Origin of the sequence: Streptomyces sp. NPDC002730, from assembly GCF_042888805.1 — a bacterium.
In the GTDB taxonomy this organism is placed as follows: Bacteria; Actinomycetota; Actinomycetes; order Streptomycetales; family Streptomycetaceae; genus Streptomyces.
Genome location: NZ_JBIAQG010000002.1, coordinates 456,165 through 686,850, shown reverse-complemented (window position 1 = coordinate 686,850; position 230,686 = coordinate 456,165). Strand labels below are relative to the sequence as shown.

Below are 230,686 nucleotides of genomic sequence, written 5' to 3'. Positions count from 1 at the left end.
CGCCCTTGGAGTCGAGATAGGTGTGGTTGTTGTCGGGCGTGACATTGGCCCAGGCCGTCGGACGGTCCCGCCACGGCCGCAGCGCCTCGGGCAGGTCGGTGACGCACTTGTGGTCGGACTTGTTGAACTGGAACGGCAGGGTCGTCGGTACGGAGTTCTCGGCGACCTGCGGGTTCACCGGCTCATCGGCGTACGGAATGTCCACCAGGGCGCCGGGCCTGGAGAGAGTGCCCTCGGCGAGCTGATCCGGCAGCGGCGGCAGGGGTGGCGGCGCCGGCGGCAGCTGATCGCCGCCCGGTGCGCCCGGTGCGCCCGGGAGGCTCAGCGCGAGCGACCTCGGCATCCCGCCGAAGAGGTCCGGCTCTGGGGTGTCGAACACCCCGGCGGCCATGGCGGTGAAGGTCCCCCCGCCCGCCATGGCGGCACCGGCGACGGTGCCTCCGGCCACACGGATGAAGCGTCTGCGGCCGATGTCGGCACGTCTCTGTCCTGGCATGACTGAAGAACGGGAGTCATGAGGGAGTCGTGATGCCGGCGCGCCCAGGAGTACACAAACGTGTAGTAGTCCGATCTGACGTGACGCCAGGCGTGGGCGTGATCAGTCGACTGTGCCCGGCAGGGTGAGCGGACGCGCAGGTCGGCCACGGTCGTCGGGGACAGATTGAAAGCGGAGCCTCACAGAGCGGGTCACCGCAGGCTCGAGCGAGTCGCGTTCGTATCCGGAGAATGACTACGAGGACAAGGCTCGGGACTACCTTGCCTGGGGACCCCCGGCTACGTGATCATCGACCCCCGGAAGGGCACCGCTGCGGTTCTCACGGACCCAGGCCCCGGGGCGGGCGGGATCCGGTCCCGGTCCCGGCACGACTACATCTTCGGCGACACGACGACGGTCGGCGCCTGGAGCGTCGACACGGGGCAGTTCCCGACGTACGAGAACCCGTAGGAGCGCGTCGGCCGTATAGGGAACGGGCGCCCCGGCCGTAGCGGCCCGGGCGCCCGTTCCTGTGCTTAGTCCTACTTGGCCACGCTCGTCGGAGGCGCCAGCGGCGTCGCCGCCATTGACTGTGGCGAGGTCGCCGACCCGTACGCCGAGGGCGCAGCCATCCCCGCCGTCGGGTCTGCCGACGCGGCCTCCTCCGGCACCGGAGGCAGGCCGCCCACGATGCGGATGCCCGCCCTGTCGAAGGCCTGCTTGATCCGCCAGCGCAGCTCCCGCTCCACGCCCAGTGCCTTGCCCGGCATCGTCTTCGCCGCGACCCGCACTGTCATCGAGTCCAGCAGCACCTCGTTCAGACCCAGCGCCTCCACCGGGCCCCACAGCCGCTCGTTCCACGGCTCGGCCTTCGCCAGGTCGTCCGCGACCTCGCTGATCACCGAGTTGACCTGGTCCAGGTTCTCCGAGGAGCGGACCATGACGTCGACCGTCGCGGTCGCCCAGCCCTGGCTGAGGTTGCCGATGCGCTTGATCTCGCCGTTGCGGACGTACCAGATCTCGCCGTTGTCGCCGCGCAGCTTGGTGACGCGCAGGCCGACCTCGATCACCTCGCCGGAGGCGACACCTGCGTCGATGCTGTCCCCGACTCCGTACTGGTCCTCCATGATCATGAAGACGCCGGAGAGGAAGTCGGTGACGAGGTTCCGGGCGCCGAAGCCGATCGCGACGCCCGCGACACCGGCGGAGGCGAGCAGCGGGGCCAGGTCGATCTTGAAGGCGCCGAGGATCATCAGGCCCGCGGTGCCGAGAATCACAAAGGACGAGACCGAGCGGAGTACGGATCCGATGGCCTCCGAGCGCTGACGGCGGCGCTCGGCGTTGACCAGCAGGCCCCCGAGAGCCGTGCCCTCCACCGCCTGGGCGGAGCGGTTCATCCGCTCTATCAGCTTGGTGAGGGCGCGGCGCAGCAACATGCGCAGCACCAGCGCGACCACCAGGATCAGCGCGATGCGCAGACTGGTGTTCAGCCAGGTGGACCAGTTCTGCTCCACCCAGCCTGCGGCGTCTCCTGCCTGCTTGGCGGCCTCGTCGAGCGAGCCGGGCTCGGATGACGGATCGGCGGCCAATAGGACGGACCAGGACACGAGCGGAACCTCCAGGCATAGCGGGTGGCAGACCAACCACCCTAACGGGGCATCCGGTGTGCTCGGGCGCGGTGTTCGAGGGAGAGACGAGGCTCACCTGGGGATGAAGCGGGTGTGCTGCAAAACACTTCGAGCCCGTTACCCGCACGTGGTGGCGCTCGGACCTGGCATGAGGAGACACTGAAGAGCAGATCGTCCCGGCGCGAGCCACGCGCCGCCGGCGTACAAGGAGGCATCCACCGTGCCGCACGTTCTGGTCCTCAATGCGTCGTACGAGCCCCTCGGCGTCGTACCGCTTCGCCGCGCGCTCATCCTCGTACTGGAGAACAAGGCCCTCTGCCTCGAGGAATCCGGCGCCTTCATGCACAGCGCGACCCGTGTCATCGCCGCACCCAGCGTCGTACGGCTGAAGCGGTTCGTGCGGGTCCCCTACAGGGGGCCCGTTCCGCTTACCCGCAAAGCACTCTTCGCCCGCGACGGCGGGCGTTGTATGTACTGCGGTGGCGTCGCAACCAGCGTCGACCATGTCATTCCGCGCAGCCGTGGCGGACAGCACGCCTGGGACAACGTGGTGGCGGCCTGCCGCCGCTGCAACCATGTGAAGGCGGACCGGCATCTGCGGGAGCTGGGGTGGCGGCTGCACCAGCATCCCGCTCCGCCGAGCGGGCTCGCGTGGCGCATCATCGGGACCGGGCATAGGGACCCGCGCTGGCTGCCATACCTGCAGCCGTTCGGCGCGGACGACGCGATGGCCCGGATCGACGGCATCTCTGCCTGAGGTCCCTTCTTTTTTGGGGCTCGGCTCGCCTCCGGGGCGCCTTGAGCGTCTGTCGACGGTCGACCGTGCTCGACCGCTCGTGCCTCGCGGCCTCCGCGCGCTCTCCGCTTTCGACAGCCGCGCGCCCCTTCGGCTCGCTCGCCGGGGTGGAGGGGGCCGGGGGCTGGGCGGGACTCGGGGGCGCTTTGAGCGTCTGTCGATGGTCGGCCGTGCTCGGCCGCTCGTGCCTCGCGGCCTCCGCGCGCTCTCCGCTTTCGACAGCCGCGCGCCCCTTCGGCTCGCTCGCCGGGCGGAGGGGCGGCGGGGCCTCGGGGCCGGGCAGGGCTCGGGGGCGCCGTTCACTCTGTGACGGCGTATGCCTCCACCGACCAGAGTGAGTATCCGTACTGGGTGGCGCGCGCGTCGCCCTGGACGCGGATGAAGCGGGTGTCCCTGGCGTCCATACGCACGCTCTCGCGCCCGCCCCCGCCGTCCTTGACCGTCGCGGCCGTGCGCCACGTGCGGCCGTCGACGGAGACCTGGATGCGGTACTTCGTCGCGTACGCGTCCTGCCAGTGCAGCACCACCTGCCCGACCCGGGCCGGCTGCTTCAGCTCCAGCTGCCACCAGGCGCCGTCCTCGGCGGGCGAGGACCAGCGGGTCTTCGGGTCGCCGTCGAGCGCCGCCGACGCCGGGAAGTCGGCCGTCTCGTCGCCGGACGAGGCGGCGGCGGCGCCTGCCGTGCGTGCGAGGTCGGGGCCCCCGGTGCGCGGATAGGCACGCACCGTCAGCGTGCGCTCCTGGCCCGCGAAGGACAGCGGCACCCGGTACTCACCGGCCGGTGTGCCCGCCGGGACGGTGACCTCGACCGGCACGGTCGTACGTTGCCCGCGCGGCACCGTCGTCTGCTTCGGGACCCTCACCTTGATGCCGGCCGGAGCCTTCGCGGTGAGTTCGCCGCGTACCTCGGCGGGGCGCCGCCCGGTCAGCCGGACGCCCGCGCGCTGCGGGCCGCCGCCGATCTCGGCGTCCGCCTCGCCGCGTACGAGATCGAGGCCGGCCGGCGGCTCGTCGGCGAACCACGGCGCCACGGACCGCACGGCGACGGGATCGTCCCCGTCCGCCACGACCCTCACCGCGTCCACCCGCAGGCCCTTCGCGTCGGTCTCGGTCCAGCCGCCGGCGGAGAGAGGGCCGAGCGTGCGCCAGCCCTGGCCCGGGACATGCGCCTCCACCCGGCCGCCGGAGCCCGTGGCACCGGCGGACGGTTCGGTCATCGTGTTCACGGAGGCGACGGGCCTGGGCCGGTCCAGCCGGACCGTGTCCTCGCCGGCCGTGTCCGCGAAGCGGTCCGCACCCGTCCAGATCGCCGACTCCTTCGCGGCCCGGTCCAGGAACGGATTCAGTACGCCCTTGCCGACCGTCGCCCGGCTCGCCCTGATGGCCGTACGCAGCGGCTCCAGGGCCAGCGAGTCCCGCCAGGCCGCCGCGCCGTCACCGCGGACCTGCGCCTGCAGCATGTCCACCGAGAGCTCGCCGGCCCGGCCGTACCGCGCCAACTGCTCCAGCCACGGCCGTACTTCATCGTCGAGACGGCCGTCGGCGGGCCGCGTCAGCCGCTGCGGGGCCTCGCGCATCACGGTGAACGCGGCGCGCAGCGAGGCCGCCGCCCGGTCCCTGGCCGCCGCGTCCGTCGTCGTGCGCGACCGCCAGAACTCCTTGAGCAGCGGCTGCAGATAACCGGACTCGGTGGGGCTGAGTATCGAAGAGGCGTGATTGCCGGCCAGCGCGCGCATGGCCTCGCGGGTCTTCGTATCGCCGCCCGCGAGATCGTCGATCGCGGCCTGCCAGGACTCGTCGGGGCGATAGCCCTTCGGGTTCCAGGCGTAGTCGGCCGCGGTGAACAGCGGTATGCGGGACGCGTAGGCCTGCTCCATGGCGTTGGCGAGCAGCGCGACGGAGCCGGTCGCCACGGCGGGCTCGCGGCCCGTGTAAGGGCCGAGGAATATCCGGTCCTGCGCGTAGTCGTTGACCGGGTAGTTGTCCATGGTGACCAGCGGATGCTTGAACGTCTCCCGGGCACCTGCCAGTTCGCGGCCTGTGATGGTGCGCGGCACCACCCCGACACCCGTCCAGGCCACCTGGACCCGGCCGTCCAGCTCGCTCGCGAGCGCCCGCCGGAAGTCGGTGGCACCGTCCTGGTAGAACTCCGTCGGCATCAGCGAGAGCGGCGCGGCTTCCGGATGCCGGTCGGCCAGATGCTGCGCCACCGCGCCCGCCACGCGCGCCTGCGCCCTGGCCGCCGCCTCGGGGCCCGAGCCGAAGGCGTCCGCGTCCTCGTCGCAGTGCCACTCGCTGTAGCTGACGTCCTGGAACTGCAGCTGGAAGGCGCGTACACCCAGCGCCCACATCGCGTCGATCTTGCGCGTCAGCGCCTTGACGTCGCCGTCCTTGGCCAGACACATGGCCTGCGCGGGCGCGACGGCCCAGGCGAGCGTGACGTGGTTGCGGCGCGCGCGCTCGGCGAGCTCGCGGAACTCCGCTCGCTGGGCCGCGGGATACGGCTCGCGCCAGCGGGCCTGCCGGAAGGGGTCGTCACCGGGCGCGTACAGATAGCGGTTCTGCTTGGTACGACCCATGAAGTCCAGCTGTGCCAGCCGCTGTTGATGGCTCCACGGCTGTCCGTAGAAGCCTTCCGTCATGCCGCGTACGGCCGTGCCCGGCCAGTCGCGTACGAGTACTCCGGCAACGGTCGGCCGGTCGGCTCCCGCGACGGTCTGCCGGACGATCAGCTGCCGCAGCGTCTGGACGCCGTGGTAGAGGCCGTCCTCGCCGACGCCGTCGAGCGCGACGGTGTCCCGGCCCTGGACCTGGCCGACCGCGAGCCGGTAGCCGCCGGAGGGGAGATCGGTGCGTTCGGGTGCGCGCAGGGCGCGCAGTGCGTCCCACGCGCCGGTGCCGCCGATGCGCAGGACGGGGCCGCGGCCGGGCAGTGCGGTGTGCACGGTGCGTACGCCGGACGCGTGCAGCAGCTCCGTCAGCCGCTCGACGGCGTACGGATCGGCGCCGCGGTCCGCGACGACAGTCACTTCCGCACCCAGCGCTACGGCCGATCCCGCCGCCCGCATCGTCTGCGGTCGCGGCCAGACGGAGGGCAGCGCGGCCTCACCCTCGGGGTCCTGCGAGGTGGTGGCGGGGGAGCCGGGGTCGTCCGGGGCGGCGACCGCGCCGTGCGCGCCGCCGAGCAGGCTGCCGATGACAGCGACCGCGACGGCTGTCGCAGTACGCCTCCCGCGCGCGAGCCGCACGCCCGTCTCCCCTCAGTCTCCCCTGTCGCTCCGGTCGGCTTCGAGCCCACCACCACCACAGTGAGGGTGTCAATGCGAGTGGCCGTTGTGCACCTTTTGACTTATGTGATGGGCGGTTTGATTGATTTGATTCAACTCCCACACAGGGAACGGAATGTGACACGGAACACGTTGACTGATCGTGTACGTCTGCGGCCGTGCCCGCTGGGTAGGGCTGCTGATGTCCCACTACCGTCCGCTTGGAGTGACCACCGTGGCCGCATCCGCACACCTTCTGCTGTCCGCCCTGTCCAAACAGGTCCCGGGTCCCGGCCCGCTGACCAGCGAACCCCCGCTCGCCGACGCCGCCCCACTGACCAGTGAACCGCCGCTCACCGACAGTGCACCTCTCACCAGCGAGCCGACGGCCCACGGCACGGCCGGCGGCGTGGAGTCCCCAGGAGTCTGAATGGGCCTTGCCCGGCTCGCCGCACTGCACGGAGTCGCCACTTCCTACGCGCCCTCCGAGGGCGTCACCGTCCCGGTCCCCGACGCGACGGTCGTCGCGGTCCTCGCCGCACTCGGCGTCGACGCGTCCACCGCGTCGGGGGTTCGTGATGCCCTGAATCGCGCCGAGTCCGCCGCCGCGGGCCGGCTGCTGCCGCCGACGGTCGTGCTCTGGAGCGCGAGCGGCGAGGTTCCGGCGGCACTGACGGAGCAGCCCGTGGGCACGACCCTGCGGGTCGAGACGGAACAGGGCACGGAGGTGGAGTGGCTGATCCGCGGGCCTGCGGCTGCCGCGACGAACGGCGATGCGGATCAGGCCTCGTTGCGCGGCGAGGTGGAAGAGGCCGCCTTACGCGGCGACGAGCAAGAGGCCGCCTTACGCGGCGAGGCGGAACAGATCCCCGCGCCCGACGCGGCGCGCAGCGAACCCGCAGCCGCAGCGCCGGTCGTCTCCCGCGGGGCCGGGGCTGCCCCCGAGGACCCCCAGCCCTGGCAGCAACTTCCGTATGGCGTTCATCAGTTGTCGGCCGAGGCTCCGGACGGGCGGGTCGCCCGGTCCAGCCTTGTCGTCGCGCCCGCCCGGGCGCCGCAGCCCGACGTCCGCTCGCACGGCCTTCTCGTACAGCTCTACTCCCTGCTCTCCACCCGCTCCTGGGGCATGGGCGACCTCGGCGACCTGGCCGAGCTGGCGACCTGGTCCGCACGGTCGCTCGGGGCTTCCTTCGTACAGGTGAACCCGCTGCACGCGGCCGTACCCGGCACCCCCACCGACCCCTCCCCGTACCGGCCGTCCTCGCGTCGCTTCCCCGACCCCGTCCATCTGCGCATCGAGGACATCCCCGAATACGCGTACGCGGGCGCCCGGGACGGGCAGCGGCTGGAGGAGCTCCGTGACAAGGGCGCCGGGCTGCGCGAATCCGTTCTGCGGAAGGGTGCGCTGATCGACCGGGACGCGGTCTGGGAGCTGAAGCGCGAGGCCCTGGAAATCGTGCACCGCATCCCGCTCGGGCCCGGACGCCGCGCCGCATACTGCGACTTCCTCGCCGAGCAGGGCCAGGCCCTGGAGGACCACGCCACCTGGTGCGCCCTCGCCGAGGTGCACGGCCCCGAATGGCACACCTGGCCGGTGGAACTGCAGGACCCGCGCTCGCCCGAGACCGCCCGCGCCGGGCATGAGTTGATGGACCGGGTCGACTTCCACAGCCGGCTCGCCTGGCTGACCGACCGGCAGCTGGCCGCCGCCGGGCAGGCGGCGCGCGAGGCGGGCATGGGCGTCGGCATCGTCCACGACCTGGCCGTCGGCGTGCACCCGGGCGGCGCGGACGCCTGGGCGCAGCGGGAGGCCTTCGCCGCCGGGATGTCGGTCGGCGCCCCGCCGGACGCCTTCAACGCCCGTGGCCAGGACTGGGGCCTGCCCCCGTGGCGCCCGGACGTGCTGGCCGCGTCCGGTTACGCCCCGTACCGAGGGCTGCTGCGCGGACTCCTCCGCAATGCGGGCGCGCTGCGTATCGACCATGTGATGGGCCTGTTCCGCCTCTGGTGGGTCCCGGAGGGCAGCCCGCCCACCGACGGCACATACGTCCGCTATGACGCCGAGGCGATGCTCGCCGTGCTCGTCCTGGAGGCCCACCGGGCGGGCACCGTCGTGATAGGGGAGGACCTCGGCACGGTCGAGCCGGGTGTGCGCGAGGAGCTGACACGCCGCGGCGTGCTGGGCACCTCCGTGCTCTGGTTCGAGCGCGACTGGGCCGGCACCGGCCGTCCGCTGCCGCCCGAGGAGTGGCGCGTCGGATGTGTGGCCACCGCGACCACTCACGATCTGCCGTCCACGGCGGCCCGGCTGACCGGCGAGCATGTGGCGCTGCGCCACCGCCTCGGCCTGCTGACCCGTTCCCTGGAGCAGGAGCGCACGGAGGATGCCGGGGATGTCGCCGAATGGCTCGGCCTGCTCGGCGGCCTCGGCCTGCTGCCCGAGGGCAGCGGCGACGAGGAGGGCCGGATCCGCGCGGTCTACCGCTTTCTGCTGCGTACGCCCGCCCGGATGGTCGGCGTCTGGCTGCCGGACGCGGTGGGTGACCGGCGCCCGCAGAATCTGCCGGGCACCTGGGACCAGTATCCGAACTGGCGGCTGCCCGTCGCGGACGCCGAAGGCCATCCCCTCACGCTGGAGGAGCTGGCCGCCTCGCCCCGGCTGCACGCGCTGATGGGCGTCTTCGCGGACGTCTTCCGTCCCGGGGGTGGCCCTGGGGGTGGCTCCGGGGCCGGTGCGGGGCCCGGGTGCGGGCCCGGTGCCCGTACGGCACCCCCGGACGCGCGCCCGGGATAGCCGTTCGCTACGTTGGCACCGTGGACAAGAAGAACGCTTTGCGCGCCGGCGCCGTCGCGGCCGGTACGACGCTGATGATGCTGCTCCTGTCGTCGCCGGCGCTCGCGCTGACCCCGGACGACGGCGACGACCCGGGCCCGGGCCTGAGCGTGATCCAGACGGTCGGCCTCTATGTCGTGGCGCCGCTCGCTCTCTTCGCGCTGATCGCGGGCCTGGTAATGGTCCTCGACAAGTCCAAGAAGCAGAGCTGACCGGCTCCCAGTAGCCCGAACGGTTCTTCCAGGGCGCCCTGGGGTGTGTACGCACCCGAGGGCGCCCTTGGCATGTCGCGATCCCCCACGGCGCTCGCGATCCCTCATGGCGCACGATCCCGGCCGGTACCGGTCCACGGGCAGGCACGCACAAACCTTTCAGTTTTCCTTCAAATAATCGTCGAAAGTATTCGATGGACCTAAGCGTTCCGCCGGTGCGACGGTAGCTCGCGCAACCGAGAGATCCCCCGGCGGGGGAGAGAGGCAAGGGGTATACCGATGGCAGTCCTGGACCGCGTCCGCAGCAGTGAGGCGACAACCCCGGCGGAGAAGGTGCGCCAGGCCTCCGGCCTCGGGCTCCTGCTCGCCGCCGTCGCGACGGTCGTCTGGTCGGGGAGCTTCGTAGCCTCTCGTGCCCTTCATGACTCCGTACCGCCCGTGCAGGCCGCCTTCTGGCGCTGGATCGTCGCGATCGTCGCCGTCGCGCCGTTCGCCGCACGCGAGACCTGGCGGCAACGAGCGCTGATACGACGCCACTCGGGTTACCTCACCCTCGCCTCGCTGCTCGGCGTCACCGTCTACAACACCCTCGTCAACCAGGCCGGTCTCTCCACTCCGGCCGGCAACATGGGCATGATCATGGCCGCCTCGCCCGTCCTGATGGCGGTGTACGAACGCCTCGGCGGCAAGCGGCTGGGAGTGCGCCGTACGGTCGGAATGGCGGTCGCCTGCACGGGAGTGCTGCTGCTGGTCGGCAAGGGATCCCTGTCGTTGGACTTTGCCGCCGGTGACCTGTGGATGTTCGCCGCGGCGCTCAGCTTCGCCTCGTACAGCGCACTGCTGCGCCGCCGTCCCGCCGAGATCGGCGGACTCGCCTTCCTCTTCACCACGTTCGTGCTCGGCGCGCTGATGCTGGCTCCCGCGTTCGGTGCCGGCCTGGCCCTCCAAGGCGGCTTCGAGCCAACGGCCGGGACGGTCGGGCCGCTGGTGTACGTCGGCGTCTTCTCCTCCGCCGTCGCCTTCTTCTCCTGGAACAAGGCGATCGCGCTGCTCGGCGCGGCACGGGCCGGAGTCGTCTACTACCTGCAGCCCGTCTGTGTGGCCGTGCTCTCCTTCGTCCTCCTCGGTGAGGCGACCGGTCCGACGCAGATCCTGTGCATGCTGCTGATCCTCGGCGGAGTGATGCTGGGGGCGTCGGGCGGCGCGGCGGGCACGGCCAGGAAGCGGTAACCGCACAGGGCAAGCCGAACAGGGGCCTGTTGGCGGGGCGTTGGCGGTGCCTGGAACGATCACGCGCATGGCACAACAGGATCCGACGCAGGACATCCGGCACCACGGTGAGGGGCTCGTCGCCGCCGCGCTCGCGGGAGACGCGCAGACAGCCCGCAGGCACACCGACTTCTTCGTCCTCCGCAGACACGTCGACGAAGGCATTCCGTACTGGGAGCGGGCGGTGGCCGCGGGGGACGCGTTCTCCGCCTACACCCTCGCCCGGTACCGGAAGATCCGCGGCAACCGCGCGGAGGCCGACCGGCTCTACCGCTCCGCCGCCGAGCGGCACGCCGGATGCGCGTACGGGCTCGGCGTCCTGCTCCAGGAGGACGGGAACCCGGAGGCCGCCGAGTGGTTCCGGCGTGGTTGGGAACTGGGCCACCTCGACTGCAAGATCGAGCTCGGCAAGCACCTCGCGGTCGAGGGCAGGCTGGACGAGGCTCCCAAGTTCCTGATGGACAACGTGGACATCGGCGATATCGCCGTCTTCCGCTGGGTGCAGCTCTTCGAGTCCATACGAGGGGACTTCGACCAGGTCGCCGCGGGTCTCGCGGCGGCGGAAGCGGCGGCGGAAGCGGCGGAAGCAGCGGAGGCGGTGGGCGGAGCGGAAGGCGACGGTGAGGCCGCGCGTGAGGCACTCCGCCCGCTCTTCGAGATGGGCGACCGCTTCCGGGACTATCCCGGGCTGGCCGTCGAGGCCGAGACGTACTACCGCAGGGCCGCGGCCCTCAGTGCCTCCGCCCGCGTCGACCACGCCATCTTCCTGGAGGAGACGGAGACGGCGACGGCGACGGAGACGGAGGCGGCCGGCACGGACGACCGCTGGACCGAGGCCCGTCAACTCCTCGTACAGGCACATGAGTCGGGGTACGAGGGTGCCGCGTACGTCCTCGGCGTACTGCATGAACAGCGCGGTGAACTCGCCGAGGCCGAACGCTGGTACGCCGTATCGGCCGCCGACGGGCACCAGTCCGCGCAGTGGAACCTGGGCATCCTCTGCAAGCGGCAGCGGCGCTTCGAGGAGGCGGAGCGCTGCTTCCGCGAGATCGGTGACGGCGACGAGGACGTCGCCGACCAGTTGGCGCGGATCGCCCGGCTGCGCGCGGACGGCGTGGCGCCCGGCAAGGACCTGCGCCGGCTGCCGGGGCTGCGCGAGCGCGCTGAGGCGGGTGACGTCCAGGCCTCGTACGCGTACGGGAAGATCCTCGGCGAGTGGGGCGGCGCGGCCGCGCGTCATATGGTCCGGTGGATCGAACCCGCGGCGCGGGCCGGTGACCCGGAGGCTGCGTACGACCTGGCGGAGCTCTGCAGCGAACTGCGCAGGCCCGTGCTCCGCGACCACTGGTACCGGCAGGCCGCCGAGACCGGTCACCACGACGCCTGCAACCAGATGGGCTGGCTCTCCGAGCACCACAAGGACTACCAGGAGTCCGAGCGCTGGTACGTCCGCGCGGCCGAGGGCGGCTCCCCGCTGAACGCGATGCTGGCGGGCAAACTCAAGGCGCAGCGTGGCGCGTACGCGGAGGCCGAACCGTATCTGCGCAAGGCGTGGGAGGAAGGGCAGGAGTACGCGTACGGCACCGAGGCGGCCGGCTACTACGGGCTCGTCCTGCACCGGCTCGGCCGCCACGCGGACGCGATCGAGCCGCTGCGCTGCGCGGCGGAGAGCTGGCGGGAGGATGTGCGCAGCCGCTACAGCCGGGACGATCTGGATGTCCTCGCCCGGATGGCGGACCCGGAGAAGGAGCTGGCCGCGGCGGAGGCGGCGCTGGCGGCCGGATAGCGCACCCGATCGGCAACCCGCGCAAGGACGTCGCCGACGCCCGCCGCCGCGAAGCCGAACAGGCCCGTGTAGCCGCTTACAAAGCCGAACAGCAGCGCCAGGCCGAAGAGAAGGCCCGTGAACGGGAGGCCCGCCGCCCGGTCTGCGCCGGCTGTGGAGGGAAGTTCACCGACGACCGCTGGAAAGCCGCCGCGGCCTACCCGGGCGACGGGCCCCGGTGGTACCCGAAGCTGTGCGAAGGGCGCGGGGGCCGGGCCACCGAGGCAGAGGAGCAGCGCGCGGAGGCCGAACGGCAGCGCGAGGAAGAGGCGAAGGGCAGCGCGAGGAAGAGGCGAAGGGCAAAGCCGGTCAGAAGGCCGGCGGCCTCTTCCCCGCCGGCCCAAGCGGGCCAGGTGACGGATGACGCGTCCCCGGCGGCCGCGGCCCCGCCGTCAGGAGCCGGGGAGCCCGCCGCGCCGAGCGCCGGGGCGGAGGGTGACGGCGACGCTCAGTGAGGCGTTCACTAGAGGCGTGAGTTACAGCGACAGCCGTGTTTTTGCGATCGCCAGCCGCAGATCGCCTCAAATGGAGTGCACGGCGCGCTCACAGGGTGAAGACCGGACTGCTGTGTCATACCGTCTTCTCATGGCATGCACTGACAGTAGTGGGTGGATACCGGCCCGAGGCCTCATAGTTACGGCCGGGGTCTTCGCTGCGCTGGCCAACGCCGTCGTCAGTGCTGGGGCGGCCCATGTTGACGACAGCACAGATACCCGGGTGGTGTTCGAGGTGGTCGCCCCAGGGAGTTTGAACATCACAGCGCCCACTGCGGCCGTGTTGTCCAGTGCAGCTCCGGGCGGCACTGCCTCGGGTCACCTCGGCGAGGTTCGGGTAATCGACGAGCGGGCCGCGCCCGATGCCGAGTGGATAGCCACCGTCACCTTGAGCCAGGACTTCACCACCGGCGGAGGCCGGTCCGACGAAACCATCTCCCGAGGGGGCGTCGACTACGACCCTGGAGCGGCAATTGATCCGGTCAACGGCCCCTTCATTCCCGGCCCCCTGGGAACCCTCGCGAACTCTCGCGTCGCGTTCAGACACCCGAGTGGTTCCGGCAGCAACTCTGTCGCCTGGGACCCCACCCTGGACGTTCATGTGCCCGCACCCGCCATAGCCGGCACCTACCAAGGCACTGTGACACATTCGGTGGCCTGACCCGGCTCCTTCGGGTGCCACCGGCCCGGACCAGCTCCACCATCTGGCGACGGAATCCCGGCGGGTAGGCCGGGCGTGCTCTCGGCACGATGGAGGGCTCCTTCTTGCGGGAACCACCACTACGCGACGGAGTGCGTCACAGTTGCGGTGTAGCTGCCTGCCACGGCAAAGGCGGGCACCGAGACGATCAGAGTCGGAGTCCAGGCCACAGAGGTGACAGCGGTACCCGACTGCAGGCTGAACGCCGTGCGGGGGGTGCTCAGGCTCTGTGCTTGCGCCGCTATGGCCTGCCCCGGGGTGGCGGTACCGGTGCCGGTCTTCGCGGTGGCCGGTCCCGACCAGTAGGCGAGACGGCTCTTCGGGATGGTCTCGGCAGGTGAGGCGCCACCCGTGGTGCAGTTCGTCACGGAGACGGTGGCCGTCCAGGAGTCCACACCGCTGGCGTCGACCGTCACCGGTCCCAGTTGCCCGGTGATCGTTCCGTCGGGTGCCCCGCTGCCGAGGTGCCCCGCCGCCGGTGTCGTGATCGACAGTTGCGGGCCGGTGCAGTTCGCCGTCGTGATGGTGTTGGTGTCCAGCGTGACCGCGGCATTCTGCGCCAGGACCCGGCCCTCGATCACCGCGTTGGTGTTCACCGTGATGGCCGTCAGGGCCAGGACGTTGCCTTTGAAGACGGAAGTGGTGTCGATGGTGGCGGAGCTCCCCACCTGCCAGAAGACGTTACAAGCCTGTGCTCCGCCTGCGAGGCCGACATGGCTCCCCGGCGCCGTGATCAGGGTCGAGCCGATCTGGAAGACGAAGACGGCGTTGGGGTCGCCCTGGGCGTCGAGCGTGACGGTCCCGGTGATGTTCAGTGACGACGCGGCCCTGTGGACGCCCGGCGTCAGTGTCGTTCCGCCGATATCGCCCGGTGAGGTGAGGTTGGTGGTGGGTGTCCGGCCGGCCGCGTCGTTGTAGGCGGTGGTCAGGTCGGACTTCGCTTGGACGGCGGCGGCGTCGGCGACATGCTGCGCCCCGTTGACGTGTCCGGGCGGAAAGCCGGTCACCGAAGTGCCGGGGCTCAGCCCCAGGTCGCCGTTGATGACGCCGGCGCCCGTACTGGTGACCGTTGAACCGGCCAGCACCGCGTAACTGGTAGCGGTCCCCAGCGTCACGGGTGCTTCTGCGGCGTACGAGGGGCTCGGGCCCAGAACGGCCGCCGCCAGCCAGGCCAATCCGGGGAGCAGGACGAGGATTCTCTTGAGTCGAGTGCGTCTATGCCCGCTGTCCGGGGTCGTGGACAGGATGGCATCCACTGCCACAGGAGCGGCCCCTTCTTGTCGTCATTGAACTTAAGGGCTGGAGGGATATTCACGGGGCTCACCAGCCGTCTTGACACCGGACCTTGGACAACCGAGACACCTGGATCCGGGCCGCCGACGGGCGACGCCGGGGTTCTCATTCGGCGCCCTGGGCTGCCTCGCCGGGCGGGCCCCAGCACGTACTCCACGGCCACCCGTCTGACCGCCGGCCTGCCTCCGCGCACAGCATCGGTGCGCGGAGGCCGACGGTGGTTCAGCTCTATTGGATGAGCTGGTAGATCGTAGGTGAGGTGCTGCCGGCGAACCCGTCCGCACCCAGGTAGGCGGCCTGGATCAGGTGAAGGCCGACGGCCAGGTTGGTTGTGAAGACTGCGTGCCCGGTGCTGTCGAGGGGGACTACGGCGATGAGCTGTGACCTGTCCATGAACACCACGAGGCCATTGGGGATGGCCGTACCGGAACCGGCCGCCACTGCGGCGGTGAAAGTGACCGTCTGACTCACCGGCGCGGGGTTGGCCGAAGAGGCCAGGCTGGTGGTGGTTGTGGTGGTGACAGGCGCTTGGTCGCAGTTCGGGCGGGTGATCGTGTCACTGTCCAGCGTGACCGCGGCGTTGCGGGCCAGTGTCCGGCCGTCCACTGTCACCCCGGTCGTGACGGTGATCGAGGCGAGGGCCAGGACGTTTCCCCGGAGGGTGGAGTTGGTTCCGAGCGTCGCGGAGCTTCCGACCTGCCAGAAGACGTTGCATGCCCGCGCGCCGTTGACGAGGTTCACGCTGCTTCCGGACGCTGTGGTGAGGGTGGATGCAGCCTTGAAGATGAAGACGGCGTTCGGGTCGCCCTGAGCGTCGAGGGTCAGCTCTCCGGTGATTCCGAGCGTGCCGGCGGAAGTTTGGTACACGCCGGGGGTCTTGGTGGTTCCGCCGAGTTCCACCGGGACGGTGGCCGTGGCCGGGCGCCCCTCCGCGTCGTTGTACGCGGCGGTCAGGTCGTTCTTGGCCTGCAGTGCGACAGCGTCGGCCACGTGCTGGGTCCCGTTCACCTGCCCGGGAGGAAAGCCGGTGACCGATGTGCCCGGGCTCAGTCCGAGGTCGCCGTTGACCGTGGTGGGACCGGTGTTCGTGACCGTCGACGCGGCGAGAACCGCGAAGTTTCCGGCGGTGGCCAGCGATACCGGCGACGTGGCCGCTCTCGCGCTCGCGCTCGGTGGCGTGACTGCGCTCGCGCTCGGCGGCGCGGCTACACCGATCAGGGCAGTGGTCGCACACAGGGTCAGGGCCGGGGCCAGCCGGAATCGGGCGGCAATCCTGCGGAAGGGGCCCGTGAGGCCAGTGGTCACCATGGATGCTTCTTCCGTCTTGGTCTATGTCAAGCGAGACTTTCGACAGTCACAGTCCCACACAAAGACGGGCATACACTCTCAAAACATTCGCAAACATCAATCGCGGGAGAGATAGACCTGATTGGCCGGGCGGATCGGGGAAGGGGTTCATGACCCGCCATCAACAGCCGGGCACCTGGGGGGATTCCACTTTGAACCCTCGTGTACGTGGGTGAGTCGCGCCCCGCCGTCCCCGCGCGGCAGTCACGGTGCTCGTACTCGCACCCCTTGAGTGATCAGACGGGGGGAACGCGCTGGTCGACACGGCGATGAAACAGCCTCACCCAGTTGGCCCGTTCCCGTTCCGGTGTCAGCGTCGCGGCACGGGATCGCTGGTTGCCGGCCCAGGCACACCCAGTCGTACGGCACGCTGCTCCTGCTCCTGCTCCTGCTCCTGCTCCTGCTCCTGCTCCTGCTCCTCGCCGTCGCCGCCGACGGTGATCGTTTCGACGTGCTTCCTCGGTACCTTCAGTGCGCCGGATGGTGCCGGACAGCACCGGATGGCTTCGGATGCTGCCGGATAGGTTGCGGGCATGACCGAGTGGGACATCAAGAAGCTGCAGATCCTCCGCACGCTGAGCGAGCGGGGGACCGTGACCGCCACGGCCGAAGCGCTGCTGATGACCCCGTCGGCCGTGTCCCAGCAGCTCTCCAACCTGGCCAAGCAACTCGGCGTACCGCTGCTCGAGGCGCATGGGCGGCGGGTCAGGCTCACCGACGCGGCGCATCTGGTGCTGCGTCACGCGGCGGCTGTCTTCGCTCAACTGGAGCGGGCGGACGCGGAGTTGACCGGGTATCTGCGGGGCGAGGCGGGGGAGGTGCGGGTGGGAGCGTTCTCGACGGCCGTGCCCGCGCTGGTGGTTCCGGCGGTGCGGCAGCTGCGTGCGGCGCACCCGGCGCTGGAGGTACGGGTCAGGGAGGCGGAGGCGGCGGAGGCGTACGAGCTGCTGTCCAACGGAGAAGTGGACCTGGCGCTGTCGCTGGCGGCGCACGCGCCGACGGCCCGCGACCCGAGGTTCAGCCGTGTGCCGCTGCTGGCCGACCCGCTGGACGTGGCCCTGCCGGCCGGGCATCCGCTGGCGGCGGAGGCGGGGCTGCGGCTGGCCGATCTGTCGGGCGAGCGGTGGATCTTCGGGGGCAGCGGGCCGTGGTCGGAGATCACCCTTGCGGCGTGCGAGGCGGCGGGTTTCGTACCGGAACAGGCGCACTCGGCGGCGGGCTGGACCGCGATCCTCGCGATGGTGGAGGCGGAGATGGGCGTCGCGCTGGTTCCGCGGATGGCGGCGGTGGAACGGGGCGGGCGCACGGGCGTGGTGATGCGGGTCCTGAGCGCGGACCAGCCGCGCAGGCATGTGGTGGCGGCGGTACGGCGGGGGGCGGAGGAGGCGCCGGGGGTGGGGCGGGTGCTGGGTGCGCTGCGGGAGGTCGCGGCGGCGCGGGTGGGGTGAGCGGGACGGCTTTGGCGGTGGCCCCGCCCTCCCGGAAGCTAGGAGGTTCGCTGGACCGGTCGGTACCGGCCGGGCGAAGTGGCGCCGCACGGCAGGAGGTCCCACCACCATGCGATCGCCGGGATGTCCAGCGGCTCGGGGCTGTCGTCGGTGGGGGTGTCGCGGAACACCGTGGGGATGCCGGCCGGGTCGTCCGGCGTGGTGTACCGCACGGAGCTGATGCCCCAGTCCTGCGCGCCGCGTATGAAGGACGCGAGGGTCTGCAGATACTGGCGCAGCTGCGGGCTGCCCTGCTCCGACACATAGTCGCTCAGGCGCATGAAGAGGCACATCACCCGGTCCCGCTGGGCGATCGCCGTGGTCAGGGCCTGGTGGATGCTGAGCCCGTTCTCCTGCTCCAGCACCCGCAGGACGTTGAGGAAGTAGCCCGGCCCGCTCCGCTCCTTGTGGTACGAGAAGATGTCGTTGTCCCAGGTGATGATGAACGACGCCATTTCGGCCGCGGCGCGCACCGTTGTACGGTCCCGCTCGTGCGGCTGGAGCTCGTAGCCGTGCCCCATCTCCAGCAGGGGCAGCACCACCGACGTCGCGCCGTCGTACAGCCGCATCAGGGTGTAGTCGTTCAGATCGGGCACTGTGCCGGCGCGGCGGTGGGACGCCTCCCACACCACCGAGAAGAAGTACTCCCGCAGTGCGTCCACCCAGCGGGCCGTCTGTCCCGCTGTGCCGTACCGGCTGACCCTGAGCCGCAGGTCCCGCAGCCCGGCGGCCAGCGGGTCGTCCAGCAGCATGGGGGCTTCCGGGTTCTGCGCGATACGCAGCAGCCGGTGCAGCAGTCCTGCCAGATCGCCCGGCCGTCGGCCGAGTTCGCCCTCCTCGCAGTGCCCGTCGTCCACGCCGAAGAGCCAGAGAACGAAGTCCGCGAGGAGGGAGACGACTTCCTCTCGGCCCTCCGGCAGGATCCGGGCGGAGAAGGTGCCGATGTCCTGCACGACGAGTTTGCCGCGCAGCTCGTCGGACCCTATGCGAAACGTTTCCGCCCAGGCCGCTGTCTGTACGTCTATATCCGCATGGCGCGGATGGATCGCCGGTGGGATGGGAGAGAAGATCGGCGGAACTGCCAGCTCAGGCGTCACGTCTGCCTACCCTCCATGCCGGGTGCGACGCGTTGTCACTGTCGTAACACGCGCCACGGGCACCCCTTAGTGATCAACTATCACGCATCGTACTGAGCAGTGATGGCTGATCCAACAGGACAATCCCCCAGCTATCAGGCAGCGTCGTCGACATTGTTGGCTGGAACGGAACAGCGACCTCCACCAGGAGCTGCGGACAGGGCACCCCGGGGCCCTGCCGTGGCAGCTCAGCCCGGAGGCGGTGTGAGTCCGGCCTCCGGCGTGGTTACGACGCCTCCGGCTGCGCGGCGAGGGACTGCAGATAGCGCATCAGCGTCACCAGCACGTCGCGGCTGGAGGCGCGCTCGCGCGCGTCACAGCCGATGACCGGTACCTCCGCCGGCAGATCGAGGGCGCCACGCACATCGTCGAGGGAGTAACCCGGCGCATCGGGGAAGGAGTTGACGGCGACCACGAAGGGCACACCGCGCTCCTCCAGCCGCCCGATGACGTCGAAGCTCACCTCGAGCCGCCGGGTGTCGACCAGCACGACCGCGCCCAGCGCGCCCTCGAACAGGCCGCGCCACAGGAACCAGAAGCGCTCCTGACCCGGGGTGCCGAAGAGATACAGCACCAGTTCCTCGTTGATGCTGATGCGGCCGAAGTCCATGGCGACGGTCGTCGAGGTCTTGCGCTCCACGCCCTGGATGTCGTCGACCCCGACCCCGGCCTGGGTCATGGTCTCCTCGGTCGTCAGCGGTCTGATCTCGCTCACCGAGCCGACCAGGGTCGTCTTGCCGACGCCGAAGCCGCCCACGATGACCACCTTGACGGCGGCGGTGGCCGTCTCGGGCAGCACGTCCTCGCTCCGCGGCCCCACGGCCTGCTCAGAGCTTCTGAAGTCCATCGATCACTGCCTCAATCAAAGCGCGGTCGGGGAGTTGGGCGGCCTGGACCGGTGCGCGGGCAATCACCTGGTTGTCGGCCAGCAGATCGCTGAGCAGCACGGTGACAACACTCACCGGAAGGCTCAGATACGCGGAGAGCTCGGCCACCGAAAGCGGCGCCTGGCAGAGCCGGATGATCGCTGCGTGCTCGGGCTGGACACCGGGCCGGGGGCCCGACCTGGCGACGATCAGCGTGACCAGGTCGAGAGTGGTGGGCGCGGAGGAGCCGCTGCGGCCGCCGGTGATGACGTAGAGCCGCTCGGGACTGCTCTCTTCCCAGTCCCCGCCCGGGTTGCTCACGCGGTCTGTCCCTCGTGCCGCGGCGGCGTGCTGAGATGCTCTCCGATCCGTAGCACCAGATCGCGCATCCGGTGGCCCATCAGCCCGGCGTCGACACCCTCGTCGGCCAGCACGGCGAGATAGGCACCCGAGCCGGCCGCCATCAGGTAGAAGAAACCGCCGTTCATCTCGATGACGACGAGATGCATCTGCCCGTTGCTGTGCGGGAGTTCGCTCGCGACGGCACCCGCAAGGCTCTGCAGTCCGGCGCACGCGGCCGCCAGCCGGTCGGCGGTGTCGGTGTCCGCCCCGTACTGGGCCATGCGCAGTCCGTCCGCGGACAGCACGACCACGTTCCTGGTCTGGGGTACACCCTCGGCCAGGTCCTTGAGCATCCAGTCCATGTTGGTCTGGTTGGACTGCTGCTGAATCATGGCTGCGTGTTCCCCTTGCTCGTCTGGGTGGGCTCACCGGACAGCCCGCTCTGGAAGGCGGACAGCCACATGCCCGGCTGTACCGGGGGTGAGTGCTCCGGCTCGGGTGCGGCGGCGGTGTCGGCGGCGGCCGGTGCGGTGACGCGGGCCTTGCGGCGCCGCTGCGGCAGACCTGTCATGGTCCGTTCGGTCACGATCGGGACCTCGTCGTCTGCTGTCATGGGTCCGGTGACCGGCCTGGGCAGCCGCTCCTCGAGGGGCCGGTCGGCCGGGCGGGGGCCGGAGGCGGTGCCGATGCCGTGCGCGAGGCCGGTCGCCGAAGCGGCCGTGGTGATCAGTTCCTGCGGGACGACGAGGACGGCGCGCACACCGCCGTACGCCGAGGAGCGCAGCGAGACCTGGAAGCCGTACACCTGCGCCAGTCGGCCGACCACGGCGAGGCCGAGGCGGGGGGTCTCGCCCAGGTCGTTGACGTCGATGCCCTGCTGGGCCTGGCGGAGCATGCGCTCGGCCCGCTTGCGGGCCTCCTCGCTCATGCTCACGCCGCCGTCCTCGATCTCGATGGCGATGCCCGACTGCACATCGACGGCGGTGAGATGGACCCTGGTCTGCGGCGGCGAGTAGCGGGTGGCGTTGTCGAGCAGCTCGGCGAGCGCGTGGATCAGCGGCTCGACGGCGGTGCCGACGACGGCGACCTCGGAGACCGAGTGCAGCTCCACCCGCTGGTAGTCGATGATCCGCGACATCGCGCCGCGCATCACGCTGTAGAGCGGTACGGCCTTGCTCCATTGGCGGCCGGGCCGCGCGCCGCCGAGTACGGCGATCGAGTCGGCGAGCCGGCCGATCAGCGCGGTGCCGTGGTCGATGCGGAGCAGATCGCCGAAGACGTCCGGAGCCTTGCCGTGCCGGTCCTCCATCTCACGGAGTTCCTGGGCCTGTTGGTGCACGATGGCCTGAACTCGACGGGCGATGTTCACGAAGGCGCGCTGCGCGGACTCACGCAGGTCCTCCTCGGCGACGACGGCGTCGAGCACCGAGCGCAGCACCGCCCGGTGCTCGACCGGTGCGTCGAGCGCGTCCAGTACGTCCTCGGGGAACTCGCCCTTGCGCAGCTGCTCCACCACCTGGGGCAGCAGCTCGCCGGCGAGGCGTGAGGTCTCGGCCTGCTGCCGCGAGAGCGCAGCCTCCCGCTCCGCGAGTCTGCCGTGGAGCTCCTCGATCACCCTGCCGCGGCGTGCGGCCTCGGCGCAGGCGACGGCGACCGCGACGACCGCCGCGACACCGATCCAGAGCACGGTGGTGCGGGCCGACGCGGAAACCAGGGAGACGGCTGCGGCCGCGGCCGCAACGGTCACGGCGACGGGTAGCAGCCACCCGAAGCTGGCCAGGGGCCGCGGATTTCCGGTCGACGTTCCCTGTCGAACCATCAGCATCCTCAGAATCGAACGAGAAAGATCATATGACGACGGGCACGGAGCATATCGGCGTCGGAGAACGGAGGTTGACGGGGGGTCACTAAATTGGCGGGAAGTTCGCGCCCTGGAAACACGAGGGCGCCCCGGTCCGTACGGACCGGGGCGCCCCTTCTGTGCTGTTACGGCAACGGCAGCGGCTACTACTGCGCAGCCGCGGCGTCCACCGCCTGCGCCTTCAGTGCCCGTTCGACACCCGCGCGCGATTCCGAAATCAGCCGCCGCAGCGCCGCATTCGGCTCCGCCGAGTCCAGCCAGGCGTCCGTCGCGTCCAGCGTGTCCTGCGAGACCTGGAGCGAGGGGTACAGCCCGACCGCGATCTGCTGGGCGATCTCATGGCTGCGGGACTCCCACACGCCCTTGACCGCCGCGAAGAACTTCTCCGTGTACGGGGCGAGCAGCTCGCGCTGATCGGTCTGGACGAAGCCCGCGATGACCGCCTCCTGAATGGCGTTCGGCAGCTTGTCGGACTCGACGACCGAGGCCCAGGCCTCCGCCTTCGCCTCCGCCGTCGGCCGGGCTGCGCGCGCCGTGGTCGCGTGGCGCTCGCCCGCCGCCGTCTTGTCCCGCTCGTACTCCGCCGCGATCTCCTCCTCGTCGAGCACTCCGACCGCCGCAAGCCGCTCCACGAACGCCCACCGCAGCTCGGTGTCCACGGCCAGGCCCTCGATGGACTCCGTGCCGTCGAGCAGCGCCTGCAGCAGGTCGAGCTGCTGCGGCGTCCGCGCGGTCGCGGCGAAGGCGCGGGCCCAGGCCAGCTGGTGGTCGCTGCCCGGTTCGGCCGCGCGCAGATGCGCCAGCGTCGCCTCGGTCCACTGCGTCAGACCCGTCTCGCGCCACTGCGGTGCCGCGTACAGATCGATCGCCAGCTTCACCTGGCGGTGCAGCGACTGCACGACGCCGATGTCCGACTCCTTGCCGATGCCGGAGAGGACCAGGGACAGATAGTCCCGCGCGGCCAGCTCGCCGTCGCGCGTCATGTCCCAGGCGGAGGCCCAGCACAGCGCCCGCGGCAGCGACTCGGTGAAGTCACCGAGGTGCTCGGTCACGACCCGCAGCGACTCCTCGTCGAGCCGGACCTTTGCATACGTAAGGTCGTCGTCGTTGAGCAGGATCACCGCGGGACGGCGGGTGTTCTGCGGGAACGGCACATCCGTGCGCTCGCCGTCCACGTCCAGCTCGATCCGGTTCGTACGGACCAGCTTGCCGTTCTCGTCGAGGTCGTAGCAGCCGATCGCGATCCGGTGCGGGCGCAGGGTCGGCTCGCCCTTCGCGCCTGCGGGCAGGGCCGGTGCCTCCTGGCGTACGGAGAAGGACGTGACGTACCCCTCCTCGGAGATCTCGATCTCCGGGCGCAGGATGTTGATGCCCGCCGTCTGCAGCCACTGCTGCGACCAGGTCTTCAGATCACGGCCGGAGGTCTCCTCCAGCGCGCCCAGCAGATCGGACAGCTGGGTGTTGCCGTACGCGTGCGCCTTGAAGTACGCCTGGACACCCTGGAAGAACTCGTCCATGCCGACGTACGCGACGAGCTGCTTCAGCACCGACGCGCCCTTGGCGTACGTGATGCCGTCGAAGTTCACGAGAACGTCGTCGAGGTCGCGGATTTCGGCCATGATCGGGTGGGTCGACGGCAGCTGGTCCTGCCGGTACGCCCAGGTCTTCATGGAGTTCGCGAACGTCGTCCAGGCGTGCGGCCACTTCGAGCCCGGCGCGTACGCCTGGCAGGCGATCGAGGTGTACGTCGCGAACGACTCGTTCAGCCACAGGTCGTTCCACCACTCCATGGTGACCAGGTCACCGAACCACATGTGGGCCAGCTCGTGCAGGATCGTCTCCGCACGCACCTCGTACGCCGCGTCCGTCACCTTCGAGCGGAAGATGTACTGGTCGCGGATGGTCACCGCGCCCGCGTTCTCCATCGCGCCCGCGTTGAACTCCGGCACGAAGAGCTGGTCGTACTTTGCGAAGGGGTAGGCGTAGTCGAACTTCTCCTGGAACCAGTCGAAGCCCTGCCGCGTGACTTCGAAGATCGCGTCGGAGTCCAGGAACTCGGCGAGCGAGGGGCGGCAGTACACACCGAGCGGAACGGACTGGCCGTCCTTCTCGTAGCTGCTGTGGACCGAGTGGTACGGACCGACGATCAGCGCCGTGATGTACGTGGAGATCCGCGGCGTCGGCTCGAAGCGCCAGACATTGTCCTTGGGCTCCGCCCCCTCCGCCTGCTGCAGCGGGGAGTTCGAGACGACCGTCCAGCCCTCGGGGGCCTTCACGGTGAACTGGAACGTCGCCTTCAGGTCCGGCTGCTCGAACGAGGCGAAGACGCGGCGCGCGTCCGGCACCTCGAACTGCGTGTAGAGGTATGTCTGCTGGTCCACCGGGTCGACGAAGCGGTGCAGCCCTTCACCGGTGTTGGTGTACCCGCAGTCCGCGACCACCGTCAGCTCGTTCGGGCCCGCGTACAGATGCGGCAGCGCGATCCGCGAGTCCCGGAAAACGGCGGCGACATCCAGCGCCTTGCCGTTCAGTACGACCTGGTGGACGGCCGGGGCGACCAGGTCGATGAAGGTCTCCGCACCGTCCTCGGCGGACTCGAAGCGCACGGTGGTCACGGACCGGAAGGTGCCGTCCTCCTGCGCCGAGCTCAGGTCGAGGTCGATCTCGTACGAGTCGACGGTCAGCAGGCGGGCCCGCTGTTGCGCCTCTTCGCGGGTCAGATTCGTGCCAGGCACGCTGTCATCTCCTCGGTTCGTGACGTTTGTGGCCATCCTTCCACGGGGCGAGGTGCGGCTGCCCGCCTTAATGCGGGTGCCGTGGGGCGCGGTTCGGCGCAGTGCGGCGGAGCCGGGGCCCCGCCCCGGACTCCGCGCCTCAATCGCCGGCGGGGCTGAAAGATTCAGCCCCGCCGGCGATTGAGGACACGACCGCTACGCGCGCAGCTCCGCCGCGACCAGCTCCGCGATCTGCACCGCGTTCAGCGCCGCGCCCTTGCGGAGGTTGTCGTTGGAGAGGAACAGCGCGAGGCCGTTCTCCACGGTCTCGTCGTTGCGGATGCGGCCCACGTACGAGGCGTCCTTGCCGGCCGCCTGGAGCGGGGTCGGGATCTCGGAGAGCTCGACGCCGGGGGCGTCCTTCAGCAGCTCGTACGCGCGCTCCACGCTGATCGGGCGCTCGAAGCGGGCGTTGACCTGCAGCGAGTGGCCGGAGAAGACCGGGACGCGCACACAGGTGCCGGAGACCTTGAGCTCGGGGATCTCCAGGATCTTGCGGGACTCGTTGCGGAGCTTCTGCTCCTCGTCGGTCTCGAAGGAGCCGTCGTCGACGAGGTTGCCCGCCAGCGGCAGGACGTTGAAGGCGATGGGGCGCTTGTAGACGCCGGGCTCGGGGAAGTCGACCGCGCCGCCGTCGAAGGTCAGCTGGTCGGCGGCCTCGGAGACCTGGCAGGCCTGCGCGTGCAGCTCGGCGACACCGGCCAGACCCGAGCCGGACACGGCCTGGTAGGTGGTGGCGACCATCGCGCTGAGACCGGCCTCCTCGTGCAGCGGGCGCAGCACCGGCATCGCTGCCATCGTCGTGCAGTTCGGGTTGGCGATGATGCCCTTGGGCCGGTTCTTGATCGCGTGCGCGTTGACCTCGGAGACGACCAGCGGCACCTGGGGGTCACGGCGCCAGGCCGAGGAGTTGTCGATCACGACGGCGCCCTGCGAGGCGACCTTCTCGGCGAGCGCCTTGGAGGTCGCGCCACCGGCCGAGAAGAGCACGATGTCCAGACCGGAGTAGTCGGCGGCGGTCGCGTCCTCGACGGTGATCTCCTGGCCCTCCCACTCGAGGGTGGATCCGGCCGACCGGGCGGAGGCGAACAGACGAAGCTCGTCGATCGGGAACTTTCGCTCGGCGAGGATCTTGCGCATGACTCCGCCGACCTGACCGGTGGCTCCGACGATTCCGACCCTCACGGTGACTCCTTCTGTCTGTGCGTACGACGCGGGCAGCCTGCCCATGATGCGTATGACCTGGGTCCTCTTGTCCAATCCATTGTCCGGGCTTCGGGATGTGTGAGACAGGACATGCCGACGGGGCGGGTGCTCCGAAGAGCGCCCGCCCCGCCGTCGTACGGCTCGCGCCGTCACATCACACCGTTACGGAGTGACCTTCTCGATCACCACGCTGCCGGCGCCCGCGGACGTGCCGTGGGCATTCAGCAGCTGCACCTCGCCGAAGAACTGACGTCCCTCGGGAGCCGGGCCGCCCACCAGAACCTCGGCGCTGACCTGCGCCGACGCTCCATTGGCGAGCTTGACCGGCTTCGCCGAGTCGACCTTGACCGAGCCGAGCGAGGGCGAGAAGAACACATCGCGGTAGTTGTACTCGGTGGTCCCGGCCGGGACGGAGTAGCCGTCGACCACGATGGTGTAGGTGCCGGCGGCCGGCTTGAGCAGGCTCACCGCCTCCTCCGAGTCGCCGTCCGCCGACTGTCCGACCTGGACACCGTTCAGCAGGACGGTCAGGTCCAGGTCGGCGCCGGTGTCGGAGACCCCGCCGATGGCGACATCGAGACGCTCGACGCCCTCACCGATGGTGACGGTCGACTCCTGCGACTCACCGTTCTTGATGGACGGACGGGCGACCTTGGCCGAGCCCAGCGAACCGCCCGCGAGCTTGCCGTCGATCGCGGCGAAGCCGTTGGTGACCTTCCACTCGACAGGGGCCGGCGTACCGGCCTTCGCCTCGGGGAGCGTCTTGACGGCCGGGTCGAAGGACGCGCCAAGCAGGCTGACGTCCAGCTTGTACGGGTTGTCGAGCAGCGGAGACGTACGCCGCGACTCGACCTCGATCTCCCAGACGCCCGGGGTCGGCTCGGGGTACGAGCGCAAGTCCGGACGGCAGGTGTTCGCCGGATTGTTGTAATTGGGGTAGCAGAAGATCGTCGAGCTGTCCTCGACTCCCACGCCGTACGGGTGGATGCCGATGAACCGGGTCTGGCTGTTCGCGGCCAGACCGCCGAGCGCGACCTCGAGGTTCTTCGCGCCCTCGGGCACCGTGATGAAGTACGACTTGTGGCTGTTGCGCTGCACCGAGCCGGACGCCGAGAAGGTGTACGCAGGCTTCGCGAGCTCCTTGGAGACGACCACGGTCGCCATGATCTGCTTGTCCACGCCCTCGGTACGCGGGTCGTCCGCCTCCAGGATCGCGCTGTGCAGACCGGCCGCCTTGGGCCTGGCCTCGACCTTGACGGTGACCGGGGTGTTCAGCGGCAGCGTGACCGCGCCGCTTCCGGGCAGGTCGAAGGTGCCGTCGTTGTACTTCCAGTCCAGTTCGTGCCGCACGGGGCGGTCCGGGCCGGTCGTCCGCGTGATGACGACGTCGTAGGACTTCTTCTGGCCGGCCTTCAGGCCGCCCTCGCGGTCGTAGAGACCGGTGCCGAAGCCGGGGGTCTTCAGCGCGAAGTCGATCGCGGTGTCGACCGGGGCCTTGACGCTGTACTCATGGGCGGTGGCGCCGTCCTCGATGGCGTCCCATGCGTCCACGATGTTGATCAGGCCGGAGCCCTGCTCATGCGCCTGCACTCCGGGGATACGGTGCGCGGTGCTGGTCAGCGCCGTGCGCAGCTTCGCCGGGGTCAGCTCGATGTGCCGCTGCTTTGCGGCCGAGAGCAGCAGTGCGCTCGCGCCCGCGGCCTGCGGCGAGGACATCGAGGTGCCCTGCAGCATGGAGTAGCCGGCCGGGAGCTGGTAGCCCGCCTCCGTGACCGGGCTGCCGGGCAGCCAGGTCTGGGTGGTGTTGATGGAGGCACCGGGCGCGGTGATGATCGGCGCGAAGCCGCCGTCCTCACGCGGTCCGCGCGAGGAGAAGGGGAGCATGGCGTACTTCTTCGTCACCGCGGAGCCGTAGTTGGCGGCCCAGGTCTCCTTGGAGATGGCGGCGCCGACGGAGATGACCTTGTCGGCGAGGCCCGGGTCGCCGATGGTGTTGGTGCCCGGACCCTCGTTGCCGGCCGAGATGACCAGCTGGACGCCGTAGGTGTCGATGAGGCGGGTGTAGAGCTCCGCGCGGGCGTTGTTGCCGTCGTTCAGCGCGGGCAGACCGCCGATGGACATGTTGATGATGTCCACGCCGCGGTTGATGACCAGGTCGGCCATGCCCTCGGTGAGCGCGACGTTGGTGCAGCCGCCGCTCCAGGTGCAGGCGCGCGAGGAGACCAGCTTGGCGCCGGGGGCGGCGCCGTTCATCTTGCCGCCGAAGAGGCTGTTGGCGGCGGTGATGCCGGCGACGTGCGTGCCGTGCTCGGACTCGATGACGCCGATGTTGACGTAGTCGGCCTTGGCGCCCGCGGCGTTGTAGACGACGTCCTTGCGGACCTCGATGACGAACGGGATCCGCTCGACGACGTCGGTCGCCGGGTTGTCCTTGCCGAAGTAGCCGATCTGGAAGCCGTTCTTGTACGGCTTCATCACGGTGTCGTTCGAGAAGTTCCCGTCGTTGTCGAGGTCGACCGTGGCGGTGCGGGTGCCCGGGTCGTACAGCACGCCCCAGACGTCGGTCGTGTCGCCGTCCCGGTTGAGGTCACCGGCCATGTCGCCACCCTTGGTGGCGGCCTCGGAGAAGAGGCTGAACTTGTACGCGCCCGCCGGGGCGGAGTACGTACGGCCGTTGACGGCGAACGTCGGGCCACTCACATCGAGGGACATCCGGCGCCACGTGGCGTCGCCGTCGGCCACCGGGTCGGTCGCGGTCACCCAGTCGACGATCTTGCGCTCGCCGGTGGTGGTCTTCTGCAGCGCCGGGTGGCCGAGGTCGACACCGGAGTCGAGGATGCCGATGGTCACGCCGCGGCCGTCGGCCTTGGGGTGCTCCTTGACGAAGTCCACCGCGCCCGTCTCGAAGGACGGGTTGTACGGGTTCTTCGCCGGGGTGCCCTTGCCGGGCGCCGGGTACGTACCGGCCTGCGTAGCCGCGGTGCCCGCGGCCTTGGTGGCGTCTGCCGCCGGGGTCGGGTCGTCCAGCTTGACCTCGTGCTTGAGGTCGATGCCGTGGACGCTGGAGAGCTTGGCGGCCGCCTTCAGCGCGGCCTCCGCCTTGGCGGTGGGAAGGGTGGCCCGTACGTAACCGAGCTGGTCGAACGTCCTGCCCACGACGGCGCCCTGGACGGCGTCCAGCTGCCCGACGACCTGCTCGGTCGCGCCGGGTGCGGTGGCGACCATCACGGTGACGCTCTTCTCGCCCTTGGCCTCGGCCTCGGCGAGAAGTTCGGCGTCGGCCGAACCGAGCTTGTCGGAGGAGGACTTGGCCTTGACACCGGAGGTGCCGGCCGGATCGTCGGCAGGCGCGGCCGAGAAGGCAGGTGCGGCGCCCGCGGCGATCAGTGCGGTCACGAGCGACGCGGCGGCCGCTATACGGGCCACGCGTCTGTGACCTGGTACGGAGCGCCCTGGAATGGAGCTCTGGGATTCGGGGGTCATCAGCATCCCTGTATGTGAAAGGTAGGGTCCGGAATTCGGTGCCGGATGACCGCTCAGCCTTTCGTAAGTGACAGGGGTTTGTGGAGGGTTGGCAGAGACGGGACTCGGTCATGGCGCAGATCCGCCACTGCGGCGGATACGCCATGCAGGACAATTGGGTGCTTCTCCGGCCGGGACCCGTGGTGGGGACGCGGGGTTGGAACCTGCGGGCGGGACCTGCGGCCGGTACCCGTGGTCAGGGCACTCGGCCGGGACCTGCCGCCGGGACCTGCCGCCGGGACCCGCGGGCGGCGGCCTCAGTCCTCGTGGGTGCGGGCGTAGTGCCGCGATGCCTTCGCGCGGTTGCCGCACACCGCCATGGAGCACCAGCGGCGCGTGCCGTTCCGTGACGTGTCGAAGAAGTGCAGGATGCACGCCTCATGTGCGCAGCCGCGGATCCGGTCGGGCGCGGTGCGCAGCAGATCGAGATGGCCGCGAGCGGCGGTCCAGCCGGGACCCCAGGCCGGGTCCGCGAATTCCGCCTCCTCGCCGGGACCGTCCGCGGTGAGTTTGGCGCGGATGCGCCCATGGCCGAGCACCTCGTCGACGCGGGCGGCCGCGGCCGGGTCGCCGGGGCTGTCGACGAGGGCGGCGAGCGCGTCGCGGGCAGTCACCGTCCGCTCCAGGGTGGCGGCGTCCGCGGTGAACCGTTCCGCGAGGCCGTTGGCCGTAAGCCAGATGCGCAGCCCGTCGACCCCGGTCAGCAGGTCCTGGCGTACGCCGTCCCGCATCCACCGGGTGTTGAGCAGGTCGAGGGAGACCGGCTCGCCGGTGAGCGGCCGCGGATCGGACATGGCGGGCATCCCTGGGCTCCTCCCGTAGCTAACCCTTCAAGAGTACGTGACCGGTTGACCCGCTCGATTCTAACCTCTAAAGTCGAATTAAGTGGTTAGCTCATATCGACTTCCGGAAGGTGTGCCATGACGGCGACCAGCGCTCTGCGTACCGGCCATATCGGCCTCAATGTCACCGATCTCGACCGTTCGCTCCCCTTCTACGGGGATGCCCTCGGCTTCGACGTACTCGGGCAGGGCAGGGACGAAGGCCGCCGCTTCGCCTTCCTCGGCCGGGACGGGCAGCTCGTCCTCACGCTCTGGCAGCAGGCGGACGGGGCGTACGCGCCCGCGCTCGCCGGGCTGCACCACCTCGCCTTCGAGGCCGAATCCATCGAGCAGGTCCGCGCGGCGGAGGCGCGGCTGAAGACGCTCGGCGTCGACTTCGCCCACGAGGGCGTGGTCGCCCACGGTGAGGGCGCGGCCTCCGGCGGGATCTTCTTCCACGACCCGGACGGCACCCGTCTCGAGATCTACGCGCCCTCGGGCGCCGAGGGCGCTCCCGTACCGACCGCGGCGGCGCCCACCTGCGGTTTCTTCTAAGGGAGTTGGCCACCGTGGACTCGTACCAGGAGCCGTACCACCATGGTTCGCTCGCCGTGCAGCGGCGCGTCGGCGTATCCGACCAGGCCGCGCACGTAGGCCGCTCCATCGGCGACGGCATCAAGCCGGTCGCCGCCGCCTTCCTGGGCCTCCAGCCCATGCTGGTGCTCGGCGCGGCGGACGCGGCGGGCCGGATGTGGGCCTCGCTGCTCACCGGCCCGCCCGGTTTCGTACGGGCCACGGGGGCGCACTCCATCTCGGTCGCCGGCGGCGTCCACCAGGGCGACCCACTCGCCGGCGCCCTCGCCGCGGGCCCCCTGTCCGTCGGCACGATCGCACTCGACCCGCGCACCCGTCGCCGGATGCGGCTGGACGGTACGGCCCGCCCGTCTGCGCGCGGCCTTGCGATCGAGGCCGAGCGGGTCTTCGCCAACTGCCCGAAGTATCTGCAGAAGCGGGAGCTGTACGCAGCCGGTCCGGACGGGGGGGACCTGGCCGGCGACGTCCGGCGCGGCGGACACCTCACCTCTGACCAGGAGGAGTTCGTTCGCGCCGCCGACACCTTCTTCATCGCCACCGGCACGCCGGAAGGCGTCGACGCCAGCCATCGCGGTGGCAACCCCGGCTTTGTGCAGGTCACCTCGCCCACGACGCTGAGCTGGCAGGACTATCCGGGCAATGCGATGTTCCTGACGCTGGGCAACCTCGAGAGGGACCCCCGCGCCGGGCTGCTCTTCCTCGACTGGAGCACCGGCACCACGCTCCAGCTCGCCGGTACCGCGCACACCGACTACTCCGATGCGGGCCGCACCACCCGGTTCACCGTCGAACAGGTCGTCGAGACCGAGGCGGCCAGCCCGCTGCGCTGGTCCGCCCCCGAGTACTCGCCCGCCAATCCGCCCGTCTGACCCGCCCGTCTGAAACCCGCCCGCCTGCGACCCGCCCGTCCGAAACCTGCCCGTCCGAAGTCCGTCGGCGTCCGTACCTCTACCCTCACCGCATGAACAGGCAGTTGCGGAACAGGGAGTTGCGAGTTGCGGCCTACGCCGTGTGCGTACGGGAGGAACAGATCCTGCTCGCCCGCTGGGTGGCCCGCGACGGCGTCAAGAAGTGGACGCTGCCCGGCGGCGGCATGGACCACGGGGAGGACCCGCTCGAGACGGTCGTCCGCGAGGTCGAGGAGGAGACGGGGTACGCGTCCGAAATGACCGCGCTGCTCGGCATCGACACCATCCGCCGCCAGTACCCGCGCAAGCTCGGTGCGTTCGCCGACTTCCAGGGGTTGCGCATCGTCTACGAGGGCCGGATCGCCGGCGGGGAGCTGCGCCATGAGACGGACGGGTCCACGGACCTCGCCGCGTGGCATCCGCTGGACGCGGTGACAGGTCTGGAGCGGGTCGAACTTGTCGACATCGGACTTGCGTTGTGGCGTTCGCGGCCCCCGGTGGGCCGGATCGCCGGAAAAGGCTGATAGCCGCTCAACTCTTCCACCCCGGGCAACGCCGCACGCTCCGGCCGAGTCCCCTCAGCCGACCGCAGCCGTAAAGCGGTCGAAGAGCAGTGGAAGCGCAGCGGAAGACAGGGGACTGGCATGTCATTGCGTACGGTACGTACGGTCCGAGCGGCGTTGACGGGAGCGGTGGCGGTGGCGGCCCTGGCCGCTGCCGCCCTGGTGAACCCCGCCGCCGCGGACAGCGGGACGGACGAGACAGGCGGGACCCACCGCAGCACCCAGCGGGCGATCGAGGCCGCCGTCCGCGACGGAGTGCCCGGAGTCGTCGCCCAGGCGCGCGACAGCGACGGCACCTGGAGCGGCACGGCCGGCGTGGCGAACCTGCGGACCGGGCGCGAGCGTCTGCCGCAGGACCGCTTCCGCGTCGGGTCCATCACCAAGACCTTCGTCGCCACGGTCGTGCTTCAGCTGGAGGCCGAAGGCAGACTGAGCCTGGACGACACCGTGGAGCAGTGGCTCCCCGGTGTGGTGCGCGGCAACGGCCACGACGGGCGCAGGATCACTCTGAGACAACTTCTCAACCACACCAGCGGGATCTACAACTACACAGACGACCCGGGCTTCCTGGAGAAGGTCTTCGGCGACGGCTTCTTCCAGCACCGCTACGACACATGGACGCCGCGGCAGCTGGTGGGGCTCGCGATGGGCCACCGACCCGAGTTCACCCCCGGCACGGCCTGGAAGTACTCCAACACCAACTTCATCCTCGCCGGAATGGTCGTCGAACGGGCGACGGGACGTCCGTACGGATCCGAGATCGAGCGCCGGATCCTGCGTCCGCTCCAGCTGCGCGCCACCTCCGTGCCAGGGACCGAGGCCCGGATGCCGCGCCCCAGCGGTCGGGCCTATTCGAAGCTGTCCGAGGACCCGAAGGCGAAGATCCATGACGTGACCGAACTGAATCCGTCGGCCGCCGGGTCGGCGGGCGAGATGGTCTCCGACTCCGCCGATCTGCAACGTTTCTACCGGGCGTTGCTGAAGGGCGAGTTGCTGCCGAAGCGGCAACTGCGGGAGATGACCACGACCGTCCCGACGGACCCGAAGGAGCCGTACAACCGCTACGGTCTCGGCCTGATGCGGCACACGACGAGCTGTGGCACCGAGGTCTGGGGCCACGGAGGCGGAATTCACGGTTCCGCGTCCGAGGCGCTCATCACCCGGGACGGGAGCCACTCGCTGGCGCTGAACTTCAACGGCGACTGGGCGGGGGACAGCGAGGCGGTCGTCGAGGCGGAGTTCTGTGGCTGACGAGGTTTGCGGCTCACCGCGGCAGCACGACCACATACGCGGCCGGGTCGCGGTCGGTCGCCGCCATCAGCGCCGTACGGACCACGGTCGCCTGCTGCTCCAGTGACTCCCGCAGCTTCTTCGGCGTGATGTGTACGACGGTGATGCCGAGCCGCTCCAGATGCTCACGCTTGCGGGCGTACTCCGTCCACAGCGCGTCCTCGTCGTGGCGGGGCGCGCGGGTGTCGAGTTCGACGGCGACGGCCTGCTCGGGCCAGTAGGCATCGATGCCGCCGAGGTGGGGGCCGCCGGGGAGGCGCAGGTCGACGTTCCAGACGGGGTCGGGGAGTCCGCCGGTGCGCACCAGCTCGTACAGCCGGTCCTCGGCGAGCGCCCGCCCCTCGGCGAGCAGTGAGTCGACGGCGTCCACCACATGGGGCCGGTTCAGCAGCCGCGCACGGTTCAACTCCTTGACGACGGCGGCGGGTTCGCAATGCCCACCGCGCACCGCCTCGGTGAGCAGCCGGCGTACGGCCTTGGCGTCCGGAAGCTCCGCGACGGCGTCCGCGAGGGCGCGCGGCACAGGTGCGACGGGCAGACCGGTGATCACTTCCGGTCGCGGCAGGGCGTGCGCCCGGACCAGCCGGGCGCATCCGGTCGACCGCAGCCGCCGGGTGCGGGGCACGAGGACGTCGATCCGCTCGAGCGAGAGCAGCGGCGGAGCGGCCGCGAATCCGCGCAGGGCGAGTGCGGCGAGCCCGGTGATCATGGCCTCGCCGTACCGGAGCGCGTCGTCGGTCTTGTCCGGCCCGGCCTGTGCGGGCAAGACCGGCCGCCCGGCGTACAGCAGTGCGCCGTGCAGCCGCTCCTCGCTGGTCGGCGGACCGGGGTGCAGGAGGTACACACCGGGCAGCAGCAACTGCCAGGGCCCGCCGGGCCGGCACTGGGCGGTGGTCCGGGCGGCCGAGACGCCGTGGGCGCGCAGCTGCGCGACGGACAGCACGCGCCGCTGCACGTCGGCGAGGTGGCTCAGGGGGAGGGGGGAAAGCGGGGTGTTGTGTTTCATGTCCGGGAGACTCCCGCGCTGGGACGGCCCGCTAACCGCTGTTACAAGCTCGTCGACAAATCCGGACAAGCCCGTCCTAAAGTACGGGCGTTCGACTGCCGAAAAGAGCCACTTCATACCGAGCGCGCCCCGCCGCCCGCCTGCCGCCTGGCCCGCACGGCCGGACAGGATGACCCCGGGACATGGCCAGGGAGGAACGTCCGGCAGTGCAGCCAGTGCGCTGCCCGGCTGCCCGAGGGCAGCAGGCGGTCGCGCCGGTACTGCTCGGCGGCCTGCCGAGTCGGACGATGCTGCGAAGGCGGCGGTCGCCCGCGTTCTGGCAGACCGAAGCTACTCAGCGCAGTACGGCCGCCAGCAGGTCGGCGCCCAGCGCCGTCAGAGCGGGCAGATTGAGGGTGTGACGGACGTAACGACCGTCCCGCCGGGCCGTGAGCAGGCCCGCTCGGCGCAGGACGGCGAGGTGGCGGGAGACCTCCGGGGGTGAAAGTTCCCAGGCGTGGGCCAGCTCGCTGGTGGTGTGCGGGCCGCGGGCCAGGGTGCGCAGCAGCCGCAGCCGTACCGGATGTGCGAGTGCCTCCAGCCGTAGTGTGACCGTTTCCAGCGATACCGGCTCTGAGGGACTCGGCTCGGCCACGGGGTACTGCACCACCGGCTGCCACCCGGGCGCGTGGACCGCCACCAGGTGCGGGCGGCCGAAGACGCTGGGGATGAAGGTGACCCCGGTGCCGTGGGCGGCGGTCGCCTTGTCCTGCACCTTGTCCACGATGATGCAGTCTCCGTCCGGTGCCAGGGTGACTGCGGCGGAGACCGATGCGAGTGCCGACCCGATGCCCTGGCGCTTCAACAGGTCGTTCTTCAGGCGCAGGTCGGTGGCGAGCTGCACGGCGACGCCCGCCCAGGCGGCGTCGAAGAAGGCCTCGGCGCACTGTTCGAGGGTGTGGCGCACCCGCGCCCGCACAACGCCCGGGTCCGCGAGCAGCCGTTCCGCGAAGGCCTCTTGCAGCGCGCCGCGGGCCTGGGCGAGGTCCAGGGCCCGCTCGCGCGCAGCCGCGTCGGTCAGCGGCGACGGCGCAGCGAAGTGGACCCGGCTGCTGCCGCACGTGGTGACGAGCGCGGCGGTCACATACGTTTCGTCGTCGATCCGGTCCACGTCGTCCAACTCCTCGGCGAGGGTCGGCCGAGGTCGGGCGGGGAGCAGGAAGTCGGCTTGTGAGGAACGCCAGAGGAACTCGGCCTCCCGCAACCGCTCGGCCAGCTCCGGTCGCAGCCCGGCCCAGACATCGCCGGCCCAGCCGGCGAGCTGCGGATGATGCCCGGGTTCGGCCAGCACGTGCAGCATCGCGGTCAGCTCGGCCAGCGGGGAGGCGGCGAACCGCAGTCGCTCGGACGGCAGGCCGCTGATGTCGATCCTCAACGTCATCCCCTCAGCATCCCTGACCGGATGGCCGGCGACGGCGTCGGTTGACGGTGTCCGTCAACCGACGTAGCAAGCCAAGCGGCCGTACGCACCGTTGACGCCATGGCAACCACCACCAAGATCCAGCCCCGCGCTCTCGTCCGTGCCTCCGGAGGCCCCCGCTATGCCGTCGCCCTGGCCGTGGACGCGCTCGGCACCGGCCTGCTGCGGCCCTTTCTGCTGCTCTACGGGGTGACGGTGCTGAGGCTGACCGCGCCGGCCACCGGCATCGCCATGACGGTCGGCGTCGTCGTGGGTCTGGTGTGCATGCCCGCGGTGGGCCGATGGCTGGACCGGGGCGCACGCAGCACGGTCGTGGCAGCGTCGATGCTGGTGCGGGTGCTGGGCGTGGCACTGCTGCTGGCCACCCCCGCGGGGCACGTCTGGATGTTCGCGACGGCGGCGCTCTTCCTCGGCATCGGCAACCAGGCATGGCCGGCCGCCCACGCAGCTCTCGTGGCCACGGTCGCCCACGGCCGGGAACGCGACACCGCTCTCGCGGGAGGCCGCGCCCTGCGCAACGCCGGCCTGGGCGTGGGCGCGCTCCTCGCCACCGCATGCCTGGCGGGCGGCACCACCGCGTTGCAGGCGCTGGCAGCCGTCACCGGGCTCGCCTATCTCACTGCGGCGGCCTTGGCGTGGTCGGTCCACCTGCACGCGCATCCGGCCGCTGCCCCGGCCAAGGACACGGCCGACGGGCCCGCACCTCGGATGCGCGGGCTGCTGGCCGCCAACGTGGTCTACGTCTTCTGCCTCAACGTCCCCGAAATCGCGCTCCCTCTGGTCCTGGTGACACAGTTGCACGCATCCCCGGTGTGGTCGGCAGCCATCTTCGTGGCCAACACGGTGCTGGTGGTCACCCTGCAGGTTCCGGTCACCGTCCTGATGTCCCGCTTCTCCCGGCGGACCGTGCTGGCTCTCGCCGGCGTGGTACTCACCGCGTCCTACCTCGGCTTCCTCGCAGCCACCTCACTGGGACACGGCTGGGGTGCCCCGGCCGTCGCCGCGGTGTCCGTGGTCTGCACCATCGGCGAGATCATCTATGCCGGCAGCGCCACCGCGCTCGTCACCGCCCTCGCCCCGGCCCATGTCCTGGGACGCACCCTCGCCCGCTTCGAGCTCTCCACGGGCTTCGGCCTCGCCGTCTCCCCGGCGGTCATCACCGCTCTCGCACCCCACGGCCCGGCCGCCCTCTGGGGCAGCCTCGCCGCTGCGACGCTCCTCTCCGCCTCCGCCGTTGCCACCGAGAAGGATCAAGGAACGCGGCTCAGCGGTTGCTGCGGCCGGGCGGGAGCAGGCTCGTGAGCTCGGCAATCGCCTCTGGCGACGGTTTGAAGCAGCGGCGGACGTTCTCCGGCTTCTTGTGTCGGGACTTCGCCATCAGCATCGACAGGGACGCGCCCTGCTCGCCGAGGTGGGTCAGCGAGGAGAGGCGGTACTCGCGCGCGGGACGCACGCCAAGCCGGGGGCGACCGGCCCCGCAATCACGTGGCGGCGCGAAGCTGCCGCATCCCGCCAGGGGCCGTGGGGGCCTCGTCCCTCACGGCCCACCCGGGGATCCGGGGGGGCTTGCCCCGGGTTACGGGAAGGGGCGGGATGGGGGAGAAGACCCCTCAGGCACCCGCCCCCGCGCCCCCGTCGCACGCCTGTCCCCGCAGCGCCCTCGCCAGATCGTCCCGTGCCTCCAGCACCAGACGCCGCAGCGCCGGCGGCGCGCCCGCGTGGCCGTTCAGCCATGCGTCCGTCGCCGCCAGCGTCCCCTCGTCGTCCTGCAGGCCGGGGAACAGGCCCTTCACCACGTCCATGCCGATCTGGATGGACCGGTCCGCCCACACCCGCTCGATCGCCTCGAAGTACTTCGACGCGTACGGCGCCAGCAGCTCCCGCTGCCCCGCCTGCACAAAGCCCGAAATCGTCGCCTCCACCAGCGCGTTGGAGAGCGTGTCCGACTCGACGACCTGCGCCCACGCCTGGTCCTTCACCGCCGCCGACGGCCGTGCCGCCAGGCACCGCATCTGGTGGCGCTTGCCCGAGGCCGTGTCGTCGCGGGCCAGCTCGTCCGCGATGACCGACTCGTCCGCCACCCCGTGCGAGGCCAGCGGCTCCAGGAACGCCCAGCGCAGCTCCTGGTCCACCTCCAGGCCGTCGATCTTCGCCGTACCTTCCAGCAGGCCCCGCAGCAGCTGCAGATCGGCCGCCGACGTCGCCGCCGTCGCGAAGAACCGCGCCCACGTCAGCTGGTGCTGGCTGCCCGGCTCGGCCAGCCGCAGCTCGCGCAGCGCACCTTCCGCCAGCAGCCGCCCGCCCTGCTCGCGCCACTCGGGCGCCGCGTAGTGCTGGAGCGCCGAGCGCGCCCACGCGTGCAGCATCTGCAGCACACCGATGTCCGACTCGCGCCCCGCGAACCGCAGCACCAGATCGATGAAGTCCCGCGCCGGCATCAGCGCGTCCCGGGTCAGACTCCACAGCGCCGACCAGCACAGCGCACGCGCCAGCGGGTCCGTGATGTCGCCCAGATGTGCCCGCAGCGTCGCCAGCGAGCCCTCGTCGAAGCGGATCTTGCAGTACGTCAGATCCTCGTCGTTGACCAGCACGAGGTCCGGCCGCTCCGCCCCGGTCAGCCCGTCCACGACGGTCCGCGGCCCGGCGACGTCCACCTCGGCCTGCGCGTACCGCACCAGTTCCCCGCCCGACCGCCGGTACAGCCCCACCGCCACCCGGTGCGGCCGGAGCTCGGGATGCGACTCGGCCGCCTCCTGGACCACCGCGAGCTGCGTGATCCTGTCACCGGCGTCGTATGTGACCACCGGGGTGAGGGAGTTGACGCCGGCCGTCTGCAGCCAGGACTGCGACCACGCCACCATGTCCCGCCCGGACGTCTCCGCAAGCACCGACAGCAGGTCGCCGAGGCGCGTGTTCCCGTATTCGTGCCGCTTGAAGTAGCGCCTCGCGCCCTCCAGGAACGCCTCGCGCCCCACGTACGCGACCAGCTGCTTCAGCACGGACGCGCCCTTCGCGTACGTGATCCCGTCGAAGTTGAGCTTCGCGGCCTCCAGGTCATGGATGTCGGCCGTGATCGGATGCGTGGACGGCAGTTGATCGGCGCGGTACGCCCACGACTTGCGGTTGTTGGCGAAGGTCACCCAGCCGTTGCTGAACCGGGTCGCCTCCACCAGCGAGAACGAGCCCATGAAGTCCGCGAACGACTCCTTCAGCCACAGGTCGTCCCACCACTGCATGGTGACCAGATCGCCGAACCACATATGCGCCATCTCGTGCAGGATGACGTTGGCCCTGCGCTCGTACGACGCCTGTGTCACCTTCCCGCGGAAGACGAACTCCTCGCGGAAGGTGACACACCCGGGGTTCTCCATCGCGCCGATGTTGTACTCGGGCACGAACGCCTGGTCGTACTTCCCGAAGGGGTACGGGTAGTCGAAGTGGTCGTGGAAGAAGTCCAGGCCCTGCTTCGTCACCAGGAAGATGTCGTCCGCGTCGAAGTGCCTGGCGAGCCCCTTGCGGCACATCGCACCGAGCGGGATCTCCAGCGTCGTACCGTCGTCGAACGTCCGGGTGTAGAGGTCGGTCTCGTAGTGGTACGGACCGGCGACGACCGCGGTGATGTATGTCGAGATCGGCTTGGTCTCGGCGAACCGCCACACCCCGTCCCCGTCGGGCGCGCCCGTGCCGTTGCTCCAGACCGTCCAGCCTTCGGGCGCGGTCACCTCCAGTCGGAACGGCGCCTTCAGGTCCGGCTGTTCGAATGTGGCGAAGACACGGCGCGCGTCGGCCGGCTCGTACTGGGTGTAGAGGTAGACCTCGCCGTCCTCCGGGTCGATGAAGCGATGCAGCCCCTCGCCCGTACGGCTGTAGGCACACTGCGCGTCCACGACCAGCACGTTCTCCGCGGCGAGGCCGTCCAGCGCGATCCGCGAGCCGTCGAAGACGGCGGCCGGGTCCAGCTTTTCGCCGTTCAGCGTCACGGCAGTCACGGCGGGCGCCAGCAGATCGGCGAAGGTCGAGGCGCCCGGCTGTGCGGAACGGAAGCGGATCGTCGTCACCGAACGGAATGTGCGCGGCCTGGAGTCCTCCGCGGCCTCCCCGACCGCCGAACGCAGGTCGAGGGCGACCTCGTACCCGTCGACGGACAGCAGCTCGGCCCGCTGACGGGCCTCGTCGCGGGACAGATTCTCACCGGGCACGGGCACTCCTTCGTGTCTCGTTCGAACAGCACCGATCCTCCCATGTGCACCTGGCACGCGGTATCAGGGAATCCTCGGGTGAGCGGTGGTGTTGCCCGTTCGAGGCGCACGCGACGTGCTAACGAGGAGAGACATGTCCGAGAACGGCAAGCCCGGCAAGATCACGGCCGACTTCTGGTTCGACCCCCTGTGCCCCTGGGCCTGGATGACGTCCCGCTGGATGCTCGAGGTGGAGAAGGTCCGCGACGTCGAGGTCCGCTGGCATGTGATGAGCCTCGCCGTCCTGAATGAGCCCAAGCTCGACGAGCTCCCGGAGAAGTACCGCGAGGGCATGAAGCAGGCGTGGGGCCCGGTCCGCGTTGTCATCGCCGCGCAGCAGAAGTACGGCGACGAGGTCCTCGGCAAGCTCTACACCGCGCTCGGCACCCGCTTCCACAACCGCGGCGAGGGCGCCACCCGTGAGGCGATAGTGGCCTCGCTGGAGGAGGTCGGCCTGCCGGCGGAGCTGATCGAGTACGCCGACTCCGACGCGTACGACACCGAGTTGCGCGCCTCGCACAAGGAAGGCATCGACAAGGTGGGCCAGGAGGTCGGCACGCCGGTCATCGCGGTTCCCGGCAGCAACGGCGAGCAGATCGCCTTCTTCGGCCCGGTCGTCACTCCCGCCCCGAAGGGCGAGGAGGCGGCGAAGCTGTGGGACGGAACGCTGATGGTCGCGTCCATCCCGGGCTTCTACGAGATCAAGCGCACGCGTACGCAGGGCCCGATCTTCGACTGAATTCACTCCGGCACGGGCAGCCGTACGGGGGCGGGAAAGGGACGTTTGTTCCCGCCGGTGCGGAGATTACGGCAGGCCGGCTTGGTGCACAGCCAGAAGTCGCCGACGTACTTCCTGGCGGTGCGGTCCCTGGCCCACTTTTTCTCGGCGTCGTTCAACGGGCGGTGAGTCTCGTCGGACTTGCAGGTGTCGCACCACATGGTCCTCGGCATGGCGCCCCCTCGTCAGTCGGTGGCGGGGAGTTTAGACCGAGGCGAAGTGGGAGCGACAGCACAAAACCGGGCGGCCCCCGCGAGTCACGTCCTCGCGGGGGCCGCCCCTTTTCATCCGCCTGCAGGTGAAGGTTGAGAAGACGATCACGAGCAGGACGACCATGTGGCGTTACGGCGACGGCGTTACGGCGGCGGTGCTACGGAGCGAGCAGGAGGTTGTTCGCGCGCTGCTTGGCGGACGTGTAACGCTTCGCCACGTCCTGCCAGTTGACGACCTTCCACATCGCCTCGATGAAGTCCACCTTCTGGTTCTTGTACTGAAGGTAGAAGGCGTGCTCCCAGGCGTCGAAGACCAGGATCGGGACCGAGCCCTGGCCGACATTGCCCTGGTGATCGTAGATCTGCTCGACGATCAGACGGCCGCTGACCGGCTCGTATGCGAGGACGCCCCAGCCCGAGCCCTGCGTGGTCGCGGAGGCCTTGGTCAGCTGGGACTTGAAGCCGGCGAAGGAGCCGAAGGACTCGGCGATCGCGTCGGCGAGCTCGCCGACGCCGTCCTTCTCCAACGGCTCGCCGCCGCCGTCGCCGGTCATGTTGTGCCAGTAGATCGAGTGCAGGATGTGGCCGGAGAGATGGAACGCGAGGTTCTTCTCCAGGCCGTTGACCGAGCCCCAGGCTTCCTTCTCGCGCGCCTCCGCGAGCTGCTCGAGCGTGTCGTTGGCGCCCTTGACGTAGGCGGCGTGGTGCTTGTCGTGGTGGAGCTCGATGATCTCCGGGTTGATGACCGGTTCGAGCGCCGCGTAGTCATAAGGAAGTTCAGGAAGCGTGTACATGGCCATATCCGGTCCCTCCGGCTGCTTATTGCACATCTTATGCAGGTGCAGGCTAACAGCAGGAAGGCCGGGGGGTGATCAGGCGATGGTCCTAGGACTCCAGGTGGTCGTCAGGCTGTCGCCGATCCGCTCGCGCGCCTGGTTCGCGGGGAGGCGGAGGCGCGGCGAGCGGAGCGGGGAGGCGAGATTGTCATATGCCGTGCGGTGTGGATAGGGGGCGCGCGACGTCGAAAAGCACGGGCGATGCTTCCCGGACACGGAGGACCCCCGGGCCGTGTCGGCCCGGGGGTCCAATGCGCTGCGCCGTATCGCCGGCCCGGCGGAAACTCAGGCCGGTGCGGCGGAAGAAGCCGGTCCGGCAATCTGAGCCCGTCCGGCGTTTGAGGACGAACCGGCCACCGGACGGCCCCGGTCATCCCTCACGCGTCGCTCGGCTCCGCGTCCACCGGCTCCGCGTCCACCGGCTTCACTCCGCCCCGCGCCGCCCTCACCTGACGCACGTAGCCCACGGCCGCAAGCGCCAGCGTCAGCCCACCCGTGTAGTACAGCTGCGTACGCGTGTCCGCCTCGCGCGCCATCAGGACGAAGACCGTCGCCATGCCCGCCAGCGCGACCCAGGTCAGCGTCGGGTACAGCCACATCCTCACCACCAGCTTCTCCGGTGCCTCGCGCTCAGTCCGGCGACGGAGCAGGAGTTGGGAGACGGCGATGAAGATCCACACGACCAGGATGATCGCGCCGATCATGTTGAGCAGCCACATGAAGACATCGTCGGGCCGCCAGTAGCTGAGCAGCACACACGCGAAACCGACGACGGAGGAGACCAGTACGGCAGTGCGCGGCACACCGCTGAAGACCTTGCCGAGCGCCTTCGGGCCCTGGCCGCGGGCCACCAGCGAGCAGGCCATGCGGGAGGCGCCGTAGACGTTGGCGTTCATCGCGGAGAGCAGCGCGACCAGCACGACCACGTTCATGATCTGGCCGGCACCAGAGATGCCCAGGTGGTCGAGGGTCGCGACGTACGGGCCCTTCTCGACGACCTTCGGGTCGCCCCACGGGACCAGCGTGACGATCACGGCCATCGAGCCGATGTAGAAGATCGCGATGCGCCACATCGCCGTACGCACGGCCTTGGCGACGCCCTGGACCGGGTGCTCGGACTCGGCCGCGGCGATCGTGACCGTCTCCAGGCCGCCGTACGCGAAGACCGAGGCGAGCAGACCCACGACGAGGCCTTCGGAGCCGTTTGGCATGAAGCCGCCGTCGCCCGTGAGGTTGGCGGTGCCGGGCGCGTCGGTGCCCGGCAGGATGCCGAGGATCGCCAGCACGCCGATGCCGAGGAAGAGCGCGATCGCGCCGACCTTGAGCGCCGCGAACCAGAACTCGAACTCGCCGAAGTTCTTCACCGCCGCCAGGTTCGTACCGCAGAAGACCAGCATGAAGAGGGCGACCCAGGCCCACTCCGGTGTGCCCGGCAGCCAGCCGGTCATGATCTTCGCGGCGCCGATGCCCTCGAGGCCGACGGCCACACAGAGCAGGAACCAGAACGCCCAGCCCGCGGTGAAGCCCGCCCAGGGGCCGATCGCCCGCTCGGCGTGCACCGAGAAGGAGCCGGAGGCCGGGTTCGCCGCCGACATCTCGCCGAGCATGCGCATCACGAGCATGACGAGCAGGCCGGATATCGCATAGGCGATGACGATGGACGGGCCGGCCGCGGCGATGCCGGCGCCGGAGCCGACGAAGAGCCCGGCGCCGATCACACCGCCAAGGGCGATCATCGACAGATGGCGTTGCTTGAGTCCGTGCGAGAGCGAAGCGTCGACCTGCTGGTCGACGGGCGCAGGCGCGGAGGTCCGAGACATGGGCGTGCCCTGTTCAGTCGCTGAGACGGGGGAGCGGACCAGTCTGGGCATGGGACCCGCTTACGAGGAACGTATGTCCGCTATACGGGCACGATGCTCACACAAGGTGAACACTTGCGCACGTCGTCACGGCGTCGCAAACGTCGCGCACGCGTCGCACGCATCCCTCGCATCCCGCCGCGACCAGGAGCGCTGCGGCAGCCGGGTTGGCGGGATTCCACAGTCTCTCCGGAGTCCGTCCCTCCGCGCAAAACGGGCCCACTCCGCTCCGACCTCAGTGACGAGCATCACGCCAACTCGCGCATGACCGACGGCTTTTGTTTGATCCCCACCAAGGCGCTCGGTCGGCCTTTGTCGGCGGCTGATGGTGATCGAGCGATCACCGCGGGATAGCGTCGCCGTGTCCTTACCTGCCCTCACCTTCGCGGAGTCCCGATGAGTACTGCTTCCGTCACCTCCCGTCCCGGAGCGGTCCTCGCCGACCTGCTGCCCGCCTCCCGTACCCGGGACATCGCGCTCGTCGTCGGCGGTGCGGCACTCACCGGCATAGCGGCCCAGCTCACCGTCCCGGTCCCGGGCTCGCCGGTCCCGGTCTCCGGCCAGACCTTCGCCGCGCTCCTCGTCGGCACCGCGCTCGGCGCCCGCCGTGGCTTCCTCTCCCTCGCGCTCTACGCGGTGGTCGGCATGGCGGGCATGCCGTGGTTCGCGGAGGGCGATTCCGGCTATGCGATGCCGTCCTTCGGCTACATCCTCGGCATGCTGCTCGCCGCCACGGTGGTCGGCGCCCTCGCGCGCCGCGGCGCCGACCGCTCCGTGCTGCGCACCGCGGGCGCGATGGTGGCCGGCTCCGTGATCATCTACGCGGTCGGCGTCCCGTACCTGGCCCTGGCCACGGGGATGACGATGGGTCAGGCAGTGTCCGCGGGCCTGGTGCCGTTCCTCATCGGCGACGCTCTGAAGGCCGCCCTGGCGATGGGCGCGCTGCCCACCGCCTGGAAGCTCATCGGCCGCCGGGGCTGATGTTGTAGTTCTGCCGGAAGAGGTTCGCCGGGTCGTACTGCGACTTGACCCCGGCGAGCCTCTCCAGCCGTTCGGCGTCGTACAGCCCCTGCGTACGGTCGCCGCCGCCGAAGGCGAAGTTGAGCGAGCGGCCCACGGTCAGCGGCTCCAGCACCCCGAACGCCCGCCCGTGCAGGGCGCGGACCGTGTCCAGGTCCGGGCCGTCCAGCGGGTTCAGCACCCGCACCAGATAGCGCGCGTCGCGGAACGGCACCGCGTTCGGAGTCTTCGGCTCCCGCCGCCGTCGGCGGCTCCCGGCAGCCCATGACCGGTGGCCTGCACGCCGACCGGCAGCCCGTGCCCGGCCGCGTACGCCACTGCCGAGCGCACCTCCTCGGCGTCGGTCGCACCGACGATCAGCGCCGGCCGCCGGCTGAACCCCGTCTGGAATCCGGCCAGCTCGTCCTCGTAGCCGGCGTCACCAGGGCGGAAGGTGGTCTCGGCGGTGGGAAGCATGAAGAGGGCTCTCCGTTCGTTCCTTGGCGGCTTTCACGGCGAGCGTGTCTCAATAACCTGACATCTGCCGTCAGGTTTGGGTCAGGATTCGGGACGACACGCAAGGGGGCCCGCAGCCACCGACGGCTGCGGGCCCCCTTGCGTGTGACCACCTACGACCGGGTGACCGCGTCCTGCACACCGCTCTGGGCGCTGTCGGCATCGACATCATCAGCCGAAACCGCAGACTCGGCCGTGACCGCCGACACGCTCGGCCTGAACATCTGGCGCCCGACCGCGAACGCGATCACCAGCGCTGCCACCAGCAGCGACAGCAGCACCTGCTTACGCGCGTCGCCGCCGTCGTAGACCATGTAGCCCAGTACGAACGTGATCATCGCGATGGTCAGCCACGTCAGATACGGGAAGAGCCACATCCGCACGACGAGCTTCTCCGGCATCTCGCGCTGAATGATCCCGCGCATCCTCAGCTGGGTGACACAGATGACCAGCCACACGAACAGCGCCACCGCACCGGAGGCGTTCAGCAGGAACGCGAAGACGGTGTCCGGCCACTTGTAGTTGAAGAACACGGCGAGGAAGCCGAAGACCACGGAGCCGAGGATGGCCGCCTGCGGCACACCCCGGGAGTTCGTGCGCGCGAAGGCCTTGGGCGCGTCGCCGCGCCGGCCGAGCGAGAACGCCATCCGCGAGGCGGTGTACAGCCCCGAGTTGAGGCACGAAAGCACCGCCGTCAGCACGATCACGTTCATGATCTCGCCGGCGTGCGCGATGCCGATCGAGTCGAGCGCGGCGACGTACGAGCCCTTGTCGACGATCGACTTGTCGTTCCACGGCAGCAGCGTCAGCACCACGAAGATCGAGCCCAGGTAGAAGACGCCGATCCGCCAGATCACGCTGTTCGTGGCCTTGGTGACGGCCCGCTGCGGGTCTTCCGACTCACCGGCCGCCAGCGTCACGATCTCGCTGCCCATGAAGGAGAAGACGACCATCAGCACACCGGTCAGGATCGCGCCCGCACCGTGCGGCATGAATCCGCCGGCATCGGTGAGGTGTGCGAAGCCCGCACCGGCGTTGTCCGAGCCCGGCAGCACTCCGAAGACGGCGAGCATGCCGATGACCACGAACGCGCCGATCGCGACGACCTTGATGCCCGCGAACCAGAACTCGAACTCGCCGTACGAGGACACCGACGCCAGATTCGTCGCCGTCAGCACGACCATCACGATCAGTGCCCACCCCCACTGCGGAACCGCAGGCACCCAGCCCTCGAGGATCTTCGCGCCGGCTGTCGCCTCGACCGCGAGCACCACGACCCAGAAGAACCAGTACAGCCAGCCGATCGAGAACCCGGCCCAGCGGCCGAGCGCCCGGTCCGCGTAGGCGGAGAAGGAGCCGGAGGTCGGGTTGGCGGCGGCCATCTCACCGAGCATCCGCATCACGAAGACGACCAGTGCGCCCACGAGTGCGTACGACAGAAGGATGGCCGGGCCGGCCGCGGCGATACCGGAACCGGAGCCGACGAACAGGCCGGCGCCGATCACACCGCCGATGGCGATCATGGACAGGTGCCGGTTCTTGAGTCCGGCCTGGAGACCGTCGGAGGACTGCGGCTTACCGGTCGTACCGGCCTGCTCGCCTTCCTTCGTAAGGGTCTGCTGCGAGGTCATGGACGAATCCTTAGGTTCGAGAGCACTCGGGTTACGAGCCCCCGCATTCAAACCCGCGACTCCTGATGTGTGAAGTCCCGTCTCCGGATCGTTAGGTCCAGGAGATAAGCGGAGGCGAACGACCCGTATGGGTCCTGACCCCGCTGACGGCTACCCGGGCGCTCGCGTGCCACACTCGGAACATGCGCGTGTACCTCGGCTCCGACCATGCCGGCTTCGAACTCAAGAACCACCTCGTCGAGTGGCTCACGGCCCATGGCCACGACCCCGTCGACTGCGGTCCCCACATCTATGACGCCCAGGACGACTACCCGCCGTTCTGCCTGCGTGCCGCGGAGAAGACGGTCGCGGACCCGGAGAGCCTCGGCATCGTGATCGGCGGCTCCGGCAACGGCGAGCAGATCGCCGCGAACAAGGTCAAGGGGGTGCGCGCGGCACTCGCCTGGAGCGAGCAGACCGCCGCTCTCGGTCGCGAGCACAACAACGCGAACGTCATCGCCATCGGCGGCCGGATGCACACGGTGGAGGAGTCGACCAAGTTCGTCGAGATTTTCCTCACTACGCCGTACTCGGGTGAGGAGCGTCACACCCGCCGCATCGAGATGCTCTCGGAGTACGAGAAGACCGGCGAGCTCCCCGCGATCCCGGCGCACCACCCGCAGCAGGGCTGATGCCCGAGGGGCACACGATCCACCGACTGGCCGCCGACCACTTCGAGAGGTTCGGCGGCCGGTCTGTGCGGGCGTCCAGCCCGCAGGGGAAGTTCTCCGACAGTGCGGCGCTGGTCGACGGCCAGGCCCTGGAGACCACCGAGGCGCACGGCAAGCACCTCTTCCTCGGCTTCGGCCCGCTCGGCTGGGTCCATATCCACCTCGGCCTCTTCGGCAAGGTGAACTTCGGCGACGCCCCCGCGCCACCGCCCACCGACACGGTCAGGCTGCGGCTGGCCGGCCCCACCGGGTACGTCGATCTGCGCGGCCCCACCACCTGCGCACTCATCACCGACGGCGAGAAGCAGGCGATACACGACCGCCTCGGCCCCGACCCGCTGCGCGCCGACCAGGATCCGGACCGGGCCTGGGCCCGTATCTCCCGCTCCCGTACTACCGTCGCCGCGCTGCTCATGGACCAGAAGGTCATCGCGGGCGTCGGCAATGTGTACCGCGCCGAAGTCCTCTTCCGGCACGGCATCGACCCCTACCGCGCCGGCCGGGACCTCCGCCGCGCCGAGTGGACCGCGATCTGGACGGACCTCGTGGAGCTGATGCGCGAGGGCGTACGGAACAACCGCATCGACACCGTCCGCCCCGAGCACACCCCAGAGGCGATGGGCCGCCCGCCGCGCGTCGACGACCACGGTGGCGAGGTCTACGTCTACCGCCGGGCACAGCTGCCCTGCCATGTCTGCGGCGGCGAGATCCGCACCGCCGGTCTCGCCGCACGCAATCTTTTCTGGTGCGAGGTGTGCCAGCGGGGATAGCTCCCTTGTCCTCAATCGCCGGAGGGGCTGCAATGCAGCCCCTCCGGACGGGAAATCCAGCCTCGTCGGCGGAAGATTTCAGCCCCTCCGGCCTTTGAGGAGCGGGGCTTGGGGCGGAGCCCCAACAAGAGCCTCGCCGGCGTTTGAGGCGCGGGTCCGGGGCGGAGCGCAGGTCCCGGGAACTAGAAGCCGTGCGGCAGCCAGGGCGCCAGGTCGCTGCCGAACGCGGTCGACGCCTCGGCAAGCGCCCCCGCCCGCAGCTCCCGCACCCGCCCCGCCCCCGCGAGCGCCGTCAGCGACACCCCGCCCAGATACGCCGCCCCCAACTCACGTACGGACAACGCCAGATCCGCCTCGTCGTCCGTCCGCTTGCACGACGCGCCCTTGCTGTCGCCGGTCAGCCGCCAGCGCCCGGTGTTCCACGGACAGAAGGCGTCCTCGACGTCGAAGACCACATCCAGCGGCGTCTGGTACGTCCGCGCCTCCAGCGCCGCCCCCAGGTCCACCAGCCGTACGAACAGCCCGTCCCGCACCCGGACCTCGCACCGCCGCACATCGTTGACCAGGTGCAGCAGCGGATCGTCCACGGGCCGGTTGCGTGCCACGACCTGCACGGTCAGGTCGATGTCGAAGAGGAAGCGCCACAGAACGGCGTACGTCACGGGGTCGAGCGCCTCGATGTGCCGCAGCACAATGATGCCCTTCGGGCCGCGCGGCTCCCAGTCCGCCTTGTTGTGGAAGCGGACGAAGCCGACGATCTCGCCCTCCCGCTCGGCGACCACGCACAGCATCGCCGAGCCGCCGTCACGATCGCCCGGCGGGTCGAGCAGCGGCAGCCGCTCCCAGCCCGGCTTGCGGGCGAGCATGCCCGGCCGTGAACCGATGCTGCGGACGTACACCGCCTCGCACTCCTGCGCGACATCCTCTACCTTCGCGAACCGCAGCCGAACCGCGTCGGCGCCCTCCGGAACGTTGATCCGCGCCTGGACCGTGTCGATCTGCACGGACATCTGCTGCGTCGCGATCCCGTAGCCGAACCGTCCGTAGATCTCCGGCTCGGAAGCCGTCAGCACGGCGAGCGGCTCGCCCCAGCCGCGTACGTCGTCGAGCTGGCGGCGCATCATCGAGGTGAGTACACCGCGCCGCCGGTGCGTCGCCGCCACACTCACCATCGTGACGCCCGCGGCCGGCACCGTCGCGCCGCCCGGGACCGAGACCCCGAACGAGAACGCTCCGGCCGTCCCCACGCAGTCGTCGCCGTCCCAGACCCCGATCGAGCGTTCGTGCTCGGTGAGTGAATCCCACAGATCGCGCTCCTCCGGGGCCTCCCCGGCTCCGCCGAAGGCGAGCATCAACTTCCCGTACCAGTCGTCCCATTCGGACGGACGCAGCACCCTCACCTCTGTCGTCATATGCCATGCCTACCAGGGCTACGTCATCGGGGCGACCCGATTTCGAACGCATTGTCACAGGGGTCCCCCTGCGCGGGAGGCGACCGGGTGGATAGGGTCCACGGCAATGGCCCGTGCCTCTGCAGCAGACTCGTTCACGGCCCGGTTGCGGAAAGCGGTGCACCGGGCACGTATCGCCCTGCGCAAATCCGGAGTCGACTACTTCCGCGGCGACGGCTCCGACTGGATTGCTCTGGCCGGGCTGCTGCTGACCATTCCGGCCTTCACATGGGGCTCGATAGTGGTCCCCGTCTGGGTCTCCCCGGCGGCGCTGGTCCTGCCGATCGTGGCCGGCGGCCTTCTCCTCCGCCCGGCGAGCCTGCTGGGTCTGTACGCGGCGGCGGCGACGGCCCTGATCATCGAATCGGTCGTGCTCGGTCCGTACACCGAGGGCCCGGCGAGAGTCACCCCGGGCACCGTACTGACCGTCGCGGCCTGCGGTTTCTTCGGTCTGCTCATAGCGCAGTTCCGGGCGAGAGTCGGCGTGCCCTGGCGGCGCGGCGGAACAATGCTCTTCGACCTGCGCGAACGCATCCGGGTACAGAGCGCTCTGCCCAAGCTGCCGAAGGGCTGGCACCACGAGATGGCGCTGCGCCCGGCGGGCGGCCAGTCCTTCTCCGGCGACTTCGTGGTAGCGGCCCGTACGAACGGCGGCCGCACCCTGGAGGTCGTCCTCACCGACGTCTCCGGCAAGGGCATGGACGCGGGCTCGCGTGCGCTGCTGCTGTCCGGCGCGTTCGGCGGCCTGCTCGGCTCGCTCCCGCCGCACGGCTTCCTGCCCGCGGCCAACGGCTATCTGCTCCGCCAGGACTGGGACGAGGGCTTCGCGACCTCGATCCACCTCGTCCTCGACCTGGACTCCGGCGACTACGAGCTGCTGTCGGCGGGCCATCTGCCCGCGCTCCAGCTGCACGCGGGAAGCGGCCGCTGGGAGGAGAAGGACACCGACGGCCCGCTGCTCGGTGTCTACGACGGGGCGCAGTTCGACCCGGTCAAGGGCTCCCTGCGCCCCGGCGACGTACTGATGCTTTTCACGGACGGCCTGGTGGAGGCGTCGGGACGCGACATCAGCGAGGGCATCGACCGCCTCACCGGGGAGGCCGACCGGTATGTGGCCTCGGGTTTCGAGGGCGCGGCCTGGCATTTGATCGAGGCGGTGGCGAAGGACGTCAACGACGACCGGGCGCTGCTGCTTCTGTGCCGCGAGGCGTAAGCGTTTTGTCCTCAATCGCCGGACGGGCTTGAAATCCGGCCCGTCCGGCGATTGAGGACACGGCCGAAGGCTGTGCGCCGTCCACGACGGACGGGTTCAAGAGATGCTGGACGCCACGACCGCATCCCGAGGAGCCCTGATGGCCACGACAGACACCACAGTCTGGCGCGAGCGCGGCAACCCCCTGGTCGCCGGATCCGGCACCGGCCCGCTCCACGGCGTACGGCTGGCTGTCAAGGACGTCCACGCCGTCGCGGGCCACAAGCAGGGCGCCGGTAACCCCACCCGCCTCGCCGAGGCCGAACCACAGCCCTCGCACTCCTGGGCCGTCGCCGCCCTGCTCGACGCCGGCGCCGACATCACCGGCATCGCGCAGACCGACGAATTCGCCTACAGCCTCAACGGTACGAACGCGCACTACGGCACCCCGCCCAATCCGGCCGCACCCGGCCGCGTCCCCGGCGGGTCCTCCAGCGGCCCGGCCGCCGCGGTCGCCCTCGGCGAGGCCGACGCCGGACTTGGCAGCGACACCGCCGGATCGATCCGGGTCCCCTCGTCGCACTGCGGGCTCTACGGCCTGCGGCCCACCCACGGCCTGGTCCCCACCACGGGCATGCTGCCGCTGGCTCCCTCCTTCGACACCGTCGCCTGGCTCGCCCGGGACGCGCACACGCTGGCGCGGCTGGGCGACGTACTCCTGCCTGCGGGGGTTGGTGAAGGTCAACACCCGTTCCGTACGGCCCTGGTGGCGGCCGACCTCGTCGCACTCGCCGACGAGGGGGTACGCGAGGCCTTCGGCCCGGCCACCGCGGACCTGGCCGAACGACTCGGCCTGCGGATCGAGGAAGTCCCGGCCCTGGGCGGCGACCCGGGGGAGAGGGCAGCGGCCTTTGCTACGGCTCAAGGGGCGGAGGTATGGGAGTGCGACGGGGCCTGGGTCACCGCTCACCCCGGGACGCTGGGACCAGGCATCGAGGCCCGGTTCGCCCGTGCGGCCGCGGTGACCCCGGAGGAGAGGGCCGCCGCGGAGGCGGTGGTCCACCGGACCGCCCGGGACCTGCGCGCAGCCCTTCCCGAGGACGCGGTGCTGCTGCTGCCCGCGGCGGGCGGCCCCGCGCCCCTGATCGATGAGGACCCCGAGCGGAAGGCCGCCACCCGACAGGCGACGTTCCGCCTCACCTGCCTGGCGAGCGGCGCGGGCCTGCCGTGTGTGGTGCTGCCCCGGATGCCGGTGGACGGACTGCCGGTGGGGCTGGCCGTGATCGGGGGTCGCGGAAGCGACCGTGCGCTGCTTGAACTGGCGGGCGTTGCCTAGCTGTTGAACTCTCCGTCGGCGGCGGCCGCGACGAAGGCCGCGAAGGCGGCGGCCGGGACGGCGAAGGCGGGGCCCTCGGGGTTCTTGGAGTCGCGGACGGCGACGGCGGCGGCGCAGGCGGCGACCTCGACGCACTCGCCTCCGCTGCTGCCGCTGTACGAGGACTTGGTCCACGCGGTGTCGCCGAGGGTGGCGCACTCCACGCAGTCGCCTCCGCTGGTCCCGCTGTAGCTGGACTTACGCCACGCAGTCTTCGTCAGGTCCTGGTCGGTCCCCATAGCGTTCCTCCATCACACGAGCGATCAGTGCGGCCGAGTCCTCGGGGGAGAGAGCCGCAGCTTGCAAGCGAGCGTAACCGAGCGAACGCTCCCTGATCGCTGTGGAATTGGCCGTGACGTGACCGGAGTCGTAGCTTTCGACGTAGACGAGGTCCGGATCGTCCTCGAAGCGCAGAAGGTTGAACGACCCCATCATTCCGGTATGTTGCCCCACCGAGAAGGGGAGCACCTGGATCTGCACCCAAGGGCGTTTCACGAAGTCCAACAGGTGCCCGAGTTGATCTCGCATGACCTTGCGGTCACCCACGCCACGCAGCAGCACCGACTCGTCCAGCACTACCCACAGGAGTGGTGGGGTCTCCCGCGCCAGGATGCGCTGGCGATCCAGGCGGGCCGCCACCATCTCGACGACCTTCTCGGGATGGTCGACCTCCAGCAGCGCCCGCGCGTACGACTCTCTCTGCAACAGCCCGTACACCACCTGCGCCTGGTACGTAGAGATGTACGTCGCCCGCGCCTCCAGCTCCGCGTACAGCTGAAACCACGACGGCAGTTGGCTCCGCAGCACCAACCCGACCAGCCGCGACATCGCCCCCTCCGTCCCCAGCGCCGCGTCCACGCGCTCCGAGAACTCCCTGGTCGGGACCTTCCGCGCGGTCTCGATCTGGCCGACCAGCGAGCCGGTGCAGTAGATGATCGAGCCCAACTGCTTCTGGTTGAGGTCCGCTGCCTCCCGTAACCGCCGCAGTTCCGCGCCGTAGTAGTCGAGCGGGGACGCGCTCGGGTCGAGGTCTCGGATGTGCGTCACGACTTCCCCCAACGGTACGCAGGGTTGCTCACAGGTCGTAGCCGAGCGTAACCGGGCGACCGCAGGCTTGGTGGCGGAACAATCCAACTTGTCCTGCCCCAGCGGGAGTTATCGTGCACCAGATCGATGCCGCGCCACCCGCGACGTACCGTATGGCCTTCACCGTGGGTGAGCATTCAGCGCGTCATCTCCGCCGGATCGTCCGCTCGTACCTCCACCTCTGGCGACTCGAGGAGCTGAGCGACGCGGTCGAGCCGGCGGTCACCGAGCTGCTCGCGAATGTGGTGCGGCATGTGCCGGACAGGCGGTGTGCGCTGCTGGTCCTGCGTCAGGCGTCCGGCGTACGGATCGAGGTCACCGACGGCGCGCCGGGGCTTCCGCGGACATCCGCCCCCGGCGGCGACCCGGACGGTCTCGCCGAGGGCGGGCGGGGGTTGCTGCTGGTCGAGGCGATGGCCGACCGGTGGGGCGTCGTACCGCTCGCGCGGGGCGGCAAGACGGTGTGGTTCGAGTGCGAGGCGAAGGACCCCGATGGTGACCCGGCCTGCCCCTCCGGCGATTGAGGACGCCCTCGGTGGTGGGGACAGCCCCACCACCGATCCGCCAGCCGACGCCATGGCCCCGCCCCACCCCCGATCCGTAGCGTCGGAGCACCGACCAGCACATTCACAGAAGACAGAAGACAGAGACAGAAGGCGGAGAACACCATGGGCCTGCGACGCAGCAAGCGCCGACACGACAAGGACGTCGCCGCGCCCGCACCGGACAGCCGCGCGGCCGTCGAACTCCACGACGTACGCCGCCAGTACGGCCGCGGGACCTCCGCCGTCCACGCCCTGCGCGGTATCGACCTCACGCTCGCGCACGGCAGTTTCACCGCTGTGATGGGGCCGTCGGGCTCCGGCAAGTCCACGTTCCTGCAGTGTGCGGCGGGTCTCGACCGTCCCACCGCAGGGTTCGTACGCCTCGGCGGCACCGAGATCACCGGCATGAGCGAGAACAAGCTCACCGTGCTGCGCCGCACCCGCCTCGGCTTCGTCTTCCAGGCCTTCAATCTGCTGCCGTCACTGACGGTCGAGCAGAACGTCCTCCTGCCGCTGCGACTCGCCGGTCACCGCGCCGACCGCCGCCGGGCCGCCGACGTACTCGGGCAGGTCGGCCTCGCCGACAAGGCCAGGCGCCGTCCCGCGGAACTCTCCGGCGGCCAGCAGCAGCGGGTCGCGATCGCCCGCGCGCTGGTCACCCGGCCCGATGTCGTCTTCGCCGACGAGCCGACCGGCGCGCTGGACACCACCACCGCGGCCGAAGTCCTCGCGCTGCTGCGCTCCGCCGTGGACCGCCTCGGCGCGACCGTCGTCATGGTCACCCACGACCCGGCGGCCGCCGCGTACGCCGACCGTGTGCTCTTCCTCGCGGACGGCGCGATCGCGGACAGCCTGCCGCGCGCGAGCGCCGCGCAGATCGCCGCCCGTATGACGTCCCTGACAGCCCCCGCCTTTGCCGGAGCAGCTGCGTAGTGCTCGTGTCCCCATGTTCGTCACCGAACGGCCGGGGCGGCCCCGCGGCAGGCACCCGTACAGTCGTGCCCATGCCATATCTCACGCTCTCCGAGGTCGAGGCGATCGCCCGCGAGGCCCACGCAGCCCAGACGGACAAGGCGGACCGCCCGTACACCGAGCATCTCGCCGCCGTCGCGGAAGGCGTACGTGCCCGGGGCGGGAGCGACGAGCAGATCGCGGCCGGCTGGCTGCACGACTCCGTCGAGGACGACGCGCTGTCCCGGGAGTGGCTGGAGGCCGCCGCACTGCCGCAGTCGGTCAAGGGCATGGTCCTCGCACTCACCAAGCGCAAGGGCGAGGACCTGGAGGACTACACGAGGCGGATTCTGGCCACTCCCGGCGCCCGCCTGGTCAAGGAGGCCGATCTGGCGCACAACGCCGACCCGGCGCGGCTCGCCGTGCTCGACGAGGCGACGCGCACCCGGCTGACCGCGAAGTACGCGAAGGTGCGCGGGCTGCTGGGCCTGTCCTGATTCAGGCGGCATTCAGGTGGCATTCAGGCGGACCCGGGTGGATCGGACGGCCTGAATCAGGACAGGCCGGCTCACCGTCGCGGACCGAGCTCCGTCGTGTCCCGCCGGAACGCCCACGCCATCTCCGGCTCGGTCGCCCACCGCATCGCCCGACGCACCGGCGGCGTACACAGCAGCGTCACCACGGCAGCCGCGATGAACGTCAGCAAGATCTCGCCGCCCGGGTCGCTCAGCCAGGTGTACGCCTCGAACACATGTCCGTAGTCCGCGGCCTTGATCAGCAGCCCGTGCAGCAGATAGCCGCAGATGGTGCCGGCGCCCAGCACCGTGAACCAGGTGCTGCGGCGCGGCACCCAGGCCAGGAACCCGGCCGTCAGCAGCACCGCGCATCCGAAGAACGCGAGGGTCATCGCGATCCCCGTCCACCACGGCACACCCAGTTCCTGGGCGCTGCTGGAGCGGTAGAGCCAGCTGAAGTTCATCCGGGGAGCGGCCCAGTACGCGAAGAGGCCCGCCCCGGCGAACAGCGGCAGCGCGAGCAGCCGCACCTCCCGCCGCCGCACCAGCTGGAAGTGCTCGGGCTTCAGGAGCAGCCCGAGCACGAAGAACGGCAGGAACTGCAGCACGCGCTGGAGGTTGAGGTCGGCTCCGATGTTCGGCGTCATCGCGGCGAGCGAGGCGATCGCGAGCGCCACCGGCAGCGGCCAGCGGATCAGCCGCCACAGCGGAGTGGTCAGCCGCCAGATGAACAGAGCGGCCAGGAACCAGGTCAGATAGAAGGGGTCGAGCAGACTGATCGGCTGCTCGGGGGCGTGCTGGGCCCACCGTCTGAAGAGGGAGTACACCACTTCGAAGACGATGTACGGCACGGCGATCCCGGTCAGCAGACGTCTGAGCTGGTCGGGCCGGCCGGTGTAACTTCTGGAGAAGTAGCCGGAGATGAGGATGAAGGCCGGCATATGGAAGGTGTAGACCAGCAGGTACAGCGCCCGGGAGGCGCGGCTGCCGTCCATCACCGGCTCCCATGCGTGCGCCACCGCCACCAGCACGATGGCCAGATACTTCGCGTTGTCGAAGTATGCGTCTCGCCTGGTGGACTTTGGGGTGGACTTCTCGCCAGGCGTGTCACGAACAGGCGTGCGTGCCTGCTGCGTCGTAGGGACGGGCTCCGACTCCCGGCCCGTGGGGAGCGGGGCCCTCTGATATTCGTGCGGAGCGTGGAACATCTGAGGCACCCTAGCCTCGTCCATTCGATTTAGTAAAACCCTTCCGCCCGTCTCCCATTCGAATCTGACACGGGCACCAACCGCACCATATGCCCCAATTAATCCCCGTTAAATGGTGCATTTCGTCACGGGCTTACGACGGGGTGAATTTCCTCACCGCGCGCTGTCGAATTTCGTGTGACCGAGTTGTGGGGGCATGGAAACGATCAGGCCGAATTCCGTCCCGTATTTCGCCCCTACGGCCGAGTCGCCCCCTCGTCACGAGGCGTGCACGGGTGCGCGGTTGGCGTGATCCCGTCGTCGATGATTCGTCAGCGGGGAGCATGTATGGGGCTGTTGGTGGCAACATGGTCGTGGCGGGGGTGTGCTGGGCTGCATGCTCCCGGGCCGGCAAGGTGGACCGACCGAGGGTGTGATCAGTTGTGGCCATTTCACTGTCTGTGGTGCTGCTGTTGGCGATCATCCTCGTGGTGCTGATGCGCGGCGGCTCCCTCAAGGCCGGACCCGCCATCGTCGCGGTGCTGTTCGGCTTCTTCCTCGCCTCTACGGGCATGGCGCCGTCGATCAATAAATTCCTCGACTCGCTGGCCCAGACGATCAACAACATCAACTTCTGACCTGAGTCGGCCCGAGTCGGCCGACTGTTCCCGCGTCGGCGACGCCTCAGGGAAATCGGCGAAAACGCCTCAGGCCCGGCTCGGTGGTCAACCACCGAGCCGGGCCTGAGGCCTTCGAGAGCGGGCGACGGGAATCGAACCCGCGTAGCTAGTTTGGAAGACTAGTGCTCTACCATTGAGCTACGCCCGCAAGCACCGCACCGCAGGTCACGAGGGCCGCGGTTACGAAGAGCATCGTAGCGGGTCCGGGGCCGGTGTCGCACACCCCATTCCGCCTCGCAATCCCCGCCGGAGAATGCGGCAGCCGCACAGCCTGCGGGCATGTACCCTACGTGTCGCACCGACGGGGTGTGGCGCAGCTTGGTAGCGCGTCCGCTTTGGGAGCGGAAGGTCGTCGGTTCGAATCCGGCCACCCCGACCATCACCACGATCGTCTTCAAGATCGCATTGTGGGGCTCATCCTGCTTGCGGCTACTATGCAAGCTGCGTGCCCGTGTGTCTGACGAGTCCGACGAAAGCCGGCGAGTCCGACGAGAAGCAGGGCCGATCCGCTGAGCCGCCTCCAGTGCGGCGGACGCAGCAGAACCCCAGAATCCACCAAGGAGACCGAACCGTGAAGAGCGCCGTGGAGACCCTGAACCCGACTCGGGTTCGGCTCACTGTCGAGGTGCCCTTCGAGGAGCTCAAGGACAGCCTCGACGCGGCGTACAAGAAGATCAACCAGCAGGTCACGGTCAAGGGCTTCCGTAAGGGCAAGATCCCGGCCCGAGTGATCGACCAGCGGTTCGGCCGTGGTGCGGTGCTGGAGGAGGCTGTCAACGACGCCCTCCCGAAGTTCTACACCGAGGCGGTCAACGAGGCCTCGCTGAACCCGCTCGGCCAGCCCGAGGTCGACATCACGGAGCTGAAGGACGGCGAGACGCTGGCCTTCACCGCCGAGGTCGACATCCGCCCGGTCATCGAGATCCCGGACTACTCCGGCATCGAGGTCACCGTCGACGCGGTCGAGGTCAGCGACGAGGACGTCGACAAGGCCGTCGAGGAGCTGCGCGGCCGCTTCGCCTCCACCAACCCGGTCGAGCGCGCCGCCGCCGACGGCGACGTCGTGACGATCGACCTCGAGGCCAAGGTCGACGGCGAGGTCCTCGAGGACGGCGTCGCCAGCGGCGTCCAGTACACGATCGGCTCCGGCGAGCTGCTCGACGGCATCGACGAGGCCGTCACCGGCCTGGAGGCCGACGGCGAGGCCACCTTCACCTCCGAGCTCAAGGGCGGCAGCGCCGAGGGCAAGGAGGCCGAGGTCACCGTCAAGGTCACCGCCGTCACCGCCCGCGAGCTCCCCGAGCTCGACGACGACTTCGCGCAGATGGCCAGCGAGTTCGACACCCTCGAGGAGCTGCGTGCGGACAGCCGCAAGCGCCTCGAGAACATGAAGCAGTACGACCAGGCCACCCAGGCCCAGGAGCGCGTCCTGGACGAGCTGCTGAAGCTGGCCGAGGTCCCGATCCCCGAGAAGCTCCTCGAGGACGAGGTCAAGACCCGCAAGCACAACCTCGAGCACCACCAGCTCGGTCAGATGGGCATCGACCTCGCCAAGTACCTGGAGATCCAGGGCAAGACCGAGGAAGAGTTCGACGCCGAGACGTCCGAGCAGGCGATCAAGGGCATCAAGACCCAGTTCATCCTCGACGAGCTGGTCAACAAGGAGAAGCTGAACGTCAACCAGGAGGAGCTCACCGAGCACCTCATGCGGCGTGCTGCCTCCTCCGGCATGAGCCCCGACCAGTTCGCCCAGGCCGTCGTCGAAGGCGGCCAGGTGCCGATGCTCGTCGGCGAGGTCGCCCGCGGCAAGGCGCTCGCCGTGGTCGTCGAGGCCGCCAAGGTCGTCGACACCAACGGTGAGCTCGTCGACCTCGAGGACGACGAGGACGAGACCGAGACCGCCGCCGAGACCGTCGAGGCCGTCGTCGACGGTGACACCGACGGTGACGACGAAGGCGACGCGGCCGCGGAGAAGACCGAGGCCTGAGCCTCGCGCTGAGCCCCATGACGGGCCCCGGACGCACCATGCGCCCGGGGCCCGTCGTCGTACATACGGACCCCTGTCACCTTGCGCTCCGAGCGAACAGTTCGGGAAGCGGGATGGCGCCCGCCTACCAGCGCGTTAGGGTCCATGAATACGAGGGCAGGGGAGTCCCCGCCCCCAGTACGAAGACGCTGAGACGGCCGGAGCCGTCAGAGACGAGCAGGTGGATACGTGACGAATCTGATGCCTAACGCCGCGGGTGAGCCGTCCATCGGTGGTGGCCTCGGCGACCATGTCTACAACCGGCTGCTCGGCGAGCGGATCATCTTCCTCGGCCAGCAGGTCGACGACGACATCGCCAACAAGATCACGGCGCAGATGCTGCTCCTTGCCGCCGAGCCGGACAAGGACATCTACCTCTACATCAACAGCCCCGGTGGCTCGGTGACGGCCGGCATGGCGATCTACGACACCATGCAGTACATCCCGAACGACGTGGTCACGATCGGTATGGGCATGGCCGCCTCGATGGGCCAGTTCCTGCTGACCGGCGGCACCGCGGGCAAGCGCTTCGCGCTCCCCAACACAGACATCCTCATGCACCAGGGATCGGCCGGCCTCGGCGGTACCGCCTCGGACATCAAGATCCAGGCCGAGTATCTGCTCCGTACGAAGAAGCGCATGGCGGAGATCACCGCTCAGCACTCCGGTCAGACCGTCGAGACGATCATCCGCGACGGTGACCGCGACCGCTGGTACACCGCTGACGAGGCCAAGGCATACGGCCTCATCGACGACATCATGGCCTCCGCATCGGGCGTTCCGGGCGGCGGCGGCACCGGCGCCTGAGCCTTTGCGCCAGGCAGTCAGCGCCCCAGTCTCCCCAGCCCGCAGAACGCCACCAGGATGGTGAACACCGACATGAGCAACTTCTCCGGCGCCTCCGCCAGCGGCCTCTACACCGGCCCGCAGGTGGACAACCGCTACGTCGTCCCGCGCTTCGTGGAGCGCACCTCGCAGGGCGTGCGCGAGTACGACCCGTATGCCAAGCTCTTCGAGGAGCGCGTGATCTTCCTCGGCGTGCAGATCGACGACGCCTCCGCCAACGACGTCATGGCGCAGCTGCTGTGCCTGGAGTCGATGGACCCCGACCGCGACATCTCGATCTACATCAACAGCCCCGGTGGCTCCTTCACCGCGCTGACCGCCATCTACGACACGATGCAGTTCGTGAAGCCGGACATCCAGACGGTCTGCATGGGCCAGGCGGCCTCCGCCGCGGCCGTGCTGCTCGCCGCCGGTACCCCCGGCAAGCGGATGGCCCTGCCGAACGCGCGCGTACTGATCCACCAGCCGTCCTCGCAGACCGGCCGCGAGCAGCTCTCCGACCTGGAGATCGCGGCCAACGAGATCCTGCGGATGCGGACGCAGCTCGAGGAGATGCTGGCCAAGCACTCCACCACGCCGATCGAGAAGATCCGCGACGACATCGAGCGCGACAAGATCCTGACCGCCGAGGACGCGCTCGCGTACGGCCTCGTCGACCAGATCGTCTCGACCCGCAAGAGCACGGCCGCAGCGGCCGCCTGACCGCTCCGGCGCCCTTGGCGCGGTGCACGACAATGTGAACCGCGCCAAGGGGGGCCCGAACGGGGGGCCAGGCAAGGTACCGTCGGATATGAGGCACCAGGAGCCGGCTGAACCAAGCTGCTCCCAGGCGAAGGGGAAGCACCTCGTGGCACGCATCGGTGATGGCGGCGACCTGCTCAAGTGCTCGTTCTGCGGAAAGAGCCAGAAGCAGGTGAAGAAGCTCATCGCAGGCCCCGGTGTGTACATCTGCGACGAGTGCATCGACCTCTGCAACGAGATCATCGAGGAGGAGCTCGCCGAGACCTCCGAGGTGCGGTGGGAGGAACTTCCCAAGCCGCGCGAGATCTACGAGTTCCTCGAGGGGTACGTCGTCGGGCAGGAGCCCGCGAAGAAGGCCCTCTCGGTAGCGGTCTACAACCACTACAAGCGCGTCCAGGCCGGTGAGAACGGCGGCGCGCAGGGCCGGGACGACGCGATCGAACTGGCCAAGTCCAACATCCTCCTGCTGGGCCCCACGGGCTCCGGCAAGACGCTGCTGGCCCAGACGCTCGCGCGCATGCTGAACGTCCCGTTCGCCATCGCCGACGCGACGGCGCTGACGGAGGCCGGCTATGTCGGCGAGGACGTCGAGAACATCCTGCTGAAGCTGATCCAGGCGGCCGACTACGACGTCAAGAAGGCCGAGACCGGGATCATCTACATCGACGAGATCGACAAGGTCGCCCGCAAGAGCGAGAACCCGTCGATCACCCGCGATGTCTCGGGCGAGGGCGTCCAGCAGGCGCTGCTGAAGATCCTGGAAGGCACGACGGCCTCCGTCCCGCCGCAGGGCGGCCGGAAGCATCCGCACCAGGAGTTCATCCAGATCGACACGACGAACGTGCTCTTCATCGTGGGCGGCGCCTTCGCCGGCCTGGAGAAGATCATCGAGTCGCGTGCGGGCGCGAAGGGCATCGGCTTCGGCGCGACGATCCGCTCGAAGCGCGAGATCGAGGCGAGCGACCAGTTCCAGGAGGTCATGCCGGAGGACCTGGTGAAGTTCGGGATGATCCCGGAGTTCATCGGCCGCCTGCCCGTCCTGACCTCGGTCCACAACCTGGACCGCGAGGCGCTGCTGCAGATCCTGGTGGAGCCGCGGAACGCGCTGGTGAAGCAGTACCAGCGGCTGTTCGAACTGGACGGCGTGGAGCTGGACTTCGAGCGCGGCGCGCTCGAGGCCATCGCGGACCAGGCGATCCTGCGCCAGACGGGTGCGCGTGGTCTGCGGGCCATCATGGAGGAAGTCCTGATGTCGGTGATGTACGAGGTCCCGTCCCGCAAGGACGTGGCCCGGGTCGTCATCACGGAGGACGTGGTCCACAACAACGTGAACCCGACGTTGGTGCCGCGGATCGTGAAGGACGACGGCCGCCACGAGAAGTCCGCGTAGCGGTCACGTACTTGCGCCGAAGGGGCGCCCGGCCAGTGCAACTGGCCGGGCGCCCCTTTTTGGCTGTTGATCGTTTCAGCCAGGATGTGATCGAGGTCGAGACAACGTCGCACTAGTCTGTTGCGCCGATCGTGGATCACCGGGAAGGGCCAGTGGGCGACCAGTTCGACAGTTGAACCAACGAATGAACGGGGAAGGTGCAAAGTGCGCACCAAAATCAGACGAGTACTCGTGGTGACCGCCGTGGCGGCGTCGGTATTCGCCCTACCCGTGGTGGCCGCTGCGCCCGCCAGCGCGTCACCTACTTCCTGCGCAAGTTATCTGGCAGCGAAGGGATACAACGTGGGGCCCAAGGTACGGACATCCTGCAAGTACGCGGGTGACCCCGCTACAAGGGCGGTCTGTTATGCAGGGCTCACCAAGATAGGCGTTCGTGATGGGGACGCGTTCGACGCTTGTTTCTAACAGCGGCCGCGCGATAGCCCGGTCGTCTGCTTCCATCGGCGCTGGGACTTGCGGCAGCAGCTGACGAGTGTGGTGTCCAAGCAGCTCCCACCGGACACCACACTCGTGCAGAACGCAACGCATGTACGCGGCTCAAGGCCTATGTTCGCCCTTACAGCCACGGCGTGCTCAAACCTGCGTCATATCTTGGTGCGCGACGCCTTGTAGTGCTTGGCGGTCAGCTCGGCGACCTCGTCGAGGGTCTGGGGCTTGCCCACCAGCGCGCTGGCAGTGTCCACGGCATTGACCACGCCGAAGGTGCTGTAGTCGGCCCAGATACACGTCGGGATCTGGAATTCCTTGGGCCCGTTCTTAGGGGTGCCGTCCCCGGACGGGTTGGTGAACTTGAGGTACTGGCACTTCATCAGCGCGCCCTCAAAGCCGGACGGCGTCTTCTCCTCGGGGCTGCCGACAGGCTCGAGCTTGAGACCCTCGTTGCCGAGTTCGGCGTTCTCCTTCTTCCCATAGTTGGAGAAGCCCATGTCGATGGCCTTCTCAGGGTCGGCGATCTCGCCCCAAGTGCCGTTCAGGCTCATCTCCTTGATCTTCATGGGGTCGGTAGAGTCGTCCACCTTGTACTTGGCCATGAGCATCGTGGGGTTTTTGATCCCCATGGCGGTCGCATTAGCCTTCTGCTTCGCGTTCATCGGGACGGGGGTGTCGGCCCCGTTCTTCTTGTACTCGCCGATGGTGTCCGCCGGGGTGATCTTGTAGCCCTTGGTGTCGTCCCCGACCGCGCTGTTGCCGCCGCCACCCCCCAGCAGCAGATACGCGCCGCCGCCAATCACCGCGAGCGCCACCACCGAGGCCACCACTATCAGGCCCGTCTTCTTCTTCGGCGCGGCCGGCGGGGGCGGCACCTGGCCGCCGGCGTACTGGGGCTGCTGGCCGTACGGGCCCGGCTGCTGGGGCTGGCCCCACTGGCCCTGCTGCGGCGGAACGCCCTGCGGGGCCTGCGGCGGGTATCCGTAGCCGGGCTGCTGAGGCTGCTGCTGCGGGTACCCGTAGCCGGGCTGCGGGGCCTGCGGCGGCTGCTGGCCGTAAGGACCCGGCTGACCGTACGGTCCGGGCTGCTGAGGCTGGCCGCCGTACGGGCCCGGCTGGTTGTAGCTCATTACTGCGTTCCCCTCCAGATACTTATGTCCTCCGAACATCCTGGCCCAACCGCCATCGCCATGGCGCGGCAGGGGTCACACCGTTACTGAACATTCCCGTTTCAGTACGGCCCCGTGACACCTCTAAACTGAGCCCGTGACCGAGAACGCTCAGCAGCAGCCAGCCAGCAACCCCGAACTGCCGACCCAGTACGCGCCGGCCGAGGTAGAGGGGAAGCTTTACGAGCGCTGGGTAGAGCGCGGTTACTTCGCGGCCGACCCCAAGAGTGAGAAGCCGCCGTACACCATCGTCATCCCCCCGCCGAACGTCACGGGCTCCCTGCACCTGGGCCATGCCTTCGAGCACACGCTGATCGACGCCCTCACCCGCCGCAAGCGGATGCAGGGGTACGAGACGCTGTGGCAGCCCGGCATGGACCACGCCGGTATCGCCACCCAGAACGTCGTCGAGCGGGAGTTGGCGAAGGAAGGCAAGTCCCGCCACGACCTCGGCCGCGAGGCGTTCGTCGAGCGCGTCTGGCAGTGGAAGGCGGAGTCCGGAGGACAGATCTCCGGCCAGATGCGCCGCCTCGGCGACGGCGTCGACTGGAGCCGCGAGCGCTTCACCATGGACGAGGGCCTCTCCCAGGCTGTCCAGACGATTTTCAAGAGGCTCTACGACGACGAGCTGATCTACCGCGCCGAGCGCATCATCAACTGGTGCCCGCGCTGCCTGACGGCCATTTCGGACATCGAGGTGGAGTACCAGGACGACGAGGGCGAACTGGTCTCGATCCGCTACGGAGAGGGCGACGCGTCGATCGTTGTCGCGACGACCCGCGCCGAGACGATGCTCGGTGACACCGCGGTCGCGGTCCACCCCGATGACGAGCGCTACGCCCACCTCGTCGGCACGGAGATCGAGCTGCCGCTCACCGGCCGCCGGATCCCCGTCGTGGCCGACACGCACGTCGACCCCGAGTTCGGCACGGGCGCCGTCAAGGTGACGCCCGCCCACGACCCGAACGACTTCGAGATCGGGCAGCGGCACGGCCTGCCCAACCTCGCGATCATGGACGAGCACGCGGTCATCACCGCGCACGGCCCGTTCCAGGGTCTTGACCGGCTGGAGGCCCGTTCCACGATCGTCGGCGCGCTGCGCGCCGAGGGCCGGATCGTCGCCGAGAAGCGCCCATACACGCACTCCGTCGGCCACTGCTCGCGCTGCAAGACGACGATCGAGCCGCGGCTGTCCATGCAGTGGTGGGTCAAGGTCGGCCCGCTCGCCCAGGCCGCGGGTGACGCGGTCCGCGACGGCCGGGTGAACATCCACCCGAAGGAGATGGAGTCCCGGTACTTCGGCTGGGTCGACAACCTGCACGACTGGTGCATCTCGCGCCAGCTGTGGTGGGGCCACCGCATCCCCGTCTGGTACGGGCCGAACGGTGAGGTCGTCTGCGTCGGACCGGACGAGCAGCCGCCGACGGGCGAGGGCTGGACCCAGGACACCGATGTCCTGGACACCTGGTTCTCCTCCGGTCTGTGGCCCTTCTCCACCCTCGGCTGGCCCGAACAGACCGAGAGCCTCGAGAAGTTCTATCCGAACGCCGTCCTGGTCACCGGGTACGACATCCTCTTCTTCTGGGTCGCCCGGATGATGATGTTCGGCCTGTACGCGATGGACGGCACCCCGCCGTTCCACACCATCGCCCTGCACGGCATGGTCCGGGACCAGTTCGGCAAGAAGATGTCGAAGTCCTTCGGGAACGCGGTCAACCCGCTGGACTGGATGGACACTTACGGCTCCGACGCCGTGCGGTTCACGCTGGCCCGTGGCGCCAACCCGGGGGTGGACGTCCCGATCGGCGAGGACTGGGTCCAGGCCTCCCGCAACTTCGCCAACAAGATCTGGAACGCGACCCGTTTCGCGCTGATGAACGGCGCGACGGTGGAAGGCGAACTGCCGCCCACCGAGCAGCTGTCGGCGGCCGACCGGTGGATCCTCTCCCGGCTCAACGCGACGGTGGCCGAGGTCGACGCGTACTACGAGGACTACCAGTTCTCGAAGTTGTCCGACGCCCTCTACCACTTCGCGTGGGACGAGGTCTTCGACTGGTATGTCGAGCTGTCCAAGACCACGTACTTCGCGGGCGGCGAGCAGGCGCGCGTCTCCGGCCGCGTTCTCGGCGAGGTCCTCGACGTCACGCTGCGGCTGCTGCACCCGATCGTCCCGTTCGTCACCGAGACGCTGTGGACCACGCTCACCGGCAAGGAGTCCGTCGTCATCGCCGACTGGCCCGGCGACAGCGGCTTCCGGGACGCGGCGGCCGAGCGGGAGATCGAGCTGGTCCAGCGGGTTGTCACCGAGGTCCGCCGGTTCCGTTCCGACCAGGGGCTGCAGCCCGGCCAGAAGGTCCCGGCCAGGCTCACCCTCGACGGCACCGCGCTGGCGCCGCACGAGGCCGCGATCCGGCAGCTGCTGCGGCTGCAGCCGGAGGGCGAGGGCTTCAGCGCCACGGCGACCCTCCCGGTCGCGGGGGCCACGGTCGCGCTGGACCTGTCCGGCACGATCGACGTGGGCGCGGAGCGCAAGCGGCTGGCGAAGGACCTGGCCGCGGCCGAGAAGGAGAAGGCGCAGGCACAGGCGAAGCTCGGCAACGAGGCGTTCCTCGCCAAGGCGCCGGACAACGTGGTCGACAAGATCCGTACGCGCCTGGCCAAGGCCGAGGAGGACATCGCTCGGATCACCGCGCAGCTGAACAGCCTGCCGGAGGCGTAGCGGCACGCGGGACACGCAACGCGGGACACGTACGAGAGGCCCCGGGGTTTCCCCGGGGCCTCTCGCGTGGGGCGGGGGTTCCCCCGGGCTCTCGCGTGAGCGGCGCGCTGCCGAGGACAGGGCGCGGACGTCCTGTCACTCCGCCTCCGTAGACTGGTCCTGTGAGTGAGCAGCCGGACCCTTTCGAAGAGATCGTCGACGCCGAGACCAATCGTGACCCCGACCTGGCGGTGATCGAGGCCGGCAGCCGTACCCTGCGCGCGCAAGCCGGTTCTCCCCAGGGTGACCTTGTGCCCGCCCGGCCCGCAGACCCGGAGGTGGACAAGGCGCTGCGCGCGGTGGAGCAGGAGCTCGCCGGGCGCTGGGGCGAGACCAAGCTGGAGCCCTCGGTCGCCAGGATCGCGGCGCTGATGGATGTGCTGGGCGAGCCCCAGCGCGCGTACCCCTCGATCCACATCACCGGTACGAACGGCAAGACCTCCACGGCCCGCATGATCGAGGCCCTGCTTGGCGCCTTCGATCTGCGCACCGGCCGCTACACCTCGCCGCACATCCAGTCGATCACCGAGCGGATCAGCCTGGACGGCGCCCCGATCGAGGCCGAGCGCTTCATCGAGACGTACAACGACATCAAGCCGTACATCGAGATGGTCGACTCCGCGCAGGAGTTCCGGCTCTCCTTCTTCGAGGTGCTGACCGGCATGGCGTACGCCGCCTTCGCCGACGCGCCCGTGGATGTCGCGGTCGTCGAGGTCGGCATGGGCGGCAGCTGGGACGCGACGAACGTCATCGACGGGTCCGTCGCCGTCGTCACCCCCATAGACCTGGACCACACCGACCGGCTCGGCACCACGCCCGCCGAGATCGCCGCCGAGAAGGCCGGTGTCATCAAGGAGGGCGCGACGGTGATCCTGGCGCAGCAGCCGGTGGACGCCGCGCAGGTGATGCTGAAGAAGGCCGTCGAGGTCGACGCCACGGTCGCCCGGGAGGGCATGGAGTTCGGCGTCGTCTCGCGCGAAGTCGCGGTCGGCGGCCAGCAGGTGACGCTGCGCGGGCTCGGCGGTGAGTACGAGGAGATCTTCCTCCCGCTGTACGGGGCGCACCAGGCGCACAACGCCGCGGTGGCGCTCGCCGCGGTCGAGGCGTTCTTCGGCGTCGGCGCCGAGCAGGCCCGCACGCTGGACATGGACACCATCCGCAGGGCGTTCGCCTCAGTGGCTTCCCCCGGCCGCCTCGAGGTCGTGCGCCGCAGCCCGACGGTCGTCCTGGACGCCGCGCACAACCCGGCCGGCGCCCGCGCGAGCGCCGACGGCATCACCGAGTCCTTCGGCTTCTCGCGGCTGATCGGTGTGGTCGGCGCGAGCGGGGACAAGGACGTCCGAGGGCTCCTCGAGGCCTTCGAGCCGATCTTCGCCGAGGTCGTCGTCACACAGAACTCGAGCCATCGGTCGATGGACGTAGACGAGTTGGCGGCGGTCGCCGTGGAGGTCTTCGGCGACGAGCGGGTGGTCGTCGAGCCGCGTCTCGACGACGCGCTGGAGGCGGCGATCACGCTCGCCGAGGAGGAGTCCGAGTTCGCGGGCGCCGGCGTCCTGGTGACGGGCTCCGTGATCACGGTCGGCGAGGCCCGGCTGCTCCTGGGAAGGGCCTGACAACTGATGCGTACGCTCTGTGCATCCACTCTGATCGGCGAGTTCTTCGTGATCGGCTTTGCCGGTCTGGTCGCCATGAAGTTCGACGACCTCTCGATGGCGACGGTCTGGACGGTCTGCGGCGTCGGGATGCTGCTCTCGTTGCTGCTCTGCGGGATGATCGGCCGACCGGGCGGGGTGCAGCTCGGCTGGTCGCTGCAGATCGCGCTGATTGCGAGCGGTTTCGTGGTGCCGACGATGTTCTTCCTGGGTGCGGTCTTCGCGGCGCTGTGGTGGGCCTCGGTCCACTACGGCCGCAAGATCGACGAGGCCAAGGCGTCCTGGGCCGCGCAGGCCTCCTCGGAACCTGACGCTGCGTAATCGACCACTCGTTCGGCCCTGTAGCCTCTGAACTCTTGAATCCGCATATGAAGGAGCTCGTACCGTGAGCCAGCGCACGCTCGTCCTGCTCAAGCCCGACGCCGTACGCCGCGGCCTGATCGGCGAGATCATCGGCCGTATCGAGGCCAAGGACGGCTGGACCATCAGCGCGCTGGAGCTGCGCACTCTCGACCGGGAAACCCTCGAGCAGCACTACGGTGAGCACGAGGGCAAGCCCTTCTACGAGCCGCTGGTCGAGTTCATGTCCTCCGGCCCGGTCGTCGCGCTGGTCGTCGACGGCGAGCGGGTCATCGAGGGCCTACGCCAGCTGGCGGGCCCGACCGACCCCATCGCCGCCGCGCCCGGTTCCATTCGTGGTGACTTCGGCACGATCGTCCGGGAGAACCTCATTCACGCCTCGGACTCCGAGGAGTCCGCCATTCGGGAACTCAAGATTTTCTTCCCCGGACTTTCCTGATTGGGCGTCAGCCATACAGCGCTCATGACCTGGGGCGACCGAAGTAATTTCGGTCGCCCCCAGGCATATGGACGAGCATTGCGGGAACGCATCGCTCCGACACCTCGTCACCTAATAGAGAGGTGGTCCACCGCGCGGTGTCCGTGCAGGCGGCACTACGATGGAAGCCTCCACGCCACAGCGCACCCACCTCGCCATCCTGAAAAGCCATCAACGCTCGATTTGGGAAGGCCAGACGCATCCTCATGGGGAACAACATGTCGTTCATCGGCCGTGACATGGCTGTCGACCTCGGGACCGCCAACACGCTGGTGTACGTCAGAGGCCGGGGGATCGTCCTCAACGAGCCGTCCGTCGTCGCCATCAACACCAACACGGGCGGCATCCTGGCGGTCGGCGCCGAGGCGAAGAAGATGATCGGGCGGACACCGGGCAACATCGTTGCCGTCCGGCCGCTGAAGGACGGCGTCATCGCCGACTTCGAAATCACCGAGCGGATGCTCCGCTACTTCATCCTGAAGATCCACAAGCGTCGGTACCTCGCCCGGCCGCGCGTCGTCGTCTGTGTGCCCTCCGGCATCACGGGTGTTGAGCGCCGCGCGGTCATCGAGGCGTCGACGCAGGCGGGCGCCCGGCAGGTGCACATCATCGAGGAGCCCATGGCCGCGGCCATCGGCTCGGGACTCCCGGTTCATGAAGCCACCGGCAACATGGTCGTCGACATCGGTGGCGGGACCACCGAAGTCGCCGTCATCTCACTCGGCGGAATCGTCACGGCACAGTCGATCCGCGTCGCCGGCGACGAGCTGGACAACGCGATCATCCAGCACATCAAGAAGGAGTACTCGCTCCTGCTCGGCGAGCGGACCGCCGAGAACATCAAGATCACCATCGGCTCGGCGTACGACATGGGCAAGGACGAGCACACCGAGATCCGCGGTCGTGACCTCGTCTCCGGTCTGCCGAAGACCGTGGTGATCTCCGATGCCGAGGTCCGCAAGGCGATCGAGGAACCGGTCAACGCGATCGTCGACGCCGTGAAGACCACCCTCGACAAGTGCCCGCCGGAGCTCTCCGGCGATGTCATGGACCGCGGCATCGTCCTCACCGGCGGCGGCGCGCTGCTGCGCGGCCTCGACGAGCGGCTGCGCCGCGAAACCGGAATGCCGATCCATATCGCCGAGGATCCGCTGGACTCCGTGGCCCTCGGATCCGGCAAGTGTGTCGAGGAGTTCGAGGCGCTCCAGCAGGTACTGGACGCCCAGCCCCGGCGCTAGTCATGTCTCCTTGCGGAGACCTACGAATCCGCCGTACGGGGGCCTGCCAACCCGTACGGCGGATCGTTGATATACAGACATCAACATTCCTACGAGGAAGGCACGGCCGCCGCACGTGAGGGACACACGAGAGAGCCGGCTGCTCCTGGTGCTGCTGATCGCCATCGCGTTCGCTTTGATCACGGTGGATATCCGCGGAGGCGAGGAGTCACCGGTCGACGGCGCCCGGCAGGCCGCCGCCACGGTCTTCGGACCCGTCGAGAAGAGCGTCGCGACAGCGGTCGACCCGATCGGCAACGCCATCGGGGCCGTACGGGACTCCGGCGAGCGCCATGACCGCATCAGCGAGCTGGAGCGGGAGAACGCCGCGCTGAAGCAGAGACTCGGCAGCGACGACCGCAACCGCAGCCGGGTGCGCGAACTCGACACCATGCTCAAGAAGGCGGGTGCCGGCCAGTACGGCATCAAGGGCGCCGAGGTCATCGCCATAGGAGCGGCCCAGGGCTTCTCCTGGACGGTGACCATCGATATCGGCTCCAACGACGGCATCAAGCGCGATATGACCGTCCTCAACGGCGACGGACTCGTCGGCCGGGTCACCACCGTCGGGCCGAACACCTCGACCGTACTGCTCGCCAACGACCCGGACTTCACCGTCGGCACCCGGATGGAGAAGACGGACGAACTGGGCTTCGCCACCGGCCAGGGCGACCGGCCGCTCTCCGTCCAACTGCTCAACGGCAAGGCCAAGGTGAAGAACGGCGACCGGCTCGTCACCTTCGGCTCGCAGGGCGGCAAGCCCTTCGTGCCCGGTGTCCCGGTCGGCGAGGTCGTCCGTGTCGACCCCTCCGGAGGTTCCCTCACCAGGAACATCTATGTCCGCCCCTTCGTCGGCTTCACCCAGCTCGACATCGTCGGCGTCGTCGTCCAGGCGCCCAGGTCCGATCCGCGTGACACGGTCCTGCCGTCCAAGCCCGCCGCGCCCAAGCCCACCCCGACCGTCACGGTGACGGTCACCCCGTCGCCGAACGGCGACGGTGGCGAGGAGGCCCAGGGCAACGTCGGCGCCACAGCTGACGGCAATGGCCAGGACCCGGACAACGCCGGCGGCCAGAACGATGTCGAGTAGTAGGAGCTGATCCGTTCATGCGTTTCAACCGGATGCTGCTCTCCACGACACTCGTCGTGGTCGCACTCGTCATCCAGGTCTCTGTCCTCGCCCGCCTCCAGCTCCCCGGCGCCGTCCCCGATCTGCTGCTGCTCGTCGTCCTCGGACTCGCCTTTGTGTACGGGCACATGGCCGGCGCGTTCATCGGCTTCGGCGCCGGACTGCTCGCCGACCTCGTCCCGCCCGCCGACCACGCCGCCGGACGCTACGCGCTCGTGCTCTGCGTGATCGGCTACCTCGCCGGCCTGGTGCGCCCCGACAACGGCCAGCTCAGGTCCGCCACCGCACCGATGATCGCGGTCGTCGCCGCCGCCATCGGATCGACACTGCTGTACGCGGGCGTGGGCGCCCTCGTCGGCGACACCGCGGCCCGCCATGTGGGCCTCGGCAGCCTGCTGTTCACGGCCGCCGTCTACGACCTGCTGCTCGCGCCGTTCACCGTGCCGCTGATCATGGCGCTGGCCAGACGCTCCGAGAACGATCCGCTCGGCGAGAGCCAGAGCAGCGGCGGTGGCGGCGATGTCGCCGCGCGCTGGAACAGCTCCGGCACGGGCCTGCGCATCGGCAAACAGCGCGGACTGCGGGTGAAGGTGACCCGGGCCAGGGTGGCAAGGGCCGGGCGTATCAAGGGAGTCAAGCGACTGTGATCGAGGGGGCAGCGTGAGCAACATTCCGGAGACCGGGCGGACCCCCCGGGTCCAGATCCGGCTCGTCATCATTCAGGTGCTTGTCTTCTCCCTCCTCCTCACCCTCGGCGGACGCCTCTGGTACCTGCAGATCCGCAACGGCCAGGAGTACACCGACGAGGCGAAGAACAACCACGTCCAGCAGGTCGTCCAGCCCGCCGTCCGCGGCTCGATCCTCGACTCCCGCGGTGTCCCGCTCGCCGACAACGAGACCCGCCTGGTCGTCTCCGCCTCGCGCACCGAGCTGATGAAGATGAAGGACGACGGCAAAGGCGTCCTCACCCGGCTCGCCGGTGTCCTCGGCATGAAGCCGAAGGACGTCCTGGACAAGGTCCGGCTCTGCGACGCCAAGACCCCGCAGCCCTGCTGGAACGGCTCGCCCTACCAGCCGATCCCGGTCACCGACGAGGCCAACACCCAGCAGGCCCTGCAGATCCGCGAGCGCGCCGAGGACTTCCCCGGCATCACCGCCGAGCCCACCGCCGTACGCCGCTACACCGGACCGGGAAAGACCAACACCGCGCAGGTCCTCGGCTATCTCTCGCCCGTCACCGACGAGGAGATCACCAAGGCCAAGGACACCGACTCGCCGTTCCTCCGCTCCGACCAGGTCGGCCGCTCCGGCCTCGAGCGCACCTACGACAAGGAGCTGCGCGGCAAGGCCGGCGTCACCCGCTACGAGGTCGACAACCTCGGCCGGGTCATCGGCGAGGCGGCCAGGGACAAGGCCCAGCCCGGCGCCAACCTCGTCACCTCCATCGACGCGCGCGTACAGGCGGTCGCCGAGTACGAGCTCCACAACGCGATGAAGGCCGCCCGCCTGGAGTTCGACAAGAACACCGACAAGAACTACAAGGCCGACGCCGGCGCCGTCGTGGTGATGGAGAACAAGACCGGCCGGATCGTCTCGATGGCCTCCCAGCCGACATACGACCCGAACTCCTGGGTCGGTGGCATCTCCGGCAAGGACTACGCCAAGCTCACCGGCAAGGCCTCCAACTACCCGCTGCTCAACCGCGCGATCCAGGGCCAGGCCGCCCCCGGCTCGATCTTCAAGGTGATCTCGTCGACGGCCGCGGTCAACGCCGGCTATCCCTTCGACGGCGGCTACCCCTGCCCCAGCTCGTACTCCGTCGGTGGCCAGGTCTTCAAGAACTTCGAGTCCAAGGGCTACGGCAGCATCTCCCTCGGCAGGGCCCTGGAGGTCTCCTGCGACACCGTCTTCTACGGCCTCGCCCACCGGGAATGGCAGAAGGACGGCGGCACCAAGCCCAAGAAGCGCACCAACGACTGGTTCTACAAGACGGCTCACCAGTTCGGCCTCGGCAAGGAGACCGGCATCGACCTCCCCAACGAGGTCAAGGGCCGCGTCCCGGACCGCCGGTGGAAGCAGAACTTCTGGGAGGCCAACAAGGACGGCTGGTGCAAGCAGGGCAAGAAGAACGGCGACTACGTCGAGAAGATCGCGTACGAGAACTGCCTCGAAGGCAACCGGATGCGAGCGGGTGACTCCGTCAACTACTCGATCGGCCAGGGCGACACGCTCGTCACCCCGATCCAGATGGCCACCATCTACTCCGCCATCGCCAACGGCGGCACGCTGCACAACCCCACCATCGGCAAGGCCGTCATCAGCGCGGACGGCAAGACCGTGCAGGAGATCAAGCCCACCTCGCACGGCAAGCTGCCGATGAACGCCCGGACCCGGGACCAGATAGACGAAGCCCTCGCGGGAGTCACGACCCGCGGTTCCGCCGCCTGGCGATTCGGCGGCTGGCCGCAGGACAAGATCCCGATGCACGCCAAGACGGGTACTGCCGAGGTCTACGGCAAGCAGACGACCTCCTGGTTCGTCTCGTACACCAAGGACTACACGATCATCATGACGATCGCCCAGGGCGGTACGGGATCCGGCGCCTCGGGTCCCGCCGTACGCAAGATCTACGAGGCGATGTACGGACTCGACGAGAAGGGCGGCCAGGACCTGAAGAAGGCACTGCTGCCCGAGCCGCAGAAGGCGCTTCCGAAGATCGGGGCGGACGGTTCGATCGACGCCCCGAAGATCGAGCCGTACGAGCCGGAGAAGCAGGAGCCCCCGGCCGAGGACCAGCAGCTCGCGGGCCCGCCCGCGCGGAGGGACTGAGACATGGCCGGCTCGAGTGGCTTCTCCGTCTCCGGCTACGGGCCCGAGCGCGGAGGTCTGTGGTCCCAGCTCTCCGCCCGCGGCTCCGTGGTGCGCAGGCTCGACTGGCCGATGCTCTTCTCGGCGCTCGCGCTCTCCTTCGTGGGCGCGCTGCTGGTGTGGTCCGCGACGCGCGGCCGCACCGAGCTCAACCAGGGAGATCCGTACTACTTCCTCTTCCGGCACGCCCTCAACACCGGTATCGGCTTCGCGCTGATGGCCGGCACGATCTGGCTCGGGCACCGCACCCTGCGCGGCGCGGTCCCGGTCCTGTACGGGCTGTCCGTACTGCTCGTCCTGCTGGTCCTCACCCCGCTCGGCGCGACGATCAACGGCGCGCACGCGTGGATCGTGATCGGCGGCGGCTTCTCCCTGCAGCCCTCGGAGTTCGTGAAGATCACGATCATTCTGGGGATGGCGATGATGCTGGCCGCGCGCGTCGACGCCGGCGACCTGCTGCACCCGGACCACCGCACGGTCGCCAAGTCGCTGGGCCTGGCGGCCCTGCCGATGGCGATCGTCATGCTGATGCCGGACCTCGGTTCGGTGATGGTGATGGCGGTGATCGTGCTCGGAGTGCTGCTCGCCTCCGGCGCATCCAACCGCTGGATCCTCGGCCTGATCGCCGCCGGAGCCATCGGCGCCGTACTGGTCACCGCGCTCGGACTGCTGGACGAGTACCAGATCAACCGCTTCGCGGCGTTCGCCAACCCGGAGCTCGACCCTGCCGGTGTCGGCTACAACACCAATCAGGCGCGGATCGCGATCGGATCCGGCGGACTGACCGGCACAGGTCTGTTCAAGGGCTCCCAGACCACCGGCCAGTTCGTCCCCGAACAGCAGACGGACTTCGTCTTCACGGTCGCGGGCGAGGAGCTCGGCTTCCTCGGTGCGGGCCTGATCCTGCTGCTGCTCGGCGTCGTCCTGTGGCGCGCCTGCCGTATCGCACGCGAGACGACCGAGCTGTACGGCACGATCGTCGCCGCCGGGATCATCGCCTGGTTCGCCTTCCAGGCCTTCGAGAACATCGGGATGACGCTCGGCATCATGCCGGTGGCGGGTCTGCCGCTGCCGTTCGTGTCGTACGGAGGCACCTCGATGTTCGCGGTCTGGATCGCGATCGGACTGCTGCAGTCGATCCGGGTGCAGCGGCCGATAACTGCGTAGCCCGACAACTGCGTTAGCTCGGTAACCGCGTAGTCCGGCAGCCGCGTAGTCCGGACGGCTCACGCCTGCCCGGCGCTTGAGGGCACAGCACAGCAAGCGCGTCCGCCGGTCGAGGACAGTGCGGTCGCGGAGTGGGTCTGCCGCAAACGAGCTTCGACGACTAAGTTCGGTTCATGGCGGACACTAAGCGCGAGATCGAGCGGAAGTACGAAGCCACCCCCGACACGGGGCTACCGGACCTGACCCGGGTGGCCGGCGTCTCGGCCGTCCACGACAAGGGCGTCGCCGAGCTCGACGCCGTCTACTACGACACGGCAGACCTGCGCCTGATCGCCGCCTCCATCACCCTGCGCCGCAGAACGGGCGGGACGGATGCGGGCTGGCACCTCAAGCTCCCCGTCGCACCGGATGTGAGGGACGAGATCACCGCGCCGCTGTCCGATGCGGTCCCGCACGTCCTGCAGAGTCTGGTCCGGGCCCGCACCCGGGATGCCGAACTCGTCCCCGTGGTGCGCCTGCGGTCCTCGCGGCACATCCACCATCTGGTCGACGCGGACGGGGCCCCGCTGGCCGAGCTCAGCAGGGACGGCGTGCGCGCGGAACGCCTCACGGACGGCGGCCGCACGGCGCAGTGGGACGAGATCGAGGTCGAGCTCGCCGACGATGCGGACCCGGCGCTCCTCGACGCGGTCGACAAGAAGCTCCGCAAGGCGGGCGTGCGCCCGGCCCAGTGGCCGTCCAAGCTGGCCAGGGCCCTGACGGAGACGGCCCCCGAGGAGGGCAAGCACGCGGAAGCGGCCGCGGAGCCGACGGCCCCCGTCCCCGCCGAAGAACCCGCGAACGCAGGCGACTACGTTCTCGCCTACCTGCGGGAACAGGCCGACGCCATCCTCGCGTACGACCCCGCCGTGCGCCGCGATCTGCCCGACTCCGTCCATCAGATGCGAGTCGCCACCAGGCGGCTGCGCAGCGTGTTCAAGACGTACCGCAAGATCATCGATCGCACCGTCACCGACCCGGTCGGCGAGGAGCTCAAATGGCTGGCCGGTGAGCTGGGCGTCGCCCGTGACCACGAGGTGCTCACCGAGCGGCTGCGCTCCCGGATCGACGACCTGCCCAGGACGCTGCTGCTCGGCCCGGTGCGCGGGCGGCTGCGTATCTGGACCGTCGCCCGTGGCTCGGGCGCGCGCCGCAAGGCCACTGCCGTACTCGACAGCAAGCGGTACCTCGCGCTGCTCGATTCGCTGGACACGCTGCTCGCCGACCCTCCGCTGCTGAAGGCCGCGTTCGGCACGACCGCCAGGGTCATCCCCAAGGCCGTCCTCAAGGACTACGACCGGCTGGCCGCCCGGATCGACCACGCCCTCGAGCTCCCCCCGGGGCACGAACGCGACCTGGCGATGCACGACGCCCGCAAGGCCGCCAAGCGCGCCCGGTACGCGGGCGAGGCGGCGACCCCCGCGCTCGGCAAGCCCGCCAAGCGGTTCGCCAAGCGGATGAAGGACGTGCAATCGGTGCTCGGCGACCACCAGGACAGCGTCGTCGCCCGCGAGGCGCTGCGGGATCTCGGGATCCAGGCGCACGCGGCCGGGGAGTCGGCCTTCACCTGGGGACTGCTGTACGGCCACGAGGAGGCGCAGGCCGCCGAGCGGGAGCGGGAACTGCCCGAGGTGTGGCGGGAGGCTTCGGACCAAGATCTTCGCGCGGCGTTGAGCCACTGAGCATCGGGGTACGCTTGATGGTCACCCCTGCCCGCTCACGAGAGACACCACGATGCCTGTCGAGTCGGTCTTCCCACGCCTGGAAGCGCTTCTCCCGCACGTTCAGAAGCCGATCCAGTACGTCGGTGGAGAGCTCAACTCCACCGTCAAGGACTGGGACGCCTGCGATGTCCGCTGGGCGCTCATGTACCCGGACGCGTACGAGGTTGGACTGCCCAATCAGGGCGTCATGATCCTCTACGAGGTACTCAATGAGCGTGCGGGCGTGCTCGCCGAGCGCACCTACAGCGTCTGGCCGGACCTCGAAGAGCTCATGCGCGAGCACAAGGTCCCGCAGTTCACCGTGGACGCGCACCGTCCCGTGAAGGCCTTCGACGTCTTCGGGCTGAGCTTCTCCACCGAGCTCGGCTACACCAACATGCTCACCGCCCTGGACCTCGCGGGCATCCCGCTCGAGTCGAGGGACCGTACGGTCGACGACCCGATCGTGCTCGCGGGCGGCCACGCCGCATTCAACCCCGAGCCGATCGCGGACTTCATCGACTGCGCGGTCATCGGCGACGGTGAGCAGGCCGTCCTCGACATGACCGAGATCATCCGCGCCTGGAAGGCCGAGGGCCGGCCGGGCGGGCGCGAGGAAGTCCTCTTCCGCCTCGCGAAGACCGGCAATGTCTACGTCCCGCGCTTCTACGACGTCGAGTACCTGCCCGACGGCCGGATCGGCCGCGTCGTCCCGAACAAGTCGGGTGTCCCGTGGCGTGTGTCCAAGCACACGGTGATGGACCTCGACGAGTGGCCGTACCCCAAGCAGCCCCTCGTGCCGCTCGCCGAGACCGTCCATGAGCGGATGTCGGTCGAGATCTTCCGCGGCTGCACCCGCGGCTGCCGCTTCTGCCAGGCCGGCATGATCACGCGCCCTGTGCGGGAACGAAGCATCACCGGCATCGGCGACATGGTCGAGAAGGGTCTGAAGGCGACCGGCTTCGAGGAGGTCGGCCTGCTCTCGCTCTCCTCCGCGGACCACAGTGAGATCGGCGACATCGCCAAGGGCCTGGCCGACCGGTACGAGGAGGACAAGATCGGTCTGTCCCTCCCGTCCACCCGTGTCGACGCGTTCAACGTGGACCTCGCCAACGAGCTGACCAGGAACGGCCGTCGGTCCGGTCTGACCTTCGCCCCCGAGGGCGGCTCCGAGCGCATGCGCAAGGTCATCAACAAGATGGTCTCGGAAGAGGACCTGATCCGCACGGTCTCGACGGCGTACGGCAACGGCTGGCGTCAGGTGAAGCTGTACTTCATGTGCGGCCTGCCCACCGAGACCGACGAAGACGTGCTGCAGATCGGCGACATGGCGGTCAAGGTCATCGCCGAGGGCCGCAAGATCTCCGGCCAGAACGACATCCGCTGCACTGTCTCGATCGGCGGCTTCGTGCCCAAGCCGCACACGCCCTTCCAGTGGGCCCCGCAGCTGTCGGCGGAGGAGACGGACGCGCGTCTGGAGAAGCTGCGCGACAAGATCCGCGGCGACAAGAAGTACGGCCGCTCGATCGGCTTCCGCTATCACGACGGCAAGCCCGGCATCGTCGAGGGCCTGCTCTCGCGCGGTGACCGCCGTATCGGCTCCGTCATCCGCGCCGTCTACGAGGACGGCGGCCGCTTCGACGGCTGGCGCGAGCACTTCTCGTACGACCGGTGGATGGCGTGCGCCGCCAAGACGCTGCCCGAATTCGGGGTGGACGTCGACTGGTACACCACCCGTGAGCGCACGTACGAGGAGGTCCTGCCCTGGGACCACCTGGACTCCGGTCTCGACAAGGACTGGCTCTGGGAGGACTGGCAGGACTCGCTGGACGAGACCGAGGTCGAGGACTGCCGCTGGACGCCGTGCTTCGACTGCGGTGTCTGCCCGCAGATGGACACGTCCATCCAGATCGGCCCGACCGGCAAGAAACTGCTGCCGCTGACGGTCGTCAAGTAACACCTGAAGCAGCACCTGCGCGAAGGCCCGGCCCTGGGCATACCCCGTGGCCGGGCCTTCGTGTGTCCCCGGCACAATCCGGCGATGCCTCAAAAGGCGCAGGTACTGGATCCGGACGGGGCTGTAGCGCGTCATGTCTGACATGGAAGTCGAGAAGTCGCCTCAGACCTACGGGAGTCATCAGGCACCCGCGCAGTACCAGCCAGGCCCCGGCTGTCTGACCACGATCATCCGGATTCCGGTGCGGATCGTGGTGCTGCTCGTCGTGCTTCCCGTGCGGATGGTCTGGGACGTTCTCGTCGTCTGCGCGCTCGCCGCCGACCGCATACTGCTGCGACCGCTCCGCCGGGCGCTTGCCTGGGTGTACGAGAACGTCCTCACGCCGATCGGACACGGTCTGGCATGGCTCGCGGCCTTCATCGGCAGGGCGCTGTTCGTCTGGCCGTGGGTCGCGCTGTGGCGGTACGTCCTGGTGCCGGTGGTGATGTACGGGCTGGTGGTGCCGCTGGTGTGGATCCACCGGCAGCTGCTCACCCCGCTCGGCCACGGCATCGCCTGGCTCGTGGAGCATCTGCTTCTCGCGCCCGCGCGCTGGATCTACCGCCGGCTGCTCACGCCTGCCGGGCACGGCATCGCCACGGTGCTCGGGTGGCTGGGCAGGGCGCTGTTCGTCTGGCCGTGGGTCGCGCTGTGGCGGTACGTCCTGGTGCCGGTGGTGATGTACGGGCTGGTGGTGCCGCTGGTGTGGATCCACCGGCAGCTGCTCACCCCGCTCGGCCACGGCATCGCCTGGCTCGTGAGCACCGTGTGCCGCGGTGTGTGGACGGCGGTCGTCTGGCTCGTCGTCACGCTGCTCGTCACGCCCGTCGCCTGGTTGTACCGCCATGTCCTCGCTCCGGTCGGCCGGGAGATCGCCGACGCGATCGCCGTCGCCTGGAGCATCGCCGGACACCTTTCGCGCGCCGTCGGCCGGGCCGTCAAGTGGCTCGCCCGGAACCTCGTCGCGCGGCCGGTGCGCTGGTTCTACCAGTACGTCTGCACCCCCGTGGGGCACGCGGTGCGCGACGGCGTCTGGCGTCCGGTGAAGAAGGCCGCGGTCGAGGCGGGCCGGGCGGCGCGGGCCGCGCTCCGGTCGGCCGGTGAAACGGTGCGGCAGGCGCGGCGCGACGCCTGGAGGGCGCTCGTCGGCGCGTCACCGGCCTCGAAGCCCGTGGAACCGGTAGTGCGGCAGGCGCGTACGCTGGGTAGCACAACGACTGTTCCCGGCGTGGCGGCCGACCCCGAGATCTCCCTGCACCAGCAGGGGTGAGCCGGGCGGCCCCCCAAGGAACACCCCCGCACGTCCGAGGGCGGGCGCGCCACCCGCGCCCGCCCCGCACCGAGGAGAAGAACCACTGGGCAAGCGACAGCCCGAAGGCCCGCCGCCCGCACCGGCAGTGCAGCGCATCCGACTGCGCTACACCAAGCGCGGCCGCCTCCGGTTCACCAGCCACCGCGACTTCCAGCGTGCTTTCGAGCGCGCTCTGCGCCGTGCCGAGGTGCCCATGGCGTACTCGGCGGGCTTCACCCCGCACCCCAAGGTCTCGTACGCCAATGCCGCACCCACCGGCACGGGCAGCGAGGCTGAATACCTGGAGATCGCTCTCACCGAGCACCGGGACCCGGACAAGCTGCGTGAGTTGCTCGACGAGTCACTGCCCGGCGGGCTCGACATCACCGACGCCGTCGAGGCCCGCACCTCGGGTCTCGCCGACCGGCTCACCGCATCCGTGTGGGAGCTGCGGCTCGACGGCGTGCCCGTCGAGGACGCCGAGAAGGCCGTTTCCGGCTTCCTCTCCGCCGAGACCGTCGAGGTCGAGCGGAAGACGAAGAACGGCATGCGGACCTTCGACGCACGAGGTGCCGTGGCGGAGCTGCAGGCGCTCCATCCCCAGGCTGATAGGTCGGGGGACGGGCCCTGTGCGATACTGCGGCTGGTTGTTCGGCACGTGACACCTGCTGTGCGACCCGACGACGTCCTGTCCGGTCTCCGAGCTGTGGCCGACCTGGCGCCGCCGGTCCCCGCAGCGGTGACCAGGCTGGCGCAGGGGCTCTTCGACGAGGAGTCCGGCACGGTGACCGACCCGCTCGCGCCCGACCGCGAGGTAGTTCTGGCCGCTCCACCCACGGCCGCCGGAACAGCCGCCGCGACGGCGCCGGAAGGTCCCGCCGCGTAAGGGCAGTCGTTGTAGCGCAGCCCTGGTACTCGGGAGCCACCTGGGTCGGGCCGCGCACTGACAGGAGACTTTCGCCAGGCCGTACGTACATCGCGTACGGAACCGGCGAGCCATACATCAGCTCCCGTGCGGCGCCCGAGCCCCGGACGGCGGCTCCGCGCACATCACGCGGGCCGTGGCCGGACCGGAATCAGGCGTGGCGCCCGGGAGCGTGACGGGAGAACCGCCCGCATGCTCGAGCCGAACGAATCCGGCACCGCCGGAGACACAGAGAACAATTCCCCCAGCGACACGTTGCCGCCGCGCCGCAGGCGCCGCGCCGCGTCGCGTCCCGCAGGGCCGCCGACCGCGGCCGCGGGTGCCAAGGACGCCGTGGAAGCCACGGACGTCGCTGACGTTGCTGACGTCACTGAGAGCGTCGCTCCGGCCGCAGCGGCCGTGGCGAACACCGAGAGCGCCGAGCCGGAGGCCGAGGCCGCCGCGCCGCGTACCCGCCGTCGTGCGACGCGTAAGGCGACTGCGCCTGCCGGTGCGCCGCAGTCGGTCGAGGCCGCTGAGCCCGAGGCGCCCGCCGCCGAGGTGTCCGAGCCGGAGGCCGAGGCCGCCGCGCCGCGTACGCGCCGTCGTGCGACGCGTAAGGCGACTGCGCCTGCCGGTGCGCCGCAGTCGGTCGAGGCCACTGAGCCCGAGGCGCCCGCCGCCGAGGTGTCCGAGCCCGAGGCCGAGGCCGCCGCGCCGCGTACCCGCCGTCGTGCGACCCGTAAGGCCACCGCGCCCGAGCCGGTCGCCGAAGCCGTGCCCGCCGCCGAGGACGAGGACGAGACCCCGGCCGAGACCCCGGCCGAGGCGCCCGCGCCGCGTGGCCGTGCCCGCCGCCGGGCCTCCGCGCCCGCCGGTGCGCCGCAGGCCGCCGAGGCTACGGAGACCGCCGAGGCCACCGAGCCCGCGGAGGAGGCCCCCACGGGCCGTACCCGCCGCCGCGCCACCCGTAAGGCCACTGCGCCCGCCGACGCCCCGCAGGCCGACGAGAACGGCGTCGCCGACGCGGGCGAGAGCCTGCCGCAGGACGTGGTGGCACAGATCGCCGCGGACGAGGACGTCGCGGCCGCCGAGAAGGCGGCGACACGGGGCCGTACGCGCCGCCGTGCCGTCTCGCCCGAGTTCACCGCCCAGCCGAAGGCCGCCAAGGCCGACCAGGCCGAGAAGGCCGAGAAGGCCGAGAAGAGCGAGGCGCCCGCGCGTGGCCGTCGCGCCACCCGGCCCGCCGTCGCCGTCTTCCAGGCCCCGGTCTTCACCGAGCCGATGTTCCAGACCCCGGAGACGGCCGCCGCGGCCGCCGCCGCTGCCGTGGAGACGGAGCCGGAGGAGGACGAGGCGTACGTCGAGCCGGTCGCCGAGCCCGTCGCCGCCGAGCCCGCCGGACGTCGCCGTCGCCGCCGCCGTGGCGAGCCCGCCGAGCCCGTCGAGGCCCCGGCGCCCGTGGCGCAGGAGGCCGAGCCCGAGGCGGAGACCGAGTCCGAGCAGGCTGCCGAGGCCGGTGAGGGCGAGGAGTCGGACGAGTTCGAGGACCGCCCGTCGCGTCGCCGCCGCCGTGGTGGCCGTCGCCGTCGCCGTGGCGAGCCCGCCGACGCCGACGAGACCTCGGAGGAGGCCGAGGAGGCCGCGGCCGAGGACATCCAGGACGACGAGGAAGCCGCGGACGACGAGGAGCAGGGCGACACCGAGACCCCCTCGGCCGCCGGCACCAGCAGCAGCCGTCGCCGGCGCCGCCGTCGTCGTCGCAGTGGTGACTCCGGGCCCGAGGACGAGACGGGTTCGGGCGACCCCGAGCGTACGGTCGTCAAGGTCCGCGAGCCGCGCGCCCCGCGTACCAAGAGCGACGAGCCGTCCGACGAGGTGCAGTCCATCAAGGGCTCGACCCGTCTGGAGGCGAAGAAGCAGCGCCGCCGCGAGGGCCGCGAGCAGGGCCGCCGCCGGGTGCCGATCATCACGGAGGCCGAGTTCCTGGCCCGCCGTGAGGCCGTCGAGCGTGTGATGGTCGTCCGGCAGAACGGCGAGCGCACCCAGATCGGCGTCCTCGAGGACAACGTGCTCGTCGAGCACTACGTCAACAAGGAGCAGGCCACCTCGTACGTCGGCAATGTCTACCTGGGCAAGGTGCAGAACGTACTGCCGTCCATGGAGGCCGCGTTCGTCGACATCGGCAAGGGGCGCAACGCCGTCCTGTACGCAGGCGAGGTCAACTTCGAGGCGCTGGGCATGGCCAACGGCCCGCGCCGTATCGAGGCCGCGCTCAAGTCCGGCCAGTCGGTCCTCGTCCAGGTGACCAAGGACCCGATCGGCCACAAGGGCGCCCGCCTGACCAGCCAGGTCTCGCTGCCCGGCCGCTACCTGGTCTATGTGCCCGAGGGCTCGATGACCGGTATCAGCCGCAAGCTGCCCGACACCGAGCGTGCGCGTCTGAAGACCATCCTCAAGAAGATCGTCCCCGAGGACGCGGGCGTCATCGTGCGTACCGCCGCCGAGGGCGCGAGCGAGGACGAGCTGCGCCGCGATGTCGAGCGGCTGCAGGCGCAGTGGGAGGACATCCAGAAGAAGTCCAAGGGCGGCAATGCCCCGACGCTGCTCTACGGCGAGCCGGACATGACCGTCCGCGTCGTCCGCGACATCTTCAACGAGGACTTCTCCAAGGTCATCGTCAGTGGTGACGAGGCGTGGGACACCATCCACGGCTATGTCTCGCACGTGGCGCCGGACCTGGTCGACCGCCTGCAGCGGTGGACCAGCGAGGTTGACGTCTTCGCGTCGAACCGCATCGACGAGCAGCTGATGAAGGCGCTGGACCGCAAGGTCTGGCTGCCGAGCGGTGGCTCGCTGGTGATCGACAAGACCGAGGCCATGATCGTGGTCGACGTCAACACCGGGAAGTTCACCGGCCAGGGCGGCAACCTCGAGGAGACCGTCACCAGGAACAACCTGGAGGCGGCCGAGGAGATCGTGCGCCAGCTGCGGCTGCGCGACCTGGGCGGCATCGTCGTCGTCGACTTCATCGACATGGTGCTGGAGTCCAACCGGGACCTGGTCATGCGGCGGCTGCTCGAGTGCCTGGGCCGCGACCGTACGAAGCACCAGGTGGCCGAGGTCACCTCGCTGGGCCTGGTCCAGATGACCCGTAAGCGGGTGGGCCAGGGTCTCCTGGAGTCCTTCTCCGAGACCTGTGTCCACTGCAACGGCCGCGGTGTGATCGTGCACATGGAGCAGCCGACCACCGCCGGTGGCGGTGGCGGCGGCAAGCGCTCCAAGAAGCGCGGTCGCGGTGGTGCGGAGCACGTGCACGAGCTCGAGCACGAGGCCGTCGTCGAGACCGAGGCCGAGACCGAGGCGGAGATCGCCGCCGAGGTGGCTGCCCCGGTGGCGCTGGCGGAGCCCGAGTTTGTGCCGGACGAGGAGCTGTACAGCAGCGCCGCGGAGGCGGAGGCGGCCGCGACGCGCGGTCGTGGCCGTCGCCGGGCGACCCGTAAGGCGACGGCTCCGGCCGGTGCGCCGAAGGCCGCGGAGGTCACGGTCGCCGAGCCCAGGGCCGAGGAGCCGAAGGCCCTGGAGGTCACGTCCGTGGCCCCGGTCGCCGAGCCGGCGGCGCCCGCGGAGGAGGCGGCCCCGACGGGCCGTACCCGCCGCCGCGCGACCCGCAAGGCGACGGCTCCGGCCGGCTCCCCGGCGACGTCGGAGCCGACGGTCGTGGAGACCACGGTCAAGGAGACCGCCGCCGAGCCCGAGGCCAAGGCCGAGGCGCCCGTCGAGGCTCCCGCAGCCGAGGAGGCTCCCGTCGCGGCCCCGCCGCGTGCGCGCCGCAGGGTGACCCGCAAGGTCACCGCTCCCGCCGGTTCGCCCTCGGGCGCGGAGGAGGCCGCGATCGTCGTGGTCCCCGCCACGCACGAGTCGCAGGCGGAGCCGGAGGCCGGCACAGCGGAGACCGCGGAGACCGCGGACGAGGCTCCGGCCAAGAAGACGGCCCGCAAGGCCGCCAAGAAGGCCACCGCGAAGAAGGCCGCCACCAAGAAGACGGCGGCCAAGAAGACCGCGGCGAAGAAGACGACCGCCAAGAAGGCCACGGCGAAGAAGACCGCGGCCGCCGAGCAGCAGACGCTGTCGTCGGTGTCGGCATCGACCGACAGCTGAACAGCTGAACAGTTGATGAGGCTTCAGTGAACGGACCGTGTCCCACCCCGCAGCCCGCGGGGTGGGACGTGGTTTTTGTCGCCGAATCGATGCGGTGCTCCGTTAACAGCCCCGAAATTCGCTAGGAAATCCCTGATAATGTGACGGCGGTCGCTGCCGGGTGCGGTCCCGCTCCGGACACTACGGTGGGTGACCGGCCCGGTTCGGGACAAGACCGGTCCCAGAATCCTCGGTAGGGCGTCGGCTTCGCGCCGGAGGGGTTTGCGCGGCCTCGTGAGACGTCCGCACGACCCCTGATCCTCTGCCATAAAGAGTTCAGCGGTGTTCAAGGAGGACGTCCATGACGAGCAGCAACCAGCAGCCCATTCCCGCTGCCCGCCCGGTCATCGGTGAGGAAGAGATCGAGGCGGCGGTACGTGTACTGCGTTCCGGCAGGGTCGTACAGGGCCCGGAGGTGGCGGCATTCGAGGAGGGCTTCTCGGAGCTGGTCGAGGGGCGCCATTGCGTGGCCGTCAACTCGGGTACCTCCGCACTGCACCTCCTTCTGCTGGCACTTGGTATCGGCCCGGGTGACGAAGTAATCGTTCCTTCGTTCTCTTTCGCCGCCTCGGCGAACGCGGTCCGCCTGGTCGGCGCCGACGTCGTCTTCGCCGACATCGAGCCCGGCAGCTATGGCCTGGACCCGGCGGCGGTCGAGGCCGCCATCACGCCGCGCACCGCCGCGATCATGCCGGTGCACCTCTACGGCCACCCGGCCGCGATGGACAAGATCATGCCCATCGCCGCCAAGCACAAGCTGGCCGTGGTCGAGGACGCCTGCCAGGCGCACGCCGCGGCGCTGAACGGCACCCCGGTCGGCGCCTTCGGCTCCGGCGGCACGTTCAGCTTCTACCCGACCAAGAACATGCACTCCCTCGAGGGCGGCATGATCTCCACCGGTGACGCCGAGGTCGCCCGCACCCTGCGCCTGCTGCGCAACCAGGGCATGGAGCAGCGGTACGCCAACGAGATCGTCGGCGCCAACATGCGAATGACCGATGTCGCCGCCGCCGTCGGCCGCGTACAGCTGTCGAAGCTGGGTGGCTGGACCGAGCAGCGCATCGCCAACGCCGCGTACCTCACCGAGCACATCACGGCGCCGAACGTGCAGACCCCGACGGTCGCCGAGGGCGCGCGCCACATCTACCACCAGTACACGATCCGGATCACAGGGGACCGCGACGCCGCGATGGCGAAGCTCACCGAGGCGGGCGTCGGCAACGCCGTCTACTACCCCACCCCGATCCACCGGCTGAAGCCGTACTGGGAGCCGGACCAGAAGGCCGGCCGTAACTGGGACCTGCCCGAGACCGAGCGCGCGGCCTCCGAGGTCGTCTCGCTGCCGGTGCATCCTTCGCTGACCGCGGAGGACCTCGAGCGCATCGTCGCCGCCGTGAACGATCTTGGAGAGAATCTGTGACCACCCGGGGACTGCGAGCCGGCCTGATCGGCCTCGGCTCGATGGGCCGCCACCACGCCCGCGTACTCGCCGGTCTCGAGGGCGTCGAGCTTGTCGCCGTCGTCGACCCGATGGGTGACAAGAACGGCTGGGGGCAGGGCGCCCCTGTGCTGTCGACCGTCGAGGAGCTCATCGCGCTCGGCATCGACTACGCCGTCGTGGCCTGCCCGACCGCCCTGCACGAGGAAGTCGGTCTCAAGCTCGCCGAGGCCGGTGTCGGCGCGCTGGTCGAGAAGCCGGTCGCGGACACCGTGGAAGGCGCCCGCCGCCTCGTCGAGGCCTTCGAGTCGCGCGGCCTGGTCGCCGGCGTCGGCCACATCGAGCGCTGCAACCCCGCGCTGCGCTCGCTGCGCCAGCGCCTGGAGGCCGGCGAGCTCGGCGACGTCTACCAGGTCGTCACCCGCCGCCAGGGCCCCTTCCCGCACCGCATCGCCGATGTCGGCGTGGTCAAGGACCTCGCCACCCACGACATCGACCTCACCGGGTGGGTGACGGGCCAGACGTACACCTCGATCTCCGCCCGTACCGTCTCCAAGTCGGGCCGTCCGCACGAGGACATGGTCTCCGCGGTCGGTCAGCTCTCCGACGGCACCATGGTCAACCACCTGGTCAACTGGCTGAGCCCGCTCAAGGAGCGGTTCACCTCGGTCACCGGTGAGAAGGGCTGCTTCATCGCGGACACCCTCACCGCCGACCTGACCTTCTACTCCAACGCCGCCCAGGCCACCGAGTGGGAGGCCCTGCAGGCCTTCCGCGGTGTCGCCGAGGGCGACATGATCCGCTACGCCATCCCGAAGCGTGAGCCGCTGCTGGTCGAGCACGAGCTCTTCCGTGACGCGGTCCTCGGCAAGTCCCAGGACATCTGCACGCTCCGCCAGGGCCTTCGTACGGTCGAGGTGGCAGCCGCGGTGCTGGAATCCGCTTCCCTCGGCATCACCGTCGATCTCTCCGCGCACGCCGCGGCCCAGTAGGGCGAGGAGCCTTGACCAGTCCTGATGTCACCGTCGTCGTCGCCGTGTACAACACGATGCCGTATCTGACGGAATGCCTTAACTCCCTTGTCGGGCAGAGCATTGGCCTGGACAGGCTCGAGATCGTGGCCGTCGACGACGGTTCCACGGACGACAGCGGAGCGGAGCTCGACCGCTTCGCCAAGAAGTACCCGGACACCGTCAAGGTGATACACCAGGCGAACTCCGGTGGCCCGGCCGCGCCCAGCAACAGGGCGCTGGACGTGGCCACCGGACGTTACGTCTACTTCATCGGCTCCGACGACTACCTCGGCAAAGAGGCGTTGGAGCGGATGGTGGCCTGTGCCGAGAAGCACGAATCCGACGTCGTGGTCGGCAAGATGGTCGGCACCAACGGCCGCTATGTCCATCAGGCGCTCTTCAAGAAGAGCGACCCGGACGTCAGCCTCTACGACTCGGCACTGCCGTTCACGCTGGCCAACACCAAGCTCTTCCGCCGTGAGCTGGTGGAGAAGTACCACCTGCGCTTCCCCGAGGACCTGCCGGTCGGCAGCGACCAGCCGTTCACCGTCGAGGCGTGTGTCCGGGCCCGGAAGATCTCGGTGCTCGCGGACTACACGTACTACTACGCGGTCAAGCGCGGGGACGCGAGCAACATCACCTACCGGGCGAATCATCTCGCCCGGCTCGGCTGCACCGCGAAGATCCTCAAGCACGCGGCCGGACTGATCGAGGCGGGACCGCAGCGGGACTTCGTCTTCAAGCGCCACTTCACCTGGGAGCTGTCCAAGCTCATCCAGGGCGACTTCCCGGCGCTCGACCCGCAGACCAGGCGCGAGGTGTGCGCCGGTATCGCCGATCTGGCCGACGAGTACCTCACGGACGGTCTGAGCGACTCGCTGCCGGTCATGCGACGGGTCAGGCTCGCCCTGGCCCGGCGCGGCGCGGTGGACGAGCTCGTCGCGGCGATCGTGGCGGAGGAGGAGAACGGCGCACCGCCGTTCCACCTGGAGGACGACAGGGCCTTCGCGCTCTACCCGGGCTTCAGGGACCCCGCGATGGATCTCCCCGACCGGGTCTTCGAGGTGGTCGGGGAATCGGTGCCCGGCCGGCTCTCGGCCCGGACCGAGCTGGTCTCGGCCGAGTGGGAGCAGAACGGCGACGATCTGTCCCTGGCCCTGGCGGTACGGACCGGGCTCACCGGTGACACCGACTCGGCCGTCGTCCGGCTCGTCCAGGGCGCGATGCCCAAGAGCGCGGACAAGGCCGGCGCCCGCAGGCTGCCCGCCGGCCATGAACTCCCCGCACCCGTGGGGGAGTTCACTCAGGAAGTCACTGCTGACGGCGCCGGCACGGTCGTCCGTGCGCGGATTCCGATCCAGCCCCGCCAGGCTTCGCTCGGCGTGCGCCTCTATGTGGATGTCGCAGGCTGGACGTACGAGATCCCGGTGCGCGGCAAGGATCTGCCGATGCCGCTCGCCCGGCGCTGGCGCAGTGGCACCCCGTATCGAGTGGCGGCGCGCGTGAATCCCAAGGGCCGGATGGTCATCCAGACCGGTCTGCTGTTCCCGCCCGCGCAAAGATGGTGGTCGCGTGTGCGACCCCTGCTGGTCCGGTTGAAGAGGAAAGTAACCCGATGAATATCTGTGTAGTCGCGCTCGGCAAGATCGGGCTTCCGCTCGCCGTGCAGTTCGCCGCCAAGGGCCACCGGGTGATCGGCGCCGACGTCAACGAGAAGGTCGTCGAGCTGGTCAACGCCGGCACCGAGCCCTTCCCCGGCGAGCACGACCTCGACCGCCTGCTCAAGGAGACCGTCGGCGCCGGGCTGCTGTCCGCGACCACCGACACCGCGGCCGCCGTCGCCGAGTCCGACGCCGTCGTGGTCGTGGTCCCGCTGTTCGTGGACGCCGAGGGCGTGCCGGACTTCGGCTGGATGGACTCCGCGACCAAGGCGATCGCCGCCGGCCTCAAGCCCGGCACCCTCGTCTCGTACGAGACCACCCTGCCGGTCGGCACCACCCGCACCCGCTGGGCCCCGATGCTGGAGCAGGGCTCCGGCCTCACCGCGGGCAAGGACTTCCACCTGGTGTTCTCGCCGGAGCGCGTCCTCACCGGCCGTGTCTTCGCCGACCTGCGCCGCTACCCCAAGCTCGTCGGCGGCATCGACGAGGCCTCGACGCAGCGCGGTGTGGCGTTCTACGAGCAGGTGCTCGACTTCGACGAGCGCGCGGACCTGGCGCAGCCGAACGGCGTCTGGGACCTGGGCACCGCCGAGGCTTCGGAGCTGGCGAAGCTCGCCGAGACCACCTACCGCGACGTCAACATCGGCCTGGCGAACCAGTTCGCCCGCTTCGCCGACAAGAACGACATCGACGTCAAGAAGGTCATCGAGGCCTGCAACTCGCAGCCGTACAGCCACATCCACCAGCCCGGTATCGCGGTCGGCGGCCACTGCATCCCGATCTACCCGCGGATGTACCTGTGGAACGACCCGGAGGCCACCGTCGTGCGCTCGGCGCGCGAGGCGAACGCCGCCATGCCGGAGTACGCCGTCGACCTGCTGGCCGCCGCCTACGGCGACCTGGACGGCGTGGGCGTGCTGGTGCTCGGCGCCGCCTACCGCGGCGGCGTGAAGGAGACGGCCTTCTCCGGCGTCTTCCCGACCGTCGAGGCGCTCAAGGCGCGCGGGGCCGTCCCCTTCGTGTCGGACCCGATGTACACCTCCGAGGAGCTGGCCGCGCACGACCTCACTCCGCACGAGGGCCAGGTCGTCACCGCCGCGATCCTGCAGGCCGACCACGCCGAGTACCGCGAGCTGGCCGCCACCGACCTGCCGGACGTCCGCGTCCTGGTCGACGGCCGGCGCACCACCGACCCGGCGCGCTGGGAAGGCGTCCGCCGCGTCGTCATCGGCGGCTGACGCTGCCACCGCGCCTGAACCGGCGCCGCTCCCGCGGAGGCTCTCGCGGGGGTTGCTCAATTGATGGCTGATCTACGAGACGAAGGCCCTGCCCCGCGTAGTTGGTGGGGCAGGGCTGAGTTGCAGAGGGTTTCCCCATGACCTGGTTGATTACTGGCGGCGCCGGATACATCGGCTCGCACGTGGTGAAGGCGATGACCGACGGCGGCGAGCGTGTCGTCGTCCTCGACGACCTCAGCACGGGCAGCACCGAGCGGCTGTCCGCCGGAGTCCCGCTGGAGGTGGGCTCGGTACTCGACCGTGAGCTGGTCGACCGCGTCCTGCGCGAGCACTCCGTCACCGGCATCGTGCACCTCGCGGGCAAGAAGCAGGTCGGCGAGTCCGTCGCGCTGCCGCTGCACTACTACTACGAGAACGTCGAGGGGCTGCGGACCGTTCTGGCCGCGGCCGCCGACGCCGGTGTGCGCCGGTTCCTGTTCTCCTCCTCCGCCTCGGTCTACGGCATGCCCGATGTCGACCTGGTCACCGAGCAGACGCCGTGTCTGCCGATGAGCCCGTACGGCGAGACCAAGCTGGCCGGGGAGTGGCTGGTCACAGCCGTCGGCAAGGCACACGGTATGGCGACGGCCTCGCTGCGCTACTTCAACGTCGCGGGCGCCGCCTCGCCCGAACTCGGTGACGACGGCATCTTCAATCTGGTGCCGATGGTCTTCGAGCGCCTCACGGCGGGCGAGTCGCCGCGTATCTTCGGCGACGACTACCAGACGCCCGACGGCACCTGCATCCGCGACTACATCCATGTCGAGGACATCGCCTCCGCCCATGTAGCGGCGGCGCGGCGGCTCGCCGAGGACGCCTCGGCCTCGCTGATCCTCAACATCGGCCGCGGCGAAGGCGTTTCGGTCGCCGAGATGGTCACCACCATCCAGGACGTCACCGGACGGGACGACCTCAAACCGGTGGTCACCGAGCGCCGTCCCGGCGACCCGGCACGGGTCGTGGCGGCGGCCGACCGGATCCGTGAGGAGCTGGGCTGGCAGGCGCGCCACGACGTGCGCGCGATGGTCACATCGGCTTGGGCGGGCTGGTGCCTGCGCCACCCGGAGGCGCGCGGCTGAGCAGGATCCACCGCGCAGATCGGCCGCGCAGGTCCACCGCGTAGATCGCCGCGCAGATTCACCGCGTAGATCCCCGCGCAGATTCACTGCCTGTACGAAGGAAGGGCCCCCGGGAATCCCGGGGGCCCTTCCTTCGTACGCGCGCTGTCCTACTCGCCGAGCAGCAGCTTGTCGAAGCGCCGGCTCACCACGGGCCAGTCCCACGCGGAGAGCGCATGCTCGGAGGCGAGCTTGCCCGCGTTCCGCCAGCTCTCCTCGGTCGCGGTGGTCTCGAGAATGCGCTTCGCGGCCTCCTCGGGAGAGCCGACGACCCAGCCCTCCGGGTAGAGCGTACGGGCGCTGTGCTCGCGCCCGGCGTAGAACGGCCAGTCGCGGACGACGGGGACGGCGGCGCTCGCCGCGCCCTCCATCAGTCCGACGTGGCAGCCCTCACGCACCGAGGAGCTGAGGATCGTGCCGATCTCGGTGAGCGCGGACGGCACATCGTCGGTCGGCCCGAGACGTACCACCGCACCGGACTCCTCCAGCGGCGCCAGCTGCTTCTCGAACTCCGCGAGGTAGTCCTTGGTGGCGCGGCTGGTCTTGCGGTCCATGTCGCTGCCGACCAGCAGCAGCCGGTAACGCTCGTCCGCCTTGCGCACCCGCTGCAGTACGTCGATGGCCCACAGCGGGTCCTTCGCGACCTGCGAGATACCGATGAGCCCGAGGTTGAAGCGGGCGTCGGCCGGCTTCGCGCGGTTGAAGGCGCTCAGGTCCATGGCGTTGTCGAGCATGTGCGTACGCGGCGCCTGCGGACCGCGCAGCTGCGGAACCAGCGAGGTCGTCAGGTCCTGCACATGGTCCGCGACGTACACGAGGTCGTCCACACGCGAGAAGTCGACCAGGTGCGGCCAGCGGGTGAAGGCCTCGTAGCTGTGCAGCCGGACGACGATCCGGGTGTCGCCCGGGTCGATCGTCGTGAGCATCACGGCCGGTGCCACACACCAGTCGAGGAACACCGTGTCGGCCCAGTCCAGATGGGGCCGCATGAGCGTCTCGACCTGCTCCGCGTAGAGGGCGTCGCCCCCGAGACGGTTCTCTATCATCCGCCGGCCGGCCCACGAGAGGCGCTTCATGGCCGGGCTGGCCGCCAGGTCCAGGTAACGGACCTCGACGCCCTGGTGGGCCTCGTAGTGGGACAGGATCAGCTTCAGGAAGTTGTCGTTGGCGCTCGTGGTGACCAGCAGTCGCAGCGGCCGGTCGGCCGGTGGCGTGGCGGCGGGAGTCTTCCTGCCGCGCGGCTCCACGATCTTCTTCATGACCGCCGAGCGGTGCACCGGCGCGGAGAAGGCCTCGGGGTCGGCGGCCAGCGGAGAGCTCAACTGGTCGATGTGGACGACCCGGTGGAAACCGAGAACGAGCGCACGGTCCAGCGTGGACGCCGCCGCAGCCGGGTCACCGGCCTTGTAGTACTCGTCGGCGGAGGCCAGCAGCTCGTTGACCGTACGGTCCAGAGCACGCGGTGCGATGCCCTTGTTGAGCTCGGTCTTGACCGCCTCGTCGAGCAGCCCGGTCCTGATCTTCCGGTCCGAGATGCGCCCCGCGGCGGTGGTCAGCGCGAGTGTCGCGCCACCGGGCCGGCCGGCCCAGCGCATGCCCTCCGCCACCTGGCGGGACAGCGCGGCCCGCACCTTGGCGGGCACACCGGGCGCGCCGAGAGCGGTGCGCCACAGCCGGGCGCCGACGGAGCTGCGCATCACGGGGCGTGCGGTGGCCGTACGCAGCATGGTCTGGGGCAGCGCCCTGGCCTGGCGGCGTACATCGCTGGCGAGCAGCGCCGGCGGCGGCACGAGTGCCCTCCGCCTGGTCGCAACCGCGGCCGGACGGCCCGGTACACGCGGATTCTCCAGGGCCCGGAGAGCCGGCGCGATACCGAAGGAGGCACCGGCGCCGGTGTTGTACTGGGCCAGCCGCCAGACCGTGTACACGGCGTTCGCGTCGAGCGCGACGAGCTGCTGCGCGCCCAGACCGTGCCGGCGCAGCCAGACGTTGCGACGGCTCTGGACCCACAGCCGTCGGCTGTGCGGCACCTTCTTCAGCTTGCGCCGCGTGGCGGTGCTCAGATGCCCTATTCCGTAGGGCAGTTGGTGATACCCGTCCAGCTCGAGCCGGTCGAGTTCCTCCTGGCAGCCCTTTGCGTCGAAGGCACAGGCCAGGTAGACGCTGGCGCCGAGAGCGCGGAACTTCTGCACCGCACCGGCCAGCACGCCGAGCTGCGGCTGGGAGGCGGCGACAAGCAGCACATCGGTCACGGGGTGGGACCTCCGGCGACGATCGACTTCGGGGAGCGGTTGTCCACATCCGCGGTTCCGGCGGACTGGGAGATGGTGGCTCCGGGAAGCGCGGCAGGCCCGCCGTGGTCCGCCGCGAGCCGGTTGACCAGGTTCTTCACGGCGACGGACATCAGCGCCTCGCGGGTGAACTGGTCGGCGTGCGCCATCGCTTCCGCGTGCACCTCGTCGCTCGTCTCGACGGCCATGTGCGCCGCCCTGACGAAGGACTCCGCCAGGCCCTCCTCGTCGAGACCCACGGCGCCGGTCCACAGGGGGTGACCCTGCAGGACGTTCGAGGCGTCGTGCTCGACGACGTGCGCCGAGACGATCGGCAGGCCGGTGGCCATGTACTCGTAGACCTTGCCGGAGGTCACATAGCGACCGCCGATCAGGATGAGCACCATCGCGTCCCAGCGGGCGTAGATGGAGGAGACCTCGGCCTTGGCGGCGGGCCCCCCGAAGGAGACGCCGTCGGCCTCGGCCTGCTTGAGCATCTCGGAGTGCTTGTTGGCCTCGCGGCCCGCTCCGTTGCCGATGTGGCCGCGTACCTCGAAGCGTGCGTTGGCGAGCAGCGGCTCCCGCTCACGGGCGGCACGCCAGGCGTTGAGCACCGTTTCCAGGTGCGCGGGCGTGAAGTTGACCGTGCCCAGGTAACCGAAGACAAGACCGGACTCGGGGTCCGGGTTGTGCGCCCGGCCGGGCGAGCTGTCGGCGTCGTAACCGTTGCGTACGACCTCGACGCGGGAGGCGATCTCCGGGTAGCGGGCGCGGTAGTGGTCGGCGATCGGGTCGTTCACGACCCACAGCGAGACCGCGTTGTCGAGGACCTTCTGCTCCCAGTGGCCCAGCTCCGAGTCCTTGGTGAAGGCCTCGATGCCGGTGATCACGTCGATGGACCAGCCGTCGCGGAAGTCCACCGCGTACGGAACGCGGGCCTCTTCCCAGAGCTTCCAGGCCGCAGCGAGGTTCACATACGGAACGCAGCTGGCCACGAGCAGGTCCGCCGGGTGCTCCTGGTGAATGTCGAGCACGGCCTGCTCGAGCGCGCCGCGCCACTCGCCGAAGTTCGGCTCGGGGAACGGCTTCTGCTGCCGCTTGCGCAGCTGCGTGACCCACTTGTTGGGGTTGAGCGCGCGCTCCTCCCCGTAGAGGCGGATGTCCGTTTCCAGGTCCTCGCGGGAAAGCGGCAGCTCGACGATCTTCACCCGGGGGTCGACCTGCTCGAGGAGCGTGAGGTCAACGCCCGAGTCCCGCTCCCAGGACTCCTGGGCGATGTTGACGACGGTGACATCCCAGCCCGCGTTGCAGAACTGGTTCGCCGTCTCGCGCATACGGTATGCGCTGCTCTTCGCAGCCGGCGGGAAGCCGATGGCGAGATAGATGACATGAGGCCGAGTGCTTTCTGAGGGCAGCCCGGACCTGGGAGACGCTGACATAAACGGTGACGCTAGCACGGTGACATGTACGGATTCGGGCCCCCTGTGAAGCCCTGTGTCCGTCACGCGCGCCGGCTGCCCCCCTTCCACTGTTCCATGATCCGGACAACATTCTGCGCGGCTCGTCCGTCGCCGTACGGCGTACCCGGGTCGGCCGTCGGAACCGCGCGGGTGACGGTGGCGGCCCACTCGTCGGCGGAGAGCTCGTGCGGGTCGGGAACCAAGACGTTCCAACCGGTGTCGACGGTTTCCACCCACTCGGTCTCGGGGCGGATCGTGGTGGTGATCCGCTCCAGGAGGAAGGCTTCCTTCTGGAGACCGCCGGAGTCGGTGACGACACCGGTCGAGGCCAGGACCGCGGCGACCAGACCGGCGTACGGCAGCGGGCGGCCGACGTGCACCGAGCCCTGCGCGAGGTCGATGCCGTGCTGCTCGGCGCGCGCGACCAGGCGCGGGTGCGCGAGCAGCGCCACCGGCACCGGCAGCTTGGCCAGCGAGCCGATGATCGCGGCGAGGCGCTCGGGGTCGTCGGTGTTGTCGGGCCGGTGCAGGGTCGCCAGCAGGAACGGCTTCGAGGGGTCGATGCCCTCGGGCAGCGCGGGCGCCGCGTGCTCGCCGGCGAGGACCGCGTCGCGGATGCGCAGGCAGATGTCGACCATGACGTCACCGGCGAGTACGGCGCGGTCCTTGAGGCCCTCGTCGGCGAGGTGGCGCATGGCCTCCTCGGTCGGGGCCAGCAGGACGTCGGCGCAGTGGTCGGTCAGCACGCGGTTGTGCTCCTCCGGCATACGCCGGTTGAAGGAGCGCAGGCCGGCCTCGAGGTGTGCGACCGGGAGGTGCATCTTCACGGCCGACAGCGCACCGGCGATCGTGGAGTTGGTGTCGCCGTAGACGAGGACCCAGTCCGGCTGCTCGCGTTCGAGGACCGGGTCGAGCGCGGTGAGCACCGAACCGGTCTGGACGCCGTGGCTGCCGGAGCCGACACCGAGGTGGACATCCGGGTCCGGGATGCCGAGTCCGTCGAAGAAGACGTCGGAGAGGTCGGCGTCGTAGTGCTGCCCGGTGTGCACGATGAAGTGCTCGTGCTCCGTCTCGGAGAACGCGGCCGCGATGGGTGCGAGCTTCACCAATTGAGGACGGGCACCGACGATGCTGATGACTTTCACTGAACACTCTTCTTCTGGGTCAGGTCACTGGCGGGGCGTGTCACGGTCTCATACTGCTGGCCGACACCCCGCGCGATCACGCCACAGCCGGTGCGGCGGGACAGCCCGGTGCGGCACACGCGCCCAGGGGTGCTCTACGCAATGGTAGGCAATCGCCGAGGTGAGCAGGCTCGCGGCCCGGCCGTCGCGCGGCAGTCGGTGCTTTCCGGCCCATCGTGAGGACGTCCCACCTGTGCGACGAGTACTCGGATAACGATTCTGTGAACGAGCCGTGGGGTGGTCGAGGGCTCCTGTGGGCTGTCCGCGCAGGGCGGCTGTCGTACTGCGGCTGTCGTACTATCGACGCGCAAGTTTCGCGGGGCGGTCACGGGAAAGTCGACGGTGTGCCATGGCGGTCTGGTCCGGACGGAAATCTGCGCGGCGTACGGATGCGCCGCCGAGTAGCAAGGCCGGCAGAACACCTCCCGTGGACACCTCCCTCGCCCCCACCGCCGGCTGGCTGCTGCGCGGCAAGGACGGCAGGCTCACCGCGTACGCCCCGGCCGCCGAAGGTGTGCTGCGCTGGACCGAGACCCGCCCCGGCGGCCCGGAGTGGTCCGCACCCGATCTGCTCCCCGCCCCCGGCGTACTGCCGTATCTCTGCCTCGCGCAGGGCGCCGACGGCTATGTCCACCTGGTGGGCCTGCGGCGCAAGCGTCTCGCGGACGGCCGGACCGGCACCGATGTGGTGTACGCCCTGCAGTACCAGTCGGGTCTGGCGATACGGGACTGGTATCCGCTCGGCAGCCCGTACCCGAACGACCCCGACCTCGCCGAGCAGATCGGCCTGCCGTCGGCAGTGGTGGACGCGGAAGGTTCACTGCACGTGTTCGTACGCAACGCGGGCGGCGGTGTCTGCGGACGCAGCCAGGTGCCTTCGGGCAAGTGGAACAAATGGGCCGACTTCAAGGGCAGCGGAGCATCCGGTACGGTCTCCGCCTCGATCACGGCCGACGGCCTGATGGAACTCCTCGCTCCCACGGCGGACCACATCATGCGCTGGAAGCAGCTGGAGGCGGGCGTCAAGTTCGAGCGCGCCGAGGACATCCCGGCCTCGGCCGCTGCCGACTCGCTCACCGCCGAGCGCACCGGCGGCAACCGGCTCACCCACTTCTGGCACGACGCCGGCGACCGCACGGTCCGCGCCTGGCGCGAGTCCGACAAGACGCCGGCCGCTCTCGGTGACGGTGCGGGCACCGGCCCGGTCGCCCTGCTGCGTACCCCGGTCGACGGCCACGACTGCACGATCCTCGCCCACCGTGACGCCGAGACCGGCCGCCCGGCCCTCGCCGCCTATCCGACGGAGGACGAGTCCAGCGGCGTCAGCTGGACCCTGACGGGCGAGCCGTGCGTGGGCGTGCCCGCGCTGGCGATCGACGCCAGGGGGCGGGTGGTGATGGCAGCGTTCGGTACGGACGGGACGCTGCGGGTGACCCGCCAGAAGGACGAGTCGGGGCTGGCCCTGGAGGCCTGGACCCGCGCCTAGGGGGACCGGGGTCCGGGGGGCCGTTCCGGCCCCGCTCAGGCGGAACCCGGAGTCCGGTTCGGCCGCCGGCAGGACCGGCGGCCGGAACGTTGTCAGACCGCCTGCTCGCCGAGGACGCCGTCCTTCTCGACGTACACCGCGCCGGTCTGCGGGCACTCCCAGACACCGGACTCGCCGGCCCGCTCCACCAGGCGGACACCGGACCGGCCGACCCAGCCGATCTGCCGGGCGGGCACACCGACGACCAGCGCGAAGTCCGGTACGTCCTTGGTGACGACGGCGCCCGCGGCGACCATGGACCAGCGTCCGATCCGTACCGGCGCCACGCACACGGAGCGCGCGCCGAGCGAGGCGCCCTCCGCGACCTTGACGCCCACGGCCTCCCAGTCGCCGCCGCGCTTCTGCTTGCCGTCCGGGTCGACGGAGCGCGGGTTGTGGTCGTTGGTGAGCACCACGGCGGGGCCGACGAAGACGCCGTCGCCGAGCTCCGCGGGCTCGTACACGAGGGCGTAGTTCTGCAGCTTGACGTTGTCGCCGATCTGCACGCCGGTGCCGACGTAGGCGCCGCGGCCGACGACGCAGCCCTCACCGAGCTTTGCGCCCTCGCGGATCTGGGCGAGCTCCCAGACGCTGCTCCCGGCGCCGATCTCGGCGGTCTCGTCGACCTGGGCGGTGGGCTGGACCCTGTAGTTCACTTCTCTGCCTTCCGGTGCGCGGCTTCGCCCGGCGAGCATACGGCCCGGAGCAGGCTCACCGGCTGTGAGCCCGTGCCTTCCGCAGCTGGGCCGCGAGGTAGAGCGCGGCGACCGTCGGGGCGATGGTGCGGTACCAGCCCACGTCCGGGGACCACCAGGCGTACACGGCCGCCGGGACGAAGAGCAGCAGGCCCAGAATTCGCAGGACCCACCAGCGGGCCGGGTGGCGGACCGGCAGGGCGGGGGAGCCCAGGTCGGTCGACATGGTGTCCCTGATCCCCTTGAACACCCCGCGGCGGGCGAGGAGTTGGGCTCCCGGCAGGCTCTCGAGGATCTCGTCGCGCTCGCCGAAGCCGTCCGGGACCGGCGGCAGCCCGAGCGCTGCCACCAGCTCGGACTGGCGCCGGGCCGGGCTGTCCGTGCCGCGCAGCAGCGTGACCAGCGGGCGCGGGTCGGGCACCGGGAAAACGGCGGCGATGGCCTGCGCGGTGGCGGTGGCCTCGGCGTGGTCGGTGACCGGGGCGGCCGGGTCCCACAGATGGGACGCGAGTGCCTTGCCCTTGTGGAACAGAGTGAAGCCGTAGCGGTCGGCGGTGCGGCGCAGGACCAGGGCGGGCCATTTCTCGCCGGTGGTGAAGTTGTCGGCGGCCGCCGTCAGCATCTCCTCGCCGGTCGCGAGGGTCGCGCGTCTGCCGGGGGAGGGGTCGGGGACGAGTTCGACGTAACTCATACGGGACGGGGACGGGGACGGGGCCGGGGCGATCCGGAGCGAGACACCGCACATCAGCGCCGCCTCGGCGACTTCGTGGGGCGGGGCCGCGGCTATCGCGAGCGAGCGCGGCGTGGGGACGGCGGGGCCTGCGGAGAGTGCCGCCGCCGCCGGCGTGGCGGGCTGCGGCGGGTGCCCGAAGAACGGGGTCTGCGACGCAACCTGCATCCGTACACCCAGACGGAACTCCAGGAACTCCTTGCGGCTCTCACCGACGTAGGCCCACGGGTACTCGCGCGCATGCACGCCGATCGCCCGAAAGACGTCGAGTGCCTCGGCCCAGCGCTCGGCGAAGATCAGCATGAGGGCGAGGTGATTGCGGAACCCGGCGGCCTCCGGGTCGCCGGGCGCGTACCAGCCGGAGAGCTCCAGGGCGCGGTCGATCGCCGCTTCGATCCGGGCGCGGACGATCGGGCCGTTCTCGGTGGAGTCGTCGGACACGACCTCGTACTCCACGGCGGCGAGCAGCGGCAGCGCGTGCAGCTTCGAGCCGGGCAGCGCACCTTCGGCGGCCTGCTCCGCGAAGGCGAACATCTCCTCGTGCGAGCCGTACCACTTGTCGCACAGATACTGCAGGGCGGTGGCGTGGCAGCCGTAGTGGTGCGGGGCGCGGGCGACGGCTTCCGCCCAGTACGCGTCGAACACATCGCGTGGCGCCTGGATGCCGCGTGCGTGCGTGAGAGCGACCTCCCACGGCACCGGGTCGGTGGGGTTCAGCTCGGCCGCGGCGGCGATCACCGGAATGGCATCGTCGAGGAGCGTGAAGAAGGCCCGGAACCGGTCCTCGGAGACATGCCTGGCGCGGTAGCCCGTACGTATCTCCCAGGCCTGCTGGATGCAGAGATCCGCCTTCACGAGCATCGCGTCGGGATCCTCGGGGGACTCGGCCAGCCACGCCTCCAGCCAGCCGGGGCTCCGCAGCGCGTGCTCGGCCAGTTCCGAGACGCAGACACTGCGCCGCTCCCACTGCGCGTCGAGGCGGGTCTCGGCGAGCAGCTCGCGGGCGGGACCGGCGTCGCCCGCCGCGGCCGCTGCCAGCGCGGCCCGCAGCGCGGGCTCGGCGACGGAATCGACGCTCACGGCCTCGTCCGGCGGCAGATCCGCGCCCACGGACGAGCCGTGACGGAGCATACGAGGCAGGGTGATCAGTGAACGAAAGGACACGAGCGCTCATTGAACAGGCAGGAACCGCCGCTTACCAAGGGGTTGCGGCAGGGGTAATGGCCGGGGCAATGGGAGCGCCGACCCCGGTTTGACCCCTTGCCCGGGCGCCCGTAACCTTGACCCTCGGCGTGTTTCCATACACAGCCACCCCTGAGCAACTCCCTCCCGCTGGTTCTGCCGGCCGGGAGAGGCCGCTCATCCTTCCGGATCGCCGCAGGCTTCGGCCTGTGCGAGCGGCTGGCATCAGGGGATCCGTTCCGAGCGAAAGAGAGTCCGCGTGTACGCCATCGTGCGCAGCGGTGGTCGCCAGCACAAGGTTGCTGTCGACGACATCGTTGAGGTTGACAAGATTCCCACCGCCAAGGTTGGCGACACGGTCGAGCTCTCGACCCTGCTCGTTGTCGACGGCGACGCTGTGACCAGCGACCCGTGGGTGCTGGCCGGTATCAAGGTCACGGCCGAGGTCGTGGACCACCACAAGGGCGCGAAGATCGACATCCTTCGCTACAAGAACAAGACCGGCTACCGCCGTCGCCAGGGTCACCGCCAGCAGTACACGGCGATCAAGGTCACCGGCATCCCCGCGGCTGCGAAGTAAGGGACTGAGGAGACATGGCACACAAGAAGGGCGCATCGTCCACTCGGAACGGGCGCGATTCCAATGCTCAGCGGCTCGGCGTGAAGCGCTTCGGCGGTCAGGTCGTTCTCGCCGGTGAGATCCTGGTCCGCCAGCGTGGCACCCACTTCCACCCGGGTTCGGGCGTCGGTCGCGGTGGCGACGACACCCTGTTCGCGCTGAACGCCGGTGCGGTGCAGTTCGGCACCCACCGCGGCCGCAAGGTCGTGAACATCGTTCCGGTCGCCGAGTAATTCGGTCGCTGTAGAGCGGTTTTCTTCGTGAGGCGGACCTCGCTTCCCGGCATCGGGAAGCGGGTCCGCCTTTCGCTTGTTACTAGATAGACATTCCGTACGTAACTGGAGGCACAACCATGACCACCTTCGTGGACCGCGTCGAGCTGCATGTCGCCGCGGGTAACGGAGGCCACGGCTGCGCCTCCGTTCACCGGGAGAAGTTCAAGCCGCTCGGCGGCCCCGACGGCGGCAACGGCGGCCGTGGCGGTGACGTCATCCTGGTCGTCGACCAGTCGGTGACCACGCTGCTCGACTACCACCACAGCCCGCACCGCAAGGCCACCAACGGCCAGCCCGGCGCCGGCGACAACCGCTCCGGCAAGGACGGCCAGGACCTGGTCCTGCCCGTGCCCGACGGCACCGTCGTCCTCGACAAGCAGGGCAATGTCCTCGCCGACCTGGTCGGCCAGGGCACCACCTTCGTCGCGGGCCAGGGCGGCCGCGGCGGCCTCGGCAACGCCGCGCTGGCCTCGGCACGCCGCAAGGCCCCCGGTTTCGCGCTGCTCGGCGAGCCGGGTGAGGCCCGTGACGTCGTCATGGAGCTCAAGACCGTCGCCGATGTGGCGCTGGTCGGTTACCCGAGCGCCGGTAAGTCGTCGCTGATCTCGGTGCTCAGCGCCGCCAAGCCGAAGATCGCGGACTACCCGTTCACGACGCTCGTACCGAACCTGGGCGTCGTCACCGCGGGCTCGACCGTCTACACCATCGCCGACGTCCCCGGCCTGATCCCGGGCGCCAGCCAGGGCAAGGGCCTCGGTCTGGAGTTCCTGCGCCATGTCGAGCGCTGCTCGGTGCTGGTGCACGTCCTGGACACCGCGACGCTCGAGTCCGACCGGGACCCGGTCTCCGACCTCGATGTGATCGAGGCCGAGCTCAGCCAGTACGGCGGTCTCGACGACCGGCCGCGGCTCGTCGTCCTCAACAAGATCGACATTCCGGACGGCCAGGACCTCGCGGACATGATCCGCCCGGAGCTCGAGGAGCGCGGCTACCAGGTCTTCGAGATCTCGGCGATCGCCCGCACGGGACTCAAGGAATTCTCCTTCGCGCTCGCCGGCATCATCGCCGAGGCGCGCGCGGCCAAGCCGGCGGAGGAGGCGACCCGGATCGTCATCCGCCCGAAGGCCGTCGACGACACGGGCTTCACCGTCACTCAGGAGGAGGACGGCATCTTCCGGGTGCGCGGCGAGAAGCCGGAGCGCTGGGTGCGCCAGACCGACTTCAGCAACGACGAGGCCGTCGGTTACCTCGCGGACCGCCTCAACCGCCTCGGTGTCGAGGACGCGTTGATGAAGGCCGGTGCCCGAGGCGGCGACGGCGTGGCCATCGGCCCCGAGGAGAACGCCGTCGTCTTCGACTGGGAGCCGACGATGATGGCGGGCGCGGAGATGCTCGGCCGCCGCGGTGAGGACCACCGTCTGGAGGCCCCGCGGCCTGCGGCGCAGCGTCGCCGGGACCGCGATGCGGAGCGGGACGAGTCGCAGCGTGAGTACGACGAGTTCGACCCGTTCTAGACGAGTTCGACCCGCTCCGGAAGAACAAGCACGGGGCGGCGCGGCGTGAGGCCGAGTCGCCCCGATGAGTCCGGTCCGTATCCATGCGTACGGCGGCGCAACCTCCCACCCCCAATGACCGTCTTGTACGCGGGGGCGGGACGAGGTGTCCCGGCAGACGGAACGGAGCGTTGATGAAGATTTCCTTCCTCATCCACACGATTTATGGCATCGGCGGGACCATCCGCACCACGCTGAACCTTGCGGAGGAGCTCGCCGACCGGCATGAGGTGGAGATCGTTTCGGTCTTCCGGCACCGGGACATCCCGCTGTTCGCCATAGACCCCCGCATCAGCGTCGTACCGCTCGTGGACACGCGTCCGTCCTCCCCGACGAACGAGAAGAAGCACCCGCTCCAGCTGCAGCCCGCCGAGCTCTTCCCGAAGAACGAGGCCCGCTACAAGGAGTACAGCAAGCTCAGCGACGAGCGGGTGCAGGCCCACTACGCCGGGTCGGACGCGGATGTGATCATCGGGACCCGGCCCGGACTGGTCGCGTACGTCGCGCAGTTCGCGCGGGAGCGTGCCGTGCTCATCGGCCAGGAGCACATGACGCACAACCATCACAAGCCCGAGCTGCGCGCCGAGATGTACGACCATCTCGCCCGGCTCGACGCCTTCGTGACGGTCTCCGAGGGGGACGCGGCCTCCTACCGGGAGCAGATGCCGCTGCCCGACACCCGCGTGCTCGCCATTCCGAACAGCGTGCCCGAGCCGATGGTCGCGCCTTCCGACACCTCGGGCACGACCGTGGTGGCGGCGGGGCGGCTGGCTTCGGAGAAGCAGTACCAGGTACTCATCGAGGCCTTCGCCAAGGTGGCCGCCGTCCGGCCGGAGTGGACGCTGCGGATCTGCGGTTGGGGCAACCAGAAGGACCGGCTCCGCAGACGCATCGATGAACTGGGCCTTTACAACAGAGCACATCTCATGGGTCCCCGCTCACCCATCGAACCGGAGTGGGTCAAGGGCGCGATCGCCGTCTCCACCTCTCGCCACGAGTCGTTCGGCATGACGCTCGTGGAGGCCATGCGCTGTGGTCTGCCGGTGGTCAGCACCGACTGCGACTACGGTCCGCGGGAGATCATCGAGGACGGCGTGGACGGGCTGCTGGTCCCCGTCGGTGACGTCGACGCCATCGCCGGCGCTCTGCTGAAGCTCATCGACGACGAGGATCTGCGCCGGCGGATGGGTGCGGCCGCGCTGCGCAACGCACGGCGCTTCGACCCGGGCCCGGTCGCCAAGCAGTACGAGGAGCTGTTCGCCGAACTCGGCGCGGCCACCGCGTCGCGCGGGGCTGCTTCGCGCGGGGCAGCCCCGCGCATCGCCGCCGCGACCGGGGACAGCGAGGAGTTCGCTCCCGTCGCCGACTGTGCGGTGGGCCAGGACGGCGAGCTGGGCGTCACCCTGCTCCCCCTTCCCCCGAGCCCTGAGCGCCAGGACGGCCTGAGGCCGAGCCGGGGCGCCGGACTGCGGCTGGTCTGCACGCACCAGGATGCGAAGGCCGAGGAGCGGGCCTTCGCCTTCGACGCCGAGGGCCGGGCGACTGTCCCGGCCGGTGCGGACTTCGCCGAGGGGGTCTGGACCTGCCATGTGGAGCTGCCGGAGGGCGAGCGGGTGGCGCTCGCGACCCGTGCCGTCGACCAGCGCGGCGCCATGCGGGCCGCGGACCGCATGGTGGCCGGCGCGGCCGTCCGCCAGCTCGTCCCGTATGTGAAACAGGGAGTGCTCTCGCTGCGCTCCTGGGGCAGACCGGTCCATGCCGAGGTCGGCGACATCCTGCTCGCCGACCGGAAGATCATGCTCACCGGCCGGCTGCTCGGCCGGGGCGCCCTGGCCGACGACCCGGTGCTGCTGCTGCGCCGCCGCGGCAAGGACCCGGCCGAGCTGACGTTCCCGGTCGGCCGGGAGGGAAGCGACGGCTTCCGGGTCACCGTTCCGTGTGCGGCGCCGGCGGCCCGCCAGACCGCCGCGCACGACGTCTGGGACCTGTGGCTGCGGTACGCACCCGACGCCGAGCCGGTCAGGCCGGGCCGGGTGCTGGACGATGTCGTGGAGAAGGGGTCCCTCATCCCGTATCCCGGCACCGAGCTGATGAAGAAGAGACCGCTCGCCGCGGTGCGGGCAGTGGCCCGCAAGCTGCGGGGCAGGCCCCAGGAGCGGGTCACGGTCAAGATCTTCTACAGTGCTTCCAACGATCTTGTACTGAACGTTGTCGACAAGCCGATCAAGTAGCTGAGCGCACCATTGACAACTGTGGTGTCAGTCACCCCGGGGGTGGGGCGGGTCGCCGTCATCTCCCTGGCCACAGGGTGAACTTCCCGTATCGCGGAGGTGTGGAGCACCCCAAGCCCGCCTTGCGGGACGGTCACGGAGAGTGCGACCATCGCCCCGTCCCCCACTCATCGCAAGGTAGGTCGTCTGTGTCTGTGCCGCACGAAGCCAAGCCCCGCACCACAGCAGTCGTGCTCGCCGGTGGTACCGGCCAGCGCGTGGGACTGGCGATCCCGAAGCAGCTGCTGAAGATCGCCGGCAAGGCTGTCATCGAGCACACGCTGTCGATCTTCGAGCAGGCAGAGTCGGTCGACGACGTGATTGTGCTGATGGCGCCGGGGTTTGTGCCCGATGTGGAGAAGATCATCGCCAAGGCCGGGCTGACCAAGGTCAGCAAGGTCATTGAGGGCGGCGCGACCCGTAACGAGACCACCGAGCGCGCCATCGAGGCTCTCGGCGAGGGGCTCGCGGAGGGCGAGGACCGCAACGTCCTCTTCCATGACGCAGTGCGTCCGCTTTTGTCGCAGCGTGTGATCAAGGACTGTGTCGACGCCCTCGGCCGCTACCAGGCCGTCGATGTCGCCATCCCCTCCGCCGACACGATCATCGTGACCCGCACCCACGGTGGGGACGGCGAGTTCATCACCGACGTCCCGGACCGCTCCCGGCTGCGCCGCGGCCAGACGCCGCAGGCCTTCAAGCTCTCCACGATCCGCCGGGCGTACGAGATCGCCGCCGGCGACCCCAACTTCCAGGCCACCGACGACTGCTCGGTGGTGCTGAGGTATCTGCCGGACGTGCCGATCTATGTCGTCGCGGGCGACGAGTACAACATGAAGGTGACCCAGCCGGTCGACGTCTTCATCGCGGACAAGCTCTTCCAGCTGGCCTCCACCGCCGCCCCGCGCCAGGCCGACGAGGCCGCCTACCGCGAGCTGCTGTCCGGCAGGACGATGGTGGTCTTCGGCGGTTCTTACGGCATCGGTGCCGACATCGCCGCGCTGGCCGGACAGTACGGCGCCAAGGTGTACGCGCTGGGTCGCTCCACCACCGGCACCCACGTCGAGAACCCGGAGCATGTGGACGACGCGCTCTCCAAGGCGTACTCCGAGACGGGCCGTATCGACTACGTCATCAACACAGCGGGCGTGCTGCGCATCGGCAAGCTGGCCGAGACGGACAACATCACCATCCAGGAGGCGTTGAACGTCAATTACCTGGCGCCGGTGCAGATTGCGCGTGCCTCATACAAATACCTCGCGGAGACCAAGGGCCAGCTGCTGCTCTACACCTCCTCCAGTTACACCCGCGGCCGCGCCGAATACAGCCTTTACTCATCCACCAAGGCGGCCATGGTGAATCTCACCCAGGCACTCTCGGACGAATGGGCGAGCGAGGGAATCCGGGTGAATTGCGTCAATCCGGAGCGCACGGCCACCCCGATGCGGACCAAGGCGTTCGGTACGGAGCCGGAGGGCTCGCTGCTCTCCTCCGAAGCTGTGGCGCGGTCCTCTCTGGACGTGCTGCTCTCCGAGCTGACCGGTCATGTCATCGATGTGCGGCAGCAGGATCCGACCCGCGAGGCGAGCGAGGCCTCGGGCTTCGAGCAGGCGCTCGCGGCGGTCCTGGACCGCGAGGAAGATGTGTAATAATCCCCCATTAAATTACTTTTCGGGCCTCTGTTTTCGCCGTGAGGCGAAAGTGGAGGCCCGATTTCGTGAAGCCCCACCTTCACAATTCCCGCCAAAAGTGAAACAACCGGCACCCTTGGAGCAGGTTCTTCGTGATTTCGACCGCCATTCGTCTGGCACGCGTAGGCAGCCTGTCAGAGCTGGCTGCGGCAGCTCTGATGGGACTCGGCTATCCGTGCGTCATGATCGCCGCGCTGATCCCGAACATCTGGTTCTTCGCGGCTGCCGGTGCCGTGACCTATGCGGCGGACTGGTATCTGCACCAGAAAGGCAGCTACCTGGTCAACCGCCTCAACAAGGTCCGGATCGGCCTGCCGATCCGCTTCCTGCTGCGTGAGCTGCTGCTGGTCCTGCTGCTCGCCCGGGAGAACCTGGCGGACACCCCGCTCTTCTATGCCGCTGTCGCCGGTTTCCTGGTCTTCTACGGTCTCCAGGCGCCGCAGGGTGCCCTGGCGACCCTGATCCGGCTGCGCCGCACCATGCCGGTCGTCACCCGCAACGTCGACCTGCACGCCGTACGCATCCCGGACGCCCCGCCGAAGGCGCTGCTGCGCCGCTCCGGCGAGAAGATGCTCCACCTCGACATCCCTGCCATGGCCGGTGTGGTGATCGCCGCCGGGACCGGCACGGACGTCATCGGATACGCGGGCGTCGCCGCCACCCTCGCTCTCGGACTGATCTACACGGCCGTCCTCGTGCCGTATCTGCGCCGCAAGCGCAGGGTGCCGGGCGCGCCCGCCGTGCTCAAGGCCGTGAGCACCTGGCTGCGCGAGTACCGGCCGACCGTCGTGCTCTACTTCTCCGGCTCCGACGAGTCCGCCTACCAGGTCAACATGTGGCTGGAGACGTTGGAGCACGTGGAGGGCCGGCCGCTGATCCTCATGCGTGAGCGCAGCCTGGTGTCGAAGCTCGCCCCGACCTCCGTGCCGGTGATCTGTGTGCCCGGCGGCACGCATCTGATGAACCTCGACCTCTCCATGGTCCGGGTGACGCTGTACCCGGCCAACGTCGGCAAGAACATCCACATGCTGCGCGTCCCGACCATGAAGCACGTCTTCATCGGCCACGGCGACAGCGACAAGCTCGCCAGCGTCAACCCCTTCTCCAAGGTGTACGACGAGGTGTGGACCGCGGGCCGGGCCGGCCGCGACCGCTACGCGCTGGCCGATGTCGGCGTGCGCGACGACGACATCGTCGAGGTCGGACGCCCGCAGCTGGCCCCGATAGAGACCTGGACCGGCACCCCGAAGAACGACATCCCGACCATCCTGTACGCCCCCACCTGGGAGGGCTGGGACGACAACCCCGGCAACACCTCCCTGCTCCTGGCCGGCGAGAACATCGTCCGGCGGCTGCTGGAGGCCGAGAAGCCGGTCCGCGTCATCTACAAGCCGCATCCCTTCACCGGTATCCGCAACAAGAAGGCCAAGGCCGTCCACGAGCGGATCACCGCGCTGGTGCAGGCCGCGGGCGCCGAGCGCGCCGCCGACCCGCGCTGGGCGAAGGAGGCCGCCGCCGCACAGTCCGGTCAGGCCGCCGCGCGGGCCGAGCTGACCCGTATCGAGGCCCGACTGGCCGCGCTGGCCGCGCCGGGCCGCGCGGGCGGGGACGAGTCGGAGAAGTCGCGGGTCTCGCTCGCCGACCCGGTGCGCCTCTCCGAGATCAAGAAGCTGCGGGCCGAGTGGAACGACGCGTACTGGCGCTCCTTCGGCTGGTGGGAGCACAAGGTCGTCACGGGCTCCGAGCCGAAGCTGTACGACTGCTTCAACCAGGCCGACGGCATGGTCTCCGACATCTCCAGTGTGGTCTCGGACTTCATCGCGAGCGGCAAGCCGTACGCCGTCACCGACTCCGCCGAGCTGGGCATCGAGGAGTTCCAGCGGCAGAACACCGCCGTACGGGCCGCGGTCATCCTCTCCAACAGCGCGGAGGAGATCGGCGAGCTGCTGGACGCGGTGGCCGACCCGGCCGCCGACCGGCAGGCGGACGCCCGGCGTGAGCTCATGGAGTATCTGCTCGGCTCCGACGAGTCGACCTCGATCGAGCGGTTCAACGCGGCGGTACGGGCGCTGACGGACAAGGCCGAGGCGCGCAACGTCGCTGTGGAGCAGCGCATCGGCGGTCAGTTCCTGGGCGAGCTCGACCGTGAGGCCGACGCCGGTGGTGTAGAGCCCAATGGCGTCGCGCCGGGCGGCATCGAGCCCGGCGGCATCGAGCCCGACGGATCCGAGCCCACCGGAGCCGAGGCCCCGGTGGCGCGCTGACAGGTCGGCGCCTCTCTTCACGGCCCGGAAAACCGCCCTCGCAGGCGAGTTTCCGGGCCGTGTCGCATCCGACACGCAGGTGACACATGCGCCGGGCACCATGGCGCGACTTTCCACCGCGTAAGACTGTCGGAGTGTCCATGTGTGAAGTCAGCGTGATCATCGGGGCCTATGAGGCCATGCCCTATCTGGTCCGCTGTCTGGAGTCGGTCGAGGCGCAGACCATCGGTGCCGACCGGATGGAGATCGTGGCCGTCGACGACGGCTCCACCGACGGTACGGGGGAGTACCTGGAGGAGTTCGCGGCCGCGAGCAAGATCCCGACGCGGGTGTTGCGGCAGGCCAACTCCGGAGGCCCCGGCGGCCCGCGCAATGTCGGTCTTTCGCTGGCCCGCGGCCGCTATGTGTTCTTCCTCGACGCGGACGACTACCTCGGTGAAGAGGCGCTGGAGCGGCTGGTGGCGATGGCCGACCGCGCCGGTACGGATGTGGTGCTCGGCAAGGTCGAAGGCGTCAACCGCAACGCCGCCAAGTCGATGTGGGCCCAGAACCTCGAGCACGCCGACATCCACACCTCCAACGTCAAGTTCACGCTGAGCGCGCAGAAGCTGTTCCGGCGCGAGCTGCTCGTACGACTGGGCATGCGCTTCGACGAGACCATGCGGACCGGCGAGGACGCGCTGTTCACGATGGAGGCGTATATGCGGGGCAACGGCGTCTCCGTCGTCGCCGACTACACCTGCTACTACCTGGTGGGCCGGGACGACGGCAAACATGTGACCAAGAGCGGGAGTTACACGCTGCGTTTCCACTCGGCGCAGCGGCTGATGGAGCTGATCGCCGCCCACGAACCGCCGGGCGCGCGGCGCGACCAGCTGATGATCAGGCCGTTCGTGGTGACGCTGCTGCCGCAGTTCGGTCCCGCTGTGCTGAAACAGAGCGAGGAGATCCTGCGCCACAAGATGGAGCTGGCCGCGCCCTTGATGGAGGAGTACTGGACGCCGGGGGTGGCGCGGCGGCTGGGCGGCAGGGACCGGCAGCGGCTCGCTTGTGTCGCCGAGGGGCGGGCGGATCTGCTGAAGGAGGCGCTGCTCGCGCCCGCCGCGCCGCCGCGGAAGGTGTCCTTCGCCCGACGGGTGGTGCGGCGGCTGCGCCGGGAGGTACGGCGGCGGCTGCGCGGGACCCGTACGGCGGTGTAGCGCCGTACAGGTCCCGCGGCCCGGTCTTCCGCCGTCCGGTTTCCCGGCGGCCGGTCACCGGTGTGTACATTCGGCGAGGAAACTGTGGTACATACACCGACCTGGTTCATATGTCCGTCAACTCCCCGTTTTCAGAGACACGTTGAGCCCATCTCTGTTCGCCTCGCCGCCAAGGCCATTGCGCTGGCCGACTGTTCACTCCGGTTCGGGTGTAACGACCCTCGCGAGAGAGGGCATTGACGACCGGTCGGTTGTGCGGTCCGGGGCCGGGGCTGCCGCCCGGACCCTCGGCCGCACTGTCCAGCGAGTGAAATGGCCGAGCACCCACCACGGGCCCTGACATAGATTCGGCCCTGTGACAGTGGCAAGACAGCAGGTAACACAGGCCCGCAGGATCGTCGTCAAGGTCGGCTCGTCCTCCCTGACCACCGCCGCAGGCGGACTCGACGCCGACCGCGTCGACGCCCTCGTCGACGTGCTCGCCAAGGTCCGCAGCGGCGGCGAGAAGGAGATAGTGCTGGTCTCCTCCGGTGCCATCGCCGCGGGCCTCGCGCCGCTGGGCCTGGCCCGCCGCCCCAAGGACCTGGCCCGCCAGCAGGCGGCCGCCAGCGTCGGCCAGGGCCTGCTCGTCGCCCGCTACACCGCCTCCTTCGCGCGCTACGGCGTACGCGTCGGCCAGGTGCTCCTCACCGGCGACGACACCAGCCGCCGCGCCCACTACCGCAACGCCTACCGCACCCTGGACCAGCTGCTCGCCATGGGCGCCGTCCCCGTCGTCAACGAGAACGACACCGTGGCGACGGACGAGATCCGCTTCGGCGACAACGACCGTCTCGCCGCGCTCGTCGCCCATCTCGTACGGGCCGATCTGCTGGTCCTTCTCTCGGACGTCGACGGGCTGTACGACGGGGACCCGGCCAAGCCCGGTACCTCGCGGATCGAGGAAGTACGCGGCCCGGCCGACATCGCACACGTGCAGATCGGCAGCGCGGGCAAGGCCGGCGTCGGCACCGGCGGCATGGTCACCAAGGTCGAGGCCGCCAGGATCGCGGCGGCCGCCGGTGTCCCCGTCGTCCTCACCTCCGCCATTCGGGCCGCCGACGCCCTCGCGGGCCGCGCCACCGGTACGTACTTCCACGGCACCGGACGCCGCTCCGCCGACCGGCTCCTCTGGCTCGCGCACGCCTCCACCCCGCAGGGCGCCCTGATCCTGGACGACGGTGCGGTACGGGCCGTGGTGCACGGCAAGAAGTCGCTGCTGGCGGCCGGCATCGCCGCGGTCGAGGGGGAATTCAGCGCCGGCGACCCGGTCGAGCTGCGCGACACCGCGGGCCACGCAGTGGCCCGCGGGCTCGTCAACTTCGACGCCAAGGAGATCCCGCAGCTGCTCGGCCGCTCCACCCCGGAGCTGGCGCAGGAACTGGGCCCGGCGTACGAGCGGGAAGTCGTACACAGGGACGATCTGGTCGTCCTGCACTCCTGAATCGGCTGAAAGTCCAGTCTTCTGGCAGAGACCTTCACCAAAACCGCCCCACGTTCCGTCCCGGACTGGTCAACTTTGTTGCGGGGGTATGGCGGGGGTACAGCAGGACAACACATGCAACAGGAGGCCGCCGGTGAGACGAGCGCGCCCAGGGGATGTGCCCCGCGGGACGGGGGGCATCCCTCACGCCCGTAGGGCCGTGGGCGAGGAAAGAGCCCTGACCAGCGTCGGAGCGGGCGCCGACTTCGGCGACGCCGAAGAGGATCAGGAGACGGGAGCGGGCACGGACACGTACGGCGAAGAGCACGTGCTGTCCAAGCTGTGGCACATCACGCTCAGCGTCTCCGGCGCCGAAGCCCCGCTGAAGGAGGTCAGGCGCGGTCTTGAGCAGCTCGCGCACGACCATCCCTTCCTGCTGACCAGCCGGTACGCCAACGACCACGCGGAGATCCGCTACTGGGAAGAGGCGCGTGACCTGCACGATGCCGCGGCGGTGGCGCTGCGGCTGTGGGGCGAGCACCGATCGAGCGCCAGGCTGCCGCCGTGGGAGATCGTGGGCCTGGAGGTCATCGACCGCCAGACGTACCACCAGCGCATCGCGGAGGGCTACGGCCCGCCGCCCGCCGCCCCGGTGGGCGTGCACCCCTTCTGAGGCTTCTGTCTCGCAGTGCGGGATACGTGAGGGACGCCCGCGGGGCGCGCACTACCCTGCGGGTATGACGACGTTCTCGCCGCTTTCGCCGTACGACAACCTCTCCCCGGTCGCCCAGGCCGCCTACCGGGCCCGTGGCGCTGCCGCCGACATCGCGCCGCTGCCGCGGTCGGCCAAGGACGACGCTCTGCTGGCGATCGCGGACGCGCTCGAGGTCCGTACCAGCGAGATCGTCGCGGCCAACGCCGAGGACATCGCACGCGCCCGTGAGGCCGGCACCAGCGAGTCGATCATCGACCGCCTCACCCTGACCCCGGAGCGGGTACGGGCCATCGCCGCCGACGTACGGGACGTGGCCGCGCTGCCCGACCCGGTCGGCGAGGTGGTGCGCGGCTCGACCCTGCCCAACGGCATCGATCTGCGCCAGGTGCGCGTGCCTCTCGGCGTCGTCGGGATCATCTACGAGGCCCGCCCGAACGTCACCGTGGACGCCGCCGCGCTCTGTCTTAAGTCCGGCAACGCCGTCCTGCTGCGCGGCTCCTCCTCCGCCTACTCCTCCAACACCGCCCTGGTGAAGGTCCTGCGGGACGCGGTCGGCGGCTCCGGTCTGCCGGCCGACGCCGTACAGCTCGTGCCCGGTGAGAGCCGGGAATCCGTACGGGAGTTGATGCGCGCCCGCGGCCTGGTCGACGTGCTCATCCCGCGCGGCGGCGCCGCACTGATCCGTACGGTCGTCGAGGAGTCGATCGTCCCGGTCATCGAGACCGGCACCGGCAACTGCCATGTGTACGTGGACGCCGAAACCGATCTCGACATGGCCGTCGACATCCTGATCAACTCCAAGGCTCAGCGGCCGAGCGTCTGCAACGCGGCCGAGACGCTCCTGGTCCACCAGGACATCGCCGCCGACTTCCTGCCGCGCGCTCTGGACGCGCTCGCCGAGGCCGGAGTGACCGTGCACGGCGACGAGCGCGTGCTGGAGTACGCCGACGCCTCCAAGGCCACGGTCGTGGCGGCCACGGCCGAGGACTGGGAGACGGAGTACCTCTCGTACGACATCGCCGCCGCCGTCGTGGACTCGCTCGACGCCGCTGTCGCCCACATCCGGCTCTGGTCCTCCGGGCACACCGAGGCGATCGTGACCACCTCGCAGCCGGCTGCCCGCCGCTTCACCCAGTTGGTGGACTCCGCGGCGGTCGCGGTGAACGCGTCCACGCGTTTCACGGACGGTGGCCAGTTCGGATTCGGCGCCGAGATCGGAATCTCCACGCAGAAGCTGCACGCGCGTGGGCCCATGGGCCTGCCTGAGCTGACCTCGACGAAGTACATCGTGACAGGCGACGGTCACACTCGGTAGTCACCGTCCCTGTGGTGACCGCGGGCCGGGGGCGTGTGGGTTGCGCTGGGTGGTGGGTTTCCTCCGGCGAACCGGTGGTCACCGTCCCTGTGGTGGATGTGGGTCGGGGGCGTGGTGGGTTGCGGTGGGTGGTGGGTTTCCTCCGGCGAACCGGTGGTCACCATCCCTGTGGTGGATGTGGGCCGGGAGACTTCGGACTCTGTCTGCCGAAACCGACCGGCCAGGTCTACTCTGAAAGCGTGCCGGACGACGTGGGGGGCAGGCCGTTCCCGGACGGCTGGGAGCCCGACGACGACCGCGGGGGCGCGGACGAGGACTTCGCCTCCGTGGTGTTCGATGAGGACTTCGTACGGGCCGCCGAGTTCCATGAACCGACCGCCGTCGAGCGGCTCCTGGCCGCCGCGCAGGCGCGCGCCGAGGCTGAGGCCGCACGCGCCGGATACGGCGGTGGAGCGGCCGACGACGAGTTCTACGACGACGGCTACGGTCCCGGCGGCGAATTCGGCCGCGAGCGCGCGTACGACGACGATGACGAGGCCGCGGACGGCGAGTACGGCGGACCCTACGGACGCCACGGCGGCGCCCTGCGCCCCTACCGGGGCAGCGCCCGCTGGCACCGCCCGGTGGCCTGGATCCTGGCCCTGGTGATGGGCATCGGCATGGTCGCCCTGGCCTTCACCGCGGTGTACCGAGGGGCCGCCGGCAACCGTCAGGACCGGGTGCCGCCGCCCGCCACGACCGGCGTCGACTCCACACCGTCGAGCGGCTCCGCCACCGGCCGGGTCGGTGGACCCTCCGCCTCTGCGGAGTACACGGCGCCGGCTGTCTCCGCCAATCCGCGCACCCCCTGATCAGCCGCTGAACGACCGCGTAAGAACTCGTCGGAGTTTGTCACGTACCAGCGCGTTTACCAGGGCCCTGCCGGACCTACCCTGAAAGTATGGCTGGGCGCGGAGACCCGCCTGAGGGGACACCCGAGGGACTCCCCGGCGGTGGTGAGGACGAGTACCGATCCGTCGTCTTCGACGAATCGTTCGTACGGGCTGCCCGGCTGCAGGAATTCTCCGCGCAGGAGCGGATGGGCGAGCACGCACAGGCCGTACGCAGCCTCCCCGCCTGGGGCCGCAGACGCGGCTCGAGGCAGGTCCTGCTGCTCGTCCTACTGGTCGCCATGGCCTTCGGAACCGCGATCTACCTCGGCGTCCGTCACCCCTACCAGGTTCCGCAGTTCAAACAGGCGGAGCCGCTGCGCATCACGATGATCCCGCTCGCGCCGCAGGGCCCGGTCCCGGGCGGCACCCCCGCCGACCTCTATGCGCACAGTCCCGCCGCGCAGTTCCGGGTCGGCGCGGCGGGCATCACGCTTCCCGGCGTCCGGCGCACCAAGAGCTTCTCGGAGGATCAGGTACTGACCGCGCTGACCACCGCCAAGGACTACCTTGTCGAGTCCTCGCTGGACCCCGATGTGCTTACCGGCGGTGCCGTGCGGCCCGTGCGGCTGATGCTCGACCCGGCCCAGCTGGAGCAGTTCGACCGGAGCATCTCCTCTCCGGCCGGCGACGGCCGCCACGCCGCCACTGGCTGGCTGGTGCGCTACGACCCCGCGAAGGTCGCGCTGGCCGACCCCCGCGTGCGGGTGCAGGGCACGCTCACCGTCGCCGAGGCGGGGCCCGACGCCCTGGAGGTGACGTCGGACCACACCTTCGCCTATGCGCTGCGGCCGGTCGCGGCGAGCGGCTCACAGGCGAACGAGGCCTCGCTGTTCACCGTCCGCCGTGAACTGCACTTCCGCTTCGACCGTGAGGACCTGCGCCAGCACCGGGTCGAGCTACTGGTCAGCTATGTCCAGGCCGGACCGCAGGCCTGCTCGGCGGACGCGTCAGGCACCCTGCGCCCGCTGCTGGCCGGCCAGCGGGCGAGCGCGGACGGTCCGGCGGGCACCGATCCTTATGCGACGGGCCAGGCCACCGCGGCGCTCTGCGGGGCGCTGTCGCCCGGTGCTCAGCCCTTGCCCTGACCGCCCTTGCCGCCCTCACCGCTGTCGTTGTCGTTCGCAGGACCGCTGCCATTGCCGTCGCTGCCACCGCCGCCGGTGCTCCCGCCGGAGCTCCCACCACTGGCGCTGCCGCCGTTGTCGCCTCCGCCCGTGAACTTGCCCCGCAGCTTGCCGCCCAGATCGCCCGCGCCGCCGGCTATGTCACCGACCAGCTTCATCAGGGGATCCTTGCTGGTGCGGACGGTGTCGGCGTAGTGCGAGGCGGACTGGCGGAAGGAGTCGGACACCGAGGTGTCCTTGTCCTCCGTGCGCCGCGGGTAGTGACCGTCCATGATCCGCTGGTAGTCGCGGCTCGCGGCCCACTTCTTCAGCTCGGCGGCGCGCACCGTGGTGAACGGGTGCGAGCGGGGGAGCAGATTCAGAATCTTCAGCACGGAGTCCCGCAGATCGCCGGCCGCCTCGTACTCCTCGGCCTGCTGCAGGAACGCGTCGACATTCATCTCGTGCAGGTGATTGCCGCCGGCGATCTTCATCAGGCCGCGCATCGACGCCTGCAGGTCCTGGCCGACCAGTAGCCCGGCGCGGTCCGCCGAGAGCTCCGACTTGCGGAACCACTCGCGCAGCGCGGTGACGATCGCCATGATCGCGACGTTGCCGAGGGGGATCCAGGCGATCTTCAGCGCCAGACCGGTGAGGAAGAGCAGAATCGTGCGGTAGACGGAGTGGCCGGAGAGGGCGTGGCCCACCTCGTGTCCGACGACTGCCCGCATCTCCTCCTCGTCGAGCAGCTCCACCAGCCCGGTGGTGACCACGATGATCGGTTCGTCCAGGCCGATGCACATGGCATTGGGCCGCGGGTCCTGCGTGACATACATCGCCGGGACCTTCTCCAGATCCAGGATGTAACAGGCGTCCCGCAGCATGGTGTTGAGATGCGCGAACTGCGCGTCGCTCACCCGCACCGAGTCGGAGAGGTAGAGCAGCCGCAGGCTGCGCTCGGGCAGCAGTCCGCTGAGTGCCTTGAAGACGGTGTCGAAGCCGCTGAGCTTGCGCAGGGCGACCAACGCCGAGCGGTCCGCGGGATGTTCGTACGCCCGTGAAGAGATGCCCGGGAAGCGCTTGCGCTGCCTGCTCGGAACGTTCTCGTGATTGCTTTCGGTCATCAATGCCCCCTGTTGGCGCGAGTCCCTGCTCGTCCCCCTGACGGACCCCAGCGTAGGTGCTGGGGCTACGGTGTGGCGGGGGCTGTGGATAACCGAGGAGGACACCCGACATGCCGGACACCGCCGCACTGCTCGCCGCCGAAGCCGCGCAGCAGGGACTGGGCAACACGCTGCGCGTCCTGCTGATCGCCTCGATCGCCGGAGCAGCTCTGCTCGCCTGGTTCCTGCTGCGTGGCTACCGAGGAAACGGCAGCGACGAAAACCACAACGACTGAGTCGGCGTGAGCGTGCCCGGGCGGCCCGCATACGATGTGCGCGAAGTCTCTCCGCTCCGATTCCCGAGCTCCGGCTCCCGGACTCCCGATCGATAGGTTCCGCTGAAGATGAGCCTCACCAGCACCGCCGCCAACCTGGTCACTCTTGCCGAGGGCGCCGAGCACGGTGGCAACCACCCAAGCCTCAGCCCCTACCTCACCGGTGGCGGCGCGCTCTTCGCGCTGCTCCTGCTGCTGTGGATCACCACACGCTTCAACCGCGACCGCTGAGTCGGAGCCGAACGTCGTGCCAGTAGGCTCTGCACGCATGGGAGAGCAGGAAGTGCCTACCGGTTCCGGTTCCGGCAAGCGTCGAATCGGCGTGATGGGCGGGACGTTCGACCCGATCCACCATGGACACCTGGTGGCCGCCAGCGAGGTGGCCGCCCTGTTCCACCTCGACCAAGTGGTGTTCGTACCGACCGGGCAGCCGTGGCAGAAGAGCCACAGGGTGGTGTCTCCGGCCGAGGACCGCTATCTCATGACGGTCATCGCCACCGCGTCCAACCCGCAGTTCTCGGTGAGCCGCATCGACATCGACCGCGCCGGGCCGACTTACACGATAGATACGTTGCGGGACCTGCGCTCCCTCAACAGCAACGCGGATCTCTTCTTCATCACGGGAGCCGACGCGCTCTCGCAGATCCTCGGCTGGCGGAACGCGGAAGAGCTGTTCGCACTCGCCCATTTCATCGGTGTGACCCGGCCGGGTCACGACCTGACGGACGACGGGCTGCCCGAGGGCGGGGTCTCTCTGGTGGAGGTTCCGGCGCTGGCCATCTCGTCGACCGACTGCCGGGCTAGGGTCGCCAACGGCGATCCGGTCTGGTATCTGGTGCCGGACGGTGTGGTGCGCTACATCGACAAGCGCCAGTTGTACCGCGGCGAGTGAGCCACGGAGAGGGGCACCGGTGAACGACCAGCAGAACCCGTACGACCCGTACTACCAGCAGCCGCAGATCATCGGCTACGACGAGTACGGGCAACCGGTGTATCAGCAGCCCCAGCAGTACGACCCCTACGCGCAGCAGCAGCCCCAGCACCCTCAGCAACCACAGGCTCCCGAACAGGGGCAGGGACAGGGGTACGGCTACGACCCGTACGCGCAGCAGCAGCAGCAGCAGGCAGGCCAGTCCCAGCGGCCTCAGCAGTACGACCCGTACTACCAGCAGCCGCAGTCCCCAGGGCAGAGCCAGGACCAGGGATACGGCTACGACGGGTACGGCTACGACACGGGTACGCAGCCCGCGGCCGTCGACACCACCCAGCAGTGGAACATCCCGCAGCAGCAGGCCCCGGCCGAGCCGCAGGCGCAGTCGCGCCCGCAGGCGCCCGAACCGGCTGCCGTGCCGGAGCAGCGCCGCCCTGCCGCCGACCGTGACTACCGCACCGAGCAGTTCTCTTTCATCGAGGAGCCCGACGAGGACTCCGAAGACGTCATCGACTGGCTGAAGTTCACCGAGAGCCGCTCCGAGCGGCGCGAGGAGGCCAAGCGCCGCGGCCGCAACCGCGTCGTCGCGCTCGTCGTCGCACTGGCGCTGGTCGTCGTGGGCGGCGTCGGCTACCTCTGGTACGCGGGCAAGCTGCCCGGCTTGTCGGACGCGGACAAGAAGAGCAGCACGGCGACCGGACCGCAGAAGCGGGACGTGATCGTGGTGCATCTGCACAACACCAAGAAAAAGGGCACCTCCACGGCGCTCCTCGTCAACAACGCCACCACCAAGCAGGGCACCACCGTTCTGCTCCCCAACTCGCTCTCCGTCGCCAACGACGACGGCACCGCCACCACGCTCGGCAAGTCCGTCGAGGACGACGGCTCGACGGGCACCCGTGAGGCGGTCGGCACCCTCCTCGGTGCCAAGATCACCGGCACTTGGCGGCTCGACACCCCGTTTCTGGAGAACCTGGTCGAGCTGGTCGGCACCATCGACCTGACCACGGACACCGAGGTGCCCGGCGCGAAGAAGGGCGAGGCGCCGCTGGTGAAGAAGGGCGAGAACCAGACCCTTAACGGGCGGATGGCCGTCGCGTACGCCACCTACCTCGGGCCCGGCGAGGCCGAGGCGAAGCAGCTGCAGCGCTTCGGCCAGGTCATGCAGGGCGTCCTGCGGAAGTTCCCCGACGACCCGAAGGCGGCGACCGTCACCGTCGAGACGCTGGCGCAGATTCTCGATCCGTCGCTGCGGGAGAGCGATCTGGGCGCCTCGCTGGCGAAGCTCGCCGAGCACGCCAAGGGCGGCGACTACAAGACAGCCGTGCTTCCGGTCCAGCAGGACGGCACGCTCACCGAGCAGACCGCCAACAGCGTCGTCAAGGACGTCCTGGGCGGCACGGTCACCGCACCGGAGAAGGGCGCGGCCATCCGCGTGGGCGTCAAGAACGCCACCGGGAACACGAGAGCCACTGAGTCCGCCCGGATCGCCCTGGTCAACGGCGGCTACTCCGTCCTCGACGGCGGCAAGGCCGGCGACACCGTCACGTCATCGAAGGTCACCTACGGAGACGTGGCGCAGAAGGCGAAGGCGGTCGAGGTCGCCAAGACCCTGGGGCTGCCGGCGAGCGCGGTCGAGAAGGGCAAAGCCGTCACCAACGCCGACGTCTCGGTCGTCCTCGGCAAGGACTACGAGGTCCAGTGACAGGGCGACCCATCAGGTCCGAAACAGGTGACCCATCGGGTCCGAAATAAACGCGGCATGGGCTGTCGGCGGTCCGTGAGACCCTTGAAGGGTTCCCGACCGCCGACGAAAGCCTGCTTGTGACCGCCACGGATCGCTCCATCGAGCTCGTCAACGCCGCCGCCCAGGCGGCCGCCGACCGGCTCGCGCACGACATCATTGCGTACGACGTCAGCGATGTGCTGTCGATCACCGACGCCTTCCTGCTCGCTTCCGCGCCCAACGACCGCCAGGTCAAGTCGATCGTCGACGAGATCGAGGAGCGGCTGAACAAGGAGCTCGGCGCCAAGCCGGTGCGCCGTGAGGGCGACCGCGACGCCCGCTGGATCCTGCTCGACTACATCGACATCGTCGTGCACGTCCAGCACAGCGAGGAGCGGGTCTTCTACGCCCTGGAGCGGCTGTGGAAGGACTGCCCCGAGCTTCCTCTCCCCGAGGACGCCCTGAAGACCCGCGGCAAGGCCGAGGAGCACGCGCGGCTCGCCGGCGACCCGGACGGTGAGCTGAGCTGAACGGCAGAGACAGCCGCGAGCGCGCCACGGGACGCCGCGTCGTCCTGTGGCGGCACGGCCAGACCGCCTGGAACCTGGAGCGCCGCTTCCAGGGCACCACGGACATCGCGCTGACCGAGACCGGTGTCGCTCAGGCGCGCCGATCCGCCCGGCTGCTCGCCTCGCTCAGGCCCGATGTGATTCTCGCCTCCGACCTCAAGCGGGCGGCGGCCACGGCCGGCGAGCTGGCCGAACTCACCGGGCTCGACATCACCTACGAGGCCGCCCTGCGCGAGACCTACGCGGGCGCCTGGCAGGGTCTGACGCACGAGGAGATCGTCGCGCAGTACGGCGAGCAGTACGCCGCCTGGAAGCGCGGCGAGCCCGTGCGCCGCGGCGGCGGTGAGCTCGAGACCGAGGTCGCGGACCGGGCCGCTCCCGTGGTGCTGCACCACGCCGAGAAGCTCCCCGAGGACGGCACGCTCGTCGTGGTCAGCCACGGCGGCACGATCCGTACCACGATCGGCCGGCTGCTGGGCCTGGAGGCCCACCACTGGGAGGGCCTCGGAGGGCTCTCCAACTGCTGCTGGTCGGTGCTCGGCGAGGGCGCGCGTGGCTGGCGGCTCCTTGAGCACAACGCCGGCACGCTGCCGGAACCGGTCCTCGGCGACGACGACTGAACCCGGCCGGGCCCGCCGCTCGGCCCCGCACCCCCGGATTTCACTTTCCGGCAGGTCGCAGGCTAAAGTTCTTCTTGTTCGCAGCGCGGAGCGCGAAGAACACGCGGGGCTATAGCTCAGTTGGTAGAGCGCCTGCATGGCATGCAGGAGGTCAGGAGTTCAATTCTCCTTAGCTCCACAATCCGGATCCCGTCCTCGTCAGAGGGCGGGATTTCGCGTTTCCCGGCCGGCCTTCCGGCCGGCGGGCGCTCGGCGCCTACTCCGCGGTCCTTGCCACCGGGGCCGCTGCCGGGCAGGCACGCTCCCTTCGGTCAGGTGATCGGCGTCGTCGCATTCGGCACACTCTTCCTGAATCGGCAGACAGTACACGGGGCGCATGGGTCCGCCGATGCGCCGTGGGCGTGCGCCCTGGCGCCCGCAGCCGCGTCGATCTTGGGCGCGGTGGCTGGTCTCGTACGCAAACGCCGCTGACCCTCTTGCGTGGCCATGGCAGAATCGGACGGCCGGAGGGGACACCGGCGAGGACGGGAGGGAGAGCACAATGTCCGCCAGCAGGAGCGAGAAGGCCGATGACCTGCTTGCCGCGGCGGAGGTACGTGCTTCTCTCAGCTGCCCGTCCTGCGGATCGGCCCATGTCGCCCAAGTCCTCGGCGACAATGGCGGGGTTTCCTACGTGTGCACGGCCTGCGGCCACAGCTGGAGCTGAGTGATGGGTGCACACAGGCGGAAATGCGACTGGTGCGGCAGTGGTACGCCGATCGTCCGGGACATGGATCCGGTCAATCCCGAGTACCAGTACTGGTGCGAGGAGTGCGCGCGGGCGCTGATCATAAAAGGCGACCCCATCGAGACCTACCGCGAGCTCGAGGGGGAGCCGATCTACGGCCGTCTCCTCGATGAGCACTGCACGTTGAAGCGGTTCTATTCGTTCGCCACAGCATGACCGACACGGCCGCGGCCACAGTCATGGTCACGGTCATGGTCCCGAAGTGGGACGTTACCGGCCTTGTTCGTGCAGACCCGAAACGATTTGGCGATGGACCGGGGTGACCGTTAATGTTGTCGACGTCGCCGAGGGGGAAACTTCCGATCAAGGCGGCACACCGCAAGGGGCTATAGCTCAGTTGGTAGAGCGCCTGCATGGCATGCAGGAGGTCAGGAGTTCAATTCTCCTTAGCTCCACAGAAGCAGTAGACACAAGGAAGCGGGCCATCCGGATCGGATGGCCCGCTTCCTTGTGTGTCCGTCAGCCGCGGCCGCTGCCAAGGGCCTTGCGGTTGCTGCTCGGCAGCGCCGGCCGGCCGGAGGGTGCGGGCGCACGGTCGGCCGGAGACTGCTCGATACGCATCGCCAGCGCGGGGCACCGGCGTACGGCCCGCTGCGCACTCCCCCGCAGATGCGTGGGGACGACCGCGTCGGCCACCGACGGGAAGCCGTCGGGCTTGAGCCGGATCAGCTCGGGGATGATGTCCGCGCAGAGCCCGTGGCCCTGGCAGAGCGTCCAGTCGATGAAGATCTTCTCGCCGCTCGGAATCGACTCCACCGCCTCCTCGTAGCCCGGCTCGGGCAGCGGCAGCACGCCGGTCGTCTCGCGTCCGCAGCCGCCGTGGAGCACATGGGCGGCGAGATCGTCCGTGAAGGCGGACAGGGTCGAGGCGAAGAAGCGCGCCGAGCCGTCGGGGTGCTTGCACGCGCCCCGGCCCTTCACGGCCTGGGTCACCTCGCGCAGCGCCTCCAGGGCGGCCGGGCCGCCGCCGTTCATGACGTCGGACAGGCCGCCGGCCGCCGCGGGCAGGCCGAGCTTGCAGGGACCGCACTGGCCGGCCGTTTCGGCGGCGAGCCAGTTGGCCACCCGCAGCGCCTCGCCCAGCGGGCAGGTCTCGGGGCCGATCGGCAGGATCGCGCCGGCGCCCAGCGCGCCGCCCAGGGAGGCCAGCGATTCGCGTGAGACGAGCGCCGTGTTGACGGCCATCGCGTCGATCCAGTTGCCGTGGTAGCCGCCGGTGAGCACGCCCTGGGGGAGCGGCGGGGCGCCCGCCAGCTGCAGCACGTACCGCAGCGGCACGCCGGTGGGGACCTCGACGACCATCGGGCGCGCGACCGCCCCGGAGATCGTCAGCATGACGGTGCCGGGCTCGGTCTCCAGGCCGGTGTGGCTGTAGCGGCGGGCGCCGATACGGGCGCCGATGGCGAGCTGCGCGAACGTCTCCGCATTGGACAGCAGGGTCGGGGCCCCGCCGACGCCGGTGTCGGAGGCGCGTTCACGGCGGCCGGGCGGCAGCGCGGGGCCGCCGTTCACGGCGCGGATGACGGAGGAGGCCTCGCCGGAGACCATGCGCTCGGGGGTGCGCACGACCCGCGCGCGCAGCTGCTGCCCGCGCCGGTCGGAGAGTCCGCGCTCGGCCAGGGCGGCGCGGATGGAGATCTCCGTCGAGTTGCGGGTGACCGCGACGACCAGGGTGCGCGCACCGAGCGCTTCGGCGGCGATCAGGGCGCCGTCGAGGATCAGATGGGGCGCGCGGTTGAGCAGCACGGTGTCCTTGCGGCAGGCGGGCTCGCCCTCACTGCCGTTGACCACGACGACGGGCCGCACCCCGCGTCGGATGGCGGACTTGGCTACGGCGCGCAACTTCTGCCCGAAGGGGAAGCCCGCGCCGCCGCGGCCGCGCAGGGATATGTCGTCGGCGAGCTGGGCGAGCCGCTCGCCGGTCATCGGTTCAAGAGGGCCGTGCACCTTGAGATGCATGGGGAGGTCGAGTCGCTCGACAAGGTCGAACCCCTGCGTCAGCTGGGGAAGGCCGACGACGCGGACCTCGGGGACATCAGGAAGGGGGGTGTTCACGGTCGGTCTCCTGCGGGCGCGTGCCAGGGTTCCCCGGCCGGGGGCGGGAAGAGAGGCCCGGGCATCTGCGCCGTCTCGTCGTACGCATCGGCGGTGCCGGGTTGGTACGGGGACGAAGGTGCTTCGTACGGTGTTGAGGGGTCGTAGGCGGATGAGGGGTCGTACGCGAAGGGGGCCGCGTACGGAGCGGTGGGTGTGTCGTACGACGCGGGGGGCGCGTCGTACGACGTGGGGGGCGCGTCGTACGAGGGCGGCGGCTCGTAGGCCGGCTGAGCGGGGGGCTCGTATGCGGGCGGCACCGACGGCGCGGACGGGACGGCCTGCGCGGGCGGCGGCGGTGACGGTGTGGGCCAGGCGACGGGCGGGGGACCCGACTCCGAGACGACAGGGATCTCGTCCGTCATCAGGATGCGTTCGGCCAGCGGGGCCGTCTGGTCGCCGGCGAGGGACACCGCCCGGTACGCGGCGGAGATGCCGGGGCCGGGGCCGACGCCACTGCTGCCGAGAGGATCCGTCTCCGGGGGCGGAGGGGCCTCGTAGAGCTGCGGTGAGGGGGCGGAGAGCCGTGGGGGCTGCGCACGCGACTGGCCGAGCGGGGTCTCGCGCTGGAACTCCGCCTCGTAGGCGCGCTGCGAGGGAATGCCGTTCATACGGTTGAGGCCCGCCGGTGCGGTCACTCCGCTTGCGCCGGGGAGCGGGGAGACGCCGAGATCGCGCTGTGCCCTCTCGTCCGCCCGCGACTTGTCGTCGTCCGAGCCGGTCAGAGAAAGAATCTTGTTGGCGATGCGTCGCTGTACAGGCCGTGGCAGCATCCGTACCGAGACGGCTGCTGCGACGCCGGCGAGTGCCAGGCAGTACATCGTGACCACCCAGGTCGCGGCGGGACGGCCGGTGTACAGCCCGTGCACGAGGGCGAAGCACCATGCCGGGTAGGCCAGCATGTGCAGCGGCCGCCAGCGGCCCGCCACCCGGACGTTGGCCGCGAGCGCGCTGCGCAGCGCCCCTGTCGTCGCTGCGACGATCATGAGGAAGCCGGCCAGCGAGCCGAAGCCGATCAGGGCGGACGTACCTGTGACGCCGAGTCCGAACGGGATCAGCGCGCCGATCAATTCCACGTGTCCCAGCGAGACCTTGACGGTCACGTGGAGCAGGAGGAAGCCGAGCGAGGCCACCGCGGTGCTCCGGTGGACGGCCTGGGCGACAAGGCGGTGCCGGGTGGAAAGCAGCAGCCTGTCGGTGGCGATCAGACCCCACGCCACGGAAGAGGTCAGGCACAACAGGGACAAAACCCCGGTGGTGAAGTCGAGCGCGGCACGAAAGCTGTCACTCCCGCCGACGGCGAGCAAGGGTATGAGTACCAATGCCGCTGCGGTCAGGCCACCTTGGGCCTGGCGGCTGAGCCCGGCGCTCGGTGCGGGTGACGAACGGCTCTTGCGATTGCGAGGGTTCATGGGGCGACTCCGAATGGTGCGGGAAATACGGTCCCGTTGACGCATGCTAAGTCGACCCATACCGAGTGGTTCGTGGTTTGAGCGTTTAGAGAGCGGAACCACAGACAACTGACTCTGGGGTTGCCCCGGATAGGGGGGATACGCCGAGTAACTTGTGTGCCTCGTGACGCGAACCGATGCGCCTCGCGGTGTGCGCCGGGGTTCGGCGCGGGGCGTGCGCCGGGGGTGCGAAGAGGCGCAATGGGTGACGGAGTGGTCGCCGAGGGTCGCCCGGGAAGTCGGAGCGGCAGCTCGGGCGGGCGGGGTCGCGGGTGGCCGCCGGGTGGCGCCAGTCCTTGCCGCTCGCCCTCCACCGACCGCCGAAGCGGAGTCGTGCGGGCGGTTCGGTCGCTGCGGTACTCTGCTGCTATGCGTGCCGTACGCCTTCTGCTTAGCGAGCCGCGCTGATCAGTCCCGACGGATGAAAGATCCGGTTGGAATCGGCGCGGCGTCCCCTCCTGTGCGAGGGGCTTTTTCGTTTTCGAATCCGCTGGCAGAGACGATCGATGGAGCTTTAAGGATCATGAGCGAGACGAATTCCGCTGCCGCCGCAGAGGTGGCCGCAGCGCACCGCTACACGGCTGCCATGGCCGCCGACATCGAGGCACGCTGGCAGGACGTCTGGGACGCCGAGGGTACGTACGAGGCGCCGAACCCGAGCGGTGAGCTGGCCGGGGACGCCGTGCTGGCGGCCAAGCCCAAGAAGTTCGTCATGGACATGTTCCCGTACCCCTCGGGCGCCGGCCTGCACGTCGGGCACCCGCTGGGCTACATCGCCACCGATGTCTTCGCCCGCCATCAGCGCATGACCGGCCACAACGTCCTGCACACGCTGGGCTTCGACGCCTTCGGCCTGCCGGCCGAGCAGTACGCCGTACAGACCGGCACGCATCCGCGGGTGTCCACCGAAGCCAACATCGAGAACATGAAGGTCCAGCTGCGCCGGCTGGGCCTGGGCCACGACAAGCGCCGGTCGTTCGCGACGATCGACCCGGACTACTACAAGTGGACCCAGTGGATCTTCGTCCAGATCTTCAACTCCTGGTACGACGAGGACGCGCAGAAGGCCCGCCCGATCGACGAGCTGGTCGCCCAGTTCGAGAGCGGTGAGCGTCCGACGCCCGGCACGCGCGCGTGGAGCGAGCTGAGCGCCGCCGAGCGCGCCGATGTGCTGAGCGGCCACCGGCTGGCGTATGCCTCCGACGCGCCCGTCAACTGGTGCCCGGGCCTGGGCACCGTACTGGCGAATGAGGAGGTCACTTCGGAGGGTCGCTCCGAGCGTGGCAACTTCCCCGTCTTCAAGGCGAAGCTGCGCCAGTGGAACATGCGCATCACCGCCTACGCGGACCGGCTGCTGGACGATCTGGACGCACTGGACTGGCCCGAGGCCATCAAGCTGCAGCAGCGCAACTGGATCGGGCGCAGCGAGGGCGCGCGCGTCGACTTCCAGGTCGGCGGCCAGGACGGCGCGAAGGTCACGGTCTTCACCACCCGCCCCGACACCCTGTTCGGCGCCACCTACATGGTGCTGGCCCCCGAACACGGGCTGATCGACTCCATCGTCCCGGCCGAGTGGCCGCAGGGCACCAAGGAGGCCTGGACCGGCGGTGCCGCCACTCCGGCCGAGGCTGTTGCCGCGTACCGCAAGCAGGCCCAGACGAAGAGCGACGTCGAGCGGCAGACCGAACACAAGGACAAGACCGGCGTCTTCACCGGTGCCTACGCCCTGAACCCGGTCACCGGCGCACAGATCCCGGTCTTCGTCGCCGACTACGTTCTGATGGGCTACGGCACCGGCGCCATCATGGCCGTCCCCGGACAGGACGAGCGTGACTGGGAGTTCGCCGAGGCCTTCGAGCTGCCCATCATCCGTACCGTCCAGCCGCCCGACGGCTGGGAGGGCGAGGCATTCACCGGACAGGGCCCGGCGATCAACTCCGCCAACGACGAGATCTCGCTGGACGGCCTGGGCGTCGCCGAGGCCAAGGCCAAGATCACCGAATGGCTGACCGAGCGCGGCATCGGCGAGGGCACAGTCAACTTCCGGCTGCGGGACTGGCTGTTCAGCCGGCAGCGCTACTGGGGCGAGCCCTTCCCGATCGTCTACGACGAGGACGGCATCGCGCACGCGCTGCCCGAATCGATGCTGCCGCTGGAGCTGCCGGAGGTCGACGACTACTCCCCTCGTACGTTCGACCCGGACGACGCGGACACCCAGCCCGAGACTCCGCTGTCGCGCAACGAGGACTGGGTCAATGTGGAGCTGGACCTGGGCGACGGCGTCAAGCGCTACCGCCGGGAGACCAACACCATGCCCAACTGGGCGGGTTCGTGCTGGTACGAGCTGCGCTATCTGGACCCGCACAACAGCGAGAAGCTGGTCGACCCGGCGATCGAGCAGTACTGGATGGGGCCGCGCGAGGGCCAGCCGCACGGCGGCGTCGATCTGTACGTCGGCGGCGCCGAGCACGCCGTACTGCACCTGCTGTACGCGCGGTTCTGGTCCAAGGTGCTGTTCGACCTGGGGCACGTCTCCTCGGTCGAGCCGTTCCACAAGCTGTACAACCAGGGCATGATCCAGGCGTACGTCTACCGGGACAGCCGCGGCTTCCCGGTGCCGGCCGCCGAGGTCGAGGAGCGGGACGGAAAGTTCTACTTCGAGGGCGAGAGCGTCAAGCGCGAGCTGGGCAAGATGGGCAAGTCCCTGAAGAACGCCGTCACTCCGGACGAGATCTGCGCCGAGTACGGCGCGGACACGCTGCGTCTGTACGAGATGGCCATGGGCCCCCTGGATGTTTCGCGGCCGTGGGACACCCGGGCCGTCGTCGGCCAGTACCGCCTGCTGCAGCGGCTGTGGCGCAATGTCGTCGACGAGGCGACCGGTGAGGTCACGGTCGTCGACACCGAGCCCGACGAGGCGACGCTGCGTGCGCTGCACAAGGCGATCGACGGCGCCGGACAGGACCTGGCGGCCCTGCGCTTCAACACCGCCATCGCCAAGATCACCGAGCTGAACAACTATCTGACGAAGGCGGGCGGCCCGCTGGCGCGGAGCGTGGCGGAGCGACTGGTGCTGCTGATCGCCCCGCTGGCCCCGCACATCGCCGAGGAACTGTGGGACAAGCTGGGGCACACCGACTCGGTCGTGCACCAGGCCTTCCCGGTCGCCGACGCGGCGTATGTCGTGGACGAGTCAGTGACATGCGTTGTGCAGATCAAGGGCAAGGTGAAGGCGCGGCTGGAGGTGTCCCCGTCCATTTCGGACGAGGAGCTGGAGGCGCTGGCGCTGAATGATGCCGCAGTGGTCGCGGCGCTGGGCAGCGCGGGCATCCGCAAGGTGATCGTCCGGGCGCCGAAGCTGGTCAACATCGTGCCCGCCTAGGGTCCGGCCGGTCTCACAGGGGTTTCCCCTACGGGCAGGTTGGGGGTTCCGATGGAACCCTCGGCCTGCCCGTTCCGTTTACCGTGGAAGGACAACATCCGACGCCGGAGGGGCGCTCATGGAAGCCGCGATACTGATTCTGGCGCTGCTTTTCGTCGCCTTTGTGGCGTTGGGGGTGTATGTGAGCGTGAAGGTGATCGGCGCGGCCAAGCGGGGCGTAGAGCGCACGGTCACGCAGGCGCGCCGCACCGTCGAGGAGACCACGCTGCGGGCGAAGAGCTACGGGCAGGGCGGCGTTGCCGGCGAGCTGGCGCAGCTGCGGCTGTCGCTGCGTACGTCGATGAGGGCGACGCAGGACGCGCTGCACGCGGGTGTGGCGGAGGACGCCTCGCTCTCCGAGTCGCTGGACCTGTTCCGGCGGCTGAGTGCGCACGGTCATGAGCTCGACGACGAACTCAAGCGGCTGGAGCGCGAGCCGGACCGGGCGACGGTGGTCTCACTGCTGCCCGGGTTGCGCGAGCGTACGGAGCGGATCACGCGCTCTGCCGAGTCGCTGCGCTGGGCGGCGCGGGACCGGGCGCGGAAGTTCGCGGACGACGATCTGGATGCGCTGAGCGTGCAGATCGATGTGGAGGCGGGGGCGCTGCGGCACTGGTCGGGTGAGGGTGTGCCGGGCGCCGATATGCAGGATGTGCCGGTTGTACCTGACGCCGCGGAGCCGGGGTCCTGGCCGGAGGCGGGACGGACCGCCGGGGCCGGAGAGGGCGCAGCGGGCCATGGTGTCGCGTCCGAGCAGACCTGGCCGGAGTCGGTGGCCAGCACCGGGGCCGAGTCGGGGGCCAGGTCCGAGGCCGGGCCCGGGCACACTGTGGCCGAGCAACCGCAGGCGATCACGGCGCGCGACCCCCGGCAGCAGACCGCCTATCCCTGGCAGAAGAAGGCCCGTCCGGAGACCACGAACTGATCCATCGGCCGGGGCGACGCGGTCATTGGCAAGGGGCCGGGCTGCCGTACGGCGGCCCCGACGGGTAACCTCCCGCTCATGTCCCGCCATGTCGCTATCGTCACCGATTCAACGGCCTACCTGCCGCCGCAGACGATGGAGCGGCACGGCATCATCGCAGTGCCGCTGACCGTCGTACTCGGTGATCGGGCGCTCGAGGAGGGCACCGAGATCTCGGCACGCTCGCTGGCGCTGGCATTGCAGAAGCGACGGCCCGTGACCACATCCAGGCCGAGCCCCGAGGTGTTCGCCGAGGCGTACCGGCGGTGCGCGGAGGCCGGTGCGACCGGGATCGTGTCGCTGCATCTGTCGGCGGAGTTCTCGGGGACATACGACGCCGCGGTGCTGGCCGCCAAGGACGCTCCGGTGCCGGTGCGGGTGGTGGACACCGGGATGGTCGCGATGGCCCTGGGATTCTGCGCGCTCGCGGCCGCTGAGGCGGCGGAGGCGAGCGGCACGCTGGACGAGGCGGTGGCCGCCGCGGAGAAGCGGGCCGCGGGCACGTCCGCGTACTTCTACGTCGACACACTGGACTACTTGCGCCGCGGCGGCCGTATCGGGGCCGCGCAGGCGCTGCTGGGCTCGGCGCTCGCGGTGAAGCCGTTGCTGCAGCTGGACGGCGGCCGGATCGAGCTGCTGGAGAAAGTGCGCACGGCTTCGAAGGCGATCGCCCGGCTGGAGGAGATCGTCGCCGACCGGGCGGGTACGAGTCAGGTGGACATCGCGGTGCACCATCTGGCCGCGCCGGAGCGGGCCGCCGCGCTCGCGGAGCGGCTGCGTGACCGGCTGCCCGGCCTGGTCGATCTGCATGTCAGCGAGGTGGGCGCGGTGATCGGGGCGCACACGGGGCCGGGGCTGTTGGGGGCCGTGGTCTCGCCCCGCTGAGGCGGTTCGACGGGCGCTGCTGCGCGCTGATGGGCGCCGCTGTCACCTCTGCGGGTGAGCGAGTTGTCCACAACGGGTGGGCTGTCCACGGAAATTGGGCCTGCTCAGCGGGCTCGGACGGATATGCCTACCGTCCTGTGGCATGGCTCTCCGATCACGCTTCGCAACCAGTGGCCCGGGCCGCGCCCCGGCCTCGGACAGCCGCGCCCGTCACGGCCGCGGCTCAGCACCAAGCCGCGGCTCAGGACCCGGCCGCGGCTCAGGACCCGGCCGCGGTCCGGATCGCGGCCCGAGCCGCGGCTTACGCCACCCGGGCCGACGGCGTGGCAGAAGCTTGTCCGCCGCTTCGACCACAGCCCTGCGCCGCCGCGCGGATGCCCTGTTCGAGGGTGCGCCGGGCGGTGCGGGCACTGGGCTCGACGCGGCTGTCGCGCGCTCGCGTGTGGATGTCGACACCGGGGCAAGGGCAGGCGCTGGGGCAGTCACCGGTACGGGGGCGGACACCCGGCGGTGGGCGGGGCTTGCGCTGCGGGAGCGGTTGCCGTTGTGGGTGCAGCTCAGGTGCGGGCTCGAACCCAGGACTCTCGCCGCACTGGCTGTCGTCCTCGTGGTCGCCGCGGTCTTCGCGGCCCAGCACTTCTGGGCGGCCCGACCGCAGACCGTACGCGCTCCGGAGCTGGTCCAGCAGAGTGCGGCCTCACCGGAGCCGCGGCCTTCGCCGGGGCCATCGCCGTCCGACACCGGGCCCGGCGGGCGGATCGTCGTCGATGTGAGCGGCAAGGTGCGTCGGCCGGGGGTGCACCAACTGCCCGCCGGATCCCGGGTCACCGACGCGCTGCGAGCGGCCGGAGGCGTCAGGGCCGGCACGGACCTGTCCGGACTCAACCGGGCGCGGGTGCTCATGGATGGTGAGCAGGTGGTGGTGGGCGGGCCCGCGCCGCCAGGACCGCCCGCGACCGGATCGGGCACGGGCCCGGGCACGGGTGGCGCGCAGGCCGCTGGGCCGGTGAGCCTCAACACGGCTAGCGTGGAGCAGCTCGACACCCTGCCGGGGGTCGGTCCCGTACTGGCGCAGCACATCGTCGACTACCGCACCCAGCACGGGGGGTTCCGGTCCGTCGACGAACTCCGCGAGGTCAACGGGATCGGCGACCGCCGGTTCGCGGATCTCCAGACCCTGCTACGGCTATGACGGACATGACGCGCCCGGTGGTTCATGCCGCGTCGGGTCATCGGCTTGGGGCGTCCGATCCGCGGCAGGAGGGTCCGGCCGATCTGCGCCTGGTGCCGCCGGCCCTGGCGGCCTGGGCCGCGGCGGCCCTCGCGGTGGGGGCGCGGGGTTGGTGGACGGCGGTGGCTGTGACGGCCTGCCTCGTCGTGGCGGCCGTGTTGCTGGCTCCGGCGGTGGTGCGTGCCGTAGGTGCGGTCACGAGGGTCCGTGGGCGTGGGCTCAACGCCACTGCCGTGGCAGCGTTGTTGCTGTGCGCCGCCGCAGGAGCGGCCTCGGCCGGGCTGCACGGCGCGGATCTGCACAGGGGGCCGCTTCCCGCCCTGGCGGATCAGTACGCGTACGTCACCGTCGAGTTGACGGTCACCTCCGATCCGCGAACGACTCGGCCCCGGATCCGCGGTGACCGTATGGCGGCCACATCGATCGTGCTGGACGGTGAGGCGACCCGGGTCACGGCTCCGGGCGGCGCGGTCACGGCGATCCGGACGCCTGTCCTGGTGATCGTGCCGTCGCGGGAGCCGGGTGATTCGGGTGATTCCGTCGATTCCGTCGATTCCGGCGGGGCCGGTTCGTCCGCGGGGCCCGGCGCGCAGTGGCAGCGGCTGCTGCCTTCCACCCGACTGCGGCTGGCAGGCCGGCTCGCGCCCCCACTGAACGCGGACGACCGTTTCGCCGCCGTACTGAGGGCGCAGGGCGGCGGGCCGCCGCGGATCACCGGCCCGCCGACCGCGCTCCAGCGCACGGCCGGAGGCCTACGGGCGGGACTGCGTGAGGCGACAGACGGGCTCGACCCCGACGCCCGCGCCCTGCTGCCCGGGCTCGTGGTTGGCGACACCTCCCGGATCCCGCCCGACCTGCACGACGCCTTCGAGGCGACCGACCTCACGCACTTGCTCGCCGTATCGGGAAGCAACCTGACCATCGTGCTCGTCCTGCTGATCGGGCCGCCGGGCACCGCTCTGCTGGCCGAACGGCGCGGCCTCGCGCCCAGGTTGGGCATCACACTGCGCGGGACCGCGATGATCGGCGGGGCGCTCACACTCGCCTTCGTGGTCGTGTGCCGTCCGGAACCAAGCGTGCTGCGGGCGGCCGGGTGCGGGCTCATCACATTGCTCGCCATTGCCACCGGGCGCCGCCGATCGCTCATTCCTGCGCTGGCCGCCGCCGTACTGCTGCTCGTTCTGTACGACCCATGGCTGGCGCGCAGTTACGGCTTTCTGCTCTCCGTGCTGGCCACCGGTGCCCTGCTCACCATCGGCCCCGGCCTGAGCGCGGCGCTGCAACGGCGACGGGTGCCGCCGCGGCTCGCCGAAACGCTGGCCGCCGCTGCCGCGGCCCAGGCCGTGTGCGCTCCCGTGGTGGCGATCTTCGCGGCCAGGGTCAGTCTGGTGGCGATCCCCTGCAATCTCGTCGCCGAGCTGGCGGTCGCCCCGGCCACGGTCCTCGGCTTTGCGGCGCTCGCCGCGACGCCGCTGGCCATACCGGTCGCCGAGGTGCTCGCCCGCTGCGCGGGATGGCCCGCCGGTTGGATCGCCTCCGTCGCCCGTACCGGCGCGGCGCTGCCCGGGGCGCAGGCGGGCTGGCCGGGCGGCTGGCGCGGCGGTCTGCTGCTCGCCGCGGTCACGGCCCTGGTCGTGCCGGTCGCGCGCCGACTGCCGCGCCATCCCTGGGCAGCCGTCGGCTGCGTGCTGCTGTTCCTTCTCGCCGTGCTGCGCCCGGCCCCGCTCACCAGGGTCGTCACCGGCTGGCCGCCGCCCGGCTGGACGTTCGTGATGTGCGATGTCGGGCAAGGGGATGCCACCGTGCTCGCGGCGGGCGAGGGCGCGGCTGTGGTCGTCGACGCGGGACCCGACCCGGAGCTCGCCGACCGCTGTCTGAGGGACCTGGGCATCACCAGGATTCCGCTGATCCTGCTGACGCATTTCCATGCCGACCATGTCCGAGGGCTGCCCGGGCTGCTGAGAGGGAGGGCCGTCGGCGCGGTCCAGACGACGACGTTCGACGAGCCGCGGGAGCAGAGCGCGTTCGTACGGAGAACGGCGGCCGCCGCCGGGGTACCCGTCATCCGCGCGGGACCCGAGGAGCGGCGCCGGGTCGGGCGGCTCGTCTGGCAGGTGCTGTGGCCCCGGGCGGCCCCCGGCCCCGGTCCGACCCGCGCCTCCGCGCTCGTGCCCGACGGCCCCAACGACGCCAGCGTCACACTGCTGGTGCGAATCGCCGGCGGCCCGACCCTTCTGCTCCTCGGCGACCTCGAACCTCCTGCCCAGCGAGGGCTGTTGTCGACCCACCCGGCACTCCCGCCGGTCGACGTCCTCAAAGTCGCCCATCACGGCTCCGCCCACCAACACCCCGGCCTGCTACGGAATGTGCGCCCGCGACTGGCGCTGATCTCCTGCGGCCGGAACAACTTCTACGGTCACCCGTCGCCCCGTACCGTCGACGCGCTCCGGACCGGGGGAGCGGTGGTGCTGCGCACGGACACCGACGGGGCGATCGCGGTCACCGGAGGCGGCGCGGACCTGCGGGCCGTGCCGAGGGGCCAGGGCAGCGGGCCGGACCCGCCGCCCTTCTGAGCGGGTGACTGTGCAAAATTCGTACCTCGTCCCGCCTGCGCTGCTCCCGGCCGCCGCTCCGCGCCTGCGCTGCTCCCGGCCGCGCGCCGGCTCCAGGCCGCCGCGTCGGGCAGCCGGCGCCGCTCCCGCTCCTCATCGGCCGTGGACCGCACGCCAGCGGCGTATCCGCCCCAGGCGCCTCGGCCTACAGGCCTAGGACCTGCGGTCCATGGCGCGCGGTCCGACGTCGCGTCAGACTCACTCCATGGACGCCAATCTCCTGGATGCCTATCTCCGCCGTATCGGGGCCACCCGCCCGGAGCGCGCCGACGCCGCCGCTCTGCGCGATCTGCAACTGCGGCACCTGCGGACAGTCCCGTTCGAGAATCTCTCCATCCATCTCGGCGAGGACATCGTGCTCGAGGAGAAGGCGCTCCTCGCCAAGATCGTGGATGCCCGACGGGGCGGCTTCTGCTACGAACTCAACGGCGCATTCGCCGTGTTGCTGCGGGAGCTCGGTTTCACGGTCACCCTCCTCCAGGCACGTGCTTTCGGTGACGAAGGGCGGCTCGGCATCCCGTACGACCATCTCGCCCTGCGCGTCGAGACGGCGGACTCCTCCGGCCCCTGGCTGGCCGATGTCGGGTTCGGCGACCACACCCAGCACCCTCTCGCGCTCGACGAGCGGGGCGATCAGCGGGACCCGGCCGGTACGTTCCGGATCGCCGAGGCCACGGAGTACGGCGATCTCGACCTCTACCGCGACGGCAAACCGCAGTTCCGCCTCGATATGCGGCCCCGCGTCCTGGCCGACTTCGAGGCGGGGGCCTGGTGGCACCGCACCTCGCCCGCCTCGCACTTCCCCCGGTCCATTGTCTGCTCCCGGCTCACCACCAAGGGCCGGATCACGCTCAGCGGCCGCAAACTGGTCACCACCGAGCACGGTGAGCGCCATGAGCAGCCACTGGCCGACGATGCTGCGGTCCTGGCGGCCTACCGCGACCACTTCGGGCTGGTACTCGACCGGTTGCCGTCCACCCCGAGCCGGCCGAGCTGACGGGCTGACCGGCTGACGCGCTGTCGCGCCGAGCCGGCGGGGGCTAGTTCTCCAGCCAGCCCTCGTACTCCGCGGCGAAATCGTCCAGCGCCGCGGGGTCGAGGCGGGCCTTCGGGTCCTCCACGACGACCAGCCACTGCGCGTCCTCGGCGTCGTCCTCGCCGGCCAGCGCATCGCGCAGGAGCTGGGGCTCCTCGGCCACCCCGAAGCGGCCCGCCAGCTCCTGTGCCACCTCCTCGGCGGCGTCGCGGTCGGGCAGCACCAGTACATGTCTCGCGTCACTCACCGGTCCATTCTCCGGTACGTCCCCAGTACGGGAATCCCGGTACGCGCGGGAGTGTCAGTGCCCCGTGGGATGCTGGACCGCGATGATCCGCAAACCTGGCCAGCAGAATTCGCCCGACGACCTCCTCGCCCCCGTCACGCTCGCCGTGGGCCAGGAGGACCTGCTCCTCGACCGTGCCGTGCAGCACGTGGTGGCGGCGGCCCGCGCTGCCGACGCCGACACGGACGTACGCGACCTCGCCTCCGACCAGCTCCAGCCCGGCACCCTTGCCGAGCTGACCAGCCCCTCGCTCTTCGCCGAGCGCAAGGTCGTCGTCGTGCGCAATGCGCAGGACCTCTCCGCCGACACGATCAAGGACGTCAAGGCCTATCTCGACGCTCCGGCAGAGGAGATCACCCTCGTCCTGCTGCACGCCGGCGGTGCGAAGGGCAAGGGCCTGCTGGACGCGGCCCGGAAGGCGGGCGCCCGTGAGGTCGCCTGCCCCAAGACCACCAAGCCGGCGGAGCGGCTCACCTTCGTACGGTCCGAATTCCGCGCGCTGGGCAGGTCCGCGACGCCCGAGGCATGCCAGGCGCTCGTCGACTCCATCGGCAGCGATCTGCGGGAGCTGGCCAGCGCGGTCTCCCAGCTGACCGCGGACGTCGAGGGCACCATCGACGAGGCGGTTGTCGGGCGGTACTACACGGGCCGCGCCGAAGCCTCCAGCTTCAATGTCGCCGACCGTGCGGTGGAGGGCCGGGCGGCGGAGGCGCTGGAAGCCCTGCGCTGGTCGCTGTCGACGGGGGTCGCGCCGGTCCTGATCACCAGCGCGCTGGCGCAGGGTGTGCGGGCGATCGGCAAGCTCTCCTCGGCCCGCGGCGGGCGGCCCGCCGACCTCGCCCGTGAGCTGGGCATGCCGCCGTGGAAGATCGACCGGGTCCGCCAGCAGATGCGTGGCTGGACGCCGGACGGGGTGGCGGCGGCGCTGCGCGCGGTCGCAGAGGCGGACGCGGGCGTGAAGGGCGGCGGCGACGACCCGGAGTACGCGCTGGAGAAGGCGGTCGTGGCGGTTGCGCGGGCGGCGCGGTCGGGGCGGTCGGGGCGGTAGACCCTGCGGGCGGCCCTGCCCTCTCCCCGCCCTCGGGCGCCGGGCCGCCACCGCACGCCGGGCACGCCAGAGGCCCCGGCGTCCGTCCTGGGGAAGGACGGTCACCGGGGCCTCACGGTTCAAGCCTTGTGCGCCGCACCCGCGTGGCGAACGCGTTCGGTGTGCGGCGCGGGGTGCCGGGAAGGAGCGGGAGAGAGGGCCCGCTGGGTCCCTACCGGCGATCAGTCAAGAGCTCAGCCCTGGAGGGAGCCAACCTTGATGGCCAGCGCCGACTTCTTGTTGGCGGCGGCGTTCTTGTGGATGACACCCTTGGAGACGGCCTTGTCGAGCTTCTGCGACGCCTCACGGACGGCCACAGTGGCCTTCTCGACGTCGCCGGTGGCGACAGCCTCGCGGGCCTTGCGGATCGCGGTCTTGAGCGACGACTTGACGGCCTTGTTGCGCAGGCGCGCCTTCTCGTTCGTCTTGTTCCGCTTGATCTGGGACTTGATGTTCGCCACGAAAGAGCCTTTTCAGGTTCGATGATCTTTGAGTTTGCGTCCCGTACTTGAGAGGGCACGAGACACAGCTGCCCACGTTACCAGCCGCCCCTCCAGCGGCCCAAACCGGGCGCAGTCCCGTTCCCGTGGGACGATGGAGCCTACGTATCGATCCGACATCGCCCGAGACGAGACGCCCCGGCGTCTCAAGAATCAGGACCCTGCGTGCCCGCGACTCCTACCAACGTGCCCGAGCCGAGCCGTACCGACCCGGCGCTGATCCGCAATTTCTGCATCATCGCGCACATCGACCACGGCAAGTCGACGCTTGCCGACCGGATGCTCCAGCTGACCGGTGTGGTCGATCAGCGGCAGATGCGCGCTCAGTACCTCGACCGCATGGACATCGAGCGCGAGCGCGGCATCACGATCAAATCCCAGGCGGTCCGGCTGCCGTGGTCGCCCACCGAGGGCGAGGGTCAGAACACGACCCACATCCTCAACATGATCGACACCCCGGGCCACGTGGACTTCACCTATGAGGTCTCCCGGTCGCTCGCGGCCTGCGAAGGCACCGTCCTGCTGGTGGACGCCGCGCAGGGCATCGAGGCGCAGACCCTCGCCAACCTCTACCTGGCGATGGAGAACGACCTCACGATCGTCCCGGTCCTCAACAAGATCGACCTGCCGGCCGCGCAGCCGGAGAAGTTCTCCGAGGAGCTCGCCAACCTCATCGGCTGCCAGCCGGAGGACGTCCTCAGGGTCTCGGCCAAGACCGGCGTCGGCGTGGAGGCCCTGCTGGACCGCGTGGTGCGCGACGTCCCCGCCCCGGTCGGCGTCGCCGACGCGCCCGCCCGCGCGATGATCTTCGACTCCGTCTATGACTCGTACCGCGGTGTGGTGACCTACGTACGAGTCGTCGACGGGCAGCTCAACAAGCGCGAGCGCATCAGGATGATGTCCACCGGCGCCACTCACGAGCTGCTGGAGATCGGTGTCTCCTCCCCGGAGATGACCCCCGCCGACGGTCTCGGCGTCGGCGAGGTGGGCTACATCATCACCGGCGTGAAGGACGTCCGTCAGTCCAAGGTCGGTGACACGATCACCTCGCTGAGCAAGGGCGCCACCGAGCCGCTCGGCGGCTACAAGGACCCCAAGCCGATGGTGTTCTCCGGCCTCTATCCGCTGGACGGCTCGGACTACCCCGAGCTGCGCGACGCCCTCGACAAGCTTCAGCTCAATGACGCCGCGCTGGTCTACGAGCCGGAGACCTCGGCCGCGCTCGGTTTCGGCTTCCGCGTGGGCTTCCTCGGTCTGCTCCACCTGGACGTGATCCGCGAGCGCCTGGAGCGGGAGTTCGGTCTCGATCTGATCGCCACCGCGCCGAACGTGGTCTACCGCGTGGTCATGGAGGACGGTGCCGAGCACACCGTCACCAACCCGAGCGAGTTCCCCGAGGGCAAGATCTCGGATGTCCACGAGCCGGTCGTACGAGCCACGATTCTCGCGCCGAGCGAGTTCATCGGCTCGATCATGGAGCTCTGCCAGACCCGCCGCGGCACGCTGCTCGGCATGGACTACCTCTCCGAGGACCGGGTCGAGATCCGCTACACCCTCCCGCTCGCCGAGATCGTCTTCGACTTCTTCGACCAGCTGAAGTCCAAGACGCGCGGTTACGCCTCCCTCGACTACGAGCCCACCGGCGAGCAGGCCGCCAGCCTGGTCAAGGTCGACATCCTGCTGCACGGCGACAAGGTCGACGCCTTCTCCGCCATCACGCACAAGGACGCGGCGTACGCGTACGGAGTAAGGCTCGTCGCCAAGCTCAGGGAGCTCATCCCGCGGCAGGCCTTCGAGGTGCCCATCCAGGCCGCGATCGGCTCGCGCGTCATCGCCCGCGAGACCATTCGCGCCATCCGCAAGGACGTCCTCGCCAAGTGCTACGGCGGCGACATCTCGCGTAAGCGGAAGCTGCTGGAGAAGCAGAAGGAAGGCAAGAAGCGGATGAAGATGGTCGGCAGCGTGGAGGTCCCGCAGGAGGCCTTCATCGCCGTGCTGTCCAGCGACGACAGCGGCAAGGCCAAGAAGTAGCCGCACCGTCGCAGCCGACAAGCGAAGGCGCCCGCCGGGGGTCCGGACGGGCGCTTTTCGCGTGTCTGCGGACGCATCAACCGGTAGATGTGGACGCATCACCCGATAGATGAGGGATGCACCGACCGGCGGTTCCAGCCAACGGCCGAGCGTGCCGTTCGTTATCAAGCGGCAGCCCGTAGCCCCTTACGCGCAGGTCCCATGCCCTCTAACCTGAGCACGGCTCGATGGTTACTCGCCAGTTAAACAACAGCCACTCGTGCAGTGCTGCCCGCAGGCCCGGAGGATGTCGTGAGCGCCACAATGACCCTGATCGAGAACCGACCGCCCTCTGTGGCGAGTCTCTTCACCGAGCGCGTGGCGGCTACGCCGGACGCCGAGGCCTACCGCTATCCGGTGGCCCCCGCCACCGGCCAGGGGCCCGACGACTGGAAGTCCCTGAGCTGGGGGCAGGCCGCAGAGCGGGTCTTTGCCATTGCGGCCGGACTGATCGACCTCGGGGTACGCCCCGAGGAGCGCGTCGCGCTCGCCTCCTCCACCCGGGTCGACTGGATCCTCGCCGACCTCGGCGTGATGTGCGCGGGCGGCGCGACCACCACGATCTACCCGTCCACCAACGCCGAGGAGTCGGCGTACATCCTCTCCGACTCCGAGAGCCGGGTGCTGATCGCCGAGGACGCCTCCCAGCTGGCCAAGGCGCGTGAGCGGCGGGCCGACCTGCCGGAGCTGAAGCATGTCGTGGTGATCGACGCGACGGGCGTGGAGCCGGACGAGAGCGACCCCGAGGGCTGGGTGCTCTCGCTCGCCGACCTGGAGGCCCGGGGCGCGGAGCGCCTCGCCAAGCACCCGGAAGCCGTCAAGGAGCGGGTCGACGCGATCAGGCCCGACCAGCTGGCGACGCTGATCTACACCTCGGGCACCACGGGCCGGCCCAAGGGCGTCCGGCTGCCGCACGACAACTGGTCGTACATGGCCAAGGCCACCGCCGCGACCGGGCTGATCAGCAAGGACGACGTGCAGTACCTCTGGCTGCCGCTCGCGCATGTCTTCGGCAAGGTGCTGACCTCCGGGCAGATCGAGGTCGGTCATGTCACCGCCGTCGACGGCCGGGTGGACAAGATCATCGAGAATCTGCCGGTGGTCCAGCCGACCTACATGGCGGCCGTGCCGCGGATCTTCGAGAAGGTCTACAACGGAGTCGCGGCCAAGGCACGGGCCGGCGGCGGCGCCAAGTACAAGATCTTCCAGTGGGCGGCCGGTGTCTCACGCGAGTACGCCAAGGCCGCTCAGGACAACTTCCGCCGTACGGGCTCGGCCTCCGCGCCCTTCGGACTCACCGCCAAGCACAAGATCGCCGATGCGCTCGTCTACTCCAAGCTGCGCGAGGCCTTCGGCGGCCGGCTGCGCGCCGCGGTCTCCGGCTCGGCGGCGCTCGCGCCCGACATCGGCTACTTCTTCGCCGGCGCCGGCATCCACATCCTCGAGGGCTACGGCCTTACGGAGTCCAGCGCGGCGTCCTTCATCAACCCGGGCGAGGCGTACCGCACGGGCACTGTCGGCAAGCCGCTGCCCGGCACCGAGGTGCGTATCGCCGACGACGGCGAGATCCTGCTGCGCGGCCCCGGGATCATGGAGGGTTACCACCGGCTGCCCGAGAAGACCGCCGAAGTCCTCGAATCCGACGGCTGGTTCCACACCGGCGACATCGGAGAGCTGTCCGATGACGGCTACCTGCGCATCACGGACCGCAAGAAGGACCTGATCAAGACCTCCGGCGGCAAGTACATCGCGCCGGCCGAGGTCGAGGGCCAGTTCAAGGCGGTGTGCCCGTTCGTCTCCAACATCCTGGTGCACGGCGCGGACCGTAACTTCTGCACCGCGCTGATCGCGCTGGACGAGCCGACCATCCTCGGCTGGGCCAAGGAGAACGGCCTGGACGGCAAGACGTACGCCGAGGTTGTCGCCACCGAGCAGGCCGAGCAGCTCATCGAGGGTTATGTGAAGCGGCTCAACGAAGGGCTGCAGCGCTGGCAGACGATCAAGAAGTTCCGGCTGCTGCCGCGGGACCTGGACATCGAGCACGGCGAGCTGACGCCCAGCCTCAAGCTGAAGAGGCCGGTCGTCGAGCGCGAGTACAAGGACCTCATCGAGGACATGTACGCAGGCTCCCGCGAGGCGTAGTAACCGGGGGCTCCGCCCCGGGCCCCGCGCCTCAAACGCCGACAAGGCCTGAATTCCCGCCCGTCAGGCGGGGATCCAGGCCTTGTCGGCGCTTGGGGACACTCCCGGTTGGCGTACGGGGGCTACTGGCTCCGCCCGCGACGCAGGTCCCTCAGGATCTCCTCCACCCGGGTCAGCTGCACCCGCACCTCCGGCATATCGTTCGAGCCGCTCCTGTCCAGCTCGCTCTCGATCGCACTCAGCCGCTGGGACATCTGGTCCAGCTGCTCCTGGTCCTGTGCCAGCATCCGCTCCAACTGGCGGTTCTTGCGGTGCAGTTCGAGGAACACACTCACCTTGGCGCGCAGTACCCAGGGGTCGAAGGGCTTGGTGAGGAAGTCCGCCGCCCCGGTGGCGTAGCCCCGGAAGGCAAAGCCGCTGTCGGCCTGCGTCCCGGTCAGGAAGATGATCGGGACGTCCTTCGTCTGGTCGAGGCGCTTGATGTTGGACGCCGTCTCGAAGCCGTCCATGCCGGGCATCCGCACATCCAGCAGGACCACCGCGAACTTCCGCCGCAGCAGCGCCTTCATCGCCTCCTCCCCGGAACGTGCCCGGACCAGAGGCTCGTTGAGGGACCCCAGGACTGCCTCGAGGGCGACGAGATTGTCCTCCATGTCGTCCACCAGGAGGATGCTCGCGGGGTCGGCGGTGGGTGCCTCTGTGCTCATCGTGTCCTCACGTGATCGTCGGCGGGGCAGCCGGCTCCCCATTGCCGACTGGCTGCCCCGATATCGCAGGTTCTTCGGTCGGAGGCGCACTGTCCGGCCCGGCCGTTCCGCTCTTCGGATCCAGCACGGAACAGACGACGGTCAGCAGACGATCCACGTCGACCGGTTTCGGCACGTAGTCGTTGGCGCCCTGCGCGATCGACTTCTCGCGGTCACCCGGCATCGCCTTCGCGGTGAGGGCGATGATCGGGAGGTCGGTCCAGAGCGGGCTGCGCCGTATGGCCTCGATCGTCTCGTACCCGTCCATCTCGGGCATCATGATGTCCATCAGGATCAGTTCGACGTCGGGGTTGCGCTCCAGGGTCTCGATGCCTTCGCGGCCGTTCTCCGCGTACAGCACAGGCATGCCCACTCTGCCGAGCACATGGGTGAGCGCGAAGACATTGCGGATGTCGTCGTCGACGATGAGGACGCGGCGGCCCGGCAGAATCCGGCCCGCCCGGCCCGACTTCCACTCCTCCAGCTTGGTCGTCGTGGGCCAGCCGTCCTCGAGGGCCGGGCGCGGCACATGCTCGCTGTAATGCCGCTCGGGCGCGGTCAGCGGGATGTCCTGGATGTCCTGGATGTCGTGGCCGTCGTGGGAGCCGTCGCTCTCGCCGCCGAGATGGCCGGGGTAGAGGACGGGGACGTACAGCGTGAAGGTGGATCCGCGGCCCGGCTCGCTCTCCGCGATGATGCGGCCGCCGAGCAGCCCCGCGATCTCCCGGCTGATGGAGAGGCCGAGGCCCGTTCCGCCGTACTTGCGGTTGGTCGTGCCGTCGGCCTGCTGGAACGCCTCGAAGATCACCGGGAGTTTCTCCGGGGCGATGCCGATGCCGGTGTCGGCGACAGCGAAGGCGATCAGGTCGTCGATGCCCTTGAGCACCTTGTCGTCGGGGTCCTTGACCCGCTTCACCCTCAGTTCGACGCGGCCGGAGGAGGTGAACTTGATGGCGTTGGAGAGCAGATTGCGCAGAATCTGTTGGAGCCGCTGCTCGTCGGAGTACATCTCGCGCGGTACGTCCTCGCCGACCGCGACCTCGAAGGCCAGCCCGCGGTCGAGGGTGATCGGACGGAACGTGGCGTGGACATAGTCGAGCACCTTGATCAGCGGCAGCTTCTTCGGGCGCACGTCCATCCGGCCGGCCTCGATCTTCGACAGGTCCAGGATGTCGTTGATCAGCTGGAGCAGGTCGGAGCCCGAGCGGTGGATGGTGGTGGCGAACTGCACTTCCTGGTCGGAGAGATGGCCGTCCGGGTTGTCGGAGAGCAGCCGGGCCAGGATGAGGAGGGAGTTCAGCGGCGTGCGCAGTTCGTGCGACATGTTCGCCAGGAACTCCGACTTGTACTGCGACGAGGTCGCGAGCAGAGCGGCCTTCTCCTCCAGCTCGGCGTTGGAGCGCTGCAGTTCGCCCTGCTGGCGCTGGAGCTCGTCGGAGCGCTCCTGGAGCTGGACCGCGAGCCGCTGGGACTCGCCGAGGAGTGACTCTGTACGGGAGTTGGCGATGATGGTGTTGATGGCGACGCCGATGGTGTTCACGAACTGGTCGAAGAAGGCCAGGTGGACGTCGGAGAAGCGGGAGAAGGACGCCAGTTCGATGACGCCGAGCAGCTTGTCCTCGAAGAGGATCGGGATGATGACGACGCTTGCCGGTGACGCCTCGCCAAGACCGGAGTTGATCTTGATGTAGTCCGGCGGTGCTTCCTCGAGGAGGATCCGCTTCTTCTCCAGGGCCGCCTGGCGCACCAGACCGTGGCCCGGCATGCCGGTGGTGTCTATGGTGGCCGACTGGGCCGAGCCGTAACCGGCGATGAAGGCCAGTCCCTTGGTGGTCGAGGTGGTACGGGGCGGAGTGCCGCCGGCGTCCGGGTCGGCCAGGAAGAACGCGCCGTACTGCGCGTTCACCAGCGGGGTCAGCTCGCGCAGGATCAGGTCGGCGACCTCCATCAGATCGCGGTGGCCCTGCATCAGACCGGCGAGGCGGGCGAGATTGGACTCCAGCCAGTCCTTGGCGCGGGTGGTCTCGCGGAGGTTGGACACCATCAGATTGATGTTGTCCTTCAGCTCGGAGACCTCACCGCGCGTCTCGACCGTGATCGACCGGGACATGTCGCCCTGGGCGACGGCGGACGCCACCTCGGCGATGGCGCGGACCTGGGTGGTGAGGTTGAGCGCCAGCTCATTGACGTTCGTCGTCAGCCGCTTCCAGGTGCCGTACACGCCCTCGACCCGAGCCTGGCCGCCGAGCTGGCCCTCGGAGCCGACCTCGCGGGCCACCCGGGTGACCTCGGAGGAGAACGAGGAGAGCGTGTCCACCATGGTGTTGATGGTGGTCTTGAGTTCCAGGATCTCGCCGCGCGCGTCCACGTCGATCTTCTTGGAGAGGTCGCCCTGCGCCACGGCCGTCGCCACCTGGGCGATGTTCCGCACCTGTGAAGTGAGGTTGTCGGCCATGTAGTTGACGTTGTCCGTGAGGTCCTTCCACAGGCCGGTGACACCGAGGACCTGGGCGCGGCCGCCCAGCCGGCCGTCGGTACCCACCTCGCGAGCCACGCGTGTGACCTCGTCGGCGAAGGCGCGCAGCTGCTCCACCATCGTATTGACGGTGTCCTTCAGCTCCAGGATCTCGCCGCGCGCATCCACGGTGATCTTCTTGGAGAGGTCGCCGTTGGCGACGGCGGTGGTGACCTGCGCGATGTTGCGGACCTGACTGGTCAGGTTGGACGCCATGAAGTTGACGTTGTCCGTGAGGTCCTTCCAGACGCCGGAGACGCCGCGGACCTGGGCCTGGCCGCCGAGGTTGCCTTCCGTGCCCACCTCGCGGGCGACCCTGGTGACCTCGTCGGCGAAGGCGGAGAGCTGGTCGACCATGGTGTTGATCGTCGATTTGAGCTCGAGGATCTCGCCCTTCGCCTCGACCGTGATCTTCTTTCCGAGGTCGCCCTGGGCGACGGCCGTCGACACGAGCGCGATATTGCGGACCTGTGAAGTGAGATTGTCCGCCATGAAGTTGACGTTCTCGGTGAGGTCCTTCCAGACGCCGGAGACGCCGCGGACCTGGGCGCGGCCGCCGAGGTTGCCTTCCGTACCGACCTCGCGGGCGACCCTGGTCACCTCGTCGGCGAAGGCCAGGAGCTGATCGACCATGGTGTTGATCGTCGACTTGAGTTCCAGGATCTCGCCCTGGGCGTCCACGGTGATCTTCTGGGAGAGGTCGCCGTTGGCGACGGCGGTGGTGACCTGCGCGATGTTGCGGACCTGACTGGTCAGGTTGGACGCCATGAAGTTGACGTTGTCCGTGAGGTCCTTCCAGACGCCGGAGACGCCGCGGACCTGGGCGCGGCCGCCCAGCTGGCCCTCCGTGCCCACCTCGCGGGCCACCCGCGTGACCTCGTCGGCGAAGGCCGAGAGCTGGTCGACCATGGTGTTGACGGTCAGCTTCAGCTCAAGGAGCTCGCCGGTCGCCTCGACCGTGACCGTACGGGTCAGATCGCCGCGGGCCACGGCCGTGGTCACCGCGGCGATGTCCCGCACCTGCGCGGTCAGCCGGGAGGCCATGGTGTTGACCGCCTCGGTGACGTCCCGCCAGCTGCCCGAAAGGCCCTGAACCTTGGCGCGTCCGCCGAGCCGGCCCTCCGTGCCCACCTCGCGCGCCACCCGCGTCACCTCGCTGGTGAACAGCGACAGCTGGTCGACCATCTTGTTCACCGCACGGCCGAGCCTGCGCAGATCGCCGCGTAACTGACGGTTGCCGTCGTGCAGATCGACCCGCTGGGTCAGATCGCCGCCGGCCACCGCGTCCAGCACACGGGTGGCGTTCGCGGCGGGCACCACCAGGGCGTCCAGCAGCGTGTTCGTACTGATGACAGCGGAGGTCCAGGCGCCCTGGCCGGGGCTGGCCGACAGCCGGTCGTCGAGCCGTCCGTGCCGTACGACCTCCCTGCGGACCCGCGACAGCTCATCCGTGAAGTGCTGATTGCGCACGGCGATCTGGTTGAACATCGCCGCCAGTTCGGCGGGAATGCCCTCATGGACCTCCGCCATCCGCACATGGAAGTCCCCGTCGCGCAGGGTCGTCATCGCGGCCAGCAGTGGGCGCAGCTCCGAGGCGCGGATCCAGCCGCCGTCGGCAGAGGGCGGGGAGGACACCGCAGGCAGCCGGGAAGCCGGCTGAGCTGACGGCAACGCACTGTCTCTGTTCATAATCCGCCCACTTCGGTGACTCGACGCTTATGGGCAGGCTCAGTCTGTCACTCTGTCGGTGTCATAAGCGGCGCATTGCCAGAACCGACCAGGAGCCGCACAGTGGGGTCCCTTCCGATGCAGCGCGAGACCGTTCACCGCACAACACCGTTGTACCCGCTTCGGGATGACGCGCGTTCAGTCGCTCGCACCAGCCTGCCCGGCAACCCTCTCGCACCGTCCGCCGCGCGCCGTTTCGTGCGCGCCGCCATCGCCGACTGGACCAACCTCGGCATGCTCGCCACCTGCGCCTTCTGCCGCGGGTCAGGGGGCTGCCCGCCGGGCAGTCACAGTACGGACCGGCTCGCCGACGACGCCGTACTCATCGTCAACGAACTCGTGACCAACGCCGTCGTGCACGCGGGCACCACCGTCGAACTCCTCTGCAGGCTGGAGGAGTCGGCGGACGGCGAGCCCGCCGCCCTCGTACTCGAAGTCTCCGACCACCACCCGGCCAGGGCCGTACGCAATGAACCGCACGGCCCCGAGGAACGCGGCACGCCCGAATACGGCCGCGGCCTCCATCTCGTCGCCGCCCTCGCCGAGCGCTGGGGCATCACCTACCGCCCCGGCCTGAAGACCATCTGGGCCCGCCTCCCCGTCGACGGCTGGGACACCTGCCCGCTCCCCGGCGCCGAACCCGCGCTGCAGCGCGGACTGCGCGCCGCCGAGATCCTCGCCCCCTCGCCCCGGCGCACCGTGCGCGAGGACTCCGACTGGATCAGCCGGGGCGCCCTCTCCTTCCTCGCCGAGGCCTCCGACCTGCTCGCCGGACAGCTCGACGAGGACATGGTCGCGGCGCTCGCCGGGCAGCTGCTGGTGCCGAGGCTCGCCGACTGGTGCGCGATCTGGCTGGACAGCGAGTCGGGACGGCCGGGATCGGGCTGGGGCACGGGCGGCGGAGCGGGGACCGCGCAGCGGCTCGCCCGGGTCTGGCACAGCGACGAGTCCCTTACGGAGCAGCTGCGCGAGACCCTGGACAAGGAGCCGCCGCTGCTGCTGCCCGAGACCGCGGGCAACGGCCCCGTACCCATCCGCTGGCCCGGTGACGGCCAACCGGGCGCCGATGAGGGCACGGCCGTCGCATACCGCCTCGTCGCGGGCGGACGCGGGCTCGGCACCCTGCTGATCGCGCGGTACGGCCTCGCACGCGTACCCGACGAAGCGACCGCGCTGATCGCGGACTTCGCGCGCCGGGTGGCTCTCGCGATCAGCGCGGCCCGCCAGTACACCCGGCAGGCCACCATCAGCCGGGTTCTGCAGCGCGGTCTGCTCCCCGGCAAGGTCGGGCAGATCCCGGGCGTCGACCGGTTCCTGGTGTACGAGCCCAGCGACGACGGCGTCGCGGGCGGCGACTTCTACGACATCTTCCCGGCCGGCTCCGGCGGCCGCTGGTGCTTCATGCTCGGTGACGTCCAGGGCAGCGGACCCGAGGCCGCGGTCGTCACCGGCCTCGCCCGGCCCTGGCTGCGGCTGCTGGCCCGCGAGGGTTACCAGGTCGGCCAGGTGCTGGACCGGCTCAACGGACTGCTCCTCGACGATGCGATGGAGGCGGCGGAATCGGCCGCGCTGATGGTCGCGGCAGCGGGCGGTCAGGGCGTGCCGGAGGGTCCGCAGGCGCGGTTCCTGTCCCTGCTCTACGGCGAGCTCGTGCCCTCGCCCCGGGTCGGCGGAGGTGTGCGCTGCACCCTGGCGAGCGCCGGGCATCCGCTGCCGCTGCTGCTGCGGCCCGACGGCCGGGTGCTCACGGCGGCCGAGTCGCAGGTGCTGCTCGGGGTCGTCGAGGACGTCGCGTACCAGAGCCAGACCTTCGACCTGGAGCCCGGCGACACCCTGCTCTGCGTCACGGACGGGGTGACGGAGCGGCGCTCGGGGTCGCGGATGTTCGACGACGAGGACGGGCTCGCGCGGGTGCTCGCCGGCTGCGCGGGCCTGACCGCGCAAGGGGTCGCGGAGCGGATCAAGCAGGTGGTGTACGAGTTCGGGGAGACGCCGCCGGAGGACGATCTGGCGCTGCTGGTGCTCCAGGCGCGGTAGCCGTCCCGGTAGCCGGCGGGATGGCCGTCCCGGCACCCGGCGCGGTGGCCGACCCGGCACCCGGTGCGGTGGCCGTCCCGGGGCACCCGCGAGGTGACGGACAATGGGGGGCATGCCTTCCGTACTGCCCGATGGTGAGCCCATGCCCGAGGACGGGTCGCTGCCCGCGTCCGCCCTGACGGGCGCCGGGGACCGGCCGCTCGCCTTCTATCTGCATGTGCCGTACTGCGCGACGCGCTGCGGCTACTGCGACTTCAACACCTACACGGCGACCGAGCTGCGCGGCTCGGGCGGCGTGCTCGCCTCCCGGGACAACTACGCCGCGATGGTCGCGGAGGAGGTCCGCCTCGCCCGCAAGGTGCTGGGCGACGACCCGCGGCAGGTGCGGACGGTGTTCGTCGGAGGCGGTACGCCGACGCTGCTCGCGGCCTCGGATCTGGTCCGGATGCTGGACGCGGTGCGCGAGGAGTTCGGGCTCGCGGACGGTGCGGAGATCACGACCGAGGCGAACCCGGAGTCGGTGGACCCGGCGTATCTCGCCGAGCTGCGGGAGGGCGGCTTCAACCGGATCTCCTTCGGGATGCAGAGCGCGCGGCAGCATGTGCTGAAGGTGCTGGACCGTACGCATACGCCGGGCCGCCCGGAGGCGTGCGTCGCGGAGGCGCGGGCTGCGGGCTTCGACCATGTGAACCTCGACCTGATCTACGGCACCCCCGGCGAGAGCGACGACGACTGGCGCGCCTCCCTGGCGGCCGCGGTGGGCGCGGGTCCGGATCACATCTCGGCGTACGCACTGATCGTCGAGGAAGGCACGCAGCTTGCGCGGCGGATCCGCCGCGGCGAGGTCCCGATGACCGACGACGACGTCCACGCGGACCGGTATCTGATCGCGGACTCGGTGCTAGGGGACGCGGGCTTCGACTGGTACGAGGTCTCCAACTGGGCCACGACCGAGGCGGGCCGGTGCCTGCACAACGAGCTGTACTGGCGCGGCGCGGACTGGTGGGGCGCGGGCCCCGGAGCCCACAGCCATGTGGGCGGAGTGCGCTGGTGGAATGTGAAGCACCCGGGCGCGTACGCGGCGGCGCTGGCGGAGGGCCGCTCGCCGGGCGCGGGCCGCGAGCTCCTCCCGGCGGAGGACCGCCGGGTGGAGCGGATCCTGCTGGAGCTCCGGCTCCGGGAAGGCTGCGAGCTGGAGCTCCTGCGCCCGGCGGGCCTGGCGGCGGCGGGCCGGGCCCTGTCGGACGGCCTGCTGGAGCCGGGGCCGTACAAGGAGGGACGGGCCGTACTGACGCTGCGGGGCCGCTTGCTGGCGGACGCGGTGGTACGCGACCTGGTGGACTGACGCCGCTCAGGCGGGCGGCGCCGTCACGAAGTCGATCAGGTGCTCCACCGAGCCCAGAAGCTCGGGTTCCAGGTCCTTGTAGCTCCGGACACTGCCCAGAATCCGCTGCCACGCCGCTCCCGTGTTCTCCGGCCAGCCCAGTGCGCGGCAGACTCCCGTCTTCCAGTCCTGGCCGCGCGGCACCGACGGCCACGCCCGGATGCCCACCGAGGACGGCTTCACCGCCTCCCACACATCGATGTACGGGTGGCCCACGATCAAGGCGTGGTCGCTGGAGACCTGGGACGCGATACGGGACTCCTTCGAGCCGGGGACCAGATGGTCCACCAGCACCCCGAGGCGCGCGTCCGGGCCCGGCGCGAACTCCTTGACGATCGACGGGAGGTCGTCGATGCCCTCCAGGTACTCCACGACCACGCCCTCGATCCGTAGATCGTCACCCCAGACCCGTTCGACGAGCTCCGCGTCGTGGCGGCCTTCCACGTAGATACGGCCCGCCCGCGCGACCCTCGCCCGTGCCCCCGGGACCGCGACCGAACCGGAGGCCGTACGTGCCGGGCGGGCCGGGGCCGTCGCCGAGGGGCGGACCAGGGTGACCACCCGGCCCTCCAGCAGAAAGCCCCGTGGGACCAGCGGGAACACCCGGTGCTTGCCGAAGCGGTCTTCGAGCGTGACGGTCGGGCCCTCCGCTGTTTTCTCGGTACGGATCACCGCACCGCAGAAACCCGTCGTGACCTCCTCCACGACCAGGTCGGACTCGGCAGGGACCTCCGGGGCCGGCTGCTGCTTCTTCCAAGGAGGCGTCAGATCCGGGCTGTAGCTGCGCATTTGGCCGACGCTACGACACGCCGAAGCGCTCCGCCAACGAATCCCGCTGTGCGCGTACAAAAGCCGCGTCGACCGCCGCCCCGTGCCCGGGGACATATACCGCGTCCTCGCCGCCCAGCGACAGCAGCCGGTCCAGCGCCGCCGGCCAGCGGGACGGGATCGCGTCCCGGCCCGCCTGCGGCTCGCCCGACTCCTCCACCAGATCTCCGCAGAAGACCACCTCCGGGCTGCCCGGGCCTTCACCCGGCACCAGCAGCGCCAGGTCGTGGCCCGAGTGACCGGGTCCGACATTGGCCAGCAGCACCTGGCGGCCGCCCAGCTCGAGCGTCCACTCCCCACACACCAGATGGTGCGGCAGTACCAGCAGATCGGTGGCCTCCGCGGCGTCCTTCACCGGAACCCCGTGCTGTACGGCCGTGCCGCGGATCTCGTCCCGCTCCCGCCTCATCAGATCGTCGACGCCGACGGCGCCGAACACCTCGGCCCCGGAGAACGCCGCGGTCCCCAGTACATGGTCGAAGTGCGGATGACTCAGTGCGATATGCGTCACTCGGCGGCCGCCCAGCAGCGCCTGCGCCTGGGTGCGGAGCTCGGCGCCCTCACGGAGCGTCGAACCCGTGTCGTACATGAGGACACGGTCCTCACCGGCGACCAGTCCAACGGTCGCGTCCCAGACAGGCAGCCGCCGACGCCCCACCCCGTCGGCCAACCGCTCCCAGCCGAAGTCTTCCCAACTGACGTCCATACCGCGACGCTATCGGCAAGGACCAGCGGTGTCGCGAGGTACCGTGGTCGGCCGCGATTGCAGGACTGCCCTGCAGGACGGCCCTTGCTAGGGGCGTACCCCACAGCCGTACACTGGCTCGGGGGAGTGCTGGCACTCGGACAGGACGAGTGCCAAGCAGTCACCACAAGGAACCACGGCTGGAGGTGTGCGCAAATGCTCAGCGAACGCAGACTCGAGGTGCTGCGCGCCATCGTCCAGGACTATGTCGGCACCGAGGAGCCCGTCGGCTCCAAGGCCCTCACCGAGCGGCACAAGCTCGGTGTCTCCCCGGCTACTGTCCGTAACGACATGGCGGTGCTGGAAGAGGAAGGGTTCATCGCCCAGCCGCACACCAGCGCCGGCCGCATCCCGACGGACAAGGGCTACCGGCTCTTCGTCGACAAGCTGGCGGGCGTCAAGCCCCTGTCGTCGCCCGAGCGCCGCGCCATCCAGAACTTCCTGGACGGAGCCGTCGACCTGGACGACGTCGTGGGCCGTACGGTACGGCTGCTCGCGCAGCTGACCCGGCAGGTCGCCGTCGTCCAGTACCCCTCGCTGACCCGGTCCACGGTCCGGCATGTGGAGCTCCTGTCCCTCGCGCCCGCCCGGCTGATGCTCGTGCTCATCACCGACACCGGACGGGTCGAGCAGCGCATGATCGACTGCCCCGCGCCGTTCGGCGAGGCCTCGCTGGCCGACCTGCGGGCCCGGCTCAACAGCCGGGTCGTCGGGCGCCGCTTCTCGGATGTGCCGCACCTGGTGCAGGAGCTGCCCGACTCCTTCGAGACGGAGGACCGCGGCACCGTGTCCACGGTGCTGGCGACCCTGCTCGAGACGCTGGTCGAGGAGACGGAGGAGCGGCTGGTGATCGGCGGCACGGCCAATCTCACCCGCTTCGGGCACGACTTCCCGCTGACCATCCGGCCGGTGCTGGAAGCGCTCGAGGAGCATGTGGTGCTCCTCAAACTGCTCGGCGAAGCCAACGACTCGGGCATGGGCATGACCGTACGTATCGGTCATGAGAACGCACACGAGGGCCTCAACTCCACTTCCGTGGTCGCGGTCGGCTACGGTTCGGGCGACGAGGCAGTTGCCAAACTCGGCGTGGTCGGACCGACCCGCATGGACTACCCCGGAACGATGGGAGCGGTACGCGCAGTGGCACGTTACGTCGGACAGATCCTGGCGGAGTCGTAAGTGGCCACGGACTACTACGCCGTACTCGGCGTACGCCGCGACGCATCGCAGGACGAGATCAAGAAGGCCTTCCGCCGGCTTGCGCGTGAACTCCACCCGGATGTGAATCCGGACCCGAAGACGCAGGAGCGCTTCAAGGAGATCAACGCCGCGTACGAGGTGTTGTCGGACCCGCAGAAGAAGCAGGTCTACGACCTCGGCGGAGACCCGTTGTCCCAGGCGGGCGGCGGAGGCGCGGGCGGATTCGGAGCCGGTGGCTTCGGCAACTTCTCCGACATCATGGACGCGTTCTTCGGTACGGCGTCGCAGCGGGGCCCCAGGTCGCGTACGCGACGGGGCCAGGACGCGATGATCCGGCTGGAGATCGACCTCAACGAAGCGGCCTTCGGCACGACGAAGGACATCCAGGTCGACACGGCTGTCGTCTGTACGACGTGTTCGGGTGAGGGCGCGGCGCCGGGGACCTCGGCGCAGACCTGCGACATGTGCCGCGGACGCGGTGAGGTCTCGCAGGTGACGCGGTCCTTCCTGGGCCAGGTCATGACCTCGCGGCCGTGCCCGCAGTGCCAGGGCTTCGGCACGGTCGTGCCGACGCCGTGCCCGGAGTGCGCCGGTGACGGCCGTATCCGCTCGCGCCGGACGCTGACCGTGAAGATCCCGGCGGGCGTCGACAACGGCACGCGCATCCAGCTCGCGGGCGAGGGCGAGGTCGGCCCGGGTGGCGGACCGGCGGGTGATCTGTACGTCGAGATCCACGAGCTGCCGCACGCGGTCTTCCAGCGGCGTGGCGACGATCTGCACTGCACGGTGACGATCCCGATGACGGCGGCGGCGCTGGGCACGAAGTGCCCGCTGGAGACGCTCGACGGCATGGAGGAGGTCGACATCCGACCGGGCACACAGTCCGGCCAGTCGATCCCGCTGCACGGGCGTGGCATCACGCATCTGCGGGGTGGCGGCCGCGGCGACCTGATCGTGCACGTCGAGGTGATGACGCCGTCGAAGCTGGACGCGGACCAGGAACGGCTGCTGCGGGATCTGGCGAAGCTGCGCGGCGAGGAGAGGCCGACGGGGCAGTTCCAGCCGGGGCAGCAGGGGCTGTTCTCCCGTCTGAAGGACGCGTTCAACGGGCGGTAGCCGTTGGGGGGTGCGGGGCGCCCGTTTCCGGGGCTCGCCCCGGGCCCCCGCGCCTCAATCGCCGGCGGTGCTCTTGTTGGGGCTCCGCCGCAAGCCCCGTTCCTCAAACGCCGGAAGGGCTGATTTTTAAGCCCGTCCGGCGATTGAGGACACCCGGAAGGCCCGATTCGGTCGCGCGCGAGCAACATGGCACCATGCCTGCATGTCCTCCGCACTGACCGATCTCTGCCGGTATCCGATCGTGCAGGCCCCCATGGCGGGCGGCGCCTCCTGTCCGCAGCTCGCCGCCGCCGTTTCCGACGCAGGTGGGCTCGGCTTCCTCGCCGCCGGGTACAAGACGGCGGACGGCATGTACCAGGAGGTCAAACAGATCCGCGGGCTCACCGGTCAGCCCTTCGGCGTCAATCTCTTCATGCCGCAGCCCAACACCGCCGACCCCGCCGCCGTCGGCGTCTACCGGCAGCAGCTCGCCGGTGAGGCCGCCTGGTACGAGACGCCTCTCGGTGACCCCGACAGCGGACGGGACGACGGGTACGAGGCCAAGCTCGCGATCCTCCTCGACGACCCCGTTCCCGCCGTCTCCTTCACCTTCGGCTGTCCGACCCGCGATGTCCTCGACTCCTTCGCGAAGGCCGGCACCTTCACCGTGGTCACCGTCACCACGCCCGAGGAGGCGCAGGCCGCGCAGTGGGCCGGTGCCGACGCCGTGTGTGTGCAGGGCATTGAGGCCGGCGGCCACCAGGGCACACACCGGGACGACCCCGCCGCCGACGGCTCCGGGCTCGGGCTGCTCTCGCTCATCGGGCTGGTCCGCGAGACCGTGCAGCTGCCGGTCGTCGCCACCGGCGGACTGATGCGCGGCAGCCAGATCGCCGCCGTACTCGCGGCCGGTGCGAGCGCCGCGCAGCTCGGCACCGCGTTCCTGGTCTGTCCCGAGTCCGGCGCCAATGTGCTGCACAAGCAGGCCATGACCAATCCGCTGTTCGTCCGCACCGAACTCACCCGCGCCTTCTCCGGGCGGCCCGCCCGCGGCCTCGTCAACCGCTTCATGCGGGAACACGGTCCGTACGCCCCCGCCGCCTACCCCCAGGTGCACCATCTGACGAGCAGCCTGCGCAAGGCCGCGGCCAAGGCGGGCGACCCGCAGGGCATGGCTCTCTGGGCCGGACAGGGCCACCGGATGGCGCGCGAGCTGCCGGCCGGTCAGCTCGTCGAGGTACTTGCCGCCGAACTGGATTCCGCGCGGGCCGCGCTGGCGCTGGGCGGTGCGTGATGACCGCCCCTGTATTTGTCGTCGACTCGCTGGAGGGCGTGGGTCCTGGCGCGATCCTCACCCTGGACGGGCCCGAGGGACGGCACGCCGTCTCCGTACGCCGGCTGCAGTCCGGTGAGGACATTGTGCTGACGGACGGGCGAGGGCGCGGCGCGGCCGGTGTGGTGCTGCGGACGGAGGGCAAGGACCGGCTGATCGTCGAGCCCTTCGAGTTCCCGACGGAGCCCGAACCCACGCCTCGTATCACCGTCGTTCAGGCCCTCCCCAAGGGCAACCGCGGCGAACTCGCCGTCGAGACCATGACAGAGACCGGCGTGGACGCCGTGGTGCCGTGGGCCGCCGCCCGCTGCATCACGCAGTGGAGGGGCGAGCGGGGCGCCAAGGCCCTCGCCAAGTGGCGGGCCACCGCGCGCGAGGCGGGCAAACAGTCGCGCAGGCTCCGCTTCCCGGAGGTCGCGGACGCCGCAACGACCAAGCAGGTTGCCTCACTTCTGGCCGAAGCCGACTTCGCGGCAGTGCTGCACGAGGAGGGCGCCGAGCCGCTGGCCACCGCGGAGCTGCCCGCCGAGGGCTCGATCGTGCTGGTCGTCGGGCCCGAAGGGGGCGTGTCGCCGGAGGAGTTGGCGGCATTTGCCGAGGCGGGCGCGAAGCTGTTCCGGCTCGGGCGCAGCGTGCTGCGCACGTCGACCGCGGGCACGGCCGCCACGGCGCTGCTGCTGGGCCGCACCGGCCGCTGGTCCTGAAGCGGCAGCTACCTCGCTAGGACACGCCCGAGCCCTGGTCGCCCGTGCCGCCCGCCACCACCGCGTCGAACAGCGGCCAGCCGTCGACCTCGGTCGTGCCTGCCGCGGTGGGCAGCAGCCCGCGCGCTGTCGCCTCGTCGAGAAGCCGCCGCGCGGACCCCGGCTCGTAGAGGTTCAGCCAGTTCCGCTCGGAGTCGCCCACCGAGCCCGATTCCCAGTAGCCCTCGGCGATGATCCGGCCCGGGCTCGCCCGGAAGGCGAGCTCCAGGCGCGCCGTCGTTCCCTCGCGCCGCAGCGAGAGCGTGGTGCGGCAGTCCGGACTGCGCCCGTCGGCGCGCGCGTGCTTATGACGGACCGACCACATGTAGACGGTGTTCTCGTCGACGACGAGCCGGCGCGTCCGGATCAGCTTCCTGGTCATTGCATGACCGTACGGGGGAAAGGTGGCCGCAACCACTCTTTTCCTTCCGGGCACTCGGTGACACCCTGCCCTCCATGCGGGGCTTGAGACGATTACGACACCGGCGCACCCTTGCCGCAATCGGCGCTGCCGGTGCGGCAGTTGTGGGCGTTGCGGCCTGTGAACCGACGGGCGGGCTGAGTTCCGTCGCCGTCGCCGTCACCACCGACAGGACGGGCACCAGCACGCTGGAGCGACTGGGCTTCGACGTGCGGTGGCTCAGCTGTACGGCGACGTTGGGTGGCGGCCCCAAGGCGGCCGGCACAGCGTCCGCGTCGCCCTCCGCCCCGAGCGTGGCCACCGTCGACTGCCAGGGCAAGACCGGTACCGGCCAGGACATCACGCTCAAGGGCAAGGTCACGGAGGAGCGTTCCGGGAAGTGCGTACGCGGCGATCTCATCGCCAAGGTCAATGGCAAGGTCGTTTTTCAGGCCGACGTCCTCGGCAACTGCGCAGGCACGCCGACCCGCACGCCCACCCGCACCCCGCCCGGCACCCACCGCCCGGGCGACCCGCCGCGGCCCACCGTCACCGTCACCGTCACGGTCACCGTGACCGCGACACCCGACCAGGCCAAGTGATCGGAAAGCCGTGACCGGGCGGCGGCCACCTGCCTAGGGTGACGGTGTGACGCAGCCTGCCTACCTCCGGTATCCGCATGTCCACGGCGAGTTGATCGCCTTCACCGCAGAGGACGACGTCTGGGTCGCGCCGCTCGACGGCGGCCGGGCGTGGCGCGTCAGCGCCGACAACGTACCGGTGGACCATCCGAGGATCTCGCCCGACGGCGCGCACATCGCCTGGTCCTCACGCCGTGACGGCGCGCCCGAAGTGCATCTCGCGCCCGTCGACGGCGGTCCTTCGGACCGGCTGACGCACTGGGGCAGCGGGAAGACGTCCGTACGCGGCTGGACGCCGGACGGCGAGGTCCTCGCGATCAGTACGTACGGCCAGGCCTCGCTGCGCCGCAGCTGGGCGCGGGCCGTGCCGCTCGACGGCGGGCCCGCCACCGTCCTGCCGTACGGACCGGTCGGTGATGTGGCGTTCGGCCGGCACACGCTGCTGCTCTCGGCCACCATGGGGCGGGAGGCCGCCGCCTGGAAGCGCTACCGGGGCGGCACCGCGGGCAAGTTGTGGATCGACCGGCCGGGCGAGGGCGAGTTCGTACGCCTCCACGAGGACCTCGACGGGAATGTCGAGTATCCGCTGTGGGTGGGGGAGCGCGTTGCCTTCCTCTCCGACCACGAAGGCGTCGGAGCCGTCTATTCGTCGCTGCCGGACGGTTCGCAGCTGCGCCGCCACACCGGGATCGACGGTTTCTACGCCCGCCATGCCGCCACCGACGGCACCCGGGTCGTGTACGCCGCCGCCGGTGAACTGTGGCTGCTCGACGGCCTCGAGAGCGACGGGCCCCGCCGGCTCGACATCCGCCTGGGCGGCCAGCGCACCGATCTGCGGCCGCGCCCCGTCAAGGCCGACCGCCATCTCGGCACCGCGGCCCCCGACCACACCGGGCGCGGCAGCGCGGTGGAGATCCGTGGCGGCGTCCACTGGGTCACCCACCGCGAAGGTCCCGCGCGGGCGCTCGGCGTGCAGCCCGGCGTACGGGCCAGGCTGCCGCGCACCTTCCGGGCTGACGGCGAGGAGCATGTGGTCTGGGTGACGGACGCCGAGGGGGACGACGCCCTCGAGTTCGCACCGGCCGTCGGCCCGGCGCCCGGGGCGACACCGCGCAGGCTGGGTGCGGGCCGGCTCGGCCGTGTACTCAGCCTTGCCGTCGCGCCCGACGGCAGCCGTGCCGCGGTCGCCTCGCACGACGGCCGGGTACTGCTCGTCGAGCGGGAGAGCGGCGAGGTCCGCGAGGTCGACCGCAGCGAGCACGGCCACGCCACCGGCCTGGTCTTCTCGCCCGACTCGGGCTGGCTCGCCTGGTCACATCCGGGACCGTCCCCGCTGCGCCAGCTCAAGCTCGCCAACACCGCGGATCTGTCCGTCTCCGAGGCGACCCCGCTGCGCTTCCGCGACTTCCAGCCCGCGTTCACGCTCGACGGCAAGCATCTGGCGTTCCTCTCCGAGCGCGCCTTCGACCCGGTCTACGACACGCATGTCTTCGATCTGGCCTTCGTCGGCGGCTGCCGCCCGCATCTGATCACGCTGGCCGCCACGACCCCGTCGCCGTTCGGGCCGCAGCGCCACGGCCGGGCCTTCGAAGCGGACAAGGACGATCGGGGCAGGGACCAGCGGCAGGACGGTGAGGAGAGCGGCGCCCCCGTCACCCGTATCGATCTCGACGGACTCGCCGACCGGATAGTGCCGTTCCCCGTCGAGGCGGGCCGCTACTCCACGCTGCGCGCCGCCAAGGACGGACTGCTGTGGCTGAGCCATCCGATGCGCGGTGTCCTGGGCGCGACCCGGGCCACGCCCGACGACCCGGGGCCGAAGACCGCGCTGGAGCGGTACGACCTCGTCCAGCAGCGCATCGAGGAACTCGTCCCGGACGCCACAAGCTTCGACGTCAGCGGTGACGGCAAGCGGGTGCTGCTGTACGCGGACGGCAAACTGAAGGTCGTACCGAGTGACCGCAGGCCCTCGCGCGACGAGGACAGCGACACCAACATCACCGTCGATCTCGCCCGCGTACGCAGCAGTGTCGACCCGGCCTCGGAGTGGCGGCAGATGTACGACGAGGCCGGGCGGCTGATGCGCGACAACTTCTGGCGCGCGGATCTCGGCGGCGTCGACTGGGACGGCGTACTGGAGCGGTACCGTCCGGTCCTCTCCCGGCTGGCCACGCACGACGACCTGATGGACCTGCTCTGGGAGGTGCAGGGCGAACTGGGCACCTCGCACGCGTATGTCACGCCCCGGGGCGGCTACGGCAGCGCCGCGGCGCGGCAGGGGCTGCTGGGCGCCGACATCTCCCGTTCCGCGGACGGTACTTGGCGCGTCGACCGCATCCTGCCGTCCGAGACCTCCGACCCGCAGGCCCGCTCACCGCTCGCCGCGCCCGGCGTCGCGGTGCGCGCCGGGGACGCGATTCTCGCGGTGGACGGAAGACCGGTGGACGAGGTCACCGGGCCGGGGCCGCTGCTGGTCGGCGCGGCGGGCAAGGCCGTCGAGCTCACCATCTCCCCGGCGGGCGGCGGCGATCCGCGGCACGCGGTGGTCGTCCCGCTCGCGGACGAGGAGCCGCTGCGGTACCACGCGTGGGTCGCCGACCGGCGTAGTTACGTCCACGAGCGGTCCGGGGGCCGATTGGGCTATCTCCACGTGCCGGACATGCAGGCGCCGGGCTGGGCCCAGATCCACCGCGATCTGCGGGTCGAGGTCGCGAAGGAGGGCCTGGTGGTGGACGTGCGGGAGAACCGCGGCGGCCACACGTCGCAGCTCGTGGTGGAGAAGCTGGCGCGGCGCATCGTGGGCTGGGACCTGCCGCGCGGCATGCAGCCGCAGAGCTATCCGCAGGACGCGCCGCGGGGCCCGGTGGTGGCCGTGGCGAACGAGTTCTCGGGCTCGGACGGCGACATCGTCAACGCGGCGATCAAGGCGCTGGGCATCGGCCCCGTGGTGGGCACGCGGACCTGGGGCGGCGTGGTCGGCATCGACAGCCGGTACTCCCTGGTCGACGGCACACTGGTCACGCAGCCGAAGTACGCCTTCTGGCTGGAGGGTTACGAGTGGGGTGTGGAGAACCACGGCGTGGACCCGGACGTGGAGGTCGTCATGACGCCACAGGACCACGCGGCGGGCCGCGACCCGCAGCTGGACGAGGCGGTCCGGATGGCGCTGGCGGTCCTGTCGGAGAATCCGGCGAAGTCGGCGCCGAGCCTGCCATAGGCAGAGCCGGCGAGGCCTGCCGGGGAATGCGTGACGGCCGGTTGGCGCCGCGGAGCGCCGCCCGGATCGCCGGCGGTCGCTCCCGTGCGTGACCGCCGGTCGGTTCGCGCAGTCGTGGGTTCCGGCCGTTGTGACAGCCGGCCGTCGTGGCGGACGGGCAAGGGCGCCCGGCACATTGACCCCGCCGCGGCGGGCCTGTCCGGACGCGGGCTATACGATGCCGTCGGTACCGACCACACGCGAGGAGGACCCCGGTCATGGCGGGAGAACCGCAAGCTGACTGCCTGTTCTGCAAGATTGTCGCGGGGGAGGTGCCGGCCACCGTCGTACGGGAGACGGAGACCATCGTCGCCTTCCGCGACATCAACCCCCAGGCCCCGACGCACATCCTGGTCATCCCCAAGGCGCACTACCGCGACGCCGCCACCCTCGCCGCCGCGGCGCCGCAGCTCGCCGCCGATGTGCTGCGGGAGGCCGGCGAGGTCGCCGGTGAGGAGAAGGTCGACGGCGCCGGATACCGCATCGTCTTCAACACCGGCGCGGGCGCGGGCCAGACCGTCTTCCACGCGCACGCGCATCTGCTGGGCGGCCGCGGCCTCGAGTGGCCTCCCGGGTAGCAGGTACACCGACTTGTCCGTACGTGAATTGGTGGTGCTCGGCACCGCCAGCCAGGTCCCCACCCGGCACCGCAACCACAACGGCTATCTGCTGCGCTGGGACGGCGAGGGCATCCTCTTCGACCCCGGCGAGGGCACCCAGCGCCAGATGCTGCGCGCCGGTGTCGCCGCGCACGACATCAACCGGATCTGCGTCACGCACTTCCACGGCGACCACTCGCTCGGGCTCGCCGGCGTGATCCAGCGGATCAACCTCGACCGGGTCCCGCACCCGGTCACCGCGCACTACCCGGCGAGCGGACAGCGCTTCTTCGAACGGCTGCGGTACGCCACGGCCTACCGCGAGACGGTGGCGCTGGACCAGAAGCCGGTGGGCGGCGACAGCGCCGTACTGGCCACGACCGATGCGTACACCCTCGACGCCCACAGGCTCTCGCACCCCGTCGAGTCGTACGGCTACCGGATCACCGAGCCCGACGGCCGCCGGATGCTGCCCGAGAGACTGGCCGCGCACGGCATCCAGGGTCCGGGCGTCGGCCGGCTGCAGCGCGAGGGCGTGCTCGACGGTGTCACCCTCGACGACGTGAGCGAGGTACGCAGGGGCCAGCGCTTCGCCTTCGTCATGGACACCAGGCTCTGCGACGGCGTGTACGCGCTGGCCGAGGGCTGCGACATGCTCGTCATCGAGTCCACCTTCCTCGACGAGGACGAGCAACTGGCGTCGGACCACGGCCACCTGACCGCCGGCCAGGCGGCCCGCGTGGCGCGCGACGCGGGCGTGCGGCATCTCGTGCTGACGCATTTCTCGCAGCGCTACAGCGACCCGTACGAGTTCGAGCGGCAGGCCAGAGCCGCCGGTTACGAGGGTGAGCTGACCGTCGCCCAGGACCTGTGGCGGATCCCCGTTCCCAAAAGGACCTGAGCACGAAACGGCCTAAGATGGGGCAATGCCCCTCCCTAAAGCCGAACTGCACCTGCACATCGAAGGCACCCTCGAGCCCGAGCTCGCCTTCGCGCTCGCCGCGCGCAACAGCGTCGTACTGCCGTACAAGGACACTGAAGAGCTGCGCCGCGCCTACCTCTTCCAGGACCTGCAGTCCTTCCTCGATCTGTACTACGGGCTGATGTCCGTCCTGCACACCGAGGACGACTTCGCCGAACTCGCCGACGCGTATCTGGCGCGGGCCGCCGGGCAGGGCGTGCGCCACGCGGAGATCTTCTTCGACCCGCAGGCGCACACCGCCCGCGGTGTCCCGATCGGCACGGTGATCGACGGGCTGGCCCGCGCGCTCGACCGCAGCGAGGAGCGGCACGGTGTCTCCACCCGGCTGATCATGTGCTTCCTGCGGGACGAGTCCGCCGAGTCGGCGATGGCGACGCTCGATGCCGCGAAGCCCTATCTGCACCGGATCGCGGGGGTGGGCCTGGACTCGGCGGAGGCCGGGCATCCGCCGTCGAAGTTCCGCGAGGTGTACGAGGCGGCGGACGCGCTCGGGCTGCGCAAGGTGGCACATGCGGGCGAGGAGGGCCCGCCGGCGTATATCCGGGAGGCCCTGGACGTGCTGGGCGTCGAGCGTATCGACCACGGGCTGCGCTGCATGGAGGATGCGGAACTGGTCGAGCGGTTGGTACGGGAGCGGGTTCCGCTGACGCTCTGCCCGCTGTCGAACGTACGGCTGCGGGCCGTCGACGTCCTCGAGGAGCACCCGCTGGGGCGGATGATGGACGCGGGGCTGCTGTGCACGGTCAACTCCGACGACCCCGCGTACTTCGGCGGCTACATCGGCGACACCTTCCACGCGGTGCACGAGGCACTGGGGCTCACTGAGGAACAGCTGCGTGAGCTGGCCCGCAATTCGTTCCTGGCGTCCTTCCTGGACGACGACGAGGAGCGGCGGGCGCGGCTGATCGCCGAGGTCGAGGCGTACGACTTCGAGGTCGGACGCCCTGAGTAGCGGGCGGGATCGGGCCGCTGGGGGCTGCGCCTCCGGGTCGCCGATCGCACCCTTCCGGCAGCCCGGCTGGAGAGCCGGGCGTGACCAGCGGCCACCGCTGATCCGTTGGGTCCTCGTACCCACCGAGGATCATTGGTGGCCGCAGCCCAAGTGCTAACCGGCCATGTCCGTGGCCTCGACCGCGACAGTGGCCTTGTGCTGCGGGATCGCGCCTGCTGGCGGTGCCTGTCGCACGGCCCTGTTGGCCGTGGTGAGGATAGCCAAGGCGAGCAGCCACGCTCCGCAGAGCCAGACCAGAGGCTTGGCCCCCAGTGCGGCGATCAGCACACCCCCTGCGAGCGTGCCGACCGACAAGGCTCCCGTGGTGAGCGTCGAGACCGCGCTCGTCGCCCGACCCCGCAACTCATCGGGGGTGATAGCCAGCTGGTGAGTGGTCATGGCCACCGCATACACCGGAGCGACCAGCGACTCGGCGGCCGCGACCGCTGCCAAAAGCAGCGGGTTGGGGGCGAGGGCGTACAGCGGGAACATCAGCGCCTCCAACCACAACATCACCACGGCGATCCGTCCGAGCGGGAAGCGACGCGTGGCCCTGTCCGAAACCAGCGCCCCCACCATCGCGCCGACCGCCGCGCCGCTAAAGATGACGCCGACCCACAGCGGGGAGGCGCCGAGCTGCCGGGCGAGGGTGATGATCAACAGGTACCCGGCGCCGTAGCGCACCTTGTCAGCGGCCGATACCAGAGTGAGGAAGCGGATGACCGGCTGGCGCCAGAGCCAGCCGAGCCCCTCGCGGATCTCGCTGGTGAGCCGGGCCTTCGTCCGCGCTACCCGCCCGTCCATCTGGAACTGGGAGCGCATCAGGCGCAGTGACGCCGCGGACACTGCGAAGGAGACCGCGTTGACGGCGAACGGCACGGTCCGTCCGAGGGCGTAGAGCGCACCGGCGAGTGAGGCCCCGAAGATGCCCACCGCGCTGGCGGCGGACTGCGAGTAGCCGAGCGCAGCGGACAGTTGTCGCGGACCGACCACGTTGGGCAGCGCCGCAGTGTTCGCCACCTGGAAAAGAGTGCTCAGGATCCCGGCAAGCACGGCTGTCGCGTACAGCTGGGGCATTGTGAGCCTGTTCAGCCACAGCGCGACGGCGACGCCGGCAGTGAGCACGGTCCGGCCGAGCTCGCACCAGATCATGGTGGCCTTACGGTCCCACCGGTCGACGAGAGCGCCGGCGATCAGCCCGAACGCCAAGAAGGAAAGGGTGCCGAGGCCGAGTACGAACCCGGCTTGGGTGGCCGACCCGGTGAGGGCCAGCACGATCAGCGGTAGGGCCATGAACTGAGCCTGGTCACCGATGGCAGAGACCAGCTGGCCGCTCAGCAGCAACGAGAGGTCCCGGTTCCGGAACAGGCCGGGACCGTGAAGAGAATTCACTGAAGTTACGCTCCGTAACGGCGCAAGGACACAAGGATGACGTCGAAGCTGGTGTCCGAGCTAAGAAACACGGGGCGTAGTAGCCATGCGCGGACCGTACCGAGGGCGTGGGCCGGACTGCCATCGGTTTTGTCGAGATAGCCGCACGACACCCGCGGTTCACCCGAGTTCAGCGGCCCGCCGACTTCACCTCGCGCATGCTGCCGGCCGGCCGGCGGCGTCGGCGTCGGCGTCGGCGTCGGCGCCGACGCCGATTCCGGCTCCGGGTCCGTCTGCGAATCCGTCTCCGACATGCGCCGATCGTCATCCGGGCACCTGGGCCCATTGACGACCCCTGTTCGCGTATCTAATCTCCGTTCTCATTCGTGTACGCCATCTACATAGGGAGACACCATGGGGCAGGCCGCGGCCGTGCCCGGTTGCGCCGTGTCACTGGCCAAGACGGCGGCCCGGCTGCACGGAAGGCCCGTAGGGCCGGTACGCGCACCCCTCACCGAACCCGGTCCCGACGACCTCGCGGATCTCGAAGCACTGCTGGCAGCCGGACTCGACCTGGTAGGAGCCACCGCATGAACGCACGCAACGACCTGACGATCACCGAGGTGCGGCTCACCCCGATCCTCGTCGCCGACCCGCCGCTGCTCAACACACAGGGCGTGCACCAGCCGTACACCCCGCGGCTGATCGTCGAGGTGGTCACGGCAGGAGGCAGCACCGGCGTCGGCGAGACCTACGGCGACACCAAGTACCTCGACCTGGCAACGCCGTTGGCGGAGGTGCTGCCCGGCGGCCAGGTCAGCGATCTGAACGGGCTGCATCAGCTCGCGGCGCTGGTCTGCGGCGACTCCCCCGAGGCCACCGGCGCGGACGCCGTCGACGTCGGCGGCCTTCGCGGTGCGCAGACCGCCGAGAAGCTGCGGCTCTCCATCGTCTCCGGCTTCGAGGTCGCCTGCCTCGACGCGCTCGGCAAGGCCCTCGGCCTGCCCGTGCACGCGCTGCTCGGCGGCAAGGTGCGCGACGCCGTCGACTACAGCGCGTACCTCTTCTACCGTTGGGCCGAACACCCCGGCGGCGCGGGCGAGTCCGACGACTGGGACGCGGCCGTGGATCCGGCGGGCATCGTCGCGCAGGCCCGGCGTTTCGCCCGCGAGTACGGCTTCGCCTCCTTCAAGCTCAAGGGCGGCGTCTTCACGCCCGAGGAGGAGATCGCGGCGGTCCGCGCGCTGGCGGAGGCGTTCCCCGGGCGGCCGCTGCGGCTCGACCCCAACGGCGCCTGGTCCGTGGAGACCTCGCTGAAGGTCGCCGAGGAGCTCGCTGACGTACTGGAGTACCTGGAGGACCCGGCGAGCACGACGGTCCGGATGGCCGAGGTCGCGGCCGGCACCGACGTTCCGCTCGCGACGAACATGTGCGTGACGACCTTCGCCGAGATCCCCGAGGCCTTCGCGCGCGGCGCCGTTCAGGTCGTCCTCTCCGACCACCACTACTGGGGCGGGCTCCGCAACACCCGTGAACTGGCCGCGATCTGCCGGACATACGGGGTCGGCCTGTCCATGCACTCCAACACCCACCTCGGTATAAGCCTCGCCGCGATGACGCATGTCGCCGCGGTCGTTCCCAACCTGGACTACGCCTGCGACAGCCACTACCCATGGCAGACCGAGGACGTCATCACCGAGCGCCTCGAGTTCAAGGACGGCCGCCTCGCCGTCTGCGACCTGCCGGGCCTCGGTGTCGAACTCGACCGCGAACGGCTGGCGCTCCTGCACCGGCGCTGGCTCGAAGACGACGGCACGATGCGCGAACGCGACGACGCCGCGGCGATGCGGATCGCCGAGCCCGGCTGGGTCGCGCCGCCCGTCCCCCGCTGGTAGCCGCACACGCCGCCCGCCCGGCGGTTGCTGCATACGCCGCCCGCCCGGCGACTGCCGCACACCAGCCCGTCCGGCGGTTGAGGACAGAATCGGGAAGGGGCGGGGGGAAACTTCCTACGCCCCGGCCCGCACCCGCGACCCCCCGCCCCCCATCAGGCAGACTGGCCTGATCTGCACCACGTACCGGGAGCGGCACGGTGACCATTGGACACGGAGAGTATCCGCAACACGCTGCCACCTGCCTGGACCCGCTCGCCGCGCTCCGGACACCAGCCGATCCGGACTGCGACGTCTATCTCACCGGCAGTGTCTTCCTCGACATCATCTTCACCGGCCTCGACTCCGCGCCCGTCCGCGGTACCGAGTCCTGGGCCCGTGGCATGGGCTCCAGCCCCGGTGGTGTCGCCAATATGGCCACCGCCCTGGCCCGGCTCGGGCTGCGTACCTCCCTCGCCGCCGCGTTCGGGGACGACCACTACGGCGAGTACTGCTGGGACGCCCTCGCACAGGGCGAGGGCATCGACCTCACGCTTTCCCGCACCGTGCCCGGCTGGCACTCGCCCGTCACCGTCTCCATGGCGTACGAGGGCGAGCGCACGATGGTCTCCCACGGGCACGAGGCCCCGCCGCCCGAGCCCGCGCCCGACTGCCCGCCGCCCGCCAGGGCCGCCATCGCCTCTCTCACGCCCGGTCGCGACGAGTGGATCGCCCAGGCCGCCCGCAAGGGCACCCGCGTCTTCGCCGACGTGGGCTGGGACGAGAGCGGCCGCTGGGACCCGGACGACCTCGCCGACCTGGAACACTGCGAGGCCTTCCTGCCCAATGCCGAAGAGGCGATGCGCTACACCCGCACCGACTGCCCCCGCGCCGCCGCCCACGCCCTGGCCGAGCGGGTTCCGCTCGCCGTCGTCACTCTCGGCGCGGAGGGCGCGTACGCCGTGGACGGCGGGACCGGCGAGAGCGCCCAGGTCCCCGCCATCGAGGTGGAGGCGCTCGACCCGACCGGGGCCGGTGACGTGTTCGTGGCCGGTTTCGTCACCGGTACGCTCGCGGGCTGGCCGCTCGCCGACCGCCTTGCCTTCGCCGGGCTGACCGCCGCCCTGTCGGTGCAGGAGTTCGGCGGCTCGCTCTCCGCGCCGGGCTGGTCCGAGATCGCCGCGTGGTGGCAGTACGTCCAGGGCTGTGACGACCAGGACCCGACGGCCCTGCGCCGGTACGCGTTCCTGGAGACGCTGCTGCCCGCGCCCACCCGGCCGTGGCCGCTGCGCCGTGCCGTACCGACGATCGGCTTCGGCCGCTCCGCCTGAAACCCCTCCGCCCGCGGCCCTTCCGCCCTCGCCCCCGACTGAAGCCGCCCCTCCGTAACGCCCCCGGAAAAGCCCTCGGCCTTGTCAGTGTCAAGTCGTACGCTTGGTGTCCCAGAGGTTGTCGAGCAGCGAGAACCCTGCAACGGGAGGTATGTGCAGGCCACAGAGCCGGCCCATGACTCAGACACCTACAGCCCAGACCCCTGCGCCGGGGCAGGCGCGAGCCCACTTCACCGTCCCCGCCAAGCATCCGATGGTGACGGTCCTGGGTTCGGGTGACGCCCTGCTGCGCGTGATCGAGAAGGCCTTCCCGGCGGCCGACATCCATGTCCGGGGCAATCAGGTGAGCGCGATCGGCGACGCGGCGGAAGTCGCTCTGATCCAGCGCCTGTTCGACGAGATGATGCTGGTGCTCCGCACCGGGCAGCCGATGACGGAGGACGCAGTGGAACGCTCGATCGCCATGCTCAGAGCAGGCGAAAGCGGCAACGGCGCGGTCGAGACCCCGGCCGAGGTGCTCACCCAGAACATCCTCTCCAGCCGCGGCCGGACCATCCGCCCCAAGACCCTCAACCAGAAGCGGTACGTCGACGCGATCGACAAGCACACGATCGTGTTCGGCATCGGCCCCGCCGGTACCGGCAAGACGTATCTCGCCATGGCCAAGGCGGTCCAGGCCCTGCAGTCCAAGCAGGTCAACCGCATCATCCTGACCCGTCCCGCGGTGGAGGCCGGCGAGCGCCTCGGCTTCCTGCCCGGCACGCTCTACGAGAAGATCGACCCGTATCTGCGGCCGCTGTACGACGCGCTGCACGACATGCTCGACCCGGACTCGATCCCGCGGCTGATGGCGGCGGGCACGATCGAGGTCGCGCCGCTGGCGTATATGCGCGGCCGGACGCTCAACGACGCGTTCATCATCCTCGACGAGGCGCAGAACACCAGCGCCGAGCAGATGAAGATGTTCCTGACCCGGCTCGGCTTCGACTCGAAGATCGTCATCACCGGTGACGTCACCCAGGTCGACCTGCCGAACGGCACGAAGAGCGGACTGCGCCAGGTCCAGCACATCCTGGAGGGTGTCGAGGACGTGCACTTCTCCCGGCTCACGAGCCAGGATGTCGTACGGCACAAGCTCGTCGGCCGTATCGTCGACGCGTACGAGAAGTACGACGGCCAAAACGGGCACCCGAACGGGAAGTAGTAACAGCGCACCATGTCGATCGACGTCAACAACGAATCCGGAACCGAGGTCGACGAGCAGGCGATCCTCGATGTCGCCCGCTACGCGCTCGCGCGGATGCGAATCCACCCGCTCTCCGAACTCTCGGTGATCGTCGTGGACGCCGACGCCATGGAGCAGTTGCACATCCAGTGGATGGACCTGCCCGGTCCGACCGATGTCATGTCCTTCCCGATGGACGAGCTGCGTCCGCCGGTCAAGGACGACGAGGAGCCCCCACAGGGGCTCCTCGGTGACATCGTGCTCTGTCCCGAAGTCGCCAAGAAACAGGGCGAAGAGGCCCCGACACAGCACTCCATGGACGAGGAGCTCCAGCTCCTGACCGTCCATGGAGTGCTGCATCTGCTGGGCTACGACCACGAGGAGCCGGACGAGAAGGCCGAGATGTTCGGTCTGCAGGCCGCGATCATCGACGGCTGGCGGGCGGAGAAGGGCCACACCGGTCCGTCCCCGGCGCCGACCGTCTCATGACCGGTCAACTGATCTTCGGCGCGATTCTGCTGGTCGTCGTCGCCTGGCTGGCGGCGTGCGCGGAGGCGGGCCTGGCCCGCGTCTCCAGTTTCCGTGCGGCCGAGGCCGTACGTTCCGGACGGCGCGGCGCCGAGAAACTGGCGCAGGTCAGCGCCGACCCGACCCGATATCTCAATGTCGCCCTGCTGGTGCGGGTGTCCTGCGAGATGGCGGCCGGGGTGCTCGTCACCTATGTCTGCCTGGAGGAGTTCAAGGAGACCTGGACGGCGCTGGTCGTCGCCATCGGAGTGATGGTGCTCGTCTCGTATGTCGCGGTGGGCGTCTCGCCACGCACCATCGGCCGCCAGCACCCGCTGAACACCGCCACCGCGGCCGCGTACGTCCTGCTTCCGCTCGCCCGCATCATGGGCCCGATCCCGCAACTGCTGATCCTGCTCGGCAACGCGTTCACGCCCGGAAAGGGCTTCCGCAAGGGCCCGTTCGCGAGCGAGGCGGAGCTTCGGGCGATGGTTGACCTCGCCGAGCAGGAGTCGCTGATCGAGGACGACGAGCGCCGTATGGTGCACTCCGTCTTCGAGCTCGGCGACACCCTCGTACGCGAAGTGATGGTCCCCAGAACCGACCTGGTCTGCATCGAGCGGTACAAAACGATCCGGCAGGCGCTGACCCTGGCGCTGCGCTCCGGCTTCTCGCGCGTCCCCGTCACCGGGGAGAACGAGGACGACATCGTGGGCATCGTGTATCTGAAGGACCTGGTCCGCAAGACGCACATCAACCGCGACTCGGAGGCCGATCTGGTCTCCACGGCGATGCGGCCCGCCGTGTTCGTGCCCGACACCAAGAACGCCGGAGACCTGCTGCGCGAGATGCAGCAGAAGCGCAACCACGTTGCTGTCGTCATCGACGAGTACGGCGGCACGGCCGGCATCGTCACGATCGAGGACATCCTCGAGGAGATCGTCGGCGAGATCACCGACGAGTACGACCGTGAGCTGCCGCAGGTCGAGGAGTTGGGCCAGGGCCGCTTCCGGGTCACCGCCCGCCTCGACATCGACGATCTCGGCGAGCTGTACGGGCTCGACGAGTTCGACGACGAGGATGTGGAGACCGTCGGCGGACTGCTGGCGAAGGCGCTGGGACGGGTGCCGATCGCGGGCGCGTCCGCGGTGGTCGACCTGCCGGACGGGCGTGCGCTGCGGCTGACCGCGGAGTCCCCGGCCGGCCGCCGGAACAGAATCGTCACCGTGCTGGCGGAGCCGGTGCCCGGGAAGACCGAGGGGGATGCGGCGGCATGAAGGCGCAGGAGTTGAGGGCGTTCTGCCTCGAATTCAACGCTGCGGTGGAGGAGTTCCCGTTCGGGCCCGAGACCTCGGTGTTCAAGGTTCTCGGCAAACTCTTCGCGCTCAGCGCGCTGGACGCCCGGCCGCTGAGGGTGAACCTCAAGTGCGAGCCGGAGATCGCGGTCCAGCTGCGTACCGACCATGCGGCGATCGTCCCCGGCTATCACATGAACAAGCGCCACTGGAACACGGTGACGGTCGGCGAGCTCCCGGACCGGATGGTCCGGGAGCTGATCGAGGACTCGTACGACCTCGTGGTGGCGGGCCTCCCCAAGGCGGACCGCCTCCGCCTGGACCGCGCCTGAGCTGCTGCTCCGCCCCACACGGCGGAGCCGCACATTGTCACAGCCGGGAAGGGGCGGGTAGGGGAACAGCTCAGGCCCGAGCCTTCCGCAGGCCCAGCCCCACCAGGACCGCCGCCCCCACGACAACCGCCGCGTCCACCGCCAGCACCGTACGGACCCCGTCGAACAGCGAGCCCTGCGTCGTCGCCAGCACACCCAGCAGCGGGATGCCGATGGTGATCCCCACCTGCTGCGTCGTGGTGACCAGGCCCGTCGCCAGGCCCTGCTCCTCGTCCGGCACCCCGGACGTCACCGTCAGTCCGTACGAGATGATCGCGCCCAGATGGCAGACGCTGGCCAGCGAGACGGCGACGGTCGCCAGCAGAGCGCCCGATCCGGTGCCGATGCCGAGCAGCGCGGCGACGAACACGCCCTGGCCGAGCAGCGACACGACCAGCGTGCGACGGGCACCGATGCGGCCGATGAGCTTGGGGGCGTACGCACCGGCGAAGGCCGACAGCACGCCCTGGACGCCGAAGACCAGACCGGTCCGGAAGGCGGAGAGCTCCAGCACCTCCTGGAGGTAGAGGGTGAGGACGAAGACGACCGTGCTCATCATCGAGAAGGTGACCAGACCGCCCAGATTCCCCCAGGCCACCGTCCGACGCCTCAGCATCGGCAGCGAGACCAGCGGGGCGGGGGACCGGGACTCGACGACCACGAAGGCGACCAGCAGAGCGACTCCGGCGATCAGCGTCACCAGGACGTCGACCCCGCCGAAGCCTCGCTCGGCCGCCGTGGACAGGGCGTAGATCACGGCGAGCAGCCCGCTGGTGACGGTGACCGCGCCGGGCACGTCAAGACGCGGCCGCTCCGGGTGCCGGGACTCGGCCAGCAGACCGGGCGCCAGTACGAGGACGAGCAGCGCGGCGACGGCCAGCAGGCCCATCGTGGAGCGCCAGCCCAGAGTGTCCGTCAGTACGCCGCCCAGCACCATGCCGATGGTGAAGCCCAGGGACAGCAGTGTGCCGCTGATGCCCAGCGCCCGGTCGCGCTGCGGGCCTTCCGGGAAGGTGGTGGTGAGCAGCGACATTCCGGTCGGCACGATGGCGGCCGCGCCCAGACCCTGAAGGGCCCGGCCGGCCAGGAAGGACGCCGGGTCCCAGGCGAAGGTCGCGAGCAGTGAGGCGGCGCCGAAAACGGCGAGACCGCTGAGGAACAACTTGCGTCGCCCGTACAGATCGGCGGTTCGGCCGAAGAGCAGCAGGAAGCCGCCGGAGGGCAGCGCGAAGGCGGTGACCGCCCACTGCAGCGCGGACTGGCTCATGCCCAGGTCCTTGCCGAGGACGGGCAGCGCCACATTCAGTACGGAGAAGTCGAGCGCGACCATGAACTGGGCGGCGCACAGGACGAGCAGGATCAGCTTCGCGCGGCCGGAGAGCTTCGGCGGCGCGGTTGCCGCGAGGGTGGGGGCGGAGGTGTCGATTGCCATGAGCAACACCCTCGGGCTCCAGGAATATCCGTGGGGAGCGGGAACTTATCCTGTTGGTCGCACCACCAGGCAGCCAGGCGGACGGACCAGGGGGAGTACGTGGCCACGACGGCCGAGCAGGATGGGATGAAGGCGCACCGCCTCGGCGAGCTGCGCGAGTTCCTGATGAGCAGGCGCGCCAGGGTCAGTCCGGCCGAGGCGGGCCTGCCGGACGGCGGGGCCCGCCGTCGTACGCCCGGACTTCGCCGTGAGGAGGTCGCGGTCCTCGCGGGCGTCGGTGTCTCCTGGTACCAGTGGCTGGAGCAGGGGCGGGACATCACCGTCTCGCCGCAGGTCCTCGACTCGGTGGGCCGGGTGCTGCGGCTGAGCAGCGTCGAGCGCCGCCATCTGTACGTACTTGCCGGGCTCAACCCGCCCGCGCCCGAGGTGGATCCGGGCGACGCCGACATGTGCGCCGGGCTGCGGCGGCTGATCGACGCGTGGATGCCCTTCCCCGCGCACATCATGGACGCGTACTGGAACACGGTCCTCTACAACGATGCGGCAGGGATGGTCCTCGGCATGCGCCCCGGGCTCGTTCAGAACTGTTTGATCGCCTTCTTCACCGACCCCATCTACCGCTCGCGTGCCAAGAGTTGGGAGCAGAACGCGCCCAATGTCGTCGCGCAGTTCCGGGCTGCCTGCTCCGAGCGCCCCGACGACGAGGGCTTCCAGTCGGTGGTCGAGGAGGCGAAGGCGGCCAGCGAGGATTTCACCGAGCTGTGGGAGCGGCGAGACATCGCGCCCGGCGGGCAGGTCCGCAAGGAGATCGAACACCCCCTGGTCGGGGCGCTGTTCGTGGAGTCGACCCAGCTGCGGGTGCCGGCCCGGCCGGATCTGGCGATCGTGATGCATACGCCGCTGCCGGAAGCGGATACGGCCGCGAAGCTGGAGTGGCTGGCGAGCCCGGAGGGCCGGCGCGGCTCGATGTATCCAGTGGCGGGCTGACCTCGGCGTATGTGTATCCTCTGCCCGTTACCGGGGAGGGGGGAAGCTCCCCATGAGCACTTTTGAGCCAGATTCAGGGGAGTACCACTTTTATGCGTACACGTATGCGCCGCGGCGTTGCCGCCGCTCTCACCGTCTCCGCGCTGTGCTTCACCGCGGCGGCCTGCGGCGGTTCGTCCGACGAGAAGAAGCCGGCCGCCGGCCAGGAGCAGTCCAAGGACAAGGCGAAGGGCGAGGACAAGGAGGCGTCGGCGCTCACGCCGCTGACCGCCGCGCAGATGAAGGCCGCGACCCTTGAGGTCAAGGACCTTCCCGCCGGCTGGAAGGCCGGCAAGGTCGCCGCCGACAACACCCCGGCCCCGAAGGCCGACAAGCCCGAGTGTCAGCCGCTCGCCGACATGATGGGCGCCAAGGTCAAGGGCGCCACCAAGGGCGGAGACGTCGACTTCAAGCAGGCGGACGGCAAGACCGAGCTGAGCCAGCAGGTCCTCACGTTCGCCGGCGCGGGCGCCGCCGACTTCACCAAGGCCATCGGCACGGCGCTGGGCAGCTGTTCCACCGTCTCCTTCGAGATGGAGGGCGAGAAGACCGCCGTCAAGATCGAGAAGCTCGACGTTCCGAAGGTCGGCGAGGCATCGCACGCCTTCCAGATGTCCATTGAGTTCGCGCCCGGCATCGTGATCAAGGCCGATCTGCTGGTCGCGCACCAGGGCACCGGTGCCACCCGCGTCGCGTACATGAACGAGGGCGGCGCCACGGCGCAGAAGGACTTCGCGGATCTGGTCAAGCGGGTCGGCGACAAGTTCGTCAAGGGCGTCCAGGGCTGAGCCCCTGCCACTCCGACCGGCCGCCCGGCTCCGTGCCGGGCGGCCGATCTATGCTCGCGATATGACGCAGAGCACCGACCTCGACCCCGAGGACCGCAAGATCATCACGCTGGCGCGCAGCGCCCGGGCCCGCAACGGTGTGCCCGAGGGTGCTGCCGTACGGGACGAGACCGGGCGTACCTATGTCGCGGGGACCGTGGCGCTGGAGTCGCTGAAGCTCAGCGCGCTGCAGACCGCCGTCGCCATGGCCGTCGCCAGCGGCGCGAAGTCCCTCGAGGCCGCGGCCGTCGTCTCCGAGGCGGACGCCGCCTCCGACGCGGACCGCGCCGCGGTACGTGACCTGGGCGGGCCGGAGACCCCGGTGCTGCTCGCCGGCCCCGACGGAGCGCTCAAGTCCGCGGTGGCGGCGGGCTGATGCGCCGAGGTGTTCCGAGGGGAGCACGGCGTCGGCGCGTATTCGGCTGGGTCGCCCTGGCGGGTGCCGGCACCGTCGGGGCCGGCAACCTCGTCGAGGCAGCCATGACGGGCGGTGTGGACGCGATCGACGTCTGGCCCTTCGTGGTGGTCGGCTTCGCCGCGGGCGAGTTGCTGAAGGGCTACGGACGCGAGCGCGCGGCGCGGATCGCTCAGGCGGTCGCGAGCGTGCTGCTGGCGGCGGTCTCGCTGTGGCTGGGCGGAGCCGCGGCAGAGGATCTGGCGCTCGGCCGTGGGGCCGACTGGCTGGATCTGGCGACCGGGGTGCTCGGCCTGCTGTACGTGGCTGTCGGAGCCGCGATTCTCGCCGACCGGTTCCGCAGGAGCCGGGTGACCAGGGCGGTCTGAAGCCGTCGGGCAGCTCACGGGCCGAATTCCCCCGGAGCGCGAAGAACCCTTCCCGGATGCGAATACCTGACGGGTATGACAGCACCGGTGTGACAGAAATCGGCGTCACCTTCTCCGGTGGCGCCGATTCCCCTTCCGGCCTGCGCAAACGCGGATCTTGACAGTATCTGATGGGTCATCAGACAGCGCATTTCGATTCCATTGACTTCTTTCGGCCGTCCCCTGTCAATGGCCCCCAGCATTCCTCAGAAGGGGGCAATCATGGCTACAGCCACCCGAAGATCCGCCATCCGAAGATCCGTTGGCCGCAGGCGACGGTGGACCGCCGCACTGGGGTCCCTCGCCCTGGTCGCGGGCGCGGCATCGCTCGCCGCGCCCGCGAACGCGATGGCTGCCGCTTCCGCACCGGTGGACTTCGCGACCCACTGCGTACCGCCGCCCATCGCGGGCATTCCGCCCATCGACGGCACCACGACCGCCGAGATCACCGTCGACAACGCCGCACCCAAGGTGGGCGACACAGTCACGGTCACGTACACGGTCACCAAGCCGGCCGCCAGCAACCCGGTCGACCTCGCCCTGCCGGCCGACATCATGACGCCCAGCGGCAAGGTCGCCCTCGGCGGCGCCCAGGCCGGCAGCGTCACGGTCACCGGACCCAAGAAGAACCCGCCCGTCCCCGGCAAGGGAGCGTTCCCGCCGTTCTCGATGACCGGCACCTTCAAGGTCACCGCGCCCGGCTCGATCACCCTCTCGCCCGGCGACTACAACATCCACACCAGCTACATCATGGAGCTGGACACCCCGTGTACGGTCACCAATCCGCCCGCGCCCGTCTCCCAGACGGTCGTCGCGACGGACGTTCCCGGGGCCAACGAGCGCACCATCCAGCTCGCCACGGCCTCCGGCAAACCCGGTGACCAGGTCACCGTCACCGGCGCCAAGTTCACTCCGCTCGCCGACATCACCGTCGTCGGACGGGCCGGAGCGGCCGAGACAGCCGACAGAATGACCCTCAAGGCCGACGCCACAGGCGGCTTCACCGCGCGGCTCAAGGCCAACGACAAGGCGACCACCGGCATCGTCGCGTACGAAGGCAGTGCCTGGTCGGCGGAGAAGGGCGCGGGCCCGGCGGCGTACACCGTCGTCGACGACACGCCTCTGCCCGGCAACAGCCAGAAGCTCAACGCCTCGGTCGCCGCAGGCACTTTGTCCATGTCCCAGGCCGGTGACACCGTCGAGATGTCGGCGGTCGACTTCGGCAAGGGCGGGGCAGCCACCGGCGATCTGAAGAAGGTGACGGTCAAGGACTTCCGCGGCGGCCCCGCGGGGTGGTCCCTGACCGGCAAGGTCACCGACTTCACCGGGCCCGGCGGGAAGATCGACGCCGGCAGACTCGGCTGGACGCCGGCCTGCACCACCAAGCAGGGCAGTCCCAGCACCTGTGCGGCCGGCTCCGCGGGACCGGTCGGCAGCGCGGGCGCGACCCTCGCCTCCACGCCCAACGGGGCGCTCACCGGAGGCGAGTTCACCGTGGACGCGAAGGTCTCACTGGACGTACCGGCGTACACCGCCCCCGGCGCGTACTCCGCAGTGCTGACCCTCACGCTCACCTGAGCGGCCCCGGCGAGTGAGCCAAAGGGGCGTGTACTCCGCAGTGCTGACCCTCACGCTCACCTCAGTGGTCCCGGCGAGTGAGCCAAGGGGGCGTGTACTCCGCAGTGCTGACCCTCACGCTCACCTCAGTGGTCCCGGCGAGTGAGCCAAAGGGGCGCGCGGGCGTCGAAAGGGAGAACGCGCGGAGGTCCCGAGGAACGAGGGATCGAGCACGATCGACCGTCGACGCACGCTGAAGGCGCCCCGGAGGCGAACCGAGCCTCAAAAAGGAACGGTCGACGCACGCTGAAGGCGCCCCGGAGGCGAACCGAGCCACAGAAAAGAAACGGACGGGCCGGGCGCGCACCCGGTCGGCCCGCTCGAACTTCCCCGGCACCGCTACGTCCCTGGGGGGCTCCGCACATGCGCAAGCTGTACGTCATCCTGCTGCCCGTCCTGGTCGCGCTGCTGTACGGCGGGTACGGCATCCCGGCCGCCCACGCCGCCGACAACGGCAACTGGTCCGTCTACCCCACCTCCTCCGAACTGGGCCGGCGCCCGTACTTCTATCTCTCGGCCGACCCCGGCACGACCCTCACCGACGAGGTCACGGTCACCAACAAGACCGCCGCCCCACTGACGTTCCGGCTGTACGCCGCCGACGCGTACAACACCGAACGGGACGGCGGCTTCGCCGTACGCACCCAGAAGGAGAAGCAGCGCGGCATCGGCGCCTGGGCCAAGCCCGAGCGCGACCGCGTCACCGTCCCGGCGAACAGTTCGGTCACCGTGCCGTACACCGTGAACCTCCCTGAGGACGCCGAACCCGGTGACCACCCCGGCGCCCTGATCGCCCTCGACGAGCGCATCAACCCCTCGACGGGCTCGCTCGCCGTCGGCATCCAGCAGGCGGTCGGCGCGCGCATCTATCTGCGCGTGAACGGCCCCACCGTCCCCGCGCTCTCCGTCGAGAACGTCACGCTCACCCACGAGCAGCCCCTGGTGCCCGGCACCGGCGAGAGCAGTGCGCTCATCTCGTACACCCTCTACAACCGCGGCAATGTCACGCTCAACCCCAAGGTCGCCCTCAAGGCGGAGGGCCTCTTCGGCCGCGATCTCCTCAACCGCGATCTGAAGAAGATCCCCGCCGAGCTGCTGCCCCGCCAGAAGATCCGCCTCACCGAACGCTGGGCGGGAGCACCCCAGCTCGAATGGGGCGAGGTCAGACTCACAGCCACCGCACGGGACGTTCGCGAGTCGGCCGGAACCTCCTTCTTTGCCCTGCCCTGGCTGGTCGCGGTGGTGCTGGCGGCGGGCCTGTCGGCGGCCGGGGTGTGGGCCAGAGTACGGCGGGTGAGGGCGCGCGTACCCGAGGGCTCGTGACATCAGGGACAATGGGCGCCATGAGCGCTCGTACCCAAGAGAACAACGCCCCCCACCGGGCCGGCTTCGCCTGCTTCGTCGGCCGCCCCAACGCGGGCAAGTCCACCCTTACGAACGCTCTGGTCGGCCAGAAGGTGGCGATCACCTCCAACCGGCCGCAGACGACCAGGCACACCGTCCGCGGCATCGTGCACCGCCCCGAGGCCCAGCTGATCCTGGTCGACACCCCGGGCCTGCACAAGCCGCGCACGCTGCTCGGCGAGCGTCTCAACGACGTCGTACGTACCACCTGGGCCGAGGTCGACGTGATCGGCTTCTGCCTGCCCGCCGACCAGAAGCTCGGCCCCGGCGACCGCTTCATCGCCAAGGAGCTCGCGGGCATCAAGAAGACCCCGAAGGTCGCGATCGTCACCAAGACCGACCTTGTCGACTCCAAGACCCTGGCCGAGCAGCTGATCGCGATCGACCAGCTCGGCAAGGAGCTGGGCATGGAGTGGGCGGAGATCGTCCCGGTCTCGGCGGTCGGCGGCAAGCAGGTCCAGCTGGTGGCCGACCTGCTGATCCCGCTGCTCCCGGAGGGCCCGATGCTCTACCCGGAGGGCGACCTCACGGACGAGCCCGAGCAGGTCATGGTCGCGGAACTGATCCGCGAGGCCGCGCTGGAGGGCGTACGGGACGAGCTGCCGCACTCGATCGCGGTGGTGGTGGAGGAGATGCTGCCGCGCGAGGACCGCCCGGCGGACAAGCCGCTGCTGGACATCCACGCGAACCTCTACATCGAGCGCCCGAGCCAGAAGGGCATCATCATCGGCCCGAAGGGCAAGCGCCTGAAGGAGGTCGGCACGAAGTCGCGCAAGCACATCGAGGCGCTCCTGGGTACGCCTGTCTTCCTTGATCTGCATGTGAAGGTGGCGAAGGACTGGCAGCGGGATCCGAAGCAGCTGCGGAAACTGGGTTTCTGACCGTCGGGTCGCTGTCCCGGGGCCGCGGAGGGGCGGGTGCCTGAAGTCGGCCGGGTGGAGTTGCGCGGGCAGATCGTGGCGCTGCTGGGCACGCCTGCCCCGCGGCGGCAGCCGCATATCGGATACAGCCTTGATCTGCATGTGAAGGTGGCGAAGGACTGGCAGCGGGATCCGAAGCAGCTGCGGAAACTGGGTTTCTGACCGTCGGGTCGCCGTCCCGGGGCGCCGGCCAGGCATGACATCCGTTATGTCCATAACGACGTTACGCTGCTGCTGTGTCGCCCCAGGATTCCGTTCGCCGCCGGCTTCTCGACGAGGCCGCCCGCGTCCTCGCCGACGAGGGACCCGCCGCCCTCAGTGCCCGTCGCCTGGTGAAGGCGGTCGGCGCTTCGACCATGGCGGTCTACACCCACTTCGGCTCGATGCCGGCACTCGTCCGCGAGGTGATGCGCGAGGGGTTCGAGCGCTTCATGGCGCGTACCGACACCGTGCGGCCCACCGACGACCCGGTCGCCGATCTGTATGCCATCTGCCGCGTCTACCAGGAGTTCGCCCGCGCCGAACCGAATGTGTACGCCGTCATGTTCGGGGGATCCCAGCTGGCCGGCTTCGAACTTGCCGACGAGGACCGGGAGATGGGCACCTTCATGCTCCGCGTCCCGCACGGTGTCATCCGCCGCTGCACCGCCGCGGGCCGCTTCCGGGACGGCGACGCCTCACTGCGCGCCTGGCAGCTGTGGTGCCAGATGCACGGCCTCGCCCAGCTGGAGCGGGCGGGCTACTTCACTGGCCCGCGCACCCCGGACGAGACCCTGCTGGCTCTCGTCCGGGACTTCGCGATCGGCCAGGGCGACAGTGTGGAAGCTGCCTCGGCATCCGCGCCCGCCTCCACGTCTCCCGCCGCACCCGCCGTCACGTCCGCCGCACCCGCCTCCGCCCCGGTCACGAACCTTCCTTGAGGACCAGCGAGATCAGCTGCCGCTGTGCGTCGGTCAGCCGGGGATCCGTGCAGTAGACGCTGCGTCCGTCCACCGTGATCCGGTAGCTGAACCCGTCCGGCACTCCGTCCGGCGGCGTGCCCCGGCCGCCGGCCATTGCCTGCTCGGCCAGGGCATGCCAGGTGCCCGCATCGGTTCGCCCCGAGGTGTCCACCTCCGCGAACCGCTCGATACCGGCGAAGCCACCTGTGCGCCTTACCTGGATACGCATGGGTCCTGTCTAGTACGCGAACGGCTCAGTTGGTACCCACCTAGTACGCGAACGGCTCAGTTGGTACCCACCCCGACCTGGGACCACGCCTTCAGCAGCGCCTCCTGCTCCTCACCCTCGCCGAAGCGCGAGCGGGCCGCGGCCACCGTGAGGCGGGCGAACTCGGTGAACTGCGCGGTCGTGGAGAGTTCGCCGCCGGTCAGGACGTCGTACCAGATCTGGCCCGCCCGCTCCCACGCATTGCCGCCCAGCGCGGTGGCGACCAGGTAGAAGGCGTGGTTCGGGATCCCCGAGTTGATGTGCACGCCGCCGTTGTCGCGACCGGTTTTGACGTAGTCCTCCATCGTCGCCGGCTGCGGGTCCTTGCCGAGGACGTCGTCGTCGTACGCCGTGCCCGGCTCCTTCATCGAGCGCAGCGCGACGCCCGTGACATTGGGGCCCAGCAGGCCCGCGCCGATCAGCCAGTCGGCCTGATCGGCGCTCTGGCCGAGGGAGTACTGCTTGATCAGCGAGCCGAAGACGTCCGACATGGACTCGTTCAGCGCGCCGGACTGGCTGAAGTACTCCAGATTCGCCGTGTACTGCGTGACACCGTGGGTGAGCTCGTGTCCGATCACGTCCACGGGCAGCGTGAAGTCCAGGAACAGATCGTTGTCCCCGTCGCCGAAGACCATCCGCTCGCCGTCCCAGAAGGCGTTGTCGTAGTTCTCGCCGTAGTGGACGGTCGCGTTCAGCGGCAGGCCGGAGCCGTCGATGGAGTGGCGGCCGTACGCCTTGAGATACAGGTCGAACGTGGCGCCGAGGCCCGCGTGGGCGCGGTTCACCGTGGCGTCCCTGGCGGGCTTGTCGTTCTCGGAGTGCACCTTCTTGCCCGGCACGATCTCCTCGTGCTTGGCGTCGTAGATCGTGCGATGGGGCTTCTCCGACACGGCTCCGGCCGTGCTCGGAGCGAGACCGCGGACCGTGGTGATCCGGCGGCGGGTGCGCTGGAGGGCGTCGTGCTCAAGGGTGCGGGCGGCGGGCTCGGCGATCGTGGGGTCCTCGGCGCGGGCCATTTTGTCGAGGACATGGGGCGGCACGATGGTGCAGAAGACCGGGTTGACCCGGCGGGCGTTGGCGTCCATGCGGGGGACTGTGGCACTGAGTCATCGCGCTGTCACTAGTTGCCACTATGATTAGTGAAATGGAGTGATACGGGGTCTGAGAGCTGCCTCAGTGTGATACGGCACTGTTTGGCCGTAACCGGAATAGTGTCCCGCATACTGATACGGCACCTCCGTCCTCCGCGATGCTCGGTTAGGCTGCTTCCCATCATGCGTTTCGGGCTGCTTCTTCTTAGCTGCCGCGGCGAGGGCCTGTAGTCGTAGGCCGACCCCCTCCCCGCGGGATCTGGTGCTGCTTCGACTCAGTCGGCCGTCCTACTTGCTGGACCCCCGAGGAGCCCTACGCAATGTCTGACACTTCCGTCGGTCGCCCCACGCCCGTCACCACCGCGACCCACACGCAGAAGCCGTCCGGGATGCCGATCCACAAGTACGGCAAGTACGAGGCCGTGGACATCCCCGACCGCACCTGGCCGAACAACCGGATCACCGCCGCGCCCCGCTGGCTGTCCACCGATCTGCGCGACGGCAACCAGGCCCTGATCGACCCGATGTCGCCCGCCCGCAAGCGCGAGATGTTCGACCTGCTGGTACGCATGGGCTACAAGGAGATCGAGGTCGGCTTCCCGTCCTCCGGCGAGACCGACTTCAACTTCGTACGCTCCATCATCGAAGAGGGTGCGATCCCCGAGGACGTGACGATCTCCGTCCTGACCCAGGCGCGCGAGGACCTGATCGAGCGCACCGTCGAGTCCATCGTCGGCGCCCACCGCGCGACGGTGCACCTGTACAACGCGACGGCGCCCACCTTCCGCCGGGTCGTCTTCCGCGGCTCGAAGGACGACATCAAGCAGATCGCCGTGGACGGTACGCGGCTGGTGATGGAGTACGCCGAGAAGATCCTGGGCCCGGAGACGACCTTCGGCTACCAGTACAGCCCGGAGATCTTCACCGACACCGAGCTGGACTTCGCGCTGGAGGTCTGCGAGGCCGTCTGTGACGTCTGGCAGCCCGAGGCCGGCCGCGAGATCATCCTCAATCTGCCTGCCACGGTGGAGCGCTCGACCCCGTCCACGCACGCCGACCGCTTCGAGTGGATGTCGCGCAATCTGTCCCGCCGCGAGTACGTGTGTCTGTCCGTGCACCCGCACAACGACCGCGGCACCGCCGTCGCCGCCGCCGAGCTGGCGATCATGGCTGGTGCGGACCGTATCGAGGGCTGCCTGTTCGGCCAGGGCGAGCGCACCGGCAATGTCGACCTGGTGACGCTGGGCATGAACCTGTTCAGCCAGGGCGTCGACCCGCAGATCGACTTCTCGCAGATCGACGAGATCCGTCGGACGAGCGAGTACTGCAACCAGATGGAGATCCACCCGCGCCACCCCTACGCGGGCGATCTGGTCTACACCGCCTTCTCCGGCTCCCACCAGGACGCCATCAAGAAGGGCTTCGACGCCATGGAGGCCGACGCGGCCGCCCAGGGCAAGACCGTCGACGAGATCGAGTGGGCCGTCCCGTACCTGCCGATCGACCCGAAGGACGTCGGCCGCTCCTATGAGGCGGTCATCCGGGTCAACTCGCAGTCCGGCAAGGGCGGTATCGCATACGTCCTGAAGAACGACCACAAGCTGGACCTGCCGCGCCGGATGCAGATCGAGTTCTCGAAGATCATCCAGACGAAGACGGACTCCGAGGGCGGCGAGGTCACGCCGAAGGCGATCTGGTCGGTCTTCCAGGACGAGTACCTGCCCAACCCGGACAATGCGTGGGGACGTATCCAGCTGCGTTCCGGCCAGACCACCACCGACAAGGACGGCATCGACACGCTGACCGTCGAGGCGGTCGTGGACGGCGCCGAGACGGTGCTGACCGGCTCCGGCAACGGTCCGATCTCGGCGTTCTTCGAGGCGCTGAACGCGGTGGGCGTCGACGCGCGGCTGCTGGACTACCAGGAGCACACGATGAGCGAGGGCGCGTCCGCACAGGCCGCCTCCTACATCGAGTGCGCGATCGACGGCAAGGTGCTGTGGGGCATCGGCATCGACGCCAACACCACCCGTGCTTCGCTGAAGGCGGTCGTCTCGGCCGTCAACCGCGCGGCCCGCTAGTCCGCTTCACCGGGCATCTTCACCGCGCCCCCGGCCGCTCCCTCGGGAGCGGCCGGGGGCGCGGTCACGCCGTCTTCGGGGCGGGGCCGCAGGGCGAGGAATCGGCCATGTCCTGGCGTACTGCCTCCGGGGTGCTGACGTGGCATCACAGATGTGGCTAACATCACGTCAACGCGGCAATGTTGCCGGAGCATTACGGAGGTGCGACGTGCAGCCAGCCCGAGGACCAATCGGCCGAAAAATGTTGGTCTGCGGCGTTCATACCTCTTGGAACACTGTCGGCGACGGAGAGTTCTTCTGCTCCGACTGCGGAGGTGACCGCAACTACCGCCGCCGCACCGGCCGCCGGCGCTTCACCTTCCTCGGTGTGCCGCTGCTGCCGCGCGGCGCGGCCGGTCCGGTCGTCGAATGCGCGGCCTGTCACAGCCACTTCGGCATGGACGCCCTCGACCACCCCACCACCAGCCGTTTCTCCGCGATGCTGCGGGATGCCGTGCACACCGTCGCGCTCGCCGTCCTCGCCTCCGGCGGCACCTCCTCCCGTCCGGTCCGGGAGACCGCGGTCGCCACGGTCCGCGCGGCCGGCCTCGACGACTGCACGGAAGACCAGCTGACGGCGCTGATCGAGGCGCTCGCCGCGGACACCGGCCGTTTCGTCACCGACAGCGGGCCGTACGGAGCCGCGCTCGCCATCGAGCTGCATGAGGCGCTGGAGCCGCTCGCGCCACATCTGGCCCCGGCGGGCCGGGAGTCGATCCTGCTGCAGGGCGCGAGAATCGCCCTCGCGGACGGTCCGTACAGCCCGGCGGAGCGCGAGGTGCTGACGACGGTCGGCGCGGCGCTGCAACTGCGCGCGGACGACACGGCGCGGCTGCTGGCGGCGGCGCGGACGCCTTTCTAGTCCGCCTGATTCGTGGGCCCGGCCCCTTCGTCCGGCTGATACTCCCGGCCCCTCCTCCGGCCCGTACTCCTGGCCCGTACTCCCGCGGGAGTAGAACCGGGCCGAGGCCACCCTGCGCAGTAGCCCCCATCTCGCCCGCCCGCGCGAGGATTCGCGCACTTCCCGGCGAGAGTCTGGTCACGGAGTCCGACACCGGACGCCAGTGACGAAGGGGAGACATCCATGGGGCCCGTGAACAGACGCCGTCGTGCCGTGCCGTGGGCGGTGCTGGCGTTCTGGATCGCCGTCATCGCGCTCGCCGGCCCGTTCGCGGGCAAGCTCGGCGACGTACAGCGCGACAACGTCGTGGACTATCTGCCGGCTGACGCGGACTCCACCCAGGTCGCGAAGATCCAGCAGACGCTGCCCGGCGGCGAATCCACCGAGCTCGTCCTCGTGTACCACCGGGACGGCGGGCTGACGGCCGCCGACCGTGCCACGGCGGACCGGCAGGTCGCCGAGATCACCTCCACCCATCAACTCACCGGCGGGCAGCGGCCCGTCGGCGTCCCGTCCAAGGACGGCACCACGCTGATGTTCCCGGTGTCGACCACCGGGCCCGGTGACGACGAGGAGGCGCGTACCGCCTTCGTCGAAGACGTACGGGAGGCCGTGAGCGGCGCCGACGGGCTGAGCGTCGACGTCGGCGGGCCCAGTGCCCTGCAGACCGACATGACCAAGGTCTTCGACTCCATCGACGGCACGCTGATGATCGCGACCGTGCTCGTCGTCGCGGTCCTGCTGATCCTCACCTACCGCAGCCCGTTCCTGTGGCTGGTTCCGCTGCTCGTCGTCGGCGTCGCCGCGCTCACCACCAGGGCCGTGATCTACGGCCTCGTCCAGGGCTTCGACCTGACGGTCACCAGCCAGAGCGCCGGGATCATGACCGTCCTCGTCTTCGGCGCGGGCACCGACTACGCGCTGCTGCTCGTCGCCCGGTACCGCGAGGAGCTGCGCCGCGCCCCGCAGCCGTACGACGCGATACGCGCCGCTCTGCGCGGCTGCGGGCCCGCCGTCCTCGCCTCGTCCGGGACTGTCGCCGCCGGGCTGCTGTGCCTGCTGGCCGCCGACCTCAACAGCGCGCGCGGGCTCGGTCCGGTCGGCGCGGTGGGCGTGGTGTGTGCGCTGGCGGCGATGCTGACACTGCTTCCGGCGGTACTTGTGCTGCTCGGCCGCCAGGTGTTCTGGCCGCTGGTGCCGGCGTACGGGAGCGAGCCGAAGCAGCGCCGCTCGCTCTTCGCCGCGATGGGCAGCTCCGCGGGGCGCAGGCCGGTCGCCGTGCTTGCCTCGGGGGCGGTGCTGCTCGGGGCGCTGGCACTCGGCGCGTTCGGTCTGCCGGGCACGCTCAAGCAGGAGGACAGTTTCACCGACCGACCCGAATCGGTGTCCGCGATGCGGACGCTGGCGGACGCGTATCCGGACCGCAGCAGCCAGCCGATCAGCGTGATCGCACCCACGTCCGGCGCGGACGAGGCGCTGGCGAAGGCCCGCACGACGGAGGGCGTGGCCGCCGTGACACGGGGGCGCGGCGCGGACGGCTGGACCGAGCTCGCCGTCTTCGCGACGGACGCGCCGGAGACGGCCGGCGAGACCGCGACGATCAAGGCGCTGCGCGCGGGCCTGGACGGTTCGTACGTCGGCGGTCCGAGCGCACAGCAACTCGACCTGGACGACACCAACGCGCGGGACCGGCTGATCGTCATCCCTCTGGTCCTCGCCGCGGTCCTGCTGATCCTCATCGCTCTGCTGCGCAGCATCGTCGCGCCGCTGATCCTCGTCGTCGCGGTGGTCGCGGTGTGGGGCGCGGCGACGGGCCTGGGCGGGCTGGTCTTCGGACCGGTCTTCGGCTTCTCGGGCGTCGACCCCGGGCTGCCACTGCTGTCGTTCGTGTTCCTGGTGGCGCTCGGTGTCGACTACGGCATCTTCCTGATGCACCGGATGCGTGAGGAGTCCCTCTCCGGCGCGGAACCGGCGGCCGCGGCACTGACGGCGCTGCGCACGACGGGCGGCGTCATCGCCTCGGCGGGCATCGTGCTGGCGGCGACGTTCTCGGTGCTGATGAACCTGCCGCTGGTGACGATGGTCGAGATGGGCTTCGTGGTCGCGGTCGGCGTCCTGCTGGACACGTTCCTGGTCCGCACGTACTTGGTGACGTCGGCGAGCCTGCTACTGGGGCGGGGGGTCTGGTGGCCGGGCCGGCTGTCGCGCCGACGCCTCGCCCTTGCGACGCCGGACGCCTCGCGCCCCCGGGAACCGGCGGCCCGGGCCTGAGCGGTGAGTGCGGCCGCAGCGCGGGTCGCCTGCGGTGGGGGCTCCGCCCCGGACCCGTACGCAACCTTCGGCCGCGCGTCCTCAATCGCCGGACGGGCTTGAATGTTCTGCCCGTCCGGCGGAAATTCCAGCCCCGCCGGGTTTGAGGCGCGGGGTCCGGGGCGGAGCCCCAGCACGTCTACCGGAGGATGGACACGTGCAGCAGCCACAGACAGCCGCCCGCCCCCGGCTCGGGGAGCGCGTCCTCACCGCCGTAAGCCGGGATCCCCTCACCTCGCCGCACCGCGCGCGCAACGACGCCGTCCTCGCAGCCGCCGTGGGCGTGCTCGCCCTCGTGCTCGCGCTCACCGTCCAGGAAGGGCGCCGGCCCGACGCGCTCGGGTGGGTGCTCCTGGCCGGCAGCGTCGTGGCCCTCGCCTGGCGGCGCAGCCGGCCCATGGTCGTCCTGCTCGTCGTACTTGTGTGCATCGTCCCGTACCACGCCGCCGACAACACCCACATCGCGCCCGTCCCCGGCTCGCTGCTCGCCCTCTACACCGTCGCCGCCACCGCCCGCCCCCTGCACACCTTCCTCATCGGCATCGGCGTGATCGGCGCCGCGGTGACCGTGATGTTCCAAGTCGACTCCCACCAGGGCCTGGAGACACTGCGCACCTCCGGCTGGATCCTCGCCGTGCTCATCTTCGGAGTGGACGTGCGCACCTACCGCCGCTACATCGCCTCGGTCGTCGGCCGCGCCGAACGCGCCGAGCGCACCCGCGAGGAGGAGGCCGCCCGCCGCGTTGCCGAGGAACGCCTGCGCATCGCCCGCGATCTGCATGATCTCCTCGCCCACTCCATCACGCTCATCGGCGTGCAGACGTCCGTCGCCTCCCATGTCCTGACCGTCGATCCCGACCGGCTCGACCGCGCCGCCATCGCCAAGGCCCTCGACGACATCACCGACACCTGCCGCACGGCGCGCGGTGAACTCCGCACCACCCTGGAGGTGTTGAGGGCGGACGGCCCGGACGGCCCGGACGGCCCGGACGCCGCTGGACCTCTGCCCGATCTGTCCGCGCTGCCCGGTCTCGTACGCGCGGCAAGGGCGGACCTGGAGGTGCGTACGGGCCGGACGCGCATCGCGCCCGCCGTCGAGGCCGCCGCGTACCGCATCGTGCAGGAATCGCTGACCAATGCCGTACGCCACGGCGGCCCCGGCGTCCGCATCCGCGTCGCGGTCGCAGCCGCCGACGGCCACCTCCGTGTCACCGTCACCGACGACGGCACCGCCCCCGGCGCCACCGAAGGCTCCGGCTACGGCATCGTCGGGATGCGTGAGCGCGCCCGCAGCGTCGGGGGGACACTGGCAGCCGGCCCGCGCGACGGCGGCGGGTTCGAGGTCGCGGCGGCCCTGCCGCTCCAGCAATCGGAGGCCCTGGCATGAGCGTCATTCGGGTACTGCTCGCCGACGACCAGCGGCTCGTACGCGCGGCCTTCGCGATGCTCGTCGAGTCCGCCCGCGACATGGAGGTCGTCGGCCAGGCGGGCACCGGCGCTGAGGCCGTCGAACTCGCCCGCACCGAACGCGCCGACCTCGTCGTCATGGACATCCGCATGCCCGAACTCGACGGCATCGAAGCGACCCGCCTGATCGCCGCCGACGACGACCTCGCCGGGGTCAAGGTCCTGGTGCTCACCACGTACGACACCGACGAGCACATCGTCGAGGCGCTGCGCGCGGGCGCGTCCGGCTTCCTGGTGAAGGACACCAAGCCGGCCGACCTCCTCGCCGCGATCAGGACGGTGGCGGCGGGGGAGTCCCTGCTCTCCCCGGGCCCCACGTCCAGGCTGATCGCCCGCGTGCTGCGCGCCCCGTCCGATCCGCCCACCACCGGCGGCCCGGACGGCCTCTCCGAGCGCGAACGCCAGGTCCTCGCGCTGGTGGCCCGGGGCCTGAACAACACCGAGATCGCCGAGCGGCTCGGCCTGAGCCCGCTCACCGCGAAGACCCATGTCAGCCGGATCATGGGCAAGTTGGGGGCCCGGGACCGCGCCCAACTGGTGATCGTGGCGTACGAGTCGGGGCTGGTGGTCCCGGGCGACGCGTAGTCGGTGACCGGGGCCGGCTCCGCGGCGCGGACGGGGGCTTCGCCCCCGGCCCCGTACGCGACCTTCGGCCGCGTGTCCTCAATCGCCGGACGGGCTTGAAGGTTCTGCCCGTCCGGCGGAAATTCCAGCCCCGTCGGCGTTTGAGGCGCTGGGTCCGGGGCGGAGCCCCAGTGGCCTACGCCTCGCTCGCCCGCAGCATGCCCTCACGGTCGACGATCTTCACCCGGTCCCGCCCTTCCGCCGCACCCAGCGCGCGCTCCGCCGCGTCCAGGCGGTGCCAGCCCTCCCACGTCGTGTAGCGAACGCCCCTGCCCTCAAGGAAGTTGACGACCGCGTCCTCGCCGGGCGCGACGGGCGTGTGCAGGCGGCCTTTGCCGTGGTCGTCCAGCAGGTTGGCGACTGTCTCGTTGGCGTCACCCTTGGTGTGGCCGATCAGGCCGACCGGGCCGCGCTTGATCCAGCCCGTGACGTACGTCGACTGCATGTGCTCGCCGCCCTCGATGACCCGGCCGCCCTCGTGCGGGACCGTGCCGGTGAGGAAGTCGAAGGGGAGCTTGGGCAGTTCGTCGGAGAGATAGCCCACCGCCCGGTAGACCGACTGTACGTCCCAGGTGTGCATCTCGCCGGTGCCGGTGACATTGCCGGTGCCGTCCAGCTGGGTGCGCTCCGTACGCAGCCCGACCACGCGGCCGTCCTCGCCGACGACTTCGGTCGGGGACTCGAAGAAGTGCAGGAACAGCTTGTGGGGCCGGTCGCCGACATCCCGGATCGCCCAGTTCTCCAGCGTCTTCGCGACCATGTCCGCCTGCTTGTTGGCCCGGCGGGTGGCGATGCTGCCCTCGTCGTAGTCGATGTCCTCGGGGTTGACGATGACCTCGATGTTCGGGGAGTGGTCGAGCTCGCGCAGCTCCATCGGGCTGAACTTGGCCTGCGCGGGGCCGCGCCGCCCGAACACATGCACCTCGAGGGCCTTGTTGGCGGCCAGGCCGTCGTACACATTCGGCGGGATCTCGGTCGGCAGCAGCTCGTCCGCGGTCTTCGCGAGGATACGGGCCACATCGAGGGCGACATTGCCGACGCCGAGCACGGCCACCTTCTCCGCGTCCAGCGGCCAGGTGCGCGGCACGTCCGGGTGGCCGTCGTACCAGGACACGAAGTCGGCGGCTCCGTACGAGCCGTCCAGCTCGATGCCGGGGATGTCCAGGGCCCGGTCCGCGTCCGCGCCGGTGGAGAAGATCACCGCGTCGTAGAACTCGCGCAGATCGTCCAGGCCGATGTCGCTCGGGTAGTCGACATTTCCGAAGAGACGTATCTGCGGCTTGTCCAGGACCTGGTGCAGAGCGGTGACGATGCCCTTGATCCGCGGGTGGTCGGGCGCGACGCCGTACCGGATCAGGCCGAACGGCGCCGGCATCCGCTCGAAGAGGTCGATGGAGACGCCGGGCTCGACGGCGGCCTCGGACTTCAGCAGTGCGTCGGCGGCGTAAATCCCGGCAGGGCCGGCACCGACGATCGCGATCCGCAGAGGGCGGGGCATGAATGTTCCCTTCGAACGAGGTCCACTGGGCGTGACCCGGTGGGTGAGACGGCCCGGCGCGTGCGGAGGGAGCCGACTCTCCTACGCCACCCTGGCAACGGCGCTCCCACCGCGGTACCCGCCCTGTACCTATGAACCCATAAGCCTGATCTATGACCCGGCACCCGGGAGGGGCGGGGTAAGGAAACCCTAACCTCCCGCTCGCGGGCCGCCCGCAGGGCCCCGTCCCCGGCCGGTGAAGCACACTCGTCGCACGCCCGATGCCCACCGTGACCGTCACCGACCGGTACCGGCTCGACGTCGGAGACCAGCGCCTGCTGCTCAGCTACCCCGGCGCCAACCACGAGGCGGGCAGCTCGCCCGTTTGGACCTGGACACCTGTATCGGCGGCCACGTCCACCGGCTCGGCACCAAGGAGGACATCGACATCTCCCGTGAGTGGCTGGGCCGCCTCGGCGCGGTGGATGTCTTCACCCGCGAGAACGCGCTGACGGTGGCGCTGTCCCAGATCGTCGACGCCCCGCGCGACATATGAACCCCTGTAGCGCGGCGAGGGATCTGGCCGCACGCTGGAAAACCAGGAGGATCTGCCCGGCGAAGGGGCCCCCGCAATGAAAGCTGTCGCAGGCACGGCACCCGGCGGCCGTCTCGCTGCCGCGCTCGAGAGCCCGATCGTCGGGATGTCTCCGTGGATCATCTTCTCGGTCCTGGTCGGACCGGGCCGCTTCGAACTGGCGGTGGGCCTCGCCCTCGCGGTGTCGGTGGCGCTCCTCATCGCGGCGCGGATGCTCAACCGCGGCACCTCGCTCAAGATCCTCGAGGTGTCGGACGTCGTCTTCTTCGCCGTACTGGCCGCCGTCGGAGCCGCCTCCTCGCCGGGAACCCACACATGGCTGGAGACGTATGCGGGCGAGATCTCCAACCTCGCGCTGGTGGTCATCGCCTTCGGCTCCATGGTGGTACGGGTGCCCTTCACGATGCAGTACGGGCGGGAACGGGTCAGCCCGGAGTACTGGAGGTCGCGGGAGTTCCTCCGCATCAACTATGTGATCACCGGCGTCTGGGGCGCGGCCTTCCTCGTGGCGGCCATCGCGGGCGGCTTCGGCGACCTTGTCCTGCACAACGCGGACAACCTCTGGACCGCGTGGATCATCCAGATCGCGGCGATCGTCGCCGCGCTGAGCTTCACCGAGTGGTACCCACAGGTCGTCCGCAGCCGGAACCGCACCGGTGAGCCCCCGCCGCCGGTGCGCAACCTGCTGATCCCGCTGGCGGGCCTGATCATCCCGGTGGGCGTCGTCTCCCTGATCTTCGACGCCGCGGCGTCCTGGTTCGGCGTCGGGCTGATCTTCATAGGGATCATCCTGGCCCGCGCCATCAACAAGGACGCGGAGATGACGCCCCCCGGCGGCGGACACCCTCGGCGAAGGCGGTCCAACCGGCGGCTCTGATGACGAGGACGGGGCCGCGGGGGGTCTTGTGCCCACTTCTGCTCACCCGGCGGGGGGCGCAGGCCGCGAGGTGTGGGTGTACGTGGTGAGGAGCAGCGCGATGTCGTCCATCCGGTTCGGGGACTGGCGGGCGTCCCGCAGGAGTGCGTCGGCCAGTTCTTCCAGGGAACCCACACCGGCATGGGCCAGCGAGGTCCGCAGCCTGTCCAAACCCACACCGATGTCGGCCTCGCGTGACTCGATCAGTCCGTCCGTATAGAGGGCCAGAACCGAGCCGGGCAGGAGACTCAGCTCCGATTCCGGGTAGTCGGCGGCGCGCTCCACTCCGAGTAGAGGGCCGCCCGGCAGATCCAGGATCTCGGTGTGTCCGTCGGGCCGGCGCAGCAGGGGCGGGCAGTGGCCCGCGCGGACCACGCGCGCGACTCCCGGACCCGGGTCGAGGAGGACGTAGCAGCAGCTGGCGAGGAGCCCGGGGTCGAGGTCGAGGAGCAGCCGGTTGGTACTGGCGATCACATCGCTCGGTCGGTGGCCTGCGGAGGCGAAGGCCCGTACCGCGCTTCGCAGCTGGCCCATGGTGGCTGCGGCGGCGACGTTGTGTCCCTCGACGTCTCCGACGACCAGCACGATGCCGCGCTCGGTGGGGATCGCGTCGTACCAGTCGCCGCCGATGTCCATCCCGCGGGTACCGGGCAGGTACCGGCCGGCGACGCGGATGCCCGGCAGTGTGGGCAGTCGGTGCGGAAGCAGCGCGTTCTGCAGGCCCCGGGCGAGGGTGAATTCGGCGTCGTAGAGCCTGGCACGTTCCAGTGCCTGGGCGATCAGCCCGCTCAGCGCGGTGAGGAGGCTTCGTTCCTCGTCGGAGAACCGATGGACCTCGTCGAAGCCGAGCATGCAGGCACCCACGGGGCGGCTGGAGGCGATCAGGGGCAGGAACACAAAGGATCTGGACTCGGCGTGGAGCCCGGGATAGGCCCGCAAGAACTCTTCCGGCGATTCGATGAACAGCGGGGCCCCGGAGGTCAGCGCCACGGTCAGGGGTCCGTGGCCGTGATGCAGCGACCTGCCCTCGAACTGCTCAAGAAAGCTCTCGCGGTAGCCACGCTGCGACAGCAGACGCAAGTGCCGCTCGTGCACCACGTATATCGCCAGTCGATGACCGCCGACCGCGGGCAGGAGCTGGTCGGCGACGACATCGCACACTTCACGCGCGGTGACCGCCTCGGTCAGGGCGCTGCTCATCTGAAGGACGCGATAGATGGCGCCCAGGCGCGTCGGGGCGGGCCGCGACGAGGACGGGGCGGCCCCTCCTGGCTCCGCGGGGGGTGCTCCGGGCTCGGCCCCGGCCGGGACAGGTTGTCCGGCCGGCGCTGCCCAGCCGGTCATGCCCTGCGCATCCGGGCGGAGCGAGAACACAAGCCACTGGTCGGGGGATTGGGCCAGGAAGGAGACGGGCTGCTGGGAGACCCTGGCGGCCCGGAAGCGGTCTTCGTAGGCGGGATCGGCCAGCCACGGCAGGACGTCCCAGGGGCGTCGGCCCACCAGATCCTGCCTGCGTACGCGCAGCAACCGCACCAGAGTGTGGTTGGCGTAGGTCACACGACCCTCTCGGTCGAGCGAGAAGAAGCCGTCCGTGAGACGTTCGATCGCCGCGACGGCGGCCATACCGGCCCCGAGGTCAAGGACCCCGCCCACCAGATGGGGCCGCGCCTCCCGGCCGGCGGCGGTCTCGGGTACCCGGCCCCACAGCTCGATGGTGCGGTGACCGCCGCCCTTCTCCGGCACACGCATGTCCTGGGCGAGGACGCGGCCCTCCTCGACCGCAGTGCGGGCGGCAGCCCGGAAACCGGGACGGTCCGCGAGGTGCACCTGGGCCGCCAGCGTGGCCGCTCGTCCGTCGTACTCGTCCGGGGCGAGGCCGAAGATCGCACACAACGTGGCATCGGCTTCGAGGGCTCCGGTGTCGAGGTTCCAGTCGAACAGGCCTACCCGTACCGCCGAGGCGGAAGGTACCGGGACCTCCACCGGAACGGTCTCCATGTCGCACCCGACGTCGGCGCCGCGCGCGGTCAGTTCGGCGAGCGATACGCCGAGGCGGCCGGCCGCGGTGCGCAACTGCCGTCGCTGCGACTTGGACAGCCCTTTCCCGTCCGCCCTGGCTGCCCACACCACGGCCATGGACCCAAAGGTCTCCTGCCCCGCCGTGACCGGTACGGAGGCGGAGCCGAAAGGGTAGGGCAATGCCACTGCGAGCTGAGGAAATCGCCGCATGGTCTCATCGGCGTCGACCAGATGGACCGTCCGCCTGGAGCGGAACGCCTCCGCCACGGGGATGGGACTGTTCACAGGAATCCGCCGCCAGCCGCCGAGCAGGGAAGGCGGCATCCCGGCCGTTGCGGCGAGTACCAGCGTGTGACGGTTGCGCGAGACCAGGAACACACTCCCCGCATGGGCCCCGGTCACCTCGACGGCTTTGAGGACGGCATCAGCCAGTGCGTCGTCACGCTCCGCCGCACCTTCAGCGCTCGTAGTGCCGAAGGGGTGCATACTCGACCTGGTATCGCTGGACGACACGCTGGCCCCGATCGCTGCAATGGTGGCGTGGCCTGCACGTCAGAGGTGTTTGTCCAATTCTTCTATGGAATGGTTCATCGCGAAACCCGACCGGACCTGCTCCGCCAGGCATCCAGAGGGGTGCGATGAGTTCGGCCGCCTCGCGCCGTCATCTCTGCATGGACAAACAATTCAGCGCAACGCTGCAGAAGAGCCCTGCGAAGGGCGGCTGGACCTATCTGGTGTGGCCCGAGTCGGTCGCGTACTTCGGCACCCGGGGCCTGGTCAAGGTCCGGGGCACGATTGACGGTCACCCGTTCCGGAGCTCCTTCATGGCTCTGGGCGACGGCACGCACAAGCTGCCGGTCAAGGCCGACGTACGCAAGGCGATCGGCAAGGAGGCCGGAGACTCGGTGACCGTACGCCTTGAGGAGCGCGTGGAGGATTGACCATCCGATGGCGGTGGGCGGCGCTCCGTACGGGACAATGACCGCATGAGCCTGTTCCGTGACGACGGCGTCGTCCTCCGCACCCAGAAACTGGGCGAGGCCGACCGCATCATCACGCTGCTCACCCGCAGTCACGGCCGTGTCCGTGCCGTCGCCCGTGGCGTCCGGCGCACCAAGTCCAAGTTCGGTGCCCGGCTCGAGCCCTTCTCGCACGTCGATGTGCAGTTCTTCGCGCGCGGCAGCGAACTCGTCGGCCGCGGGCTCCCGCTCTGCACCCAGAGCGAGACCATCGCTCCGTACGGCGGCGCCATCGTCACCGACTACGCCCGCTACACCGCCGGCACCGCCATGCTGGAGACCGCCGAACGTTTCACCGACCACGAGGGGGAGCCCGCCGTCCAGCAGTACCTCCTCCTCGTCGGCGCCCTGCGCACCCTCGCCCGCGGCGAGCACGCCCCGAATCTCGTCCTCGACGCGTTCCTGCTGCGCTCCCTCGCCGTCAACGGCTACGCACCCAGCTTCGACGACTGCGCGAAATGCGGCCTGCACGGGCCGAACCGGTTCTTCTCCGTCGCCGCCGGCGGCGTCATATGCGGCGACTGCCGGGTGCCCGGCAGCGTCGTACCCTCTGCGGAGGCCATCGGGCTGCTCAGCGCGCTGCTGACCGGTGACTGGCCGACGGCGGACGCGTGCGAGGCGCGCCACGTCCGGGAGGGCAGCGGGCTCGTGTCCGCCTATCTGCACTGGCACCTGGAGCGCGGCCTGCGCTCGCTGAGGTACGTCGAAGTAGAGAAATAGGAGATGTGAACCGCATGGCACGACGCGGAATCCTGGGCCGGTCCCGCCGCGAGTACAAGGTCCCCGAGCCGCACCCCTCCGGCGCCCGCCCGCCGAAGATCCCGGGCGAGCTGGTGCCGAACCATGTGGCGTGCGTCATGGACGGCAACGGCCGCTGGGCCAAGGAGCGCGGGCTGCCGCGCACCGAGGGGCACAAGGTCGGCGAGGGCGTCGTCCTCGACGTACTCAAGGGCTGCATCGAGATGGGCGTCAAGAACCTCTCCCTGTACGCCTTCTCCACCGAGAACTGGAAGCGCTCGCCCGACGAGGTGCGCTTCCTGATGAACTTCAACCGGGACGTCATCCGGCGCCGCCGCGACGAGATGGACGAACTCGGCATCCGTATCCGCTGGGTCGGCCGGATGCCGAAGATGTGGAAGTCGGTCGTCCAGGAGCTCCAGGTCGCCCAGGAGCAGACCAAGGACAACGACAAGATGACGCTGTACTTCTGCGTCAACTACGGCGGCCGCGCGGAGGTCGCGGATGCGGCGCAGGCCATCGCGCGCGATGTGGCGGCGGGCAGGCTGGACCCGTCCAAGGTCAATGAGAAGACCTTCGCCAAGTACCTGTACTACCCGGACATGCCGGACGTGGACCTGTTCCTGCGCCCTAGCGGCGAGCAGCGCACCTCCAACTACCTGATCTGGCAGAGCAGTTACGCCGAGATGGTGTTCCAGGACGTGCTGTGGCCGGACTTCGACCGCCGCGATCTGTGGCGTGCCTGCCTGGAGTACGCGCAGCGCGACCGCCGCTTCGGCGGCGCGATCCCGAACGAGGAGCTCGAGGCGATGCGGGGGCGGCCCGAGGGCACGTCTGCGTGAGCGGGGGGATTTCCCCCACCCCGCCCCTTCCCGAAACTGGGGGCGGTGCCCCCAGGCCCTCTGGGTGGTCGGAGGGGTACGCGGGGGCTGACGCCCCCCACATGCCCGGAGCGGCAGCTTCGCGCCGCAGAGCGCAGGCGCGTGGCCATGCCCCCGGAGCTGGCGGCTCGTGCCACGAACCCGGGGGCAAAGCCCCAACGCCGACGGGCACCCCGAGAAGCCCAGTCCGTCCCTGGCGGGGGTCGTGTTCTGGACGTAGAGCTAGGACGGTCCGAGGGCTCGCCGCGTGAGCTTCGCGCGGCAGACCAGCGGCCCCGCTCCTGTCCCTGGCGGGGGACGCGCAGGGGTCGTGTTCTGGACGTAAAGCGTCGCAGCTCGCGCGGAGCGCGGTGAGGAAAGCAGTCCAGGACACGAGCCCCGGAGCGGCCCAACGGTGCGCGCTCGGCTCGGTGCGCGCCCGGGCGCCACGAGCCCGCACCCCGGGGACGGGGCACTCAGGGGAGACGGCACCCGAGCGCCCGCGCCCCGGGGGACGTGCCAAACCCGCGCCCCGGGGACCGGGCAAGCCGGGAGACGGGCACCCCGGGACGGGCAACCCATCACATCGCGGGGGCGCCGCCCCAGGGCGCCCGGACCTCAAACCCGGTCCGCCCTCCGCCCAGGAGCCGTCAGCTCTCCGCCGAGGAGCCCGCGCACTCCGCGCACGTACCGAAGATCTCCACCGTGTGCGCCACATTCACGTACCCGTGCTGCGACGCGATCGTCTCCGCCCACTGCTCCACCGCAGGCCCTTCGACCTCGACGGCCTTTCCGCAGACCCGGCACACCAGATGGTGATGGTGGTCGTCGGTCGAGCAGCGTCGGTACACCGACTCGCCGTCGGACGTGCGCAGCACATCCACCTCGCCCGCGTCCGCGAGCGACTGCAGCGTGCGGTAGACCGTCGTCAGGCCCACCGAGTCGCCGCGGTGCTTGAGCATGTCATGCAGCTCCTGCGCGCTGCGGAACTCGTCCACCTCGTCGAGCGCCGCTGCCACCGCGGTCCGCTGCCGGGTCGACCGGCCCCGCACTGGGGCTGCATTTCCGCCGGTTGGCGCCGTCACCACAGGTGCCTCCTCGTTCGCCCGCACATATGTCGGGCCATTCTGCCAGGCCTGAGCTCAGACCTTGACGTCGTCGCCGGGCCGTCGCGTGCCGGGCATGTCCACGGTGCACTCCGCCCCGCTCGCCTCCAGTGTGCGCGCGCGCCGCCTCGCCAGCGGTGTGGCGAGTGCGGTCAGCACCACGAAGATGCCGATGGCGAGCAGCACTATCGTCGCGCCCGGCGGCACATCCTGGTAGTAGGAGGTGGTCGTTCCGGCCAGTGCGACCGTCACACCGATCCCCACCGCCAGCGCGAACGTGGCTTTGAAGGACCGCGAAATCTGCTGCGCCGCGGCCACCGGCACCACCATCAGCGCGCTGACCAGCAGCAGCCCGACCACCCGCATCGCCACACTGACGGTGACCGCCGCGGTCACCGCGATCAGGAGATTCAGCGCACGCACCGGCAGACCGGTGACCCGCGCGAACTCCTCGTCCTGGCTGACCGCGAACAACTGCCTGCGCAGCCCCAGCGAGACCAGCACCACAAAGGCGGCCAGCAGCAGGATCGCGGTGAGGTCCGCGTCGGAGACGGTGGAGAGCGAGCCGAACAGGAACGAGCTGAGATTGGCAGTGGAGCCGGTGTCCGAGAGGTTGATCAGCAGCACGCCGCCGGCCATACCGCCGTAGAAGAGCATCGCCAGCGCGATATCGCCGCGAGTGCGTCCGTACATCCGGATCAGTTCCATGGTGACTGCGCCCACGATCGAGACGAGCGTCGCCATCCAGATCGGGTTGGTCGACAGCAGGAAGCCGAGGCCGACACCGGTCATCGCGACATGGCCGATGCCGTCGCCCATCAGCGCCTGGCGACGCTGCACCAGATAGATGCCGATGGCGGGTGCCGTGATGCCGACCAGCACGGCCGCGATGAGCGCCCGCTGCATGAAAGCAGTGTCGAGGATTTCCATGATCAGGTCAGCAGTCCCGTGCGGAGCGGCTCGTCGGCCGCATGCGGATGTACGTGGTCGTGGCCGGGCAGCGCATGCTGGCCCACGGCCTTCGGCGGCGGCCCGTCATGGACCACACAGCCGTCGCGCAGCACCACCGCGCGGTCGATCAGGGGCTCCAGCGGTCCGAGCTCGTGCAGGACCAGCAGGACTGTCGTCCCGGCCGCGACCTGCTCGCGCAGTGTTCCGGCGAGGATCTCCTGGCTGACCAGGTCGACGCCCGCCATCGGCTCGTCCATGATCAGCAGTTCGGGCTCGGAGGCGAGCGCGCGGGCTATGAGGACCCGCTGGTGCTGGCCGCCGGAGAGCGCGTTCACGGAGTCCTTGGCGCGGTCGGTGAGCCCGACGAGCTCGATGGCGCGCTGGACGGCGGCCCGGTCCGCGCGGGACTGCCGGCCCAGCCTCGTACGCGACAGCCGGCCCGAGGAGACGACTTCGCGCACCGTCGCGGGCACACCGCTCGCGGCTGTCGTGCGCTGCGGTACGTAACCGATGCGCGTCCACTCGCGGAAACGGCGCAGCTCCGTGCCGAACAGGGCGATCTCGCCGCCGGTGAGCGGCACTTGACCGATCACGGAACGCACGGCCGTCGACTTCCCCGAGCCGTTGGCGCCGAGCAGGGCGACGACCTCACCTCGCTGGACGGTGAGGTCGATGCCGCGCAGTACCGGGCGCGAGCCGAGCGTGGCCTGGGCCCCGCGGACGGATATGACGGGCTCCATGTCTCGGGCCTCCGGTGTGTGCGTACCGATCGATGTCACTTCGCGCCGAGAGCTTTCTGCAGCGCGGCGAGGTTGGACTGCATCACCTCGATGTAGTCGGCGCCCTTGGACTTGTCCGTGATTCCTTCGAGCGGGTCGAGGACGTCCGTCTTCAGTCCGGCGTCCTTGGCGAGAGTCTTGGCGGTCTTGTCGCTGGCGAGCGTCTCGAAGAAGACCGTGGTGACCTTGTCCTTCTTCGCGATGGCCTGGAGGTCCTTGATACGGGCCGGGCTGGGCTCGGACTCGGGGTCGATGCCCGCGATGCCCTCCTGGTCCAGGCCGTAGCGCTCGGCGAGGTAGCCGAAGGCGGAGTGGGTGGTGATGAAGGTCTTGGTGGCCGTGTTCTTCAGGCCCTGCTGGTATGTGCCGTTCAGCCCGTCGAGCTTCGTGACCAGCGCGTCGGTGTTCTTCCTGTAGTCCGCGGCGTGGTCCGGGTCGGCCTTCTCGAGGGACTTTCCGACGCCCTTGGCGACCTCGGCGTACTTCACCGGGTCGAGCCAGATGTGCGGGTCGGCGCCCGCCTCGCCCTCGCCCGTATGCCCGTGCTCGTCGTGGCCGGCCTCTTCGCCCTCGTGGCTGTGGCCGCCCTCGGTGCCGTGGTGCTCGAGCTTGGTGATACCGGCGGCGTCGACCTTGTTCTTCGCCTCGGACTGGGCGATGGCCTTGTCGACGGCGGGCTGGATGCCCTTGAGGTAGAGGATGTAGCCCGCCTCGTTCAGCTCGGCGGTCTGGCGGGGCTTGAGCTCCAGCTCATGCGGCTCGACGCCCGGCTTGGTGAGGGTCGAGACGGAGACATGGTCGCCGCCGATCTCCTCGGCGAGGTACTGCATCGGATAGAACGACGCCACCACCTTCAGCTTGCCGCCGCGGCTGCCGTCGGCGGCATTGGAGCTGGAGCAGCCGGAGACGGCCATGAGGCCGAGGGTGACGGCTCCGGCGGCGGCAGCGGTGGGTATGAGGCGGCGTACGTTCATGACAGTCATTTTCAACAAAACTGGAAACGATTGTCAACAAAGCTGCTGAGCCCCCCGTACCCGGAACCGATTTGATCCAGGGGGTGCGGCCGCCGGTAACCTGAAGCATTCGCCGTTCGTCGTCGTCGTAATGAAGAGAGCACCGTGGCCGCCGACAAGATCGACACCATCGTCAACCTGAGCAAGCGCCGTGGCTTCGTCTACCCGTGCAGCGAGATCTACGGTGGTCAGCGCGCCGCCTGGGACTACGGGCCGCTGGGTGTCGAGCTGAAGGAGAACATCAAGCGCCAGTGGTGGCGCTACATGGTCACCTCGCGCGAGGACGTCGTCGGTATCGACTCGTCGGTGATCCTGGCCAGCGAGGTCTGGGAGGCCTCCGGTCACGTCGCCACCTTCACCGACCCGCTCACCGAGTGCACCTCCTGTCACAAGCGCTTCCGCGCGGACCACCTGGAAGAGGCGTACGAGGAGAAGCACGGCAAGGCCCCCGAGCACGGCCTCGCCGACCTCAACTGCCCCAACTGCGGCAACAAGGGCACCTTCACCGAGCCCAAGAGCTTCTCCGGCCTGCTCTCCACGCACCTCGGCCCGACGCAGGACTCCGGCTCGGTCGCCTATCTGCGCCCCGAGACCGCGCAGGGCATCTTCACCAACTTCGGCCAGGTGCAGCAGACCTCGCGCAAGAAGCCGCCGTTCGGCATCGCGCAGATGGGCAAGTCCTTCCGGAACGAGATCACTCCCGGCAACTTCATCTTCCGCACCCGCGAGTTCGAGCAGATGGAGATGGAGTTCTTCGTCAAGCCCGGTGAGGACGAGCAGTGGCAGGAATACTGGATGGAGCAGCGCTGGAACTGGTACCGCGACCTTGGTCTCCGTGAGGAGAACATGCGCTGGTACGAGCACCCGGCCGAGAAGCTCTCCCACTACTCCAAGCGCACCGCGGACATCGAGTACCGCTTCAGCTTCGGCGGCAGCGAGTGGGGCGAGCTCGAGGGCGTCGCCAACCGCACCGACTACGACCTCTCCGCGCACTCCAAGGCCTCCGGCCACGACCTGTCGTACTTCGACCAGGAAGCCGGCGAGCGCTGGACCCCGTACGTCATCGAGCCCGCCGCCGGTGTCGGCCGCGCCATGCTCGCCTTCCTCCTCGACGCGTACAACGAGGACGAGGCGCCCAACGCCAAGGGCGTCATGGAGAAGCGCGCCGTGATGCGCCTCGACCCGCGCCTCGCGCCGGTCAAGGTGGCCGTGCTGCCGCTCTCCCGCAACCCGCAGCTGTCGCCGAAGGCCAAGGGCCTCGCCACCGACCTGCGCAAGAACTGGAACATCGAGTTCGACGACGCCGGCGCCATTGGCCGCCGCTACCGCCGCCAGGACGAGATCGGCACGCCGTACTGCGTCACCGTCGACTTCGACACCCTCGACGACAACGCGGTCACCGTGCGCGAGCGCGACACCATGAAGCAGGAGCGCGTCTCCCTGGACCAGATCCAGGGCTACCTCGGCAGCCGCCTGCTCGGCTGCTGACCGCTCGCTGACGTTCGAGGGCCGGCCGGGCCAGGAGCCCGGCCGGCCCTCGCATGTGTCCGTACGGCAAGGTCCATGCACAGGGCCGCCAGCGGCAGCTCCGCACACACCGCCATCGCCAGCGCCTGCGCCAGCTCGGCGCCCGGCGCCGACGTCAGCAGGTCCGCACAGGCATCGGCCACCAGCAGCAGCGCGGCACCGGCCGCCGCCGCCCGATGGCCGCCCCCACCCCGTACGAGCCGACTGCCCGCCGTCAGCAGACAGGCCGCCTCCAGAGCATCCAGCGTCACCCACGCCGCGGCTTCGCCCGGCGGAAGCGTCGCCGCCAGAAACCCCATCCAGGGCAGCAGGGCCAGTCCCGCGCCGGTCAGCAACCGGCCCTGCCACCTGGGCAACCGGGCAGTGTCGACAGGGGAGTTGAAGGCAATGAGAGCCATGGAGCGCGCCTCTTTCGGCAGTCACGAACCCGGCCTTCGGGCTCGTGATCAACACTCCTGTTCCGTGTCGTCACAGTCAGTAACACTGCTTGCCGACTTGGGGTGGCACCAGTTGCACCCCGGAACCGGCAACAGGCTTCATGGCGGCCGGACATGCCCACCCCATACGGTTTGATCATGACCATCCCGCCCCGGCTCCGCCGCTCCCTCACCCGGCTGCGGCGCGACATGTCCTTCATCGCCACCGGGATGCTCCTGCACCTCGTCACAGCACCGTTGTTCCTCTGGGCCGCGAGACTGGCCGTCGCAACCTTCAGCGGCACCTCCTCCGACGCCCCGGTGATCCTTCCCATCCCCGTTGCCCTGATCGCCATCGCCGGATTCGGCCTTACCGAAGCCCACCGATGGCGCTATCGCGAACTGTGCGGTGTGGACCTGCCCCGGCTCCGATTCGCCGTGGCGAGACGGCAGTTCGCGTACAACTGCCTCGCCGGGCCCTGCCTCGGGATACTCGAACTGCTCGTCGTCGCGCTCCTGGTGGCCGGCGCGGCCGCCACCACCATCTACGCCTGGATCATGCTGCTGCCGGCGGACTGGCGGACCGGCCACCCCAGCTACACCACCCAGGCCGCCTACGTCATGGCCGCCGGTACCGTCGCACTGGCCGCCGTGCCGAGCCTCGCCGGAGCCCTGGTACGGCTGGAGAACCGCATCGCCCCCACGCTCCTCAAGGACACCCGGGCCGAGGAACTCGAGCAGCGCGTCGAAGACCTCACCGAAAGCCGGGCCGGAGCCGTCGACGCCGCCGACGCCGAACGCCGCCGCATCGAACGCGATCTCCACGACGGCGCCCAGCAACGGCTCGTATCCCTGGCACTGAACCTCGGGATCGCCAAAGTGACACTCAAGGACCTGTCGCCCGAGGTGCGGCAAGTGATCGACGACGCCCATCGCGAAGCCAAGGAGTCGATCGAGGAACTCAGCCATCTCGTGCGCGGCCTCCACCCGTCCGTACTCGACGAACTCGGCCTCGACGCAGCCCTCTCCGGCCTGGCCGCCCGCGCGCCACTGCCCGTACGGCTACGGGTCGACCTGCCGCAGCGAGCCGCCCCCGCCGTCGAAGCAGTCGCCTACTTCGTGGTCTCCGAGGCCCTCACCAACATCGCCAAGCACGCGCACGCGACCCGTGCCGATGTGACCGTGTCCCGACTGGGCGAGATACTGCGGGTGGTCGTCGCCGACGACGGCGCGGGCGGCGCCGATCCGGCCGGCGGCACCGGTCTCAAAGGACTCGCCCAACGCGTGGGGTCCGTCGACGGGACCTTCCGCATGAGCAGCCCCACCGGGGGCCCGACCGTCATGACTGTGGAGCTGCCGTGCGCGCTGTGATCGCCGAGGATTCCGTCCTGCTCAGGGTCGGCGTGGTCAAGATCCTCGAGATGGCCGGATTCGAGGTCGTCGCGGAAACCGGCGACGCCGAAGGGCTGTTGGCCGCGGTCGGGGAACACCGACCCGACATAGCCGTCGTCGATGTCCGGATGCCGCCCGGCTTCACCGACGAAGGCGTACGGGCCGCACTCCGGCTCAGACAGCAGTGGCCGGACACCGCCGTCCTGATGCTGTCGCAGTACGTGGAGGAGCGGTACGCCGCCGAGCTCATCGCCGCCAACACCAGCGGCATCGGCTACCTGCTCAAACAACGCGTAGCGGACGTCGAGGAGTTCATCGAAGTGCTGCGACGGGTCGCCGAGGGCGGAACCGCCCTCGACCCGCAGGTCGTCGCACAGCTCCTGGTGCGGCGGCAGAGCGATCCGCTGGAGCGGCTGACCGAGCGCGAACGGGACGTGCTCGCGCTGATGGCGGAGGGCCGCTCCAACGCCGGAATCGCCGACCGGCTGGTGATCAGCGAAAGCGCCGTCGCGAAACACATCAACAGCATCCTCGCCAAGCTCGACCTGCCGCGCGTCGGCGCAGATCACCGCAGGGTGCTGGCGGTACTCCGCTTCCTGGAAGGTGGCGCCTGAGCACCCGGCGGGCGACGCCTGGAGCAACAGCTCGACAAGGTGGTGCCGTTGATGTTGAACGTGCTGCACACTGGGCGCACTCGTCACCAGGAGGAACGATGCCGTCATTGACCACAAGCAAGGTCAGCAGATGGGATCAGCACGGCCGTGAGCATGTCGTGCACGTACAGAAATCAGGCTTGCAGCGGACGCTGACCTGCGACACCTGTGGCTGGCGCAAGGGGGCGCAGTTTCTGCCCTGGCTCAAAGCCGAGGAACACCTCGTCGAGGCACACCAGGCGACGGTGGACCCCAGCGCCTGATGATCTTCCGCATCTGCTCGACCAGTTCGCCCGCGCGGCCCGCGCGAACAAACCAGGTGTCCCCACTGTCCCCGGCGGGGTACCGTGGCCCGCATGTATGCGTATCTCCCGATCTACGAGTGAGAGGGCGGCGGTCGACTCCCGCCCCCGTCTGACGATTCCCCAGTCACTTCTCACCACAAATGGGAGAACCCCATGGCCAAGAGCCGGAACAACCTCCTCGGCGTGGGCGGACAGCGCAAGAAGCTGTCGCGCGCCGACCAGCAGGGCAACGGTCCCGCGCGCAACGCCGATCGCAAGGCGGCCGCCGACCAGAAGCAGGAGCTGGTGCGCAAGATGCGCGAGCGTGCCGAGGGCGGCAGCACGCCCGAGGAGCCGCAGGAGAACCAGGCCTGATCACGACCGTGGGCCCGGACCGCGTGGCGCGGTCCGGGCCCACGGCCATGTCCGGGGCAGCCCGGTCACCGGGTCGGTTCACCGGGTCAGTTCACCGTGCGCGGCAGGCGCAGACTCAGCAGCGTCGTCAGCACGATCATCCCCAGTTGCACCAGCAGCGTGACCGTCAGCGCCTGACGCATCCCCGCAGACGTGACCAGCGAGAGGAAGAGCGAGCCCAGCGTGGCCACGCCCAGCGCCAGTGCGGACTGCTGGGTCGTCACCATCACACCGCTGCCCACCCCGGCCCGCTGCGGCGGTATCTCGGAGAGCACGATCCGGAAGATGACCGGCAGTTGGAGCCCCTGGCCGAAGCCGGCGAGCGCGACGCCCGGCATCAGTTCCACGAAGCCCAGATCCGGCCAGCCGCGCCAGACGGCCAGGGCCAGTACCGCGATGCCCACGGCCTGGAGCGCGCCGCCCGCCGGCACGATCCGGGTGCCGTACCGCACCACCAGCCGCGGTCCTGCCAGCGACGCCCCGAAGAAGGCCAGCGCCATCGGCACCAGCGCCATCCCGGAGGCCACCGCCCCCATCCCGAGGCCCTGCTGCAGCGCCACCGCGACCACGAACATGAAGCCGCCGAAGCCGATCGAGAACGGCAGTACCAGCGCAAGCCCGCGCCGCAGCGAGAGCAGCGCGAACAGGCTCGGCGGCACCAGCGGTGTACGCCCCTGCCGGTCCGCTCGCCGTTCCACCCGGTAGAAGGCCACCGCCGCGACCGGGAACACCGCCAGCGCGCCCCATGTCCACAGCGGCCAGCCCGCGGCCCGTCCCTCCGTCAGCGGTGCCAGCAGCGTCAGCAGGGCCACGGTCAGCAGCAGCGTGCCGGGTACGTCCACGGGCGCGGGGTTGGCGGAGCGTGTCTTCGGGACCGAGCGGGCCGCCAGTACCAGGCCGATCAGCGCCACCGGCACATTCACCAGGAAGATCGCCCGCCAGCCGGTGCCCGCAATGTCGGCCGAGACCAGGACGCCGCCCAGGATCTGCCCGGCGACCATCGAAAGTCCGGCCGTGGCCCCGTACAGGCTCATCGCCCTGGCCCTGCGCGGGCCGGCCGTCGCTGCCTGGATCGTGGCCAGTACCTGCGGCACCATCAGCGCGGCCGCGGCGCCCTGGGCGACCCGCGCCCCGACCAGCGTCCAGGCGTCCGGCGCGAGGCCGCACGCCAGGGAAGTCAGTCCGAAGGCGGCCATGCCGATCAGAAAGAGCCGGCGGCGGCCGTACATGTCCCCGAGCCGTCCGCCGAGGACGAGCAGTACGGCGTACGAGAGCGCGTACCCGGCGACCACCAGCTCCAGCAGCGCGGTGCCCGCGGCCAGGTCGTGTTCGATGGTCGGCAGGGCGACATTGACGATGAAGAAGTCGATCAGCGGAAGTGCCGCGCCGAGCAGCACGGTGAACAGCCCGAGCGGGCCGAGCTGTGGCCCGGCGGCTTCGGCGGCGCGGACGGGATTCGAGGAAAGGACACTGGTCTCACTCACGTCATCGACGATCGTGCTCCGTGGAGCCTGGTACCAGAGTGTCTTTATCCTGGTACAAGCACTACCTGGCAATGGTCTGAGCGTTTCGGCACCCTGGGAGCATGGCGACGATGGTGCAGGAGACCGACGTACGTAGGCATGAACTCGCGGGCTTTCTGCGCAGCCGTCGCGAGCGGATCACGCCCGAGCAGGTCGGGCTGCCGCGCGGCCGTCGCCGGCGGACTCCCGGTCTGCGCCGCGAGGAGGTCGCGCATCTCTCCGCCGTGGGTGTCACCTGGTACACCTGGCTGGAGCAGGCCAGGGACATCCAGGTCTCCCCGCAGGTCCTCGACGCGATCGCCCGCGCGCTGCTCCTCGACCAGAGCGAGCGCAGCCATCTCTTCGCCCTGGCCGGCGCCACCGATCCGGCGCCCGGCACGCCCTGCCCGACCGTCACGCCGGCGCTGCGGCAGCTGCTCGAGCAGCTCGAGCCGCTTCCCGCCTGCGTCATGAACAGCCGTTACGACATCCTTGCGTACAACCGCACCTACGGACGGCTGTTCTGCGACCTCGACTCCCTGCCCCGGGAGGACCGCAACTGCATGATCCTGGCCTTCACCAACGACGACTGGCGGGCGGCGGTCGCCGATCTCGCGGACGCCACCCGGGTGCTCGCCGCGAAGTTCCGGGCGTCGATGGCCGAGCATCTCGCCGAGCCCGCGTGGAAGGCGCTGCTGGGGCGTCTTGAGACGTCCTCGCCGGAGTTCCGTGCGGTGTGGGCGCGCCATGAGGTGGTCAGCCAGGGCGGCAGGACCAAGCTGATCCGCAACGCCCATGTGGGCCTGCTGCGCCTGGAGCACAACAATCTCTGGCTGGGCCCGACGGCCGGGCCCCGACTGGTCAGTTACACACCTCTCGACGACGAATCGCGCGAGCGCCTGGAGAAGCTCCAGGCGTTGGCGCTCGCCGCGGCCTGAGCATGGGGCATGGCCCGGGCCCGGACCGTGGTGCGTGGTCCGGGCCCGGGTTCGGTGTGCCGGTCAGCCCGTGAAGCGGGTCACCGCCGGAACCAGGTCGCCCTGTTTGGCGATGCCCACGGTCCACAGATCTGCGCTGCTCGGCACAGTGGTGAACCCTCGCACCACCACACCGGGGTCGGCTGCCTGCTCCCAACGGCGCTCCTGCGCGTCGAAGCGCAGGGCGACGGAGACAGCACCCTTGCCGCCGACCGCCCACAGCACGCCGTCCCCGGCCCGACCGACGGCCCGAAGCCGGCCGTCGGCGATCGCGGGTGTCTTGACGTCGGTCCACTTCTTGCCGTCCCAGTGCACCGCGTAGGGGAGGTCGCCTCCCTTGGACATCGAACCGCCCACCGCCCATATGTCGTCGGCATCCAGTGCGGTGATGCCGCTGAGCCAGCGGTGCTCGTCCTTGGCTCCCGCGGGCGCGGCGACCCGCGTCCAGGAGGTGCCGTTCCAGTGCAGCAGCAGGGCCGTCTCCGCGGTGCTGTCGGTGGCGAAGGACGTGCCCGCCGCCCAGATGTCGTCCGGTGCGACGGCGGTGAGGCTGGTCAGTTCGCCCTTGCCGACGTCGGGCAGGGTCTGCCGGCGCCAGGCAGTGCCGTCCCATGCCTGGATGGCGGGCGACCCGTTCTTGATGCCCTGCGGCACCGCGCGGCCGGCCGTCCACGCCCTCCCGTCGGACGTCGTCACCACCGCGTCGGGTGTCAACCGGCCCGCGGGGTCGCGGTCGAGGTTGCGCGTGGTCCAGGAGGTGCCGTCCCAGTGGGCCGCCGTCGCGCCGACCGCCCAGATGTCACTGGCCGACCGTACGGCGAGCGCCTGCGGAAAGGTGTCCTTCGGCAGCGTCGACTGCTGCGTCCAGGATGTGCCGTCCCAGTGCAGGGCCAGGGCCTCCAGCTCGGTGGCGCTCTTCAGCCGGTAGCCGACGGACCAGGCCTGCTTGTCGCTGAGCGCGGCCACGGCGGTGAGGTCGCCCTTGGCCACCGGGACCGCGGTCGACTGCCACTGTCCGGCGACGCGCGCCGGTGCGGCCGCCACGTCCTTGGCGGCGGGGGCGGGTCCGGCCCAGACGGTGCCGGCGGCGATCAGGCCCCCGACCGCGACGGCGCCTGCGGCCAGCGCAGCCACCATGGGCGACCGACTGACTTTCCGGTGCCGGGACGACTTGCTCGTATGCATCACGGAAATCCTTGAGTGATCGGCGGTCGGCTACTTGGCCGTGGTCTGGATGACGAAGTCGAAGGAGCCGGTGTAGCGGCCGTCCTTCGGGCCCGCGAGCGTGATCGTGCAGGCCCGGTTGAGGAGCCGGTCCGCGGCGTTGAGCGCGGCGAAGTCCCGGCCGTACGCCTGTGTGTCGTCGGGGAAGTACAGCTGCGTGACGAGTACGGGTCCGCCGGGCGCCTGGACCTGAGTGTGGATATGCGGCGCCCGCTGGCCCCATCGGCCCCAGTAGTCGCGGGGGATGATCGTGCGCAGCCGGAACGCGCCCCTGCTGTCGGTGTACTGGTGTCCGCGCAGCGAGAAGCCCGCGGTGTCGTAGTCGCCGTTCTGGTCGCACTGCCAGAACTCGATGAGCGACCCGGGCAGGGGCTTGCAGGCGGTGTCGTAGACGATGCCGCTCAGATCGAGCCACACTCCGCGGATCGCGGGGGTGATGAAGTCCGTCCGCTCGGGGGACTGCGGCTTGAAGAGCGGGCCCTCCGTCGCTGCCGGGGTTTCGTGACCGTCGCAGGCAGGCGTGACGGCCAACGGGCGTCCCGCCGCGCGCGCCTTCTGCACCGTGCTCGCCGGTGCCGCCAGGGCGGCGCCGGCCCCGCTCGTCGCCACGAGGGCTGCGGTCATTCCCACCGAACTCGTTTTGATGAACGCCCTCCTCGAGCTCGTGTGTTCGCCGTCCGGATCGTGGTCGTGCCGCATCGCGTCTCCTTGCCGGATTTACTCGTCAGGCAGGGCATTCCGTGGGGGGGAAGGCCGTCGGGTAGCAGCTCCACGCCGTCGGGTCCTTGGAATGCCCTGTTCCGCGTCAGCTTGGTCGCTGCGGCGGCCGCGCGGATCGATCGGATGACCGACGGCTCGGCGGCGTTACGAAACCTCGCCGCGGCGCGGATCGCGCTCGGGAACAGCGCCGGGGCGCTGTTCCTTTCCGGCCACCCACAGCGCGATCTGCGTACGGGAGCGCATGCCCAGCTTGTCCCGCACGTTGTCGAGGTGGGTCGAGACGGTGCTCGCCGACAGAGCCAGACGGGCGGCGACCTCGCGGTTGGTCAGCCCTTCGGCGACCAGCGCGGCCACCGTCATCTCCCGCCCCGTGAGCGGGGATTGCCCGTCTTCCCTGCGGACGGCCGGCATCGGTCCTTCGTCGGTCCCGTGCAGGGCGTACGCGATCAGCCGCTCCCAGCCCATCCCGCGTCCCTGGGCCACCGCAGCGTCCCGTCCCGCAGGGGGCAGCGCCGCCGCCGCGCGGGCCGTCGCCGACTCGACCTGCCGTCGCCACTCGGCCTCCGGCTCGGTGTCCAGCCGCCTGCGTGCCTGTGCAGCGGCCGCGAACAGCCGCAGCGACCGCTTCATCCGGCCCCGCTCGGCCGCCACGACGGCAAGCCCCTCCAGTGGATACAGCGCGTGGAAGCTCTCGCCGGGCACCGTGCGCAGGCTCTCGGCGAACAGTTCCTGGGCCGCGGCGACATCGCCCAGGGCGAGCCGGATCGCGCCGGCGGTGTGCAGGGCGGCCGCCGACTGGCTCCAGGGGGACTGTCCGCGCAGCTGCGGCAGGCAGGACGCCATCAGCTCGTCGCCCTCGGCCGCCTTGCCGATGTGCAGCAGCGCCCAGGCCAGATGGTGGCGGCACCATGCCGTGTCGCGGGGGTGGCCGAGTATGGCGACGATGGCCAGACACTCCGCGAAGTCGTCGACGGCCTGCGTGAACTCGCCGCGGCACAGCAGGGCGGCAGCGCGTGCGTCCAGGGCGTTGGCGAGTCCGGCGGGGTCGTCTCTGCGCCGCTCGACGGCGACCGCCTGCTCGGCGAAGCGCAGTGCGGCCGCCTCGTCCACCTGCTGGCAGGCCGCGCGTGCGGCGAGCGCCAGGGCCGCACCGACGTGCCGGGAGTCCTGCGAGCCCCGTGACTCCCGTGACTCCCGTGACTCCCGTGACTCCCGTGAGTCCCGCGAGCCCTGCGGGGCGCTGTCGTGCTCCAGTACGTCCGCCAGCAGCGCGCGGGCGGCTGTCAACTGCTCCTGTTGGTAGCGCACCCGCGCCAGTGCCAGCGTCAGCGGTGCATGAGGTGCGCCGCCGAGGCCGTTGGTGTGGGCGACAGCCGCCGCGAGGTTCTCCCGCTCCTCGGTCAGGGGGCCGCCCGCCTGGTCGACGAAGACCTGATCCGCGGCCGGCTCCATCAGCCCGGTCAGCCAGTCGACGGCCCGTTGCCAGGTGTCGGGCAGCTCACCGGATTCGGCGAGGCGGTCCAGGGCGTAGGCGCGGATGGCGCTCAACTGCCGGAACCGCGCGGTGACTTCGGCCTCCGGGCCCGGCAGCCGTACGATCAAGGACTTGGCCTCCAGCGCGCACAGCATCCGCAGGACATGCCGCGGCTGCATCTCGCCGTCGGCGCAGACCGCTGCCGCACCCACGGCGTCGAATCCGCCGACGAGGACGGAGAGACGGCGAAAGAGGGTCTGTTCCGCCGGATCCAGTAATCGATGGCTCCAGTCGATCGCGGCCGCCAGCTCGCGGTGGCGTCCGGGCCCGGTCCTGCTGCCGTCCGTGAGGAGGGTGAGCTGGTCGTCGAGGCCGGCCAGGATGTCGCTCAGCGGGAGGACTCCCGTACGGCGTGCCGCCAGCTCGATCGCCAGCGGCATTCCGTCAAGGCGTCGGCAGATCTCGGCCACGGTACGGGCGTTGCCGGTGTGCAGCTCGAATCCGGGTGTGCAGCTGCCGGCGCGCTCCACGAAGAGCCGGACGGCATCCGCCTGCAGTACGGCTGCCGGGTCGTCGTCCTCGCCGGCCGGCGACAGGGACAGTTCACCGACCCGGAACACGACTTCGCCGGGCACTCGCAGCACTTCCCGGCTGGTGGCGAGGATCCGCAGCCGTGGGCACCGGCCGAGCAGGGCCGCGGCCAGCTGTGCGCACGGCTCGACGAGGTGCTCGCAGTTGTCCAGGATGAGCAGCGTCGGCCGGTCGCCGAGCTCATGGGCGAGCAGCGCGACACCTGTCCGGCCGCCGCGCTCGCCCACGCCCAGCGCGGCGGCCACGGCCTGCGGCAGCCGGTCGCCGTCGTGGAGCGAGTCCAGTTCGACCAGCAGGGCCTTGCTGTCGGCGCCGCCGCGCGGACCGGTGGCGAACTCCATCGCGAGACGGGTCTTGCCGACTCCGCCCGGGCCGGTGAGGGTCAGCAGCCGCGAGGACTTCAACAGGGTGCGCAGCCGTGACAGTTCGCGCCTTCGGCCGATGAAGGAGTCCAGTGCCCGTGGCAGCTCGCGGCCCTCCGGCTGCGTGCGGTCCTGGTTCTGGTCCCGGCCCGCGCTCCGGCCGTGCTCCTGGTCCTGAGCGTCCCGTGCCGAGCGCCGGCGGAAGGCGCGCTGTCTGCATGCGTCGGAGCAGTAACGGGCGGGCCGGCCGCCCGGTGCCGGCCCGCTCCCCAGTCGTCGGCCGCGGTCGGGCAGCTCGGTCCCGCACACCTCGCACGTTCGACTCGGGCTCATCCGTCGAATCCTTGCGGAACGAACGCCGTCGTACCACCGAGTCCGGCGAAGGGTGAGCCACGCCCCATGACGCCTGTGACCAGGCTCGGAGAGAGCTATGCGTTCGCTGTGGACAGCACCTGGCCTTCGTCCGGAGCCTCCAGCCGCTCGGCCGTGCGCCGCGCCGTCTCCTGCGCCCAGCCGCCGCTGGTCAGCGCCCCCACCACGAGGATGCACAGCCCGCAGCCGGTGATGATCCACCAGGCGGGCCGGCTCGCGGCGACGAAGCCGTCCGCGTACGAGGTGGAGGAGGCGACCCCGGCCGCCAGTACGGCTCCGATGACGGCGACGCCGAGCGTCTGCCCGATCTGCCGGCTGGTGGAAGCGACGGCGGCGGCGACACCGGCCTGTGAGCGGGGCATTCCGGAGACGGCGGTGTTGGTGATCGGCGCGTTCACCATCCCGAAGCCGAGGCCGAAGAGGAAATAGCCGAAGAAGAGCAGCGCATCGGAGGTCTCGGCCTCGAAGGCGGCGAACAGCACTCCGCTCGCGGCCATCGTGGGGCCCGCGATCAGCAGCGAGAGGCGCGGGCCGCGGCTGCCGACCAGCCGTCCGGACAGCGGTGCGCAGATGAAGGTCATGGCGGCCATCGGCAGCATGTAGAGACCGGCGTCCATGGCGGACAGGCCGCGGACGTCCTGCAGATACAGCGTGTTGACGAAGAGGAAGCCGCCGAGCGAGGCGAAGGCGCACACGGCGATGACCGTGGCCCCGCTGAACGGGGCGCTGCGGAAGAAACGCAGATCGATCAGGGGCTCGGTGCGCCTCGGTTCGTACAGCAGCAGTCCGGTCAGCGCGAGGGCCGCGACCGTGCTGAGGGCAATGATCACCGGCGAGTGCCGGCCGGCCGACGGCGCCTCGATGATCGCGTACGTCACTGAGCCGAGGAGTGCGATGACCAGGAGCTGCCCGACGGGGTCGGGGCGGCGTGGTTTCGGGGCGCGGGACTCCGGTACGTAGCGCCAGGTCAGCAGGATGGCGGCGAGACCGACCGGCAGATTGACCCAGAAGATCGAGCGCCAGCCGACCGAGTCCACCAGGATTCCGCCGACGAGGGGCCCCGCGGCCATGGAGATGCCGACGACGCCGCCCCAGACGCCGATGGCGCGGGCACGTTCGCGCGGGTCGGTGAAGGTGTTGGTGATGATCGACATCGCGACCGGGTTGAGCATCGAGCCGCCGACGGCCTGCACCATGCGGAACGCGATGAGCGACTCGAGGTTGGGTGCGAGCGAGCACAGCAGCGAGCCGACGGTGAAAAGGACAAGACCGGTCTGGAAGACCTTGCGCCGGCCGATCCGGTCGGCGGTGGAGCCGGAGAGCATCAGCAGGGAGGCGAGGACGAGGGTGTAGGCGTCGATCGTCCACTGCATCCCGGCGACGGAGGCGTGGAACTCCTTCTGAATCGAGGGCAGCGCGACATTGAGGATCGTGTTGTCGAGGCTGACGATCAGCAGGCTCATAGCGCAGATCGCCAGCACGAGCAGCCGCCGTCGGTGTGTGAGCTCGGGCATAAGCGGATAGTACGGCTGACTAAGGACTCCCGTCGTGAGCGACAATGGGCGAATGACCACGCTCGCCCCGTCCTCGTCGATGCTCAAGATAGGCCCGCACGCCGTACAGCCCCCGGTGGTGCTCGCGCCGATGGCCGGCATCACCAATGCGCCGTTCCGCACGCTGTGCCGCGAGTTCTCCGGCGGCAAGGGGCTTTTCGTCAGCGAGATGATCACGACGCGGGCGCTGGTCGAGCGCAATGAGAAGACCATGCACCTCATCCACTTCGACGCGAATGAGACGCCGCGGTCCATTCAGCTGTACGGGGTGGATCCGGTGACCGTCGGCAAGGCGGTCCGCATGATCGCCGACGAGAACCTGGCCGACCACATCGACCTGAACTTCGGCTGCCCGGTCCCGAAGGTGACACGCAAGGGCGGCGGCTCCGCTCTTCCGTACAAGCGGCCGCTGCTGCGCGCGATCCTCAACGAGGCCGTGTCGAACGCGGGCGACCTGCCGGTCACGATGAAGATGCGCAAGGGCATCGACGACGACCACATCACCTATCTCGACGCGGGCCGGATCGCGGTCGAGGAGGGCGTGACGGCGATCGCGCTGCACGGGCGTACGGCGGCGCAGCACTACGGCGGTACGGCGGACTGGGACGCGATCGCCCGGCTGAAGGAGCATGTCCCGGAGATCCCGGTGCTCGGCAACGGCGACATCTGGTCGGCGGACGACGCGCTGCGGATGGTGCGGGAGACGGGCTGCGACGGGGTGGTCGTGGGCCGCGGGTGCCTGGGGCGGCCGTGGCTGTTCAGCGATCTGGTGGCGGCCTTCGAGGGTACGGGCACCCCGGGCGGAGCCCTTGATGCAGGCAGCGCGGCGCCGACGCTCAAGGAGGTCACGGTCGTCATGCGGCGGCACGCCGAGCTGCTGGGGGAGTGGATCGGCGACGAGGCGCGTGGCGTGATCGACTTCCGTAAGCATGTGGCGTGGTACCTCAAGGGCTTCTCGGTCGGCTCGGAGCTGCGGAAGAAGCTGGCGATCACGTCGTCGCTGGCGGAGATGGACGCGCAGCTGGCGGAGCTGGACCTGGACCAGCCGTGGCCGGTCGGTGCGGACGGGCCGCGGGGGCGCACGTCGGGGAACAACCGGGTGGTTCTGCCGGACGGCTGGCTGAAGGATCCGTACGACTGCGCGGGCGTCAGCGCGGATGCGGAACTGGACACGTCGGGCGGCTGACCGTGGCTCCGCCCCGGACCCCGGTCCTCAATCGCCGGACGGGCTGGAAAGGTCGCCCGCATGCCGCGACAGCGGGGCCGTGTCCGCCGAGTTGCTCACGCTGAACGTCACACTCCCCGCCACATACCGGTCGTCCGTCCACTCGATGGGCCGGCCCGTCGCCGTGCATGTCAGATGGCGCTGCCGCAGCAGCGGGCTGCCCCGGCGGACCCGTAGCAACCGCGCGTCCACGCTCCCCGCCGCGACTGCGTCGATGAGGTGCTCGCCGTAGTGGGCCAGGATGCCGTGCTGTCCGGCGATGCTGTTCATGATGGACACACAGTCCTCGGGCAGCTCCTCCACCGCGGGCGCCACCCACTCCGCGTAGGCGGTGCGCTCCAGCATGGCCGGTTCGCCGTCGAGCAGCCGCAGCCGCAGGACGTACAGGACCGCCGAACCGGCGGGGACGGAGAGCCGGGAGGCCTCGGCGGGGGTCGCGGGGCGGCGGGTGCGGGTCAGGATGCGGCTGGAGATCTCGTAGCCCATGCCCTCGGCCCACTGCGCGAAGCTGTTCAACTCCGCGAAGCTGTGCCGGCGTTCGTGGCGCAGCACGATTCTGCGCGCACCCTGCCGGGAGCCGATCAGGCCCTCTGAGGCCAGTACGGCGACGGCCTGCCGGACCGTCCCTCGTGACGCGGACCAGCGGGCCGCGAGGTCGCTCTCCGAGGGGATTTGCGCCCCGACCGGGTACTCGCCGCCGAGGATCGACCGCCGTACCGCCTCCGCGATCTCCAGATAACGCGCCGTACCCACGCCAACGCCCTCCGTGCCTCGAACTGTGCGCAGTCGGTTGCGCTGTGTTCCGATACCCGGCCCACCCTAACCGCGCCGGAGTGCCACTGTCCTCCGTCCGCAGGACCCGGTCCCACCGGCAAAAAACGGTGTCGGCTCTTCCGGTGGACGATCCGCCACGGCCATGTGCCGTTCATGATCCGGACAGCTCCTCCGGGCGAACTGAACCCAGCTTGTTCAGACAAGTGCTTGCAGTGTCCATCAGTGTCCTTCACTTCGTCTCTGGGAGAGACCGTGTTCAGACCTTCCCGTCTCGGCGCTACCGCCCTGCTCGGCGCTGCCGCGCTCACCACCCTCACCGCCTGCGGTGCCGCGCCCGACGGCGCTGCCGCCGGTGCCGCGGTGAAGGCGAACGCCAGTACCTCGGCCGCCGAGATCGGCGGAATGAAGGCGCTCGTCGCAGCCGCCGAGAAGGAGGGCAAGCTGAATGTCATCGCCCTCCCGGCGGACTGGGCGAACTACGGCGAGCTGATCAAGGCCTACGAGGCCAAGTACAAGATCAAGGTCAACAGCGAGAACCCGGATGCCGCCAGCGCCGACGAGATCGCCGCCGTCAAGGCCCGCAAGGGCCAGAAGCGCGCCCCCGACGTCCTCGACCTGGGCATCGCCTTCGCCCGCAGCGGCGCCGCCGAGGGCCTGTTCGCCCCGTACAAGGTCGAGGCCTTCGACAAGATCCCCGCAGGCCAGAAGGACACCGAAGCCCGCTGGTACAACGACTACGGCGGCTATGTCTCCATCGGCTGCGACGCCAAGCGGATCAAGACCTGCCCGCAGACCTTCGCGGACCTGCTCAAGCCCGAGTACAAGGGCAAGGTCGCGCTGAACGGCAACCCGACCAAGTCCGGCTCCGCCTTCGGCGGCGTCTACGCGGCAGCCCTCGCCAACAAGGGCTCCTTCGCGGACATCCAGCCGGGCATCGACTACTTCGCCAAGCTGAAGAAGAGCGGCAACTTCATCCCCGTCGAGTCCACCCCGGCCACGGTCGAGAAGGGCGAGACGCCCATCAGCATCGACTGGGACTACCTCAACGCCGGTTACGCCGACCAGTTCCGCGGCAAGGGCGTCGACTGGAAGGTCTCCGTACCGAGCGACGGCGTCTACGCCCAGTTCTACTCGCAGGCGATCAACAAGCAGGCTCCCAACCCGGCGGCCGCCCGCCTGTGGATGGAGTTCCTCTACAGCGCCGAGGGCCAGAACCTCTGGCTGAAGGGGTACGCCCGGCCGGTACTGCTGCCGGCCATGACCGCGGACGGCAGCGCCGACAAGGGCTCCGTCGCCAAGCTCCCCAAGGTCCAGGGCACCCCGTCCTTCCCGTCCTCCGCGGAGCTCGACAAGGCCAAGGCCGCCCTCGCCGAGAACTGGGACAAGGCCCTCTCCTGATGCCCGTACCCTCCCCGTCCCGCACCGGGCCCGCCGGCGGAACCCGCCGCCGGCGGCGCGGCCCCCGCACCTGGCTCGCCACACTTCCGCTGCTCGTCTTCACCGGCCTGTGCTTCGGTCTCCCGGTCGCCGCGCTGCTGTACGGAGCGGTCACGGGCACCGACCCGGCGACCGGCGCCACCCGGATGACCGGTGAGCATCTGCAGCGCTCGCTGCAGGGGCCCTACCTCGGCTCCCTCGTCGGCAGCGTCCAGCTCTCCGCGCTCACCGCGGTGATCGGGTCGGTCGCCGGGTTGCTGATCGCGCAGGCCGTCGTGATCTCCCGGCGCACCTGGCTGCGCAGCGCTGCCCTCACGGCCTCCGGCGTCCTCGCCAACTTCGGCGGTGTGCCGCTCGCCTTCGCGTTCATCGCGACCGCAGGCATCTCCGGCGTGGTCACCCGGCTCGCGGACCTCGAGAGTCTCGGCTGGAACCTCTACTCCTTCACAGGGCTCGCTGTCGTCTATCTCTACTTTCTGACGCCGCTCATGGTGCTCGTGATCATCCCGGCGCTGGACGGACTGCGTCCCCAGTGGCGGGAGGCCGCGCAGAACACCGGGGCGACCGGATGGCAGTTCTGGCGGCTGGTCGGGCTGCCGGTCCTCGCGCCGTCCCTGCTGGGCGGCTTCGTCCTGCTCTTCGGCAGCGCGTTCGCCGCGCATGCCACCGCCGCGGCTCTGGTCGGCGGCTCCGTACCGCTGGTCACCTTGAAGATCGCGGACGCGCTGTCCGGCAATGTGCTGGTCGGCCAGGAGAATGTGGCGCTCGCTCTGAGCCTCGACATGATCGTGATCGCCGGCCTGGTCATGGCGGTCTATCTGCCCCTCCAGCGACGGAGTGCCCGATGGCTGCGCTGACACCCACCGCCCAGGCCGCACCGGCCGAGACCCGTCCCGCACCCGAGAAGGCCGGGGTCCGCAGGCACCGCCGCCGGCCGCGCGTCTGGCGCGGGCTCGTCCTGGGCCTGGCCGGGCTCTATTTCCTCCTTCCGCTCCTCGCGTCGGTCGTCTTCACGGTGCACACTCCGGGCCGGGGCGTCTCCTTCGAGGCGTACACCGGGATTCTCGGCGCGGAGGGATTCACCGACAGCCTGCTGCTCTCGCTCGGCCTCGCCGCCGCGACCATCGCGCTCGTTCTGCTGCTGGCCGTGCCCGCGCTGGTCGCCGTGCGGCTGGGGGCGCCACGGCTGCGGCCGGTCGTCGAAGTCGTGTGCATGCTGCCGCTGGTGGTGCCGCCGATCGCGCTGGTCACCGGGATCACCACGGTGTTGCGCTGGGGACCGGATCATCTGTCCCGTACACCGCTCTACCAGACCTTCATGGCGGTCCAGGACGAGAACTTCCCGCTCGTGCTTGTCCTCGCGTACACGGTGCTGGCGTTGCCGTTCGTGTACCGCTCCCTCGACGCGGGACTGCGCGCCATCGACGTACCGACGCTCGTGGAGGCCGCCCGCAACTGCGGTGCGAGCTGGGCGTACGTCATCCTCCGGGTCATCCTGCCCAATCTGCGCACCGCGCTCGCCGGGGCCGCCTTCCTCACCTTGGCGCTGGTGCTCGGCGAGTTCACCATCGCCGCGCTGCTCGGCTACCAGCCCTTCGCGGTGTGGATCGTCACGGTCTCCGGAGCGCAGGCACGGATGTCGGTGGCCGTGTCCGTCCTCAGTCTTCTGATCACCTGGGCGCTGCTGCTGCTCCTCTCCCGCGCGGGGAACGGCACCCGGCCCGCGAAGAGCGCCGCCACCGTGGCCGCCGCGCCCTCCTCCAACAAGGACCACTAACCCATGTCTGCAAGCACAGCAACTGCCGTCGCGCAGCGGACCGAGGCGTCCGCCGCGACCGGCGCCCGGGTCGAATTCCGCGGTCTGCGCCGGGCCTTCGGCTCCACCGTCGCCCTCGACGGGCTCGACCTGACCGTCGAGCCGGGTGAGCTGATCGCCCTGCTCGGACCCTCGGGCTGCGGCAAGACCACCGCCCTGCGCGTCGTCGCGGGCTTCGAAGAGCCGGACGCGGGCGAGGTGCTGGTCGACGGCGAGGACATCACCCGGGTGCCGGCCAACCGCCGGGACGCGGGCATGGTCTTCCAGTCGTACAGCCTCTTCCCCAACCTCAGCGCCCGCGACAACGTCGCCTTCGGGCTGCGGGTCCGCAAGATGCCGGCCGCCAAGCGCAACGCCCGCGCGGCCGAACTCCTGGCCCTGGTCGGCCTGCCCGAACACGGCGACCGCTACCCCCACCAGATGTCCGGTGGCCAGCAGCAGCGCGTCGCCCTGGCCAGGGCGCTGGCCCTGGAGCCGCGCGTACTGCTGCTGGACGAGCCGCTGTCCGCGCTCGACGCCAAGGTGCGGCTCAGCCTGCGCGAGGAGATCCGACGGCTGCAACTCTCCCTCGGGATCACCACGATCTTCGTCACGCACGACCAGGAGGAGGCCCTGTCCTTGGCGGACCGGGTCGCCGTCCTCAACGCCGGGAAGCTGGAGCAGTGCGCGCCGCCCGCGGAGCTGTACGAGCGGCCCGCGACGCCGTTCGTCGCCGAGTTCGTCGGGACCATGAACCGGCTGCCGGGCCGGATGGCGGACGACGGCCTGGTCGAAGTGGTGGGCAGCAGGCTGCCCGTGGACGGCGACGCTCCGGAGACCTCCGAGGTCGAGGTGCTCGTACGCCCGGAGAACGTCACCGTCACCGCCGACCCGGACGGCGAGGCCACGGTCGTCTCCGCGTCCTTCCTCGGCTCGGTCACTCGCGTACTGCTGGACCTGCCGGACGGCAGCTCGGTCAAGGCCGATCTGGCATCGCGGGACGCGGGCGCGCTGGTGCCCGGCGGGCGGGCGGCGGTCGGACTGGCGCAGCGGCCCGTCCTCGTCGTACCGGCGCGGTGAGCGTGGCCATGACCGCGCCCGCGGCCGTCCTCTTCGACATGGACGGCACGCTCGTCGACACCGAGGTGCTGTGGTGGGAGGCGACCGAGGAGGTCGCCGCCTCGCTCGGCCACCGGCTGTCCGACGCGGACGCGCCGGAGGTGGTGGGCCGGGCCGTCGAGGACACCGCCGCTCATCTGATACGGACCACAGAGGTGGCCCGCAGTGCCACCTCCACTGCTTCGGCGGTGGCACAGGCGCTGACCGAAGGGTTCTTCCAGCGGGTCGAGGCGGGCGCCCCGCTGCGTCCCGGCGTACGGCGGCTGCTGGCCGAACTGGAGCAGCGGCAGGTTCCGTTCGCCCTGGTGAGTGCCTCGCCGCGGGTCGTCGTCGATTCGGTGGTCGGTGGAGCGCTGGCCGACGTGCGGTTCTCCTTCACGCTGTCGGCCGACGACACGGTACGGACGAAGCCGCATCCGGATCCCTATCGGGCGGCCGCGGACCGGTTCGGGGCCCTGCCCAGGGCATGTGTGGCGGTGGAGGACTCGCCGGACGGCAGCAACTCCGCGGAGGCCGCGGGGTGTGCGGTGCTGGTGGTGCCGTCGTTGCTGCCGGTGCCCGCGTCGGCGGGCCGGGTCTTCGCCGAGAGCCTGGAGGACGTGGATCTCGATGTGCTGAGCCGCTGTGTTGCGGCGTGTTACGCGGGTCCGGATGATGGGACCGGAGGCTCGTCGGCCGCGTGATTCTCGCCACCCTTGATAGGGGTGGCGCTCAGATGAGCGAATTGACGGCGACTGCATCTCTCGGAGGGGTGGCACTAAGTGCCACCCTTTCAGTATTCAATTGATCTATCGAATCATCGCGATGTGTAACCGAAGGCGTGATTCACATCGCTGTACGTGCTGATGTGTTCAGATTTTGAACGCAGGCTCCCGACCGGACTACCCATCAGTTACTTTCGATCTGGTGGCGGACGAGTGGTTACGGCCGTATGACCGCCAAGTGGACGTACCCAGACGCCTTCGATCTGGGTATGTTCCTCGCCGTCAGGGCAGCCACCGAGTCCTCGAGGAGTCGAGACCCGTGTCGGAAAACAAAGATCAGAAGTTCGTCTACGACTTCACCGAGGGCAACAGGGACCTGAAGGACCTGCTCGGCGGCAAAGGTGCGAACCTCGCCGAGATGACCAACCTCGGGCTGCCCGTCCCTCCGGGCTTCACGATCACCACCGAGGCGTGCAAGGTCTACCTCGACAGCGGCACCGAGCCCGCCGCGCTGCGCGACGAGGTGAGCGCCCACCTCGACGCCCTCGAGCAGTCGATGGGCAAGAAGCTCGGCCAGGCCGACAACCCCCTTCTGGTATCCGTACGTTCGGGCGCGAAGTTCTCGATGCCCGGCATGATGGACACCGTCCTCAACATCGGCCTCTCCGACGTGTCGGTGGCCGGGCTCGCGCAGCAGTCGGGCGACGAGCGCTTCGCCTGGGACTCCTACCGCCGCCTGATCCAGATGTTCGGCAAGACGGTGCTGGGCGTCGACGGCGAACTCTTCGAGGAGGCGCTCGAGGAGGCCAAGCACGCCAAGAAGGTCACCGTCGACACCGACCTCGACGCCGCCGATCTGAAGAAGCTGGTCAAGCAGTTCAAGAAGATCGTCTCCCGCGACGCGGGCCGCGACTTCCCGCAGGACCCGCGCGAGCAGATGGATCTCGCGATCCGCTCCGTCTTCGAGTCCTGGAACACCGACCGCGCCAAGCTCTACCGCCGCCAGGAGCGCATCCCCGGCGACCTCGGCACGGCCGTCAACATCTGTTCCATGGTCTTCGGCAACCTCGGCCCCGACTCCGGCACCGGCGTCGCCTTCACCCGCGACCCCGCCAGCGGCCACCAGGGCGTCTACGGCGACTACCTTCAGAACGCGCAGGGCGAGGACGTCGTCGCCGGCATCCGCAACACGGTGCCGCTCGCCGATCTGGAGAACATCGACAAGAAGTCGTACGACCAGTTGATGCAGATCATGGAGACCCTCGAGACGCACTACAAGGACCTGTGCGACATCGAGTTCACCATTGAGCGCGGCCAGCTGTGGATGCTCCAGACCCGCGTCGGCAAGCGGACCGCGGGCGCGGCCTTCCGTATCGCCACCCAGCTCGTCGACCAGGGCCTCATCGACGAGGCCGAGGCGCTCCAGCGCGTCAACGGCGCGCAGCTCGCGCAGCTGATGTTCCCGCGCTTCGACGACCAGGCGAAGACCGAGCTGCTCGGCCGCGGTATCGCCGCATCCCCGGGCGCGGCCGTCGGCAAGGCCGTCTTCGACTCGTACACGGCGGTCAAGTGGTCGCGTTCCGGCGAGAAGGTCATCCTCATCCGCCGTGAGACCAACCCCGACGACCTCGACGGCATGATCGCTGCCGAGGGCATCCTGACCTCGCGCGGCGGCAAGACCTCGCACGCCGCCGTCGTCGCCCGCGGCATGGGCAAGACCTGTGTCTGCGGCGCCGAGGACCTCGAGGTCGACACCAAGCGACGTCGGCTGACGGTCGGTGAGACCGTCATCGAGGAGGGTGACGTCGTCTCCATCGACGGCTCCACCGGCAAGGTGTACCTCGGTGAGGTGCCGGTCGTGCCGTCCCCGGTCGTCGAGTACTTCGAGGGCCGGATGCACGCGGGCGCCGACGACGCCGACGAGCTGGTCGCCGCCGTGCACCGGATCATGGCGTACGCGGACCGAGTACGCCGCCTTCGCGTACGGGCCAACGCCGACAACGCCGAGGACGCGCTGCGCGCACGGCGGTTCGGCGCGCAGGGCATCGGCCTGTGCCGCACCGAGCACATGTTCCTCGGTGAGCGCCGCGAGATGGTCGAGAAGCTGATCCTCGCGGACACCGACGACGAGCGCGAGCAGGCGCTGGGCGCCCTGCTGCCGCTGCAGAAGAAGGACTTCATCGAGCTGTTCGAGGCGATGGACGGGCTGCCCGTCACCGTCCGGCTGCTCGACCCGCCGCTGCACGAGTTCCTGCCCGACATCACCGAGCTGTCGGTACGTGTCGCCCTCGCCGAGGCCCGCAAGGACGCCAACGAGAACGACCTCCGCCTCCTCCAGGCCGTGCACAAGCTCCACGAGCAGAACCCGATGCTGGGCCTGCGCGGTGTACGCCTCGGTCTGGTCATCCCCGGTCTGTTCGCCATGCAGGTACGGGCGATCGCCGAGGCCGCGGCCGAGCGCAAGAACGCCAAGGGCGACCCGCGTCCGGAGATCATGATCCCGCTGGTGGGCACCGTCCAGGAGCTGGAGATCGTCCGTGAGGAGGCCGACCGGGTCATCGCCGAGGTGCAGGCCGCGACCGGCACCGACCTCAAGCTGACCATCGGCACGATGATCGAGCTGCCGCGCGCCGCGCTGACCGCCGGTCAGATCGCCGAGGCCGCCCAGTTCTTCTCGTTCGGTACGAACGACCTCACCCAGACCGTGTGGGGCTTCTCCCGCGACGACGTCGAGGCGAGCTTCTTCACCGCGTACCTGGAGAAGGGCATCTTCGGGGTCTCCCCGTTCGAGACGATCGACAAGGACGGCGTCGGCTCGCTCGTGCGCAGCGCTGTCGAGGCCGGCCGGGCCACCCGCCCCGACCTCAAGCTGGGCGTCTGCGGCGAGCACGGCGGCGACCCGGAGTCGGTGCACTTCTTCCACGAGGTGGGTCTGGACTACGTGTCCTGCTCGCCGTTCCGTATCCCGGTGGCGCGCCTCGAGGCCGGCCGGGCGGCGGCCGAGTCGAAGGGCAGCGACTCCCGCTGAGTCACCGGAGCCGGCGCCGGGGTCTGGGGGCCTGCCCCCAGTCGGTCGACCCTCACCGACCCGGTAGCGGCTCCGGAACACCGAAAGGGAAGGGGCGGGCGCCTTGTGCGGGGCGCCCGCCCCTTCCACGTGTTCATCCCTGTGCCGTTCTGTTTCCCTTTTCGGCCCGGCCCGATTCCCTGTTGAATCATGGACGTTGAACCGCAATCGAATTTCTGCCAAATTCGGGGCGCAAAAAAACGGGCGGAGCGCGGCCCGCGGATCCCCATCCGCGGGCCGCGCCCCATTACCCGTGCCGGACACGGAGCCGCACCTTCCGTCACCCGCCGCCGGACGTTCCAAAGCCCCCCACGGCCTTCGCAACGTCACATCGGAGACGGAAGGTTCATGCCCGACGTCGTACAGCCTTTCGGTTGGCACCCACCCCCCGCGAGGCGTTTCAACTGTGGCTGAAACACCGTGGTAACGTCCTGTGATGGCATGCATACTCAGTGATCGGGGCGATTGCGGATGCAACAGGTGGGGGTTCGGTGCTTCGTATCCATTTCACTGGGGACGACCTAGCCAGAGTGCGGATGGGGGCCAGACCGGATGCTTTGTGGGAAACGATTCTCAGCTTTCACCGATTGCGGGATCGGCGCGGCGCGCTCGTCTTCGGAGAATGGCGCTCGGAGACCCGCGCCCGGTTGAATGGTGAAACACGCCTGCTTGCCGCGCTGGTTCCGCCGCGGGGTTATTTCCCGGACTTCCTGACGCCTCCCGAAGGGCAGGGCGGGCTGGACGCGGGCCTGGAGGCGCTGCGTGCCACCCCGGCCGCGCGCCTGCACACCGAACTCGCCCTGGCCGCCGCCGACCGCGCCACCGTGCCCGTGCTGCCCGGCCGGCTCGTCGCGCTCGCCGAGGGCAGGCCCGAGCCGCTGGCACGGCTCGTGGGGGCGCTGCGGGGCTATCACCGGGCGGCCGTGGAGCCGTACTGGCCGCATATCCAGGCCAGGGTGGAGGCGGACCGTGCCGTGCGCGGCCGCGCGCTGCTCGACGGCGGCGCGGACGAACTGCTCGCGTCACTGCCGCCGGTGCTGCGCTGGCGGCCGCCCGTCCTGGAGGCCGACTATCCCGTCACGCGCGAACTGCACCTGGGCGGGCGGGGGTTGCTGCTCCAGCCGTCGTTCTTCTGCCGCGGCACACCGGTGGTCTACCGCGACGCCGCGCTCCCGCCCGTCCTCGTCTATCCGGCCGCCCACAGCAGCGGGCCGGCCTTCAGCGAGGCCGGCGGCCCCTCGCTGGGCAAGCTCGTCGGCCACACCCGTTCCGCCGTCCTGCAGGCCATCCGCTTCGGCTGTACGACCAGCGAACTGGCCCGCCGGGCAGGGGTGTCCCTCGCCTCCGCGAGCCAGCACGCGGCCGTCCTGCGGGAGGCGGGCCTGGTGGTGACGCTGCGCCACGGCAACGCCGTCCTGCACACCGTCACTCCGCTGGGCGCCGCCCTGTTGCGGGGCGGCGCCACTGCGGAGGCCGCGGGCTACGCCCGGAACGGTCCCGTCACCTCGTAGGTGATGCCGCCCGACGAGGAGCCGCTCGTACCGCGCTGGCTGGAGAAGTACAGCCGGGTACCGTCGGGTGAGAACGCCGGTCCGGTGATCTCGGACGAGGACTGGCCGGTGATCCGCAGGAACACCGCGACGACGTCGTCCGGAGTGATGATGCAGATCTCCATGTTGCCGCCGTCCTCGGCGACGAACAGATCGCCGGAGGACGAGCCGGTGACGTTGTCCACGCCGGTCAGCGGGGCGCCGCCGCCGACCACCAGCGAGTCGTCGTAGGCCAGTTCGTAGGTGCTGTTGGCGAGGTTGAGCTGCCAGACCCGGTTGTCGCCCTTGGTCGTGAACCAGACGGTGTCATTGGCGTAGTGACAGCCCTCGCCGCCGTTGAAGTGCTTGGCGCCGGAGACCTGGCTCCGGGTCGCGGTCGGCGAGCCGTCCGGGTCGGGCACGTTCTGCCAGGTGAAGGAGCCGGAGGTGCCGGAGCCCGCGACGAGCACCTGGAGCGTGCCGGAGGCGAGGTTGCCCCAGGTGGTGGGGATGAACCGGTAGAGGCAGCCGTTGGTCTCGTCCTCGGTCAGGTAGACGACATGGCGCACCGGGTCGGCGGCCGCGGCCTCGTGCTTGAACTTGCCCATGGCGTCCCGGCGTACGGCGGCATTCACGCCGTACGGGTCGGTCTCGTAGACGTACCCGAGGCTGACCTCCTCGCACGACAGCCAGGTGTTCCACGGCGTCTTGCCGCCCGCGCAGTTCTGGCGGGTGTTGGAGAGGATTCTGTACGCGCCGGTGATCGCGCCGGCCGAGGAGAGCTTCACCGCGCTCGCGCCGCCGGACGGGTTGATCTCCGAGTTGGAGACATAGATCCAGCCCGAGCCGTCCGCGAAGCAGGCACCGCCGTCGGGGGCGTTGTGCCACGTGTACGAGGTCGAGCCGACGTTCTGACCGGACCGGGCGATCACCCGGCTGCTGAACCCGCTGGGCAGCTGAATGCCATTGGCGTCCGCCGCGCCGAGGGCCCCGTAGGGCCCCGGGCCGGGCTGGGCCGGGGCGGCGTAGGCGGCACCGCGCATCAGGGTGCCGCCGAAGGCGGCGGCGGACGTGCCGATGACTGCTCCGCGTAGGAAGTTGCGACGTTCCACTGTCACTCCAGGGTGGTGACTGCTCCGGGGCGCCGGTCGACGCCCCGGAGTTGGCGCGGTACGGGAACCTAGGAGTCGTGAATTGACAACACGTCAACGAGTGGTGACGTACAGCGGTCCACCAGCGCGCCGACTCGGGGGTAGGGAAGGTTGCGCCCGGGCGCGCGCCGGGCGCGCGCCGTTCACCACCTGGGCGTCCTGTCGCGACGCCGTCCCCCGGACTTCGTCCCGGGGCCCTGGGACGGGCCTGTTCTTCCAGCCCGTCCGGCGATTGAGGACGAACCGCCTGCCGGGCGGACCCGGCCCCCATCGCGCCCGCCCGACGCGCGGGTCTCAGCCGTGCGAGAGCCGGATCGCCCCCACCGGGCACGCCCGGGCCGCCTCCCGTACGAGCGGGCTGCCCGCGCCGTCCTCGTGGCCCGGCAGCAGCTCGCTGAATCCGTCGTCGTCCTGGGTGAACACCTCCGGCGCGGTCAGCGCGCACTGACCCGCCCCGATGCACCTGTCCTTGTCGATGGCGATGCCGATGTCCGTACGGTCGGTACCCATGGCGGCTACCAGGTCACGGGGAGTTCGACCATCCCCTGGAGCGTGTCACCGGGTTTGAAGGGGATCGTCTCGGCGGGCGCCGCAAGCCGCAGTCCTGGCAGCCGGTCGAAGAGCGTCCGCAGCGCGATCTCCATCTCCGCGCGGGCCAGATTCTGTCCCAGGCACTGGTGGATGCCGAAGCCGAAGGCGACATGGTGGCGGGCCGAGCGGTGCCAGTCGAGCGTGTCCGGCGCCTGGTAGGCGGCGGTGTCGCGGTTGATGAGGGACGTCGAGAAGATGACGCCCTCGTCGGCCCGGATGGTCGTCCCGGCCACCTCGATGTCCTCCGTGGCCACCCGCAGCATCCCGTCGGCGATCGACAGGAACCGCAGCAGCTCCTCGACTGCGGTGGGCATCAGCGACTCCTCCGTCCGCAGCTCGGCCAGCTGTTCCGGGTGCTGGAGCAGGGTGAAGGTGCCCAGCGAGATCATGTTCGCCGTGGTTTCGTGGCCCGCGACGAGCAGGATCGTGGCGAGGCCGACCAACTCGTGCCGGTCCACGGTGCCTGCGTGCAGCTGCTGCTGGATGAGGTCGTCGAGCAGCGCCTCGCCCGGGTCCTTCCGCTTCCGGTCGATCAGCGCGTCGAGGTAGTCGTTCAGCTGGTCGCGCGCGTCCTCCGTGTCGGCGGGGGCCGGCCCGCGCAGCAGCCGCCGCGACTGCGCCTCGAAGAAGTCGTGGTCGGCGTACGGGACGCCGAGCAGGGCGCAGATCACCATCGACGGCACCGGCAGGGCGAAGGCGCTCACCAGCTCGGCGGGCGGTCCCTGCTCGGTCATGGCGTCGAGCAGCCGGTCCACGGTCTGCTGGATCTGCGGGCGCAGGGCGGTGATGCGTTTGAGGGTGAAGCTGGGGATGAGCATCCGCCGCTGGGCGTTGTGCTCGGGGTCGTCGACGCCGAGCAGCGCTGTGCGGCGGTCGCGCAGCCGGGCGAAGCGCTCCGTGGGCATGGGGAACGCGCGGTTCTCACGGTTGGTGGAGAGCCGTTGGTCGGCCAGCAGCTCGCGCGCCGTCGCGTGCCCGGTGACCACCCAGACGGTGCGCCCGTCGAAGAGGGAGACCCGGGAGAGCGGCCGGGCCTCGCGGAGTGGCTGGTAGGGAGTGGGCGGGTGGTAGGGGCAGCTGCGGTCCTGAGGAAACGCTACGGGTTCTGAGTCGACGGGTGCTGAGACGAGTGGTTCTGCCATGGTGACCTCGCGAGCGAAGAGAGTCCGCCTTGCCGAACGCCATTAGATGCCTCGGGCATCTAATGGTCCATGTGAAGTTCGGCCAAACAGCCCAAGGGCGCCGCGGGCGCCATATTCCATGGTGCACACCCGCCGTCCGGCGCGCGAGCGCTCATGGCTTGAGTCCCTCGTACGTCACCCCGGTGAGCTGCTCGGACGCCACCCACAGCCGCTCGCCCGCCACATCGTTCCGGGTCCATTTGGCCCGTCGGGAAGGTGCGGGCGCGCCCCGCCAGCCCTGGAACTTCGGTCCGGTGAAGGAGTCGGGCCGTACGCCCGGCGCGGTGGCCGCGTACAGCGTCGGCAGCGCCCCGGACTCGGCGGGCTGCGCGGCGATCCGGTTGCCGAACTCCATGATCCGTTCCCTGACCTTGCGGCCCTCCATCCTCGCGCTCGCCGCCTGGAGGTTGGTGGCGGCGTAGCCGGGGTGGGCGGCCGCCGCGACGACGTCGGACCCGGCGGCGCGCAGCCGCCTCGCCAGCTCGTGCACAAAGAGCAGGTTCGCCGTCTTGGAACGGGCATAAGCCACCCAACGGCGGTAGCGCCGCTCGCTGTTGAGATCCCCCATGTCGAGGTTGGCCATGGCGTGCAGCCCGCTGGACAGGCTCACCACGCGCGCGCCCGGCGTGTCCAGCAGCTTCGGCAGCAGCAGCCCGGTCAGCGCGAAGTGCCCGAGGTGGTTGACGCCGAACTGCGTCTCGAAGCCGTCGGCGGTCTTCCCGTACGGCAGGGCCATCACGCCGGCGTTGTTGATGAGCAGATCGAGGTTCTCGTACGGGTACGCGGCCGCGAACTCCCGTACGGAGGACAGGTCCGCCAGATCCAGCGACCTGAACTCCACCTCCGCGTCCGGCACTTCGCGTTGGATGCGGGCCCTGGCCTGCTCGCCCCGGACCGCGCTGCGGCACGCGAGAACCACGCGCGCGCCGCGGCGGGCCAGCTCCTGGGCCGTGACGAGTCCGATGCCGCTGTTGGCGCCGGTGACCACGGCGGTGCGTCCGGACTGATCGGGGATGTCGCTCGCGTTCCAGCCCGCCATGGCTGAGCCCCTCGCTAGGAAACGTTGACTGCCCAGCCTACGAACCGTCAGGCCGAGGAGCCACGGCCCGGCCCGTCGGGTTCCCGGACTTCAGCCGATGGGGCGGCGGACGCGCCGGGGCCGACCGCGTAGATGCGGATGCCCTGGTGAGATCGGTGCGGCGTTACGGTATGTGCCCGGGGTCACGCCGAAACGGCGCACGAACCAGCGGTGGAAGTGGCCCCGGACCGCTGGTGTGCGCAGCTACCCCGGCAGCTGAAGCGCTGGGCGCCCGCCCCGGTGATCCCGAAGGAGTACGCGTCATGGCTGTGCGGGTGGCAGACGTGCTGAAAGAAGTGCGCGTGCATGGCCTCCAGCGGGCGGCCCGGGTCGCGCCAGTAGCGTGCCC

General features: G+C 70.0%; 194 protein-coding genes, 4 tRNA genes and 2 pseudogenes (2 of these 200 only partly in view). 131 read left to right on the top strand and 69 right to left on the bottom strand.

Translation table 11 applies throughout. The features are described 5' to 3' along the window. A protein-coding gene (locus ACFYXH_RS07965; protein ID WP_389561238.1) for a D-glucuronyl C5-epimerase family protein crosses the window boundary here: on the bottom strand, positions 1–496 show its start. The gene continues 1,292 nt to the left of window position 1, outside the view; the window shows 496 of its 1,788 coding nt (coding positions 1–496); its start codon is at positions 494–496; the stop codon falls past the left edge of the window. A 282-nt stretch (positions 497–778) separates the two neighbouring features. Here ACFYXH_RS07965 and ACFYXH_RS07960 point away from each other — a divergent pair, with 282 nt between their 5' ends. Further along, on the top strand, positions 779–946 hold the full coding sequence (locus ACFYXH_RS07960; RefSeq protein WP_389561237.1) for a hypothetical protein: 168 nt from the start codon (positions 779–781) through the stop codon (positions 944–946). 71 nt (positions 947–1,017) lie between these two features. Here the strand turns inward: ACFYXH_RS07960 and ACFYXH_RS07955 are convergent, their stop codons facing one another. Beyond that, complete coding sequence (locus ACFYXH_RS07955; protein WP_389561236.1) at positions 1,018–2,082, bottom strand: mechanosensitive ion channel family protein; 1,065 nt, start codon at positions 2,080–2,082, stop codon at positions 1,018–1,020. A gap of 241 nt (positions 2,083–2,323) precedes the next feature. On the opposite strand from ACFYXH_RS07955, the gene ACFYXH_RS07950 reads away from it, so the two are divergent. Beyond that, positions 2,324–2,860 (top strand): HNH endonuclease, encoded by a 537-nt coding sequence (locus ACFYXH_RS07950; protein WP_389561235.1) that lies wholly within the window; start codon positions 2,324–2,326, stop codon positions 2,858–2,860. A 338-nt stretch (positions 2,861–3,198) separates the two neighbouring features. Here ACFYXH_RS07950 and ACFYXH_RS07945 read toward each other — a convergent pair whose 3' ends face one another. Then, positions 3,199–6,147, bottom strand: a complete 2,949-nt coding sequence (locus tag ACFYXH_RS07945) for a beta-N-acetylglucosaminidase domain-containing protein (protein WP_389561234.1) — start codon at positions 6,145–6,147, stop codon at positions 3,199–3,201. Positions 6,148–6,400: 253 nt separating this feature from the next. On the opposite strand from ACFYXH_RS07945, the gene ACFYXH_RS07940 reads away from it, so the two are divergent. The 6 genes from ACFYXH_RS07940 to ACFYXH_RS07915 all read left to right on the top strand — a co-directional run bounded on the left by ACFYXH_RS07940 (position 6,401) and on the right by ACFYXH_RS07915 (position 13,459). Further along, complete coding sequence (locus tag ACFYXH_RS07940) at positions 6,401–6,595, top strand: hypothetical protein (RefSeq protein WP_385308761.1); 195 nt, start codon at positions 6,401–6,403, stop codon at positions 6,593–6,595. Then, positions 6,596–8,959 carry a 4-alpha-glucanotransferase gene (gene malQ, locus ACFYXH_RS07935; protein WP_389561233.1) on the top strand — a complete coding sequence of 788 codons (2,364 nt, stop codon included), beginning with the start codon at positions 6,596–6,598 and terminating at the stop codon, positions 8,957–8,959. It begins immediately after the preceding gene. A 20-nt stretch (positions 8,960–8,979) separates the two neighbouring features. After that, positions 8,980–9,210 (top strand): hypothetical protein, encoded by a 231-nt coding sequence (locus ACFYXH_RS07930; protein WP_389561232.1) that lies wholly within the window; start codon positions 8,980–8,982, stop codon positions 9,208–9,210. A 279-nt stretch (positions 9,211–9,489) separates the two neighbouring features. Further along, entirely contained in the window at positions 9,490–10,440 is a 951-nt protein-coding gene (locus tag ACFYXH_RS07925) for a DMT family transporter (RefSeq protein WP_389561231.1), read from the top strand. Between the two features lie 67 nt (positions 10,441–10,507). After that, on the top strand, positions 10,508–12,265 hold the full coding sequence (locus ACFYXH_RS07920; protein WP_389561230.1) for a sel1 repeat family protein: 1,758 nt from the start codon (positions 10,508–10,510) through the stop codon (positions 12,263–12,265). 756 nt (positions 12,266–13,021) lie between these two features. Next, positions 13,022–13,459 carry a hypothetical protein gene (locus ACFYXH_RS07915; protein ID WP_389561229.1) on the top strand — a complete coding sequence of 146 codons (438 nt, stop codon included), beginning with the start codon at positions 13,022–13,024 and terminating at the stop codon, positions 13,457–13,459. A gap of 119 nt (positions 13,460–13,578) precedes the next feature. Here the strand turns inward: ACFYXH_RS07915 and ACFYXH_RS07910 are convergent, their stop codons facing one another. The 3 genes from ACFYXH_RS07910 to ACFYXH_RS07900 all read right to left on the bottom strand — a co-directional run bounded on the left by ACFYXH_RS07910 (position 13,579) and on the right by ACFYXH_RS07900 (position 16,673). Then, complete coding sequence (locus tag ACFYXH_RS07910) at positions 13,579–14,760, bottom strand: ice-binding family protein (protein ID WP_389561228.1); 1,182 nt, start codon at positions 14,758–14,760, stop codon at positions 13,579–13,581. Between the two features lie 259 nt (positions 14,761–15,019). Continuing rightward, complete coding sequence (locus ACFYXH_RS07905) at positions 15,020–16,099, bottom strand: ice-binding family protein (protein WP_389561227.1); 1,080 nt, start codon at positions 16,097–16,099, stop codon at positions 15,020–15,022. Positions 16,100–16,448: 349 nt separating this feature from the next. Continuing rightward, positions 16,449–16,673: a hypothetical protein gene (locus ACFYXH_RS07900; protein ID WP_389561226.1), complete on the bottom strand. Its 225-nt coding sequence runs from the start codon at positions 16,671–16,673 to the stop codon at positions 16,449–16,451. Between ACFYXH_RS07900 and ACFYXH_RS07895 the strand changes: the two genes are divergently transcribed. Beyond that, positions 16,672–17,586: a LysR family transcriptional regulator gene (locus tag ACFYXH_RS07895; RefSeq protein ID WP_389561225.1), complete on the top strand. Its 915-nt coding sequence runs from the start codon at positions 16,672–16,674 to the stop codon at positions 17,584–17,586. The genes ACFYXH_RS07900 and ACFYXH_RS07895 overlap by 2 nt on opposite strands. A 38-nt stretch (positions 17,587–17,624) precedes the next feature. On the opposite strand, the gene ACFYXH_RS07890 is transcribed toward ACFYXH_RS07895, so the two are convergent. The 9 genes from ACFYXH_RS07890 to ACFYXH_RS07850 all read right to left on the bottom strand — a co-directional run bounded on the left by ACFYXH_RS07890 (position 17,625) and on the right by ACFYXH_RS07850 (position 30,135). After that, on the bottom strand, positions 17,625–18,722 hold the full coding sequence (locus ACFYXH_RS07890) for a selina-4(15),7(11)-diene synthase (protein ID WP_389561224.1): 1,098 nt from the start codon (positions 18,720–18,722) through the stop codon (positions 17,625–17,627). A 265-nt stretch (positions 18,723–18,987) separates the two neighbouring features. Beyond that, positions 18,988–19,608 carry an ATP/GTP-binding protein gene (locus ACFYXH_RS07885; RefSeq protein ID WP_389561223.1) on the bottom strand — a complete coding sequence of 207 codons (621 nt, stop codon included), beginning with the start codon at positions 19,606–19,608 and terminating at the stop codon, positions 18,988–18,990. Next, the gene (locus ACFYXH_RS07880) at positions 19,589–19,948 is read right to left on the bottom strand and encodes a DUF742 domain-containing protein (protein WP_362681158.1); all 360 of its coding nucleotides are present in this window, start codon (positions 19,946–19,948) and stop codon (positions 19,589–19,591) included. The genes ACFYXH_RS07885 and ACFYXH_RS07880 overlap by 20 nt, the downstream gene beginning before the upstream one ends. Continuing rightward, positions 19,945–20,361: a roadblock/LC7 domain-containing protein gene (locus ACFYXH_RS07875; RefSeq protein ID WP_385308777.1), complete on the bottom strand. Its 417-nt coding sequence runs from the start codon at positions 20,359–20,361 to the stop codon at positions 19,945–19,947. The genes ACFYXH_RS07880 and ACFYXH_RS07875 overlap by 4 nt, the downstream gene beginning before the upstream one ends. After that, positions 20,358–21,788, bottom strand: coding sequence for a sensor histidine kinase (locus ACFYXH_RS07870; RefSeq protein WP_389561303.1), 1,431 nt, complete (start codon positions 21,786–21,788; stop codon positions 20,358–20,360). The genes ACFYXH_RS07875 and ACFYXH_RS07870 overlap by 4 nt, the downstream gene beginning before the upstream one ends. Positions 21,789–21,976: 188 nt before the next feature. After that, on the bottom strand, positions 21,977–24,565 hold the full coding sequence (gene pepN, locus ACFYXH_RS07865) for an aminopeptidase N (protein ID WP_389561222.1): 2,589 nt from the start codon (positions 24,563–24,565) through the stop codon (positions 21,977–21,979). Positions 24,566–24,760: 195 nt separating this feature from the next. Then, the gene (locus ACFYXH_RS07860) at positions 24,761–25,789 is read right to left on the bottom strand and encodes an aspartate-semialdehyde dehydrogenase (protein ID WP_389561221.1); all 1,029 of its coding nucleotides are present in this window, start codon (positions 25,787–25,789) and stop codon (positions 24,761–24,763) included. A 183-nt stretch (positions 25,790–25,972) separates the two neighbouring features. After that, entirely contained in the window at positions 25,973–29,299 is a 3,327-nt protein-coding gene (locus ACFYXH_RS07855) for a S8 family serine peptidase (protein WP_389561220.1), read from the bottom strand. A gap of 290 nt (positions 29,300–29,589) precedes the next feature. Continuing rightward, positions 29,590–30,135: a CGNR zinc finger domain-containing protein gene (locus tag ACFYXH_RS07850; RefSeq protein ID WP_389561219.1), complete on the bottom strand. Its 546-nt coding sequence runs from the start codon at positions 30,133–30,135 to the stop codon at positions 29,590–29,592. Between the two features lie 117 nt (positions 30,136–30,252). Here ACFYXH_RS07850 and ACFYXH_RS07845 point away from each other — a divergent pair, with 117 nt between their 5' ends. From ACFYXH_RS07845 to ACFYXH_RS07830, 4 genes are all read left to right on the top strand, one after another. Then, positions 30,253–30,708 (top strand): VOC family protein, encoded by a 456-nt coding sequence (locus ACFYXH_RS07845; protein ID WP_389561218.1) that lies wholly within the window; start codon positions 30,253–30,255, stop codon positions 30,706–30,708. A 14-nt stretch (positions 30,709–30,722) separates the two neighbouring features. Beyond that, complete coding sequence (locus tag ACFYXH_RS07840; RefSeq protein WP_389561217.1) at positions 30,723–31,616, top strand: pyridoxamine 5'-phosphate oxidase family protein; 894 nt, start codon at positions 30,723–30,725, stop codon at positions 31,614–31,616. 92 nt (positions 31,617–31,708) lie between these two features. Beyond that, a complete protein-coding gene (locus tag ACFYXH_RS07835; RefSeq protein ID WP_389561216.1) occupies positions 31,709–32,179 on the top strand; it encodes an NUDIX hydrolase in 471 nt (156 codons plus the stop codon). A gap of 120 nt (positions 32,180–32,299) precedes the next feature. Beyond that, positions 32,300–33,469 (top strand): serine hydrolase domain-containing protein, encoded by a 1,170-nt coding sequence (locus ACFYXH_RS07830; protein ID WP_389561215.1) that lies wholly within the window; start codon positions 32,300–32,302, stop codon positions 33,467–33,469. Positions 33,470–33,482: 13 nt separating this feature from the next. Here the strand turns inward: ACFYXH_RS07830 and ACFYXH_RS07825 are convergent, their stop codons facing one another. Continuing rightward, on the bottom strand, positions 33,483–34,514 hold the full coding sequence (locus tag ACFYXH_RS07825; protein WP_389561214.1) for a hypothetical protein: 1,032 nt from the start codon (positions 34,512–34,514) through the stop codon (positions 33,483–33,485). Positions 34,515–34,848: 334 nt separating this feature from the next. Then, positions 34,849–35,934, bottom strand: coding sequence for a DUF5937 family protein (locus tag ACFYXH_RS07820; protein ID WP_389561213.1), 1,086 nt, complete (start codon positions 35,932–35,934; stop codon positions 34,849–34,851). Between the two features lie 99 nt (positions 35,935–36,033). Here ACFYXH_RS07820 and ACFYXH_RS07815 point away from each other — a divergent pair, with 99 nt between their 5' ends. Next, complete coding sequence (locus ACFYXH_RS07815; RefSeq protein ID WP_389561212.1) at positions 36,034–37,275, top strand: MFS transporter; 1,242 nt, start codon at positions 36,034–36,036, stop codon at positions 37,273–37,275. On the opposite strand, the pseudogene ACFYXH_RS07810 reads toward ACFYXH_RS07815, so the two are convergent. Then, positions 37,238–37,411: pseudogene (locus ACFYXH_RS07810) on the bottom strand (site-specific integrase); the annotation flags it as partial. The gene ACFYXH_RS07815 and the pseudogene ACFYXH_RS07810 overlap by 38 nt on opposite strands. Before the next feature lie 172 nt (positions 37,412–37,583). Next, on the bottom strand, positions 37,584–40,172 hold the full coding sequence (pepN, locus tag ACFYXH_RS07805; RefSeq protein ID WP_389561211.1) for an aminopeptidase N: 2,589 nt from the start codon (positions 40,170–40,172) through the stop codon (positions 37,584–37,586). A gap of 133 nt (positions 40,173–40,305) precedes the next feature. Here pepN (ACFYXH_RS07805) and ACFYXH_RS07800 point away from each other — a divergent pair, with 133 nt between their 5' ends. Continuing rightward, a complete protein-coding gene (locus ACFYXH_RS07800; protein ID WP_327323628.1) occupies positions 40,306–40,950 on the top strand; it encodes a DsbA family protein in 645 nt (214 codons plus the stop codon). A 2-nt stretch (positions 40,951–40,952) separates the two neighbouring features. Here ACFYXH_RS07800 and ACFYXH_RS07795 read toward each other — a convergent pair whose 3' ends face one another. The 3 genes from ACFYXH_RS07795 to ACFYXH_RS07785 all read right to left on the bottom strand — a co-directional run bounded on the left by ACFYXH_RS07795 (position 40,953) and on the right by ACFYXH_RS07785 (position 43,857). Continuing rightward, complete coding sequence (locus ACFYXH_RS07795) at positions 40,953–41,162, bottom strand: hypothetical protein (RefSeq protein WP_389561210.1); 210 nt, start codon at positions 41,160–41,162, stop codon at positions 40,953–40,955. A 197-nt stretch (positions 41,163–41,359) separates the two neighbouring features. After that, the gene (locus tag ACFYXH_RS07790; protein ID WP_389561209.1) at positions 41,360–42,001 is read right to left on the bottom strand and encodes a superoxide dismutase; all 642 of its coding nucleotides are present in this window, start codon (positions 41,999–42,001) and stop codon (positions 41,360–41,362) included. A 413-nt stretch (positions 42,002–42,414) separates the two neighbouring features. Next, positions 42,415–43,857: an amino acid permease gene (locus ACFYXH_RS07785; RefSeq protein ID WP_389561208.1), complete on the bottom strand. Its 1,443-nt coding sequence runs from the start codon at positions 43,855–43,857 to the stop codon at positions 42,415–42,417. 435 nt (positions 43,858–44,292) lie between these two features. On the opposite strand from ACFYXH_RS07785, the gene ACFYXH_RS07780 reads away from it, so the two are divergent. Then, positions 44,293–44,877, top strand: a complete 585-nt coding sequence (locus ACFYXH_RS07780) for a biotin transporter BioY (RefSeq protein WP_362681107.1) — start codon at positions 44,293–44,295, stop codon at positions 44,875–44,877. Here the strand turns inward: ACFYXH_RS07780 and ACFYXH_RS07775 are convergent. The 3 genes from ACFYXH_RS07775 to ACFYXH_RS07765 all read right to left on the bottom strand — a co-directional run bounded on the left by ACFYXH_RS07775 (position 44,858) and on the right by ACFYXH_RS07765 (position 47,042). Further along, a complete protein-coding gene (locus tag ACFYXH_RS07775) occupies positions 44,858–45,130 on the bottom strand; it encodes a BBE domain-containing protein (RefSeq protein ID WP_389561207.1) in 273 nt (90 codons plus the stop codon). The genes ACFYXH_RS07780 and ACFYXH_RS07775 overlap by 20 nt on opposite strands. After that, positions 45,091–45,372 (bottom strand): hypothetical protein, encoded by a 282-nt coding sequence (locus tag ACFYXH_RS07770; protein WP_389561206.1) that lies wholly within the window; start codon positions 45,370–45,372, stop codon positions 45,091–45,093. Before ACFYXH_RS07770 ends, ACFYXH_RS07775 begins: the two co-directional genes overlap by 40 nt. Positions 45,373–45,524: 152 nt before the next feature. Then, the gene (locus ACFYXH_RS07765; RefSeq protein WP_389561205.1) at positions 45,525–47,042 is read right to left on the bottom strand and encodes an amino acid permease; all 1,518 of its coding nucleotides are present in this window, start codon (positions 47,040–47,042) and stop codon (positions 45,525–45,527) included. 182 nt (positions 47,043–47,224) lie between these two features. Between ACFYXH_RS07765 and ACFYXH_RS07760 the strand changes: the two genes are divergently transcribed. Continuing rightward, entirely contained in the window at positions 47,225–47,713 is a 489-nt protein-coding gene (locus ACFYXH_RS07760) for a ribose-5-phosphate isomerase (protein ID WP_389561204.1), read from the top strand. Beyond that, positions 47,713–48,522 carry an Fpg/Nei family DNA glycosylase gene (locus ACFYXH_RS07755; RefSeq protein ID WP_389561203.1) on the top strand — a complete coding sequence of 270 codons (810 nt, stop codon included), beginning with the start codon at positions 47,713–47,715 and terminating at the stop codon, positions 48,520–48,522. Before ACFYXH_RS07760 ends, ACFYXH_RS07755 begins: the two co-directional genes overlap by 1 nt. 182 nt (positions 48,523–48,704) lie before the next feature. Here the strand turns inward: ACFYXH_RS07755 and ACFYXH_RS07750 are convergent, their stop codons facing one another. Further along, entirely contained in the window at positions 48,705–49,934 is a 1,230-nt protein-coding gene (locus tag ACFYXH_RS07750) for a GNAT family N-acetyltransferase (RefSeq protein WP_389561202.1), read from the bottom strand. 106 nt (positions 49,935–50,040) lie between these two features. On the opposite strand from ACFYXH_RS07750, the gene ACFYXH_RS07745 reads away from it, so the two are divergent. Together ACFYXH_RS07745 and ACFYXH_RS07740 are read left to right on the top strand one after the other, a co-directional pair. After that, positions 50,041–51,186, top strand: coding sequence for a PP2C family protein-serine/threonine phosphatase (locus tag ACFYXH_RS07745; RefSeq protein WP_327323618.1), 1,146 nt, complete (start codon positions 50,041–50,043; stop codon positions 51,184–51,186). Positions 51,187–51,325: 139 nt separating this feature from the next. Continuing rightward, entirely contained in the window at positions 51,326–52,501 is a 1,176-nt protein-coding gene (locus ACFYXH_RS07740) for an amidase (protein ID WP_389561201.1), read from the top strand. Here the strand turns inward: ACFYXH_RS07740 and ACFYXH_RS07735 are convergent. Both ACFYXH_RS07735 and ACFYXH_RS07730 read right to left on the bottom strand, forming a co-directional pair. After that, positions 52,498–52,779 (bottom strand): DUF397 domain-containing protein, encoded by a 282-nt coding sequence (locus ACFYXH_RS07735; protein ID WP_389561200.1) that lies wholly within the window; start codon positions 52,777–52,779, stop codon positions 52,498–52,500. The two genes, ACFYXH_RS07740 and ACFYXH_RS07735, sit on opposite strands and share 4 nt — an antisense overlap. After that, complete coding sequence (locus ACFYXH_RS07730; RefSeq protein WP_389561199.1) at positions 52,739–53,587, bottom strand: helix-turn-helix domain-containing protein; 849 nt, start codon at positions 53,585–53,587, stop codon at positions 52,739–52,741. Before ACFYXH_RS07730 ends, ACFYXH_RS07735 begins: the two co-directional genes overlap by 41 nt. 152 nt (positions 53,588–53,739) lie before the next feature. Between ACFYXH_RS07730 and ACFYXH_RS07725 the strand changes: the two genes are divergently transcribed. The 3 genes from ACFYXH_RS07725 to ACFYXH_RS07715 all read left to right on the top strand — a co-directional run bounded on the left by ACFYXH_RS07725 (position 53,740) and on the right by ACFYXH_RS07715 (position 55,619). Continuing rightward, the gene (locus ACFYXH_RS07725) at positions 53,740–54,150 is read left to right on the top strand and encodes an ATP-binding protein (RefSeq protein ID WP_389561302.1); all 411 of its coding nucleotides are present in this window, start codon (positions 53,740–53,742) and stop codon (positions 54,148–54,150) included. Positions 54,151–54,294: 144 nt separating this feature from the next. Next, positions 54,295–55,104 carry an ABC transporter ATP-binding protein gene (locus ACFYXH_RS07720; RefSeq protein ID WP_389561198.1) on the top strand — a complete coding sequence of 270 codons (810 nt, stop codon included), beginning with the start codon at positions 54,295–54,297 and terminating at the stop codon, positions 55,102–55,104. 71 nt (positions 55,105–55,175) lie between these two features. Continuing rightward, on the top strand, positions 55,176–55,619 hold the full coding sequence (locus ACFYXH_RS07715) for an HD domain-containing protein (protein ID WP_389561197.1): 444 nt from the start codon (positions 55,176–55,178) through the stop codon (positions 55,617–55,619). Between the two features lie 71 nt (positions 55,620–55,690). Here ACFYXH_RS07715 and ACFYXH_RS07710 read toward each other — a convergent pair whose 3' ends face one another. After that, positions 55,691–56,845: an acyltransferase family protein gene (locus ACFYXH_RS07710; protein WP_389561196.1), complete on the bottom strand. Its 1,155-nt coding sequence runs from the start codon at positions 56,843–56,845 to the stop codon at positions 55,691–55,693. Positions 56,846–57,267: 422 nt separating this feature from the next. Between ACFYXH_RS07710 and ACFYXH_RS07705 the strand changes: the two genes are divergently transcribed. Next, positions 57,268–57,462 carry a hypothetical protein gene (locus ACFYXH_RS07705; RefSeq protein WP_327323607.1) on the top strand — a complete coding sequence of 65 codons (195 nt, stop codon included), beginning with the start codon at positions 57,268–57,270 and terminating at the stop codon, positions 57,460–57,462. A gap of 119 nt (positions 57,463–57,581) precedes the next feature. On the opposite strand, the gene ACFYXH_RS07700 is transcribed toward ACFYXH_RS07705, so the two are convergent. Beyond that, positions 57,582–57,652, bottom strand: a tRNA-Gly gene (locus tag ACFYXH_RS07700). 154 nt (positions 57,653–57,806) lie between these two features. Here ACFYXH_RS07700 and ACFYXH_RS07695 point away from each other — a divergent pair. The 5 genes from ACFYXH_RS07695 to clpX all read left to right on the top strand — a co-directional run bounded on the left by ACFYXH_RS07695 (position 57,807) and on the right by clpX (position 62,507). Continuing rightward, a tRNA-Pro gene (locus ACFYXH_RS07695) sits at positions 57,807–57,883 on the top strand. Positions 57,884–58,075: 192 nt separating this feature from the next. Beyond that, positions 58,076–59,491: a trigger factor gene (gene tig, locus ACFYXH_RS07690; protein WP_389561195.1), complete on the top strand. Its 1,416-nt coding sequence runs from the start codon at positions 58,076–58,078 to the stop codon at positions 59,489–59,491. 240 nt (positions 59,492–59,731) lie between these two features. Continuing rightward, complete coding sequence (locus ACFYXH_RS07685) at positions 59,732–60,337, top strand: ATP-dependent Clp protease proteolytic subunit (RefSeq protein ID WP_327328313.1); 606 nt, start codon at positions 59,732–59,734, stop codon at positions 60,335–60,337. Between the two features lie 57 nt (positions 60,338–60,394). Next, a complete protein-coding gene (locus tag ACFYXH_RS07680; protein WP_327323605.1) occupies positions 60,395–61,078 on the top strand; it encodes an ATP-dependent Clp protease proteolytic subunit in 684 nt (227 codons plus the stop codon). Between the two features lie 145 nt (positions 61,079–61,223). Then, entirely contained in the window at positions 61,224–62,507 is a 1,284-nt protein-coding gene (gene clpX / locus ACFYXH_RS07675; protein WP_389561194.1) for an ATP-dependent Clp protease ATP-binding subunit ClpX, read from the top strand. A 644-nt stretch (positions 62,508–63,151) separates the two neighbouring features. Here the strand turns inward: clpX and ACFYXH_RS07670 are convergent. Next, a complete protein-coding gene (locus tag ACFYXH_RS07670; protein WP_389561193.1) occupies positions 63,152–64,126 on the bottom strand; it encodes a hypothetical protein in 975 nt (324 codons plus the stop codon). Between the two features lie 136 nt (positions 64,127–64,262). Between ACFYXH_RS07670 and ACFYXH_RS07665 the strand changes: the two genes are divergently transcribed. The 19 genes from ACFYXH_RS07665 (at position 64,263) to galE (ending at position 92,455) form a co-directional block, all read left to right on the top strand. After that, positions 64,263–66,884: a valine--tRNA ligase gene (locus ACFYXH_RS07665; protein ID WP_389561192.1), complete on the top strand. Its 2,622-nt coding sequence runs from the start codon at positions 64,263–64,265 to the stop codon at positions 66,882–66,884. Between the two features lie 161 nt (positions 66,885–67,045). Beyond that, positions 67,046–68,536, top strand: a complete 1,491-nt coding sequence (locus ACFYXH_RS07660; protein ID WP_389561191.1) for a bifunctional folylpolyglutamate synthase/dihydrofolate synthase — start codon at positions 67,046–67,048, stop codon at positions 68,534–68,536. Positions 68,537–68,542: 6 nt separating this feature from the next. Further along, positions 68,543–68,896 (top strand): DUF4233 domain-containing protein, encoded by a 354-nt coding sequence (locus ACFYXH_RS07655; protein WP_389561190.1) that lies wholly within the window; start codon positions 68,543–68,545, stop codon positions 68,894–68,896. Positions 68,897–68,960: 64 nt separating this feature from the next. Further along, the gene (gene ndk, locus ACFYXH_RS07650) at positions 68,961–69,374 is read left to right on the top strand and encodes a nucleoside-diphosphate kinase (RefSeq protein ID WP_389561189.1); all 414 of its coding nucleotides are present in this window, start codon (positions 68,961–68,963) and stop codon (positions 69,372–69,374) included. Positions 69,375–69,631: 257 nt separating this feature from the next. Next, positions 69,632–70,651, top strand: a complete 1,020-nt coding sequence (locus ACFYXH_RS07645) for a rod shape-determining protein (protein ID WP_327328312.1) — start codon at positions 69,632–69,634, stop codon at positions 70,649–70,651. A 115-nt stretch (positions 70,652–70,766) separates the two neighbouring features. Next, on the top strand, positions 70,767–71,780 hold the full coding sequence (mreC, locus tag ACFYXH_RS07640; protein WP_389561188.1) for a rod shape-determining protein MreC: 1,014 nt from the start codon (positions 70,767–70,769) through the stop codon (positions 71,778–71,780). 17 nt (positions 71,781–71,797) lie between these two features. After that, positions 71,798–72,466, top strand: a complete 669-nt coding sequence (gene mreD, locus ACFYXH_RS07635; RefSeq protein ID WP_385308273.1) for a rod shape-determining protein MreD — start codon at positions 71,798–71,800, stop codon at positions 72,464–72,466. A 13-nt stretch (positions 72,467–72,479) separates the two neighbouring features. Continuing rightward, positions 72,480–74,648 (top strand): penicillin-binding protein 2, encoded by a 2,169-nt coding sequence (mrdA, locus tag ACFYXH_RS07630; RefSeq protein ID WP_389561187.1) that lies wholly within the window; start codon positions 72,480–72,482, stop codon positions 74,646–74,648. Positions 74,649–74,651: 3 nt separating this feature from the next. Then, on the top strand, positions 74,652–75,854 hold the full coding sequence (gene rodA / locus ACFYXH_RS07625) for a rod shape-determining protein RodA (protein WP_389561186.1): 1,203 nt from the start codon (positions 74,652–74,654) through the stop codon (positions 75,852–75,854). A gap of 173 nt (positions 75,855–76,027) precedes the next feature. Continuing rightward, entirely contained in the window at positions 76,028–77,575 is a 1,548-nt protein-coding gene (locus tag ACFYXH_RS07620; RefSeq protein WP_389561185.1) for a CHAD domain-containing protein, read from the top strand. Positions 77,576–77,627: 52 nt separating this feature from the next. Further along, complete coding sequence (locus tag ACFYXH_RS07615) at positions 77,628–79,553, top strand: TIGR03960 family B12-binding radical SAM protein (protein WP_389561184.1); 1,926 nt, start codon at positions 77,628–77,630, stop codon at positions 79,551–79,553. Between the two features lie 133 nt (positions 79,554–79,686). Beyond that, entirely contained in the window at positions 79,687–80,862 is a 1,176-nt protein-coding gene (locus tag ACFYXH_RS07610) for a hypothetical protein (protein ID WP_389561183.1), read from the top strand. A gap of 127 nt (positions 80,863–80,989) precedes the next feature. Beyond that, complete coding sequence (locus ACFYXH_RS07605; RefSeq protein WP_389561182.1) at positions 80,990–81,769, top strand: TIGR03936 family radical SAM-associated protein; 780 nt, start codon at positions 80,990–80,992, stop codon at positions 81,767–81,769. Positions 81,770–82,000: 231 nt separating this feature from the next. After that, positions 82,001–85,948 (top strand): ribonuclease E/G, encoded by a 3,948-nt coding sequence (locus ACFYXH_RS07600; RefSeq protein WP_389561181.1) that lies wholly within the window; start codon positions 82,001–82,003, stop codon positions 85,946–85,948. A 340-nt stretch (positions 85,949–86,288) separates the two neighbouring features. After that, positions 86,289–87,407, top strand: coding sequence for a DegT/DnrJ/EryC1/StrS family aminotransferase (locus ACFYXH_RS07595; RefSeq protein ID WP_389561180.1), 1,119 nt, complete (start codon positions 86,289–86,291; stop codon positions 87,405–87,407). Continuing rightward, positions 87,404–88,417, top strand: coding sequence for a Gfo/Idh/MocA family protein (locus ACFYXH_RS07590; protein ID WP_385308299.1), 1,014 nt, complete (start codon positions 87,404–87,406; stop codon positions 88,415–88,417). Before ACFYXH_RS07595 ends, ACFYXH_RS07590 begins: the two co-directional genes overlap by 4 nt. Before the next feature lie 11 nt (positions 88,418–88,428). Beyond that, positions 88,429–90,057, top strand: a complete 1,629-nt coding sequence (locus ACFYXH_RS07585; RefSeq protein ID WP_385308301.1) for a glycosyltransferase family 2 protein — start codon at positions 88,429–88,431, stop codon at positions 90,055–90,057. After that, a complete protein-coding gene (locus tag ACFYXH_RS07580) occupies positions 90,054–91,337 on the top strand; it encodes a nucleotide sugar dehydrogenase (RefSeq protein WP_389561179.1) in 1,284 nt (427 codons plus the stop codon). Before ACFYXH_RS07585 ends, ACFYXH_RS07580 begins: the two co-directional genes overlap by 4 nt. A gap of 137 nt (positions 91,338–91,474) precedes the next feature. Continuing rightward, positions 91,475–92,455, top strand: a complete 981-nt coding sequence (gene galE / locus ACFYXH_RS07575; RefSeq protein ID WP_389561178.1) for a UDP-glucose 4-epimerase GalE — start codon at positions 91,475–91,477, stop codon at positions 92,453–92,455. Positions 92,456–92,604: 149 nt separating this feature from the next. Here the strand turns inward: galE and ACFYXH_RS07570 are convergent, their stop codons facing one another. The 3 genes from ACFYXH_RS07570 to wecB all read right to left on the bottom strand — a co-directional run bounded on the left by ACFYXH_RS07570 (position 92,605) and on the right by wecB (position 97,369). After that, complete coding sequence (locus tag ACFYXH_RS07570) at positions 92,605–94,746, bottom strand: glycosyltransferase family 1 protein (protein ID WP_389561177.1); 2,142 nt, start codon at positions 94,744–94,746, stop codon at positions 92,605–92,607. Continuing rightward, positions 94,743–96,098 (bottom strand): glycosyltransferase, encoded by a 1,356-nt coding sequence (locus ACFYXH_RS07565; protein ID WP_389561176.1) that lies wholly within the window; start codon positions 96,096–96,098, stop codon positions 94,743–94,745. The genes ACFYXH_RS07570 and ACFYXH_RS07565 overlap by 4 nt, the downstream gene beginning before the upstream one ends. A gap of 167 nt (positions 96,099–96,265) precedes the next feature. Then, positions 96,266–97,369, bottom strand: a complete 1,104-nt coding sequence (gene wecB / locus ACFYXH_RS07560) for a non-hydrolyzing UDP-N-acetylglucosamine 2-epimerase (RefSeq protein WP_362681015.1) — start codon at positions 97,367–97,369, stop codon at positions 96,266–96,268. Positions 97,370–97,835: 466 nt separating this feature from the next. Between wecB and ACFYXH_RS07555 the strand changes: the two genes are divergently transcribed. Beyond that, entirely contained in the window at positions 97,836–98,894 is a 1,059-nt protein-coding gene (locus tag ACFYXH_RS07555; protein WP_389561175.1) for a hypothetical protein, read from the top strand. A 92-nt stretch (positions 98,895–98,986) separates the two neighbouring features. Here the strand turns inward: ACFYXH_RS07555 and ACFYXH_RS07550 are convergent, their stop codons facing one another. After that, entirely contained in the window at positions 98,987–99,589 is a 603-nt protein-coding gene (locus ACFYXH_RS07550) for an acyltransferase (protein WP_327323580.1), read from the bottom strand. Positions 99,590–99,644: 55 nt separating this feature from the next. Further along, positions 99,645–101,489, bottom strand: a complete 1,845-nt coding sequence (locus tag ACFYXH_RS07545; RefSeq protein WP_389561174.1) for a hypothetical protein — start codon at positions 101,487–101,489, stop codon at positions 99,645–99,647. A 310-nt stretch (positions 101,490–101,799) separates the two neighbouring features. Here ACFYXH_RS07545 and rplU point away from each other — a divergent pair, with 310 nt between their 5' ends. The 12 genes from rplU (at position 101,800) to ACFYXH_RS07485 (ending at position 116,920) form a co-directional block, all read left to right on the top strand. Then, positions 101,800–102,120, top strand: coding sequence for a 50S ribosomal protein L21 (gene rplU / locus ACFYXH_RS07540; RefSeq protein WP_108148675.1), 321 nt, complete (start codon positions 101,800–101,802; stop codon positions 102,118–102,120). 14 nt (positions 102,121–102,134) lie between these two features. Further along, the gene (rpmA, locus tag ACFYXH_RS07535; RefSeq protein WP_327323578.1) at positions 102,135–102,392 is read left to right on the top strand and encodes a 50S ribosomal protein L27; all 258 of its coding nucleotides are present in this window, start codon (positions 102,135–102,137) and stop codon (positions 102,390–102,392) included. 119 nt (positions 102,393–102,511) lie between these two features. Continuing rightward, positions 102,512–103,948 carry a GTPase ObgE gene (gene obgE / locus ACFYXH_RS07530; protein WP_389561173.1) on the top strand — a complete coding sequence of 479 codons (1,437 nt, stop codon included), beginning with the start codon at positions 102,512–102,514 and terminating at the stop codon, positions 103,946–103,948. Between the two features lie 173 nt (positions 103,949–104,121). Then, positions 104,122–106,218: a glycosyltransferase family 4 protein gene (locus ACFYXH_RS07525; protein ID WP_389561172.1), complete on the top strand. Its 2,097-nt coding sequence runs from the start codon at positions 104,122–104,124 to the stop codon at positions 106,216–106,218. 188 nt (positions 106,219–106,406) lie between these two features. Next, positions 106,407–107,906 (top strand): SDR family NAD(P)-dependent oxidoreductase, encoded by a 1,500-nt coding sequence (locus ACFYXH_RS07520; protein WP_389561171.1) that lies wholly within the window; start codon positions 106,407–106,409, stop codon positions 107,904–107,906. A gap of 134 nt (positions 107,907–108,040) precedes the next feature. Then, the gene (locus ACFYXH_RS07515; RefSeq protein ID WP_389561170.1) at positions 108,041–110,212 is read left to right on the top strand and encodes a hypothetical protein; all 2,172 of its coding nucleotides are present in this window, start codon (positions 108,041–108,043) and stop codon (positions 110,210–110,212) included. 140 nt (positions 110,213–110,352) lie between these two features. Continuing rightward, the gene (locus ACFYXH_RS07510) at positions 110,353–111,411 is read left to right on the top strand and encodes a glycosyltransferase family 2 protein (protein ID WP_385308336.1); all 1,059 of its coding nucleotides are present in this window, start codon (positions 110,353–110,355) and stop codon (positions 111,409–111,411) included. A gap of 355 nt (positions 111,412–111,766) precedes the next feature. Then, entirely contained in the window at positions 111,767–112,894 is a 1,128-nt protein-coding gene (gene proB / locus ACFYXH_RS07505) for a glutamate 5-kinase (protein WP_389561169.1), read from the top strand. A 133-nt stretch (positions 112,895–113,027) separates the two neighbouring features. Beyond that, complete coding sequence (locus tag ACFYXH_RS07500; protein WP_389561168.1) at positions 113,028–113,546, top strand: hypothetical protein; 519 nt, start codon at positions 113,028–113,030, stop codon at positions 113,544–113,546. Between the two features lie 64 nt (positions 113,547–113,610). Next, on the top strand, positions 113,611–114,903 hold the full coding sequence (locus ACFYXH_RS07495) for a glutamate-5-semialdehyde dehydrogenase (RefSeq protein ID WP_389561167.1): 1,293 nt from the start codon (positions 113,611–113,613) through the stop codon (positions 114,901–114,903). A 239-nt stretch (positions 114,904–115,142) separates the two neighbouring features. Beyond that, positions 115,143–115,754 carry a hypothetical protein gene (locus tag ACFYXH_RS07490; RefSeq protein ID WP_389561166.1) on the top strand — a complete coding sequence of 204 codons (612 nt, stop codon included), beginning with the start codon at positions 115,143–115,145 and terminating at the stop codon, positions 115,752–115,754. 89 nt (positions 115,755–115,843) lie between these two features. Next, complete coding sequence (locus ACFYXH_RS07485) at positions 115,844–116,920, top strand: hypothetical protein (RefSeq protein ID WP_389561165.1); 1,077 nt, start codon at positions 115,844–115,846, stop codon at positions 116,918–116,920. On the opposite strand, the gene ACFYXH_RS07480 is transcribed toward ACFYXH_RS07485, so the two are convergent. Further along, positions 116,905–118,062 (bottom strand): M48 family metallopeptidase, encoded by a 1,158-nt coding sequence (locus ACFYXH_RS07480; protein WP_389561164.1) that lies wholly within the window; start codon positions 118,060–118,062, stop codon positions 116,905–116,907. The genes ACFYXH_RS07485 and ACFYXH_RS07480 overlap by 16 nt on opposite strands. Before the next feature lie 110 nt (positions 118,063–118,172). On the opposite strand from ACFYXH_RS07480, the gene ACFYXH_RS07475 reads away from it, so the two are divergent. The 10 genes from ACFYXH_RS07475 to ACFYXH_RS07430 all read left to right on the top strand — a co-directional run bounded on the left by ACFYXH_RS07475 (position 118,173) and on the right by ACFYXH_RS07430 (position 123,404). Next, positions 118,173–118,337: a hypothetical protein gene (locus tag ACFYXH_RS07475; RefSeq protein ID WP_389561163.1), complete on the top strand. Its 165-nt coding sequence runs from the start codon at positions 118,173–118,175 to the stop codon at positions 118,335–118,337. Positions 118,338–118,445: 108 nt separating this feature from the next. Beyond that, positions 118,446–118,607, top strand: a complete 162-nt coding sequence (locus tag ACFYXH_RS07470; RefSeq protein WP_326649869.1) for a hypothetical protein — start codon at positions 118,446–118,448, stop codon at positions 118,605–118,607. Positions 118,608–118,644: 37 nt separating this feature from the next. Beyond that, a complete protein-coding gene (gene nadD, locus ACFYXH_RS07465) occupies positions 118,645–119,268 on the top strand; it encodes a nicotinate-nucleotide adenylyltransferase (RefSeq protein WP_389561162.1) in 624 nt (207 codons plus the stop codon). A gap of 19 nt (positions 119,269–119,287) precedes the next feature. Next, a complete protein-coding gene (locus ACFYXH_RS07460) occupies positions 119,288–121,012 on the top strand; it encodes an LCP family protein (protein ID WP_389561161.1) in 1,725 nt (574 codons plus the stop codon). 119 nt (positions 121,013–121,131) lie between these two features. After that, positions 121,132–121,563: a ribosome silencing factor gene (gene rsfS, locus ACFYXH_RS07455; RefSeq protein WP_327323563.1), complete on the top strand. Its 432-nt coding sequence runs from the start codon at positions 121,132–121,134 to the stop codon at positions 121,561–121,563. Beyond that, positions 121,560–122,222 (top strand): histidine phosphatase family protein, encoded by a 663-nt coding sequence (locus tag ACFYXH_RS07450; RefSeq protein WP_327328311.1) that lies wholly within the window; start codon positions 121,560–121,562, stop codon positions 122,220–122,222. Before rsfS ends, ACFYXH_RS07450 begins: the two co-directional genes overlap by 4 nt. Positions 122,223–122,327: 105 nt before the next feature. Next, a tRNA-Ala gene (locus ACFYXH_RS07445) sits at positions 122,328–122,400 on the top strand. Between the two features lie 363 nt (positions 122,401–122,763). Then, positions 122,764–122,928 (top strand): hypothetical protein, encoded by a 165-nt coding sequence (locus ACFYXH_RS07440; protein ID WP_327323562.1) that lies wholly within the window; start codon positions 122,764–122,766, stop codon positions 122,926–122,928. Positions 122,929–122,931: 3 nt separating this feature from the next. After that, positions 122,932–123,165, top strand: a complete 234-nt coding sequence (locus ACFYXH_RS07435) for a hypothetical protein (protein WP_026277450.1) — start codon at positions 122,932–122,934, stop codon at positions 123,163–123,165. 166 nt (positions 123,166–123,331) lie between these two features. Next, a tRNA-Ala gene (locus ACFYXH_RS07430) sits at positions 123,332–123,404 on the top strand. Between the two features lie 64 nt (positions 123,405–123,468). On the opposite strand, the gene ACFYXH_RS07425 is transcribed toward ACFYXH_RS07430, so the two are convergent. Together ACFYXH_RS07425 and ACFYXH_RS07420 are read right to left on the bottom strand one after the other, a co-directional pair. Next, positions 123,469–125,064 carry a ferredoxin gene (locus ACFYXH_RS07425; protein WP_389561160.1) on the bottom strand — a complete coding sequence of 532 codons (1,596 nt, stop codon included), beginning with the start codon at positions 125,062–125,064 and terminating at the stop codon, positions 123,469–123,471. Continuing rightward, the gene (locus ACFYXH_RS07420) at positions 125,061–126,515 is read right to left on the bottom strand and encodes a hypothetical protein (protein ID WP_389561159.1); all 1,455 of its coding nucleotides are present in this window, start codon (positions 126,513–126,515) and stop codon (positions 125,061–125,063) included. The genes ACFYXH_RS07425 and ACFYXH_RS07420 overlap by 4 nt, the downstream gene beginning before the upstream one ends. Positions 126,516–127,077: 562 nt before the next feature. Between ACFYXH_RS07420 and leuS the strand changes: the two genes are divergently transcribed. The 6 genes from leuS to ACFYXH_RS07390 all read left to right on the top strand — a co-directional run bounded on the left by leuS (position 127,078) and on the right by ACFYXH_RS07390 (position 136,664). Further along, entirely contained in the window at positions 127,078–129,936 is a 2,859-nt protein-coding gene (gene leuS / locus ACFYXH_RS07415; protein ID WP_389561158.1) for a leucine--tRNA ligase, read from the top strand. Positions 129,937–130,054: 118 nt separating this feature from the next. Beyond that, entirely contained in the window at positions 130,055–130,900 is an 846-nt protein-coding gene (locus ACFYXH_RS07410; protein WP_389561157.1) for a hypothetical protein, read from the top strand. A 78-nt stretch (positions 130,901–130,978) separates the two neighbouring features. Further along, positions 130,979–131,824: a DegV family protein gene (locus ACFYXH_RS07405; protein ID WP_389561156.1), complete on the top strand. Its 846-nt coding sequence runs from the start codon at positions 130,979–130,981 to the stop codon at positions 131,822–131,824. A 142-nt stretch (positions 131,825–131,966) separates the two neighbouring features. Beyond that, positions 131,967–133,016, top strand: a complete 1,050-nt coding sequence (locus tag ACFYXH_RS07400) for a helix-hairpin-helix domain-containing protein (RefSeq protein WP_389561155.1) — start codon at positions 131,967–131,969, stop codon at positions 133,014–133,016. A gap of 5 nt (positions 133,017–133,021) precedes the next feature. Then, a complete protein-coding gene (locus tag ACFYXH_RS07395; protein ID WP_389561301.1) occupies positions 133,022–135,628 on the top strand; it encodes a ComEC/Rec2 family competence protein in 2,607 nt (868 codons plus the stop codon). A 244-nt stretch (positions 135,629–135,872) separates the two neighbouring features. Next, positions 135,873–136,664 (top strand): arylamine N-acetyltransferase, encoded by a 792-nt coding sequence (locus ACFYXH_RS07390; RefSeq protein WP_389561154.1) that lies wholly within the window; start codon positions 135,873–135,875, stop codon positions 136,662–136,664. A 43-nt stretch (positions 136,665–136,707) separates the two neighbouring features. Here the strand turns inward: ACFYXH_RS07390 and ACFYXH_RS07385 are convergent, their stop codons facing one another. Then, the gene (locus ACFYXH_RS07385) at positions 136,708–136,950 is read right to left on the bottom strand and encodes a hypothetical protein (RefSeq protein WP_389561153.1); all 243 of its coding nucleotides are present in this window, start codon (positions 136,948–136,950) and stop codon (positions 136,708–136,710) included. A gap of 82 nt (positions 136,951–137,032) precedes the next feature. Between ACFYXH_RS07385 and holA the strand changes: the two genes are divergently transcribed. Beyond that, positions 137,033–138,037 carry a DNA polymerase III subunit delta gene (gene holA / locus ACFYXH_RS07380; RefSeq protein ID WP_389561152.1) on the top strand — a complete coding sequence of 335 codons (1,005 nt, stop codon included), beginning with the start codon at positions 137,033–137,035 and terminating at the stop codon, positions 138,035–138,037. Positions 138,038–138,270: 233 nt separating this feature from the next. Here holA and rpsT read toward each other — a convergent pair whose 3' ends face one another. Beyond that, positions 138,271–138,537 carry a 30S ribosomal protein S20 gene (gene rpsT, locus ACFYXH_RS07375; RefSeq protein WP_326649855.1) on the bottom strand — a complete coding sequence of 89 codons (267 nt, stop codon included), beginning with the start codon at positions 138,535–138,537 and terminating at the stop codon, positions 138,271–138,273. Between the two features lie 204 nt (positions 138,538–138,741). Here rpsT and lepA point away from each other — a divergent pair, with 204 nt between their 5' ends. Next, positions 138,742–140,607, top strand: a complete 1,866-nt coding sequence (gene lepA, locus ACFYXH_RS07370; protein ID WP_389561151.1) for a translation elongation factor 4 — start codon at positions 138,742–138,744, stop codon at positions 140,605–140,607. Between the two features lie 291 nt (positions 140,608–140,898). Continuing rightward, a complete protein-coding gene (locus tag ACFYXH_RS07365) occupies positions 140,899–142,788 on the top strand; it encodes an AMP-dependent synthetase/ligase (protein WP_389561150.1) in 1,890 nt (629 codons plus the stop codon). Positions 142,789–142,910: 122 nt separating this feature from the next. On the opposite strand, the gene ACFYXH_RS07360 is transcribed toward ACFYXH_RS07365, so the two are convergent. Beyond that, positions 142,911–143,495: a two-component system response regulator gene (locus ACFYXH_RS07360; RefSeq protein WP_389561149.1), complete on the bottom strand. Its 585-nt coding sequence runs from the start codon at positions 143,493–143,495 to the stop codon at positions 142,911–142,913. 7 nt (positions 143,496–143,502) lie between these two features. Beyond that, on the bottom strand, positions 143,503–147,615 hold the full coding sequence (locus tag ACFYXH_RS07355) for a HAMP domain-containing protein (protein WP_389561300.1): 4,113 nt from the start codon (positions 147,613–147,615) through the stop codon (positions 143,503–143,505). Positions 147,616–147,855: 240 nt separating this feature from the next. On the opposite strand from ACFYXH_RS07355, the gene ACFYXH_RS07350 reads away from it, so the two are divergent. Both ACFYXH_RS07350 and hemW read left to right on the top strand, forming a co-directional pair. Beyond that, entirely contained in the window at positions 147,856–149,814 is a 1,959-nt protein-coding gene (locus tag ACFYXH_RS07350) for a SpoIIE family protein phosphatase (RefSeq protein WP_389561299.1), read from the top strand. 112 nt (positions 149,815–149,926) lie between these two features. Continuing rightward, positions 149,927–151,159: a radical SAM family heme chaperone HemW gene (gene hemW, locus ACFYXH_RS07345; protein ID WP_389561148.1), complete on the top strand. Its 1,233-nt coding sequence runs from the start codon at positions 149,927–149,929 to the stop codon at positions 151,157–151,159. A gap of 6 nt (positions 151,160–151,165) precedes the next feature. On the opposite strand, the gene ACFYXH_RS07340 is transcribed toward hemW, so the two are convergent. Both ACFYXH_RS07340 and ACFYXH_RS07335 read right to left on the bottom strand, forming a co-directional pair. Beyond that, positions 151,166–151,987: a DUF3097 domain-containing protein gene (locus ACFYXH_RS07340; RefSeq protein ID WP_389561147.1), complete on the bottom strand. Its 822-nt coding sequence runs from the start codon at positions 151,985–151,987 to the stop codon at positions 151,166–151,168. A 10-nt stretch (positions 151,988–151,997) separates the two neighbouring features. Beyond that, positions 151,998–152,732 (bottom strand): MBL fold metallo-hydrolase, encoded by a 735-nt coding sequence (locus ACFYXH_RS07335; protein ID WP_389561146.1) that lies wholly within the window; start codon positions 152,730–152,732, stop codon positions 151,998–152,000. 195 nt (positions 152,733–152,927) lie between these two features. On the opposite strand from ACFYXH_RS07335, the gene hrcA reads away from it, so the two are divergent. From hrcA to ACFYXH_RS07315, 4 genes are all read left to right on the top strand, one after another. Then, entirely contained in the window at positions 152,928–153,950 is a 1,023-nt protein-coding gene (gene hrcA / locus ACFYXH_RS07330) for a heat-inducible transcriptional repressor HrcA (RefSeq protein ID WP_389561145.1), read from the top strand. Then, positions 153,951–155,087 (top strand): molecular chaperone DnaJ, encoded by a 1,137-nt coding sequence (dnaJ, locus tag ACFYXH_RS07325; RefSeq protein ID WP_327323542.1) that lies wholly within the window; start codon positions 153,951–153,953, stop codon positions 155,085–155,087. It abuts the gene before it with no gap. A gap of 202 nt (positions 155,088–155,289) precedes the next feature. Then, a complete protein-coding gene (locus ACFYXH_RS07320; RefSeq protein ID WP_389561144.1) occupies positions 155,290–156,360 on the top strand; it encodes a nitronate monooxygenase in 1,071 nt (356 codons plus the stop codon). Further along, the gene (locus ACFYXH_RS07315; RefSeq protein WP_389561143.1) at positions 156,360–157,103 is read left to right on the top strand and encodes a 16S rRNA (uracil(1498)-N(3))-methyltransferase; all 744 of its coding nucleotides are present in this window, start codon (positions 156,360–156,362) and stop codon (positions 157,101–157,103) included. The genes ACFYXH_RS07320 and ACFYXH_RS07315 overlap by 1 nt, the downstream gene beginning before the upstream one ends. Positions 157,104–157,119: 16 nt before the next feature. On the opposite strand, the gene ACFYXH_RS07310 is transcribed toward ACFYXH_RS07315, so the two are convergent. Beyond that, on the bottom strand, positions 157,120–157,524 hold the full coding sequence (locus ACFYXH_RS07310; protein WP_389561142.1) for a hypothetical protein: 405 nt from the start codon (positions 157,522–157,524) through the stop codon (positions 157,120–157,122). 74 nt (positions 157,525–157,598) lie between these two features. On the opposite strand from ACFYXH_RS07310, the gene ACFYXH_RS07305 reads away from it, so the two are divergent. The 5 genes from ACFYXH_RS07305 (at position 157,599) to ACFYXH_RS07285 (ending at position 163,972) form a co-directional block, all read left to right on the top strand. Continuing rightward, on the top strand, positions 157,599–158,144 hold the full coding sequence (locus tag ACFYXH_RS07305) for a hypothetical protein (protein WP_389561141.1): 546 nt from the start codon (positions 157,599–157,601) through the stop codon (positions 158,142–158,144). 46 nt (positions 158,145–158,190) lie between these two features. Next, positions 158,191–161,400, top strand: coding sequence for a S41 family peptidase (locus ACFYXH_RS07300; RefSeq protein WP_389561140.1), 3,210 nt, complete (start codon positions 158,191–158,193; stop codon positions 161,398–161,400). Between the two features lie 257 nt (positions 161,401–161,657). After that, on the top strand, positions 161,658–162,017 hold the full coding sequence (locus tag ACFYXH_RS07295) for a histidine triad nucleotide-binding protein (RefSeq protein WP_362680898.1): 360 nt from the start codon (positions 161,658–161,660) through the stop codon (positions 162,015–162,017). A 13-nt stretch (positions 162,018–162,030) separates the two neighbouring features. Continuing rightward, positions 162,031–162,939, top strand: a complete 909-nt coding sequence (locus ACFYXH_RS07290) for a ribonuclease Z (RefSeq protein WP_389561139.1) — start codon at positions 162,031–162,033, stop codon at positions 162,937–162,939. A gap of 25 nt (positions 162,940–162,964) precedes the next feature. Beyond that, positions 162,965–163,972: an adenosine deaminase gene (locus ACFYXH_RS07285; protein ID WP_389561138.1), complete on the top strand. Its 1,008-nt coding sequence runs from the start codon at positions 162,965–162,967 to the stop codon at positions 163,970–163,972. Between the two features lie 153 nt (positions 163,973–164,125). Here the strand turns inward: ACFYXH_RS07285 and ACFYXH_RS07280 are convergent, their stop codons facing one another. Further along, positions 164,126–165,403 (bottom strand): MFS transporter, encoded by a 1,278-nt coding sequence (locus tag ACFYXH_RS07280; RefSeq protein ID WP_389561137.1) that lies wholly within the window; start codon positions 165,401–165,403, stop codon positions 164,126–164,128. A 5-nt stretch (positions 165,404–165,408) separates the two neighbouring features. Next, complete coding sequence (locus ACFYXH_RS07275) at positions 165,409–165,696, bottom strand: hypothetical protein (protein ID WP_389561136.1); 288 nt, start codon at positions 165,694–165,696, stop codon at positions 165,409–165,411. A gap of 118 nt (positions 165,697–165,814) precedes the next feature. On the opposite strand from ACFYXH_RS07275, the pseudogene ACFYXH_RS07270 reads away from it, so the two are divergent. From ACFYXH_RS07270 to ACFYXH_RS07240, 7 genes and pseudogenes are all read left to right on the top strand, one after another. Next, positions 165,815–165,976 (top strand): annotated as a pseudogene (locus ACFYXH_RS07270) (5-dehydro-4-deoxyglucarate dehydratase); the annotation flags it as partial. Then, complete coding sequence (locus ACFYXH_RS07265) at positions 165,973–167,277, top strand: glucarate dehydratase family protein (RefSeq protein WP_389561135.1); 1,305 nt, start codon at positions 165,973–165,975, stop codon at positions 167,275–167,277. The pseudogene ACFYXH_RS07270 and the gene ACFYXH_RS07265, both read left to right, overlap by 4 nt. Before the next feature lie 197 nt (positions 167,278–167,474). Further along, positions 167,475–168,584: a carbohydrate kinase family protein gene (locus tag ACFYXH_RS07260; RefSeq protein WP_389561134.1), complete on the top strand. Its 1,110-nt coding sequence runs from the start codon at positions 167,475–167,477 to the stop codon at positions 168,582–168,584. Between the two features lie 175 nt (positions 168,585–168,759). Continuing rightward, entirely contained in the window at positions 168,760–169,788 is a 1,029-nt protein-coding gene (locus ACFYXH_RS07255; protein WP_327323531.1) for a PhoH family protein, read from the top strand. A 12-nt stretch (positions 169,789–169,800) separates the two neighbouring features. After that, entirely contained in the window at positions 169,801–170,298 is a 498-nt protein-coding gene (gene ybeY, locus ACFYXH_RS07250; RefSeq protein WP_327323530.1) for an rRNA maturation RNase YbeY, read from the top strand. After that, positions 170,295–171,593 carry a hemolysin family protein gene (locus tag ACFYXH_RS07245; RefSeq protein WP_389561133.1) on the top strand — a complete coding sequence of 433 codons (1,299 nt, stop codon included), beginning with the start codon at positions 170,295–170,297 and terminating at the stop codon, positions 171,591–171,593. Before ybeY ends, ACFYXH_RS07245 begins: the two co-directional genes overlap by 4 nt. After that, on the top strand, positions 171,590–171,943 hold the full coding sequence (locus ACFYXH_RS07240) for an MmcQ/YjbR family DNA-binding protein (RefSeq protein WP_362680871.1): 354 nt from the start codon (positions 171,590–171,592) through the stop codon (positions 171,941–171,943). Before ACFYXH_RS07245 ends, ACFYXH_RS07240 begins: the two co-directional genes overlap by 4 nt. Positions 171,944–172,013: 70 nt before the next feature. Here the strand turns inward: ACFYXH_RS07240 and ACFYXH_RS07235 are convergent, their stop codons facing one another. Continuing rightward, a complete protein-coding gene (locus ACFYXH_RS07235) occupies positions 172,014–173,414 on the bottom strand; it encodes an MFS transporter (RefSeq protein WP_389561132.1) in 1,401 nt (466 codons plus the stop codon). 126 nt (positions 173,415–173,540) lie between these two features. Here ACFYXH_RS07235 and ACFYXH_RS07230 point away from each other — a divergent pair, with 126 nt between their 5' ends. The 9 genes from ACFYXH_RS07230 to ACFYXH_RS07190 all read left to right on the top strand — a co-directional run bounded on the left by ACFYXH_RS07230 (position 173,541) and on the right by ACFYXH_RS07190 (position 180,950). Next, the gene (locus ACFYXH_RS07230) at positions 173,541–174,401 is read left to right on the top strand and encodes a helix-turn-helix transcriptional regulator (protein WP_389561298.1); all 861 of its coding nucleotides are present in this window, start codon (positions 173,541–173,543) and stop codon (positions 174,399–174,401) included. A gap of 92 nt (positions 174,402–174,493) precedes the next feature. Continuing rightward, on the top strand, positions 174,494–175,228 hold the full coding sequence (locus ACFYXH_RS07225; RefSeq protein WP_389561131.1) for a hypothetical protein: 735 nt from the start codon (positions 174,494–174,496) through the stop codon (positions 175,226–175,228). A gap of 61 nt (positions 175,229–175,289) precedes the next feature. After that, positions 175,290–175,643: a cytidine deaminase gene (locus ACFYXH_RS07220; RefSeq protein ID WP_362680862.1), complete on the top strand. Its 354-nt coding sequence runs from the start codon at positions 175,290–175,292 to the stop codon at positions 175,641–175,643. Beyond that, entirely contained in the window at positions 175,643–176,050 is a 408-nt protein-coding gene (locus ACFYXH_RS07215; RefSeq protein WP_389561130.1) for a hypothetical protein, read from the top strand. The genes ACFYXH_RS07220 and ACFYXH_RS07215 overlap by 1 nt, the downstream gene beginning before the upstream one ends. A 261-nt stretch (positions 176,051–176,311) precedes the next feature. Beyond that, a complete protein-coding gene (locus ACFYXH_RS07210) occupies positions 176,312–177,667 on the top strand; it encodes a beta-xylosidase (protein ID WP_389561129.1) in 1,356 nt (451 codons plus the stop codon). Positions 177,668–178,069: 402 nt separating this feature from the next. Beyond that, positions 178,070–179,029: a WxL protein peptidoglycan domain-containing protein gene (locus tag ACFYXH_RS07205; protein ID WP_389561128.1), complete on the top strand. Its 960-nt coding sequence runs from the start codon at positions 178,070–178,072 to the stop codon at positions 179,027–179,029. 20 nt (positions 179,030–179,049) lie between these two features. Further along, positions 179,050–179,991: a GTPase Era gene (gene era, locus ACFYXH_RS07200; protein WP_362680851.1), complete on the top strand. Its 942-nt coding sequence runs from the start codon at positions 179,050–179,052 to the stop codon at positions 179,989–179,991. Positions 179,992–180,027: 36 nt separating this feature from the next. Then, on the top strand, positions 180,028–180,192 hold the full coding sequence (locus ACFYXH_RS07195) for a hypothetical protein (protein ID WP_389561127.1): 165 nt from the start codon (positions 180,028–180,030) through the stop codon (positions 180,190–180,192). 74 nt (positions 180,193–180,266) lie between these two features. After that, positions 180,267–180,950, top strand: a complete 684-nt coding sequence (locus ACFYXH_RS07190; RefSeq protein ID WP_389561126.1) for a TetR/AcrR family transcriptional regulator — start codon at positions 180,267–180,269, stop codon at positions 180,948–180,950. Here the strand turns inward: ACFYXH_RS07190 and ACFYXH_RS07185 are convergent. After that, positions 180,934–181,200 carry a protealysin inhibitor emfourin gene (locus ACFYXH_RS07185; protein ID WP_389561125.1) on the bottom strand — a complete coding sequence of 89 codons (267 nt, stop codon included), beginning with the start codon at positions 181,198–181,200 and terminating at the stop codon, positions 180,934–180,936. The genes ACFYXH_RS07190 and ACFYXH_RS07185 overlap by 17 nt on opposite strands. A 56-nt stretch (positions 181,201–181,256) precedes the next feature. After that, positions 181,257–182,324 carry a M4 family metallopeptidase gene (locus tag ACFYXH_RS07180; RefSeq protein WP_389561124.1) on the bottom strand — a complete coding sequence of 356 codons (1,068 nt, stop codon included), beginning with the start codon at positions 182,322–182,324 and terminating at the stop codon, positions 181,257–181,259. Between the two features lie 326 nt (positions 182,325–182,650). Between ACFYXH_RS07180 and leuA the strand changes: the two genes are divergently transcribed. The 5 genes from leuA to ACFYXH_RS07155 all read left to right on the top strand — a co-directional run bounded on the left by leuA (position 182,651) and on the right by ACFYXH_RS07155 (position 189,713). Then, the gene (leuA, locus tag ACFYXH_RS07175) at positions 182,651–184,411 is read left to right on the top strand and encodes a 2-isopropylmalate synthase (RefSeq protein WP_389561123.1); all 1,761 of its coding nucleotides are present in this window, start codon (positions 182,651–182,653) and stop codon (positions 184,409–184,411) included. Between the two features lie 241 nt (positions 184,412–184,652). Next, positions 184,653–185,312, top strand: a complete 660-nt coding sequence (locus ACFYXH_RS07170; protein WP_389561122.1) for a TerB family tellurite resistance protein — start codon at positions 184,653–184,655, stop codon at positions 185,310–185,312. 222 nt (positions 185,313–185,534) lie between these two features. Next, the gene (locus ACFYXH_RS07165) at positions 185,535–187,622 is read left to right on the top strand and encodes an MMPL family transporter (RefSeq protein WP_389561121.1); all 2,088 of its coding nucleotides are present in this window, start codon (positions 185,535–185,537) and stop codon (positions 187,620–187,622) included. A 196-nt stretch (positions 187,623–187,818) separates the two neighbouring features. Continuing rightward, positions 187,819–189,048 carry a sensor histidine kinase gene (locus ACFYXH_RS07160; protein WP_389561120.1) on the top strand — a complete coding sequence of 410 codons (1,230 nt, stop codon included), beginning with the start codon at positions 187,819–187,821 and terminating at the stop codon, positions 189,046–189,048. Continuing rightward, positions 189,045–189,713, top strand: a complete 669-nt coding sequence (locus ACFYXH_RS07155) for a response regulator transcription factor (protein ID WP_327323513.1) — start codon at positions 189,045–189,047, stop codon at positions 189,711–189,713. Before ACFYXH_RS07160 ends, ACFYXH_RS07155 begins: the two co-directional genes overlap by 4 nt. 175 nt (positions 189,714–189,888) lie before the next feature. Here the strand turns inward: ACFYXH_RS07155 and ACFYXH_RS07150 are convergent, their stop codons facing one another. Beyond that, the gene (locus ACFYXH_RS07150; RefSeq protein WP_389561119.1) at positions 189,889–191,250 is read right to left on the bottom strand and encodes an FAD-dependent oxidoreductase; all 1,362 of its coding nucleotides are present in this window, start codon (positions 191,248–191,250) and stop codon (positions 189,889–189,891) included. 364 nt (positions 191,251–191,614) lie between these two features. On the opposite strand from ACFYXH_RS07150, the gene ACFYXH_RS07145 reads away from it, so the two are divergent. Both ACFYXH_RS07145 and ACFYXH_RS07140 read left to right on the top strand, forming a co-directional pair. After that, on the top strand, positions 191,615–191,785 hold the full coding sequence (locus ACFYXH_RS07145) for a hypothetical protein (protein ID WP_389561118.1): 171 nt from the start codon (positions 191,615–191,617) through the stop codon (positions 191,783–191,785). A gap of 76 nt (positions 191,786–191,861) precedes the next feature. Further along, positions 191,862–192,701, top strand: a complete 840-nt coding sequence (locus ACFYXH_RS07140) for a hypothetical protein (protein ID WP_389561117.1) — start codon at positions 191,862–191,864, stop codon at positions 192,699–192,701. 42 nt (positions 192,702–192,743) lie between these two features. On the opposite strand, the gene ACFYXH_RS07135 is transcribed toward ACFYXH_RS07140, so the two are convergent. Further along, complete coding sequence (locus ACFYXH_RS07135; protein WP_389561116.1) at positions 192,744–195,245, bottom strand: SpoIIE family protein phosphatase; 2,502 nt, start codon at positions 195,243–195,245, stop codon at positions 192,744–192,746. 185 nt (positions 195,246–195,430) lie between these two features. Between ACFYXH_RS07135 and ACFYXH_RS07130 the strand changes: the two genes are divergently transcribed. From ACFYXH_RS07130 to ACFYXH_RS07120, 3 genes are read left to right on the top strand one after another with little or no spacing between them, the layout of a single operon-like run. After that, positions 195,431–195,700 (top strand): DUF1905 domain-containing protein, encoded by a 270-nt coding sequence (locus tag ACFYXH_RS07130; RefSeq protein WP_389561115.1) that lies wholly within the window; start codon positions 195,431–195,433, stop codon positions 195,698–195,700. A gap of 45 nt (positions 195,701–195,745) precedes the next feature. Continuing rightward, on the top strand, positions 195,746–196,498 hold the full coding sequence (gene recO, locus ACFYXH_RS07125) for a DNA repair protein RecO (RefSeq protein ID WP_327323508.1): 753 nt from the start codon (positions 195,746–195,748) through the stop codon (positions 196,496–196,498). Between the two features lie 14 nt (positions 196,499–196,512). Continuing rightward, a complete protein-coding gene (locus ACFYXH_RS07120) occupies positions 196,513–197,358 on the top strand; it encodes an isoprenyl transferase (protein WP_327323507.1) in 846 nt (281 codons plus the stop codon). A gap of 668 nt (positions 197,359–198,026) precedes the next feature. Here the strand turns inward: ACFYXH_RS07120 and ACFYXH_RS07115 are convergent. From ACFYXH_RS07115 to ACFYXH_RS07100, 4 genes are read right to left on the bottom strand one after another with little or no spacing between them, the layout of a single operon-like run. Next, positions 198,027–198,464, bottom strand: coding sequence for a Fur family transcriptional regulator (locus ACFYXH_RS07115; protein WP_389561114.1), 438 nt, complete (start codon positions 198,462–198,464; stop codon positions 198,027–198,029). A 54-nt stretch (positions 198,465–198,518) separates the two neighbouring features. Beyond that, a complete protein-coding gene (locus ACFYXH_RS07110; RefSeq protein ID WP_389561113.1) occupies positions 198,519–199,412 on the bottom strand; it encodes a metal ABC transporter permease in 894 nt (297 codons plus the stop codon). A gap of 2 nt (positions 199,413–199,414) precedes the next feature. Further along, positions 199,415–200,173 (bottom strand): metal ABC transporter ATP-binding protein, encoded by a 759-nt coding sequence (locus ACFYXH_RS07105; protein ID WP_389561112.1) that lies wholly within the window; start codon positions 200,171–200,173, stop codon positions 199,415–199,417. Between the two features lie 35 nt (positions 200,174–200,208). Then, on the bottom strand, positions 200,209–201,186 hold the full coding sequence (locus ACFYXH_RS07100) for a metal ABC transporter substrate-binding protein (protein ID WP_389561111.1): 978 nt from the start codon (positions 201,184–201,186) through the stop codon (positions 200,209–200,211). A 144-nt stretch (positions 201,187–201,330) separates the two neighbouring features. Here ACFYXH_RS07100 and ACFYXH_RS07095 point away from each other — a divergent pair, with 144 nt between their 5' ends. After that, a complete protein-coding gene (locus ACFYXH_RS07095; protein ID WP_327323502.1) occupies positions 201,331–202,713 on the top strand; it encodes a glycine--tRNA ligase in 1,383 nt (460 codons plus the stop codon). Here the strand turns inward: ACFYXH_RS07095 and ACFYXH_RS07090 are convergent. Next, complete coding sequence (locus tag ACFYXH_RS07090; protein ID WP_389561110.1) at positions 202,683–203,150, bottom strand: hypothetical protein; 468 nt, start codon at positions 203,148–203,150, stop codon at positions 202,683–202,685. The genes ACFYXH_RS07095 and ACFYXH_RS07090 overlap by 31 nt on opposite strands. A 177-nt stretch (positions 203,151–203,327) precedes the next feature. Between ACFYXH_RS07090 and ACFYXH_RS07085 the strand changes: the two genes are divergently transcribed. The 4 genes from ACFYXH_RS07085 (at position 203,328) to ACFYXH_RS07070 (ending at position 205,872) form a co-directional block, all read left to right on the top strand. Continuing rightward, complete coding sequence (locus ACFYXH_RS07085) at positions 203,328–204,539, top strand: sensor histidine kinase (protein WP_389561109.1); 1,212 nt, start codon at positions 203,328–203,330, stop codon at positions 204,537–204,539. Next, positions 204,527–205,174, top strand: a complete 648-nt coding sequence (locus ACFYXH_RS07080; protein ID WP_327323499.1) for a response regulator transcription factor — start codon at positions 204,527–204,529, stop codon at positions 205,172–205,174. Before ACFYXH_RS07085 ends, ACFYXH_RS07080 begins: the two co-directional genes overlap by 13 nt. A 98-nt stretch (positions 205,175–205,272) precedes the next feature. After that, positions 205,273–205,476, top strand: coding sequence for a hypothetical protein (locus ACFYXH_RS07075; protein ID WP_327323498.1), 204 nt, complete (start codon positions 205,273–205,275; stop codon positions 205,474–205,476). Between the two features lie 195 nt (positions 205,477–205,671). After that, on the top strand, positions 205,672–205,872 hold the full coding sequence (locus ACFYXH_RS07070; RefSeq protein WP_327323497.1) for a DUF6243 family protein: 201 nt from the start codon (positions 205,672–205,674) through the stop codon (positions 205,870–205,872). A gap of 86 nt (positions 205,873–205,958) precedes the next feature. Here ACFYXH_RS07070 and ACFYXH_RS07065 read toward each other — a convergent pair whose 3' ends face one another. Next, a complete protein-coding gene (locus ACFYXH_RS07065; RefSeq protein ID WP_389561108.1) occupies positions 205,959–207,395 on the bottom strand; it encodes an MFS transporter in 1,437 nt (478 codons plus the stop codon). A 101-nt stretch (positions 207,396–207,496) separates the two neighbouring features. Between ACFYXH_RS07065 and ACFYXH_RS07060 the strand changes: the two genes are divergently transcribed. After that, a complete protein-coding gene (locus ACFYXH_RS07060; protein ID WP_389561107.1) occupies positions 207,497–208,351 on the top strand; it encodes a helix-turn-helix transcriptional regulator in 855 nt (284 codons plus the stop codon). Between the two features lie 63 nt (positions 208,352–208,414). On the opposite strand, the gene ACFYXH_RS07055 is transcribed toward ACFYXH_RS07060, so the two are convergent. From ACFYXH_RS07055 to ACFYXH_RS07040, 4 genes are all read right to left on the bottom strand, one after another. Beyond that, positions 208,415–209,575: a hypothetical protein gene (locus tag ACFYXH_RS07055; RefSeq protein WP_389561106.1), complete on the bottom strand. Its 1,161-nt coding sequence runs from the start codon at positions 209,573–209,575 to the stop codon at positions 208,415–208,417. 30 nt (positions 209,576–209,605) lie between these two features. Then, entirely contained in the window at positions 209,606–210,238 is a 633-nt protein-coding gene (locus tag ACFYXH_RS07050) for a dioxygenase (protein ID WP_389561105.1), read from the bottom strand. Positions 210,239–210,478: 240 nt separating this feature from the next. Further along, positions 210,479–213,094 (bottom strand): LuxR C-terminal-related transcriptional regulator, encoded by a 2,616-nt coding sequence (locus ACFYXH_RS07045; RefSeq protein ID WP_389561104.1) that lies wholly within the window; start codon positions 213,092–213,094, stop codon positions 210,479–210,481. A 95-nt stretch (positions 213,095–213,189) separates the two neighbouring features. Next, positions 213,190–214,647 carry an MFS transporter gene (locus tag ACFYXH_RS07040; protein WP_389561103.1) on the bottom strand — a complete coding sequence of 486 codons (1,458 nt, stop codon included), beginning with the start codon at positions 214,645–214,647 and terminating at the stop codon, positions 213,190–213,192. Between the two features lie 52 nt (positions 214,648–214,699). On the opposite strand from ACFYXH_RS07040, the gene dusB reads away from it, so the two are divergent. Then, positions 214,700–215,872, top strand: coding sequence for a tRNA dihydrouridine synthase DusB (gene dusB / locus ACFYXH_RS07035; RefSeq protein ID WP_389561102.1), 1,173 nt, complete (start codon positions 214,700–214,702; stop codon positions 215,870–215,872). A 27-nt stretch (positions 215,873–215,899) separates the two neighbouring features. Here dusB and ACFYXH_RS07030 read toward each other — a convergent pair whose 3' ends face one another. Further along, positions 215,900–216,664 (bottom strand): GntR family transcriptional regulator, encoded by a 765-nt coding sequence (locus ACFYXH_RS07030; RefSeq protein ID WP_389561101.1) that lies wholly within the window; start codon positions 216,662–216,664, stop codon positions 215,900–215,902. A 273-nt stretch (positions 216,665–216,937) separates the two neighbouring features. Here ACFYXH_RS07030 and ACFYXH_RS07025 point away from each other — a divergent pair, with 273 nt between their 5' ends. The 7 genes from ACFYXH_RS07025 to ACFYXH_RS06995 all read left to right on the top strand — a co-directional run bounded on the left by ACFYXH_RS07025 (position 216,938) and on the right by ACFYXH_RS06995 (position 226,318). Then, on the top strand, positions 216,938–218,083 hold the full coding sequence (locus ACFYXH_RS07025) for an ABC transporter substrate-binding protein (RefSeq protein ID WP_389561100.1): 1,146 nt from the start codon (positions 216,938–216,940) through the stop codon (positions 218,081–218,083). Continuing rightward, on the top strand, positions 218,083–218,979 hold the full coding sequence (locus ACFYXH_RS07020; protein ID WP_389561099.1) for an ABC transporter permease: 897 nt from the start codon (positions 218,083–218,085) through the stop codon (positions 218,977–218,979). Before ACFYXH_RS07025 ends, ACFYXH_RS07020 begins: the two co-directional genes overlap by 1 nt. Next, positions 218,967–219,899, top strand: coding sequence for an ABC transporter permease (locus tag ACFYXH_RS07015; protein ID WP_389561098.1), 933 nt, complete (start codon positions 218,967–218,969; stop codon positions 219,897–219,899). Before ACFYXH_RS07020 ends, ACFYXH_RS07015 begins: the two co-directional genes overlap by 13 nt. Positions 219,900–219,902: 3 nt before the next feature. Then, on the top strand, positions 219,903–220,997 hold the full coding sequence (locus ACFYXH_RS07010) for an ABC transporter ATP-binding protein (RefSeq protein WP_389561097.1): 1,095 nt from the start codon (positions 219,903–219,905) through the stop codon (positions 220,995–220,997). 8 nt (positions 220,998–221,005) lie between these two features. Next, a complete protein-coding gene (locus tag ACFYXH_RS07005; RefSeq protein WP_389561096.1) occupies positions 221,006–221,719 on the top strand; it encodes an HAD family hydrolase in 714 nt (237 codons plus the stop codon). Between the two features lie 340 nt (positions 221,720–222,059). Continuing rightward, positions 222,060–224,768 carry a pyruvate, phosphate dikinase gene (ppdK, locus tag ACFYXH_RS07000; protein WP_389561095.1) on the top strand — a complete coding sequence of 903 codons (2,709 nt, stop codon included), beginning with the start codon at positions 222,060–222,062 and terminating at the stop codon, positions 224,766–224,768. A 530-nt stretch (positions 224,769–225,298) separates the two neighbouring features. Then, positions 225,299–226,318, top strand: a complete 1,020-nt coding sequence (locus ACFYXH_RS06995) for an ArsR/SmtB family transcription factor (RefSeq protein WP_389561094.1) — start codon at positions 225,299–225,301, stop codon at positions 226,316–226,318. Here the strand turns inward: ACFYXH_RS06995 and ACFYXH_RS06990 are convergent. The 5 genes from ACFYXH_RS06990 to ACFYXH_RS06970 all read right to left on the bottom strand — a co-directional run. Beyond that, positions 226,288–227,448, bottom strand: a complete 1,161-nt coding sequence (locus ACFYXH_RS06990; protein WP_389561297.1) for an alkaline phosphatase PhoX — start codon at positions 227,446–227,448, stop codon at positions 226,288–226,290. The two genes, ACFYXH_RS06995 and ACFYXH_RS06990, sit on opposite strands and share 31 nt — an antisense overlap. A gap of 333 nt (positions 227,449–227,781) precedes the next feature. Further along, positions 227,782–227,976, bottom strand: coding sequence for a ferredoxin (locus tag ACFYXH_RS06985; protein ID WP_389561296.1), 195 nt, complete (start codon positions 227,974–227,976; stop codon positions 227,782–227,784). Between the two features lie 26 nt (positions 227,977–228,002). Then, entirely contained in the window at positions 228,003–229,220 is a 1,218-nt protein-coding gene (locus tag ACFYXH_RS06980; protein WP_389561093.1) for a cytochrome P450, read from the bottom strand. A 151-nt stretch (positions 229,221–229,371) separates the two neighbouring features. Then, positions 229,372–230,298: an oxidoreductase gene (locus ACFYXH_RS06975; protein ID WP_389561092.1), complete on the bottom strand. Its 927-nt coding sequence runs from the start codon at positions 230,296–230,298 to the stop codon at positions 229,372–229,374. Between the two features lie 182 nt (positions 230,299–230,480). Next, on the bottom strand, positions 230,481–230,686 hold the 3' portion of the coding sequence (locus tag ACFYXH_RS06970) for an AraC family ligand binding domain-containing protein (RefSeq protein ID WP_389561091.1). It continues 40 nt past the right edge of the window; 206 of the gene's 246 nt are visible here — the last part of the coding sequence; its start codon lies off the right edge, out of view — the gene reads right to left on this strand; the stop codon is at positions 230,481–230,483.

Bases quoted from the DNA above. Each gene is read 5' to 3' on its own strand.
- ACFYXH_RS07680 (WP_327323605.1), top strand. From the start codon at position 60,395: ATGGTGAACACCGACATGAGCAACTTCTCCGGCGCCTCCGCCAGCGGC.
- ACFYXH_RS07785 (WP_389561208.1), bottom strand. From the start codon at position 43,857: ATGTCTCGGACCTCCGCGCCTGCGCCCGTCGACCAGCAGGTCGACGCT.
- ACFYXH_RS07285 (WP_389561138.1), top strand. From the start codon at position 162,965: ATGCCCCTCCCTAAAGCCGAACTGCACCTGCACATCGAAGGCACCCTC.
- ACFYXH_RS07780 (WP_362681107.1), top strand. From the start codon at position 44,293: ATGAGTACTGCTTCCGTCACCTCCCGTCCCGGAGCGGTCCTCGCCGAC.
- rpmA (WP_327323578.1), top strand. From the start codon at position 102,135: ATGGCACACAAGAAGGGCGCATCGTCCACTCGGAACGGGCGCGATTCC.
- mreD (WP_385308273.1), top strand. From the start codon at position 71,798: ATGCGTTTCAACCGGATGCTGCTCTCCACGACACTCGTCGTGGTCGCA.
- ACFYXH_RS07075 (WP_327323498.1), top strand. From the start codon at position 205,273: ATGCCGTCATTGACCACAAGCAAGGTCAGCAGATGGGATCAGCACGGC.
- galE (WP_389561178.1), top strand. From the start codon at position 91,475: ATGACCTGGTTGATTACTGGCGGCGCCGGATACATCGGCTCGCACGTG.
- ACFYXH_RS07755 (WP_389561203.1), top strand. From the start codon at position 47,713: ATGCCCGAGGGGCACACGATCCACCGACTGGCCGCCGACCACTTCGAG.
- ACFYXH_RS07725 (WP_389561302.1), top strand. From the start codon at position 53,740: ATGGCCTTCACCGTGGGTGAGCATTCAGCGCGTCATCTCCGCCGGATC.
- ACFYXH_RS07355 (WP_389561300.1), bottom strand. From the start codon at position 147,615: ATGACGACCCTGCGCGACGGGGACTTCCATGTGCGGATGGCGGAGGTC.
- ACFYXH_RS07120 (WP_327323507.1), top strand. From the start codon at position 196,513: ATGGCACGACGCGGAATCCTGGGCCGGTCCCGCCGCGAGTACAAGGTC.
- ACFYXH_RS07335 (WP_389561146.1), bottom strand. From the start codon at position 152,732: ATGGACGTCAGTTGGGAAGACTTCGGCTGGGAGCGGTTGGCCGACGGG.
- ACFYXH_RS07060 (WP_389561107.1), top strand. From the start codon at position 207,497: ATGGCGACGATGGTGCAGGAGACCGACGTACGTAGGCATGAACTCGCG.
- ACFYXH_RS07845 (WP_389561218.1), top strand. From the start codon at position 30,253: ATGACGGCGACCAGCGCTCTGCGTACCGGCCATATCGGCCTCAATGTC.
- ACFYXH_RS07740 (WP_389561201.1), top strand. From the start codon at position 51,326: ATGGCCACGACAGACACCACAGTCTGGCGCGAGCGCGGCAACCCCCTG.
- ACFYXH_RS07240 (WP_362680871.1), top strand. From the start codon at position 171,590: ATGAAGGCGCAGGAGTTGAGGGCGTTCTGCCTCGAATTCAACGCTGCG.
- ACFYXH_RS07135 (WP_389561116.1), bottom strand. From the start codon at position 195,245: ATGCACCCCTTCGGCACTACGAGCGCTGAAGGTGCGGCGGAGCGTGAC.
- ACFYXH_RS07185 (WP_389561125.1), bottom strand. From the start codon at position 181,200: ATGCGTATCCAGGTAAGGCGCACAGGTGGCTTCGCCGGTATCGAGCGG.
- ACFYXH_RS07015 (WP_389561098.1), top strand. From the start codon at position 218,967: ATGGCTGCGCTGACACCCACCGCCCAGGCCGCACCGGCCGAGACCCGT.
- ACFYXH_RS07800 (WP_327323628.1), top strand. From the start codon at position 40,306: ATGTCCGAGAACGGCAAGCCCGGCAAGATCACGGCCGACTTCTGGTTC.
- ACFYXH_RS07310 (WP_389561142.1), bottom strand. From the start codon at position 157,524: ATGACCAGGAAGCTGATCCGGACGCGCCGGCTCGTCGTCGACGAGAAC.
- ybeY (WP_327323530.1), top strand. From the start codon at position 169,801: ATGTCGATCGACGTCAACAACGAATCCGGAACCGAGGTCGACGAGCAG.
- ACFYXH_RS07350 (WP_389561299.1), top strand. From the start codon at position 147,856: ATGCAGCGCGAGACCGTTCACCGCACAACACCGTTGTACCCGCTTCGG.
- ACFYXH_RS06980 (WP_389561093.1), bottom strand. From the start codon at position 229,220: ATGGCAGAACCACTCGTCTCAGCACCCGTCGACTCAGAACCCGTAGCG.
- ACFYXH_RS07420 (WP_389561159.1), bottom strand. From the start codon at position 126,515: ATGAACCCTCGCAATCGCAAGAGCCGTTCGTCACCCGCACCGAGCGCC.
- ACFYXH_RS07040 (WP_389561103.1), bottom strand. From the start codon at position 214,647: ATGCCCGAGCTCACACACCGACGGCGGCTGCTCGTGCTGGCGATCTGC.
- era (WP_362680851.1), top strand. From the start codon at position 179,050: ATGAGCGCTCGTACCCAAGAGAACAACGCCCCCCACCGGGCCGGCTTC.
- ACFYXH_RS07470 (WP_326649869.1), top strand. From the start codon at position 118,446: ATGAGCCTCACCAGCACCGCCGCCAACCTGGTCACTCTTGCCGAGGGC.
- ACFYXH_RS07085 (WP_389561109.1), top strand. From the start codon at position 203,328: ATGACCATCCCGCCCCGGCTCCGCCGCTCCCTCACCCGGCTGCGGCGC.
- ACFYXH_RS07875 (WP_385308777.1), bottom strand. From the start codon at position 20,361: ATGATTCAGCAGCAGTCCAACCAGACCAACATGGACTGGATGCTCAAG.
- ACFYXH_RS07305 (WP_389561141.1), top strand. From the start codon at position 157,599: ATGCGGGGCTTGAGACGATTACGACACCGGCGCACCCTTGCCGCAATC.
- ACFYXH_RS07110 (WP_389561113.1), bottom strand. From the start codon at position 199,412: ATGGAAATCCTCGACACTGCTTTCATGCAGCGGGCGCTCATCGCGGCC.
- ACFYXH_RS07820 (WP_389561213.1), bottom strand. From the start codon at position 35,934: ATGACGTTGAGGATCGACATCAGCGGCCTGCCGTCCGAGCGACTGCGG.
- holA (WP_389561152.1), top strand. From the start codon at position 137,033: ATGATCCGCAAACCTGGCCAGCAGAATTCGCCCGACGACCTCCTCGCC.
- ACFYXH_RS07825 (WP_389561214.1), bottom strand. From the start codon at position 34,514: ATGAAACACAACACCCCGCTTTCCCCCCTCCCCCTGAGCCACCTCGCC.
- ACFYXH_RS07090 (WP_389561110.1), bottom strand. From the start codon at position 203,150: ATGGCTCTCATTGCCTTCAACTCCCCTGTCGACACTGCCCGGTTGCCC.
- hemW (WP_389561148.1), top strand. From the start codon at position 149,927: ATGCCTTCCGTACTGCCCGATGGTGAGCCCATGCCCGAGGACGGGTCG.
- ACFYXH_RS07225 (WP_389561131.1), top strand. From the start codon at position 174,494: ATGCGTACACGTATGCGCCGCGGCGTTGCCGCCGCTCTCACCGTCTCC.
- obgE (WP_389561173.1), top strand. From the start codon at position 102,512: ATGACCACCTTCGTGGACCGCGTCGAGCTGCATGTCGCCGCGGGTAAC.
- leuA (WP_389561123.1), top strand. From the start codon at position 182,651: ATGTCTGACACTTCCGTCGGTCGCCCCACGCCCGTCACCACCGCGACC.
- ACFYXH_RS07045 (WP_389561104.1), bottom strand. From the start codon at position 213,094: ATGAGCCCGAGTCGAACGTGCGAGGTGTGCGGGACCGAGCTGCCCGAC.
- ACFYXH_RS07885 (WP_389561223.1), bottom strand. From the start codon at position 19,608: ATGGACTTCAGAAGCTCTGAGCAGGCCGTGGGGCCGCGGAGCGAGGAC.
- ACFYXH_RS07485 (WP_389561165.1), top strand. From the start codon at position 115,844: ATGGCTGGGCGCGGAGACCCGCCTGAGGGGACACCCGAGGGACTCCCC.
- ACFYXH_RS07215 (WP_389561130.1), top strand. From the start codon at position 175,643: ATGCGCCGAGGTGTTCCGAGGGGAGCACGGCGTCGGCGCGTATTCGGC.
- ACFYXH_RS07050 (WP_389561105.1), bottom strand. From the start codon at position 210,238: ATGACCGCAGCCCTCGTGGCGACGAGCGGGGCCGGCGCCGCCCTGGCG.
- ACFYXH_RS07100 (WP_389561111.1), bottom strand. From the start codon at position 201,186: ATGAACGTACGCCGCCTCATACCCACCGCTGCCGCCGCCGGAGCCGTC.
- ACFYXH_RS07850 (WP_389561219.1), bottom strand. From the start codon at position 30,135: ATGCCCGCCATGTCCGATCCGCGGCCGCTCACCGGCGAGCCGGTCTCC.
- rodA (WP_389561186.1), top strand. From the start codon at position 74,652: ATGGCCGGCTCGAGTGGCTTCTCCGTCTCCGGCTACGGGCCCGAGCGC.
- ACFYXH_RS07735 (WP_389561200.1), bottom strand. From the start codon at position 52,779: ATGGGGACCGACCAGGACCTGACGAAGACTGCGTGGCGTAAGTCCAGC.
- ACFYXH_RS07170 (WP_389561122.1), top strand. From the start codon at position 184,653: ATGTTGGTCTGCGGCGTTCATACCTCTTGGAACACTGTCGGCGACGGA.
- ACFYXH_RS07545 (WP_389561174.1), bottom strand. From the start codon at position 101,489: ATGCTCCGTCACGGCTCGTCCGTGGGCGCGGATCTGCCGCCGGACGAG.
- ACFYXH_RS07405 (WP_389561156.1), top strand. From the start codon at position 130,979: ATGTCCCGCCATGTCGCTATCGTCACCGATTCAACGGCCTACCTGCCG.
- ACFYXH_RS07400 (WP_389561155.1), top strand. From the start codon at position 131,967: ATGGCTCTCCGATCACGCTTCGCAACCAGTGGCCCGGGCCGCGCCCCG.
- ACFYXH_RS07235 (WP_389561132.1), bottom strand. From the start codon at position 173,414: ATGGCAATCGACACCTCCGCCCCCACCCTCGCGGCAACCGCGCCGCCG.
- ACFYXH_RS07790 (WP_389561209.1), bottom strand. From the start codon at position 42,001: ATGGCCATGTACACGCTTCCTGAACTTCCTTATGACTACGCGGCGCTC.
- ACFYXH_RS07130 (WP_389561115.1), top strand. From the start codon at position 195,431: ATGGACAAACAATTCAGCGCAACGCTGCAGAAGAGCCCTGCGAAGGGC.
- ACFYXH_RS07205 (WP_389561128.1), top strand. From the start codon at position 178,070: ATGCGCAAGCTGTACGTCATCCTGCTGCCCGTCCTGGTCGCGCTGCTG.
- ACFYXH_RS07245 (WP_389561133.1), top strand. From the start codon at position 170,295: ATGACCGGTCAACTGATCTTCGGCGCGATTCTGCTGGTCGTCGTCGCC.
- ACFYXH_RS07055 (WP_389561106.1), bottom strand. From the start codon at position 209,575: ATGCATACGAGCAAGTCGTCCCGGCACCGGAAAGTCAGTCGGTCGCCC.
- ACFYXH_RS07020 (WP_389561099.1), top strand. From the start codon at position 218,083: ATGCCCGTACCCTCCCCGTCCCGCACCGGGCCCGCCGGCGGAACCCGC.
- ACFYXH_RS07435 (WP_026277450.1), top strand. From the start codon at position 122,932: ATGGGTGCACACAGGCGGAAATGCGACTGGTGCGGCAGTGGTACGCCG.
- ACFYXH_RS07390 (WP_389561154.1), top strand. From the start codon at position 135,873: ATGGACGCCAATCTCCTGGATGCCTATCTCCGCCGTATCGGGGCCACC.
- ACFYXH_RS07340 (WP_389561147.1), bottom strand. From the start codon at position 151,987: ATGCGCAGCTACAGCCCGGATCTGACGCCTCCTTGGAAGAAGCAGCAG.
- ACFYXH_RS07315 (WP_389561143.1), top strand. From the start codon at position 156,360: ATGACCGCCCCTGTATTTGTCGTCGACTCGCTGGAGGGCGTGGGTCCT.
- ACFYXH_RS07005 (WP_389561096.1), top strand. From the start codon at position 221,006: ATGACCGCGCCCGCGGCCGTCCTCTTCGACATGGACGGCACGCTCGTC.
- ACFYXH_RS07565 (WP_389561176.1), bottom strand. From the start codon at position 96,098: ATGCGCGAGACGGCGAACCAGTTCTGCAACGCGGGCTGGGATGTCACC.
- ACFYXH_RS07510 (WP_385308336.1), top strand. From the start codon at position 110,353: ATGTGTGAAGTCAGCGTGATCATCGGGGCCTATGAGGCCATGCCCTAT.
- ACFYXH_RS07105 (WP_389561112.1), bottom strand. From the start codon at position 200,173: ATGGAGCCCGTCATATCCGTCCGCGGGGCCCAGGCCACGCTCGGCTCG.
- ACFYXH_RS07610 (WP_389561183.1), top strand. From the start codon at position 79,687: ATGTCTGACATGGAAGTCGAGAAGTCGCCTCAGACCTACGGGAGTCAT.
- ACFYXH_RS07595 (WP_389561180.1), top strand. From the start codon at position 86,289: ATGACGAGCAGCAACCAGCAGCCCATTCCCGCTGCCCGCCCGGTCATC.
- ACFYXH_RS07480 (WP_389561164.1), bottom strand. From the start codon at position 118,062: ATGACCGAAAGCAATCACGAGAACGTTCCGAGCAGGCAGCGCAAGCGC.
- ACFYXH_RS07580 (WP_389561179.1), top strand. From the start codon at position 90,054: ATGAATATCTGTGTAGTCGCGCTCGGCAAGATCGGGCTTCCGCTCGCC.
- ACFYXH_RS07495 (WP_389561167.1), top strand. From the start codon at position 113,611: ATGACGACGTTCTCGCCGCTTTCGCCGTACGACAACCTCTCCCCGGTC.
- ACFYXH_RS07835 (WP_389561216.1), top strand. From the start codon at position 31,709: ATGAACAGGCAGTTGCGGAACAGGGAGTTGCGAGTTGCGGCCTACGCC.
- ACFYXH_RS07320 (WP_389561144.1), top strand. From the start codon at position 155,290: ATGTCCTCCGCACTGACCGATCTCTGCCGGTATCCGATCGTGCAGGCC.
- ACFYXH_RS07770 (WP_389561206.1), bottom strand. From the start codon at position 45,372: ATGCTTCCCACCGCCGAGACCACCTTCCGCCCTGGTGACGCCGGCTAC.
- ACFYXH_RS07670 (WP_389561193.1), bottom strand. From the start codon at position 64,126: ATGAGCTACAACCAGCCGGGCCCGTACGGCGGCCAGCCTCAGCAGCCC.
- ACFYXH_RS07925 (WP_389561231.1), top strand. From the start codon at position 9,490: ATGGCAGTCCTGGACCGCGTCCGCAGCAGTGAGGCGACAACCCCGGCG.
- ACFYXH_RS07710 (WP_389561196.1), bottom strand. From the start codon at position 56,845: ATGTTCCACGCTCCGCACGAATATCAGAGGGCCCCGCTCCCCACGGGC.
- ACFYXH_RS07165 (WP_389561121.1), top strand. From the start codon at position 185,535: ATGGGGCCCGTGAACAGACGCCGTCGTGCCGTGCCGTGGGCGGTGCTG.
- ACFYXH_RS07750 (WP_389561202.1), bottom strand. From the start codon at position 49,934: ATGACGACAGAGGTGAGGGTGCTGCGTCCGTCCGAATGGGACGACTGG.
- ACFYXH_RS07855 (WP_389561220.1), bottom strand. From the start codon at position 29,299: ATGCTGATGACCCCCGAATCCCAGAGCTCCATTCCAGGGCGCTCCGTA.
- ACFYXH_RS07220 (WP_362680862.1), top strand. From the start codon at position 175,290: ATGACGCAGAGCACCGACCTCGACCCCGAGGACCGCAAGATCATCACG.
- ACFYXH_RS07180 (WP_389561124.1), bottom strand. From the start codon at position 182,324: ATGGACGCCAACGCCCGCCGGGTCAACCCGGTCTTCTGCACCATCGTG.
- malQ (WP_389561233.1), top strand. From the start codon at position 6,596: ATGGGCCTTGCCCGGCTCGCCGCACTGCACGGAGTCGCCACTTCCTAC.
- ACFYXH_RS07010 (WP_389561097.1), top strand. From the start codon at position 219,903: ATGTCTGCAAGCACAGCAACTGCCGTCGCGCAGCGGACCGAGGCGTCC.
- ACFYXH_RS07140 (WP_389561117.1), top strand. From the start codon at position 191,862: ATGAAAGCTGTCGCAGGCACGGCACCCGGCGGCCGTCTCGCTGCCGCG.
- ACFYXH_RS07920 (WP_389561230.1), top strand. From the start codon at position 10,508: ATGGCACAACAGGATCCGACGCAGGACATCCGGCACCACGGTGAGGGG.
- ACFYXH_RS06975 (WP_389561092.1), bottom strand. From the start codon at position 230,298: ATGGCGGGCTGGAACGCGAGCGACATCCCCGATCAGTCCGGACGCACC.
- ACFYXH_RS07760 (WP_389561204.1), top strand. From the start codon at position 47,225: ATGCGCGTGTACCTCGGCTCCGACCATGCCGGCTTCGAACTCAAGAAC.
- ACFYXH_RS07715 (WP_389561197.1), top strand. From the start codon at position 55,176: ATGCCATATCTCACGCTCTCCGAGGTCGAGGCGATCGCCCGCGAGGCC.
- ACFYXH_RS07210 (WP_389561129.1), top strand. From the start codon at position 176,312: ATGGCTACAGCCACCCGAAGATCCGCCATCCGAAGATCCGTTGGCCGC.
- ACFYXH_RS07870 (WP_389561303.1), bottom strand. From the start codon at position 21,788: ATGGTTCGACAGGGAACGTCGACCGGAAATCCGCGGCCCCTGGCCAGC.
- ACFYXH_RS07765 (WP_389561205.1), bottom strand. From the start codon at position 47,042: ATGACCTCGCAGCAGACCCTTACGAAGGAAGGCGAGCAGGCCGGTACG.
- ACFYXH_RS07360 (WP_389561149.1), bottom strand. From the start codon at position 143,495: ATGAGCACAGAGGCACCCACCGCCGACCCCGCGAGCATCCTCCTGGTG.
- dusB (WP_389561102.1), top strand. From the start codon at position 214,700: ATGACCACGCTCGCCCCGTCCTCGTCGATGCTCAAGATAGGCCCGCAC.
- ACFYXH_RS07070 (WP_327323497.1), top strand. From the start codon at position 205,672: ATGGCCAAGAGCCGGAACAACCTCCTCGGCGTGGGCGGACAGCGCAAG.
- ACFYXH_RS07745 (WP_327323618.1), top strand. From the start codon at position 50,041: ATGGCCCGTGCCTCTGCAGCAGACTCGTTCACGGCCCGGTTGCGGAAA.
- ACFYXH_RS07900 (WP_389561226.1), bottom strand. From the start codon at position 16,673: ATGCCCGCAACCTATCCGGCAGCATCCGAAGCCATCCGGTGCTGTCCG.
- ACFYXH_RS07265 (WP_389561135.1), top strand. From the start codon at position 165,973: ATGAACGCACGCAACGACCTGACGATCACCGAGGTGCGGCTCACCCCG.
- ACFYXH_RS07230 (WP_389561298.1), top strand. From the start codon at position 173,541: ATGAAGGCGCACCGCCTCGGCGAGCTGCGCGAGTTCCTGATGAGCAGG.
- ACFYXH_RS07655 (WP_389561190.1), top strand. From the start codon at position 68,543: ATGCGTACGCTCTGTGCATCCACTCTGATCGGCGAGTTCTTCGTGATC.
- ACFYXH_RS07615 (WP_389561184.1), top strand. From the start codon at position 77,628: ATGCCTGTCGAGTCGGTCTTCCCACGCCTGGAAGCGCTTCTCCCGCAC.
- ACFYXH_RS07600 (WP_389561181.1), top strand. From the start codon at position 82,001: ATGCTCGAGCCGAACGAATCCGGCACCGCCGGAGACACAGAGAACAAT.
- ACFYXH_RS07155 (WP_327323513.1), top strand. From the start codon at position 189,045: ATGAGCGTCATTCGGGTACTGCTCGCCGACGACCAGCGGCTCGTACGC.
- nadD (WP_389561162.1), top strand. From the start codon at position 118,645: ATGGGAGAGCAGGAAGTGCCTACCGGTTCCGGTTCCGGCAAGCGTCGA.
- ACFYXH_RS07795 (WP_389561210.1), bottom strand. From the start codon at position 41,162: ATGCCGAGGACCATGTGGTGCGACACCTGCAAGTCCGACGAGACTCAC.
- ACFYXH_RS07295 (WP_362680898.1), top strand. From the start codon at position 161,658: ATGGCGGGAGAACCGCAAGCTGACTGCCTGTTCTGCAAGATTGTCGCG.
- ACFYXH_RS07410 (WP_389561157.1), top strand. From the start codon at position 130,055: ATGGAAGCCGCGATACTGATTCTGGCGCTGCTTTTCGTCGCCTTTGTG.
- ACFYXH_RS07815 (WP_389561212.1), top strand. From the start codon at position 36,034: ATGGCAACCACCACCAAGATCCAGCCCCGCGCTCTCGTCCGTGCCTCC.
- ACFYXH_RS07720 (WP_389561198.1), top strand. From the start codon at position 54,295: ATGGGCCTGCGACGCAGCAAGCGCCGACACGACAAGGACGTCGCCGCG.
- ACFYXH_RS07275 (WP_389561136.1), bottom strand. From the start codon at position 165,696: ATGTCGGAGACGGATTCGCAGACGGACCCGGAGCCGGAATCGGCGTCG.
- ACFYXH_RS07685 (WP_327328313.1), top strand. From the start codon at position 59,732: ATGCCTAACGCCGCGGGTGAGCCGTCCATCGGTGGTGGCCTCGGCGAC.
- ACFYXH_RS07440 (WP_327323562.1), top strand. From the start codon at position 122,764: ATGTCCGCCAGCAGGAGCGAGAAGGCCGATGACCTGCTTGCCGCGGCG.
- ACFYXH_RS07525 (WP_389561172.1), top strand. From the start codon at position 104,122: ATGAAGATTTCCTTCCTCATCCACACGATTTATGGCATCGGCGGGACC.
- ACFYXH_RS07150 (WP_389561119.1), bottom strand. From the start codon at position 191,250: ATGCCCCGCCCTCTGCGGATCGCGATCGTCGGTGCCGGCCCTGCCGGG.
- ACFYXH_RS07645 (WP_327328312.1), top strand. From the start codon at position 69,632: ATGTCGTTCATCGGCCGTGACATGGCTGTCGACCTCGGGACCGCCAAC.
- ACFYXH_RS07255 (WP_327323531.1), top strand. From the start codon at position 168,760: ATGACTCAGACACCTACAGCCCAGACCCCTGCGCCGGGGCAGGCGCGA.
- leuS (WP_389561158.1), top strand. From the start codon at position 127,078: ATGAGCGAGACGAATTCCGCTGCCGCCGCAGAGGTGGCCGCAGCGCAC.
- ACFYXH_RS07895 (WP_389561225.1), top strand. From the start codon at position 16,672: ATGACCGAGTGGGACATCAAGAAGCTGCAGATCCTCCGCACGCTGAGC.
- ACFYXH_RS07905 (WP_389561227.1), bottom strand. From the start codon at position 16,099: ATGGTGACCACTGGCCTCACGGGCCCCTTCCGCAGGATTGCCGCCCGA.
- ACFYXH_RS07395 (WP_389561301.1), top strand. From the start codon at position 133,022: ATGACGCGCCCGGTGGTTCATGCCGCGTCGGGTCATCGGCTTGGGGCG.
- hrcA (WP_389561145.1), top strand. From the start codon at position 152,928: ATGCTCAGCGAACGCAGACTCGAGGTGCTGCGCGCCATCGTCCAGGAC.
- ACFYXH_RS07830 (WP_389561215.1), top strand. From the start codon at position 32,300: ATGTCATTGCGTACGGTACGTACGGTCCGAGCGGCGTTGACGGGAGCG.
- recO (WP_327323508.1), top strand. From the start codon at position 195,746: ATGAGCCTGTTCCGTGACGACGGCGTCGTCCTCCGCACCCAGAAACTG.
- ACFYXH_RS07620 (WP_389561185.1), top strand. From the start codon at position 76,028: ATGGCGGACACTAAGCGCGAGATCGAGCGGAAGTACGAAGCCACCCCC.
- ACFYXH_RS07475 (WP_389561163.1), top strand. From the start codon at position 118,173: ATGCCGGACACCGCCGCACTGCTCGCCGCCGAAGCCGCGCAGCAGGGA.